General features: G+C 49.7%; 154 protein-coding genes, 5 tRNA genes, 2 pseudogenes and 1 riboswitch (1 of these 162 only partly in view). Of the genes and pseudogenes, 94 read left to right on the top strand and 67 right to left on the bottom strand.

Features of this window, described 5'->3' with window-relative positions:
• Positions 1-393 (bottom strand): hypothetical protein (locus ABWW03_RS12635; RefSeq protein ID WP_353408695.1); only part of this gene is annotated, 393 nt, incomplete at its 3' end.
• Positions 394-784: 391 nt separating this feature from the next.
• On the opposite strand from ABWW03_RS12635, the gene ABWW03_RS12630 reads away from it, so the two are divergent.
• Complete coding sequence (locus ABWW03_RS12630) at positions 785-1,723, top strand: hypothetical protein (protein WP_353408694.1); 939 nt, start codon at positions 785-787, stop codon at positions 1,721-1,723.
• 130 nt (positions 1,724-1,853) lie between these two features.
• Here the strand turns inward: ABWW03_RS12630 and ABWW03_RS12625 are convergent, their stop codons facing one another.
• Positions 1,854-2,351, bottom strand: a complete 498-nt coding sequence (locus ABWW03_RS12625) for a hypothetical protein (protein WP_353408693.1) — start codon at positions 2,349-2,351, stop codon at positions 1,854-1,856.
• Positions 2,352-2,816: 465 nt separating this feature from the next.
• Here ABWW03_RS12625 and ABWW03_RS12620 point away from each other — a divergent pair, with 465 nt between their 5' ends.
• The 4 genes from ABWW03_RS12620 to ABWW03_RS12605 all read left to right on the top strand — a co-directional run bounded on the left by ABWW03_RS12620 (position 2,817) and on the right by ABWW03_RS12605 (position 5,509).
• Entirely contained in the window at positions 2,817-3,692 is an 876-nt protein-coding gene (locus ABWW03_RS12620) for a crotonase/enoyl-CoA hydratase family protein (RefSeq protein WP_353408692.1), read from the top strand.
• Between the two features lie 89 nt (positions 3,693-3,781).
• Complete coding sequence (locus tag ABWW03_RS12615; protein ID WP_353408691.1) at positions 3,782-4,018, top strand: DUF1653 domain-containing protein; 237 nt, start codon at positions 3,782-3,784, stop codon at positions 4,016-4,018.
• Positions 4,019-4,032: 14 nt separating this feature from the next.
• On the top strand, positions 4,033-4,560 hold the full coding sequence (gene tadA / locus ABWW03_RS12610; protein WP_353408690.1) for a tRNA adenosine(34) deaminase TadA: 528 nt from the start codon (positions 4,033-4,035) through the stop codon (positions 4,558-4,560).
• A gap of 67 nt (positions 4,561-4,627) precedes the next feature.
• Positions 4,628-5,509, top strand: coding sequence for a hypothetical protein (locus ABWW03_RS12605; protein WP_353408689.1), 882 nt, complete (start codon positions 4,628-4,630; stop codon positions 5,507-5,509).
• Here the strand turns inward: ABWW03_RS12605 and ABWW03_RS12600 are convergent.
• Positions 5,506-6,069 carry a hypothetical protein gene (locus ABWW03_RS12600; RefSeq protein WP_353408688.1) on the bottom strand — a complete coding sequence of 188 codons (564 nt, stop codon included), beginning with the start codon at positions 6,067-6,069 and terminating at the stop codon, positions 5,506-5,508. The two genes, ABWW03_RS12605 and ABWW03_RS12600, sit on opposite strands and share 4 nt — an antisense overlap.
• A gap of 453 nt (positions 6,070-6,522) precedes the next feature.
• Between ABWW03_RS12600 and ABWW03_RS12595 the strand changes: the two genes are divergently transcribed.
• Both ABWW03_RS12595 and ABWW03_RS12590 read left to right on the top strand, forming a co-directional pair.
• Positions 6,523-7,068, top strand: a complete 546-nt coding sequence (locus tag ABWW03_RS12595) for a PAS domain-containing protein (protein WP_353408687.1) — start codon at positions 6,523-6,525, stop codon at positions 7,066-7,068.
• Positions 7,069-7,079: 11 nt separating this feature from the next.
• Positions 7,080-8,591 (top strand): methyl-accepting chemotaxis protein, encoded by a 1,512-nt coding sequence (locus tag ABWW03_RS12590; RefSeq protein ID WP_353408686.1) that lies wholly within the window; start codon positions 7,080-7,082, stop codon positions 8,589-8,591.
• A gap of 17 nt (positions 8,592-8,608) precedes the next feature.
• Here ABWW03_RS12590 and ABWW03_RS12585 read toward each other — a convergent pair whose 3' ends face one another.
• On the bottom strand, positions 8,609-9,094 hold the full coding sequence (locus ABWW03_RS12585) for a hypothetical protein (protein ID WP_353408685.1): 486 nt from the start codon (positions 9,092-9,094) through the stop codon (positions 8,609-8,611).
• A 257-nt stretch (positions 9,095-9,351) separates the two neighbouring features.
• On the opposite strand from ABWW03_RS12585, the gene ABWW03_RS12580 reads away from it, so the two are divergent.
• Positions 9,352-9,428, top strand: a tRNA-Arg gene (locus ABWW03_RS12580).
• Positions 9,429-9,562: 134 nt separating this feature from the next.
• Here the strand turns inward: ABWW03_RS12580 and ABWW03_RS12575 are convergent.
• Positions 9,563-11,818: a TonB-dependent receptor gene (locus ABWW03_RS12575; protein WP_353408684.1), complete on the bottom strand. Its 2,256-nt coding sequence runs from the start codon at positions 11,816-11,818 to the stop codon at positions 9,563-9,565.
• 90 nt (positions 11,819-11,908) lie between these two features.
• Positions 11,909-12,577 (bottom strand): TetR/AcrR family transcriptional regulator, encoded by a 669-nt coding sequence (locus ABWW03_RS12570; RefSeq protein ID WP_353408683.1) that lies wholly within the window; start codon positions 12,575-12,577, stop codon positions 11,909-11,911.
• 305 nt (positions 12,578-12,882) lie between these two features.
• On the opposite strand from ABWW03_RS12570, the gene ABWW03_RS12565 reads away from it, so the two are divergent.
• Positions 12,883-13,965 carry a fumarylacetoacetate hydrolase family protein gene (locus ABWW03_RS12565; protein ID WP_353408682.1) on the top strand — a complete coding sequence of 361 codons (1,083 nt, stop codon included), beginning with the start codon at positions 12,883-12,885 and terminating at the stop codon, positions 13,963-13,965.
• 59 nt (positions 13,966-14,024) lie between these two features.
• Positions 14,025-14,807, top strand: a complete 783-nt coding sequence (locus ABWW03_RS12560; RefSeq protein ID WP_353408681.1) for a hypothetical protein — start codon at positions 14,025-14,027, stop codon at positions 14,805-14,807.
• Positions 14,808-14,961: 154 nt separating this feature from the next.
• Here ABWW03_RS12560 and ABWW03_RS12555 read toward each other — a convergent pair.
• Positions 14,962-15,038, bottom strand: a tRNA-Arg gene (locus ABWW03_RS12555).
• Between the two features lie 165 nt (positions 15,039-15,203).
• Complete coding sequence (locus tag ABWW03_RS12550; RefSeq protein ID WP_353408680.1) at positions 15,204-15,494, bottom strand: hypothetical protein; 291 nt, start codon at positions 15,492-15,494, stop codon at positions 15,204-15,206.
• A 574-nt stretch (positions 15,495-16,068) separates the two neighbouring features.
• On the opposite strand from ABWW03_RS12550, the gene ABWW03_RS12545 reads away from it, so the two are divergent.
• The 7 genes from ABWW03_RS12545 to ABWW03_RS12515 all read left to right on the top strand — a co-directional run bounded on the left by ABWW03_RS12545 (position 16,069) and on the right by ABWW03_RS12515 (position 23,014).
• The gene (locus ABWW03_RS12545; RefSeq protein ID WP_353408679.1) at positions 16,069-17,862 is read left to right on the top strand and encodes an FAD-dependent oxidoreductase; all 1,794 of its coding nucleotides are present in this window, start codon (positions 16,069-16,071) and stop codon (positions 17,860-17,862) included.
• Positions 17,859-19,706 (top strand): 2-oxoacid:acceptor oxidoreductase subunit alpha, encoded by a 1,848-nt coding sequence (locus ABWW03_RS12540; RefSeq protein ID WP_353408678.1) that lies wholly within the window; start codon positions 17,859-17,861, stop codon positions 19,704-19,706. Before ABWW03_RS12545 ends, ABWW03_RS12540 begins: the two co-directional genes overlap by 4 nt.
• A 23-nt stretch (positions 19,707-19,729) precedes the next feature.
• Positions 19,730-20,782, top strand: a complete 1,053-nt coding sequence (locus ABWW03_RS12535) for a 2-oxoacid:ferredoxin oxidoreductase subunit beta (RefSeq protein WP_353408677.1) — start codon at positions 19,730-19,732, stop codon at positions 20,780-20,782.
• Positions 20,783-21,118: 336 nt separating this feature from the next.
• The gene (locus ABWW03_RS12530; RefSeq protein ID WP_353408676.1) at positions 21,119-21,574 is read left to right on the top strand and encodes a GNAT family N-acetyltransferase; all 456 of its coding nucleotides are present in this window, start codon (positions 21,119-21,121) and stop codon (positions 21,572-21,574) included.
• Positions 21,575-21,604: 30 nt separating this feature from the next.
• Positions 21,605-22,105: a hypothetical protein gene (locus ABWW03_RS12525; protein WP_353408675.1), complete on the top strand. Its 501-nt coding sequence runs from the start codon at positions 21,605-21,607 to the stop codon at positions 22,103-22,105.
• Between the two features lie 29 nt (positions 22,106-22,134).
• Positions 22,135-22,515, top strand: a complete 381-nt coding sequence (locus tag ABWW03_RS12520) for a VOC family protein (RefSeq protein WP_353408674.1) — start codon at positions 22,135-22,137, stop codon at positions 22,513-22,515.
• A 34-nt stretch (positions 22,516-22,549) separates the two neighbouring features.
• A complete protein-coding gene (locus ABWW03_RS12515; protein WP_353408673.1) occupies positions 22,550-23,014 on the top strand; it encodes an ASCH domain-containing protein in 465 nt (154 codons plus the stop codon).
• Between the two features lie 6 nt (positions 23,015-23,020).
• On the opposite strand, the gene ABWW03_RS12510 is transcribed toward ABWW03_RS12515, so the two are convergent.
• A complete protein-coding gene (locus ABWW03_RS12510; protein WP_353408672.1) occupies positions 23,021-24,841 on the bottom strand; it encodes a DEAD/DEAH box helicase in 1,821 nt (606 codons plus the stop codon).
• A 225-nt stretch (positions 24,842-25,066) separates the two neighbouring features.
• On the opposite strand from ABWW03_RS12510, the gene panP reads away from it, so the two are divergent.
• Positions 25,067-26,683 (top strand): pyridoxal-dependent aspartate 1-decarboxylase PanP, encoded by a 1,617-nt coding sequence (panP, locus tag ABWW03_RS12505; protein WP_353408671.1) that lies wholly within the window; start codon positions 25,067-25,069, stop codon positions 26,681-26,683.
• A 436-nt stretch (positions 26,684-27,119) separates the two neighbouring features.
• On the opposite strand, the gene ABWW03_RS12500 is transcribed toward panP, so the two are convergent.
• Positions 27,120-28,307 (bottom strand): type III PLP-dependent enzyme, encoded by a 1,188-nt coding sequence (locus tag ABWW03_RS12500; RefSeq protein ID WP_353408670.1) that lies wholly within the window; start codon positions 28,305-28,307, stop codon positions 27,120-27,122.
• A 208-nt stretch (positions 28,308-28,515) separates the two neighbouring features.
• Here ABWW03_RS12500 and ABWW03_RS12495 point away from each other — a divergent pair, with 208 nt between their 5' ends.
• The 3 genes from ABWW03_RS12495 (at position 28,516) to msrA (ending at position 31,000) form a co-directional block, all read left to right on the top strand.
• The gene (locus tag ABWW03_RS12495) at positions 28,516-28,950 is read left to right on the top strand and encodes an Lrp/AsnC family transcriptional regulator (RefSeq protein ID WP_353408669.1); all 435 of its coding nucleotides are present in this window, start codon (positions 28,516-28,518) and stop codon (positions 28,948-28,950) included.
• Between the two features lie 171 nt (positions 28,951-29,121).
• Entirely contained in the window at positions 29,122-30,288 is a 1,167-nt protein-coding gene (locus ABWW03_RS12490; RefSeq protein ID WP_353408668.1) for an acyl-CoA dehydrogenase family protein, read from the top strand.
• A 67-nt stretch (positions 30,289-30,355) separates the two neighbouring features.
• Positions 30,356-31,000 (top strand): peptide-methionine (S)-S-oxide reductase MsrA, encoded by a 645-nt coding sequence (gene msrA / locus ABWW03_RS12485; protein WP_353408667.1) that lies wholly within the window; start codon positions 30,356-30,358, stop codon positions 30,998-31,000.
• Between the two features lie 111 nt (positions 31,001-31,111).
• Here msrA and ABWW03_RS12480 read toward each other — a convergent pair whose 3' ends face one another.
• The 4 genes from ABWW03_RS12480 to ABWW03_RS12465 form a co-directional block, all read right to left on the bottom strand.
• Positions 31,112-31,849: a sulfite exporter TauE/SafE family protein gene (locus ABWW03_RS12480; RefSeq protein ID WP_353408666.1), complete on the bottom strand. Its 738-nt coding sequence runs from the start codon at positions 31,847-31,849 to the stop codon at positions 31,112-31,114.
• A 35-nt stretch (positions 31,850-31,884) separates the two neighbouring features.
• Positions 31,885-32,736, bottom strand: coding sequence for a sulfurtransferase (locus ABWW03_RS12475; RefSeq protein WP_353408665.1), 852 nt, complete (start codon positions 32,734-32,736; stop codon positions 31,885-31,887).
• Between the two features lie 135 nt (positions 32,737-32,871).
• The gene (locus ABWW03_RS12470) at positions 32,872-33,159 is read right to left on the bottom strand and encodes an EscU/YscU/HrcU family type III secretion system export apparatus switch protein (RefSeq protein ID WP_353408664.1); all 288 of its coding nucleotides are present in this window, start codon (positions 33,157-33,159) and stop codon (positions 32,872-32,874) included.
• A gap of 2 nt (positions 33,160-33,161) precedes the next feature.
• Positions 33,162-35,009, bottom strand: coding sequence for a flagellar hook-length control protein FliK (locus ABWW03_RS12465; RefSeq protein WP_353408663.1), 1,848 nt, complete (start codon positions 35,007-35,009; stop codon positions 33,162-33,164).
• A 211-nt stretch (positions 35,010-35,220) separates the two neighbouring features.
• Here ABWW03_RS12465 and ccmA point away from each other — a divergent pair, with 211 nt between their 5' ends.
• The 9 genes from ccmA (at position 35,221) to ABWW03_RS12420 (ending at position 46,673) form a co-directional block, all read left to right on the top strand.
• The gene (gene ccmA / locus ABWW03_RS12460; RefSeq protein ID WP_353408662.1) at positions 35,221-35,904 is read left to right on the top strand and encodes a cytochrome c biogenesis heme-transporting ATPase CcmA; all 684 of its coding nucleotides are present in this window, start codon (positions 35,221-35,223) and stop codon (positions 35,902-35,904) included.
• A complete protein-coding gene (ccmB, locus tag ABWW03_RS12455) occupies positions 35,901-36,620 on the top strand; it encodes a heme exporter protein CcmB (RefSeq protein WP_353408661.1) in 720 nt (239 codons plus the stop codon). Before ccmA ends, ccmB begins: the two co-directional genes overlap by 4 nt.
• A 28-nt stretch (positions 36,621-36,648) precedes the next feature.
• Entirely contained in the window at positions 36,649-37,389 is a 741-nt protein-coding gene (locus tag ABWW03_RS12450) for a heme ABC transporter permease (RefSeq protein WP_353408660.1), read from the top strand.
• Positions 37,390-37,398: 9 nt separating this feature from the next.
• Entirely contained in the window at positions 37,399-37,599 is a 201-nt protein-coding gene (gene ccmD / locus ABWW03_RS12445) for a heme exporter protein CcmD (protein ID WP_353408659.1), read from the top strand.
• Positions 37,600-37,669: 70 nt separating this feature from the next.
• On the top strand, positions 37,670-38,158 hold the full coding sequence (gene ccmE, locus ABWW03_RS12440) for a cytochrome c maturation protein CcmE (protein WP_353408700.1): 489 nt from the start codon (positions 37,670-37,672) through the stop codon (positions 38,156-38,158).
• A 14-nt stretch (positions 38,159-38,172) separates the two neighbouring features.
• Positions 38,173-40,146 carry a heme lyase CcmF/NrfE family subunit gene (locus ABWW03_RS12435; protein WP_353408658.1) on the top strand — a complete coding sequence of 658 codons (1,974 nt, stop codon included), beginning with the start codon at positions 38,173-38,175 and terminating at the stop codon, positions 40,144-40,146.
• Positions 40,147-40,217: 71 nt separating this feature from the next.
• Positions 40,218-40,748: a DsbE family thiol:disulfide interchange protein gene (locus ABWW03_RS12430; RefSeq protein WP_353408657.1), complete on the top strand. Its 531-nt coding sequence runs from the start codon at positions 40,218-40,220 to the stop codon at positions 40,746-40,748.
• A gap of 402 nt (positions 40,749-41,150) precedes the next feature.
• Positions 41,151-43,739, top strand: a complete 2,589-nt coding sequence (locus tag ABWW03_RS12425) for a TonB-dependent receptor plug domain-containing protein (protein WP_353408656.1) — start codon at positions 41,151-41,153, stop codon at positions 43,737-43,739.
• Between the two features lie 366 nt (positions 43,740-44,105).
• Positions 44,106-46,673 carry a TonB-dependent receptor gene (locus ABWW03_RS12420; RefSeq protein ID WP_353408655.1) on the top strand — a complete coding sequence of 856 codons (2,568 nt, stop codon included), beginning with the start codon at positions 44,106-44,108 and terminating at the stop codon, positions 46,671-46,673.
• 98 nt (positions 46,674-46,771) lie between these two features.
• Here the strand turns inward: ABWW03_RS12420 and pabB are convergent, their stop codons facing one another.
• Positions 46,772-48,208, bottom strand: a complete 1,437-nt coding sequence (gene pabB / locus ABWW03_RS12415) for an aminodeoxychorismate synthase component I (protein ID WP_353408654.1) — start codon at positions 48,206-48,208, stop codon at positions 46,772-46,774.
• 450 nt (positions 48,209-48,658) lie between these two features.
• Here pabB and ABWW03_RS12410 point away from each other — a divergent pair, with 450 nt between their 5' ends.
• The 3 genes from ABWW03_RS12410 (at position 48,659) to rraA (ending at position 50,466) form a co-directional block, all read left to right on the top strand.
• A complete protein-coding gene (locus ABWW03_RS12410; protein WP_353408653.1) occupies positions 48,659-49,615 on the top strand; it encodes an alpha/beta fold hydrolase in 957 nt (318 codons plus the stop codon).
• A complete protein-coding gene (locus tag ABWW03_RS12405; RefSeq protein WP_353408652.1) occupies positions 49,575-49,877 on the top strand; it encodes a Rieske (2Fe-2S) protein in 303 nt (100 codons plus the stop codon). The genes ABWW03_RS12410 and ABWW03_RS12405 overlap by 41 nt, the downstream gene beginning before the upstream one ends.
• A 97-nt stretch (positions 49,878-49,974) precedes the next feature.
• Complete coding sequence (gene rraA / locus ABWW03_RS12400; RefSeq protein WP_353408651.1) at positions 49,975-50,466, top strand: ribonuclease E activity regulator RraA; 492 nt, start codon at positions 49,975-49,977, stop codon at positions 50,464-50,466.
• 68 nt (positions 50,467-50,534) lie between these two features.
• Here rraA and ABWW03_RS12395 read toward each other — a convergent pair whose 3' ends face one another.
• Complete coding sequence (locus ABWW03_RS12395) at positions 50,535-51,122, bottom strand: DUF488 domain-containing protein (RefSeq protein WP_353408650.1); 588 nt, start codon at positions 51,120-51,122, stop codon at positions 50,535-50,537.
• Positions 51,123-51,224: 102 nt separating this feature from the next.
• Entirely contained in the window at positions 51,225-52,727 is a 1,503-nt protein-coding gene (gene nhaB, locus ABWW03_RS12390; RefSeq protein ID WP_353408649.1) for a sodium/proton antiporter NhaB, read from the bottom strand.
• A gap of 509 nt (positions 52,728-53,236) precedes the next feature.
• Between nhaB and ABWW03_RS12385 the strand changes: the two genes are divergently transcribed.
• Genes ABWW03_RS12385 through sohB form a run of 4 tightly spaced genes read left to right on the top strand, consistent with a single transcriptional unit; the run spans position 53,237 to position 57,575 of the window.
• Positions 53,237-54,946, top strand: coding sequence for a pilus assembly protein (locus ABWW03_RS12385; protein WP_353408648.1), 1,710 nt, complete (start codon positions 53,237-53,239; stop codon positions 54,944-54,946).
• Positions 54,943-55,773, top strand: a complete 831-nt coding sequence (gene nudC, locus ABWW03_RS12380; protein ID WP_353408647.1) for an NAD(+) diphosphatase — start codon at positions 54,943-54,945, stop codon at positions 55,771-55,773. The genes ABWW03_RS12385 and nudC overlap by 4 nt, the downstream gene beginning before the upstream one ends.
• A 34-nt stretch (positions 55,774-55,807) precedes the next feature.
• Positions 55,808-56,458 (top strand): hypothetical protein, encoded by a 651-nt coding sequence (locus tag ABWW03_RS12375; protein ID WP_353408645.1) that lies wholly within the window; start codon positions 55,808-55,810, stop codon positions 56,456-56,458.
• Positions 56,459-56,480: 22 nt separating this feature from the next.
• A complete protein-coding gene (sohB, locus tag ABWW03_RS12370; protein ID WP_353408644.1) occupies positions 56,481-57,575 on the top strand; it encodes a protease SohB in 1,095 nt (364 codons plus the stop codon).
• A gap of 76 nt (positions 57,576-57,651) precedes the next feature.
• On the opposite strand, the gene ABWW03_RS12365 is transcribed toward sohB, so the two are convergent.
• Complete coding sequence (locus ABWW03_RS12365) at positions 57,652-58,146, bottom strand: DUF934 domain-containing protein (RefSeq protein ID WP_353408643.1); 495 nt, start codon at positions 58,144-58,146, stop codon at positions 57,652-57,654.
• Complete coding sequence (locus tag ABWW03_RS12360; RefSeq protein ID WP_353408642.1) at positions 58,130-59,794, bottom strand: nitrite/sulfite reductase; 1,665 nt, start codon at positions 59,792-59,794, stop codon at positions 58,130-58,132. The genes ABWW03_RS12365 and ABWW03_RS12360 overlap by 17 nt, the downstream gene beginning before the upstream one ends.
• Positions 59,795-60,293: 499 nt before the next feature.
• On the opposite strand from ABWW03_RS12360, the gene ABWW03_RS12355 reads away from it, so the two are divergent.
• On the top strand, positions 60,294-60,752 hold the full coding sequence (locus ABWW03_RS12355; protein WP_353408641.1) for a MarR family winged helix-turn-helix transcriptional regulator: 459 nt from the start codon (positions 60,294-60,296) through the stop codon (positions 60,750-60,752).
• Positions 60,753-60,918: 166 nt separating this feature from the next.
• Here ABWW03_RS12355 and ABWW03_RS12350 read toward each other — a convergent pair whose 3' ends face one another.
• The gene (locus ABWW03_RS12350) at positions 60,919-61,155 is read right to left on the bottom strand and encodes a DUF2970 domain-containing protein (protein ID WP_353408640.1); all 237 of its coding nucleotides are present in this window, start codon (positions 61,153-61,155) and stop codon (positions 60,919-60,921) included.
• 146 nt (positions 61,156-61,301) lie between these two features.
• On the opposite strand from ABWW03_RS12350, the gene ABWW03_RS12345 reads away from it, so the two are divergent.
• Positions 61,302-63,080 carry a DUF885 domain-containing protein gene (locus ABWW03_RS12345; protein WP_353408639.1) on the top strand — a complete coding sequence of 593 codons (1,779 nt, stop codon included), beginning with the start codon at positions 61,302-61,304 and terminating at the stop codon, positions 63,078-63,080.
• Positions 63,081-63,155: 75 nt separating this feature from the next.
• On the opposite strand, the gene ABWW03_RS12340 is transcribed toward ABWW03_RS12345, so the two are convergent.
• Positions 63,156-63,422, bottom strand: a complete 267-nt coding sequence (locus ABWW03_RS12340) for a hypothetical protein (protein ID WP_353408638.1) — start codon at positions 63,420-63,422, stop codon at positions 63,156-63,158.
• A 229-nt stretch (positions 63,423-63,651) separates the two neighbouring features.
• On the opposite strand from ABWW03_RS12340, the gene recQ reads away from it, so the two are divergent.
• From recQ to deoD, 5 genes are all read left to right on the top strand, one after another.
• Positions 63,652-65,817 (top strand): DNA helicase RecQ, encoded by a 2,166-nt coding sequence (recQ, locus tag ABWW03_RS12335; RefSeq protein ID WP_353408637.1) that lies wholly within the window; start codon positions 63,652-63,654, stop codon positions 65,815-65,817.
• A 3-nt stretch (positions 65,818-65,820) separates the two neighbouring features.
• Positions 65,821-66,600, top strand: coding sequence for a pseudouridine synthase (locus ABWW03_RS12330; protein ID WP_353408636.1), 780 nt, complete (start codon positions 65,821-65,823; stop codon positions 66,598-66,600).
• A 295-nt stretch (positions 66,601-66,895) separates the two neighbouring features.
• Positions 66,896-67,483: a phosphoribosyltransferase gene (locus tag ABWW03_RS12325; protein WP_435372757.1), complete on the top strand. Its 588-nt coding sequence runs from the start codon at positions 66,896-66,898 to the stop codon at positions 67,481-67,483.
• Positions 67,484-67,526: 43 nt separating this feature from the next.
• Positions 67,527-68,828 carry a phosphopentomutase gene (locus ABWW03_RS12320; protein ID WP_353408635.1) on the top strand — a complete coding sequence of 434 codons (1,302 nt, stop codon included), beginning with the start codon at positions 67,527-67,529 and terminating at the stop codon, positions 68,826-68,828.
• A 60-nt stretch (positions 68,829-68,888) separates the two neighbouring features.
• Positions 68,889-69,596: a purine-nucleoside phosphorylase gene (deoD, locus tag ABWW03_RS12315; RefSeq protein ID WP_353408634.1), complete on the top strand. Its 708-nt coding sequence runs from the start codon at positions 68,889-68,891 to the stop codon at positions 69,594-69,596.
• Between the two features lie 98 nt (positions 69,597-69,694).
• On the opposite strand, the gene ABWW03_RS12310 is transcribed toward deoD, so the two are convergent.
• From ABWW03_RS12310 to folD, 4 genes are all read right to left on the bottom strand, one after another.
• Positions 69,695-70,711 (bottom strand): methyltransferase, encoded by a 1,017-nt coding sequence (locus tag ABWW03_RS12310; protein ID WP_353408633.1) that lies wholly within the window; start codon positions 70,709-70,711, stop codon positions 69,695-69,697.
• Positions 70,712-70,747: 36 nt separating this feature from the next.
• A complete protein-coding gene (locus tag ABWW03_RS12305; RefSeq protein ID WP_353408632.1) occupies positions 70,748-71,437 on the bottom strand; it encodes a pseudouridine synthase in 690 nt (229 codons plus the stop codon).
• Entirely contained in the window at positions 71,421-72,209 is a 789-nt protein-coding gene (gene truC / locus ABWW03_RS12300) for a tRNA pseudouridine(65) synthase TruC (protein ID WP_353408631.1), read from the bottom strand. Before truC ends, ABWW03_RS12305 begins: the two co-directional genes overlap by 17 nt.
• 215 nt (positions 72,210-72,424) lie before the next feature.
• Positions 72,425-73,270 (bottom strand): bifunctional methylenetetrahydrofolate dehydrogenase/methenyltetrahydrofolate cyclohydrolase FolD, encoded by an 846-nt coding sequence (gene folD, locus ABWW03_RS12295; RefSeq protein WP_353408630.1) that lies wholly within the window; start codon positions 73,268-73,270, stop codon positions 72,425-72,427.
• A gap of 275 nt (positions 73,271-73,545) precedes the next feature.
• On the opposite strand from folD, the gene ABWW03_RS12290 reads away from it, so the two are divergent.
• The 3 genes from ABWW03_RS12290 to ABWW03_RS12280 all read left to right on the top strand — a co-directional run bounded on the left by ABWW03_RS12290 (position 73,546) and on the right by ABWW03_RS12280 (position 73,864).
• Positions 73,546-73,622 (top strand) — tRNA-Pro (locus tag ABWW03_RS12290).
• A gap of 28 nt (positions 73,623-73,650) precedes the next feature.
• Positions 73,651-73,727: transfer RNA gene (locus tag ABWW03_RS12285), tRNA-Arg, on the top strand.
• 61 nt (positions 73,728-73,788) lie between these two features.
• A tRNA-His gene (locus tag ABWW03_RS12280) sits at positions 73,789-73,864 on the top strand.
• Between the two features lie 83 nt (positions 73,865-73,947).
• Here the strand turns inward: ABWW03_RS12280 and ABWW03_RS12275 are convergent.
• From ABWW03_RS12275 to ABWW03_RS12265, 3 genes are read right to left on the bottom strand one after another with little or no spacing between them, the layout of a single operon-like run.
• Positions 73,948-74,991: a site-specific integrase gene (locus tag ABWW03_RS12275; RefSeq protein ID WP_353408629.1), complete on the bottom strand. Its 1,044-nt coding sequence runs from the start codon at positions 74,989-74,991 to the stop codon at positions 73,948-73,950.
• Positions 74,991-75,203, bottom strand: a complete 213-nt coding sequence (locus ABWW03_RS12270) for a DUF4224 domain-containing protein (RefSeq protein WP_353408628.1) — start codon at positions 75,201-75,203, stop codon at positions 74,991-74,993. Before ABWW03_RS12270 ends, ABWW03_RS12275 begins: the two co-directional genes overlap by 1 nt.
• 8 nt (positions 75,204-75,211) lie before the next feature.
• Positions 75,212-75,571: an ASCH domain-containing protein gene (locus ABWW03_RS12265; RefSeq protein WP_353408627.1), complete on the bottom strand. Its 360-nt coding sequence runs from the start codon at positions 75,569-75,571 to the stop codon at positions 75,212-75,214.
• Between the two features lie 75 nt (positions 75,572-75,646).
• On the opposite strand from ABWW03_RS12265, the gene ABWW03_RS12260 reads away from it, so the two are divergent.
• Together ABWW03_RS12260 and ABWW03_RS12255 are read left to right on the top strand one after the other, a co-directional pair.
• Entirely contained in the window at positions 75,647-76,579 is a 933-nt protein-coding gene (locus ABWW03_RS12260) for a hypothetical protein (protein WP_353408626.1), read from the top strand.
• A complete protein-coding gene (locus ABWW03_RS12255) occupies positions 76,569-76,808 on the top strand; it encodes a hypothetical protein (protein ID WP_353408625.1) in 240 nt (79 codons plus the stop codon). The genes ABWW03_RS12260 and ABWW03_RS12255 overlap by 11 nt, the downstream gene beginning before the upstream one ends.
• Positions 76,809-76,818: 10 nt before the next feature.
• Here ABWW03_RS12255 and ABWW03_RS12250 read toward each other — a convergent pair whose 3' ends face one another.
• The 6 genes from ABWW03_RS12250 to ABWW03_RS12225 form a co-directional block, all read right to left on the bottom strand.
• The gene (locus ABWW03_RS12250; RefSeq protein ID WP_353408624.1) at positions 76,819-77,424 is read right to left on the bottom strand and encodes a hypothetical protein; all 606 of its coding nucleotides are present in this window, start codon (positions 77,422-77,424) and stop codon (positions 76,819-76,821) included.
• Positions 77,417-78,145 carry an RNA polymerase sigma factor gene (locus ABWW03_RS12245; RefSeq protein WP_353408623.1) on the bottom strand — a complete coding sequence of 243 codons (729 nt, stop codon included), beginning with the start codon at positions 78,143-78,145 and terminating at the stop codon, positions 77,417-77,419. Before ABWW03_RS12245 ends, ABWW03_RS12250 begins: the two co-directional genes overlap by 8 nt.
• A 125-nt stretch (positions 78,146-78,270) precedes the next feature.
• Positions 78,271-79,346 (bottom strand): IS3 family transposase gene (locus ABWW03_RS12240; protein ID WP_353408622.1). Its coding sequence is split into 2 segments (ribosomal slippage): positions 78,271-79,097 and positions 79,097-79,346, totalling 1,077 coding nucleotides; the frame shifts between segments, so codons are not numbered across the junction.
• Positions 79,347-80,729: 1,383 nt separating this feature from the next.
• Positions 80,730-81,002, bottom strand: coding sequence for a HigA family addiction module antitoxin (locus tag ABWW03_RS12235; RefSeq protein WP_353408621.1), 273 nt, complete (start codon positions 81,000-81,002; stop codon positions 80,730-80,732).
• 9 nt (positions 81,003-81,011) lie between these two features.
• On the bottom strand, positions 81,012-81,290 hold the full coding sequence (locus ABWW03_RS12230; protein WP_353408620.1) for a type II toxin-antitoxin system RelE/ParE family toxin: 279 nt from the start codon (positions 81,288-81,290) through the stop codon (positions 81,012-81,014).
• A gap of 450 nt (positions 81,291-81,740) precedes the next feature.
• A complete protein-coding gene (locus ABWW03_RS12225) occupies positions 81,741-81,929 on the bottom strand; it encodes a hypothetical protein (protein WP_353408619.1) in 189 nt (62 codons plus the stop codon).
• Positions 81,930-81,981: 52 nt separating this feature from the next.
• Here ABWW03_RS12225 and ABWW03_RS12220 point away from each other — a divergent pair.
• Positions 81,982-82,324 (top strand): annotated as a pseudogene (locus ABWW03_RS12220) (integrase core domain-containing protein); the annotation flags it as partial.
• A 194-nt stretch (positions 82,325-82,518) separates the two neighbouring features.
• Here ABWW03_RS12220 and phaZ7 read toward each other — a convergent pair.
• Both phaZ7 and ABWW03_RS12210 read right to left on the bottom strand, forming a co-directional pair.
• Positions 82,519-83,622, bottom strand: coding sequence for an extracellular native short-chain-length polyhydroxyalkanoate depolymerase PhaZ7 (gene phaZ7, locus ABWW03_RS12215; RefSeq protein ID WP_353408618.1), 1,104 nt, complete (start codon positions 83,620-83,622; stop codon positions 82,519-82,521).
• A gap of 316 nt (positions 83,623-83,938) precedes the next feature.
• Positions 83,939-85,339 (bottom strand): YfcC family protein, encoded by a 1,401-nt coding sequence (locus ABWW03_RS12210; RefSeq protein WP_353408617.1) that lies wholly within the window; start codon positions 85,337-85,339, stop codon positions 83,939-83,941.
• 234 nt (positions 85,340-85,573) lie between these two features.
• Here ABWW03_RS12210 and ABWW03_RS12205 point away from each other — a divergent pair, with 234 nt between their 5' ends.
• Positions 85,574-85,957, top strand: coding sequence for an energy transducer TonB (locus tag ABWW03_RS12205; RefSeq protein WP_353408616.1), 384 nt, complete (start codon positions 85,574-85,576; stop codon positions 85,955-85,957).
• A 305-nt stretch (positions 85,958-86,262) separates the two neighbouring features.
• Here the strand turns inward: ABWW03_RS12205 and ABWW03_RS12200 are convergent, their stop codons facing one another.
• The 12 genes from ABWW03_RS12200 to ABWW03_RS12145 all read right to left on the bottom strand — a co-directional run bounded on the left by ABWW03_RS12200 (position 86,263) and on the right by ABWW03_RS12145 (position 99,392).
• The gene (locus tag ABWW03_RS12200) at positions 86,263-87,384 is read right to left on the bottom strand and encodes an FAD-dependent monooxygenase (RefSeq protein ID WP_353408615.1); all 1,122 of its coding nucleotides are present in this window, start codon (positions 87,382-87,384) and stop codon (positions 86,263-86,265) included.
• A gap of 6 nt (positions 87,385-87,390) precedes the next feature.
• Positions 87,391-88,320, bottom strand: coding sequence for a hypothetical protein (locus tag ABWW03_RS12195; RefSeq protein ID WP_353408614.1), 930 nt, complete (start codon positions 88,318-88,320; stop codon positions 87,391-87,393).
• 365 nt (positions 88,321-88,685) lie between these two features.
• Complete coding sequence (locus ABWW03_RS12190) at positions 88,686-89,045, bottom strand: hypothetical protein (protein WP_353408613.1); 360 nt, start codon at positions 89,043-89,045, stop codon at positions 88,686-88,688.
• Between the two features lie 235 nt (positions 89,046-89,280).
• On the bottom strand, positions 89,281-90,021 hold the full coding sequence (locus tag ABWW03_RS12185; protein ID WP_353408612.1) for a substrate-binding periplasmic protein: 741 nt from the start codon (positions 90,019-90,021) through the stop codon (positions 89,281-89,283).
• Positions 90,022-90,362: 341 nt separating this feature from the next.
• Positions 90,363-91,313, bottom strand: coding sequence for a hypothetical protein (locus tag ABWW03_RS12180; RefSeq protein ID WP_353408611.1), 951 nt, complete (start codon positions 91,311-91,313; stop codon positions 90,363-90,365).
• A 254-nt stretch (positions 91,314-91,567) separates the two neighbouring features.
• Positions 91,568-92,713, bottom strand: coding sequence for a HesA/MoeB/ThiF family protein (locus ABWW03_RS12175; protein WP_353408610.1), 1,146 nt, complete (start codon positions 92,711-92,713; stop codon positions 91,568-91,570).
• The gene (gene thiE, locus ABWW03_RS12170) at positions 92,710-94,311 is read right to left on the bottom strand and encodes a thiamine phosphate synthase (RefSeq protein WP_353408609.1); all 1,602 of its coding nucleotides are present in this window, start codon (positions 94,309-94,311) and stop codon (positions 92,710-92,712) included. The genes ABWW03_RS12175 and thiE overlap by 4 nt, the downstream gene beginning before the upstream one ends.
• A 21-nt stretch (positions 94,312-94,332) precedes the next feature.
• Positions 94,333-95,133, bottom strand: coding sequence for a thiazole synthase (locus tag ABWW03_RS12165; protein ID WP_353408608.1), 801 nt, complete (start codon positions 95,131-95,133; stop codon positions 94,333-94,335).
• Positions 95,134-95,138: 5 nt separating this feature from the next.
• Positions 95,139-95,357 (bottom strand): sulfur carrier protein ThiS, encoded by a 219-nt coding sequence (gene thiS, locus ABWW03_RS12160; RefSeq protein WP_353408607.1) that lies wholly within the window; start codon positions 95,355-95,357, stop codon positions 95,139-95,141.
• Positions 95,358-95,377: 20 nt separating this feature from the next.
• On the bottom strand, positions 95,378-96,505 hold the full coding sequence (thiO, locus tag ABWW03_RS12155) for a glycine oxidase ThiO (protein ID WP_353408606.1): 1,128 nt from the start codon (positions 96,503-96,505) through the stop codon (positions 95,378-95,380).
• Between the two features lie 8 nt (positions 96,506-96,513).
• Complete coding sequence (gene thiC / locus ABWW03_RS12150; protein WP_353408605.1) at positions 96,514-98,415, bottom strand: phosphomethylpyrimidine synthase ThiC; 1,902 nt, start codon at positions 98,413-98,415, stop codon at positions 96,514-96,516.
• A 58-nt stretch (positions 98,416-98,473) separates the two neighbouring features.
• Positions 98,474-98,602: riboswitch (TPP riboswitch) on the bottom strand.
• A gap of 217 nt (positions 98,603-98,819) precedes the next feature.
• Complete coding sequence (locus ABWW03_RS12145; protein WP_353408604.1) at positions 98,820-99,392, bottom strand: hypothetical protein; 573 nt, start codon at positions 99,390-99,392, stop codon at positions 98,820-98,822.
• Positions 99,393-99,800: 408 nt separating this feature from the next.
• Between ABWW03_RS12145 and ABWW03_RS12140 the strand changes: the two genes are divergently transcribed.
• On the top strand, positions 99,801-100,127 hold the full coding sequence (locus tag ABWW03_RS12140) for a hypothetical protein (RefSeq protein WP_353408603.1): 327 nt from the start codon (positions 99,801-99,803) through the stop codon (positions 100,125-100,127).
• Positions 100,128-100,480: 353 nt separating this feature from the next.
• On the opposite strand, the gene mltF is transcribed toward ABWW03_RS12140, so the two are convergent.
• Positions 100,481-101,923, bottom strand: coding sequence for a membrane-bound lytic murein transglycosylase MltF (gene mltF / locus ABWW03_RS12135; protein WP_353408602.1), 1,443 nt, complete (start codon positions 101,921-101,923; stop codon positions 100,481-100,483).
• A gap of 587 nt (positions 101,924-102,510) precedes the next feature.
• On the opposite strand from mltF, the gene purL reads away from it, so the two are divergent.
• The 5 genes from purL to ABWW03_RS12110 all read left to right on the top strand — a co-directional run bounded on the left by purL (position 102,511) and on the right by ABWW03_RS12110 (position 108,995).
• Positions 102,511-106,380, top strand: a complete 3,870-nt coding sequence (gene purL, locus ABWW03_RS12130) for a phosphoribosylformylglycinamidine synthase (RefSeq protein WP_353408601.1) — start codon at positions 102,511-102,513, stop codon at positions 106,378-106,380.
• Positions 106,381-106,416: 36 nt separating this feature from the next.
• Complete coding sequence (locus tag ABWW03_RS12125; RefSeq protein ID WP_353408600.1) at positions 106,417-106,902, top strand: NUDIX domain-containing protein; 486 nt, start codon at positions 106,417-106,419, stop codon at positions 106,900-106,902.
• Positions 106,903-106,968: 66 nt separating this feature from the next.
• Positions 106,969-107,580: an FKBP-type peptidyl-prolyl cis-trans isomerase gene (locus ABWW03_RS12120; protein WP_353408599.1), complete on the top strand. Its 612-nt coding sequence runs from the start codon at positions 106,969-106,971 to the stop codon at positions 107,578-107,580.
• 123 nt (positions 107,581-107,703) lie between these two features.
• Positions 107,704-108,012, top strand: a complete 309-nt coding sequence (locus ABWW03_RS12115; RefSeq protein ID WP_353408598.1) for a DUF3144 domain-containing protein — start codon at positions 107,704-107,706, stop codon at positions 108,010-108,012.
• 68 nt (positions 108,013-108,080) lie between these two features.
• Positions 108,081-108,995 carry a hypothetical protein gene (locus ABWW03_RS12110; protein WP_353408597.1) on the top strand — a complete coding sequence of 305 codons (915 nt, stop codon included), beginning with the start codon at positions 108,081-108,083 and terminating at the stop codon, positions 108,993-108,995.
• A gap of 111 nt (positions 108,996-109,106) precedes the next feature.
• Here the strand turns inward: ABWW03_RS12110 and ABWW03_RS12105 are convergent, their stop codons facing one another.
• On the bottom strand, positions 109,107-110,159 hold the full coding sequence (locus ABWW03_RS12105) for an energy transducer TonB (protein ID WP_353408596.1): 1,053 nt from the start codon (positions 110,157-110,159) through the stop codon (positions 109,107-109,109).
• 297 nt (positions 110,160-110,456) lie between these two features.
• The gene (locus ABWW03_RS12100) at positions 110,457-111,866 is read right to left on the bottom strand and encodes a DEAD/DEAH box helicase (protein WP_353408595.1); all 1,410 of its coding nucleotides are present in this window, start codon (positions 111,864-111,866) and stop codon (positions 110,457-110,459) included.
• Positions 111,867-112,145: 279 nt separating this feature from the next.
• On the opposite strand from ABWW03_RS12100, the gene ABWW03_RS12095 reads away from it, so the two are divergent.
• Positions 112,146-112,694 (top strand): hypothetical protein, encoded by a 549-nt coding sequence (locus ABWW03_RS12095; RefSeq protein ID WP_353408594.1) that lies wholly within the window; start codon positions 112,146-112,148, stop codon positions 112,692-112,694.
• A 38-nt stretch (positions 112,695-112,732) separates the two neighbouring features.
• On the opposite strand, the gene ABWW03_RS12090 is transcribed toward ABWW03_RS12095, so the two are convergent.
• Positions 112,733-114,550: an ABC transporter transmembrane domain-containing protein gene (locus tag ABWW03_RS12090; RefSeq protein ID WP_353408593.1), complete on the bottom strand. Its 1,818-nt coding sequence runs from the start codon at positions 114,548-114,550 to the stop codon at positions 112,733-112,735.
• A gap of 327 nt (positions 114,551-114,877) precedes the next feature.
• On the opposite strand from ABWW03_RS12090, the gene ABWW03_RS12085 reads away from it, so the two are divergent.
• Complete coding sequence (locus ABWW03_RS12085) at positions 114,878-115,306, top strand: PaaI family thioesterase (RefSeq protein ID WP_353408592.1); 429 nt, start codon at positions 114,878-114,880, stop codon at positions 115,304-115,306.
• Positions 115,307-115,566: 260 nt separating this feature from the next.
• Positions 115,567-116,985 carry a sodium-dependent transporter gene (locus tag ABWW03_RS12080; RefSeq protein WP_353408591.1) on the top strand — a complete coding sequence of 473 codons (1,419 nt, stop codon included), beginning with the start codon at positions 115,567-115,569 and terminating at the stop codon, positions 116,983-116,985.
• A gap of 127 nt (positions 116,986-117,112) precedes the next feature.
• On the opposite strand, the gene ABWW03_RS12075 is transcribed toward ABWW03_RS12080, so the two are convergent.
• Positions 117,113-117,913 carry an inositol monophosphatase family protein gene (locus tag ABWW03_RS12075; RefSeq protein ID WP_353408590.1) on the bottom strand — a complete coding sequence of 267 codons (801 nt, stop codon included), beginning with the start codon at positions 117,911-117,913 and terminating at the stop codon, positions 117,113-117,115.
• A 166-nt stretch (positions 117,914-118,079) separates the two neighbouring features.
• Between ABWW03_RS12075 and trmJ the strand changes: the two genes are divergently transcribed.
• The 18 genes from trmJ to der all read left to right on the top strand — a co-directional run bounded on the left by trmJ (position 118,080) and on the right by der (position 134,611).
• Positions 118,080-118,883, top strand: coding sequence for a tRNA (cytosine(32)/uridine(32)-2'-O)-methyltransferase TrmJ (gene trmJ / locus ABWW03_RS12070; protein WP_353408589.1), 804 nt, complete (start codon positions 118,080-118,082; stop codon positions 118,881-118,883).
• A 143-nt stretch (positions 118,884-119,026) separates the two neighbouring features.
• On the top strand, positions 119,027-119,524 hold the full coding sequence (iscR, locus tag ABWW03_RS12065; protein WP_166843734.1) for a Fe-S cluster assembly transcriptional regulator IscR: 498 nt from the start codon (positions 119,027-119,029) through the stop codon (positions 119,522-119,524).
• 45 nt (positions 119,525-119,569) lie between these two features.
• Positions 119,570-120,784, top strand: a complete 1,215-nt coding sequence (locus tag ABWW03_RS12060; RefSeq protein ID WP_353408588.1) for an IscS subfamily cysteine desulfurase — start codon at positions 119,570-119,572, stop codon at positions 120,782-120,784.
• A gap of 53 nt (positions 120,785-120,837) precedes the next feature.
• Positions 120,838-121,224: a Fe-S cluster assembly scaffold IscU gene (gene iscU, locus ABWW03_RS12055; RefSeq protein WP_166843736.1), complete on the top strand. Its 387-nt coding sequence runs from the start codon at positions 120,838-120,840 to the stop codon at positions 121,222-121,224.
• 56 nt (positions 121,225-121,280) lie between these two features.
• Positions 121,281-121,604 carry an iron-sulfur cluster assembly protein IscA gene (iscA, locus tag ABWW03_RS12050; RefSeq protein ID WP_353408587.1) on the top strand — a complete coding sequence of 108 codons (324 nt, stop codon included), beginning with the start codon at positions 121,281-121,283 and terminating at the stop codon, positions 121,602-121,604.
• A 102-nt stretch (positions 121,605-121,706) separates the two neighbouring features.
• On the top strand, positions 121,707-122,255 hold the full coding sequence (gene hscB / locus ABWW03_RS12045; RefSeq protein WP_353408586.1) for a Fe-S protein assembly co-chaperone HscB: 549 nt from the start codon (positions 121,707-121,709) through the stop codon (positions 122,253-122,255).
• Positions 122,256-122,315: 60 nt separating this feature from the next.
• Positions 122,316-124,190, top strand: coding sequence for a Fe-S protein assembly chaperone HscA (gene hscA, locus ABWW03_RS12040; protein WP_353408585.1), 1,875 nt, complete (start codon positions 122,316-122,318; stop codon positions 124,188-124,190).
• Between the two features lie 40 nt (positions 124,191-124,230).
• Entirely contained in the window at positions 124,231-124,569 is a 339-nt protein-coding gene (gene fdx / locus ABWW03_RS12035) for an ISC system 2Fe-2S type ferredoxin (protein ID WP_353408584.1), read from the top strand.
• A gap of 21 nt (positions 124,570-124,590) precedes the next feature.
• Positions 124,591-124,797: a Fe-S cluster assembly protein IscX gene (iscX, locus tag ABWW03_RS12030; protein ID WP_353408583.1), complete on the top strand. Its 207-nt coding sequence runs from the start codon at positions 124,591-124,593 to the stop codon at positions 124,795-124,797.
• 451 nt (positions 124,798-125,248) lie between these two features.
• Positions 125,249-125,674, top strand: a complete 426-nt coding sequence (gene ndk, locus ABWW03_RS12025; RefSeq protein ID WP_353408582.1) for a nucleoside-diphosphate kinase — start codon at positions 125,249-125,251, stop codon at positions 125,672-125,674.
• A 16-nt stretch (positions 125,675-125,690) separates the two neighbouring features.
• Complete coding sequence (gene rlmN, locus ABWW03_RS12020) at positions 125,691-126,830, top strand: 23S rRNA (adenine(2503)-C(2))-methyltransferase RlmN (protein ID WP_353408581.1); 1,140 nt, start codon at positions 125,691-125,693, stop codon at positions 126,828-126,830.
• 16 nt (positions 126,831-126,846) lie between these two features.
• Positions 126,847-127,614 (top strand): type IV pilus biogenesis/stability protein PilW, encoded by a 768-nt coding sequence (gene pilW / locus ABWW03_RS12015; protein WP_353408580.1) that lies wholly within the window; start codon positions 126,847-126,849, stop codon positions 127,612-127,614.
• A complete protein-coding gene (locus ABWW03_RS12010; protein WP_353408579.1) occupies positions 127,614-128,615 on the top strand; it encodes a RodZ domain-containing protein in 1,002 nt (333 codons plus the stop codon). The genes pilW and ABWW03_RS12010 overlap by 1 nt, the downstream gene beginning before the upstream one ends.
• Before the next feature lie 13 nt (positions 128,616-128,628).
• Entirely contained in the window at positions 128,629-129,744 is a 1,116-nt protein-coding gene (ispG, locus tag ABWW03_RS12005) for a flavodoxin-dependent (E)-4-hydroxy-3-methylbut-2-enyl-diphosphate synthase (protein WP_353408578.1), read from the top strand.
• Between the two features lie 40 nt (positions 129,745-129,784).
• Positions 129,785-131,074: a histidine--tRNA ligase gene (gene hisS, locus ABWW03_RS12000; protein ID WP_353408577.1), complete on the top strand. Its 1,290-nt coding sequence runs from the start codon at positions 129,785-129,787 to the stop codon at positions 131,072-131,074.
• A gap of 131 nt (positions 131,075-131,205) precedes the next feature.
• Positions 131,206-131,886, top strand: coding sequence for a YfgM family protein (locus ABWW03_RS11995; RefSeq protein WP_353408576.1), 681 nt, complete (start codon positions 131,206-131,208; stop codon positions 131,884-131,886).
• A gap of 1 nt (position 131,887) precedes the next feature.
• Positions 131,888-133,024 carry an outer membrane protein assembly factor BamB gene (gene bamB / locus ABWW03_RS11990; RefSeq protein WP_353408575.1) on the top strand — a complete coding sequence of 379 codons (1,137 nt, stop codon included), beginning with the start codon at positions 131,888-131,890 and terminating at the stop codon, positions 133,022-133,024.
• Positions 133,025-133,204: 180 nt separating this feature from the next.
• Positions 133,205-134,611 carry a ribosome biogenesis GTPase Der gene (gene der / locus ABWW03_RS11985; RefSeq protein WP_353408574.1) on the top strand — a complete coding sequence of 469 codons (1,407 nt, stop codon included), beginning with the start codon at positions 133,205-133,207 and terminating at the stop codon, positions 134,609-134,611.
• Positions 134,612-134,696: 85 nt separating this feature from the next.
• Here der and ABWW03_RS11980 read toward each other — a convergent pair whose 3' ends face one another.
• From ABWW03_RS11980 to xseA, 3 genes are all read right to left on the bottom strand, one after another.
• The gene (locus tag ABWW03_RS11980) at positions 134,697-136,202 is read right to left on the bottom strand and encodes an alkaline phosphatase (protein WP_353408573.1); all 1,506 of its coding nucleotides are present in this window, start codon (positions 136,200-136,202) and stop codon (positions 134,697-134,699) included.
• 23 nt (positions 136,203-136,225) lie between these two features.
• Positions 136,226-136,723: an NUDIX hydrolase gene (locus ABWW03_RS11975; RefSeq protein WP_353408572.1), complete on the bottom strand. Its 498-nt coding sequence runs from the start codon at positions 136,721-136,723 to the stop codon at positions 136,226-136,228.
• 138 nt (positions 136,724-136,861) lie between these two features.
• Complete coding sequence (gene xseA / locus ABWW03_RS11970; protein WP_353408571.1) at positions 136,862-138,205, bottom strand: exodeoxyribonuclease VII large subunit; 1,344 nt, start codon at positions 138,203-138,205, stop codon at positions 136,862-136,864.
• 391 nt (positions 138,206-138,596) lie between these two features.
• On the opposite strand from xseA, the gene guaB reads away from it, so the two are divergent.
• The 4 genes from guaB to ABWW03_RS11950 all read left to right on the top strand — a co-directional run bounded on the left by guaB (position 138,597) and on the right by ABWW03_RS11950 (position 144,238).
• Positions 138,597-140,072, top strand: coding sequence for an IMP dehydrogenase (gene guaB / locus ABWW03_RS11965; RefSeq protein WP_353408570.1), 1,476 nt, complete (start codon positions 138,597-138,599; stop codon positions 140,070-140,072).
• 75 nt (positions 140,073-140,147) lie between these two features.
• The gene (gene guaA / locus ABWW03_RS11960) at positions 140,148-141,725 is read left to right on the top strand and encodes a glutamine-hydrolyzing GMP synthase (RefSeq protein WP_353408569.1); all 1,578 of its coding nucleotides are present in this window, start codon (positions 140,148-140,150) and stop codon (positions 141,723-141,725) included.
• Between the two features lie 72 nt (positions 141,726-141,797).
• Positions 141,798-143,645, top strand: coding sequence for an alpha/beta hydrolase family protein (locus tag ABWW03_RS11955; protein ID WP_353408568.1), 1,848 nt, complete (start codon positions 141,798-141,800; stop codon positions 143,643-143,645).
• An 11-nt stretch (positions 143,646-143,656) separates the two neighbouring features.
• On the top strand, positions 143,657-144,238 hold the full coding sequence (locus ABWW03_RS11950) for a thymidine kinase (RefSeq protein ID WP_353408567.1): 582 nt from the start codon (positions 143,657-143,659) through the stop codon (positions 144,236-144,238).
• Positions 144,239-144,330: 92 nt separating this feature from the next.
• On the opposite strand, the gene ABWW03_RS11945 is transcribed toward ABWW03_RS11950, so the two are convergent.
• From ABWW03_RS11945 to ABWW03_RS11935, 3 genes are read right to left on the bottom strand one after another with little or no spacing between them, the layout of a single operon-like run.
• Positions 144,331-146,352, bottom strand: a complete 2,022-nt coding sequence (locus tag ABWW03_RS11945; RefSeq protein ID WP_353408566.1) for an NADPH-dependent 2,4-dienoyl-CoA reductase — start codon at positions 146,350-146,352, stop codon at positions 144,331-144,333.
• Between the two features lie 48 nt (positions 146,353-146,400).
• On the bottom strand, positions 146,401-146,802 hold the full coding sequence (locus ABWW03_RS11940) for a nuclear transport factor 2 family protein (protein WP_353408565.1): 402 nt from the start codon (positions 146,800-146,802) through the stop codon (positions 146,401-146,403).
• Between the two features lie 10 nt (positions 146,803-146,812).
• Positions 146,813-147,655, bottom strand: coding sequence for a crotonase/enoyl-CoA hydratase family protein (locus tag ABWW03_RS11935; RefSeq protein WP_353408564.1), 843 nt, complete (start codon positions 147,653-147,655; stop codon positions 146,813-146,815).
• 119 nt (positions 147,656-147,774) lie between these two features.
• Here ABWW03_RS11935 and ABWW03_RS11930 point away from each other — a divergent pair, with 119 nt between their 5' ends.
• Both ABWW03_RS11930 and ABWW03_RS11925 read left to right on the top strand, forming a co-directional pair.
• Complete coding sequence (locus ABWW03_RS11930; RefSeq protein ID WP_353408563.1) at positions 147,775-148,374, top strand: TetR/AcrR family transcriptional regulator; 600 nt, start codon at positions 147,775-147,777, stop codon at positions 148,372-148,374.
• 189 nt (positions 148,375-148,563) lie between these two features.
• On the top strand, positions 148,564-148,689 hold the full coding sequence (locus tag ABWW03_RS11925) for a hypothetical protein (RefSeq protein WP_353408562.1): 126 nt from the start codon (positions 148,564-148,566) through the stop codon (positions 148,687-148,689).
• Between the two features lie 150 nt (positions 148,690-148,839).
• Here ABWW03_RS11925 and ABWW03_RS11920 read toward each other — a convergent pair whose 3' ends face one another.
• The 4 genes and pseudogenes from ABWW03_RS11920 to ABWW03_RS11905 all read right to left on the bottom strand — a co-directional run bounded on the left by ABWW03_RS11920 (position 148,840) and on the right by ABWW03_RS11905 (position 155,656).
• Complete coding sequence (locus ABWW03_RS11920; RefSeq protein WP_353408561.1) at positions 148,840-149,226, bottom strand: hypothetical protein; 387 nt, start codon at positions 149,224-149,226, stop codon at positions 148,840-148,842.
• Between the two features lie 105 nt (positions 149,227-149,331).
• Positions 149,332-151,044 (bottom strand): annotated as a pseudogene (locus ABWW03_RS11915) (putative bifunctional diguanylate cyclase/phosphodiesterase).
• Between the two features lie 1,364 nt (positions 151,045-152,408).
• Positions 152,409-155,033 (bottom strand): bifunctional aconitate hydratase 2/2-methylisocitrate dehydratase, encoded by a 2,625-nt coding sequence (gene acnB, locus ABWW03_RS11910; protein ID WP_353408560.1) that lies wholly within the window; start codon positions 155,031-155,033, stop codon positions 152,409-152,411.
• Between the two features lie 401 nt (positions 155,034-155,434).
• Positions 155,435-155,656, bottom strand: coding sequence for a hypothetical protein (locus ABWW03_RS11905; protein ID WP_353408559.1), 222 nt, complete (start codon positions 155,654-155,656; stop codon positions 155,435-155,437).
• Positions 155,657-155,897: 241 nt separating this feature from the next.
• On the opposite strand from ABWW03_RS11905, the gene ABWW03_RS11900 reads away from it, so the two are divergent.
• The 3 genes from ABWW03_RS11900 to ABWW03_RS11890 all read left to right on the top strand — a co-directional run bounded on the left by ABWW03_RS11900 (position 155,898) and on the right by ABWW03_RS11890 (position 157,919).
• Positions 155,898-156,353, top strand: a complete 456-nt coding sequence (locus ABWW03_RS11900) for a DUF1289 domain-containing protein (RefSeq protein ID WP_353408558.1) — start codon at positions 155,898-155,900, stop codon at positions 156,351-156,353.
• Between the two features lie 74 nt (positions 156,354-156,427).
• Positions 156,428-157,033 carry a tRNA-(ms[2]io[6]A)-hydroxylase gene (locus tag ABWW03_RS11895; protein ID WP_353408557.1) on the top strand — a complete coding sequence of 202 codons (606 nt, stop codon included), beginning with the start codon at positions 156,428-156,430 and terminating at the stop codon, positions 157,031-157,033.
• Positions 157,034-157,043: 10 nt separating this feature from the next.
• Positions 157,044-157,919: a glycosyltransferase gene (locus ABWW03_RS11890; RefSeq protein WP_353408556.1), complete on the top strand. Its 876-nt coding sequence runs from the start codon at positions 157,044-157,046 to the stop codon at positions 157,917-157,919.
• A 155-nt stretch (positions 157,920-158,074) separates the two neighbouring features.
• Here ABWW03_RS11890 and ABWW03_RS11885 read toward each other — a convergent pair whose 3' ends face one another.
• Positions 158,075-158,524, bottom strand: coding sequence for an Lrp/AsnC family transcriptional regulator (locus ABWW03_RS11885; protein WP_353408555.1), 450 nt, complete (start codon positions 158,522-158,524; stop codon positions 158,075-158,077).
• Between the two features lie 166 nt (positions 158,525-158,690).
• Here ABWW03_RS11885 and ABWW03_RS11880 point away from each other — a divergent pair, with 166 nt between their 5' ends.
• From ABWW03_RS11880 to ABWW03_RS11860, 5 genes are all read left to right on the top strand, one after another.
• Positions 158,691-160,364, top strand: coding sequence for an aminotransferase class V-fold PLP-dependent enzyme (locus ABWW03_RS11880; RefSeq protein WP_353408554.1), 1,674 nt, complete (start codon positions 158,691-158,693; stop codon positions 160,362-160,364).
• A 109-nt stretch (positions 160,365-160,473) separates the two neighbouring features.
• Positions 160,474-162,222: a gamma-glutamyltransferase gene (gene ggt, locus ABWW03_RS11875; RefSeq protein ID WP_353408553.1), complete on the top strand. Its 1,749-nt coding sequence runs from the start codon at positions 160,474-160,476 to the stop codon at positions 162,220-162,222.
• A gap of 166 nt (positions 162,223-162,388) precedes the next feature.
• Positions 162,389-163,303 carry an SPFH domain-containing protein gene (locus ABWW03_RS11870; protein WP_353408552.1) on the top strand — a complete coding sequence of 305 codons (915 nt, stop codon included), beginning with the start codon at positions 162,389-162,391 and terminating at the stop codon, positions 163,301-163,303.
• A 10-nt stretch (positions 163,304-163,313) separates the two neighbouring features.
• Entirely contained in the window at positions 163,314-163,763 is a 450-nt protein-coding gene (locus ABWW03_RS11865; protein ID WP_353408551.1) for an NfeD family protein, read from the top strand.
• A gap of 3 nt (positions 163,764-163,766) precedes the next feature.
• On the top strand, positions 163,767-164,909 hold the full coding sequence (locus ABWW03_RS11860; RefSeq protein ID WP_353408550.1) for a patatin-like phospholipase family protein: 1,143 nt from the start codon (positions 163,767-163,769) through the stop codon (positions 164,907-164,909).
• Positions 164,910-164,985: 76 nt separating this feature from the next.
• Here the strand turns inward: ABWW03_RS11860 and ABWW03_RS11855 are convergent, their stop codons facing one another.
• The 3 genes from ABWW03_RS11855 to ABWW03_RS11845 all read right to left on the bottom strand — a co-directional run bounded on the left by ABWW03_RS11855 (position 164,986) and on the right by ABWW03_RS11845 (position 167,539).
• On the bottom strand, positions 164,986-166,146 hold the full coding sequence (locus ABWW03_RS11855; RefSeq protein ID WP_353408549.1) for an iron-containing alcohol dehydrogenase: 1,161 nt from the start codon (positions 166,144-166,146) through the stop codon (positions 164,986-164,988).
• A gap of 147 nt (positions 166,147-166,293) precedes the next feature.
• The gene (locus tag ABWW03_RS11850) at positions 166,294-167,010 is read right to left on the bottom strand and encodes a UDP-2,3-diacylglucosamine diphosphatase (RefSeq protein ID WP_353408548.1); all 717 of its coding nucleotides are present in this window, start codon (positions 167,008-167,010) and stop codon (positions 166,294-166,296) included.
• A gap of 28 nt (positions 167,011-167,038) precedes the next feature.
• A complete protein-coding gene (locus ABWW03_RS11845) occupies positions 167,039-167,539 on the bottom strand; it encodes a peptidylprolyl isomerase (RefSeq protein ID WP_353408547.1) in 501 nt (166 codons plus the stop codon).
• 242 nt (positions 167,540-167,781) lie between these two features.
• Here ABWW03_RS11845 and ABWW03_RS11840 point away from each other — a divergent pair, with 242 nt between their 5' ends.
• Positions 167,782-169,485, top strand: coding sequence for a glutamine--tRNA ligase/YqeY domain fusion protein (locus ABWW03_RS11840; protein ID WP_353408546.1), 1,704 nt, complete (start codon positions 167,782-167,784; stop codon positions 169,483-169,485).
• Positions 169,486-169,566: 81 nt separating this feature from the next.
• Positions 169,567-170,309, top strand: partial view of a cysteine--tRNA ligase gene (gene cysS / locus ABWW03_RS11835; protein ID WP_353408698.1) — the 5' portion only. Its footprint extends 649 nt past the window's final position; the window shows 743 of its 1,392 coding nt (coding positions 1-743); its start codon is at positions 169,567-169,569; its stop codon lies beyond the right edge, outside the window.

Raw genomic sequence — 170,309 nt, 5'->3', positions numbered from 1 at the left:
GGGTTTGAATTCCTCTCCGGGAGATACATCGATTTTATTGCCATTGAATGCTGTCACAATAAAGTCTTCGTCACTAAAACCTTCTTCCCGTATGAATATGTATATTTCATTTTTTAGGTTCCATCCCTCAACACGCTTTCCTCTAAGAAACCAAACAATACTTTTAATATGTGCTGTTCCAGTACCGCTATTACGAATTGCTATATCTAGTGTAATGGCTTTGTCATTGCTTGATTGGGTAAAAGCCTGAGCGCTTATTTTAGGCGTATTATTGTGTTTGAAAGTATTATGTGAAATCTTGGCGTTATAGAGAGCAGTTATAAAGCTAGCTATTGCAGCCACCGCACTCGCTCCTGCAGCGACTAAACCGAGAGTTTCATTGGATAGATCCATCTTTCCATTCCTAAGTTTTTGACAGGGCGGTAAGTATCTTCGTTAATCCAAGCTGGATCAATAGCGCTCGTAATCAAATATCGGGTTCTCGCCTAAAGCGAAGGTCAAAATATTTATGCTTGATAATTGTCGCGTCGCTGCACGCCCAAAGGGCTTATTAGTGGTAGGCTAATCATTCAGGGACAGAAAAGTGGAGAATAAAATGAATTCTAAGCACTTAGGAGTTGCGCTACTAATCCAGAGCGCTTTGGCGCCAAATGTGTATTCTCAAGGGCAGTCGGAGAATCAATGCCTACCTCTAATGCAGTCCGGTATCCGGGACATTACTCTTAAACATAGTTCTCAAGAGCAGCAAGTATATAGATATCTACACATATGTAAGTCCAACTACATGAACGTTGATGATAAGAAAGCAACCTACCTATATGGCCTCACCCCTTGGGGTGAGTATGAAGGTAGTCACGATTCAAGTTACAAAAAGCAGCAGATTAAAAATTTCTGTGAAGAGCAAGAAAGATACTTTAAGGAAAACAATATCAGTACTGTTATTAGTAAGCAGATAAATGTTCCTTTAGCCAAAACTTACAAGGATTGTATTGCTGCAGACACAAAGGGCGTTAAAATTGTTCCTAGCTTAGATGGTCCTTACAACGACAATGTTACTTTAACAATCGACTCGACAAGTGATGGTGACTTTTTGTTGTATAGCTATAAAGCAACTAATTATAGTTGTGAAGTTTTTGGTGATGACTACTCTAAGAAGGAAATCAGCCCTTCTGGTGATGAATATGCTCTTAAGAACCCTATAAAAATAGGAAATGCTAATATTCACATTAGTTGCAAGCGAGGGGGGAGGTCTTTATCTGAAAGTAGTGAGGGAGTGGTGGTTCGCTATCCTGCGGCAAGAATTGAAGTACTTACTTCTGGCCCGAGGTTGTCAGTGACACAAGAAGACGTATACGCAGACTTGTACGTTACCCCGCCAGGTAGTGTTATAGCGTTCAATGGTGTAACTTGTCCAGCAGGCTGGCATCCTTACAGTAAAGCTTATGGCCGGTTCATTCGCGGGATAGACCCTACTGGTCATGCTGACCCTCACGGAAGGAGAGAAGCTGGTTCCCATCAGGAGGATACCTTCAAATCTCACAACCACTTCTTGACATATCGTGGAAGAGGCACAAAAAAAGGAAGTAGCTATCACGGTGGTATGAGGGCTGGGCACGCAAGCGATAAAGACGGAGAAGGTCGACTAAATTCAAGCTCTGTTGGTGGTTCAGAAACCAGGCCAAAGAATGTTGCTCTTCTCTATTGCGAGCTTCCGGCAAGATAATTACTTTGACTCTAAATGGGGCTGGAGTTGGCTAGCCCCAATTTCTTAAACTAAAAAGTAAAACTCCTTTGATGTGCTCAAAAAAACAAGCGTTATAAACTCCCTGTAAAGCTGTTTGTCATTTGTCCGTCTAGAAAGGGACGCCAATTCCATCTTCGTTATCTAAGGCTTCGAAGTCATTCAATAACTCTTCGACGCTTTTTACAAACGCCTGTATTTCGTGCAGAGCCAGCGATTTAAAGCGTCCTTTTCCAATATTAGGGTTTACCAATCTGACGCTAGATTTTTCATCACTACTTTCATCATCAAAGTGTCCCCACATTAATCCGTTGTGGGCTATCAAGTTTCTTGTTGTTAATAACCCTGATGCCCGTTTTAATAACACGATAAGCCTAACTTCTTTCGGTGTTTTCTCGTGGGGCCAATTAAATACAGACCTAATTAGTTCAATTTTTCGGGACAGGTTAACAACCCTAAGTTTTTCTGATAGAGCATTGGGGGTAATGTATATGAAGAGCAAGTAGTTAATTTTAACTTCCAGCCTTCCGAAAAGAAGTATTGAACTGCCTACTGCTGTTGTCCACTCGCTATTTTTAATTAGCTCATTGAGGTCATTTGAAAGTGACATGCTTTAGTTTCCATTCTATTTGATCAGGTTGTCCAGGGTTCCCTCGTAGATCGCTTCGCCTGATTCAGCTGGAGCTTTAGGGGCGGTATATGCCTTGTTCTGAGAGCTTACAGCATCTTTACCTACATCGTAAGTGATGGTCTCTTCACCACCCTGGGTAAAGGTTGTTCTCTTAAGCCATTCAGTCTCAGTGAGCTTTAGCCCCGAAGTTTAAATTGTTTTGACCGACTTATCGAGCAAGGTAGCAATGACGTCATTATCCAGTTTGAATTTGGTTTGCAGCGCGATATCGAAGTAGTACTGCATCAGGGTTCAACCAAGGTCACCGGCATCATTTCTTTGCTTCTACTAGGCCAAAAAATACTCATTCTAGTCCATTACCGCCAATTTTACTGGCAGCCCTTAAAGCCTAGCAAAGACTCTTTTATGCTACCCCACAAACAGTGAAACCCGTAGAGACATAGCATGAGTTACGAAACCATTCTGTACGAAGTGAAAGATAAAATCTTGACGATTACTTTAAACCGCCCTGAGGAGCTTAACGCGTTTACGGTGGAAATGGCTGAGGAGCTGATTGAGGCCTTTGGCCGTGCCAGTGCGGATGATGAGGTTCGCGCCGTGGTGGTCACCGGGGCGGGGCGGGGGTTTTGTGCGGGCATGAAATTGAACAGTGAAGGAAACGCTTTTGGCTTGGATGAAGAGCTGGAGCCCACCTTGGAGGACGTACGGAATCTGGACGAGGTTGAACCTGGCATTCGAGATACCGGTGGTACGGTCACTCTGGCGATTTACAACTGTACCAAGCCTGTCATCGCGGCCATCAATGGTCCCGCGATAGGCATTGGCGCCACCATGACGTGTGCGATGGATATTCGCCTGGCTTCCAATAAGGCCAAGGTGGGCTTTGTGTTTACCAAGCTGGGTATTACTCCGGAAGCCTGTTCGGCTTGGTTCCTGCCTAAAATTGTGGGTATTTCCCAGGCTTTGGAATGGGTATACACCGCGGAAATTTTCGATGCCGAGGAAGCCAAAAATGGAGGGTTGGTGAAATCCATTCACGAGCCTGAGGCGCTGCTGGACGCGGCGTATAAGATTGCCCGTCGCATTGCCGACAATACTTCTCCGGTTGCGGTAGCGCTGGCGCGACAAATGATGTATCGCTTGTCAGCTGCAGACCATCCGGCTGAGGCGCACAAGGTTGACTCACTGGCGATTTTTTATCAAAGCCTGGTGGATGGCAAGGAAGGCATCAATGCCTTTTGGGAAAAGCGTCAGGCCGAATTCACCTCGACGGTGTCGAAGGATATGCCTGATTTCTACCCTTGGCAGGCCGATACCTAGACCTCGGACGCTGCCCCCTCTAGTTGCATCGCTTACCGTTACCGCCCTTGATTTTTCCACGTATAATGGCCTCTTTTATTGGAGGCCATATGCCATTACAAAGCGGCGTTTACCGTCATTATAAGGGGCAGGATTACTGGGTAATCGACGTTGCCCGCCACAGTGAAACCGAAGAAGAACTGGTGGTTTACCGCTGTCTCTACGGTGATTACAGTTTGTGGGTTCGCCCGTTGTCCATGTTTACTGAAACCGTCGATATTGACGGAAAGACGATCCCGCGATTTTCTTTTGTCCGCGCCGCGGCATCAGAATCGGTTTTTACCTAGGATTGTGGGTGTCGATGAACGAACGCAATGTGTTAAGCCGTGAAGACATCGCCAAACTCAGCCCGCTTGAGCAGGATGAGTATTGGATGCGTCATTGTATGGTTCTTGCCGAGCAAGCTGCAGACGCTGGCGAGGTGCCGGTGGGCGCTGTCGTGGTACGCGATCATGAATTGATTGCTGAAGCATTCAATCAACCCATCAGCACGCATGACCCCTGTGCTCACGCTGAGATTATGGCCTTGCGCAAAGCTGGCCAAACGGTAGAGAATTATCGTCTCAGTGACTGCACCTTATACGTGAGCCTGGAGCCGTGCAGCATGTGCGCCGGTGCCTTAGTGCATAGCCGAGTCTCCCGCTTGGTGTTTGGCGCAACAGAGCCCAAGGCTGGCGTGATCGAGTCCCAGGGTGAATTCCTGAACAGCCCCTTTCTCAACCATCACCTTGAGTGGCAGGGCGGTGTGCTGGCCAAAGAAACCAGTGCTCAGTTATCGGACTTCTTTAAACGCCGAAGAGCGCAAAAAAAAGCCAACAAAGCGACATAGTATCGGTCGTAACAACTTATTATTTTTTATCATCGCGAGGATCGCGTAATACATTAAGGACAGCGATATGAAAATGATCCAGACAATGAATGTTCGAACACTTATGTTAAGCGGCGTTTCAATGCTGCTTGGTAGTATTGCAGTTGCCGAAGGGAATTTAGAAAACCCAGCGAAGGATGCAGTTGAATCCGGTATCAGTGCGATCAGTGGCTGGCACTGCACGGCAACGGATATCGATATTGAAATCGACGGAAAATCCTACGGTAAAGCAGGGATGGGTACGATCCGTACTGACGCGCAGAGCCGTTGCGGCCATGAGAACAGTGGCTTTTCTTTATTGTTCAACTACGCGGCCTTAACGGATGGCGAGCACACCTTGGTTGCGAGGGTGGACGGTGAAGTGTGGATAGAACGGACCTTCACGACGGTACGTCCCGCCAGCGACACAGACTTTGTACCGGATTCTGATCATACCGAATACGCAATTGATTTCCCCAAACCTGGAGATGCATTGGAATTGAAATGGCAAAGCGCCAAGCAATCCTTCACGGTTACGCGATCGTACCGAAATCTAGTGAATCCGGGAAAAATGGTTGCTACCTTTAACCGGACTTTTTCGGGTCATGCTCGAGGTTATGATCCATCCCGGCCGACGAGTCAGTTCGGTCAGCTGGACAGCACAGAGTTTACATTAAACATCAGCGAGACGGCGTTTGCGATGAGCCGCGTTGGAACCGATTTGGGTGATTGCGATTACAACGGTGATATTACCTTTTTCTTCAATAAGGTAACGTCTAACGGAACGTTCAGTTGTAGCGGTAGTAGCGGGACATACAGCGCCGAGGTGTTTGTGAATGCCAATGAGGGGTACTATATCGGGCGCTTCGATATGACCCCTTCTGGCAGTGAGGAGAGTACACGTGATTTTCACATGGCCCTTGCGCCTTAAGCCTCTTTGATGTCGTTAATTTTAAAGCGTGGCCGGGCATTATCGGCGCCGCGGCTGCGCGCAAATTTTAAAAACCAATTCAAAATTCTTTCCGGATCGGTGGCGGCGTAATAGCTCGCGTGTTTACCATAATTGGCTGGCAGCTCGAACGTTTCGTGCTGCCATAGGCCGCCGAGGCCCCATTTCGAAATCACTTTGCCATCTTCTTCAATCAAACCGGCGTGACAAATTTCATAGTGTCGTTCATGGGATGTGCTGTAGAGCACCAAGTCGCCGCATTGTGGTTTGGTCACGGTCTCTAAGGCGCCTTGGCTAATCAGAAACAGCGCAAATTCCGGGCCGGCAAAAACATCTTCGTTACGAGTTACAATTTGCTGGTAAACCCGAGAGTTGGTTAAGCCGAGGGCGAAAACCAGGCAGGTGTAGTTGTATTCGGGCCAGGGGTCAGCCACAGGGCGAATGGTGTGTTCATTATATTGTGCGAGGCGTTCCAAGTAGGCCCATTGTTGGTGCCTGGGGTAGGCCTGACTAATGGATTCGAGTTGCTTGCGAAGCAGCATAGTTCTTCTCCCGTCATGGTTAGGCGCGGAAAAGCTTGCCTGAAGATTTAAATGTGGACAGCTCACGTATCGTAGCGAACGCTTAGCTTACCCCGACTGAATGAGAATGCTTAATATTTTATCGATATTAAAGGCCCCTGTTTATCGGAATACGGCATCACACTTTGCTGCTGAAACAATAAATCCAAACGCAATAACGGCCCCCAAAGCGATGGCCGTTTAGGTCAAAGTCGCTCAAATCAACTGATCTAGATCAAAAATCTTCTGCGATAAGGATTTACCTGACAAAACTTTCCTAATGCGTGCCCAAGTCTGCTCAAGGCCAATTAACCCTGGTCGATACAAGGTTATATCGCGACTGAGTGCGGTTTGTTGACTGAAGGACTGGTGACGCCAGGGACAATGAACAAGCTGAGGAGCTTATTAAGGTAATGATCAACAGGGTGTCACAGTATGAAAAAAAACGCATTGAAACGACAGAATATTCAAGCGATTAACAAAGAAGTTGTGGTTGCAGAGGACGGTTTTATTGTTAGCAAGACCGATGCGACAGGGCGGTTAACCTACATTAATCGGACGTTTATGGAAGTGTCTGGTTTTGTTGAGTCCGAGCTTTTGGGGCATCAACACAATGTGATTCGTCATCCGGATATGCCGCGAGGTGTGTTCCAAATGCTCTGGCAGGAGTTAAAAGCTGAACGAGAGTTTTTCGGTTATGTAAAAAACCTCTGCCGGGATGGTGCGTATTACTGGGTGTTTGCCAATGTAACGCCGGATGTGGATGAAGATGGAACCTTACGCGGATATTATTCCGTGCGACGAAAGCCCGCCATCGACGCTGTGAAAACTATTGAGCCAATTTACGCCAGGATGCTGGAAGAAGAGCGCCGAGGTGATCGCAAAACAGCACCCAATCGTTCCGCACAGATGTTGCAGGATCACCTGGCGGAGCAGAACCAAAGTTACATTCAATTCATGCAGCAACTGGATGCAGCCTGAAGGAGTAAGTTATGAGTCAGCGTTCAAAAAGGCAATCGCCACCTGGGTTTACTAACCGAATCAGCGACAGAATTCCATTTTTGCGAACACGAGTAAAGTTGGCTGTGGGCATTATGCTTGCCCTGGTATGGTTGAGCAATGGTTTGGCCTTTGCGCTTATCAAACCGTCATGGTGGTTATTGAGCGCTCCATTATTGAGTTTGATTGCCGGGTTCTGGATTTATCGCTTCACTAAACAAATGTTCAATTTGATTGAAACCGTTCAGGCCACGATGGAATCTGCCAATAAAGGAGCCTTTCACAAACGTATCGTGACCACCGTGGGGATGGGTGAGTTGGGTAAAGTGGCTTGGGAGCTGAATGACCTGCTGGATCGCGTCGAATCGTATTTTAAAGAAGTAAACAGTTGTTTCAGTTATGTGGCCCGGGGCTCCTATGATCGAAAAGCGCTTTATAAAGGCTTACCGGGGCAACTGCGGAATTCCTTGTGCTCGATTAATACATCGATCGATCGAATGCGGGAAGGCATGGATCTTTTGGCCGCGAACGAGCTGCATTCTGAGTTGCACAGTCTGAACACTAAAAACTTAATTCAGAATTTAAAAGCCAACCAAGCCGACCTGGATCGGATTTCCCGTCAGGTATACGAAGTGGAAACCATTGCAAACGGCAGCGGTGAAGCCGCACGGGACAGTCAGCAGGAAGTGGACAAAATGGCTGTCCAACTCAGTGATATCAATAGCAGCATTCAGGAAGTTGCTGAGGTAGTGAAAGCCTTGGGTGAAGACAGTGAACGAGTCTCGGCATCTTTGTCGATCATTACGGAAATTGCCGATCAAACCAGTCTATTGGCACTGAACGCGGCGATTGAAGCGGCTCGCGCTGGTGAGCAGGGGCGGGGTTTTGCGGTTGTTGCTGAGGAAGTGAAAGCGTTGTCCAATCGAACAAAAGAAGCGGCGATTGAAGTGTCCTCGACCATTGGGACTTTCAGTTCCCGAGTAAAGGAAATGGTTGATAAGGCCGAAAGCTCCAGTTGCTCGGCCAGCGTAATTGGCGAACAAGTCGAAGCGTTCAAACAGCGTTTTAGTGAATTTTCTGAGTCAGCGGAAACCACCTGTCGATACCTGACCAATGCCAAAGACCGAACCTTCGGTACACTCGCCAAACTGGACCATATTATCTTTAAACAAAATGGTTATTTAGCCTTGGATGATTCCTGTGAGCGAAACGATGAAATTGCAGCCGTATTGATTGACCATACCAGTTGCCGAATGGGGCAGTGGTATTACGAAGGTGACGGAGCCAACAGTTTCAATCATCTCTCGGCTTACCAAAAATTGGAAACGCCTCATGCGAGCGTTCATCAGTCAGTTAGAGATGCGGTGGAGTTGAGGGATGCCAATTGGCGTTTTGTTCCTGAAATCCGACAACAGATTGTGGATCATATGCGCTCGGCGGAAACCCAAAGCGATGAAATTCTGCGACGTATTGATGAAATGATGGATCAGAAGCACGCGTCGTAGGTCGAGAACAAAAATCATCAATGAAAGAGTTGCTGGGCGGTGCACTCGGCAATGGCTTCCGCCTCAGTGATGGCGTCGTGCAGATGTTCGCTTTTCCCCATGTAACCGAGCTGGGATGTCAGAGAGAAGAGGGTGGTTTTCAATTGGCTGAGGGCTTCCAATCTGACGCAGCGTTGTAGGCGGCCGTCCTGGCAGAGCGCACAAATTTCTTCATGGGTGGCATACAGTGTGTTTTCGGCGTACTGATTCCGACCTTGAGCCACGTAGGATGCAGACAGATTATGGCCAGCGATTACCCGCATGGTGATCATGGCGGGGCAGGGGCATTGCGCTAGCAGCATTTGGCTGATTTCGATCCCGGCTTGGAAGCGCTGACAGGATGTCTGGTAGTCGGCGGCGTGGTGAGACTGAGTGCCTTCCTCAATCAGTTTACGGCATGCGTGAAGCGCTTGTTTCGGGTTGGACAGTAACGCTTGTTGGTGCTGAGGACATAGGGCGTTCATGAAGGCGGATACTCATTAAATGATAATCATTATCATTAGTGTAGGGTGAGCTTATAGACCTGTCAACTGTTTTGGATGTCCGCTGAAAATCGCGCCGATCGGCATCTGGAAGTGGTTGTTTTATAAAGAAATAAGCGATTTTGGGCCGAAAACCGTAATTATCGAAGAAGCCTTGAATAAGCCACTTCAAAATATGACTTATTTTGCAAAAACGGCTTGACTAGGCAAAGCCGCATCCCTATTATACGCGCCTCTACGCACTCGTAGCTCAGCTGGATAGAGTACTCGGCTACGAACCGAGCGGTCGAAGGTTCGAATCCTTCCGAGTGCGCCATACAAGAAAGCCCCGGTAAGCTCAGCTTACCGGGGCTTTTTATTGGTGTATCGGATACCTCGCTAGGATTGTTTCCCTTTTCGTCAATTTATAAGCCAGCTCTAAAAGCCAGCCAAGACACACTCAAGCAAGCCTTATAAGCGAAACCGAAGAGAGACGCCGGCTCGTCGGGGCGCTCCGTATACAACGGGTCGCTGGCTCAGGAAAAACTGGGGGCCAACATTCATGACCTCCGCTTCGTCCAGTATGTTCTTCACCCAAACGTCGACTTCCCAATGATCATCAGATGATATCCAGGCCAATCGCGCATTGAGGTGATCGACGCGTTCGCGCAGGCCATTTTGACCGCCATCGTTTGTGTCCCAATTTTCCGGGTCATCGAAAATATCACTGCGGGTGTTGTAGTCCAATCGAGCTTGAAGCGCGCCGCCTGACGACAAATCGTGCTCGTAAAGGGCGGTCAAGTTGAATGTCCAATCGGGAACATTGGCGATGTTATTGCCTTGCAGGTCCACATCGTCTTTGACGTACTCTTTGTATTCGTGATCATACAACGCAAGACCGGCGATTAAACGAAGGTTTTCTGTCAGGGCCAGTTGAGTGTCCAGCTCGACACCTTGGATGCGAGCTTCTCCAGCATTGTCGATAATCGGAGCGGCGGCACCATCAGGAAATGCCTCAACTTGTATATCCGTGTAATCCAAGTGAAAGGCCGCAATGTTCAGGCGCAGGCGATTGTTCCAGAGTTCACTTTTAACACCGAGTTCCAGGTTTACAACATTTTCTTCATCAAAAGGGGTAATGGCGCTGTTTCTTGTTGTGGCTTCTCCGTTAAAGCCGCCGCCCTTGTAACCCGTCGATACTTTTGTGTACAGCATGGCATTGTCGTTCAGATCGTAGGATAGGGAAGCCGACGCCGTTGTCGCTTTCCATTGTTCGTCTGCGTTTGCGATAAGGGGGCCGGGTTCGTCAAGGAACGCGAAGGAGAGGGCGCCGCTTGAACGGTGCATCAGAGTGAAATCTTTTTCGTCGACGGAATAACGAGCTCCCAGCGAGAGCGTACTGCGTTCACTCAGGTCAATTTTGATTTCCGTAAACAGGCCGAGCCCAACATTCTCTGACTCTTGATCAATATAATCCAAGGTTTCGAACATTCCTCCCGCAATGGGCGATGCGGCCAGGGTGCGGTCTTCGATACGATGGTGTTGATCTTTGGATAGATACAATCCAGCGAGCCAGCGAATCGAATCGTCGGATGCTGAGTTGTCGAGCCTGATTTCCTGCGAAAATGTATCGGCGTCATCCAGGCTGGTCGAGAAAAATAGATCGTCCGGTGTGCCAAAACCATCTCGAATCATTTTTGCTTCGGCTTCACGGTAGGTTGTGATGCTGGTCAGCGTGAGCCAGTCAAACTGCTTACTGAGTTCAATGTTGAGGCCTTGAATGGTTCGTGTTGTTCCGAAGTCCAGATGTTGTGAATTACTGACGCTCCAGGGATCTGAACTGAGTTCGGTATAACTGGTTCCCAGGGGGCTGCTGTAGGGGGCATTCACATCGAAATTCTTGCGAGGGGTTTGTCCGCCTTCCTCATCCATCCAATGTGCACGCAGCAGGATGTCCAGGTCGTCGTTTTGATAAAGAAACTGGGCGCGCAATCCAGTGCTTTTCCAGTGGTCAAGATCTTCATCACTGACCAGATCCTCAGTGAAACCGTCGCGCTCAGTGTGGCTGAAGCTCAGGCGCGCGGATACCTCTTCGGATACGGGGCCATTGATAAAACCTTCGAGTTCACGGGCATTATAGGTCCCCAGCCCAAGCCCCAGTTCGGCTTCGAGTTCATTGTGTGGCCGATGGGAGAGTATATGGACCAAGCCTCCTGTGGCGTTTTTTCCATAACTGATGCCTTGGGGGCCTCGCAACACTTCAATTTGTGCAACATCGAAGTAGGCAGCGGAGCGCATGAAATCCCGCGCCAGTACTTCGCCGTCTTGCATGACTAGTACAGAAGATTCACTGGCCGCACCTTCGCTGCCTGAGCTGACGCCTCGAATACTGTATTGTTGTTCCAACGGGCTGGAACTGAACAGTGTGGCGCCAGGTGTGAATGATAAAGTATCGGCTACGTTGTTAATGCCGGCTTGCTTAATAAAGTCTGCAGACAATGCCGTAATGGATATTGGTACGCTTTGGGAATTTTCTTCAACTTTTCGTGCTAATACGACAATTTCTTCCAGCTCAATATGGTGCTCCGGCTGAGAGTCATTGGCCTTGGCCGGGCTGGCGAGCATTGCTGCAGACAAGGCCAAGTACAGGCTGTGGCGAGTGAACGAAGCAATCCTCGGGATTGCGGTTTTTATGGGGGTTGCTACGGTGCGGCGTGTGGCGATCATAATCTCCTCTCTTTGTCATTGTAGTGATCACACGGAGGTCACTATTTTGTCGACAAAGAGAGTGAAACAAGATCTCTCAACGAGGGGAGGTCAGTCGCTATTGGCAAACATGGATGTGATGGCGGTATCCAGGTTTTTCAGCAATGTTGACGCATTCACACCCCAGTGTGCCTTTAAAACAGTGCCCTTGTTTTCGGCGATGACGATAAATCCATGGGCGGTAGCCCATAACGCCAGTGATGCCTGGGTCAGGTTGTTGAAACTGTGTTTTACCGAACCGTCTTCGACGCCAGCGCGAATGGCCTCTGCGATGACCTGGGTGGAATCGACAGACGGTATTTCAAGCTCTTTCTGATTTTGGCCGTCGTCTTTCCGAGCCAGCGCTTCGAAATACCCCGGGTACTTTTTCTGAAAACGCACATAGGCTCTGCCGATAGCCAGTAATTTATCGATGCCCAGCTTCTGTCGCTTTGATGCGGCGACAAACATGTCAGTCATATTTGCCAGAGCCTTACGTTCTATCTCGGCGTGCACACCTTCCTTGTCACCAAAGTAGAAGTTAACCAGGGTCCGGCTGAGTCCAGCGCGTTTGGCGATGGCACCCATTGATGTTTTTTCGTAGCCATTGCTGTCGAATTCGATAATCGCGGCGTCAAGAATTTGCTGTTGACGCCGGTCTTTTTCTTCATCGCTTCGGCTACGAGCGTTCTTTCCCTTGCTCGCTCTGTTCTTGCTGGCCTTGTCTGTCGCAGTACCCATGGTGTTTACCTGAAATGATTGACGGGTAAATGGTAGCAGCTATTGACACCCTGTTAAACAGATTTGCCGTGTTCATGTGGCCATTAAACTTGAGTTGTTGACAATGTGTCAACAGAAAATTAAATTTTTATTGACATGGTGTCAATTTGTGTTGCTTGATAATAGGTGTTGACAGGGTGTCAGCAAGAAAGGTTTTAGCTTGTTTATTGAGTAGAGAGGTTTGTTATATGTGTTCGGTTAAGATGGTATTACTCGCATTCATTTGGGTCTTTTCACCTTGGAGCCTATGCCTTGGCCAGGGGGTAATGATTGTTCCGTCGGCCATTGCGCCTCTGGAGGAGGGCTTGACCCTGGCCCAGATTTCCAGTGATGAGGCGCCATTGATGGATACGTTGCTGGTAATGGAGGAGCATGGAGGGAAGGTTTGGGCGATCAACCTCAGCGAGGCGTTCGATTTCCGACCTGACGACCCGCTGGATTTTGTTGCAGAGATCGGGGTATCGACTCTGAGAACATTTGCGGAAACCGGTCGGCGTAAGGGTTATCACTATTCTGAGTTGAGGGTGTCTCCGGTTCTTGGTAGGAACCATATTGCAGCGGGTACCAATTACACCGCACACCGGGAAGAAACGGATATCAACAGCGGTTTCCTGTTCCCCAAAATTTCTACACCCTCGTCATTCAACAGTACGGTGCGCACGTCGCCTTCTATTTTGATGGATTACGAGGTGGAACTCTGTGTTCGTTTTCAAGCACCGGTGTTCAATGTTTGGAATTTCGAAGAGGTTATTAAAGGTGTATTTCTCTGCGGAGATATGTCTGATCGCGCCGAACTTCTGCGAAAAATTAATACGGACAACCCAGCTTCAGGAATTGGATTCACTGACGCTAAAAGCGGCGATGACCGCTTTCCGGTTGGCCCCTTTACGGTTGTTCCTACGGATTGGAGAATGTTTGTGAATTCGGTCAGTTTGTATACTCAGGTGAATGGCGAGCAACGTCAGTTCAGTTCAGCGGCGAAGATGGTTAAAAAAATTGATGAAATTGTCATCGATATTTTAAAAACGGGGAAGAATGCCAATTGGGTGTATCAAGACAAATCACTGCCATTAATCCACCAGGACTATATCGCTAAGGATATGGCCATTCTCACGGGTACTCCTGAGGGCGTAATTTTTAACGGTATCAGTACCTGGTCCAAAATGTTATGGGGAACACAATGGGCATTGAGCTTTGGTTTTTTGGAAAGCACCGCGGTGAAATACGTGATTGAGCGCACGATAGAGGAAGGTTTTGAGTCCAAACGATATCTCCAGGGTGGCGATAAGGTTGTGCTCGGTGGCACTTATCTGGGAAGGATTGTATTGGATATTGAAGCGTCGCCATAGCGGCTTTACCTTCGGTATATATTGGTTGATGCCCTTTGTCGATTTCTCCGAAATTCGCCTTGAAAAATACCGATACATGTCTAGCTTTTAATGGCGTATTAACAGCTAAGACGGAGCTTTGTATGGAAGGAGTAGTACTGCATTTCGATTCGGAATCTGCTGAGGGCATTATTCGCACTGATGAGGGGGAGAGATTCGCTTTTCAGCAATCGGATTGGAAATCGGATGGCCCGGTTTCAGCGAATTCAAGGGTAGACTTTGTTGTCAAAAATGACAAGGCATCGGAAATCTACCTGCTAAAGACCACCGCCAACAGTCTTTCTGCCGAAGAGTTAGTGCAGAAAATGAAAACGATGCAGGCCAGTAGTACAGGGCAGCGACTCACCGCTCTGTTCTCTGAAGGTATTCACAACACCATTGGTTTTGCCGCCAGCGTAGTGCTTTTCATTACCTGTTTTTTAACCATTATGACGGTGTCGCAGTTTACCTTGGCGATCAGCCTTTGGGATATCGGGCCGGATACCATCTGGGGTAAGTTAATTGCTGTGTGCTCGTTGATTACAGCGATTTGCTATTACGGAGGTGCTTCGCGAATTTACACGCGCATTTTCGGTTTGCTGACTGTGGCATTGATTTGCTATCGCTATATTGAGTTTTTAAACCATATTGCCGCCTTGCGTAAGAACCTCAATATCGGGATTAACTTGACGGGTAGGGGAACATACCGAACCTTGCAAACTGATTGGCAGGATGTTGTGGTTGCAAGTAACTTGATGGCTTTACTTGTCTTACTCTTTGCAAGTTTTAAAAAGGGTTATAAAGGCAACGAGAAGACATTTTAATTGCGGGTGCCTGAAGGTGGAAGCTTGGCGGCCCAAGAGCGGTGTGTCGACAAGCGCAAATACAAAAGTGACAGCGTTTAACGCAATAGCTATGTAAAACAGCAGGTATAAAAAAACCCTCAACAAGCAAACTTGTGAGGGTTTTTTAGGTATATGGCGCACTCGGAAGGATTCGAACCTTCGACCGCTCGGTTCGTAGCCGAGTACTCTATCCAGCTGAGCTACGAGTGCGTTGAGGGCGCGAATAATAGGGGTGGCAGCTTAAGGAGTCAAGGCTTTTTTGGCGCTGTTTGAAATTTGCTCAGCGACTCCGGGGAATATGTTCGTTGCCCACTTACTTTACTGAATGTTCGTTGAAAAATTGTTCAATTTCAGGATAGGTCTCGCTGAATTTCCTTAATCGTGATTCTGTTTGAGTTTCAGTTCCCGGAGATAGCGTGCATGCAGTTTGCTGATGTCCAGTTCCCGGTAGCGTTGGAGCTTGGCAATGTTCACCAGAAGCTTTTCAACATCATCCAGTGTGACATCTTCGCCAACAATGCGGGGCAAGTCGCTGTGCGATCGGTCTCCGTCGTCAAGCTGGCTCTTCAGCGCGTGTTGCTTGGCGAGTTCACGGATGATGCTTTCGGCGTCCAGATTCGGGTTGTCCCAATGAATGGTGAGTTGCTCTGTGGATTGTTTCGTCATTTAAAGCCTTTTAACGAGGGTCGAACACGTGAGTGACAGGGCAACTTTATATAAAGAGAGTGAACGCGAACTGAAAATTGGAAACGATGATTAGCAGCGTCGGTTTACCCAGGAGGGTTCGCTGGACCATAACCTGACAAAGGGCAGGGGGAATTCGAGTCAACAGCAGTATATGAGAGGAAAGCTGGCTTATTGAGATTTGAAGGTCTGTTGATTAAATAGACAAAATTATCCACTTGGTAGTGGATATCCACTATTTGGCGTATTTGACCTGTCAAATTTCCTTCACTTTCCTCTAGAATACGATGAAATTAAAGACAAAAGCTCTGTTGACCCCTTTGGGGATTTGCGACATTCTTTACTTGTAAAGTAAACCTGCGCTAGCATGTGTAACACTGAATAAGAAAACCCTAATGCAAGGGGTTCGCGCGAGCCAGTATTGTCGCGAGAGCAAATTGAGAGAATGAGAGGCAATTCAGCCGCAAACGGCTGGATAAATGCCCCATAAGCAATGCCCGCCAAAAGCGGGCAGTAATGATGAACCTGCGCAAGCAGTAGCAATTGGAACCGTGTTGTGAAGCCTACAAAGACCGAAGACGGTCATCACTTTCATAAGGTGGTGGACTGTCAGTACGCCTGCCCGGCACATACCCCTGTGCCTGAGTATATCCGTTTAATTGCCGCCGGCCGTTATACCGACGCCTACATGATTAACTGGGAATCCAATGTGTTTCCCGGTGTGTTGGGTCGTACCTGCGACCGCCCTTGTGAACCGGCTTGCCGGCGAGGGCGAGTAGAGGACGAGCCTGTGGCGATTTGCCGCCTTAAGCGCGTTGCCGCTGATAACAAACTTGATGATGATGTGGCTGCTCGAATGCCTGACATTCCCAAGCAGAAAAACGGCAAAAAAGTCGCCTTGATTGGCGGCGGCCCTGCCTCGCTTACGGTGGCCCGAGATCTGATGCCTTTGGGCTATGAGGTGCATCTCTACGATGATCAGCCTCTAGGTGGCGGCTTTATGCGCAGTCAGATTCCATCGTTCCGTTTACCGGAAGAAGTATTGAATCAAGAGGTGAACTATATCCTCGATATGGGTGTGATCACTCAGTTCAGTACCTATGTCGACAGCTTGAAATCGATACTCGACAAAGAGTACGACGCTGTCTTTGTCGGAACGGGTGCGCCACGTGGTCGCGATCTGAAGATTCCCGGTCGCGAAGAGGGCGGCGCCAATATTCATTTGGGTATCGAATGGCTGGCGAATGTGGCTTTTGAACATACCGAAACCGTGGGCAAGAAAGTGATTGTGCTCGGTGGTGGTAATACTGCGATGGATTGTTGTCGAACAGCGTTGCGCATCGGTGCAGAGCAGGTCAATGTCATCGTACGCAGTCCGAAATCTGAAATGAAAGCATCACCCTGGGAAATTGAAGACGCTGAACGTGAAGGCGTGCCCATGTTGGAAAATCATGTTCCGCTGGAATTTGTGGTGGAAGAGGGCAAGTTGGTCGGTATGCGTTTCGACCGGGTTGAAGCAAAGTACGACGAAAATGGCAAGCGCAGTCTGGTTTCTCTGGGAGAGGAAGCGGTGTTTGTTGAGTGCGATGATGTCTGTATTGCCATTGGCCAGGATAACGCCTTCCCTTGGATTGAACGAGATCTGGGAATTGAGTTTGGCCAATGGGATATGCCGGTGATTAATGAAGAAAGCTTTCAGTCTACGTTGGCGAAGGTTTTCTTTGGCGGCGATGCGGCTTTTGGCCCAGCCAATGTGATTACAGCGGTGGCTCAAGGCCATCAAGCGGCAGTGTCGATTGATCTGTTCCTGAATGGAAAATCGGTATTGAGTGAACGCCCGCCTGCGACCACGAACTTGGTTAGCCAGAAAATGGGCATTCACGAATGGAGCTACGATAACGGTGTGGTGGAAGACGTCCGTTATGCGGTACCCCATGCAGATGTGGCTACATCCATCAAAGATCGATTGCTGGAAGTGGAACTTGGCTACGACGAGCAACTGGCGTTCGCAGAAGCCCAGCGCTGCTTAAACTGTGATGCCCAAACCGTCTTCACAGAAAGTAAATGCATTGAGTGTGATGCGTGTACGGATATTTGCCCGACCAACTGCATTAACTTTGTTGAAAACGAAGAAGATGAATCGGCGCTGCGCGCGAAGCTTATTGTGCCCGCGAATAACCTCGCTCAAGATCTGCTGGTGTCTGAGGGGCAATTGCAAACTGGGCGAGTAATGGTTAAGGATGAAAATGTGTGCTTGCACTGTGGTCTCTGTGCCGAGCGATGCCCAACGGCCGCTTGGGATATGCAGAAGTTCAGCTATGAAATGGCTAAGGCAGGAGGTGAGGCATGAGCGCAATAAAAAGCATCCAGGCCGTTAATGATTTTGTCATCAAGTTTGCGAATGTGAACGGAACCGGTTCAGCGAGCGCCAATAACTTATTTGCAAAAGCCATTTTCCGTATGGGTATTCCTGTTAGCCCAAAGAACATTTTTCCGTCCAACATTCAGGGGCTGCCAACCTGGTATGAAGTGCGAGTGAATGAAAAAGGGTATTTGGGACGCCGTGGCGGTACCGACTTTATGGTTTCGGTGAATCCACAGAGTATGGCAAAAGATGTCAAAGAAGTTCGCCCAGGCGGTTACTTCTTTTATGACAGTACTAAGCCATTGGATTTGCGTTTACATCGCGACGATATTCATTTTATTGGCATTCCTTTGATGCAAATCTGCATGGAGGAATATAAGGACGCTCGCCAGCGGCAGCTGTTTAAAAACATGATCTACGTGGGCGCACTGGCGGCTTTGCTGGATATTGAGTTTGACGTGCTGACGGGTTTGATTGCCGATCAATTTAAAGGCAAGGAAAAGCTGGTTGCCCCCAATGTGCACGCCCTTGAATTAGGCTTTCAATATGCCAAGGCCAACTTCGAATGCCCTTGCACCATCACCGTAAAACGTTGCGACAATGTGGGGGACCGTATTTTATTGGATGGTAATACCGCCTGTGGTTTGGGTGCGGTCTATGCCGGCGCAACGGTGGCGGGTTGGTATCCTATTACGCCGTCGACTTCGGTCATCGAGGGGTTTGAGAAATACTGTAAGCGTATGCGTATCGATCCCGCCAGCGGCCAGAAAAACTACGCTATCGTGCAGGCCGAAGATGAACTGGCGGCTATCGGCATGGTGATTGGCGCAAGCTGGAATGGCGCGCGCGCCTTTACCGCGACCTCAGGTCCTGGTGTCTCCCTGATGAGTGAATTCCTGGGCTTAGCGTATTTCGCTGAGATTCCTACGGTTTTGATTGATGTGCAACGTGCGGGGCCTTCAACCGGCATGCCAACGCGTACTCAGCAATCGGATATTACTGCAGCCGCCTACGCCTCACACGGTGATACCAAGCATGTGTTGTTGTTTCCTTCGACACCGAAAGATTGTTTTGACATGACTGCCCAGGCTTTTGATTTGGCCGAGCGCTTGCAGACGCCCATCATTATGCTGACCGATTTGGATCTGGGCATGAACGACAATTTATCCGAGCCTTTGAGTTGGGATGATGCCCGTGAGTATGATCGAGGCAAGGTCTTTAATGCTGAAGAGCTGGAGTCCATGAGCGAGCGCTTTGGTCGTTATCTGGACGTGGATGGTGATGGCATTCCTTATCGTACTTATCCGGGAACGCATCCAAGTAAGGGTTCGTTTTTCACTCGAGGTACTTCTCGAGATGAATACGCGGTGTATACCGAAGACGGCAGCGAGTACGTTAAAAACATGGAACGGTTGCTGCACAAGTGGGAAACGGCAAAAACCTATGTGCCAGCGCCCGAAATTATCCGCCGTGACGGTGGCAAGAAGGTGGGCTTGATTCATTTCGGTACCAGCAAAGACGCGACCTTGGAAGCCGTTGATAAACTGGCCGAGCAGGGCATTGCAGCAGACAGTTGTCGCATCCGGGCCTTCCCGTTTAATCATGAAGTGGAGCAGTTTATTGCTGAGCATGAGCAAGTCTTTGTGATCGAGCAAAATCGCGATGCACAAATGCGCTCATTGTTAGTCAATGAATGTGAAATCAACCCCAAATCCCTGATCAAAATTCTCCACTATGATGGCATGCCCATCACTGCGGATACCATTGTTCAGCGAGTGAAAGATGTGGTGCGTCACGACAATGTGACACCCATTAAGCGGGCACAGTAGGGAAAATTCAGGGGAAAAATGATATGAGTTTCTTTAAACCAGAATTTCGTCACCCGGAGTTGCCCACTAATGAGCTGGGCTTCACCAAGAAAAACTATGAGGGTTCCATTTCAACCTTGTGTGCAGGTTGTGGACACGATTCCATCAGCGCGGCTATTGTGCAGTCAATATATGAGCTGTCGATTCCTCCACATAATATTGCCAAATTATCAGGCATTGGTTGTTCATCCAAAACACCAACATACTTTTTGGGTAATTCCCACGGGTTTAACTCGGTACATGGGCGCATGCCTTCAGTGGCGACCGGCGCCAATATGGCAAATCGGGAAATGATTTATGTAGGTGTTTCCGGTGATGGTGATACGGCATCTATTGGTATGGGACAGTTTACCCATGCTGTGCGACGTAACCTGAATATGATGTATGTGGTGGAAAACAACGGTTGCTATGGCCTCACTAAAGGGCAAGATTCAGCCACCGCGGATGTTGGTTCGGTCAGTAAGAAAGGTGAACCAAACCCGTTTGAGGCCATCGACCTTGCCAGTGTGGCTCTGCAACTTGGTGCAACGTTTGTGGCGCGGAGCTTTTCCGGAGACAAAGAGCAGTTGGTGCCCTTGATTAAAGCCGCAATTTCCCATCGTGGTTTTGCTTTGATTGATGTGATTTCCCCTTGTGTGACCTTTAACAACAATCCCGGCTCCACCAAGGGGTATGAGCACGTTCGCGATCACCTGGCGGCTACGGGTACGGTGGATTTTGTTCCGATGAGAGAGGAAATCACAGCCGATTATGGCGCAGGCACCGCTCAGGAAGTCACCTTACACGATGGCAGTGTGGTGCACCTTCAAAAAGCGGATGCCGATCTCGATGTGAATGATCGTCGCAGCGCGTTGAAGTTGATTAAAGACTATAAAGCTCAGGACAAAATCCTGACGGGGTTGCTTTATATGGACCCCGACTCCCAGGATTGCCATGAAACGATCGGGACTTGTAAAAAAGCCCTCCGAAAGCTGGGTGAGACTGAATTGTGCCCAGGAGATAAAGCCTTGCAAGCGATCAATGAGAGTTTGCGCTAGCGAGTCATTTCTCGGCACACACTCAATGTGCCTCATGTCAAACGGCGGTTACCCTTCGGGAACCGCCGTTTTTGTTTCACCCCATTTCGAATGCCGGTCCTGAGTCGTAGATTCGCCGAATGATTCCTTGATTTTGAGTGTTTGCAGGTAGAATATTGTTCCTGAATCAGACTATTCCAGCGTACCTGATGTGGCGAATATAAGCCGGTTCGATTTCGACGAGCCGTTCGAGCGAGTGGGCCTTATGGAATGGAGAGGGGTTACCGAGAGCAAGGCCATCATCAAGAGGCGCTTTCAACTGTCATTATTAAGAGCCGTTATCAAGAGCCACAGTCAATGGAAATATGTGCTGCAGGCGTACAAGATCTGCATGATATGAATCGGATCATCGTGGCCGCCAAAAGGCACTGGAACTATCCCGAAGAATGGATACAGCTATGGTTGCCCGATCTCAAGGTCGACGAGTCGATATTGCAAGAAAGACGTTTCTGGGTGGCGAAACACGGTGGCGCGATCATTGCGCTGGCCTCCTGCGCCAGTCTGGGAGCTGATCATTATGAACTCGAAGATTGTTGGGTTGATCCCGCGTGCATGGGATTGGGGGCCGGGAAAGCACTTATGGATTATGTGTGTGCTTACTTGAAAAGTGTTTCCGCCAAAGAACTGCTGATTGCAGCAGACCCTAATGCTACCGGCTTCTATGAAAAGATGGGTGCACAAGCTTGTGGTTTAAGAGAATCCACACCCGAAGGCAGGCAGCTGCCTTTGTATAAGGTGATTTTTAACCCATAGGGTGTTAGGCGAGTTCAGGAGATATTGGCTGTGTTAGATAAGCTCCGAAACTGGGACGGTAAAAGCAGCGAGGATATCGCCCTAATTTATGCGCAACACCATAGGGATGTGGGCTTCGTCGAGTGTGTATTTAACTGGCCTGAAGATGAGCACCTGCAAAAAGGCCTGAGCTACTTGCTCAAGCGACATTGCGATCAGGGGGAGACTGTTGAGGCGAAGCGGGTGGCTGAGTTGTTGCCGCATCTACAAACCAAACTCCATTGGGAAATTGCCCTTCATATTTTGCAGTCAATTGGAAGCCTCGAAATTGCCCTGGAACAGCGCGAAGCGTGGGAGCGTTTTATCCGTCTATGCCTGACTGATGAGAATAAATTTGTACGGGCTTGGAGTTATTACGCCTTTGTTGTGTTGTCACAAGGCTTTCCTGAGTACAAAGAAGGCGTCCGTCAACTGATTGATATGGCCTTGCGAGACGAAGCTCCTTCTGTGAAAGCCAGAATTCGACAAATGAAAAAACAAGGTCTGTGTTGACGATTACAGGCCATCAGCGAGGGTTTACCATGCCAACTATTTCTCACATTGGTCAGATCGCGATTTGTGTGCGCGATGTTCCTGCTGCGTTGTCGTTTTACCGGGACATTCTGGGGTTGCCGCATTTGTTTTCGCCCAGCGAACAACTGGCGTTTCTGCAATGTGGCCAAACCCGCATCATGTTGACCGAACCGCAAGGCGCCGGCGAGGTAGCCCATAACTCGATCTTGTATTATCAGTTACAGGATATCGAAAGCTTTTATCGCGAATTGTTAGCGGCAGGCGTAGTGGGCGAACGCTCGCCTGAATTTGCCGCGCCGATGCCGGACCACGATCTCTGGCTGGCCTTTGTGAAAGATCCAGAAGGCAATTTGATTGGTCTGATGGAAGAAAAGCCAAAAAGCCAGTAATGTATTCGATGTGCGTGAATTGGGACTAATGAGCATGAACGATCGTCACCCAACGGTACTCGCCGTTAACAAAGCCTTTTGCGAGCAGGCTGGCCGACCCTTTGAGGTCATTGATGCCTGGCATTTTTGCGATAAGCGGCAGGATGCGGATGATTGTGCGGCGCTGGTGTTGTCGGGAGAGAAACGGGCGACGTCTCCCTCTCTTTGGTGGTACGAGCAAAGTGGGGAGGCACTGCCAAAAGCCGGCGATGTGAACATTATCACCAATTGGGCTGGCGAAGCTCAGTGTGTCATACAAACCCTCGTTGTGGACATTTGTGCATACAACAAAATCAGTGAAGCTTATGCTTTTCTCGAGGGTGAAGGCGATAAAAGCCTGGCCTATTGGCAGGCCGTACATTGGCCGTATTATCAGCGGGAATTGGAACCTTTTGGTTTGCAGCCCCAAGTGGACATGCCAATTGTTTGCGAACACTTCGAGCTTGTGTTTCGTCCCTGAGCGTGATCAGAGTTCATTTGCCCGTCGATAGCGACCTTCGTAATCAAACAGCTTTTCAATGATACGGCTGAAACGCTTTTCCTGGCGGGCTATCACAAAGTCAGGAGCTCGCAATTGAGCTTCTCGTTCCAGAATGTATTGCGCCGTCAGTCTGTCGATGTCGGCTTTGGGGAACTGCCCCTGCAATTGACGGTGTGGTTTTAACAAGTAATGCCAGCAAGCGTAACGCTGTTTAGCTGTGTCGAGGTAAAAGTATTCTTTGAGTTCCGCGCCGTCTTCATCGTGATAGGCTATTTCCAGGCGTTCTTTTCCTTCTTTTTCCGTCACGTTTACACTCAGCCCCGAACAACGAAGGACGATGTGGTCGCGCAGTGATAAGGCGTTTTTCAATTTTTCATCGGGGTCAACGAGCTGTTGCTCACAGTTCTGGCATTTGCGTGCGGCAATGTCATTTTCCTGGCCACAGCTTGGGCATTCCTTGAAGCGAAAGCGAAACTCACAGCGTTGTTTTTGTAAGCGAGCCTTTTCAAGCGGGGGCAGCAGGGACGTGTCGCTATTGTGTCCAGGGTCGATCAGGCCCTGGCAGCGACGGCCATAGTGTTCGATCAGTAAACCATCGCTGTCGAGTTTGCCCCAGAAATGATTGTTGAAACCGCAGGTGGGGCAAGCGACGGCCACGATATCGCTGTCAGATTCCGGTTTTGCCTGGCCGATTTCGGGTTTGAACAGTTGGTGTTGATTGCCGGCGTAGTCCAGAACGAGGCATTTTTCTTTTCCGGGGCTTAACCGTAGTCCACGTCCGATGATTTGCTGATAGAGACTGACGGATTCGGTAGGACGAAGCAGCACAATGGTGTCGACATGGGGCGCATCAAAACCCGTTGTGAGTACTGCGACATTGACGAGGTATTTTATGTCCCGATTTTTGAAGGCTTGAATGACCGAGTCGCGGGCACTTTGCTTCATGTCGCCGATAACCATGGCCGAACATTCGCCCGGTAAATAACCCATGATTTCCTTGGCATGCTCAACGGTTGCGGCAAAAATCATCGTGCCTTCGCGATCCTCACTCAGAGATACCACTTGCTCAATAATTCTGGCAGTCGCACGTTTGCTTTTCTGCAGAACCTGGTTGAGATCGGTGCTGCTGAACAAACCACTTTGCTTGGGGCGGAGCTGTTCAAAATCATAGAGGGCGACCGGGGCATCCAGAAGATCTACCGGGCTGAGAAACGCTTCTTGAATCATATGCTTCAGTGGCAGTTCGTAGATACAATAGCGAAAGGCGGTATGTTCGTCTGTCCGCCAACGGTTTTCCTGCAGATGATGTTGGTAGATCCAGCCGGTATCCAGCCGATAGGGTGTTGCTGTCAGTCCTAACACTTTGAGCTTGGCATTGCTTGCGCGAAGGGTATCGATAACCTGTTGGTATTGAGAGTCTTCATCCAAAGCCAATCGATGGCATTCATCAATGATCAGTAGAGAGTATTCTTGTTCAAACTGATTCAAGTTTCGGGCGACGGATTGCACACTGCCAAAAACAATTTGCGCATCCGTTTGCTTTTCCTGTAAGCCCGCTGAAAAAATCGCTGCAGTTGCTCCGGTCGCTCGAAACTTGGCCGCATTTTGTTCAACCAATTCTTTGACATGAGCCAACACTAGAATTTTGCGACGAGCCAGCCTGGCGAGTTCCGCAATGACCAGACTTTTTCCTGCACCGGTAGGCAGCACAATCACGGCCGGGTCATCGCTCTGCCGAAAATGCTTCAGAGTGGCGTCGACGGCTTCTTGTTGATAGGGGCGTAGTTGCCAGTGGTGCTTACTCATTCAAAAATCGATGTGCCGGTTCAAGTGAAAGGGGGTGGATAGGCCTTGTGAAACGGTCTGCTTATTGTATTACAAGACGTGGGGTATTCGTTAGCGTCCTGGACCGGGTAAAACTCTTGCCCTGAAGCGGGTGATCCGCTACCGTAGCCGACCTTTTGAAAAGAAATACCGCTCTTTGTGAGAATCGTATTTCTTGCAGCGCAGATGAGAGAACGATAATCGCCCATGCAGGACGACTCGCTATCGAATCAAACTTGGTTGGCAGCATTACAGGCGTTCGATATAAACGCCGATGCGCTGGCTGAATTTGAAGCACTATTGGGCCAACAGGCCGCTGAACATCTACAGGCTCCCGATCGGCCTGGCTTATCCAATCAAAACAAAGTTGAACAATGCTTCTATTCCAGTGAAGTGCCTGCGATGGCGAAAAGCTTTGCGGAATACAGTCAGTTGTTGGGGCCAGCGATATCCGGTTCTGTGAATACGGCCCGCCCGGATTTTGTAGGCCATATGACTTCAGCTTTGCCGGCGTTTATGCCACCCGTGCAAAAGCTTATGGCCTCGTTGAACCAGAACAATGTGAAGCTTGAGACCTCGGGTTATTTTACCGATCTGGAACGCCAGGTTCTGGCCATTCTGCACCGTTGTTTCTTTGGCTCACAACTTGCTCAGGGCGATCGTGGGGTTGAGGATTACTATCGCAATAATATGCACAGCCCGACTCAAGCGTTCGGGGTGTTCTGCTCAGGCGGAACTCTGGCGAATTTGATGGCCCTGTGGGTAGCCCGCAATCGGCTGCTGGCGTCATACGAGCTGGCTGAGAAAGGGTTGTTTGGGGCGATGTCAGGGATGGCTAAAGATGGCTACACCGGGTTGGCGGTTCTGGTCAGTGAGCGCGGGCATTATTCCTTGAGTAAAGCGGCTGATGTGCTGGGTATTGGTCGCGAGAACTTGATTGCCATTGAGGTGGATGATGAGCATCGCATGGATATGCGGGCTTTGCGCCGCAAAGCTACCGCGCTTCAGGCCAGCGGTATAAAGGTTTTGGCTTTGGTCGGAGTGGCCGGAGCAACGGAAACCGGCTCTATTGACCCTCTCAACGAAATGGCGGAGTTTGCTCAGGAGCTGGGCTGCCACTTTCATGTGGATGGCGCATGGGGTGGGGCGGCTATCTTCTCAGACCGCCAACGTGAAAAATTGGCGGGTATTGAATTCGCGGATTCCATTACTCTGGATGCCCACAAGCAGCTTTATGTGCCGATGGGGGCCGGAATGGTTCTGTTTCGCGAACCTGAGGCGGTCAATGCCATCAAGCATCATGCCTCTTACATCATTCGTTCAGATTCCAAAGATCTTGGGGCTTATACTCTGGAAGGCTCAAGGCCAGCCATGTCCTTATTGCTGCATGCCGGTTTGCACTTGATTGGCGCTGAAGGTTACGGTGCTCTGATTGATCATTCAGTGGCGCTGGCCAGCGAGTTTGCCCGTTTGATTCGTGACAGTGAGGATTTTGAACTGATTCTGGATCCTGAGCTGAATATCTTATCCTATCGCTATTGCCCGCCTACCGAGCGTAACGCGCTACGCAAAGCCATCACTGAAGGCGATGCAGCGCTCATTGCTGGCCTGAATCAGCGATTAAGCGATCAGACGGTAGCCATTCAGATTGCCCAAGCGGCGGGCACACAAGGCTTTGTATCTCGCACACAATTACACCTGCCGCATTACGGCTCCAAGGCAATTCATGTTTTCCGCGTCGTGTTGGCCAATCCCTACACTCGTATTGAGCATCTGGTCGAGATACTGGAAGAGCAACGTCGTCTTGCCGCTCAGCTCGCCTGAGTGCGGTTTCAAGGAGATAGTCTGTAAACCTTGCTGTCCATGATCCCCAAAGAAGAAAATGGCGTTGTTGGGACGTGTGCAGGCCCAGGGGCTTGTGTGGGTTCTGATGTATCAAAACAGGGGAAGAAAAGAGGTGCAGAGAAAGAAAATTGAGCGTCCATGCTCTTTTGCAAAATCCGTTTCCGCGGTAATTTCACCGCTTAAGCACCATAGCAATAGCAATTCTTTAACGTCTGGGAGCCGTGCCCCCTCAATAAAATTTGTAGTTTTTTTCCAACTTTTTTAGCAATTGTCTGCTTGTTTCCAATAACTGTCGGTTTTCCCCCTAAATCAATAGAGTCTTGTTTAATTATTGCTCAGGTTTCTGGGGGCCATGGTTCTGTGGCCAAGGCTGAAATCTAAACTTGGCCAACGGTGGGTAGTATTTTTACCCTACTCAGATCACCACGACTTCAAGTGGCTCAAAACCGTTAAATTCGGTGCCACAAGCGTGTACATAAGCTCCGGTATTATGCAGAGTGATAAAGTCACCACTTTGCAGTTTTGCACTCAGTGGTGTGCCTTTGCCGTCAACACCCTTACCGAAAACATCAATGGAATCGCAGGTTGGGCCACCAAAGGTCCACAGGGCCTGCTCATCCTCATCGGAATGATTAGAGGTGACGGCAGTATCAAAGGCGTCAGTCAATTCCATCAGACCATGGTAAAAACCCGCGTCCACATAGGCCCAGCGATCTTCACCACGTTTGGTGGTGCCGATCACCTGGCAAATGATACGACCCGCTTCGGCCACCATATAACGGCCAGGCTCGGCGATGACGTTGATATCGTCAGGCAAATCCGCCAGCTCAGCGTTGATCACATCGGCAATCGCTTCAATGCTTGGGGCCAGTTGCTGTTTTGTGGGGTTTTCAATGATGTCGCTAGGCTGCATTGGGTAACCACCGCCCAGGTTGAGCAGGCGAGGTTTCAGGCCCAGGGATTTCATGGTCTCGAAACAGGCCTTGGATTCCCGAATGCCGGTCTGCCAGTTTTCCGTATTGGTGCACTGCGAGCCTACGTGAAAGGTCACACCGGCCAGATCGGCTTTCAGTTCGACAGCGCGTTTCAGAATTGGCATGACTTCATCCGTGGCAGCACCAAACTTACTGGACAGCGGCCATAAAGAACCTTTGTTGGTGGTATACAGGCGCAGGTACAAAGAAGCATCCGGCTTGACTGCCAGCACTTTCTCCATTTCCTCGATGCAGTCGATAACGTACCACTGCACGCCATTTTCAACAGCAAAGCTCAAATGCTGGGGGCCTTTAAAAGGGTTGCTGTAGAACACGGACTTGGGGTCGACGCCCAGCGCCAGCAGCATTTCCAGCTCCTTGCGAGAAGCGATCTCGAAGTTAACGCCGCAATTGAGGAGTGTGCGCAAAACCTCAGGGTGGGGGTTGGCTTTCACTGCATAGTGCGCCTGCACACGGGGCATGGCCTTGGCGAAGCGCTTGGCCTGGCGTCGAATAACAGCACTGTCAATAATAATCTTTGGCCCACTGTAGCTGCTCTGCAAAGGGTTGGCTGCGGATGCCGCAGTGGCATGGCTGTCAGAATGCGGAAATGGGTGATATTGATTCATATTGACCTCGGCTAAGCACGGGCGCTTTAACGCGCTACTACATCGATGCGAAGGGCTGTATTTGCCCAAATATGCTTGGCAGTATAGACAGCTTGTTTGTCAAAATTAATAATCAGACTTTACAAAATGAACTTATTTGGTAATCATTTTGATTTGTTGTGTGATCATAATGTTCAGTTGAGCTGTGTGAATGAAGGGCGAATGACTTATGAAGGTGGTATCAGAGCTGGATCGGCAGCTTATTCAATTACTGAGTGGCAATGCTCGGGCCTCGGTCGCTGAGCTGGCGCGGGAGCTGTCAGTGACTCGGGCAACCGTGCAAAATCATATTCAGCAACTGCAGCAGCAGGGCATCATTCAGGGCTATACGCTGCGTCTGTCCAATGCGTATCGTGGGACCATGATCGAAGCCCACGTTTCTATAGCCACTGAGCAGCGCAAGGTCAGCCAGCTCTGCCGCAAGTTGCAAACCATGGATGATGTTCGCTCTCTTTACAGCATCAGCGGGGAATTTGATCTGGTGGCTATTATTAAGTCGGCGTCAACGGAATCTCTGGATCAGGCGGTTGACCATATTTCCGAATTGGATGGGGTGATTCGTACCCAGACATCTGTGGTACTTTCCACCAAGTTTGAGCGCTAATGACCCCAAAGATTGTTATTTTTGGACGAGTGTCTTCATTGCCTTCGGGCTGGGGTACACTTTTGTCATCTTAATAAAGTGTGTCAGTTGACCTAAAATGGTATTCTTGTCCTTCAAAACTGACAGACTAAAACAACTATTGAGCTATAAAGAAGACATCGGAGAAAAATCATGGAGTTAGCGCTGAACGAAGAGCAGCAGATGATCCAAGACACGGCGCGCAGTTTTGCTGAGTCTGAATTGGCCCCTGTCGCTGCTGAGGTTGATCGTGGCGAGGGTCGCGAAGCGATGCTCGCTAATCTGCGCAAGTTGGCTGAGCTGGGTTTTATGGGCTTGAATGTGTCTTCCGAATACGGCGGAAGTGAGGCTGGAGTGGTGTCTTTCAGCGTGGCGATTACTGAAATCGCAAAAGCCTGCGCCTCCACAGCGGTAACCATGTCCGTGACCAATATGGTAGCGGAGGTGATTCAAGCGGTTGCCAACGATGAGCAGAAACAAAAGTACATTCCTAAGATTTGCAGCGGAGAATACGCCGCAGGTGGTTTTTGTCTCACAGAAGCCAGTGCAGGTTCTGACCCGGCGGGTATGCGTACCAGTGCAGTGCGTGATGGTGATGACTTTATTTTGAATGGCAGCAAACTTTATATCACCAGTGCGGAATACGCCGGTGTGTTTGTGGTCTGGGCGGTAACCGACAAAGACGCCAAAAAGGGTAAGGGGATCAGTTGCTTTCTGGTTGAAGCGGATACTCCCGGGATGATTATTGCTCCGGCGGAGCATAAAATGGGGCAGCATGGTTCAGCGACCAATGAAGTGATTTTTGACAATTGCCGCGTTCCGGCATCGGCCCTCATGGGTGAGCTGAATCAGGGCTTTAAGATTGCTGTAGGCGAATTGGCTGGTGGTCGTATTGGTATTGGTTCTCTGGCCTTAGGGGTCGCGACAGCCGCCATGGATTACGCTCGCGCTTATGTGTTAGAACGTGAACAGTTTGGTCAGGCGATTGCCAACTTTCAGGGCATTCAATGGATGATGAGCGATGCGTATACCGATCTTGAAGCGGCTCGTTTATTATTGATGAATGCCGCTTACCTGAAAGAGAAAGGCCTGCCTTTTGGTAAGCAGGCGGCGATGGCGAAATTGTTTGCTACCGAAAAGTCCAATGAGGTTTGTTATAACGCCTTGCAGTTGTTGGGTGGAGCAGGGTACTTGCAGGATCACCCCTTGGAGCGTTATGCCCGGGATGTACGTATTACGTCGATTTATGAAGGTACGTCCCAGGTTCAGAAAATTATTATCGCCCGTGAATTATTAGCGGAAGCGGCGGCTCAACAATAAGCGAACCATTATGTGGGGGCGCCTCCTTCTTGAGTTCCTGGCTGCCGTTAACAAGAGATTGAGAATTATGTTGCAACACGATAAAAGCCAAATGGTTGGTTCTGAAAATGCCTTGCCGGGTCGGGATGAGGCTATGGTGGTCAGTCCAAAACACACGGTGACTGGTGAACGCACAGTGCCCCCGTTTGCCGCAGGTTTGACCGAAGCGGTGTTTGGCTTGGGTTGTTTTTGGGGGGCTGAGCGTAAATTCTGGCAGCAGGATGGCGTACGCAGCAGTGCGGTTGGTTACGCGGGCGGTTACACCAAAAACCCGAGTTATGAAGAAGTGTGTTCGGGGTTAACCGGGCATGCTGAAGTTGTGCGTGTGTTGTTTGATGCCAATGTCATCAGCTATGAAGATTTGCTTAAAGTTTTTTGGGAAAATCACGATCCTACTCAAGGAATGCGCCAAGGCAATGATTTGGGCACCCAGTATCGCTCGGTGATTTATTGTTTGGATGATGAGCAATTGGCCGTGGCCGAAAAAAGCAAGGCAAATTACCAGCAGCGCTTAAGTGAAGCCGGATTGTCGAGCATCACAACGGAGATTCAGAGAGCGCCGGAATTTTATTATGCTGAGGATTATCACCAGCAATACCTCGACAAAAACCCCCAAGGCTATTGCGGCATTGGCGGGACAGGTGTCACATGCCCGATTGGTTTGGACGTGTAGGTTTCGCATAGACCGATCCCCAATCAAAATGCCGCTTAAGAGCGGCATTTTTTATGCCCGTTGTCGGGGTGGCCGTTTCTTGGCACAGCTATTTCTTATGTGTTGATTTGATTATGTTGACAGGCTGCTGGCTGCTTTTGCGATCAACAATAGCCCGCCGATCGGCATCAGGTAGAGGGTGTATTGTCGAAAGCGTTCATTGTCGATGCGCTGCAAATGGTGGCGAGCCCAGAAGACCCCCAAGATACCACCCAGCCCAATGGCGACTCCACTCACACCCATCTGCCAGCTTATCGCGCCAAGTCCCAGGTAACTCACTAGTTTGGTGCCTTGCATGGCCAGCGAATTAAACGCTTTGGTGGCGACCAGTTGTTCTTTTTCCATGCCGTGATTTAAAAAGAAAGGGTTCATCACCGGGCCGGCTCCACCCACCAGTCCTGATACGAAGGCGACACTCATGCCGAGTGGAAAAAATGCCCAGCGCGGCATGGGGAAGGAGCGCTGTCGTTTGCCAAAACGGTATTGCCAAATTGTGGAGAGCAGAAACAGTCCGAGAATGAGCTGTAAATAGTGAGCCGGCATCAGGGTGAACGCATAAGCGCCCAGGATAGCGCCGATGATTGAGCCCGGTAATAGCAGGGCAATAACGGGCCAGTAAATATATTGCCAGAAGACAAAGGTGCGAGACGGGTTGGCCATGAGGCTGGCAACGGTGATCACCGGCGCGACGGATTGGGCAGACAGGGTTAAGCCCAGTATCGGTATCAGCAACATGGCGGCACCGCCGGCGGCGACGGTGCTGATCATCCAGGCAATAGCGCCCGCCATAAACAGCAATAGATAGGTCATATTAGAAGGCGGCTTCGCTGATAGCGCTTAACGCACTATAGGTGGCTGCACCAGTCGCTCCAGCTGCCGGGATAGAGCATCGCGTCTTGTCGGCCGGCAATGAACAATGACACCAGATTGACACAGGCAGTTACGCCTGAGCCACAGTAATTGATCAGAACCTGCTCCGGTTCCAGGTCTGCCCAACGTTCTTGATGGAATTCGAGGGCTTGAAAGAAACCATTGTCATCAACCACTTCCTGCCAAGGTTTATTCACTGCTCCGGGAATGTGTCCGGCAACGGGGTCGATGGGTTCTTCAATACCTTGATAGCGTTTGTTCTCTCGGGCATCAATCAAGCAGTGCTCATTCGAACTTTGCGCGTCCAGCTGTTGGCTGATGTGTTGAATGCCGTCGTAATCGGTAATCCAGCCAGCGCGAGGGCGGCACTGAAAATTTCCAGGGCGTGGAGCGGGCTCGCGTTTATCGATGCCGCCTCCGGCATCTTTCCAGGCTTGGTAGCCTCCATCCAGAATATAAACCGATTCCAGTCCCATAAAGCGCAACAGCCACCAGGCTCTTGCCGCGTAAGCATTACGCTGGTCGTCATACACCACAACCGTGTGAAAGCGCGTCAAGCCACAGCTTCGTAAACGCTCTTGCAGTTCACCAATGCGAGGCAGAGGGTGGCGTCCGCCATGGCCTTCTACAGGCGCGGACAGGTCGGCTTCAATATCCAGAAAGTACGCGCCTGGAATATGCCCTTGTTCATAGGCCAGCAAACCGTAATTGGGGTCTCCCAATGCAAAGCGGCAATCAAAAATCAGAGTGTTGTTGTCACGCGCGTCGATGGCGTGTTTTAAATCGTCCGCTGAAACGCATGCAGCAAGTGGGTGTTGCTTATCCATAAAGGCTCAGAATTCAGTCAGTGGGTGTACTTATTTTTGTGTAACCTTACCTGTTGCTCGCAGGCTGCTCAAGCCCGCTTTCCCAATTTCATCGGCCCTGTCCTATCCTGTCAGAAATGCTTGTATTGCCGCCATTTAATGGGGGCTTTTACCTTGAAGGTCGTAAGCGAAGGCTAATATTTGAGCAATGCAGAGATACAGGCTCTCGGGAATGTGGTCACCCAATTCAATTTGGCTGAGCAGCTTAATTAGCTCGGGGTTTTCACACATGGGTACTTTGTGCTCTTGAGCGATGGCAATGATTTCATCGGCGGTGGCGCCACCGCCTTTCGCTGTAACCTGGGGGGCGGTTTCACCGTCGTAGAACAAAGCGACGGCTTGGCTCAGTTCTTCATCGCTAAATACATCTTCTTGCGTCTGCATGGTTAGGCTCGCGTGTTGATCAGTTGGCATTGCAGGCTGGTTTCAAGTTTTGGGGGAACACCCTGATGGCAGCGCAGTTCTTCCAATTCCAGTCCTTTACGGGTGAGTGTTTGTCTTAGGGTTTCCAGTTTGGCTTCGGCCAGCTGCAAGGCTTCTGTGTTGGAAAACCACAATTGAATATTTCCGCGTTCGGCCATGAGTTTGATATCCGCCTGCAGCTTACCCAACGCTTTCAGGTCAATATTCAGGCGCAGCTGCCATTGATTGTGTAGTTCGCCTTGGGGGTTTTTCTTTTTGCTCTCCCGTTGTTGGATCTCCAGCTCGATACTGCGTACTTCACCTTGGTGGGAAAAGGGCAATTCCATAAGCCAGCGCTGTAAGACACCATTGACCGGTTCGCTCAACATCTGCAGCTGTTGGGTTTGGACTTTGGCCAGTCCGGCCTGACTTAAGGTCAGAAGCTTTTGATTAATCTGTTCTCTCAGCAAGCGGCGTTGGGGCGCTTGCAGTTGTTTGAATTGTTCCAGTAAGGCGGTGTGGGACTTTGACGTGATATCGGCCTGGGGATTGAACAGTAAGTCCAGCAGCTTGCCTATCGGAGTATTCAGACTGCTGAGTGGATTACCTGCTGTGGTCGAACCTGCTGTTGATGCGGTGGTGGCTGGGCCGCCTGTAGCGCTACTGGCACGACTCAGTTGAATATCGTTACGCAGTGCCTGTGCCAGTCGCCCAAGCAGGGTTTTGACATCGTTCAACGCCGGAGCAAGTGCCGTGCTTTGGTGCAGTGAGCCAGTTTGCGTAGTCGCGGATTGGGCACCGGGACTTGCGACGGCCATGTCTGAGATTTCTTTGACCAGATTGGCCAGTTTGGCTTCCTGGGTAACGCCGCTTTGGATGATGGCTTGCTTAACGCCGCTGCCGTGACTCAATAATTTGATGTTAGGGAGTTTGTCCGCGAGCTGGTCGATCAACAGACGGCTGCTGGCGCTGAACAGATTGTGCTCTTTAGGCAGCTGATTGAGATGCTGGCTGAGGTTGCGTATGTGCCCCAGTACGTCGCGTAAGTTCTGTTGCTGGGGAAGCGATTCCCTCAGGGCTTTCTGAATGATGACCTGCGGCTGGGAAGAGAGAGGGCTTTTACCTATGGAGCTCTTCGAATTCAGGGCTTGGTGAACTGGGGAGGTTTTCTCCGGTTCTGAAAGCGCATTCACTTTGAGGGCGCCATTCGATTCAAGACGCAGACTCACCCAAGCGCCTTTGGCTATGGGTTCTCTGGAAACGGTCAACAGCTGATGCCCGCCGGCCATTTCAAGTTTTAACAGGCTGGGGGGCTGTCGAATGAAGTCGGCGCTGGTAAAGCTCTTGCCTTGCTGAAGCAGGGGGAGCAGTTGTTGAACTTGGCGGGCTGAGGCGAGGGCGCTGACGATGACTTGGGCGCGGCTGTCGTTCTTATCGCTGATCAGGCCTAGGGCGAACAAGCCTTGTAGCCTGGCAGGTAAGCGTTTGAATAATTGCTTATCAAGTGTGTTCTCGTTCACGGTCAGCGCCTTGTTGTGTTTCTCCAGTGCCTTTAGAGCGCTTTCAAGAGGGCTGTTAGCATCTCGTTTTTGCGCAAGGACATTCAAGACTTCCTGTTTCGCCTGGTTCAAGGCGGTTTTATCCGTATTTGAAGCGTTCTTTTGAGAGCTGATGGGGAGAGGTTTATCGCTATGGTGTGTGTGTTTTCCATCCACCGTTGAGCCGTGTTTGTCGTTGCTGGCATGAATGCCCGCATTGCTTTGGCCTGGAGAGCTTGCGTCCAGTGCCGGACCAAGACTTGCTCGGGCGACGGATGCGTGTGCGATCACCATAGTACTCTCCCCCTGAATGTGTTCTTTTCAACGCTTTCTTTCTCTATTGGGTATCGGCAAATGAGGGGATAACTGCAGTCGGCTGCGGGAAAAGCGGCATGATTTTGATCTTCTTCAAGCCCTCGCAATAGGTTCCTACCTAAAAAAGCTCTATAATGCCGCCTGTTTTTATAACCCGTGTCTTCGGACCAGCAGGAATAAGCAAGACGTAATGAGCAAGGCTCTGGATAAGCAATCTCTAACAATCAGTCTGGAACAGCTGGCCTGCCGTCGGGATGAGCGTTTGTTGTTCGCGGATTTGAATGCTGATATCCAGGCGGGAGATGTTCTTCAGATTATCGGCCCTAATGGGGCGGGGAAAACCACCTTGTTGCGATGTCTTGTGAGCCTGGCCGAACCCTCCGCAGGAGAGATTCGCTTTTGCGGGCAAGCACTGTCTCAGCAGCTCTTTGAGTTTCGGCAGCAGCTGCTCTACTTGGGGCACCTGCCGGGTATCAAATCAGCCCTGACTCCCGCGGAAAACTTACGTTGGTATGCGGGGCTTGAGGGCGATACTGATCGCTTGGACTCACGAGTCGAGCAGGCTTTGAAAGACGTTGGCCTGTATGGTTATGAGGATCAGAGCTGTTTCAATCTCTCAGCCGGGCAACAGCGTCGCGTTGCTCTCGCTCGTTTATACCTGAGTCAGGCAAAGATCTGGATTCTCGACGAGCCTCTGACAGCCATCGATAAGGCCGGGGTGGCCAAGTTGGAACAACGTTTCGCCGAGCACAGCGAAACTGGGGGGATTGTTATTCTGACAACCCACCAGGACTTGCAGTTGGCTTCCCTAAAGCGTTTGGATTTGCAGGACTATCTGCCCAGCCCGGAACAGATGTATGGGGGGGCAGAATGAGTCAGCCTAGGCCGGATTCTGCCATCGCCAATCGCCCTGAACGAACGGGCAATGCCTTTTTAGCAACTCTGCGGCGGGATCTGAAGCTTGCCATTCGCCATCGCGGAGAGCTGGCCAATCCCCTGATCTTTTTCCTATTGGTTATCACCATGGTGCCCTTGGGGGTGAGCCCAAGCCCCAAGACTCTGGCGATTCTCGCGCCTGGCATGTTGTGGGTCGTTGCCCTGTTGGCGACTCTGCTGTCTTTGGATGGTTTGTTTCGTTCTGATTTTGATGACGGTACGCTCGAGCAGTTGCTGCTTAGCCCCCAGTCCAGTTACATCAATGTGCTGGCTAAAGTTATTGTGCATTGGCTGACGACAGGCTTGCCGTTGACGCTGATTGCCCCGTTATTGGGTGTAATGATGTCCTTGCCCGAGGCCGGTTATATTCCCTTGGTTTTAAGTCTACTGTTAGGCACGGGCAGTTTGAGTTTGATCGGTGCCATTGGTGCCGCTTTGACAGTATCCCTGCGCAAAGGAGGCTTATTGCTTTCTCTGATTGTAATGCCTCTCTATGTGCCCGTGTTGATTTTCGGGTCCAGCGGTGTGCGCGCAGCGATTGAGGGTTTTGCGTATAATACCCAGTTGGCGGTATTGGGCTCCTTTTTGGCTCTGGCTATTATCGCAGCGCCCCTGGCTATTGCCGGAGCGCTGAAAATGAGTGTGAATAATTAACGCCCCGAAGGGCTGAGAGAGGCGAACGTTGGCTTGGCAGTGGTTCCACAGATTAGGCTCCCCAAAGTGGTTTTATGAAAAAACCAATGCTTGGATGCCTTGGTTGCTGAGTATCAGTCTGTTGATGATTGTCAGTGGGTCCATTTGGGCGCTGGGCTTTGCGCCAATGGATGCCAAACAGGGCAACAGTTACCGAATTATGTATCTGCACGTGCCGGCGTCGATTGTTGCAATGGCGGCTTATTATGTGATGGCTGTTGCCGGTGCGATCGGATTGATCTGGAAAATGAAGCTGTCTTATATGGTGATGAAAGTTGCGGCACCTATCGGTGCGGTGCTGACGGCGATGGCCTTATTTACCGGTGCTGTATGGGGCAAACCAACCTGGGGAACTTATTGGGTTTGGGATGCGCGCCTAACGTCTGTGTTAATTCTGTTGTTTTTGTATCTCGGTGTGATTGCGCTACAAGAGGCCTTTCGTGAGCAGGAAGTGGCCGATAAAGCCAGTGCCATTTTAAGCCTGGTCGGTACCGTGAATATTCCTATCATCTACAAGTCCGTGGATTGGTGGTTCACTTTGCATCAGCCAGCGTCCATCAAAATGACGTCGAGCAGTATTGCGCCTGAAATGTTGTATCCTCTGCTGGGAATGATTACCGGTTTTTATATATTCTTTACTTGGGCGCTGTTGGCGGCGACGCGCAGTGAAATTCTCCAGCGAGAAATGAAAACCAACTGGGTAAAACACGCCTTGCTGAACAAGGTCTGAGAGAGAAAAATGCAATTTCGTTTTGAAAGTTTTGCCGAGTTTATGTCAATGGCTGGCCATGGCCCTTATGTCTGGGCGTGTTACATTGCGGCCGTGATTGCTATTAGTTATATCGTGCTATCTCCGATGTTGAGAAAAAACGCGATTCGCAAACAGTTACAACGTCAGGAAAAGCTGGCGGAACAGCAAGCTTTCCAAAGCATGGAATAAAGCTAAAAGAGCCTCTTGAAGGCCTGCTTGAACGTTAACGATTCTGATAAAAAAGAGAAGTATTATGCCGATGCACCCGGTGCGTAAACAGCGTTTGATGATCGTCCTGTTTATTGTTGTTTTTTCTTCAGTGGCCATTGGTCTGATGGCATTTGCACTGAGTAAAAACATTAATTTGTTTTATCCCCCCTCCAAGCTTGTGAATGGCGAAGCGCCGGAAGGCGTTAATATTCGTGCGGGTGGTTGCGTGGTTCCAGGATCTGTTCGACGCAGCGAAACCGATTTGGCGGTACGCTTTTCCATCACCGATGGCAGTGCAGACATGCCGGTACAATACACTGGTATTCTTCCGGATTTGTTTAGTGAAGGGGAAGCTGCAGTAGTCAATGGTCAGGTGCAGAACGGTGTGTTTATGGCAGAACAGGTCTTGGCGAAACACGATGAAAATTATACGCCACCGGAAGTTGCAGAAGCCATGGCTAATGCCAGTGCTGAAACCGGTACTTCACACCAAGCCAGTTGTGAAGGCATGGATATGTCAGGCAATAAAAAATACTAATCTCTGGAGCCGTGATGACTGCTGAACTTGGACACATTGCCCTCATTGTCGCATTGGGCCTTTCTTTTTTGCTGGCCGCGATACCTATGCTGGGCAGCTATCAAAATAATCTGTTGTGGATGCGCAGTGGCCGCAGCCTGGCGACTGGCGTATTTGTGTTTGTGGGCTTGGCTTACGCCTGTTTGACCATTTCATTTATGGAAAGTGATTTTTCCGTTGCCTATGTCGCAACGACATCAAACTCCATGTTGCCTTGGTACTACAAATTTTCAGCGGTGTGGGGCGGCCATGAAGGCTCCTTTCTGTTGTGGGTACTGATGTTGGCGGGGTGGACTTTTACCGTTGCCTGTTTGAGTCGATCCCTACCGATGGTTATGGTGGCGCGGGTGCTCTCGGTGCTTGGCTTTTTGTGTATTGGCTTTTTGCTGTTTATGCTGCTGACCTCCAATCCTTTTGATCGCCTGCTGCCTGACACGCCCAGTGAGGGTCGCGATCTTAATCCTTTGCTGCAAGATCCGGCGTTTATTTTTCACCCTCCTGTACTGTATATGGGTTATGTGGGATTGAGCGTGAATTTTGCGTTCGCTATTGCGGCCTTATTGTCTGGGCGTTTGGACAGTGCCTGGGCGCGATGGTCTCGTCCCTGGGCAACCGCCGCTTGGGCCTTCCTGACATTGGGAATCGCCTTGGGCAGTTGGTGGGCGTACTACGAGCTCGGTTGGGGCGGTTGGTGGTTCTGGGACCCAGTTGAAAATGCCTCGTTTATGCCGTGGTTGGTTTCCACAGCGTTGATCCATTCTCTGGCGGTTACTGAGAAACGGGGAGTATTCAAAAGCTGGACGATTTTACTGGCCATTTTTGCGTTCTCTTTGAGCCTATTGGGAACCTTTCTGGTTCGCTCTGGCGTCATTACGTCGGTGCATGCATTTGCAACGGATCCGGAGCGGGGCGTCTTTATTTTAGGGTTCCTGGCCTTAGTCGTTGGTGGTTCTCTGACGATCTACGCCTTGAAAGCGCCGACTATGCGAGCGGTGGCGACGTTTGGCTGGATGTCTCGTGAAATGTTTTTACTGCTCAACAATATGTTACTCATGGTCATTATGTTGACCGTGTTGTTGGGCACCTTATACCCCTTGATTGCTGATGCCATGGGGCTTGGTCGCATTTCTGTGGGCCCTCCGTTCTTTAACGCATTTTTTGTGCCCTTGGTGTTGGCGCTCAGTTTCCTGTTGGGGATTGGTTCGATTTCCCAGTGGAAAAAAAGTAAGGGCGAACGCTTAGCTAATTTCTTGTGGTTGCCCGCTGTGGCTGCGATTTTGATGGGCTTTGCGGTCGCGTTTATGTACGGCGACAGTTTCCATTGGAAAGGCTGGCTTTGTGCCGCATTGGGCTTTTGGGTGATTACCGTCAGTTTGCGCGATTGGTGGCACAAAGCCAATGCAAAACGCGGTTCGACGTTTTCGCAGCTGTTCAATATGAACGCCAGTTTCTACGCCATGATGTGTGCTCATGTGGGTATGGGTTTGACAGTAATTGGTGGTGGCCTAAGTTCCATCTACAGCGTGCAGAGTGATGTGCGTATCGTGCCCGGTGATAGCGTGAGTGTCGGTGCCTATGAGTTTACATTTGAAGGCACAGAAGGGGTTCGTGGGCCAAACTACGTCGCTGATCGTGCTCAAGTGGTTGTCAGTCGTGATGGTCAGGAAGTCGCAACATTGGGGCCGGAAAAACGACGTTATTTTTCCGGTGGCAATATGATGACCGAAGCGGCGGTTGATTCCTCAATCGGGCGGGATTTGTATATGGCAATGGGCGAACATCTGGGTGAGGGCGCTTGGGCGGTCCGAGTCTATGTAAAACCTTTTATCATGTGGATTTGGTTGGGGTGCTTGATGATGGGCTTTGGCGGTTTTATCGCGGTAGCGGATAAGCGTTATCGTCGTTTGAAAGTGTTACGCCCGGAAGCGGAAGCGCTGAACCCAGCCTGATGTGTTCATGTTCTCTCGTTTGCCTTGGCGGCGAGAGAACGGTTTCGATTGTTTATTGGCCAGGAGCGATCATGGCGCGTTTAAAACTCTTTATTCCTCTCGCCATCTTTATTGGTCTTGCAGCCTTGTTGTGGAAGGGGCTGTCTCTGGACCCCACCGCAATGCCTTCGGCTTTGAAAGATAAAGCCTTTCCCAGCTTTTCGCTGGGTATTTTAAAAGATGAAAATGCCCTGAAAACCGAAAAGGATTTTGAGGGCAAAATCACTTTGGTCAATGTTTGGGCCACCTGGTGCGTGGTGTGTCGTGTTGAGCATCCCTATTTGCTGGAGTTAGCGGAGCAGGGCGTGCGAGTGGTCGGTGTGAACTACAAAGATCAACCCGACGCCGCACGTCAGTGGCTGGCCGATTTAAAAGACCCTTATGAATACAGTGTTATGGACCGCAGTGGTCGTCTTGGGCTGGATCTGGGGGTATTTGGTGCGCCAGAATCTTATCTGGTCGACCAACAAGGCATTATCCGCCACAAGCATGTCGGGGTTGTGGACGACAAAGTTTGGCAGCGGGATTTCATGCCTATCATCAACGAGCTTTCCGAAAAATAGACCGTTCTAACAAGCCATAAGTTGCCCGTTTTTAGCGACGAGGCGTCTTTCGATTTATCGCCAGATTTTTATAATGTGCTGTAAGTTTGATTAATTTGAATAAATATAAGTCGTTTAAGACTTTTTATCGAAATAAAAGCAAAGATTTATTCAGCATTTTAGATATATATTTCAATTTAAAACTGTAATAATTGCGTCCAATGTCAGTGTTGATCGGTGCTCGAGCGAAATGGCTCAAGCATTTTCTGTGAGTTCCATCGTCTAAGGTGGGTCGCAATATAAAGAATCAACGCGGCACCATAGCGGACTGGTAGAGATAAGAATGAACAAAAAACATTCACTGCCAGACCTCCCTAAAAAATAATAATCGGCCCAAATGGGTCATGTGATAGGAGAGCATCCATGTCTAACCGCAAGTATTCGCAGCGCCTGTTTTTAAAATCGGCCCTCGCGATAGCTGTTGCTGCCAGTGCAAATACCACGGTGGCGCAGGTCAATAGTGATGATCAGTTACTTGAAGAAGTTGTCACCATTGGTACCCGTAAAGAAGGCTTGTCCCCTGAAGAAACCCTGTCCCCGATTGATGTTATGGGTGGCGGTGAATTGGGTCAGCAGGCGTCTTTTAACCTAACCGATTCATTAACCAAAGTTGCCCCGTCTCTGAATACCCAGCGTTTCCCGATTGCGGATGGTACGGCGTTTGTTCGTCCAGTTACGCTGCGTAACTTGTCGCCTGACCACACCTTGGTTACCGTCAACGGCACACGTCGTCACCGTTCTGCACTGGTTAACCTGCAGTTGGCGCCACTGGGTACCACTAACCAGGGTTCGCAGGGTGTCGACTTTTCAGCCTTCCCATCAGCGGCCATCAAGCGCGTTGAAGTGTTACGTGATGGTGCCTCGGCCCAGTACGGCTCTGATGCCATTGCGGGTGTTGTGAACCTGGTTCTCAACGATTCCAATGAAGGCCTTAGCCTAGCGGCACAATACGGTGAGTACAGCGAAGGTGATGGTGAGCGTTCCATGGTCAGCGCGAACTTTGGTTTGCCACTGACTGAAAACGGTTTTATCAACACCACCATCGAATACAGCGCTTCTGATATCACCAGCCGTGGTACGCCACGTCCTGATGCCGCGTCCGTGGGCGATATCGTGGGTGACAGTAATGTGCCATACAACGGTTTTGGTCAGCGTTGGGGTGATCCCGACATCGAAGCTCTGAAACTGTTTGTGAATGCCGGTATCGATATTAACGAAACGACCGAAGTTTACGGTAACTTCTCTTATCTGGATAACGAAACTCTGTCCGGTTTCTTCTACCGCACACCGGTACTGCCTACGGCAGCAGACCAGCAGAATATTGCTGCGCGTACCACTTTGCAGATTGATGCCGACGGTGATGGCTTGCCAGACAATGCCTCCGCAGACATCGTCAACAGCATTGTGAGCCAGGGCTTGAACCCTGCAGATTATTTGACAGCAGACAGCAACAGTCCAAGCGGTTTTGTGCTGCGTAACCCGATTCACGAATTATTCCCTGGTGGTTACAGCCCATTGTTTGGTGCCAACATCAGTGACTACAGTGTTGTTCTGGGTGCGAAAGGCGAATTCAATCCAAACCTGACTTGGGATGTACGTGTACGTTCTGCTGAGAACGAAGTTGAATACGTTCTGCAACAGAGTATCAACCCCAGTTTGGGTCGATTGTCTCCGACCAGCTTTAAGCCTGGTACGCTGACTCAGGAAGAATCTGGCTTGAACGCTGACTTTGTAAAAACCTGGGACGATTCTCCACTGAACCTGGGTTTTGGTTTCGAGTGGCGTGAAGAGTCATACAAAATTGGTGCAGGCGATGCTGCTTCCATTCAAGCGGGTCCAACCACGACTATTTTCGGTCTGGGTTCCGACGGTTTCCAAGGCTTCCCAGTTGAGTCTGCCGGCACTTTCGATAGTGAAAGTTATGCCTTCTATGTCGATGCGGAAACCGATCTGACGGACCAACTGTCTGCGGCGGTAGCATTGCGTTATGAAGACTTTGAAGAGTTCGGTTCAACTCTGGATTGGAAAATTTCCGGTCGTTTTGAATTTACTGAGCAGTTTGCAGTACGTGCGACGGCTAACACCGGCTTCCGTGCTCCGACTCCTGGTCAGGTGAACACCTTGAACGTCACCACCACTTCAGATTCCAGTGGTAACCTGATTCCAAGTGGTACTTACCCAGTGAATCACCCAATTGCCGTTGCACTGGGTGCCCAGGATCTGACTCCGGAAGAGTCCACCAGTTACACGATTGGTTTTGTGTACACCCCAGGTGATAGCACAACTATTACCATGGATTTCTACGACATTACCATCGAAGATCGTATTGCTCTGCAGAATTTCACCATTGGTGATTCTGAGTTGGCGCAATTGCAGGCGGCGGGTATCCCGAACGCTTCTTTGTTGCTGGGCAGTAACGGTAACTTCTTCGTGAACGGTTTTGAATCCAATGTTTCTGGTGTTGATTTGAATATCCACAGCTCGTTTGAAGTGGGTGATGGTCGACTGGATGTGGATTTCCGCCACAACTATAACCAGCAAGATGTTTCTGACATTAAGTCGGGTACTATTAACAATGGTCGAGTGTTCGATCTTGAGAATCAGGTGCCTGAGCACAACAGTGTGTTGAGCTTCAACTACACTCAGGACATCTTTGAAGGTTTGCTGCGCGTGAACCGTTACGGCGATTGGAAATCCACTGGCGGCTTGTTCGGTCCAGGCGACGGCAGTGATGTCTTCAGCTATGGCAGTGCGGTTCTGGTTGATTTGGAAGCACGTGTTGTCTTTGATGACAAATACACGGTAGCCATTGGTGGTGAAAACATCTTCGACGAGTACCCTGATCGCGAAGGTAACGGTGTACTGAACTTCTTGGGTCAGCAACACGCAATTACTTCACCATTCGGTTTCAACGGTGCCTTCTGGTACATGCGCGTCAGCGCAGACTTTTAATTTAACGTCTGAAGCAACGCGAAAAGCCGGCCTTTGCGCCGGCTTTTTTTATGCGTGTCATTTTTTTGATCGAGTACAAAAAGCAGTCATTTTCACGGCGCAGGGTAAACGCAATGCCGAATGGCATTTCCGGTGATGCGAATCTGTGATTTTGATTGAAAATCCATGCGTTCTTATTCTTTGTTTGAAAAATACACATGATGATTTAAAAACAATCGTGTTGCAGGGTATGCCCGTTGAATTGGCGAAAAAAGACAGTGTAAATGGGTGGCTCGGAAAGTGGTTACGGAAACAGGTGTTCTATAATAATTCGCTTTTTACTGTTTTAGCAGTTGCTTATTTTTAGAACAAAATTTTGAGAAGAGTATGAAACACAATCGAATTCCGTTCCCCGTTAAAAGTCTGTCTGTAGCGGTTGCATTCAGTGCCGTTACTGCAACACCCATGTGGGTTCAGGCGTCTTCCTTGTTGGAGGAAGTGGTGGTTACCGCGCAAAAGCGTGAACAGAACCTGCAGGATGTTCCAATTTCTATTTCCGCTTTCAGTGGTGACTCATTGAAAGAGATGGGTGCCGAGAGCATCAGTGACATCGGCCGTGCCACGGCGGGTGTTGAAATGAACAATGAGAGTGTAACCCAGGCGAACTACAATGTTCGTGGTATCCAAACCGACGATTTTACCGTAGGTTCCGATCCGGCGATTGCCCTGTACGTTGATGGCGTTTATGCCGCGCGAGGTGCAGGCGCCGAGATTCCTCTGGAAGATGTCGAGCGAATCGAGATCCTGAAAGGTCCCCAGGGGACGTTGTTTGGGCGCAATGCAACCGGTGGTGCCATTCATTACATTACCAAAAAGCCGGGCGATGAAGCCGAGCGTGCCATTAACCTGAGCTTGGGTAATTACGGTAAGAAAAAAGCCAGCTTTGTTATCAACCAGCCCATCAGCGATACTGTAGCTGCGCGTCTGAGTGGTACCGTTAATAGCCGCAACGGTTATTTGAATAATGTGAATGGCCCGGATCTGAATGACGTGGACAGCCAGTCTGTGCGCGGCTCCATTCGTTGGGATGCCTCCGACGATACCGAAGTCATTTGGCGTGGCGAGTACAGTGAGTTGTCTCAGAATTCCGGTACGGTATACACCACTACTCAGAGTGTGTACGCGGCAGGTAACGTAAACGGCCCATTCGATTTATACGGTGATGTATCTCTCGACACGACTTCTTTGGAAGAGCGCGATCTGTTTGGTACCTCCATTGAAGTTAATCACGAGTTTGAAGCGGCGACATTCACGTCGATCACGGCGTACCGTTCCATGAACGTAAATTTTGTGAACGACGAAGATGGTTCTTCTGATCCTGGCCATCACTTTTCTTCTGAAAACATTGATGATCAGGACCAGTTTTCACAAGAGTTTCGTTTGGTCGGCGATTGGGAAGACTTGAAGTGGACCGTAGGTGCGGCCTACAGCAAAGAGCATGTTGATCACACTACCGAAGCGACTGCGACCACCAACATGCTGGAAAATTTTGCGATCTATAACGCTTTGTTGGCTGACCCGAACGCCTTGCTGGCGTCTCCCGTGCAGCTTTCCGGTGCGCAGCTGGGTATCGATGGGAATTCCTCCGAACAGGAAATTGCAGAAGTCGTCAATGGTGTGCGTGGCACCTTGGTTGGCGCGGGCTTGAATGGTCTGGCCTTGTCCAGCTTCTTATTCTCTGCCTATGCGGCCAGCCCAAACCCGTTTAACCCCAGCAGCCCATACGGTGCTTTGCATTTGGTGAGCTGCGGTCCTAGTAACGCTGGTGATGTAGCCGCCGCTGCGGGTCCAACTGCGGCGATTGGTGGTTGTTTGTTGCCACAGATTCAAGCGCGTCTGAACAATGATCCTGCCTGGAATGAGTCCGTACGCAACACTGGTACTTATGAAAGCACGGCCTTGTACACCGACTTCACTTACGCGGTGAATGACTCGGTGAACATCAGTGCCGGCCTGCGTTATACCTACGATGAGAAGAGCTTTACGGTTCAAACCGGTTACCGTCCCGAAAACAGCTTCCTAACCAGTATTCTTGGTCAACCTTTGCCACTGGGTTTGTTCTTCTTTAACGCCGGTAACGATGGTGGCAACGTTATCCAGCGTTACGACGAAGACTGGGACGCGCTGTCCGGTCGTTTTGTGGTGGATTACTTTATCAGCCAGGACGCAATGGTTTACGGTAGCGTCGCAACGGGCTTTAAGTCTGGGGGCTTTAATAGCTTGAGTTTTGGTCCTGGTATCAAGCCAACCTTTGATCAGGAAGAAGTGACTAACTATGAGATCGGCTTTAAGGGCGATTTCCTTGAAGGTGACCTGCGCTATAACGTAGCGGCGTACTTCTACGAGTATGACAACAAGCAGGATCTGCAGTTGATTGGCCCAACGAATGCCATTCCAAGTTACAACATTACCACGGCCGATGCGGAAGGTAAGGGTGTTGATATGGAATTGTATTGGTCTGTGACTGACGCGTTCTTTATGTCGGCCAACTACAGCTTCCTGGACACTGAAATTACCCGTTACGACGTGATCTTCGGTGAGCGCGACCAAACCGGTCAGCCGTTGGCGAACACACCAGAGCATAAGTTCTACATCATGGGTGAATACACTGTGCCGGTAAGCGTGGGTGATCTGGTTTTCCGTGGAGACTACAACTGGGTTGATGATCGTATCGGTCAGCTGCGCGGTGAGGAGATCGAGGATTACTTTACCGTTAATGCCCGTGTCAGTCTGATCAGTTCAGATGACAGCTGGAGTGTTGCTCTGTGGGCAAACAACCTGACCGATGAAGACGATCTGCTGGATTACACCGGCCCGGGTAGTGCTGTGGGCTCCCACACTGTTGCTCGTCGTCTGCCCCGGATGGTTGGTGTGGATTTGGGCTACCGCTTCTAAAAAGCACCCAAACACCCTCTTAAGCAAAAGCGGCGACTGTTTAGTCGCCGTTTTTGTTTTCAAGGTTGTTAATTGTCAGCTTTGGGTGTCGGCTTGTCTCAAGGTGTTGTGTTTTGCAGGGTGGTCATCAGTTTCATAACCTTTGTGAGACTTTCCTGATATTCCGAGTCACTGTTGGAATCCGCCGTAATGCCACCACCACCCCAGCAGTGAATCTGGCCTTCGCCATCGTCTACCAGGGTGCGGATGGTGATCGAGCTGTCCATATTGCCGTTGGCACTGATATACACCATGCTCCCGCAGTACACTGAGCGAGCATCCGGCTCAAGCTCTGCAATAATCTCCATCGCGCGCTTTTTAGGAGCACCGGTAATGGACCCTCCGGGGAAGCTGTCCCGCAACAGTGCCAGAGCGCTGGAGTCCTCCGCTAAGCTACCGGTAATCGTGCTGACCAAGTGGTGGACGTTAGGGTAACTTTCCAGTGCGAACAGCTCAGGAACTCGCACACTGCCCAGTTTGCAGTTGCGGCTGAGGTCATTTCTCAACAGATCCACAATCATCAAGTTTTCGGCGCGGTCTTTGTCGCTGCTCTGGAGCTCGCGGGCCAACTGACGATCACTGTCCAGATCATCACCGCGAGGAATGGTGCCCTTGATGGGCTTGGTTTCGACCTGGTCGCCCTGTACACGAATAAAGCGCTCAGGGGAGTGACTCAGGATGGCCCCTCTATCGAGCTTCATAAAGGCGCTGAAGGGCGAGGGTAGGGCTTGGCGGAGTTTGAGGTAGGCCGCCAGTGCGGAGCCTTCAAAAAGCGCGCTGAATTTTTGAGCGAAGTTTACCTGATAGCAGTCACCCGCCTGAATGTAGTCTTGGACTCGGGCGATGTTTTCCCGGTATTCCTCGGCGGTGATTTGGGCTTGAAAGGGCTCGCATCGATAGTCGTCGCTTGTGCGGGTAGGTGCCCACGGGCGCTGACAGCGGGCGACGATGTTGGCGATAACCGCTTGCTGGTCTTCGCCGAGGTCAGGCCCGAGACACCAGCTGCGCTGGCTGTGATGATCCTGCACCAAGGCCCAGCTATAGAGCCCAAGTTGGGCATCGTCCAAAGGCAGTTTGTTCGGGCTGGCGGACACCTCATTAAATGGCAGCTGCATCCCGAAGTCGTAGCTGATGTAACCAATCAAGCCGCCACAAAAAATCTGGTTATTGGCGCACTCACTGGGCAGGCTTTGAATTTGTTCATCCAGCAGCTGGAAAAAGTCGCCCCGATATTCCCGTTTGTCGCCTTTTTCGCAGATGAAACTGTGGCCGTTTTTGTGGATTAACGTGCGCAGGGGCTGGGCAGACATGATGTCATAGCGCCCACTGCGTTCGCCGTGACTGCAGCTGTCCAGCCAAACGGCATCGTTTAAATCTGAAATGCGCTTGAATAATTCGGCGCTATCTGGAAAATAAGGAAGATCGAAACAAAGCATAAGGGTTTTGGCGGCCGCGCTGCTGGCTAAAACCCCGCATTTTAACGGTATGCCTGACATAGAGCAAAATCGTCGTGAAAGTTTTGAATCGACGTTGCTCGGCTCAGGTGGGGACCGTGTTATTTTCTGTAATAGCCCTGTTTTTCTCTCTTGCGTAAAATTCGTATTTGCAGACACATTTTTGTCATAAAGGATAGCTCTGCGGACAAGGGTTTGGAGAGAAAACTTCAATATTCAGCTGAGCATCATCTTGCAAGTGTTTCAATTGTAAAGATAAAAATTTTCCGATTAAGGCGAGGCTCGTCTTATAGAAAAATATTCTGATTTTTTCCGGAATATTTTCCTGGCGAATCCAAGATTTCACCTATACTTGTTCAGGCTACATTGTGGTTATTTGCTTGAGTATAAAAAAGCAGTTGAATGAAAAATAATCACCGCGAATGACGTTCATCAAGCGCGCTTTCGCGAAACCAAAAAGCAAGACCTCTTGGGTGATAAAAAGGATAACAAGTGAAAAGTAGCAGCCGATTATTTCCTGTCCGTTTAGAAAGTGCAGAGTCCCGTGGCGACTTGCTCGAGGACGTGTACGTAATCAAGCCTAATAACAGTCCGGATAAAAGTGTTGAGCTGGCCATCACGCGTATTGGTGCCAGAGATATTTCGCACATTGAACATCCGCCTTTAATTCTGTTTCACGGCTGTTATCAGAATCACCAGATGTGGCTGGGTGAAAATTATTCAGGCCTGGGCCCTATGCTGGCAAGGCAGGGGCTGGATGTTTGGTTGCTGGATGCCCGTGGTCATGGTCTGTCTGTTCTCAATGAGAGTTTTGAATCCAACACGCTGGCGGATTATGCCCGTTACGATATTCCTGCAGCCGTCGCGTTTGTGGCCGAAGTGTGTGGCCGAGCGCCCCTTTGGGTTGGGCATGCCGAAGGCTTTGGTGCCCTGTTGATGTCCCTCACCAGTGGAGCATTGCTTGAAAACACGGTGGCCGCCGCGGTCGGTATTGGAGACCCATTTCCGTCTGGCAGTTTGCGCCGCTTGCCCCTGGCCAATCATCTGGCGGATATGGTGAGTTTCAGTGATATTCGCAATCCTGCTTTAGGCCCCGAACTGGAGCCTAAAGCCCTGCGCCACCAGCTGTGGCGTGAGCAGGGTGTGTTCGGTCGTCGTGGGCGCAGTTTGAATGTGGATTTGTGGTCTGTGCTTGCTGGTTTGAGTGTGCCTCTTGCCATGCAGCGCTCTGCAGATGCCCAGCGTGGCGATGCCGGCTTGCTTAAACTGCTTGAGCAGGGCAAGCTTACTCGTCTGGATGGGGGATCTGATGAGGCGGAATCCTTGTTGGAGCAGCTGGCTGATGCCAGACAGCTGGAAGCCTTTTGGCAGCCCCTGGAACATTGGTTCGGGCAGTTGGAGCTTCCGCTTGGCCTTTTACCCACTGATCAAATTGCACCAGCTTGTTGATGGTTACCGCGCCAGCTTTCGTGTTGCTGGCCGTGAAATTCTGCTGCTTCAGGAAGAGGGGCGGCGTTATCTCCTTGATGCCCGTTGCCCCCACGCCGGACGCTCTCTTGCCCAGGGCAGTTGTGATGGGCAGGTCCTGCGTTGCCCCGCTCATGGTTTGGGCTTTCGTTTAAGTGATCTTCGATGTCTTGAGCAGCCCAGCCTGCGCCTGGGCCACTATCCTCCCGCGTATGATGGCGATACCCTGGGTATTGAGCTCTAAACCCTAAACCATAATTTTCCTGAATATCGGCTATAGCTTTGGTTTTCGCTTTGGCCTGCTAAGATGAACTTTTCAGTCTCTTAGCAAGGGAAACTTGATGACTATTGCAACCCCTGATTTATGTGATGCCTACCCGGATCAAGTTCGAGTTACCATTCCTACCATCACGCGTAATTTCGGTGGCCGCGAAAACTTCGGTGGGCAAATTGTGACGATTAAATGCCACGAAGATAACTCTCTTGTCAAAGAGCAGGCGGGTACCGATGGCCGTGGAAAAGTCATGGTGGTCGATGGCGGTGGCTCGCTACGTAGAGCGTTGTTGGGAGATATGATTGCCGAAAACGCGGTGAAAAACGGTTGGGAAGGTATCATTATCTATGGCTGCATTCGCGATGCGGCGGTTATGGCAACTCTTGACCTGGGTGTTCAGGCGATGGGGACCATTCCATTGAAAACGGAAAAGCGAGGCCTGGGTGATTTAAACGTAACGGTGAGTTTTGCGGGCGTGGACTTTATTCCTGGCGAGTATGTCTACGCGGACAGCAATGGTGTTGTGGTCAGCCGTGAAGCCTTGAAAATGCCCGATTGACCCGTGGCGCATGGGTTGGCGCGTAGGTATTCATATTACCGCCAATCCGTTTCGTGGATGTGCTTCGTTTATTCCGGCCTTTTATAGTTAACTGCCTGGCATTGTGCATCATAGGCCTGTCGGGTGATGCTGGCTTCATCGCTGAGCATATCGCAGCGTAATCCCTGTTCTTCTACCAATCGGGCCATCAGCGCCGGCTGACTTTCCAATTCGCCCTCATGAAGAATATGCTCGACCGTCCAATCATTTTGTTCAGCGATAAATTTGGCGATCAATAAACTGCGATGACAACTGGCCGGATCTTTTTCAGCGCACATCATTGCGATGGTGTAGTGTTTTTTAAGTCCTTGGTTCAAACGCTCAATCCCCTGTAAAAACAGACGGCTTTGATTAAGTTTGTCGAAATCAATTTGACGGTTTTCGTGGTAGTGGCTCGGATCTTTTGAACGAGGCCCCAAATGATCGCCCATGTAAATGTAGTGAATTTTTTCCTTGGGTAGAGCTCTTTGCAAGTTGGGCTGGTCGAATTCCTTGAAGCGCGCACTGAATGGAACAGAACGAACGTCTACCAGTGCGCTGATTTTATAACGCTTCAATTGTTCCAGAAAAACGGGGTAGCTTTTGGTGGCATAGCCAATGGTGTAAATCGTTGCCATGGTGTTAACGGTAAGCTGTCTTGCAGATTAAAGAGGCAGGGAAGATAAATGGAAAAGAGCAGGGGAGTAAAAAGGGCAGCTCATGCTGCCCTTTTAAAGAATTTAAATAAAGGCGATAACGCAAGCCAGGCCGACGCTACCGAGCACCAAGGTGTAAGGTACAGCCATAATCACCATGCGGCCATAAGACAAGCGAATTAACGGCGCCAATGCTGACGTCAGTAAGAACAAGAAGGCCGCTTGACCATTTGGAGTCGCAACGGAAGGTAGGTTGGTACCGGCGTTAATGGCAATAGCTAACTTATCGAAGTGTTCTTTATCAATGGAGCCGGAATCCAATGCCGATTTAATTTCATTGATGTAAACGGTTGCTACGAACACATTATCTGAAATCATGGACAAGATGCCATTGGCCAAAAAGAGCATCGGTGCTTGCTGCTCAAGATCCAGAGAAAGAACCAATGCCGTAATTGGCTGAAACAAATGCTGAGCATGAATCACGGCAACGATCGCGAAGAAAACTGCCAGCAGAGCAGTAAATGGCAGGGCTTCTTCAAAAGCGTGGCCAATCTGATGCTCGTCGATAATACCGTTAAACGCGGTCAGCAAAACGATAATCATCAAACCGATCAAGCCAACCTCGGCAATGTGTTTCGCAAGGGCAACCACCAGGATAAGGCCAACAATCGCTTGAATGATCAGGGCTGCCTTGTCTTTGATAGAACGTTTTTTGTCTTCTTCTTCAGCGAAGTCTTCCAGAACATTACGCACAGATTCTGGCAAGGTGGCGCCGTAGCCGAACCAACCCGTCTTCTCAAGCAGCAAGCAGGTTGCCAAGCCCGCCGCCAAAACAGGCATGGTCACAGGTGCCATGATCTTAACGAAGGTCATGAAGTCCCAGCCAGCAACGTTCGCAATCAGCAGGTTTTGAGGCTCGCCCACAACGGTACATACACCGCCGAGAGCGGTGCCTACAGCACCATGCATAATCAGGCTGCGCAAGAAAGAACGGAATTGATCAAGATCTTCACGGTGGTACTCGTAAACTTCTTCATCTTGTCCATGATCGTGATCGTGGTGGAATTTCTTACCCGAGGCGATTTTGTGATACACCGAGTAAAAGCCAACCGCAACGGTAATCAGAACGGCAGTAACGGTCAGTGCGTCCAAAAAGGCTGAAAGAACAGCTGATGCAAAACAGAATAAAAAGGACAGCAGCATTTTCGAGCGTATGCCGAGGAGAATCTTGGTAAAGAGGTAGAGCAGCAGGTCCTTCATAAAGAAGATACCGGCCACCATAAACATCAACAATAAAATAACCGGGAAGTTGGCAAACAGTTCGTCTTTTACCGCTTCCGGCGTGGCCATGCCCATCGCAATGGCTTCAATGGCCAACAACCCTCCTGGCTGTAATGGATAGCATTTTAAGGCCATGGCCAGAGTAAAAATGAACTCCAAAATGATTACCCAACCGGTGACGTATTTACCGACAGTGATCATCAAAATAGGGTTGATGACTAAGAAGGCGATAATGGCTTTTTTGTACCAGTCTGGGGCGTGCCCGAGAAAATTGCTGGTGAGCGCCTGGCCCATGGTTTTGGTCATTATAAGAATCCTTAGCTGTTGCTATCATCATCATTGGTTGCGTTGATTTTAGACATTCACCGCCAGAAATCCACCGCTTTATCCTACAGCGACCTGATTTAAGAGATTATTAGCACCTTTGCTTTAAAATGGATTATTTTCTGATCAGTGGACGCCTGATAAAGCGACAAAAAAAGAGTAAACAGGCGTCAATTCGCGTTCTATCACTCTCCAGCTAGCCAGCTTTTACTGGTCTATGTTACTGTCCCCCTTTGTTTTTTCCACGCGATCAGGTCTTCTGCCGACCGCGTCCGAAAATGAATTTCATAATCGCGTTAGACTGCGGTTCGAGTAACATTTTCGTTCCAACAAATATGCCTTAATTTATGAGTAATACATGGGTGTATTTGTTTGCAAATACGGCAATTAGTGTATTTTTTGAACAGGAGGTGTGGGTTGTTCGCCGGGTCATGCACAATGCAGCCGAGCAATAGCTCACAAGACAGGAATCGCCCAGAAGGTAATATGCGGTGACGGATTTATACAAACAACTCGTTTCTCTGAGTTTGGTCTCCCCTGAGCTCAATTCCAATGTTGAGATGGCGGTGGTAAAGCTGGAGCAGTTCAGCCGGGAAACCGACAACATGGATTTGCTCGGTGATGCAATCGCGTTGGTGTCCCAAATTCACGGGGCGCTACGGATGGTGCAATTGAGTGGGGTGGAGCTGCTTAGCAGTGAACTGCTGCGTTTGTTGGAGGCGATTTCCCAAGGTCGTGCTGTAGGAACAGACGATTTTGCCGCAATCAGTGCCAGCCTGTTTATTCTGCCTCGTTATCTTGAACTGACCGCCCAGCGTAAATTGAATCTGCCTGATTTATTGCTGCCACAGATTAATGAGTTGCGCGCATGCAGTCAGCAAGCACCGCTGCCTGAGAGTTATTTCTTTCCGGCCAATCTGCATTTACTGAAGGCACCCGATAAAAGCAGCAGCAGTATTCGTGAAGAGTTCAGCGGCCTGTGCCGCCGGCTGCGTCATATGTACCAGCTCGGTTTGCTGCAAACCATTCGCTCTCCCAATATGAATGCCTTGGGCTTAATGGAGCGTTCTCTGCAGAGATTGCAGGCTATTTGCGGAGGTTATCGTTTTGCCACCTTCTGGTGGGTTGCTGGTGCAGCCGTTAATGCTTTACAGCAGGGCGTTACGCTGACTGCCAGCCGAAAAATCTTGTTGCGTAATATTGATCGCGAGATACGTCGTTTGCAGCAGGAAGGTGAGGCGGTTCTTGACCAGCCTCCTAAGCTGGAGTTGTTACGTGAGCTGTTGTACCTCGCCAGCCAGGGGCTGCCCGATGAAGATCTGACGGAACAATTGCAGGAATGTTTGGCGGAGACTCCTTGGTATAGCGAAGTTGAGCTGAAAAAATTCCAGTCGGAGTTACACGGCCCGAGTCTGAATACGGTGCACTCCGTGGTTCAGGCGCTGGCCGAAGAATTTAAAGTCAGCCAGTCGATTCTTGAGATGGCCTCTCAGGCCGGTGAAAATCTGATCGTTGATTTTGAAGAGCTAATTGCCACGCTAGAGCGGATCACTGATGCCTTATCGGTTCTTGGCCTCAGCCGCGCCCATGACATCATGCGTGAGCAAGTGAGAAAAATTCAAGATTGGCACGACGGCGAAGTGGAATACAAGAGTGAAGGTTTGGTTGCGGTTGCCGATGCTCTGGTTTACGTGGAAAGCACCGTAGCGGGCCTGGAAAACTTATCCCTCTCGGACGACAACCTGGATCAACTCAATCATTTGGCGACTCGTGAAGCTGTTGCGGGTAACCAGTTGGCGGAAGCCGAAGCTATTGTCATCAGTGAGAGCCAATCCGGTTTAATGATGGTGAAACGAGCGCTGTCATCCTATTCTGAAGCGAACTATGATCTGAACCATATTGGTAATATCAGCCACACCATTGCCAGTGTACGTGGTGGGTTGAATATGATTGGTTTGAAGCGCGCGGGTGCCATGGTGCATTCTATCCAGCAATTTGTTGATCAAATTTTGCTCTCCGGCGCACAGCCTCCAGCGCTAGATACCTTATTGGAAACACTAGCCGATGCCATCATCAGTCTGGAATATTTCCTGGCCAGCTATGGCGCCCTGCAGCAGGCTGATGAATCGATTTTGATTTTGGGTGAAGAGAGCATGATGTCTCTGGGGTTCCCTGTTTCTGTTCCGGCTGAAGATGAATGAGCCGGATCGTTCACCCGCAGGATTTAAGCAAAGCGGCGCAAAACTTTAAAGCGGGTTGCGCCATTCTCCTCATCGCCGAGGAGGGCGTTTGGGCCAGTGATCAGCATTGGCAGACCGTTGGTTTTGATTGGTGGCAAGTGAATGCCATGGCCCTCGGTCTCGCTCTTGACGATGTACATTACGTGGCTGAATTCGATGGCCAGGATTATTTTGCCATCTATCTAGAATCCAGCGATGCCATGAGCGATGGCCAATGGCAGGGCTTGCGTCAGCTACTGCCGCACTTGAACGAGGCAGAGTTTGAACTCCTTGGCCGCGCCAGCCAGATCTGCCAGTGGGACCGTAATCACCGTTTCTGCGGGCATTGTGGTCAGGAAACCCACTACCATCCCAAGGATCGAGCACGCGCCTGTAACCATTGTGGTTTGCACAGCTATCCTCGCATATCCCCCTGTATTATTGTGTTGGTGACCCGTGGCGAGCATTGCCTGCTGGCGCGTCATCAACGATATAAAACACCGATGTTCAGCTGTCTGGCCGGTTTTATCGAAGCCGGCGAAAGTGCCGAGCAGTGTGTGGCCCGCGAAGTGTTTGAGGAAGTGGGCATTCAAGTGCAGGGGCTCATCTATCAAGGCAGCCAGTCTTGGCCTTTCCCGGGCCAACTGATGCTGGGATTCCGGGCAGAGTATAAATCCGGCGATATCCTTATTGATGAAGAGGAAATTGCGGAAGCTGACTGGTATCATTACAGCGAATTGCCTCTTGTACCTCCAACGGAAAGTATTTCCGGGCAGTTGATACAAGAGTTTGTCGACAGTTTTAGCTAAATATTATTCAGTTACGAGCAACAAAGGGTATGGCATGGTTTACATAAGCTTGGCCATCGGCATAGGAATGCTGAGCGTATTACTGCTGTATTTTGGCCTGCGCATGGTATTGCGCACCGGTTGGCTACTCGGATTTATTCGTGGTTGTTGCGCGAGCGCCGTCATTGTCATGGCAGTGTTGGTTGGTCTGGCGGCTTACGACATTTATAGCTATCAACAGCTTAACGAGCCTAAGGTGATTGCGACGCTCAGCACCCGCGAGCTGGCGCCTCAGGAATTTGAAGTGAATGTGCTGTTTGATAATGGCCAAGAGCAACGCTTTGAATTAAAGGGTGATCAGTGGCAAGTGGATGCCCGTATCATTCGCTGGCCAGAGTTTGGTGGGCTGCTGCGATTGAAGCCGGGGTTTCGCCTGGATCGCATTAGTGGTCGTTACTATGCCCTTGGGCAAGAGCGCGACAGTGAACGCAGTGTTCACTCCTTACATGACAGCCTCAGTGTTGATATCTGGGCGCTGTTGCAAAACAACTACCGTCGTTTGTCCTTGCAACGTACTACGTTTGGCAGTGCGACTTTTATGCCAATGGTTGATGACGGTTTGTATGAAATTAGCCTGAGTGCGAATGGCCTGGCGGCAAAGCCGCTCAATGAGAAGGCCAGTGAAGCACTGAATCAATGGCGCTAGTGCGCATCGATAGGAGAGTATTTTGGAGTTTTTGAGTGAGTATGGCCTGTTTCTGGCCAAGGCGATTACCATTGTTATCGCCATTGGTTTCGTGGCCGCTATCCTGGCATCTGCCAAGCGTGGTGCGAATGAAGAACAGGGCTCAATCGAGGTTAAAAAGCTGAACGATCAGTACGATCAGTATCGCGAGCAATTGCGTGCAGCAACTTTGGACCAGGAAGCCTACAAAAACCTGCAAAAAGAAGAAGCTAAAGTTAAAAAGCAGGAACAAAAAGACGCGAAGAAAGAAGCTAAGAAAAAAGTAAAAGAAAGTACTGCAGCTGAAGAAGGTGACGATGCAGAACGCGTCGCTGATGAAAAGCCAAGGCGCACGTATGTGTTGGACTTTGATGGTGACGTCAAAGCCAGCCCTGTGGAGTCCATGCGAGAAGAAATTAGCGCGCTGTTAACCATCGCTGAGGCCGGCGACGAAGTTGTACTGCGTTTGGAAAGTGGCGGAGGCATGGTGCACAGCTATGGTTTGGCGGCCAGTCAACTGGATCGTATTCGCAAAGCCGATTTAAGCTTGACCATCTGTGTCGATAAGGTTGCGGCCAGTGGCGGCTATATGATGGCGTGTGTGGGGGATAAAATTCTGGCGGCACCTTTTGCCTTGCTCGGTTCTATTGGTGTATTGGCTCAGCTGCCTAATTTCAATCGTCTGTTGAAAAAGCACGATGTCGACATGGAAGTTCTGACTGCGGGTGAATACAAGCGCACTTTAACCATGTTTGGTGAGAACACCGAAAAAGGTCGCGCCAAGTTTGTTGAAGAGCTTGAAGAAACTCATGATTTGTTCAAACACTATGTGAGTGAACGTCGTCCGAATCTTGATATGGCGGCCGTGGCAACCGGTGAAGTTTGGTACGGTATCAAGGCTATAGACAATCACTTGATTGATGCGATTCAAACCAGTGATGAGTATTTGCAGACGCAAGCGAAAGAGCGCGAAATTTATCAGCTCAGCTACACCCATAAAAAGACGGTGGCAGAAAAGCTGGGTCTCTCCGTTGAGGCGAGTATTGATCGTTTGGCCACAAAGTGGTGGGGTCGAGCCCATCAACGCCGCTTTTGGTAAGATCGTTGGTTGGACTAGCGGAAATAAAAAAGCCCCGGATTACGGGGCTTTTTTATGCATGAACAGTATCGCTGTTCTAGCGGCGGCGAAACAAGGGCGCCTTGTCCGCCGAAGCTTGATAGGCTTCCTGCAAATCGGCTAATGAGGCTTTGGCCGCTTCCAGATCTTCTTCATTCAGTGCAAAAGCGTTAAAGCCGCAGCGTTGCAAATAGCACAGCTGATCACGGATGAACGCGCCGCTGGCCCGCAGTTCACCTTGAAAACCAAAGCGATCGCGAATCAAAAAAGCCGCTGAAAAGCCACGGCCATCCATAAAGGCCGGGAAGTCAAAAGCCAACAGGGGTAGGTTCGCGTAATCGTCGGCCAGCAGTTCGATGTCGTCATCAATGCTGATTTGAACGCCTACGTCACTCCGGCTTTTCAGTGTGCCTTTTTGTTCCAGCCAAACGTTCAGAGGAACAATCCACTGGCCTTCGGGTACCTTCACTGCCGAGGCGGAGTCGCCTTCGCTCAGTGATAAGGATTGCCAGGAATCTTCGTAAACCTGGCCGTCTTTAATGATCTTTGGCATAGACTCGTTCCTTAAATGGCGCCATCCCTATACGTTGATAGGTCTGTAAAAATTCTTCGCCCTCAATACGGTTTTCGACAAAAATGTTAAGAATCTTTTCGAGAACAAGAGGGATATCTTCAGCATCAAAAGCCGGGCCGAGTACTTTGCCCAGCTTGGTGTCATTGCCGGCGCTGCCGCCCAATTGAACCTGGTAAAACTCCTGGCCTTTCTTATCAACGCCGAGAATACCAATGTGGCCAACGTGATGGTGGGCACAGGCGTTCATGCAGCCGGAGATGTTCAGATCCAGTTCGCCTAAATCGTAGAGGTAGTCCATATCCGAGAAGCGGCGTTGAATGGCGTCGGCAATCGGAATGGATTTGGCGTTTGCCAAGGAGCAGTAATCGCCACCCGGGCAGCAAATGATGTCCGTCAGGGTGCCGATGTTAGGTGTTGCAAAACCGGCTGCTTTGACTTTTTCCCACAGCTCAAACAAACGGGCCTTTTCAACATCACCCAACACAATGTTTTGCTCATGTGTGGTGCGAGCTTCGCCAAAACTGTACTCATCCGCCAGATCGGCAATGATGTCCAGTTGCTTATCGGTAACATCACCTGGGGCCACGCCGGTGGGCTTCAAAGACAGGGTGACTGATGCGTAGTCGGCTTTTTTGTGCTGACGAACATTGCGAGTCAGCCATTTATCAAATGCGGTTGATTCTGCACGTTGTTCAGCAATCGCGGCATCGATAGCGGCACTGTCAAAAGATTGATAGCTCGGCTCAGTAAAAAAGCTCTTGGCGCGATCAATTTCTTCTTGAGTCAGGCGGGTGTAACCATCGCGAATGCGTTCCCATTCGGCTTCAACCAATTCGGCAAAGGCTTCGGGGCCCATGGCTTTGACCAAAATTTTGATGCGAGCCTTGTATTTGTTGTCGCGACGGCCTTTCTGGTTGTATACACGCAATACGGCGTCCAAGTAGCTCAGCAGTTCCTGTTCGGGCAGGAATTCACGAACCACGCTGCCGATCAGAGGGGTACGACCCAGGCCACCACCGACGCGAACGCGGAAACCGGTTTCGCCGGCTTCATTTTCATACAGATCCAGACCGATGTCGTGTACTTGGCTGGCGGCACGATCTTCTTTCGCGGCATTTACTGCAATTTTGAACTTGCGAGGCAAGAACGCGAACTCGGGGTGCAAAGTCGACCACTGACGGATGATTTCGCAGTATGGGCGCGGGTCCAGCAGCTCATCTTCGGCAATGCCGGCGAACTGGTCAGCGGTGGTGTTGCGAATACAGTTACCACTGGACTGGGTGGCATGCATTTCAACTTCGGCCAGTTCGGCCAGAATAGCAGGTACGTCCGCAAGATCAGGCCAGTTGAACTGGATATTCTGGCGGGTGCTGATGTGCACATAGCCCTTATCATAGTCCCGGGCTACGCGAGCAACTCGACGCAGTTGGCGACTATTGATCATGCCATAGGGGACATTGACCCGTAGCATCGGGGCAAGACGTTGTACGTATAGGCCATTCTGCAGGCGCAGTGGCAAAAAGGCTTCTTCGGCGAGATCGCCGGCTAAATAACGTTCAGTTTGTTGGCGAAACTGCTCAACCCGCTGTTGCAAGATGCTATGGTCGTGCTGGTCGTAGATGTACATATTCTCAGGCCATCATAAGCAAATGGTATCAAAATCAGAATACTACCTAGGGGAATATTCCATTGCTTGGGGTAGGACTGGATATGCGGTCTTTTGCTGCATTTTGCCTATAATACCCCTAGATTCACGCGTAGAGCGGCACGATACCAGCTCTCGATAGAATATAAAACTATTGCGTATTCATATGTTAAGAACAAATGAGAATATGGCAAAAATCATCTTGCAGCCCAAAGTATTAGGGATACAATCAAAAGTAGCTACTTCGTACATTGAATAAACTATAACAGGCGGAGCTATAACTATGAGCGATGATGTAACTCTTCAAGACCAAGCGGACAGTACTGCAGATGCAATTGCAGCAGTAGCCTTAATAACAATATTCGTGGCTACCTGCATTTTTTGGATTAGCGGGCAATAAAAAGTCCATAAAATCACCATAGAGTGATAGTAATTAAGGGAACAGGGCCTGCTACTCCGTAATCACAAAAAAGGGTGTGTTATGGAAACTTTAAGTAGCAGTCATGGATTTCGTCTGGACGACAGTTTTTTGTTTTGGCTAGGCCGAGCAAGTCACGAGCTCCAGGAATCTTTCAATAGAAATTTAGCGGATACGGACGTCACCTGGCCGCAATGGATGGTAATGAATGTCTTATACCATCAAATTGCACAGACTCCGGCTCAAGTGGCAGATTATCTTGGCATTGATCGTTCGGCGGTGACACGCTTGGCCGATCGCCTCGCTAAAAAAGGCTTATTGGAGCGGAAGCAGGACGGTGTTGATCGTCGCTGTGTCCAGCTGTGCCTGACGCCTAGAGGCAGCCGTATTATTTTTACTCTGAATCAACAGGCCGATGAGCACCAGCGACGTTTAAATACTTCGCTGGGGACCGACAATGTTGTGGCGCTCAATGGGCAGGTGCGGGTTTTGCTCAAGCAGTTAGGTGTTGAGCCGCACTGACTCGTCCCGTATGACAGCAGTACCGCATTAAATTGTTGTACTTTATATTGCTGTACTTTGAATGAGTTTAAGAGCCCGGTTTACACGCCGGGTTTTTTTGTGCCTGAATTCAAGCCGCTGTGTTTTGGTTTGATGCGGGCCGAGGCGAAGATGGGACTGAGATCATCTAAGTGGCCAAAATAAATTTCACCAGAAACACTGTGCCGACCACAAACAAAGCGGTAAATATAACGCCTGCAGCGATAAAGCTGTAAATGTTGCCATGTTGGAAGTCGCGTTCACGGTTTTTATCGGTTTGTACGCCAAAGGCTGCCGCGAGAGTGCTGACGACTAAGGATACAAAACCTGGTTTGCTGCGTTGGCTGCTCACCGTATCTTCCTGCTGCTCTTGGGGACTTATCATAATTATCCGTCTTAATAATAATTTAGCGGCAAAGTAACATGTGTAAGGTCTGCTCGTAGAGGCCTAGCGCACTATGTTAACGGCTTAAAAAGTATTCAGCTAGTGCAAAGATTCAGCTGATATCAAAAGAGGTCTTTGGAGAGGATATGTTGTTACGCCAAAATATAATGAAGAGTGCCTGGAAGCTTTGTGGGGTGGGGCTGTTGAGTTCGGCTGCTACGTTAGCTTCGGCCAATGCCGATCAGCGTCTAGAGACGTTAATGGCCAAGTACTGGGATGGTTATCTTAATCAAAATCCGTTACAGGCGAATCTTAACGGCGACATGCGTCACAGCGATAAATTGGGACGTGTGGATGACCGTGGTCGTGCCGATGCGCAGCAATTGCTGGATGTCTCTTTGCAGCAACTGAAAACAATCAATGTTGATCAATTAAGCGCTCAGCAGAAGGTCAACTATCAATTGTTTGACTGGATGTTGCGCCATGAGCGTCGCACCATGGACTTCAATTGGCATTATTATACGTTTACCACCTATGCCGGTTGGCATGATGGCTTTGCGCGTTCGGCACCACGCGTTCGCATTAAAAATGAGCAGGATGCCAAAAACTACATTCAACGTCTTGCCGCTTTTGAAAAGTTCGCTGACGATAACATGGCACTGATGCGCGAAGGCATTCGCAGTGCCAATACCCAGCCTTGTGAAACTCTGCTTGGCTATGAAGAGGGCATTCGAGGATACATTAAGCCGGTAGAAGAATCTGATTTCTACGGGCCGCTGAAAAACCTGCCGAGTACGATGGATGCTCAAACCCAAACCAAGTTGCAGGCAGACGCCAAAACGGTAATCGCCAAGCATGTGTTGCCCAAATATCAAGCCTATCTGGATTTTTATCTCGAGGACTACCTACCAGCGTGTCGAAAAATTGTCGGTATTTCTTCGGTTGAAGACGGCGCAGCACTGTATGATCACTTCGTTAAGTATTACACGACCGTTGATACTGATGCTGAAGCGGTGCACAAGATTGGTTTGAGTGAAGTGAAACGCATTCGTGAAGAAATGAAAGCCATTATGGCGGAAGTTGAATTCGACGGAGATTTCAAAGCTTTTCTGGATTTCCTGCGTACCGATCCTCAGTTTTACCCTAAAACTGAAAAAGGTTACATGGCCGCTGCGGCCGCTATTGCAAAAGATATGGATGGCAAATTACCGGAGTTCTTTTCCTATCTGCCGCGTAACCCCTATGGCATCGAGAAGGTGCCCGATCAAATTGCACCCAAAGTCACTCCGGCCTATTACCAGCGCGGTGCAGCCGACGGGACACGTGCGGGTAAGTATTTTCTCAATACCTACGATCTGAAAAGCCGGGCTTTGTATGAACTGCCCGCTTTAACTTTGCATGAAGCGGTACCTGGGCATCATCTGCAAATATCGATTCAAAATGAGCTTCAGGATTTGCCCGAGTTCCGCCGCTTTTACTACTTTCATCCCTTTGGTGAAGGTTGGGCCTTGTATGCTGAGTACCTGGGCGAAGAAATGGGAATGTACAACACCCCTTACGAACGTTTCGGGCGTTTAACCTATGAGATGTGGCGCGCGCTGCGGTTGGTCGTCGATACCGGTATGCATGCGAAGGGGTGGACCCGGCAGCAAGCTATCGACTTTATGGTGAACAACAGTGCGCTGTCTCTGCACAACATCACCACAGAAGTGGATCGATACATTACTTGGCCTGGTCAGGCGTTAGCGTACAAAATGGGTGAGTTGAAAATTCGGGAGCTGCGTCAGTTTGCAGAAAAGGAATTGGCCGAGGCATTCGACTTGCGTGAGTTCCATACGAAAGTGCTCACCAATGGTGCCGTGCCTTTGTCAGTGTTGGAACAGCTGATCAAGGAGTGGGTGGCGGAGCAGAAGAAGGTGTCGTGATTCTTCGGTTGATGTGAAAATGGATGTTAAAACGGCAGCTATATGGCTGCCGTTTTTTTAGGGCCGGGATACGGCTTACTGACAGCCCAGATCTGGATTGTCGATAATGATTTCACCGTCAAGGCAGGTGATTTTAATGTCGTCCAGACGAGGATGGGAGTCACTGGCCAGGCGAGCGCAGAGGTCGTCTTTGTCCAGTAAAATAGTTCCTACATGCAAAATACGGGTTGAAACCCCTTTGCAGCCCTCGTGCTGGATCAAATTGCGCAGTTGAAAGCTATTGACCAGATACCGCCCGATGGGAAATGCCTTCAGCACTTCTTTAAAAACATCGTATTGCATGGTGATTTTCCTGTGTTGTGTTATGGCTTGATCATAAACAAAATCGGCTGTGATGTATTGATCTGGACCCTGGATTTGGTGGTATTTGCCTGAAAAGTGTTCACATTGCTCGTGGCTTGGCAATATTCCCCTGAGGCTGATGGGTATTCGTTGGCCTCTCGCTGATGGGGACATGAAACCATCGATTTGTCTTAAGTGTTCCCATGGGCTTCAGGGTATACTAGCGCCCATGAATTCAGCTCTCGACATACTCCAGCACCGCTTCGGTTACTCCGCCTTCAGGGCGCCCCAGGAAGACATCATCAACACCTTGATTTCAGGTGATGATGCGTTGGTCATTATGCCCACTGGTGGTGGTAAATCTCTGTGTTATCAAATTCCAGCCCTGGCTCGGGCAGGAGTGGCCATTGTTGTGTCGCCTCTCATTGCCCTGATGCAAAACCAGGTTGACGCCCTGGCCCAGCTGGGTATCTCAGCGGCCTTTCTGAATTCCTCTATCAGTCATCAAGAAGCAATGGCCGTAGAACAGGGCTTGTGTGAAGGGCATATCGATCTTTTGTATGTCGCGCCTGAGCGCTTTAATACGGCGTCTTTCGGGGCGCTACTGGAACAACTGAATATAGCCCTGTTTGCTGTTGACGAGGCTCACTGTGTATCCCAGTGGGGACACGATTTTCGTGCGGATTATTTACACCTCGCAGAGTTGATGAATCGTTTTCCGGGGGTTCCGCGTATCGCGCTGACGGCCACGGCGGATGAAAACACCCGCGAGGAGATTATCTCGCGTTTGCAATTGCGTGCTCAGCGCAATTTTATTTGTGGTTTTGACCGCGGCAACATTCAGTATCGCATCGAACAAAAACAGGACGGCAAACGTCAATTGTTGCAGTTTCTTGAAAAGGAATACCCGCAGGCGGCGGGTGTAGTCTATTGCCTTTCTCGCAAAAAAGTTGAGGACATCGCCGAGTTCCTTCAGCAGCAGGGCTACAAGGCTTTGCCGTATCACGCAGGGCTGAGTCAATCGATGCGGCAGGAGCACCAAGACCGTTTCCTGCGAGAAGAAAACCTTATTATCGTGGCGACTATCGCTTTTGGCATGGGAATCGATAAGCCCGATGTGCGTTTTGTCGCTCACCTGGATCTCCCCAAAAGTGTTGAGGCCTACTATCAGGAAACGGGTCGTGCCGGGCGCGACGGTGCCGATGCAACGGCCTGGATGACTTATGGATTGCAGGATGTGATCAAGCTGCGCCAGATGGCTGAGGGTTCCAACGGCTCCGAGCAGTTTAAGCGGCAGGAGCGCCATCGATTGGACGCCATGTTAGGGCTGTGTGAACTGACCAGCTGCCGCCGACAAACTTTATTGGCTTATTTTGGTGAAGACCTGCCCGAGCCCTGTGGTAATTGCGATAACTGTATTACGCCACCAGAAACCTGGGATGCCAGTGAGGCGGCTCAAAAGGCGTTAAGTACGGTGTACCGAAGCGGTCAACGTTTCGGTGTGAACCACTTGGTTGATATTTTATTGGGAAAGGAAACGGAAAAGATTCGTCAGTTTTCTCACCATTCATTGAGCACCTACGGTATCGGTAAAGAACTGAACGCGACGCAATGGCGCAATGTTTTCCGCCAATTGGTGGCGCAGGGGCTATTGAATGTTGATGTCAGCGCGTTTGGGGGTTTACGTTTGTCCGAGTCTTGTCGTTCTGTACTGCAGGGTAAGCAGGCCTTATATTTGCGTAAAGAAGCTTTGCGCAGTAAGGGCAGCCGACAAAAATCGGCGCGAGCAGGAAAAAGTTTTCTTAAAGAGAGCGAACAGCTTCTTTGGGAAGCGTTGCGAGCACTTCGTAAAGAGTTGGCATTGGAGCAGGATTTGCCGCCTTATATGATTTTCCACGATGCCACCTTGATGGAAATGATTCGCCTATCGCCAAAAACCTTGGGCGACCTTTCCCGCATCAGTGGTATCGGCGACAGTAAATTGGAACTCTATGGCGACGTATTTTTAGAATGCCTTCTTGAACATGCCGACGAGCAAGCGGATACCGATGCGGCGGATGAACACACGGTTTATCAAACTTACACTTTGTTCAAAGTCGGCATGGATATTTCGGCAATAGCCCAACAGCGTGCCATAAAAGATACGACCGTTTACCAGCATCTTGAGCAGTTGATCAGCGACGGCGCGCTCACCGTTGAGGAGGTATTGGAGCTGCAAAGCGAAGACATTCAGGCGATCGAGGAAGCATTGGATGAGGCGGAAACCCAAAGCCAGGCCAATGGTGAACCGCTGCGCCTAAAGCCGGTGTTTGAGGCTCTGGACCAGTGTTACAGCTACGCCGAGATTCGTTGTGTGCGGGCAGCTCGCCTGGCGCCAGCGTTAGGAACGGCTTGAGCTATGGTGGGCGATACCATCTCATACATCGATCAAGGCTTCGATTTGCTGGAGCTCAATGAACAGTTTGTGCTGATCAACAAAGCCCCGGGGCAGGGTTTCCACGATGAATTTCATGGCTCTCTGGGCAACGAACGAGAACTCGGCCTGTTTAATCGAGTTCAGAAATGTCTGCTGGATGATGGGCTCATCGACAGCCCGTTGTTTCCGGTTCATCGGCTGGATAAGGGCACCTCGGGTTTGTTGTTGTTGGGACGCTGTGCTGAGGTGGCCCGTGAGCTGGGAGAGGCATTTGCCTCGGGTGAGGTTCAGAAGTTCTATCTTGCCCTCAGCCGGCACAAGCCCAGGAAAAAGCAGGGCACTGTAAAAGGGGGGATGCAAAAAGCCCGTCGTGGCGCCTGGAAGCTGGCCCCAGGCCAGGATAACTACGCGTACAGTCAGTTTTTCAGTCGAGGCTTGGGGTTGGGTTATCGTCTGTTCCTATGGCGACCTCGCACCGGCCGAACCCACCAGCTCAGGGTTGCCATGAAAAGTCTGGGGAGCCCCATCCTGGGCGATGCTCTCTATGGTTGCCAGGAGACCGTTGAAAACCCGGCTCAGTTCCGCCTGCACGCCTACCAGCTGGCCTTCCAATTGGCGGGTAAAGACCATTGTTTCCAGCTGGATCCCATGTCAGAAGGCAGCGCTTTTTGCTGGTCTTTGCCAGAACCGGCGCTATTGGACGAATACCATGCTGCTATGCGGGGTTTTTCTTGCCCCGAAGCCCTTAACTGGCCGGCCTAGCGGCTTTTGACAGGCGCTCTCAGGCTGGCTATCATCGCCGCTTTACGGCACGTATTTATCGTCTTGCCCTCGACTTGTCATCACCCAGTAACTCACAAGGTGTCGACGGTCTCTACTATGATGCCCTCATGCACATAGCGCTAGCGATCAATGACGTTTGATCCCGCTCCAAGCTTTTTGCCTTGCTACACTGACATGCCTTCTCTCTGGGTAGGCATCAGGCACACTTGACGCTGGGATAAAGGCCGGACCAGGAGCCTGATGTGCAGGCAATTGAAAACAGTTTCAGATAGGTATGTTTGTGATTGAAAAAACGTATATTTCGCCCCAGTCCTTGTATGAGGATTCCTTCAAGCTGGCTGCCCAGATTTTTGAAAGCGGTTTCCGCCCGAATTACATTGTCGGTGTGTGGCGTGGTGGTACACCTGTGGGTATTGTGGTACAGGAATTGCTGGAGTACTGTGGTGTTGAGTCTGATCACATTGCGATTCGCACCTCATCATATGATGGTATTGGCAAACGCAGCGATAATGTGCGTGTGCATGGTCTGGGTTATATCGTCGACAAAATCAATGCCGAAGACAGTTTGCTGATTGTCGATGACATTTATGACAGTGGCTTGAGTGTGCAGGCCGTGCTGCGCGAACTGAAAGCTCGCTGTCGTAAAAACACACCTAACGATGTGCGCGTTGCTACTTTGTATTACAAACCGAAGAACAACAAAACGGATAGCCAGCCAGATTTTTATGTTCACGAATCGGAAGAGTGGTTGGTGTTTCCCCATGAAATTCTGGGTTTGAGCCATGACGAGATTCAAGAAAACAAGGCCGGCTTGGGCAGTATGATGGAAAAATTGCGCGAGTGGTCTCCGGCTCAAGACTGATGAGTAAATGAACGCTCAGGCAATCAATCAACGAGTGTAGTTTATGTCGAACACAGCTTCTTCAAACCGTTCTGTGAACGGCCAGCCGAAGCGCGCCATCTTGCTGGTCCTGGACTCTTTTGGTGTCGGTGCCAGTGAAGATGCCGATCGTTTTGGTGATGTGGGTTCCAATACCCTGGGCCACATTGCTCAGCATTGTGCGGAAGGTCGTTGTGAAACGGGGCGCCGTGGCCCACTGAGTTTGCCGAATCTTGGGCGCTTGGGCTTATTTCATGCCGCGAAGGCCAGTGACGATTCCATTTCCGCGTTAAACGCCCTGTCAAATGAAGATCACTCTGAACTGTTGGGGCGCTACGGCTTTGCCAAAGAGCTGAGCACTGGTAAAGATACCTCCAGTGGCCACTGGGAAATGAGTGGTGTGCCGGTGTTTTTCGACTGGAGCTATTTCACTGAAAAAACGAACAGCTTTCCGGACGAATTGTTGCAGGCGATTGTTAATGCTGGGGATTTGCCGGGTGTGTTGGCGAATTGCCACGCCTCTGGCACCGAGATTATTGCTCGTCTCGGTGAAGAGCACATGGCAAGCGGTAAGCCCATTATCTACACTTCGGCCGACAGCGTGGTACAGATTGCCGCACATGAAGAATGTTTTGGTCTGGAGCGTTTACTCGAGTTGTGTGAGAAAACACGCACGATTCTCGATCACATTCCCGGTTTAAATGTCGGGCGAGTGATTGCGCGGCCTTTTGTGGGTTCTGGCCCGGATGATTTTGTTCGCACGGGTAATCGACGGGATTACTCCGTACTGCCACCGGAAGCCACTTTGCTGGACAAATTGATCGAGTCTGGGGGCGACGTCTTTTCGGTTGGAAAGATCGCAGACATTTTCGCCCAGCAAGGCATCAGTCAACGCTATAAAGCCAATGGGATTGAAGCTTTGTTCGAGCAAACATTGTCCGCTTTAAGCAATGCGGGCAATAACACGCTGGTGTTCACCAATTTTGTCGATTTCGATTCCAGCTACGGCCATCGGCGTGATGTGAACGGCTATGCTGGGGCTCTGGAAGCATTCGATGGCATGTTACCTCGCTTGTTTGACGCCATGAATGAAAACGATGTGTTGTTAATCAGTGCAGATCATGGCTGTGACCCGACCTGGCCCGGCAGCGATCACACTCGGGAGCATGTGCCCGTGTTGGCCTATGGCAAAACGCTCACCCCCGCGAACCTTGGCAAGCGAGAAAGCTTTGCTGATATCGGGCAGAGTTTAGCAGGATTTTTTGGCCTGGAAGCCTTGCCTTATGGTGAAAGCTTTCTTGCCTTGTCAGGCGATACCACTATTTAATTTACATTTAAGCGTTCCTGAAAATATCTGGGAACACGATATAAGATATAAGGTAAGACTATGCCATCACTGCATATGAATGCGCCCGATGGGGCTTTTGCAGAAACCGTTATTATGCCCGGCGACCCGCTGCGCGCAAAATACATTGCCGAACGATTTTTGGATGACGCGAAGCAGGTAACTGATGTGCGTAATATGCTGGGCTTTACCGGCAGCTACCAGGGTGAGCCGCTATCGGTTATGGCTCATGGTATGGGAACGCCTTCCGCGTTGATTTACTGTACCGAGTTGGTTCAGCACTACGGTGTAAAGCGCATGTTGCGGGTTGGCAGCTGTGGTGCGGTTCATCCTGACGTTCAGTTGCGCGATATTATCATTGCTCAGGGAGCGTCAACCGATTCGGCCGCCATGAAGCAGCGCCTGGGACCGTTTGATTTTGCGGCCACGGCAAGTTACCGCTTATTGGAAAAGGCTGTGAATTCAGCCCGGGCCTTGGGTACACAACACCGAATCGGTTCGATCTTTACCAGTGATTTGTTTTATTGGCCCGAGGGCGATATTTACGATCGTTTGGCCAAATACAATATTCTGGCGATTGAAATGGAAGCCGCGGCGGTGTATTCCGTTGCTGCTGAATTTGGTGTGGAAGCTTTGGCTATTGCGACCGTTAGTGATCATATTCGAACCGGTGCGGCATTGAGCACCGAAGAGCGTCAAACCACCTTTGATCAAATGATTGAGTTAGGATTGGCTACGGTTTCCGCCTAAACCGCTTTTCGGGTTTCTCTTTGAATTCTTTTTCGTACTCTTTTCTGATCGATAGTGAGCAGTAACCGTGCTGCTCACTATTGTTTGACAGCCCGAATCTATTGAAAGCGCAGAATTTTAAATTGCTTGTTGTTGGCAAGACAGTCAATTGTCTTAAAGTGCGCTTGGGCCTTTTTCTCGATACCAATAAAACTGTTAACCACAAAGTAGGCGCGCCCACCTGTGGATAAATGGGATTTAGCGCTGCTAAGAAATCTATCGGTTAGCTGGTTTTCAACATCAAAGCCTTGATGAAAGGGTGGGTTGCAAATAACGGTATCAAATATCTGATCAATGTTTTGAGCACAGTCATCGGCGATGACATCAAATTGGAATGCGAATTGACTCGATTGCTGAATCTTACCGAGGTTTGCTTGGCAGCTCGAGATTGCGGCCGCATTATTATCGCTGGCGCAGAGATAGTTGACGTTCTGTTGCAACATGATCCCGACGCTCAGCAAACCATAGCCACAGCCTAAATCCAGAACTCGCTGGGCCGGATTTTGTATCAACTCACTGCGTAGAGTGTCCAGGAGCAATAAGCTGCCTTGGTCAAGTTTATTCCAGCCGAACTGTCCGGGTTTACTTTGTAACGAAAGCCCTTCGAATTCCAGTGTGGGACGAAGTTGAGCGTAGTTTTGATCATCTAAACGCTCTTCCGGGTCGCTATTGATTTGGGCAACACAAAGGTAGTCGAGCCCGTGCTTTTCAATATCGCAGTGGCCGATCAGTTTTTTCAGTGACTTTGCGTAACTTTTAATGCCCTGATTTTTCTGTCCAGCAAATACCAGGTGGCCCCCAGGCTTTAGAGAGGCAAGTGCTTGATTAATAATGTAGTGATTAACCGCTTTTTCTTTGCTTAAGCGAAAGGCAAGGCAATCCAACTTCTCAGTTATTATCTGCCAATCACTGAATTGGCAACCAGCGACAGCATTCGCGACATCGAAGCGATTGCTGATGATTTGGCAGCGGTTCGGAAACGAGCTGAAACTCCCAAGCGTATTTTCGTCCAAACACAGGACGCTGTTTTCACAGTTGCTGAGATACGGCAAGCAAAGTTGAATGGCGCTATCCATTATGATTGAGTTCCTGAGATTGCCTGTACGACCATATTAAAATGTTGCGACTTCTGCTTCGCTGAGTTCGCGATATTCACCTTCTTCGAGCTCGCCCAGCTCAATCTGGCCCACGCTCTTGCGGTGCAGTTCGGTGACTCGATTGTTTACGGCACCAAACATGCGCTTGACTTGGTGGTAGCGTCCTTCACTGATGGTAATATTCAGCTCATTGCTAAATAAACGTTCAATGTCGGCGGGTTTGCAGGGTTTCGGTTCGCCCTGAAGTCGAATGCCTTTTTTAAGCTGTTCAACTTCATCATCGCTGATGTCTGATGCGAGGCACACGTAATAGCATTTTCCCTGGCCCTTATTTGGTGAAGTCACTCGATGATTCCATTTGCCATCGTCGCTGATCAACACCAGTCCAGTGGTATCGATGTCCAGACGACCACAAATCTGCAGCAGGGATTTGCGTGGTTCATCGAGCAGATCCAAAACGGTTGGGTGTTCATCATCCTTATTGGTGCAAACATACCCCTGCGGTTTATTCAGCACAAAATAACGGGGGCGAGCGGCGTTAATGACTTCGCCGCTAATGACGATGCTGTCGCTTTCGTTCACTTTAATGCTCGGGTCTTTTTGCACCGCATCATTAACGGTAATGAATCCCTGACGGGCAGCGCGTTGGACCTGTTTGCGAGATAGCTCTGTGGCGTCGGCGATAAATTTATCGAGGCGTATCATGATGACCTTCAAGTTCTATACGGTGTAAGGGCTCTGGCAGTTGCGCCTGCCAGTGAAAACGTTTGAGCAAGCCCTGCCAGCATTCATCCAGACCGGCCCACAGTTGGATGGGTGCTCCGCTGAATGGGTGTGTAAAGCGTAAGCTCGCGGCATGCAATAGCAGGCGGGGGCACTCAAAGTGCTCTTTAAAATAGCGATTGTGTCGCCCGCGACCATGCTTGGCATCGCCAATAATCGGATGGCTGATGTGTTTGCAGTGACGGCGTATCTGATGCTTTCGTCCCTGCTGAGGTTCAGTCCAAACCAAAGAATAGCGGCTTTTATCAAAGCCTTCTATTGATATATCCAGCTCAGTTTTGGCCAGCCTCGTCAGCTGGGTTTGCGCACTCTGGGCGGGCTTGTCTTGCTGAGCTTTCTTGTCGGCGATCTTGTCGAGCTTTTCTTTCAATGGGTGATCAATAAAAACATTATCGGGCGCCCAGCCACGCACAACGGCCAAATAACCTTTGTGCCATTTACGGTCTTCGGTTTCTTGTTGCTGATTCATCAAGCAAGCGGTTTCACTCGACAGGGCGAAAACCAAAACACCCGAAGTGGGTTTGTCCAAACGGTGTAAGGGGAAAACATGCTGTCCAATTTGATCGCGTAGAATCTGCATCGCAAAGCGAGTTTCATGGCGATCAATCATGCTGCGATGAACCAGTAAACCACTGGGTTTATTCACGGCTACGAGATGTTCGTCTTGGTAGAGAATGGGTAGGGTTTCTGTCATAGGGCAGCGCTTTGTTTCGGAGTTCCGTTGCCGCCTTTGTATTGGGCATGGGTTTCTGGAAGACACCAAGCCCTTTTGTGTGGCTGGTGTGGCGTTCTTGTGATGCTCAGACTTCCTGCTGACGAAACCCTCAGAACGCTGCCCATGTCGACTGCGGCTCAAATGTTCGCAGTCCATAGGCAAAAGGCTTCTGAGGGCTGGAGCAGTACAACGATTTAGCTAATTTTCTTCTCACCAGAATCGACAGATTGATAGATCAGGGTGTTAATGGTCATTGGACCAACGCCACCTGGAACTGGTGTGTAAGCGGAAACGCGATCCACCAATGGCGCCAGTTCGATATCGCCGACGCCACCTGGGTGATAGCCCGCGTCTACAACAACGGCGCCGTCTTTAATCCACTCAGCTTTAATAAATTCAGGCTTACCTACGGCGCCCACAATAATGTCGGCCTGCTTGATATGTTCAGCCAGATTCTGAGTACGGGAGTGACAGATCGTTACCGTGGCGTTCGCGCCCAGCAGCATCATAGCCATTGGCTTGCCAAGAATAGGGCTGCGGCCAACCACAACAGCGTGCTTGCCTTGAATGTCGATATTATAGGCTTCCAGTAAGCGCATAATGCCTTTCGGAGTGGCGCAGCCGTAGGCTTCTTCGCCCATGCTCATACGGCCAAAACCCAGACAGGTAACGCCGTCGACGTCTTTTTCCAGAGCGATAGCGTCAAAGCAGGCGCGCTCATCGATCTGGGCAGGGACGGGGTGTTGCAGCAAAATGCCGTGTACATTTGGGTTGTTGTTCAGCGACTCGATCTCAGCCAGTAACTGCTCGGTGGTGGTTTCCTCGGGCAGTTCAACTTTCAGGGAGTCCATGCCAATGCGTTGGCAGGCGTTTCCTTTCATTTTTACGTAGGTGGCTGAGGCGGGGTCGCCGCCAACCAGAATCGTGGCCAAAATAGGGGTTTGGCCGCTGCTGCGGGCTTTAAGTGCTTCGATGCGACTGGACAGTTCTTCTTCTGTTTTTTGGGCTAGGGCTTTGCCATCTAACAGTAGGGCGGGCATGGGCTGAACCTCGGACAATTAAAAACGGCGTATTCTCCCATAGCTGGGGCAGCAGGCCAAGAATTAGGCCGCATTGGGCGTGCAGAATTTGGCTTTTAGCACCGCCCCAGGGAGGCTTTTCAAAGGGAGTTTGAAAAAGCGCCAAAACGCATAAAATAAAGACATAAGTTGCTGAATTAAAAGAAATTTAACTTTTTTTGAAAAAGGCGTTGACGGCCATGGGGGGCATCTGTATTATTCGCACCTCCTGAAACGCGGCAGTCGCCGAGTTTAGTCGGAGTGTAGCGCAGCTTGGTAGCGCATCTGGTTTGGGACCAGAGGGTCGGGGGTTCGAATCCCTCCACTCCGACCATCTTTTCGAGCCACGTTTGGCCTTTTCGGCGCCCGTAGCTCAGCTGGATAGAGCATCCGCCTTCTAAGCGGATGGCCGCAGGTTCGAGTCCTGCCGGGCGCGCCATTTTTCATAAATGATGTTTCCATCCAGCACACACCCTCAAGGATATTCATCCTTTGCAGTGGTGGCTGTAGCTCAGTTGGTAGAGCCCCGGATTGTGATTCCGGTGGTCGCGGGTTCGATCCCCGTCAGCCACCCCATTATACTTAGCGTTCCTCGTTATCACCTACTAACAAAAACCTCTTTCAGAACATATTCAGAACATGTTTCAGAAGATAAAGCGCTAATCTGTCGCTTCAACCTCTTTCAATTTACGCATATAAACCGCCTTCATTCGCGCCGATTTATGGCCGCTCTCATTGGCTTTGTGGTCGCTAATTCCTTTCGCTTTTATATCGTGAAAAGTAAAGCGCTCTTTCAAAATGACTTGCTTTCCATCAATTGCTGCACCCGTTGTCAGTGCCGTTTTCATAATGCGAGACCATGCCGTTTTGCGGCTGCTGTCTAAAAGCCTGGCCCCGGTACGCCCGCGAAATAATGGCCGGTCCATCGGTGCTGGTGCTTCCGGATATAGGGACCGCGCAAAATCCACCGCTGCTTGAAGGCGAGGTGTCCACAATGTGAGTTCATCATCACTGCCTTTTGTGCGAGCCAGATAAATTCCCTTGTCGCCAATATCAGTTTCACTAAGGTTGCGAATCTCTGAAGAACGGCCACGGCACAGGTAAGCTAATTCCATCATCGCCGCAATGTACTTGTACGGCGAAGTCCTGGCCACTTCATAAACCACTTTGTATTCCCAGTCTTCGATATATCGCTCGCGGGATTGCTCCAGAAATTTCTTAACCCTTTTGGCTGGGTTTCCATCAACGATTCCACGTTCGTCTGCCCAGCTGAAAACAACACTCAAAAAACTATGATGTCTGTTCGCCGTCACAGGTTTGTCCTCGCCCATAACGTCCATGAATTTGCGAATATGGGGCGGCTTCACTTTCTTTGGCTCCATATTCCCAAACACACGGACAACAGCACCCTGATAGCGTTTGTAGTCTTGCTGAGTGCGGACACTGAGTCGTTTAAACTGTGGACTCGCAAAGTACAAGTCGATAACAAACGCCATCGTCTCGCGTCGTTGAACTGCCATGACGGCTTGATCGTATGCTTTCCAAACATCACGCTTAACAGCTTCGGACTCTTTGCCATCTGCGGGCAGCTTGCGAAGGGGGGTAACTTTCCCACCTTTGGGCTTCCACTCATATTTGCTGCGGCCGCGATAAACTCGAGGGGGCATCCAGTTGTCAGCGGGGTTTTTCCTACGCCCAACCATTAACGCAATCCCTCGATGTTAAAGCCATCGTCATTACCCACTTGCGGCAGTAATTGGCTCAACCGGCTGACCATGTCCCAGGTTACTGGGGGTTTGCCATCTGCACTGATAAAGGGCTGAATGCCATTGTCTCGAAGCACCTTGATTTGATCCTTCGCCCGCTTGCGGTCGGTGATAGCAATCAGTTCCTCTTGCGATAGAAGAGCGCTCATACAGCCTCCTAATTTAGTTTTACCCAGACAACCGCCCCTCTGGGGTGTTTGTATGGGACTGGTTTTTCATAACGAAGTGGGTTCTTAAGAATCCATGGGTAGCGCCACTTTTCCAGAAGCTCAGTTTCATGTTTCTCACCAAGCAGACAAAGACAGTGCTTTTCTCGATGGTGCTGGGCCTGCTCGATCGTCAGTGCTGGCAGTGAATCTGTTAGGTTCACTTCTCCCACAATCAAACCGCTACCTTGTTCGATCAACCCAGTTCGACCACGAACCTTGGTTGGCGCGCTGCGCATTTCCCAGGGCTTATAGCCGGCGAGAATCATATCAATCCACGGCTGGCGAACTATAAGGGCTCGATTAATCACTGGACCTCCATAGCAAAAAGGTTTTGCTGACTGCTTTCTGCTTTGTAACGTTCAGCTGCAGACTGAAAGTAATCTTTGTCAATCTCGGTACCGACAAACTCTACGCCGGCTTTGAATGCCGCGATCGCACAGCTTGAACCTGTAAGTGGTGTGCATGTTGAAATCGAACTGGAACTCAATAGCCACACGTTTGTATTTATGGTTGAGAAGTGGAATCAGGATCGACGTTTTGCAAGCAACCGATTCCAAATTCAGTGTGTCAGCAACACGCAAAAGCTGGCTGCGCCATACTTCGCGCAGCGCTCTAAAATATTCGGAGCAATTAACGCCAAACAGGCTGCCGAAGGTGAGTTGCAAAATACCGGGTTCAGCTTGAACTGGGATACCAATGTGCTGCCTGATTGGCCAATACCAGCTGGTGCGTTCAGCTATCAATACCAGACGCCCATTGAGGTGATCAGTCGAATTGCCGAAGCTGTGGGCGCTGTGATTGTACCAAGCAAAAACGCCAATCAAATCACCATCCAGCCGCGCTTGAAGGTAAGCCCGTGGGCGCTAGCGCCAAATGATGCCGCTGACGTGATCATTCCTCACGAACTGATCCAATCTATTGGTATGGACCTGCAGCAAGGACAGGTGGCTGACACGATTCTGGTTAGTGGTGTTTCGCATGGTGTTATTGCCAGCGTGACGCGAGACGGGCAACCTGGTAACAAACCTGCTCCGGATGTTGTCGACGAGCTGATAACGGATCAGGCGGCGGCCTTGGTGCGCGCCAGACAGGAGATCGGGCAGTCTGGCAAACATGCTCTTTATGATTTGTCGCTGCCTGTTCCTGAGTCCGCACAGGCGCCTGGGCTGATATTACCTGGGCAGGTGGTTGAAGTTCAGGTAAACGGACAAACCGACTGGAAAGGCTACTGTATTGGTACTGCGATCAATGCACCTAGCTCGGGAAATGTCGCTCTTACTCAGACGCCCAAAGTGGTGAGACTTTATGATCATTAGTGACAATATATTCAAGCAGTTCAAGTCTCTGATACCAGGTGGGCAGAGGACCATCATCACAGTCAGCTCTGTAGGCAGCGACGGTACAAGCCAAGGCACGCTTATGAATGGTGATTTCATCAAGGTCCAGGGAGACTCTGTGGCAGCAGGTGAAAAAGCCTTGGTGGTTGATGGGCAGATAGTACAAGGGCTTGGGGCATTAAATACAGCAAATCTTACCTTGTACTAGTCTACAAGCATTATTTGTAATTGAGTGACGTTAGAAACGCAATACGTTGCTGCACAGTGAGTTTTTTATGAACTGCCTTTTTAAATAAAACCCCAAAAAATATACAACAGAAGCCGGTCATTGATCCTACGAGGTAGTGTTTGAATTGTAATCCTTCTCCGAAAATACCCACCCCAATTACCAACAGGAATACAGGGAGTGTTAACAAGAATGCTGTTATGCAAGCACCACTATTAAACTTAATTAGTTTTAGTTCATTTTCTGATTGCTGAATCAAAGTATCTACGTGAGATCTGTTGTCAACTGTTGCAGCACTTAGTGATTTTACTGAAATGTAAAGAGTGTAGATTCCAATAGCCAAAGCTAGGATTAGAAATCCTGAAAAAAGAATTATGTCAGCATATGATGGCAATCCGGAAATGATTTCTGAAACTATTAGTACGCAGAGCGCCAAGCTCGCTACTACAGCAACCCACATTTTGAGCTTTATTTGCAGAATGTTTTTCTTTACTTCTTTTGTGATCCTTTCTTCGGAAGGAGCACCAGAACAAACATAGTCGTCAGCTAACTTCCAGTTTTCGGTCATCGTATCCCAAATGTTATCGATCTCAGACATAACGTTTCTCCATCAATTTCTTTAATTTATTCTTTGCGCGGTTTAATTGGACACCAACATTTCCTTCTGTTAATCCTGTAATTTCAGAAATGTCGCTATAACTAATCCCTTCAAGGGATAGTGCTATAAGCTGGCGTTGAACAACTGGTAATAATCTAATATTGTTCAGCATATACTGAAACGATTGATCTGATTGGAGTTGCTGTTCTGGTGTGTTTTTGTCGCACTCAAATGAATCGTCAATTTGTTGGTGGTGAATGCTGCTGTACTTCGAAATGTGGTTTAAAGCTTGGTTGTAGGCCACTCGATATACAAATGTGTGTAGGCTACTTTTTCCCTGAAACCTTGGTAACGCCTGCCATATGGCCAGTGACATCTCTTGAAGCAAGTCCTGTTGTAATTTGACATCTGCCTCGAAGGTTGCTGCGATCTTTATGAGTGATAGCCTATATTTCTTAATGACCGACTCAAAATTCAGTTCGTTGTTAGGCATTTGATTGCTCGCATGTCGTTGGTATTTTGCCTGAAGCTTCGATCTGTAGTCGCTTAAGCCGTTGATAAGTCTTGTTTTCCATATAAACAAAATGCCGATTTGTGTGTTTTCAATTGGTGATCTAGGTTCTTTTAAAATGATTAGTATGGAAAAGGCGAAAAAACTTACACAAAAATTTAGTTTTCTATCGCTAATGTTGAATATGTCGAATTTAGTACATGCTGCCAAGAGCAACTCACTTCGTACCCAGGTCAAATAGCCATCTACTCGGCTATATTTTTCATTTCACCCAGAATAGAGGCGGTGACCTTTCCCCAGAGTTAGAACCACTGCCAGGATGAGATTTTCATAAGTTACGCTGCTTTTTCTGCAAACTCAACTGGTGGTATGTAGCCCAATGAACTGTGTGGTCTGACATTGTTATAATGCTCTCGCCATTGATCAATCTCGAAGCGAGCTTCGTCCAAGCTTCTAAACCAATGCTGATTCAAACATTCATTCCTGAACTTGCCATTTAGGCTTTCAACAAAGGCGTTCTGTGTAGGTTTTCCTGGCTGGATAAAGCCAAGCGAGATACCGGTTTCCTTGCTCCAGAAAAACATAGCTTTACTGGTGAACTCAGTTCCATTGTCGCAGATGATTTTCTTGGGCTTCCCTCTCTCCTCACATAAGCGATCAAGAAATCGAGCCACTTGACGCCCACTGATCGAAACAGAAACCAGTTGCCCAACCATCTCGCGGGAATAATCATCCACTACATTCAATACTCTGAATCGGCGCCCATCGCTGAGCTGGTCAGACACAAAATCCATTGACCAGCGCTGATTGATTTCCAGCGGAACCTCCATTGGTTGCCTTGGTCGATGCAGCTTTTTACGCTTCTGGGTGCGTACCTGAAGCCCTTCTTCAGTATATATTCTGTAGGTTCGCTTCTTGTTCACAACCAAGCCTTCAGCCTTGAGGAGCCCATGAAGCAGCAGATATCCATAGGCCGATTGTCGAGCTGCCAGCTCCTTCAATCGAGAGCGAAGCTCGCCATCGTTAATAGGCCTAGCTTCGTATCGATAGCCTGTGCGACTGATGCCCGCAAGTTTGCATTCCGTCCGCTTACTAACGTGGTGGGCTGTAATCATGAGCTTGGCTGCCTGTTTGCGACTGGCGGGCTTCACCACTTTTTTGAGAGAACATCCTTCATAGCTTCAACTTCAAGAAGCTTGTCAGCAAGCAGCTTCTTTAGCTTATTGTTCTCAGCCTCAAGTTCTCGTAGTCGTTTAGCTTCGTTAACTTCTAAGCCCGCATACTTACTGCGCCAGTTGTAGAAAGTGCCGTTGGATATGCCTAATTTACGGCAAATGTCTTCTACCTTGGCTCCCGCCTCATGCTCTTTGATGGCCTCAATAATCTGTTCTTCGGTGTAACGCTTCTTCATAGTGAGATCTCCTTCCCCTAAGGTTAATTGGAAATCTCATCGAGGTCATGGTTTTAATTTCTGGGGAAAGGTCAGCGGTCTAAGCTCTGTTCTGTACTTTTCTGACTCATGAATGCTGAACTTATCTTCAGGTACAAAAAAGCCCCGGCGATGCGGGGCTTCATAAATATTGATTTCTGAAACTAATCAGATCTTCTATGCGTCTTCCGGCCGTATCTAGCGACAACGGCAAGCGCTACACCGAGGAACAAGATTCCCAATGGAGGAAGTGATGGGACACCGGTCGCTGAAGTAGAGGTGAGAGTTCCAAAGTGTGATATAAGCATGTGAAAGTTAGCGCCAGCTAAGAACGGTACGCCACCATTTTCTGCAAGTAAAGGCTCAGTAGGCCCGGCCGAATTGGCCAACAACTGGTAACCATTACCGTCTGAAGCGTGAACTGTCACGTAGTAGGTGCCTGGGGACAGTTGTGAGGTGGTGAGCGTAAATTCATCAAGGTTGGAATTATTGCCGGCAACGGTAACGTCTGTGTATACAGAACGACTAACTAGTGTTGCCGGCCCAGTTTCTATTAAGTTGAATGGTGAGGCAACATTTCGAATAGCATACTGAAAAGCAGCTGCACTTGTGACTGTGCTATTACTTAGTTGTCGGATCCTGGTGATTACTGTTGGAGCTGTAATCGACACCTGTGTTAACAGTATCTGTCTACTACCTGCACCTGCTACTTGGTTATTTAAGCTGTTCGATGCTGCTAAGACGTGACCGGTGATTCTATCCGTCAGGGTGATCTCTTGGGCTGTGGAGTTCTGGCTCAAGAACAAAGTCAGAAGTAATACAATCGTATGAAGTGGTTTGTTGAACATCTAATCCATGGTCCGTTTAGTTATTTTCGTTATTCAGTTAAATTAACTGCTTAGTCTACCACTTTCGTATGGTTTGGTGCCATTTCTTGAATTAGGCGACTCTAGACAAATTATAAGATGCTGTATATACATACAGTATGCAGATTATATTTAGACACAATTTCACCGGCCTCATAACGGATCGAAGCTCCCGAGATCACATACGGGTAGAGGGCTTTGACCGCCTTTCCCCTTGGCTGGGCATATCGACAAGCGCCGTATTCCAGTTGGTTCTGAGCCTGTCAGGCTTTCAGCTAATGCTTGGCGCACTGATTTTATGAAGCCCTGGAGCTACCTTAGGGGCGGTCAATTCATACACGGCGCATTGGTCCACCATGAAACCAAGCCCCACGTGTGCGTGGTCACCGATCAGTGGCTGCCGCTGATTACCGAGCCATGTTGATTTTTGATCGTCAATTGAGGGAGAGTAGCCCAGCAGATAACCAAGCTTACATTTAGATTGGTTTGCAAGATGTACTTACGCAACTTCTTGGCTCTTGTATTGGAATAGATCGTAGTTCATTTGCATTGTTAGCCAAAGCTTGGCATCTCCACACTCGATACTTTCCAGTGCCACAGCGACCTCTGTGGATACAGCCATGGCTCCAGAAAGAATACGGTGCAAGGTCGTGCGATGAATACCTAGTGTCTCGGCCACTTCCTTCACAGTGTTAATTTTATTCCCGTCCTCATCCTCGATCAGCCACGCTTTGATGACTTCTCCAGGGTGAGATGGGTTGAATATTTCCATTTGATCTCCTCAGTGGTAATCCCCATAATCTAAGAGATAAACATCGCCATCATTAAATTCAAAAAACAAACGGTAGTTACCGCTTACGTTGATGGCGTATTGGCCGGCTCTGTCACCTTTTAGTGCGTGAAACCGCCACCTGCCGTTTAAAACCTCAAGAGAACTCATGCTGTTTAGCACAGACACCCTGTCACTTATCCTTTTGGCGTGATCGGCGACGATTCCCTTGGTGTTTCCAGTCTTCAAAAATTGCTCTAATCCCTTGTGGGCTATCGTTTTAATACTCATTGTAGAAAAGCCTTACGTTGGCAGGCGATCTTTTCAAGTTACGCCTGATGTTAGTAAAAAAGCCTCTCCTTTGAATCTTTACCACTAGCACGTTACAAAGCGTAGCAACATTCGCTACGTGTTGCAAATTTTGCTACACACTCACTGCCCAAGTACTTGTACAGTCTCAAATCATAAGCAGGAAGCTATCACGCATACCCCAAAAAAGGACTCAAATTTTCCAGACATAAAAACGGCCAATCTAGGGTTTATGGGGGCTCTAGAGGGCCAAACTCGGGTTTTCAAGTCTGGAAAAAAGCGGGATTAGCGTTGATTTATAAGGGAAAACTATGTGATTGTGATTCCGGTGGTCGCGGGTTCGATCCCCGTCAGCCACCCCATTATACCTAGCCTGTAGCGTAATCACTTACTAACTTTTTCCGTTTTCCGATCATTTTCCGAAGATGGGGCTTATTCTGTGGCGTCGATCTCGTCAATTTTACGCATATATACCGATATCATTCTCTCGGACTTGTGCCCGGAATGGTTGTCCTTGTGGTTTGAAATTCCCATGGCTTTTATGTCGTGAAAGGTAAAGCGTTTTTCCAGCTTGATTTGTTCGTCATCGATGTTGATGCCTTGGTCTAGGGCCTTTTTCATAACCTTTTGTCCTTCTAGGTTCTGAAAAGCGGCCTGGTGGTAAGCCCTGACGCGTCAGGTAACGCGATTTCTTAATCAGCTATGTGCAGAGCGGGGAAACCCGAGAAAATCATCTGCGACAATGGAGCTGATTTCACCGGCAAAACTTGTTCTTCTGGAACGAGGAATCTAGTGCCTCGTTCGGATTTATCCAGCCAGGTAAACCCGCACAGAACGCCTTTGTTGAAAGCCTGAATGGCAAATTCAGGAATGAGTGTTTGAATCAGCATTAGTTTGAGAACTTGGACGAAGCTCGCTTCGAAATTGATCAATGGCGAGAACACTACAACAATGTCAGACCACACAGTTCACTGGGCTACACACTGCCAGTTGAGTTTGCTGGAAAGGCCGCGTAACTTATGGAGGTCTCATCCAGTAAGTGGTTCTAACTCTGGGGAAAGGTCACGATGAGTACGGTTTTCAGTGTTTAGAGATTTTGCTGATTTCTATCTAATGAAACGCGCCTTTCGACGCGCTTCAGTTTTAGCCCGACAATCAGCTGTTGAAGCTAATTGCAGAATTTGAGTTTTATTTACTTTTCATGCGGTGTTTATTGTACCGGTCCGCTGTATTGGCTCGCACAAGTTGTTCCAGTACAGGAGCTGTTTAACATTTCATGCAAGATAGCACCGGTGTTGATTTTGGCCCCAAAGTGGCCAACGCCATCTGCATCTCCGCCTAATAGATTTAGAGGGCTAAAATCATCAAAGTTCATATCGATAGTGCTGGCAAGTGAGCCGGCTCCGACGTTGATTTGTGACTGCACGTTGGGTTGGTTGTTAAACAGGGCACCACTGTCACAAACATTAAAACCTATAAGAGTACTGCAGTGGACTTGGTCGCGAAAGCCCGCGTGAAGGCTATAAAATTTAACGGCGCTGTTGTACTGGGGCGCGCGGCGCATGCTTTTGTTGCTGCTGCTTCCTGTCCAGTCATTGCGTCCCCAGCTTACGTAGAAGGCGCCTGTGCTAGGGTGTAGCCCAAATGTGTAACTGTCGTAAATATTTTGCCCCGCGCATGTTGGAAACAGAGGGTTGGCATAACCCACATAGCGGCAAGACTGCAAACCACGAACAGCCCCCGCGATGTTAATAAAGCGTCGCACGCTTCCCCATTTTGAATAGCGTTTTAAAGACGAAAGAGCCATGCTCACGCCCAGGGAATGAGCGACGATGTCCACCTCGCTTTTTCCGGTATACGCTTTCACGCTATCGATAAAGTCTGCAAGAATAGCTTGCTTGTCTTCTTCGTGATAGTTGGAGCCAGGCATGGATCGCTCGAAGGCGCTTAGATAGCTAATGCCGAACAGCTCACAGTCGTTATATCCCTGCGCTTTAAATTCATCGTACACGCTGCGGCTGGGCAGGCTATAACCGGGAGCCGCTTGGGTGGGTGGTGCGTCCCAATTAATCGCTTGGTCGCCGTTACCGTGGATAAAAATGACGGGTGTTTTACTCGCACTGCACTGGCCGCCGCCAAAACCACCGTATCCACTTGTTGGCACAAAACCGCCCGCAAACTGGTCTTCTGCACCAGAGCAGGCTGGAAAGTTGTAGTTTCCACAGCTTAGCGACAGTGTTTTTTGCGGGAAAGTTAAACTGAAAAGAGCGGTGGAGATACTGGCTAATAAAATAAAAAATTTGCTTAACTGCATACTGAACGTCCTCTTCGCATTATTGTTTTAAGGCACTTCAATTGCAGGCTAGCACGCAAACAAAAGCTCTGGATATGCGACCTTAGAATGACGTGGCATCTATTATGTCAACTGGGTTTGTGGGGTGCTTGGCGCCAATATGAGTGACTCAAACTTCGCATTACCTAAGTCAGTCGTTCGACAAGTCGGATGCACAGTTTGTAGTTTCTGAATTTTCTATGAGTAGGCATTACTCTGCCGAGGGAAAAGCAAGACAATGCTTGTGCCCACAAAGCTGCCTGCGAGTAGGCAGCTTTGTGGGCGCCGCAAGTGGGAATCAAACCGGCTGGACGTCAGCCCCATACCCAAAAAATACAGCCAGCATGAGGACGATCGAGGCGGCCAGCATCAGTTTCAAAATCAGTGGGAAGCAGAATCGAAACCAAGCGCTATAGGGAACGCCGGCCATACCAATAATGCCCATTAAAACGGCATTCGTGGGAATGATCATATTGGAAAAACCATCACCAAATTGGTAAGCCAGTACAGCGATTTGTCGATTCACGCCAATCAAGTCGCTGACGGGGGCCATCAGGGGCATGGTGACGTAGGCTTGCCCGCTACCAGACGGAATAAATAGATTCAAAACACTCTGCATGATGAACATGCCAACCGAGGCCAGTTCGGCTCCCAGATGGGAAAGCGGGAGAGACATGGCGTGAACCAGGGTGTGTAAGATCTGGCCATCCTCCATGATGAGCGCGATTCCGCGGGCGACGCCGACGAGAATCGCGGTTGTCGCCAATTCTTGAACGCCTTCAATAAATTTATTGGCGGCGTCGTCTGCGCTGAGTTTACCCACAATGATGGTAAACAAGCCCCATAAAATAAACATGGCGCCAAGCTGGTAGAGATACCATCCTTTTTCAGAAATACCCCACACCGCGGTGGCGATGGTGGCAATTAATCCAAACAGGATAAATTTATGTCGTATATTGAGCTCGGGGTAATCGAGGGTATCCTTACCAGCGAGGGGGCAAGGTTGGCCAACAACGTAAGATGTAGATGGGTCGGCCTGTACCATTCGCATATAGCGCCAAACATGGTGAAAGCCGATAAGTACAAAGGGCAGAAAAATCGCCAGTCTCAGTTCAATGCCCGAATACAGGGGAACCTCTGCAATTTGCTGTGCCACCATAACGGTAAAAGGGTTAAATGCCGAGACACCGTAGCCAATGCCATAGCCTGTGACTACCATGCCAACAGCGGTCATGGCGTCCAGTTTCATTGCTTTGCATAGGCCAACGAGGATCAGCACAAAGGGGATGTATTCGCCGGCGGTTCCGATCGCACTGGAGGTCAAGGAAAAAACAAAGATCACCATGAAAATCAGCATCTGAGGCTTTGTGCCAAAGCGCTCAAGCAAGCTTCCTATCAAGGCGTCAATGGTACCTGTCGCTCTGGCAATGGCCAAAACACCCCCCACTGTGAACACAAAGAAGATAATGTCTTGTGCGGCAGCAAACGCTCTGGGAATAGCGACGAGAAAGTCGAAAGGGGTGAGTCGAATTTGATTTTCCGCGACGCTGTAAGTGCCTGCGACAACAGCCTGACGCCCATTTTCGAGAGTGATGGTTTCAAAAAAGCCCTGTGGCACTACCCATGTAGCAAGATAGGCGACAAGCATCATTCCTAACAATAAAACCAGCGTGTGCGGTATTCGTATTCCTTTGCTCATAGTTATTCTTCTGCCTTGTGCGTTTGGAAATAGGCCATCATATGCGGTTTTGCTTGCAAAGCAAGGTGTTGCTTGGTGTATAAGAGGAGATTGTGATGTTGGCGGAAATTGTGGCGGTTGATTTGAGCTTCCATATCAAGAATTTGCGGTGAATTGGTGAGGTGTAAGTATTATAATCACCCGTACATCCTTATGTGCCAGATGATATTAAGGGAGCGTTTACAGGAGTTTGCCATGAGATATCTTCTTTGTTTGTTGTTCGTTTGTGGAACAATTGCTTGTTCTTCCGTTCCTCAAGAACAGCTGGATGGCTATCCCCAGTTCACTCCTGAAGAAATGGGGGTAAATGTGCTAGACAAGTTAGTGAAGAGCCCAACTCCCAGATACCCAAGTCTTGCTCTAGAGGTGGGCTTGGAAGGGTATTGCATTGTTCAGTTCAATATCACTCCTGATGGGACCACGTACAATTCCAAGCGTATTAAGTGTACACACCCCATTTTTACTTCTTCCTCATTGAAAAGTGCTGACGAGCTATTGTTTGAAAAACCAATGTACAAAGGTCAGCGCGTCATTATCAAAGATGTGAGTTGGAAAGTTTCTTTTGCGATATCAAAATGATGTTTATTCGATTTACTCGCATTCAGTTGAATGAGGTGGGGGCTGATGATGCCCAACTTAACAGCATTCATGCACAGATAACTCGTTATGTGAGTGAAGACTTCGAGGCCGACCGTTCACGTGTGGAATGGGCGCCGTTACTATACCGCGGTGTATGCGGATGTGGCTCGGGATATCAGTTGTGTGTTATGTCATAACAGTCACCCTGATAGTGCGAGGAATAACTTTCGAGGTGGCGATGTTTTGGGTGGCTTTGTTGTCCGAGTGGATTTGGAGGAAGCGAATTAAAGGTGGCTGTCGCCAAGTTAAAGCGGGGTCAGGGAATAGATTCTTTCTGTTTGCCGCTGGTTATAGCGTTTTGGAGCATTTTTAAATAGGAAGTTGCGCATTGCTGACAAGATTGGGTTTTTCAGTTGAGAAATGTACCCAAGTTGCCAACTCATGTTCACGATCATGGTTGCTTTGTTTCTTCTGGCCTGTTCAAATTTAGCAAATGCGCTTTCAATGGGATCTGTGGCGATGTAGTGGCTCAGAACGTAAGCGTCTTCAATCGCTTGGCAAGCACCTTGTCCCATGTTTGGCGTGGTTGCATGGGCGGCATCGCCAAGTAGGCAAACTGACCCCCTGTGCCAATTGGGAATGGGTTTCAAGTCTGCAATTTCACTTTGGTGTATTCTGTCTGCTTTGGTTTTCGACAGAATGTCATTGACGATAGGGGCGTACGTCTCGAAACGCTCTGGAAGCCCGTGCATACCCAAGCTTTCTCGGCTGTCGTACAGGCCATACCAATAAACCTGATTGTCAGCGACCTCGACAAAACCAAAGCGTGAACCTCGCCCCCACAGTTCATTCAACTCGTTTTTAAAATGCTGAGGGAGGTGGATATTCGCAATGCCTCGCCAACACATCTGATTTGGTTTACGAATTTGGCTCTTATCGAATAAGCGCTTGCGTGTTGTTGAATGGATGCCATCCGCAGAAATAACCGCATCGCATTCGAACTGGCTTTTATCTGAAAAGTGAAGGGTGGTTGTTTTTCCAGTTTGAATATTAACCACTTGCTTGTTGAGTACTATGGTATTGTTCTTCAGTTTGCTTACAAGCAGGTTTTGTAGATCGGATCGTTTAATGGCTACGCTGCTCACGTCAAATTTCTGGTCGAAGTACTGGGTGTCGATAGCGTTTATGTCTTCCAGTGTGGACGTTTTGATCTTCAGCGAATTTAAAGGCTTGCCCAGAGCGGTGATGGTCGTTTCCAGGCTGAGGTTGCGTAATACCTGCATCGCGTTGTGGGCGAGTATGATACCGGCACCGACCGGTTTCAAAACAGGAGATTGCTCGAAAATGCGCACCTCAATGCCCTGACGTTGTAGAAAGAGTGCGGTGGTAAGCCCGCCAATGCCGGCCCCTATGATGGCTATTTGCATTGGAATTTAAATCACTTTAACCATATTCAAGGTTTCGCCTGCATTGCGGAGGCAAACAAACCCGGCTTTTGCCTGGCATGAAACAACATAGATGCTTGCCTGTGTTGAAGAACTGAAAGTGATGCTGTATTGAGCGGTTATCGCATCGTCATCAATGTTGAGCACAAGCGCTTTTTTATTTACTGCCTTGCCTTCACCCGCCTGGAATGATCGCTCATTGAGATCCAAAAATGCGGCGGAAGCATAAATGTCGTTGTTTCTGGGTGTGGTGTAAAACTGAACAAGAAAACGATTGCCCAGCTCGGTAATTCGCCAACTACCACTGGCACTGATGACGTAGTCGGGTTCACTGGAGCTGGGTTCAACCTTTTGGATGCCAAAGCCCTGTGTGGCCGGGTTCCATCGCAATTCAATGTCTAGGGCTTTGCCATCCACCATGGCGCCCTGCACGGTGAGGGAGTTCCCGCTGCTGGCTGATATGGTGCTGCCGTTATTCAGTACCACGGCGCCAGAGTTGTTCAGGAACTTCTCGCTGATGGGCGCCACGGAGAAGCTTACGGTGCTGTCTCTATGGTCACCGACCAAATTATAAGCTCTTACTCGTGCTGTATGAGTGCCGGCCTTCAGGGCGTTGTAGTTGTAGGCCATTGAGAAGCCAGAATGCTCCGAGTTCTGATAGTCCGGGTAGGCATCACCAACGTCTGTACGGATACCACCGTAGGGAATATCGGCGACATATTTGTCATCAATAAATAATTCAATTCGATCGATGCCGGATTTATCAATAGCCCAGCCTCGAAGGTTAGACACGCCGGAGTGAGGTGTGGCCGATACGGGTTCTTCCAGGGATACGCGAATACTGTCATCGACCGCGCTGCTGACGTTCAGGGAGATTGAGCACAGTAGAGTCATACATAGGAATATAAAGCGGTTCATGGGTCGTCCTTAACACATAGATAGGCGAGATCGCTAGCGTAGCAGATTTACCTTGTGGCTTTCTATGTTCCTTAAGGAATAATCGGTGAATTCACCTGAACTTTACTCTGGTGATATCAGGGCATTGGTGGTTGGGGAATGCGGCGTCAAATATCGTCTTCAGGTGTCATGCATTGACGTTTGTCAAACGTGATCAGGGCGCGTTCGTGCCAGGCTTATGGTCAAGACATTATGGGGACTGTTGTAGCGAGGGGAAGGTGTCGAAGACCAATGGTGCGGTGTAAAACTAAGGGTTCGATTCTAAAACAAGGGCCGCAAAGAGGCCCTTGTTTTAGCTTGTTCGCTAACCGTTTTGTCGCCAGCCTTTATGGGCTAGGCAAAATCAGGTGATCGAAATCGTCGCAGTTGTTTTTGAAATGATCAAGTAAAGTGACCTTGCGCTGGGAAAAGTAAGCTAAGGTCAGCGCGTCAATGATAGCCTTACCTTGGCGGTCGTTTGCGTTATAGCGATAGTTCAGAGGAATCGATTCACCATTGGACAGGTGAACCAGAACAGAAGAACCGTAATCTGGACCACCTTGAATATTGGTGATGTAACCGAATTCCAATTGAGTAATAAATTGATTTTCCGCGCAGATGACACCGGGGTTTCGTTTGTGGCCGGTTGCCAATGCCTGTCCTGAAATCAGGAAAGCAAGTGCTGATAAAAGTACTAGTTTTTTCATACTATCTCCTCATATGTTGATCGGTCAATATACAGGTGTAACTACGCGGTGCTATGGTGGAAAAGCATCAATTTTATTGGTGGCATCAAACCAATCTATTAAGTTTTTCCGAGAGGTCTTGGCGGAGAAACCTAGATAAGGTTCCTGGCTTCTATACAAGATCTAAATGGAGTTGGTGTCGAGGGGAGCGCTTGCTTCTTTCAATGAGTGTTGGATGGATAGAGCACACTGAAACCTACGGGCAGCTCGAAAAATATTGCTGCATCAAGTTCTGATAGGTTTTTTGACGTTTCACAATAGTGATTGCTTCGTTCCAATCCTGAATGATCTCTTCCCGAGTGTTTTTTGAAAAAGCGATGTACAGATCTTCACCACCTATCGTGAGGGTTTTCACGATAGCGCCTTGATGGCCTGGGGACATACAGCCACGGTATTGGATAGACGCCTCGCAACCGAGCCAGGCATCCAGTCTTCGATTGAGAAGGCCTTCGATTTTGATGGGCGAATGGGAATAACTTTTGATGTTTTTGAAGCCAAGTTGTTTGGCGCGGCGTTCGGTCGCTGAGTTTTCAGAAACGCCTATGCTTCCGAGTTGTTTGGCTTCTTCCAGAGAGCGAATGCTGTCTCTTCCGGCCGCCATGAAGAGAGAATAACGGCAGTTCGCAATTGGGCCAGCTCGCTTCAGGCCGTGTTTGTCGATGAGACTTTCTGAAACCAGAAGGGCCGAAAATTCCTGACCTTTACTCAAGGCTTGATAGGTTCGATTCCAGGGAACAATTTTAACTTCGGGTTTGGATAAGGAGAGATGAGGAGTGATTTCTTTGACCAGATCTACTGCGAACCCACTGAGCGTGCCAGCGTTGTCGATAACATAGGGAGGAAAGGCTTCGCCTTGAAGTATCCATTCTTCACGTGCGTCATTATTGAAATAAGAGGCGGAGGTGCTCAGGGATAAAGTCAGCAAAAAAGCAAGCATTGAACATTTTTTGTTCATGAAGGCATTTATGTCGAGATTCATTCTGAGGGTCATAATGAAGCCTGAATAAGTGGGGGAGACTAATTTCTGAACGGCAAACATTTTTAATTAATACTAATGGCGCAGAGAGAGGCTTTCTATAAGCTGAAATTACTAAATTCAGTCGTGGGAGGGGAAAATCAAATGGGGAGATCAATAATTGATCGGTCATTGCTTGATGCACAGGAAATTGCGCTTACATGGAAAAAAATCTCCGACTACGGTGCTGAACACAAAGCTGGTTCGTGCTTAGAGAGACACTTCTAAGCGTTGAACCGTTGCTTGGTGCAATGGATGATTGCCTAAACCGTTTTCCGAAATTTCATTCTTTGAGCAAAGGTCAGAAAACCCAAGCTCAACAGTACCAAGACGAATGGATTCATCGTTGGCACGGCGTGACTGTCCCCACTTGGCGGTGTCGACGCTGCGCTCACGCGCACTAGCATGGTTGCCCCACTTAAATCGGCGCTGTTCCCACCTGGGGGGTAATCGAAGGGGGTGCCGTCATTAGCAATGCGATTCGACAGGGATTCAAACTGGCTGATGCCGCTGGGGTTACTGACCTTCAGAAGAATTTTAGCCGAGTTGTTGCCCGTTCCTGAAATATCGTAATTTTTATAGTTCAGAGTGCCACTGTTGTTTCCATTGATATCTCGAATGGTGGGTGTTCCCTGAATGAGTTCAAAGCGTGTATTGGTCTGGCTTGAAGACCAGGTGTGGGTAGTAAATTTATGCCCATTGTTGTCGTCAGCGCCCAATAGAAAGTAGAGCTCTGTCGGTAGATTGCCCGCGCTGACGGTATAACGGTTATTAATGGTTTGTTGATCGGCTGGCAAGGTTTCCTTGCTGTTGTGTTGTCCCATGTTGGTACGAAACTGGTCAACATTGTTAAGCGACATGCCGCTGTTGGCAAAGATGGGGTCGGTAAATGATATTGTTCCACTGCTTCCTCGAGCAAAAAATTCCGCATTCAAGCTGATGCTCCCACCACCATTTCCCGTCCAGCTTCCGCTTACGCTGGAAACAAAACCTACATCGGCTGGCCAGGCAAGGCTTTCAAAATCGTGTCCTCCAATATTAATGACCGCTTGTGCTCGACTTTGAATGGAAAATGCCAGAAGCAAAATAAATAAAGTCAGCAACAGGAGGAGGGAACTGATAAAGCCGATTTCCTTTCGATACCTTAGTTGCTGTGCATGAGGGGTGTTATTGGTAAGGTGTGTGGCTGAGGAGCTAGTACTTTTGTTTGGCATTGTTTGCGGGCTTCTGTGGCTTGGGTCGCCTTCGCAGGCGTCTCGTGTAACGTTGAAGCTCCATGATGTTCATCAAAAATGAATGGCTTCTGAATGTTTTTTCAAACTTCAGGATTAGGTGGAAAGTTGGGGTTGTTGATCAGAATTTTATAGAAAAGTCTGGAATGGAGGCGCATTGCAGAATATGGCAATGCTTAAACAAAGATGGATTTTGATGGCGACTTTCGTTGCGCTTTTTTTATTGATGTTTTTATCTAGTTCTTTAGATTGATTCCTCCGACTACGGATACTATGTAAGTATTAATTTGGTTTAGCTTGTTCATGTCTTTTTGATAGAGCTCTACCGCCTTGTCGCTTCTCTGTCCGCTTTGACAGTAAAACACATAATGCTTGTTGGCCTCGGGATTAAACTTGCTTTTTATTTCTTCTAGAGGGAAGTTTAATCCCCCGATGTTATAAGCTTGGTGTTCGTCTTTTGTTCGAACGTCAATTAGCGTCGTTTTTTGGGGGTCGAGTTTTTCAAACCCTTCCCAGCTGATTTTAAATTCTTCATCCAGTTCTGGCTTGTGCCTGCTGAAGTGGTCAGCAGAAAAATCATGATAATTTTTGCTCCCTCGGCACAGTTCGCAATCCGGGGATGGCCGCAGAGTAATGCTGCGACTGGAAATGCCTTGGATAAGATGCAATTGGTTGTGTTCAGATTCCAAAGCAGGCATTCGCATCTGGGCGAGATAATTGATCGCTAGTAGGGCTTGCATATTACCAATGATTCCGGGCATAGCGCCGACAACACCCGCTTCATTGCAATTTGGCGTGTTGGTGAGTTCGGGGTAGAGGCATCGAAAACAGGACCGTTGGGGTTGTATTAAGGCCACTTGGCCTTCAAAACCCAAGACGCTGGCGTAGATCCAGGGAGTTCGATAGTGCGCGCAAATGTCATTGATCAGATAACGGGCGTAGAAGTTATCTGTGCAATCCAAGACAAGGTCACTATGTTTAATGAGTTGGTGTGCATTGTTCGGGTTAAGCGCGGTGTTGAGGCTTTTAATTGTGATATCGCTGTTGCTCGCTCGAAGGCGCTCGGCAGCCGCAGTGGCTTTGTTTCTGCCGATATCATTTTCCTTGAATAGGATCTGGCGCTGGAGGTTGCCTAAGCTAACGGTATCGTTGTCGACCAGCAGCATTTCACCAACACCCGCGGCTGCGAGATACTGCGCCGCTGGGCAACCCAGGCCACCGAGGCCAATGATGAGTACTTTTGCGTGTTTTAATTTGCGTTGTCCTTCGTGAGCAAAGGCGGGCAGCTGGACCTGGCGCAGATAACGTTCCTGTTCCCGCTCACTGAGATGACCGTGCTCTTCAGAGGGAGTGTGTACAAGGTCTGGGTTATGTCCTGTCATGCTGGTTCCGTTTTGACTTTTGCGATTAATTGTAGGAGTTCCTGTGCGGCGGCTTCGGGTTTATCCGCTGCAGTAATCGCCGAAATCAGGGCAATGCCGCTGCAAGTACAGCGTGCAACATCGCTGATGTTGTCATGGTTGATGCCACCAATAGCCACTACTGGACGGTCTTGGCTGTGCGCTAAGGAATCACACCAATACTGCAAACCCTCAAGTCCGTGGGGAACCCAAGGCATTTCTTTGCTCTGGGTCGAAAAAACCGGGCCGCATGCAATATACGATGGATCGATCGCCAGGCAGCGAACCAGCTCGAAATGGTTATGGTTACTGATACCCAGTCGTATTCCTGCTTGGGAAATCGCATTGAGGTCCGCGTTGTCGAGATCTTCCTGGCCGAGATGAATGCCATAGGCGCCGAGTTCAATGGCCAGTTTCCAGTGATCGTTAATAAACAAACGGCATGCGTATTGGCGGGCCAGTGCAATCGATTTTTCGATTTCCTGTTTGAGTTTATTCTCGGGAAGACCCTTGATTCGTAGCTGAATGGTGTGAATGCCAAGAGGAAGTAAGCGTTCAAGCCATTGATAGCTGTCGACGACGGGGTAGAGTCCCAAGGCCTCGGTTTCAGATGCCGCTCGTTCAATGCCCGCATGAGGCCCTATGCAGGCTAAAAACGGAGGTTGGGTTTTTGGAGGGGCGGAACCGCTTAACTCAATATAGTGAGGCCAGTGATGCTTGGGGAAGCCCACCGCGCTGATTGGTCCGGTTTCCTCATTCACGGCTTGCGCATGACGAATGCCTTCAGCCACGGCCATATTGGCGATTACCAGGGCATCGACCATATCGAATCCAAGTGCCACTGCTGACGCAACGCTTGTGGCCAGCGCGCAACCTGTGCCGCGGAGATGTTGTGTGTTCTGTCGGGCTTGTGCCAGCCCAAAGGTATGGTGTTCATGGCTGACGGTGTCACGGACTGTGTTGCTTTCGCTGTGTCCTCCTTTGACATACACCCAGTCGACACCATGTCGATGGAACCACTGCGCCGACGCTTGTATGTCATCGTTGTTGTTAATCCGAACACCGCTTAAGCATGCAGCTTCCGGTAAATTGGGTGTGATGAGGTCGCAATGGGGCAACAGCGATACGATGTTGTCAGCAACTGTTTGGGAGGCTAGGGCGCCGCCACTGCTGGCGACGGTAACGGGATCATAAATAACGGGAATATCAGCAGTAACAGCAAGTACTTCACACAACCATTGCAATTGTTCCGGGCTCGCAATCAAACCAATTTTGATGGCCTGGGGTTTTAGGGCCATGGCGGCATCAAATTGCGCCTGACAGTCTTGTCTGGATGTTGGGGTGCTACTGAGAACAGATTGGGTATTTTGAGCGGTGATGGCGGTGACCACACAGCTTTGGTGAACGTTCATCGCTTGGCAAAAGCGCGCGTCCATTTGTAAACCGGCCAGACCTGAGCTGTCGCTGCCTCCAATACACAATACCACGGGGCGGCTGGCCGATTGCGGTGGTGCTGCGTGACTGAGTGCTTTGCGATTCTTTAGGTCGCTGTGTTGACGATGACGTTTCTCTGCTTGCATGATTTCTCGTTACTCTTGCGGTCAGCGCGTGGGCTCATGTTCTGGATAGTGGTGCCAGAAGGGCGTGCCTAGGGTTGGCGTGCTGGGTTGTGCGGTGTCCTGCTCGGGCATTAGTCCGGCTTCGTATGCCAGGCGTCCGGCGCTGACTGCAAGCCCCATTGCTTTTGCCATCGACTCGGGGTTGTTTGCCTGGGCGACGGCGGTATTCAGCAGCACGCCATCGAAGCCCATTTCCATTGCTTGGCTGGCATGTGACGGAGCCCCAATACCGGCGTCGACAATCAGGGTCGCTTCAGGCAATCGTTGACGAAGCTTGCGTAAGGCATAGGGGTTGATCAACCCTTTGCCTGTGCCGATGGGTGCGCCCCAGGGCATTAGAATTTGGCAACCGGCCGACATTAGCTTTTCACAAAGCACTAAGTCGTCAGTGCAGTAAGGGAAAACCTCAAAGCCTTGGGCGACCAGCTCCTTGGTAGCCTCCAGCAAAGCAAATGGGTCGGGTTGGAGGCTGTAGTCATCACCAATGATTTCAAGCTTTATCCAGTGGGTGCCAAAAAGTTCGCGTGCCATTAGCGCTGTAGTTATGGCTTCCTTGGCGCTGTGACAGCCGGCGGTATTGGGCAGAATATTCAGATCGAGTGATTTTAATAACTGCCAAAACGATTCTCCATCGGCGCCATCGACGGACTGCCTTCTCAGCGATACCGTGACAATGTCGCTTTGGCTGGCCTTAATGGCGTTGCACATGATCTCCGGTGATGGATAAAGGGCGGAACCAATGAGGAGGCGGCTGCTGACTTCACGATCGGCGATCTTCCACATGATGTCTAGCCTCCTTGCATGGGGACGAGTAATTCCAAATCATCGCCTTCTTGTAAGATGATATTGGGGTACTGGCTGCGAGGGACAAATTGAGCGTTCACCGCAACGGCAAATTGCCGGGGCAAAGTTATGGCAGCATCTTCGTTATTCAACGATTCAAAGAAGGCTTGCAAATTAGCCGTCTCGGGGATTTCAACGGCCTTACCGTTCAAAACAATATTCATCGTAGATTCTCTTCTTCATTTCATTGAACAAATTCGGGCGAAGCCGTGTAAAAAAGGGAGCGGCTCAAGGGGGCCATTTCTCCTGAAAATGCAGCCTCATTTTGCCAGCGTCTCACACAAATATCGGCGAGGGCGGGGGCCAATAGAAAGCCGTGACGGAACAGCCCATTGATTTCAGTCAGTCCAGATTGACTCTGGATGCGGGGTTGGTTGTCGGGTAGTGCTGGGCGGCAATTGCTGCGGTTTTCGAGAATGCGCGCTTCGGCAAAACCAGGGTGAATGGCGTACAATGCGGACAGCAGTTCCAGCGCAGAACGCACACTCATTGGGCTATAGTCCTCGGCTTCAATCTGAGTGGCCCCCAGGACATATTCGCGATTGGCTTTGGGCACCAGATACAGGCGATAACGGGGGTGCATTAAGCGCACCATATGTGTTAGTTCCACGTCTTGGGCTTGCACATGGATAAGTTCTCCGCGAACGGCGCGCAAGTCTGGAAGCTGCTGCTTTGCGCCCATACCTCGGCAGTCAAATACATGATCAAATTTTTCTTGACCCGATTCGCTGGTGATACGGCCGGGTGCGATATGATGAACTTTGCACGGGCTTCGCCACTGGATGCCACAACTCTGCAGTGCCTTGGCCATGGTCTGTAATAGGCCGTGATTGTCCAGGCAGGCTTCTCTGGAGAGATACGTCGCTTGTTCAAAACGTTCAGCAAGCTCAGGTTCCAGCTCAGCAATTTGTTGTTTGTTTAAATGGCGAACGCTTTTTGTCTCAGAATCATACTCGCTCAGCTTCGCGCCGAGCTGTCGATTAAATCGTTCGAGGCTCGCTTGATCTTGACGATGAGCAATGACCAAGGTGCCGTTACCTCGCCAAAGATGTTCAGCTTGCCAGACTTTCAGCCATTTTTTCCACAGTGAAAGACTGTGCTGCCCCAATTGGAAAATGCTGTCTTCGGCCGCTTCAAGTTCACTGTAAGGCGCTAGCATGCCCGCTGCGGTGTAGGCTGCTGCTTGGCCAGTGTCTATGGCATCTTGATCGAACAGGGTAATGTCATGACCGGAGTCAGACAATCGCCATGCAAGGCAGCGGCCCATGATGCCGGCCCCGACGATGGCGATGTGTTGTCTCGATTGGTTCATGGATGCGCCTACACCTCGTGATAAATTTCACTGCCGCTGGCTTTGAACTTCTCGGCCATTTCCTCCATGCCAGCTTGTGCAAAATGGGATTCCGGAGACTCAAGCGACTCAGGATGCGCGGCAGCGTAGTCGCGTACTTCCTGGGTAATTTTCATGGAGCAGAATTTAGGGCCGCACATCGAACAGAAGTGAGCAACCTTGGCCGAATCTTTCGGTAAGGTTTCGTCGTGGAATGCGCGCGCGCGATCGGGGTCCAAGCTGAGATTGAATTGATCTTCCCAGCGAAATTCAAAGCGCGCTTTTGACAAGGCATTATCACGCAGCTGAGAAGCCGGGTGGCCTTTGGCGAGATCAGCCGCGTGAGCGGCAATCTTGTAGGTGATGATTCCTTCTTTGACATCGTCCCGATTCGGCAGGCCCAAGTGTTCTTTTGGGGTCACATAACAGAGCATGGCGCAGCCATACCAGCCAATCATCGCGGCACCGATACCGGAAGAAAAGTGATCGTATCCAGGAGAAATATCGGTCACCAGTGGGCCTAAGGTGTAAAAGGGGGCCTCATGACAATGCTTGAGCTGTTCGTCCATATTCTCTTTCACCATGTGCATGGGCACATGGCCTGGGCCTTCAATAAACACTTGTACGTCGTGTTTCCAGGCTATTTGAGTGAGCTCGCCCAAGGTGCGTAGTTCGGCAAACTGAGCGTCGTCGTTGGCATCGGCTATTGAACCTGGGCGTAAACCGTCTCCGAGAGAGAAGGTCACATCATAGGCCTTCATGATCTCGCAGATTTCTTCAAAATGGGTGTAAAGAAAATTTTCTTTGTGGTGTGCCAGACACCACTTAGCCATGATGGAACCACCCCGGGAAACAATACCGGTGACGCGTTTGGCGGTCATGGGAACATAACGTAAGAGCACGCCAGCATGAATGGTGAAATAGTCCACGCCTTGTTCGGCCTGTTCAATCAGCGTGTCGCGAAATATTTCCCAGCTGAGGTTTTCTGCGATGCCATCAACTTTTTCCAACGCCTGGTAAATGGGTACGGTGCCAATGGGGACCGGAGAATTGCGAACAATCCATTCTCGGGTCTCATGAATATTTTTGCCCGTGGACAGATCCATAACCGTATCGCCGCCCCAACGGGTAGACCACACCAGCTTCTCGACTTCTTCCTCGATGGATGAGCTGACAGCGCTGTTCCCAATGTTGGCATTAATTTTTACAAGAAAATTACGACCAATGATCATCGGCTCAGATTCAGGGTGGTTGATATTCGCGGGAATGACCGCGCGGCCGGCGGCAACTTCCGAACGCACGAATTCCGGTGTTATAAATTCCGGCGTGTTGGCCCCAAAACTGTGCCCGGGATGTTGCTGAGTATTGGCTTCGGCAATAGAGGATTTTTCAAGAGCCAGGTTTTCTCGAATGGCGATGTATTCCATTTCAGGTGTGATGATGCCCTGCCGGGCGTAGTGGAGTTGCGTCACATTTTTACCGGATTGGGCCCGCAGAGGTTTGCGTGTGGTATCAAAACGCAGCGCGTCCAGGCCTATATGCTGGGCTCGGTGCTGAGTGTAGTCAGAGCTGAAGGCTGACAATTCATCGCAGTCCTGACGCTCCTGAATCCATGTGTTGCGCAGTGGAGTCAGGCCTTTGCGGACATCTATCGAGATGTTGGGGTCGGTATAGGGTCCGGAAGTATCGTAGATGCGTATTGGAGGGTTCTTTTCCTGGGAGCCGTCTTGTTGTTGGGTTGGGGACTGGCTGACTTCTCGCATGGCCACTTGAATGTCTGACCGACTGCCTTCCACATAGATTTTTTGAGAATTGGGCAGGGGCTTCGTCGACAGGCTGTCGACACTGGCGGATTCACTTAAAAAGGTAACAGGGCTGTTCGGCTTAGACATGTTTTGCTCCAAAAAGAGAAAATACATGCGGCCTGACGGAGGGGAATGACAATACCCCTGGTGAGAATGGCTTGTTTCCTACGCAGGTACTAACCTGTTCAGGTGCTACGGGTTTGGATAATCCATCTCAGCTGTATGGCTGTCTTCGGTAGAGAAGATAATCCACACAGCACCCCGACAAGACGCGTGATGGGGTCCATTCTACTCATTTGAATCGCCAGATCAACTGCCAATGTATTTTTCGTTTGTGTTGATCTGGCGAAGAAGATGACCACTGGCAGCGTGATGTTGGAGTGGCATGGATGGCCGATGAGAGCCAGGCATACATCGTGTTTGCTCTCTAATGAAATTTGAACATGTCTATTTTTGTCATTAAAAACAGCAAACGAAATGTCTGTTTTATGTCAGAGACCAATTCTTAACTCGGTCTCATTCAAGTCGAACCCGGGTGTGTATAAATCCGCAATGAATTCACTTTGACTAACGCCTTCGAGGTTGTAAACAAGGTTCTCACGTTTCCATCGGTCGGAAGCTTCATTGCATTTTATTCCGCCATTGATGTATCTCCCTCGGTGCAAAAAGCGTTCTGAAATTAATATCAGTTTTTGACAGGAAATGCTTTGGTAGCGATATTTTTCGTAGGGTAACAACACCAATTCATAGTTGGCATCTGCACTGAAAACTCGGTATTCATAGCCTCCAAATTTTGCCGAGAGTCGGTAAGGCGGTGTCGAGTTCGCTGATTTTTCTTCTTCGATGTTCAGTGTTTTTTTCTCAGGGCGTTTGGCGACCAGGTAGGCCGTGTCGCCGCGGATGACAACCGTTAGTTGATTGCTCGATAAGGTGTTTAGTGGGATGGCAATGTAGGGCGGTGGTTTGTAAAACAGCCAAAATGCGAAAAGGGCAATGAGTGAAATCAGGGAAAGCAATAGCCCGTATCGTTCATTTGTATTGAGGGAACGGTAAAAGGTTTTCAATAGGGTCGCCCTATGTTCGACAATGTTGTTAGGTGTGTCTAAGCCATTTCCAAATGACTCGCTTTGCGTGCCGTGCTGAGTTGAACAGGCTCACCTATAGAGACGAAATGTATCGTAAAAACTTCAACAGGAGACGCCAAACGCGATCACTTAAGTCTGTGTTGAGGTGAACCGGGTCTTGTGCTTTGACGCGTTATCACTGTGGTTCTTCAGTCGTAGATTCTTTGTTATCTCCAAATTGGGATGAACGTCACAGGGGAGTGTCTGTTTGTTCGCTTCTTGAGCGCCTGAAGACCATTCCATTGCGCAAGGTCAAGCCTGCGATACGTTGTCGCTATAAGTCATTGGATATGAATTGATTTCCGCTTTAAATACTAGTGATTCTCAATTTTGTTTAGGGGGTGTCTTATGAAACCTGTGTATATGGTGCCTCTGTTGATGTTTGCCAGCAGCGCGTTTGCCGCCTGTGATGTGGAAATCGAGGCGAATGACGCGATGCGTTTTGGCAAGGCGGAGATTGCCATAGGTGCCAGCTGTAAAGAGGTGACCGCCAGTATGGCGGCCGGTGCGAACAAGCAATACTTGCCGGTGTGCGACCCTCGTGTGCTGATTTCCACTCAACTTATTGGTGGTGGGGAGGAAACTGAAATAAGCTTTGATTCAAGCAAGCTCCAGCCTGGAGGCGACATACTTTTTCTGCTCCTTTCCCGGTCATTGGGCAATTATGAAAGGTAAGTTTATCTTTAAATAATCTCTGCATTATTCATGAGACTCTTTATTCATGGGACTCTTTGGGCGTCCAGCTCGAGGTGGCCACTGTGTAAATCCATGTGTGTCTACTGGATGTGTGTTCTGCTGCCGGGCTGCGTATGACCGATATGGCCATCGAATGTTGATGGTGTGTTGAGTGCCTTGTGCTGTGGTGCGGAATCAGTTTTTACCTCTCACACTGGCGATCCTTAAGACGCTTGTTGAGAGTTCGACAGGGTCGGAGTTTACGTCGTGCGTTCGTAAGTGTTTTGCGCTCGGAACGGTGCTCAGTGTGAGGCAATTGAGAATGAGCGAGATGGCTAGAGTAACGATGTCTCTTACAGCAATGACATATTCAAATCGCGTTCGTCCTGTTGTAGCTTGACGGCTTCGACTGGTTTGTCTTCGACTTTGTCAGGGCGGTTCTGGGCAATGTTGTCCTGCCATGACAGGATGTCATAGTACTGTTGAATGTTTCGTACGTATTTTACGGGTTCACGACCGCGAGCATAACCGTATTTTAACGTTCGATAGTATTTCTTTTGGCTCAGTAGTGGTAGGCGTTCTTTCACGTCTTCCCAGTGATTTGGGTTGCCGCCTAATCGCTGGGTAAGCACGCGAGCGTCTTCCAGATGCGCGAAACCAACATTGTAAGCCGCCAGGGCGAACCAGGTTCGATCGTCACCTTGGATGCCTTTAGGCAAGCGTTTAAAAATACTCTTAAAGTAACGTGCGCCGCCTTCAATGCTTTGGCTTGGGTCGGTGCGGTCTTTAATGCCCATTTCCCGTGCGGTGGTTTTGGTTAGCATCATTAATCCACGAACGCCGGTGTAGGATTTGGCGTTCGCATTCCAGTGTGATTCTTGATAGCTGATGGCCGCGAGAAGGTTCCAGTCGAGATTGTGTTCCCGCGAGGATTTTTTCAGCATATCCCGCCATTGCGGCAAACGGGTTTGCACCCGACGATAAAACGCAACTGCATCGGTGTAATCCATTTTTTTAATGTGACTGTAATGCTGTGCAGTGAGTTGTTCGAGTTTGCCGTTCTCATAAATATCCTGCATAAATGCAGCTGCGGCATTAAACAGGCTATTGTCCTCGGTATCAGAAAAATTCCATGCGAGTTCGCTGGAATTCGATAAGTCAAACGCAATGCGCACTTCGGGGTACAGGTGGCGACTAATATCAAAAATATTGGAATCAACGACGGCATAGTCGAGGCTGCCATTTTGAACTTTTGAGATCAGATCAATGTTGTCGGTCTCGGCAATTTCATCCCAGCGCAATTCGGGGTGGCTTTGTTGAAGTTGTTTCAGTGTGGCGCTGTGATGACTGCCAAATTCCACTTGAAGAGATTTGTTAATCAGATCTTCAGGGCTTTTGGGTTTCTCCGTGCCTTTTTTATAGATTAAATATTCTTTGACGAAGAGATAGGGGACACCTTGGCGTACCGGATAGAGATGGCGGCGGCTGTTCGCGACCCCCAAGTCAAAACGTTCCTTGGCCACGCCAAATTGAAGTTGGCTGAGATTGGCCGGGCTCACGACCTCGAGATCCACACCAAGAAAGTCAGCAAATTGCCGCAACAGAGCGATATCAAATTCCAAATGCGGGGCAATCTCTTCGCTCCCCTGGCTCCCTTTAATGGCCGCGACTAATGTGCCGCGCTCCTGAATGCGATCCAACTGTGAAGGAAAGTGGCTGCCAAATAGGCACACGGTCAAAAACAGCAGAATCATCCCTCGGCTGCTATGGCGGAGGGCTGTTCGCATTGAAGTCATCGTCGCGCCTCCTTTTGTTGTGAGCTGGATGGGATTAACTTACTGCTGGGCAGCGCCTGCGAACCCAGGGCTGATGAAAACTGTGATGGCCGGGCTGCCAAGGGCTTATGCCCTGAAAGAGATGAAAACCACGCAAACAACAGTCGTATTCATTAGCCGGAACTGCTTCCTAGTTTATCCAAGCTTGGGCTGGCTAACCAGTCTTTGAGAGGCTCCACTTGTGCAAATTTTTGTAGGATTTCCCCGGTCGGAAGCTGCTCAAATGGCCTGCAGGTCATGGAAATAGCGGCTTTGGGGTAATTTGTGTATGTGCGTTTATGTGTGGACCTAAAGGCCTTATACGGCGATTAAAGGTGGGCTTTTTGAGCGAGTTTGATCGGTCCTTGACCACTTCCTGCTAAGGCGGTCATTTGGGGCGTTTCATGCCTTGGTATCTCGCTGTGAAAAAGGGCGATAAATGCACGATTCAAGCTTGGCTCTCGCTAGACCGCGGGCAGGCAGCCTAGTACAATACCGCGCCTATCTTCTAGGCCCCGTTAGGCCCCTGGAACTGGCTAACTCCCTGCTTTAAGAGGCGATTTAACACTATGCTGACCCTTCGCGGCGCTCCGGCACTTTCTTCTTTTCGTAAACAGAAACTTTTACAGCAGTTGCAAGCTGCCGACCCTTTGGTCACGGCGGTCTATGCTGAATATATGCATTTTGCTGAGTTGACGGCAGAGCTTAATGGCGATGAGCAAAATATCCTCGCCAAATTGATGCATTATGGCCCCAGCGAAGCGGTTGAAGAGCCCGAGGGCCAGGCTTACATCGTCGTTCCCCGTCCCGGTACGATCTCTCCTTGGTCCTCAAAAGCGACGGACATTGTGCACAATGCCGGCTTGGGCAAGGTAGAGCGTGTAGAGCGGGGTATTGCCTATTATGTTGTTGGCGCTGAGCGCAGTGATGTCATTGCGGCACAGTTGCACGATCGTATGGTCGAAACGGTGTTTCCTGACAGCGAGCAGGCCAGTGCTTTGTTTCGCCATGAGACGCCCAAACCTTCGAGCGATGTCGACATTTTGGGCGGCGGTCGACCCGCCTTGGAAAAAGCCAATGTGACACTGGGTTTGGCACTGGCGGATGATGAAATCGACTATTTGGTGGACAGCTTTAAGGAGCTGAATCGTAATCCGGTGGATGTTGAGCTGATGATGTTCGCTCAAGCTAACTCGGAGCACTGCCGTCACAAGATCTTCAATGCCAGTTGGACCATTGATGGTGAGGAACAGGATTTGTCCCTGTTCAAGATGATTAAAAATACCTACGAGCGTGGTGGTGACAATGTGCTGTCGGCCTACGCCGATAATGCTTCGGTCATCCGTGGCTCCAAAGCCGGCCGTTTTTACCCCGATCCAGAAAGCCGCCATTATCGTTTTAGTCAGGAAGATATCCATATCCTGATGAAGGTGGAAACCCATAACCACCCAACAGCCATCGCGCCGTTCCCCGGTGCAGGAACGGGCTCAGGCGGTGAGATTCGCGATGAAGGTGCCGTGGGTAAGGGGTCTAAGCCGAAGGTTGGCCTGGCCGGTTTCACCGTTTCCAATTTGCAGATCCCTGAATTTATTCAGCCTTGGGAGCAAGATTACGGTAAGCCTGGCCGCATTGTGTCGGCTTTGGACATCATGCTCGAAGGCCCCATTGGCGGCGCCGCGTTTAACAACGAATTTGGCCGTCCGAATATCTGTGGTTACTTCCGCAGCTTTGAGGAGAATTTTGATGGTGAGCGCCGTGGCTACCACAAGCCCATTATGTTGGCTGGCGGTTACGGGAACATCAAAGAAGAGCATGTTGAGCAGAATGAGTTTGATGCGGGCACCAAGCTGATTGTATTGGGTGGACCTGCCATGTTGATTGGTCTGGGTGGTGGTGCCGCGTCATCCATGACTTCCGGTTCCTCCAGCGAAGATTTGGATTTTGCTTCGGTTCAACGTCAGAACCCGGAGATTGAGCGTCGTTGCCAGGAAGTGATCGATGCCTGTTGGCAGCTTGGCGAGGACAATCCCATCGCTTTTATTCACGATGTGGGTGCTGGCGGTTTGTCTAATGCTTTCCCGGAACTGGCCAAAGATGGTGGGTGTGGTGCGCACTTTGAATTGCGCAATGTGCCAAACGATGAGCCGGGAATGAGCCCATTGGAAATCTGGTGTAATGAATCACAGGAGCGTTATGTTCTTGCCGTGAATCCAGAGAATCTGGCGCAATTCGAAGCGATTTGTCAGCGCGAGAGAGCGCCATATTCGATAGTGGGTACTGCGACCGATGATGATGTGTTGATTGTGAATGACACCCATTTTGATGCCAAGCCTGTCGATTTGCCTATGTCGGTATTGTTTGGCAAACCACCTAAAATGCATCGCGAAGGTGACAAGCGTGTTTATAACACGATGGCCTTTGATGGCAGCCATATCGAGCTGGGCGACGCCATTCGCCGCGTCTTGCAGCACCCATCCGTCGCCAGCAAGAGCTTTCTGATCACCATTGGTGATCGCACGGTGACTGGACAGGTCGTACGTGACCAGTTTGTTGGCCCTTGGCAGGTACCGGTGGCGGATTGTGCTGTGACGACGGCCGCGTACGACACCTTTAGCGGAAATTACGCCGGTGAGGCGATGTCGATGGGTGAGCGTACTCCGGTGGCCTTGTTGGATGGTCCCGCGTCAGGACGTTTGGCGATTGCGGAATCGATCACCAATATAGCCGCCAGTGCAATTGCGGACATTCAGGATATTAAACTGAGTGCGAACTGGATGTGTGCCGCTGGCCACCCCGGTGAAGATGAAAAATTGTTCCGCACCGTTGAAGCGGTGGGTATGGATTTGTGTCCGGAGTTGGGTATCACCATCCCGGTCGGTAAAGATTCCATGTCCATGCGCACAGCCTGGCAGGAATCGGGCGAAGACAAAGCTGTGACGGCGCCGCTGTCCCTGGTGATTACGGCTTTCGCACCGGTGAGCGATGTCCGTAAGACCTTGACCCCAGAATTGCGCAGCGATAAAGGCAGCACGGATCTGGTCTACATTGACCTTGGTAATTTACAGCACCGCATGGGCGGCAGCATTCTTGCTCAGGTTTATAACCAGATGGGGGATGTGCCTGCCGATGTGGACAGTGCTGAGCAGCTGAAAGCATTTTTCAGCATCGTTCAAAACGCCAATCAGGAAGGCAAGCTGATTGCGTACCACGATAAAGGTGACGGTGGTTTGCTCGCGACCGTGGCGGAGATGTCCTTCGCAGGTCGTGTGGGTGTCGACATTAACATTGATCTGTTGGGCGACGATGTTCTGGCGGCATTGTTTTCTGAAGAGTTGGGTGCGGTTGTACAAATGCGCCGTGAGGACGCCAATGATTTTATTGCGCAGTTTGAAGCGGCCGGCATTCACGCCAGCAAGCTGGGTTGGCTGAACGACAAAGACTGCCTGCGTATTGAAGCCGCAGGGGCCGTTATTTACGAACAAGAGCGCTCGGTGTTGCAATCTTTGTGGTCTGAAACCAGTTATCGCATGGCGGCACTGCGTGACAACGCCGATTGCGCGCGTTCCGAATTTGAGCAGATCAGCAAGGTCGATCCAGGCTTGAGTGCCAATCTGACCTACAAGCCAAGTGAAGACATTGCCGCACCGATGATCGCAAGCGGCGTGAAGCCGAAGGTCGCCGTGCTGCGAGAGCAGGGGGTTAACAGTCACGTCGAAATGGCGGCCGCCTTTACCCGCGCCGGTTTTGAAGCCATAGATGTGCACATGAGTGATATCCTCGCCGGTCGGATTGATCTGGCGAACGTGAAAGGTCTGGCGGCTTGTGGTGGTTTCTCTTACGGTGATGTTTTGGGGGCTGGTGAGGGCTGGGCCAAGACAATTTTATTTAATGAGCAGGTGCGTGATCAGTTCCAGACTTTCTTTCATCGTGATGACAGTTTTAGCCTTGGTGTGTGTAATGGTTGTCAGATGATGTCGAACCTGAAGAGCTTGGTGCCCGGTGCGGAACATTGGCCGCGCTTTGTACGTAACCGTTCTGAACAGTTCGAGGCTCGTCATTCCATGGTCCAGGTACAGGAGTCTCCTTCTGTGTTGTTAGCGGGCATGGCGGGTTCCAGTATGCCCGTCGCGGTATCCCATGGTGAAGGCCGAGCAGAATTTGCCAGCGATGAATCATTGCAGGCTTGCCACGATTCCGGTTTGGTTGCACTGCGATATGTAGATAATCAGCTGCAAGTGAGTGAAACCTACCCGATGAACCCGAACGGTTCGCCATTGGGTATTACCGCGTTGAGCAGCGCAGATGGTCGTAGCACGATCATGATGCCGCACCCAGAACGTGTCTATCGTGCTGTGACAAACTCCTGGCACCCGGATGATTGGGAAGAGGATGGCGCCTGGACACGCTTGTTCCGCAACGCTCGTGTGTTTGTTGGCTGATAAGACCAGGCCGGCAGAAGCCATAAGGATAATAAAATGAAATTTTGCCCTCAGTGTAAAGCCGACATGATCAATGCGCTCATCGATGGTGAAGAGCGTTTGGCCTGTGCGGATGTGCAATGTGGTTTTGTGCATTGGAACAACCCGGTGCCTGTGGTTGCCGCGATTGTGGAATACGGTGACAACATTGTGCTCGCACATAATGTGCAATGGCCTGAAGGGATTTTCTCAGTGATTACTGGCTTTGTTGAGCAAGGCGAAGACCCCGAAGAGGGAGTGCTGAGAGAAGTGCAGGAAGAGTTGGGTTTGAATGGGTTTGATCCTAAACTGGTTGGTGTATACCCATTTCCGCAGATGAATCAGGTCATCATTGCTTATCATGTGAGAGCCGCGGGCGAAATAAAACTGAATCATGAATTGGATGCGACTAAACTTGTCCCCGTGGATGAGTTGCAAGGTTGGGATTTCGGAACCGGCCTGGCGGTAAGGGATTTTGTTGCCGCTCGACTCAGTGATGCCTGAAGCGCATCGTTGAACACAAGAATCACGGCCGGTATCGCTGGCCCATTAACACATTAAGAGAGAGCTATGTCATTCGAATCACAAGAACAACACGCTAGCTATGGTATTGGTCGCCAAATGGCTGATCAATTGGCACAGAGTCCATTTCCCGGTTTTGACCGTGAAGCCGCGCTGGCTGGCTTTACCGACGCTATTCAAGGCGAAGAAAGCCAGGTGTCTGGCGCCGACATCAATGCCGCATTCCAGGCGATCCAGGCTAAGCTACAAGCCGAAGAATCTGAGCGTGCCAAAGTGATGGCGGGTGAAGGCGAAGAATTCCTGGCCAACAACGCCAAGCGCGGTGAAGTGTCGATCACCGAAAGCGGTTTGCAGTACGAGGTATTGCAAGCGGGTGAGGGTAAGATTCCTCAAGCTACCGACAGTGTCAGTGTGCATTATCACGGTACCTTGATTGATGGCACTGTGTTTGACAGCTCTGTCGATCGTGGTCAGCCTGCCGAGTTTCCCGTAACGGGTGTGATCGCCGGTTGGGTAGAAGCGCTGCAATTGATGCCTGTTGGCTCCAAGTGGAAGCTGTTTATTCCCTATCAGCTGGCGTATGGCGAACGCGGTGCCGGTGGCGCGATAGGGCCGTACTCAGCATTGGTTTTTGAAGTAGAGTTGCTGGCAATCGTTTAATCAAAGGCGATAGGCCCAGTTGCTGATGAAACCCGGCCTGTGCCGGGTTTTTTGTAGGGTAGGTTTAAGGTGACATAGAATTGTCATTACCCTGTTACTTTGAGTTTGTATGGTGGTGTGTTTATGAGTGATCAGGATCTGGAACAGCTGTTTTGGAGCAGCGTTGAAGAATCATTATCTCTTGCCAATGAAAAAGCCCAGGACGCTGATCCTGGGGTGGTCAGTGAAGCCTTGATGTATGCCGCTGCACGATTTGCGACTTTTATTATGGCGGCTAATAGTGAAACCCAGGAAGATTTTGTCGAAGATCGTTCTGAGTATTTCAAGCACTTGGCCGCCCGCTTCCGAACGTTTTTGGATGATAATCTGGACGACTATGGTGAGAATTACCATGTCTTGCTTGAACGGCCAAATACCGAAGACGATCAGTGAGCAAACCATAAAAACTCTAAATAATTGCAGAGAACAGAAGAAGTAGAACAAAGATGATGAAATCAGGAATGTCTAGTATTAAACACTTTGGCCATTTGACAACACTTGCTGCAATGGCGGCCAGTGTTATGGCTTGTGTTTATGCGCCAGGTCAGCAGCACAGTGAGCTTGGCCTGAGCTTTGGTGACACTCAAACGCATAAGTTGGTTAAAGCCCTGGAAGAAACCTCAGGCTTGGCACAACATGGCGGATTGTTGTGGACCCACAACGACAGTGGCGATAAAGCTCGTATTTATGCCATGAATGAGCAGGGCGATATACAAAAGACGATTCTGATTGAAAATGGCCACAATTTTGATTGGGAAGAAATGGCCCATGACAAGCAGCATCTCTATGTGGCAGATATTGGTGATAACTTTGGTCAGCGTGAAGAATCGTACTTGTATCGCTTGGCCTGGAGTGATCTTGAGAAAGCGTCGGATAATGCTTCGGTGCAAGCCACGAAAATGACGGTTCGCATTGCTGGCAAGCCGAAGCAAGTGCCGAATAAAGAAGTGCATAATTTTGATTTTGAAGGGCTAACAAGCGTCGGGGATGAATTGTGGCTGTTCAGCAAGAATCGCCAGGACGGACACAGCAGTTTGTATCGCCTAACGAAAGACGACGCGGAGCAAACTGTGTCAGCGAGTGCCAGTTATCCTGTTGATATGCTAGTGACCGCTGTTGATTTTGATCAGGCTCGCAATGAGTTTGCCATCCTGGGGTATCAATTGGGGTGGAATGGCATGTCGAGTTTCCTGTGGCGAGTAAAACGCTCTGCTGACACCAGATCACTGGATTGGAGCAGTGCTCAGCGCTACGACATCGAGCCAGACGGACAATGGGAAGCGGTTGTTTGGGATCGCCAGAAAGCAGGTTTACTTTGGCTAAGCCGTGAGGGTAATCAGCAGGCCGACGTCGCTTTGGCAAAAACCCAGTTTTAAACCCTGATTGTTCCAGAAGTAAAAAAGCCCGCGAGTGACCTTGCGGGCTTTTTTATGATGGCTCGAGTGAGTTTCTGAACGATACGACAGTTCACATTCGATCAGACGGTGTCAGGTTTTTTTGGCCTGCTCCAAAAGCTCAAATCGACTGCCTTTTTCACCGCTGACAAATACCGTACAATCTCCCCAACTCTCAGGGGTGTTCCAGCTTTGGTTGGCTTTGTTGATATCGAAGCGGCGAATTTTATTCGCACAGCGAAACTCGATTGTGTTCAGTTTTCCGCTTTTTAGTTCTATGCCCATACTTTTCCGTAACAGGCTGTGATTCCATTGATGTTTTTCCGAGTCAATACTTCCCGTGGTATGAAGTAAAGGAATTGAGTCAAGTGTGGCGATAATATTGGCTTTATGTTCCACAACTTTGGCGAGTTCAGGCGTTTCTGATACGAGTTCTTTCGCCTTGTCTGCCGTGGTGAAGGCATCTTTGATCTTTCCCAGTTTTATTTGGGCATTGTAGAGATTAACGAGATTGCTGGCGTAGATCTTGGGCGGAAGGTTTTTGGCATTATATGCGACCGCTTTGCTCAGGGCTTTTATGTGGTTGTTTTCATCACCAGTGGCACTGTAATAACTGGATTTTAGCGCCTGTAACCAAGCTTGCTCGTATCGATTGCGAGTGTATTCATTTTCGAGCTTGTCTATTTGTTCGCTTACGCCGTCCAGTTTTCCGGCGAGAATTTGATCTCGAATAGTGCTGAATCGACTGGCGAAACGCTTATTCGCTCCGGGTTTGTCCCAGGCTATTGCAAAAGACACATACACTTTATTATCGCTGCTCTCGATGGCTTCACCATTGAGTTGTGCGGGCTGATACTTGAACTTACGCACCGCTTTTTTTGCATTCTTTTCGAAATTTTTTCGTCCGGATGAATCAATCAGGATAGGCTCTACAACATTACCCTCCTTGTCAACGATAACACTGAAAACGGCCCAACCTTCAATACCTCGACCCAACTCGGTTCGAGGATAACGAGGTTGAACTGTTGAGGTTAACTCGGCTTTATCAAAACGATAATCAGATATGCGCTCGGCGGCGCCGCTGCTATTGGCGAGTTTCGAATGTGCCAGTAATAGGCAAGGTAATAATGCCAGTAAACAACGCATAAACGCTCCTTGTCGACCCAGGCGTTGGGGGGATAAATTCAATCAGCGTGAGATGTTCGGCTGTAACATTGGCAATGTCAAGCACAGCAGTATTAATGTGCAGGGGTGCCCCTTAATTACATGCTTTTGTTTGGGATGTGTCCGAAGATATAGGAGTCGGGATTAGAGAGACAATATTGCGAGTGTTCGGTTGTGCACGGTGGGGTGAAAATTTGTAATCGGGTTAGGGGGAGGGACGTTGGTTGAAAAAGCTCACCGTTATGGTCTTGTGAGCTTTTTCTTGATCTAGCAACTCAGTCAGCTGTCTTGATCGTCTTTTAATGGTTTCCCTTTTCCTGGGCTGAATGCAGCACTGCCATCTCCGAGGGCTTGGGCCCTCGTTGTGCTGGCTTGTCGACGTTTGCCGATATTTTTTTGATCGCGTAAGCGTTTCTTTGGTTTGCTTTTCTTGCCGTTTTTATCTTCTTTTTCGCTGCGCTTTTTTACACCCGCTTTTTCGCTGCGCTTTTTTACACCCGCTTTTTTGCCGGTGCTTTTCACTTTTTTCGGGCCTTTGAAGTTGCTGGGCAATTCATCGATGTTGCGGGCTTCCATTCGAACGCCTAAAGAGGTCTCGATTTTAGCCATCAGATCCCATTCGTGGGCGCTGACCAGATTGATTGCAACGCCCTGGGCGCCAGCACGACCTGTTCTACCAATACGATGGGTATAGTCGTCGACATTGCGAGCCATATCGACGTTAATAACCAGATCGACGTCTTTAACATCCAGGCCGCGAGCGGCAATGTCTGTTGCGACGAGAACATTGATGTGATTTCGACGGAAGCGGTCCATGGTGCGATTGCGTTCGTCTTGTTCCATATCCCCGTGTAGCGTGCCAACGCGCTGTTTGCTGTAGGCCAAAAAGCCGCGCAGCTCACTGGCCAATGCTTTGGTATTGGTAAAGATAAGGGCTTTATTGAAGCGATCATTAGCCAACAGCCAGCTGAGCAACTGTTTTTTGTGCTGTGGTGTGTCGGATAGAATCCGCTGTTGTTGAATGTCAGGTTGGGCTTCGTCCTGACCTTCCATTGCAATGGATGTGGGTTCTTTGAGCAGATTGCTGGCCAGGTTTTCGGCCTTGGCGTGGCTCAGAGTGGCGGAGAACAAGAGGCTCTGATGCTGGCTGCCACATTCTCCGGCAATGCGTTCCAGGTCTTCGCTGAAGCCCATATCCAGCATTCGGTCCGCTTCGTCGAGAACCAGTGTTTCCAAATCGCCTAAATCAGTATTGCCTTTATCTATGTGCTCGACCAGTCGTCCGGGCGTTGCAATGATGATTTCAGGGTTCTTCCTCAGAATAGCTTTCTGATACTTGAATTCGGCGCCACCGGCGATCACTGCAGCCTCAAGGCGGCAAAATTTATTCAGCAAGGTGGCCTGTTTCAGAATCTGGCGGGCCAGTTCACGAGTAGGGCAAAGGATCAGGGCGCGGGTACCGGTTTTGGGTGAGTCCTGTGCTAATAGGCGTTGATACACCGGCAACAGAAAAGCCAGGGTTTTACCACTGCCGGTGGCGGCTGAAACCATCAGGTCCTTACCCTCCAATACTGCGGGAATCGCGGCTTCCTGCACAGGGGTCGCGGCCTGCAATTCCTGTGCTTCCAGAGCTCGGTGCAATTGTTGGTCCTGGATAAGCTCTGTTAATGGGGTGTTACTCGGTTTCAAAGGCCTGACCTCGGGATGCTGGGTAGTGCATGGATGGTACATGCGGAAAAGGGGGAGGATTATAGCTGAACTTACCGGCTTAGGACATCTTGCCGGGTCCAGGATTTGGTTCCGATTTTAGTGTGGCAAGACCGAACGTTACTGTGAGTAAAAGCTCTGAGGAGAGAATCTGAGAATCATAGTCTTGTCCGATTGCCAGGACGGTGTATTCAGATGACTATTCTGGGCTGTTTCTTAGTTCCAGAGTCGATCCGGAATTTACCCAGTATGGAGGGGAATATGCCAAGGAATGAACCCAAAATAGGTGCTGAACATAAAGGAATACAGGATCCGGGAGGTGGACGTTTGATTGCCAAGGCCTTGTCTTTCGATGTGAAAGGTGAGTGTGTCAATGATGCATCATGGCTCAAGAACGCCGCGACAGAATGCTCGGGCGACGATCCTCAAAGTTCAGTTGATGAATCAAATTGGTTATACGCTGAGACACTTGTGCAGCATGGCGACTGCCTTGAGGCCTTGCAGGTCTATTCAGCGCTCAAAGAACTTGATGAAGAGCGTGCCTGCATCGGTTTGGCTACCGCTCATCTCGATATGGGGTATGCGGATCTGGCATTGATCGAGATTGATTCTGTGTATAAGCCCGATTCTCCGGAGCGGGTGCAATTGCTGAAGCTAAAGGCACTCTACTATCTGTCAGAATTTCCAGCGGCCGCAATTGTGATTGAAAACATACGGTGTTCACGCAAGGAACCGAGTGGGGAGCTGAAGGCTTTGTTGGCGAGAGTGCTGTTCGACAGTGAAGCGAGGTTGTTGGAATATGAGGCCTGATTCAGGCCCCATTATTTTTGATGCACAACTTCGGTTTATTACTGATTAAATTGCAACTCGGCCAGGCGTTTATACAGAGGGGAACTTTCAATCAACTCACTGTGGCTTCCCTGGGCCACAATCCCACCTTCATCCATGACGACAATATTGTCTGCGTGAGTGATCGTTGCCAAACGGTGCGCAATGATCAAAGTGGTGCGGTTTTTCATCAACTCATTCAGAGCAGCCTGAACATGGTATTCGCTTTCCGCGTCCAGCGCACTGGTTGCCTCGTCTAGCAATAGAATGTCAGGGTCTTTCAAAATGGCTCGGGCGATCGCGACGCGTTGGCGTTGGCCGCCGGACAGTTGAGCACCTTTCTCGCCCAGTGGCGTCTCATAGCCTTGAGGCAACTGCATGATAAAGTCATGTGCGTGAGCTGCTTTGGCGGCCGCGATGATTTCTTCTTCACTGGCGGTCATTTTGCCATAGGCAATGTTATGTGCGACGGTTGCCGTGAAGAGAGCAGGTTGTTGCGGCACCAATGCCATATGGCTGCGTAATTCTTCCGGGCTCAGTTGGCGTAAATCAATGCCAGCAAGTTCTATACTGCCGGTATGTGGATCATAAAAGCGCTGCACCAATTCAAATACTGTCGACTTGCCCGCGCCGCTTGGGCCAACTAATGCGACCGCTTGCCCGGATTCAATATTCAAACTGAAGTCGTTAAGTGCTTTTTGATCGGGGCGGCTCGGATAATTGAAATTGAGGTGTTTAAACTGCAACTGACGCGCATGCTCGGGCAGCAAGGTTGGCTTCTCTTCGGTGGTGTTGTTTTCAGAGATGTAAAGTTTGCTCTTTACATTCAGCAATTCAACCAGGCGCTCTGCGGCACCCGCCGCTCGCTGAAGCTCACCAAAAACTTCGGACAGAGTGGCGACAGCACTTGCGACCATAACGGCGTAAAAAACAAATGCGCCGAGGTCGCCACCGCTCATTTTACCTTGCAGTACGTCATAGCCGCCGACCCACAACATGCCACTGATCGCACCGAAAACGAAGAGAATCACCGCTGCAATTAATAAGGCGCGATGTTTAATGCGTTTGCGTGCCACATTGAAAGCGGCCTCGACTTCGCCCGCAAAAGCCTGGCGTTCATAATTTTCCTGGCCAAAACTCTGAACAGTTTTGATATGTTCAATGGCTTCGCCAGCATAACTGCCCATGTCAGCGATACGATCTTGGCTGCTGCGTGAGAGGTGCCGCACGCGACGGCCAAATATCAGTAAGGGACCGAGAAGTAGGGGGACCGCGCTCAATACGATAAGGCTTAATTTAAAATTGGTGAGCAGCAGCATGAGCAACCCCCCCACAAATGTCAGGCTGTTGCGCAGAGCCATTGAAAGTGAAGAGCCAATGATGTTTTCCAGCAGACTGGTATCGGTGGTTAAGCGAGACATAATCTCGCCACTGCGATTGGTTTCAAAAAAGCTGGGCTCAAGAGTCAGTAAATGATCGAAGACTTTGGTCCGGATGTCCGCGCAAACGCGCTCTCCCAGCCAGGACACCAGATAAAAGCGAATAAAGGTACCGAAGGCGATAACAGTAATGATGCCGACTAAAAAGAAAATGGCTTGATTGAGTTCATCAAGGGAACCGCCGACAAAACCTTGGTCAATAAGCAGGCGAACCGCTTGTCCGATGGCCAGGCTCGCGCTGGCTGTTAACAGCAGCGCGAACAAGGCGGCAATAAGTGTTTTTTTATAAGGTGTAACAAACGGGCTGAGTTCGAGGAGTATGCTGAGACGTTTGCGTTTTTCGTCTGATTGCGCCTCGCTGTTGGTGGCTTCTTGGGTTAGATCCAAAGTTTCGCTCATGGTGTTGTGATCAACTCGTTCAGGGAAAAGGCATCAAATGCGGTGGCCATCTGATGATTGTGTTTTCTGAAGAAACATAGAATGACCATCGCCAGGAGAGATGACAAGGTTTAAAGGGCTAGTTTTTGTAAAGCCTTTTTCAGGTTTTTGGTCAATGTGGCAACTTTTTTGTGCAATTGGGGAGTCGGCTGTGCGGGATGGATTATCCTGAGCAAATCGGTTAATGCTTTGTCACTTCTGGTAAAGCGAATAGGGCCCTCGGGGAGTATGATTGGGCTTATGGCTCGCGAGGTGTGCGAGATGACGATGATTCAACGGAGAAGAATAATGAGTGAGGCGAAAGACGTAGGCATCAGCATTCCCATCATTGGCCATATGGGCGCTGACGTTCTTGAGGTCAGTCCTGGGCGGGTGAGGGCAAAAATGCCACTGGCTCAGAATGCAAACCATGTGGGTACCATGTATGCCGGTTCATTGTTCACCTTGGCGGAGTTCCCGGGTGGCGTGCTGTTTCTTGATTACCTGAATGGCGAGAAAATTTACCCTATTGTGGCCGAAATGAACATTCGATACCGCCGCCCGGCCCTAACGGATATCCACGTAGATATGCAGATGGACATGGCTGATCTGGACCGTATGAAAGAAGAAACCTTGGCGAACGGTAAGGCTGAAATGAATCATCGCCAGGAGTTGACCGATGACAGTGGTGAGGTCGTGGCTATTTCTGAAGCACGCTATGTGTGGATTAAAGCGTAAATGTTAATCGCCTTCCCTCGGGGGCTGTTTAGCCCCTAATACTTCCCTTTCTTTTTGTTGTTTTTTGAACTCTTCTCCTGCTGCCCTTTGCGGCCCGGGCGTTACTGCTCGTCTATTAAAAAATCCATTTGCTGTCCGTTGATACTTTCTTGGAAGTCGGGCTTGTGTACTGGAATAAAAGCCCCAAATGGGCGATGATGACCAAAAAATTGGGCTGTTTTGCCCAGATGATAAAACGATAAAATTAGAAGAGACAATCTATGACTGCAGCCAGAGAGCATTTTGGGTCCCGTATCGGATTTATTCTGGCCGCCGCGGGTAGTGCGGTGGGTATCGGTAACCTGGTGGGTTTCCCGGTTGGAGCCGCCAAAAACGGTGGGGGCGCCTTTCTATTCATCTATGCACTGTTTGTGCTATTGATATGCTTACCTGTCATGATGGCTGAGTTGGCCATCGGTCGACGTTTTCAAAAAGACCCTTTAGGTGCTTACAGCAGCTCTACAGGTGGTGGCCTGTGGTCGATCGCCGGCTGGTTGTCCGTGATCACGCCTTATATGATCGCCGTGTTTTACAGTGTGATCACGGTCTGGATCTTTGGTTACCTGGTCGGCGCCCTGATGGGGAACCTGGATCAGCTAGCTGACCCGTCTTATTTCGGTCAGTTTATCAACAGTAATGAAGTGTTTATCCATCTGATCGTGGTGGTAGGGCTGGTGTACTTCATTCTGGTCAGCGGTGTTAAAGACGGCATTGAAAAGGGTGCCAAAATCCTGATGCCGGGTCTCTTCATTATGTTGATAGGTCTGGTGATCTTCGTTTTGACTTTAGATGGCGCTATGGCGGGCGTGAAATATTACATCGTGCCGGATTTCAGCAAGATTAATGCGTCGGTAATCAACGGAGCCTTGTCACAGGCGTTCTTCTCTCTGTCTTTGGGTATGGGTATTTTGATCACCTATGGCTCTTATATGGAGCGCCGTGAAAACGTTGTGGGCTCAGCGAAATTTGTGGCGTTGACTGATACCATGGTGGCGTTTTCGGCCGGCTTGATGATTCTGCCCGCAATCTTTTCTTTTGATCCCGCGACGGATACTGATGCGCTTAGTGATTCTTCGGTCAGCCTGATTTTCAGCTTCCTGCCAAAAATCTTCCTGGCTATGCAGGTTAGCATTGGCTATGTCGGCGCCAGCATTGTGGCAATCTTGTTCTTTACCCTCGTATTCTTCGCGGCATTGACTTCCTTGGTTTCCATCACTGAAGTACCCACTGCCAGCTTGGTTGACGAAAAATGTTATAGCCGCAAAAAAGCACTGGGTATTCTGGGTGTAAGTATGGGTATTTTCACCATTGCTTGTATTTTGAGCTTTGGTCGCGTGGACTTCCTAACTCAATTTATGGAGTATGCCGGTGCGAATAAATCCCTGTTTGATGTGATTTACGATATTTTCTACGACACCATTTTGCCATTGAATGGTTTGTTGGCTTGTTTGTTTGTGATCTACCGCTGGAAGAAACATAATTTTAATGAAGAGCTGGAGCAGGGCGATGAAAGCTACAAAGGTTCCTTTGTCGAGAAGTACGTTAACTTTTCGCTGTCGACCTTTATTCCTGTCGTTCTCTTGTTGATCTTTGTGAATACCGTGGCCACTAAGTATTTCGGTCTGAGCTTTTTCGGCTAAGTGTATGAGCTATCCAAGTATATGAGTTATTGTGTAAGGCCATTAAAGGTCTGAATGAAAAAAGGGCTGGAGTGAAAACTCCAGCCCTTTTTTGTGTAGGCTTGGCTGTACTGCTTGATTGGGCGAGTTAGATGTTGCCCATCTGCTTGCCAACAATCTGAAGTAGGGGTTTGAAAACTTTTGGTGTGCCGCACACGATGTTGCCGCTGTCCATAAATCCATTTCCGCCTTTGAAGTCCGATACCAGGCCGCCGGCTTCTTTCACCAGCAATACACCGGCGGCAATGTCCCACTCTTGCAGGTTCATTTCCCAGAAGCCATCAAAACGGCCGGCAGCAACATAGGCTAAATCCAATGAAGCCGCGCCAGGGCGGCGAATGCCTGCTGTTTGGCCAGCAATTTCCTGTAGGGCTGCCAGATATGGGGTGATGTGCTCAAAGGCGTACCCGTTGAATGGGATGCCAGTGCCAATCAGCGCGCCATCCATGCCTTTACGAGGTGATACGCGAATGCGACGGCCATTCAACGTGGCGCCACGGCCACGGCTGGCGGTAAATTCTTCAAGGGTAATTGGGTTTAAAACAACGGCGTGTTCGATTTGGCCTTTGTATTTACAGGCAATAGAGACGGCAAAGTGGGGAATGCCATGAATGAAATTGGTGGTGCCATCCAGTGGGTCAATAATCCACTCATAGTCACTGTCGTTCCCAGGGCTCACGCCAGTCTCTTCACCGCGAATAGTATGCTCGGGGTAAGCCTTACGCAGATGATAAATAATCTCTTTTTCGGACGCTTGATCAATCTCGGTTACAAAATCATTGCGGCCTTTCTCTTCAAAGGCTACGACGTCAACGCGTTCCAGGGCGCGCTCAATAAGCTCGCCAGCCTTGCGTGCAGCACGCAGGGCGATATTCAGCATGGGTTCCATGGGTCACCAAATTCACTTGTCAAAGAACATAGGCTGCGGCTAGCACAGCAGTTGGCGGGCGATTATAGAGTAAAGCTCCCAGCTGCGCTAGCGACCGAAGGCAATCTCCGGTAGACTTGCCGCCGTTTTGGCCAGTGGCCATCCAAGTTAGAAAGCAGGAATCTCTATGGCCGACAGTCTAGCCCCCGAAAACAGCCAGCGTTTACAGAAAATCCGTATCGTACTAGTGAACACCTCGCACCCCGGCAATATAGGTGGGGTGGCGCGTGCCATGAAGAACATGGGTATGGCGAGCCTCTATCTGGTCGCGCCGAAAGAATATCCGGCTGATAAAGCGGTTTGGCGCGCCTCCAACGCGGTTGATGTGCTTGATGGCGCGGTTGTGGTTGATACCTTGGATGATGCCATCGCAGGCTGTGGCTTGGTGGTCGGTACTTCAGCCAGAGACCGTCGAATTCCATGGCCAATGTTGACCCCAAGAGAATGTGGCGAGCGGGCCTGGGCAGAGGCGGAGGAGCACGACGTGGCTCTGGTCTTTGGCCGAGAAGATCGGGGCTTAACCAATGAAGAGCTGCAAAAATGTAACTACCATGTGCATATTCCCAGCAATCCGGATTACAGCTCTCTGAACCTTGGTGCAGCCGTTCAGGTGCTGGCCTATGAAATGCGGCTAGCGTGTTTGGAGTACGAGCGTGAAGGCAGAGCCTTAAGCTTCGATGATTGGGATATGCCGCCAGCGAAAACGGAGGCTATGGAGCATTATTACGAGCATCTGCAGCAGACGCTGGAGCGAATTGGCTTTCTTGAGCCCAATAATCCACGCCAGACCATGACTCGCTTGCGCCGTTTGTACAGTCGAGTTCGCATGGATGAGATGGAGTTAAATATCCTCCGCGGTGTTTTAACCGCTATGCAGAACTACGTTTATCACACGGAGAATAAGCTTAAATCCAAAGAGTCTGATAGCTAACTGGCTGAGGGGCCTTGATTTATTGCGCAATCCTGACTGTAATGGTAGGGTATATACCTGAGTTGTTTACTAGGTGTTTATCTTGACTCGACTCATGGGTTTTTGAATAATGCGCGCCGCGCCCCAATGCTGGAAGCCTGATAATGAGACTAACAACAAAAGGCCGCTATGCGGTCACAGCAATGCTGGATTTAGCGCTCCATGCCGATAATGGCCCCATTAGTTTGGCGGGAATCTCCAAACGACAGGAGATCTCCCTTAGTTACCTGGAGCAATTGTTTTCCAAGCTGCGCCAGAACGACCTGGTGAGCAGTGTACGTGGCCCGGGTGGCGGCTACCGTTTGAGTCGATCCAGCGATGAAATCTTCGTTGCTCAGATCGTCGATGCGGTGAACGAATCCATTGATGCCACCAATTGTGGTGGCACTGGCAGTTGTCGCAATGGTGAAATTTGTTTAACACACCATCTATGGTGTGATCTAAGCGATCAGATCCACGATTTTCTCAGTGGCATCAGTCTGGCCAGCTTAGTGGCTCGCAAGGATATTCAAGAAGTATCCGAGCGTTTGGACAAAGAAGAAGCTCTGCAAAAGGCAGAGGCCGACTCAATGCAGCGCATCAGCGCATCCAGCTTGGGTTGATAACCGTGAACCCGGGCCAATGCCCGGGATATTGAAGGCTAAATCATGAAGTTACCGATTTACTTGGATTACTCTGCATCGACGCCAGTGGACCCTCGCGTGGCTGAAGCAATGATGAATTGCCTGACTATGGATGGTAATTTTGGTAATCCTGCTTCTCGCTCCCACGTTTATGGTTGGAAAGCTGAAGAAGCTGTTGAAAACGCTCGAGCTCAGGTGGCTGAGCTCATTAATGCCGATCCTCGCGAAATTGTATGGACGTCGGGCGCGACCGAATCCGACAACCTGGCAATCAAAGGTGTTGCTCACTTTAATGTGCGCAAAGGCAAGCACATTATTACATCCAAAATTGAACACAAAGCGGTACTCGATACCTGTCGCCAATTGGAGCGAGAAGGTTTTGAGGTGAGCTACTTGGAGCCCGATTCTGATGGTATGGTCACTGCACAGCAGGTTGCTGATGCCATTCGTGAAGATACGACCATTGTTTCCTTAATGCACGTGAACAATGAAATCGGCACCATCACTGATATTGCTGCGATTGGTGAAGTTTGTCGCGCAAATAAAGTATTTTTCCACGTCGATGCTGCGCAGAGCGCAGGCAAAATTGAAATCGACGTTGATGCCATGAAAGTCGATTTGATGTCTTTCTCAGCACATAAAGTGTATGGCCCTAAAGGCGTTGGTGCGCTGTATGTGCGTCGTAAGCCAAGAGTTCGCTTGGAAGCTCAAATTCATGGCGGTGGCCATGAGCGTGGTTTCCGTTCCGGTACACTGCCAACCCATCAGATTGTTGGCATGGGAGAAGCCTTTCGTTTGGCCAAGCTGGAAATGGAGCAGGATCAGGCGCACTGCAATGCGCTGAAAGATCAGCTCTGGAATGGCCTGAAAGATATGGAGCAAGTGACGGTTAATGGTGCTCTGGATCAGCGTGTGTCGACCAATATCAACATCAGTTTTGCTTATGTTGAAGGTGAGTCGCTGTTGATGTCTTTGCGTGACTTGGCAGTATCTTCTGGTTCAGCGTGTACTTCGGCCAGTCTTGAGCCTTCTTATGTATTGCGAGCTCTGGGTGTGGACGATGAAATGGCGCACAGCTCCATTCGTTTCAGTGTTGGGCGCTTCACCACGGCCGAAGAAATTGATTTCGTTATTGAAAAAGTCCGTCATGCTGTTGCCAAACTGCGCGAGTTGTCGCCACTTTGGGATATGTATAAAGACGGTGTTGATTTAAGTACAATCGAGTGGGCTGCGCACTAAGTGGCAGCTCAATCAGCAATAGCCTTTAGCCTTGGCTAAGGTGGAGTTAAAAAATGGCCTATAGCGATAAAGTAATTGATCATTATGAAAACCCTCGTAATGTAGGAAAGCTGGACGAATCTTCTGACAGTGTCGGTACCGGAATGGTTGGTGCGCCAGCCTGTGGTGATGTGATGCGTTTACAGATTCAGGTGAATGGCGAGGGTGTTATTGAAGACGCCAAGTTTAAAACGTACGGGTGCGGTTCTGCCATTGCCTCAAGCTCTCTGTTAACCGAATGGGTTAAGGGGAAAACATTGGGCGAAGCTGAAGCGATTAAAAATACCGAAATCGCGGAAGAGCTGGCTTTGCCACCAGTGAAAATCCACTGCTCGGTTCTGGCGGAAGATGCTATTAAAGCAGCGGTGCGTGATTTGCGAGAGAAGCGCGGCGAAGACTGAGTCTTTGTTTGACGCTTTTCCGTTTTTTGTGAAATAAAGAAGGTATTGGATAGATCATGTCATTAACGATGACGAACTCGGCAATTGAGCATGTGCAACGTCATCTCGCTTCGCGCGGGAAGGGTGTCGGTATTCGCGTGGGGGTTCAGACAACTGGCTGTTCCGGTTTGTCTTATGTGCTTGAGTTTGTTGATGATGTGAACCCGGAAGACAATACCTTTGATCAAGGTGGGTTTAGTTTGGTGGTTGACCCTAAAAGCTTGGCTTACCTCGATGGCACCGAATTGGATTTTGTTAAAGAAGGTCTCAATGAAGGCTTTCAGTTTAACAATCCTAATGCGAAAAATGCTTGCGGTTGTGGCGAGAGCTTCCACGTATAGCGTGCAATATAGATTGCTATAGGCGTCGCGTTATAGAGTTATACAAAAAAGCCGGGGCGTATTCCCCGGCTTTTTTGTATAACTTTCTGATTGAGTAAAATCATGGATTTAAGTGAAAACTTTTTTGCCTTGTACCAGTTGGATCCTGGCTTTGACATTGATATTGCTGCACTGAAGAAAACCCATCGGCAGTTGCAAATGCAATGCCATCCCGATAAGTTTGCCGCCGGCAGTGCCCAAGAACAACGTTTGGCGGTTCAGGCGATGGCCTACGTGAATCAGGCATTCGACACGTTGAGTGTCAATGTCAAGCGGGCCGAGTACTTGCTCGAATTGGCTGGCCTCGACAGCAATCTTGAAAATCAAACGCATCAAGATCCTGCTTTCTTAATGCAGCAAATGGAATGGCGTGAAGAGCTTGCCGAGTTGCGTCAGTTAATTCGTCAGGATGAGGCAGCTGCAGATACCAAGTTGCAGGCTTTGATGTCGAACCAGAAAACGCTGGAAAAGAATATTGAGTCTGAATTTGTTGCCCTGTATGAACAAGGGGATTACAAAGCATGCGTTGCTCCGCTTGCTAAAATGCATTTCACGAGTAAGTTTGCCAAAGAGTTGCGAGCGGTCGAAGACGAATTGCTCGATCTTGATTAAAGTCCGATAAATAGGGTTGCGCAGTTTCGGGTGCGCGACCAATCGTTATATAGGTATGTTGTGTTACTTCAGATTTCAGAACCCGGGCAAAGCGCTAAGCCTCACGAACGTAAGCTGGCAATTGGCATTGATCTCGGCACCAGTAATTCCGTTGTGGCCACTGTTCGAAGTGGCGAGCCTGTTGTGCTCGCGGATGAGGCGGGCCGTTCCATCTGTCCTTCGCTTGTGCACTACGCGGCTGATGGGGAAGTGATCGTAGGCCGAGAGGCCAGTGAGAAGCTGTTGAGTGATCCTGCAAATACGATCAGTTCCATTAAGCGATTGATGGGGCGGGGTGTCGAAGACAGCGAATCACTGGGGCACAGTTTGCCGTACACCTTTGCTGAAAAAGCCGGCTCTGGTGTGCCGTATATTGCTACGGCTGCCGGCGAGTTTAGCCCGGTAGAAATTTCTTCAGAAATCCTTAAGCATTTGGCGGCGCTCGGTGAGCGCAGTCTGTCATCGGGTTCCGCAACACAGTTAGATGGTGCTGTGATCACTGTGCCGGCTTACTTTGATGAGGCACAACGACAAGCAACTAAGGATGCGGCAACCCTGGCGGGTTTAAACGTTTTGCGTCTATTGAACGAACCGACTGCGGCGGCAGTAGCCTATGGCCTGGACCAGCAAGCTGAAGGGCTGATTGCGGTTTACGACTTGGGTGGCGGTACCTTTGATGTTTCCATTTTGCGTTTGAGCAAAGGTGTGTTTGAAGTTCTTTCCACCGGTGGCGATTCTGCGTTAGGTGGGGATGATTTTGACCAATCGATTGTTGAGTGGGTGTTGGCTCAATGTTCTCATGAGGGCGTTTTGACGCCGATAGAGCAGCGTGCCTTATTACTGAAGGCTCGCGACGCGAAGGAGCAACTGGCTACAGTCGAGTTGGTGAGCGTCGATTTTAATGGTCAGTTAGTCGAACTCAATCGCGAGTGTTTAGCTGAAATTTTGCAGCCACTGATTTCACGCAGCATCAAATCCTGTCGTCGTGCTTTGCGCGATGCCGATGTGAATGCTGATGAGGTCGACAATGTGGTTTTGGTGGGAGGCTCGACGCGCACACTTGCGGTGCGTAAAGCAGTTACCGATTTGTTTAAGCAGGAGCCGCTTGCGGATCTGGATCCGGATCGTGTCGTTGCTCTGGGCGCTGCTATTCAGGCTGATATTTTGGTTGGAAACAAGCCCGATAGTGAAATGCTGTTGCTTGATGTGATTCCACTGTCCTTGGGTATTGAAACCATGGGCGGTTTGGTTGAGCAGATTATCAGTCGAAATACTCCGATCCCTGTAGCCAAGGCCCAAGAATTTACGACCTTCAAAGACGGTCAAACGGCGATGGCGGTGCATGTTCTGCAGGGAGAGCGCGATCTGGTTACGGCCTGTCGCTCACTGGCGCGATTCGAATTGCGCGGCATCCCGCCAATGGTCGCTGGTGCAGCAAAAATTCGAGTGGTGTTTCAGGTGGATGCCGATGGTCTGTTGATGGTGTCTGCCGAAGAGCTAACCAGTGGTGTAAAAACCAGCGTGGACATCAAGCCTTCCTACGGTTTGGCCGATGATGACATCAGCCGCATGTTGCAGGATTCCTTCAGTCACGCCGAAGATGATATGCGGGCCAGAGCATTGCGTGAGCAGCAGGTGGAAGCGGAGCGAGTTCTGGAGGCTTTGGTACCTGCATTGGAAGCGGACGGTGATTTACTGAGCGACGAGGAAAGGCAAGCTATTGTTCAATCCATGGAGTCGCTACTGCAGGCGCGTCAATCGGCGGATAATCCTCGGGAAATTGAAGCTGCTATCGAAGTGGTTGCCCAACGTACGGATGACTTCGCGGCTCGACGCATGGACAGAAGTATCAAAGCTGCTCTGGCTGGTCAAAACCTGGATGATATCGATTCCTAATCGGGCGCAAAAACGCCGAATGTAATATTGAGTGTAAGTTATGCCGAAAATTGTATTTTTACCCAATGAGGAAATTTGCCCGGAAGGTGCCGAAGTAGAGGCCCAGAAAGGCGAAAGCATTGTGGATGCTGCGTTGCGCAATGGTATTGAAATCGAGCATGCCTGTGAGAAAAGCTGTGCGTGCACGACTTGCCATGTGGTGGTTCGTGAAGGTTATGATTCCCTTGAGGAAGCGGATGAGCTGGAAGACGATTATCTGGATAAGGCCTGGGGGTTGGAGCCCGATTCTCGTCTGGGGTGCCAGGCTAAGGTTGCCGATGAGGATCTTGTGGTCGAAATCCCCAAATACACCATCAATCAGGTATCTGAGCACCACTAGGCGCAAGCAGGCGAGGTCATTATGCAGGATTTACGTTGGACAGATGTAAACGATATCGCTATGGAGCTGTTTGATGCGCATCCCGATATCGACCCTCAGTTTGTTAATTTCGTCGATTTGCGGAATTGGGTTATGGCCCTGGAGGGCTTTAACGATGATCCGAATCGCTGTGGCGAGAAGGTTCTTGAAGCCATTCAGGCGGCATGGATAGAAGAGGCGGCCGATTAGCCGTTTTGTGGGCTTTTCGGTCAGGCTTGGTGAGCTTGAGTTAACAAATAAGCCTTTTGCCGAGAGTTTGCTCTCAAAAAGCTCAAATAAGGGTGTTTTGAGGCGATTTTACCTTCTTTAAGGCGCCCTTAAGCTATTTCACCGCTGACCTCACAAGTGTATAATCGGCGCCTCTGTCGATACTGGGGCATAGAGAGTCGGTTCAAGCCATTGTTACGTGTTATATCAGCTCGCATATGGCCAAAGGTTTATGTGTAAGTCGCTTATACTACGCTGGCCGTTAGCCCCAAACACCCAACAGATAAAACCCGTGCTTGCCAGAAAGTGGTGAGCACGGGTTTTCCGTATCCATAGTCACGGTCTGCGAGCGATCAGCTTGGCAGGGCCGGAGACCAACATGCTGCGGAACAACATTTTTTGAATCATAGATATTTTTTTGGAGATTAAACACATGGCGGTAGAACGCACTCTTTCCATCATTAAGCCAGATGCTGTAGCGAAAAACGTCATCGGCCAAATTAACGCTCGTTTTGAAGAAGCTGGTCTGAGCATTGTTGCGATGAAAATGGTCCAGCTGGACGACGAGAAAGCTGGCGGTTTCTACGCTGAGCACAAAGAGCGTCCTTTCTTTGGCGATTTGGTTTCTTTCATGACGTCTGGCCCAGTAGTGGTTCAGGTTTTGGAAGGCGAAGGCGCCATCGCTAAAAACCGTGACTTGATGGGTGCAACCAATCCTCAGGAAGCGGCGGCTGGCACCATCCGTGCTGATTTTGCTCAGAGTATTGATGCCAATGCGGTACACGGTTCCGACTCTGCGGCTTCTGCTGAGCGCGAAGTAGCTTACTTCTTCGCTGCTGACGAAATCTGCGCTCGCTAATTCAGGTGCTAGATTGATGTCCCTGTCGTCGCCGGAAACCGTAGAAAACAAAGTAAATTTGCTGGGTTTGTCTCAGCAAAAGCTGGAAGCCTTTTTCGAAGAAATGGGTGAGAAGCGCTTCCGTGCGGCACAGGTTCTCAAGTGGATCCACCAATTGGGTGTGGATTCATTTGATGACATGACCAATATCAGCAAAGCGCTGCGCGCCAAATTGACTGAGCGGGCTGAGATCAAAGCCCCAGAACTGATTCAGCAGTTCGATTCAGCCGATGGCACGCGCAAGTTTCTGATTCGCGTTACCGGTGGCAGTGCCATCGAAACCGTATTTATTCCCGATGGGGAACGTGGCACCTTATGTGTGTCCTCGCAAGTGGGTTGTTCACTTGATTGCAGTTTTTGTTCAACGGGAAAGCAGGGTTTTAACCGTGACTTGAGCGCAGCAGAAATTATTGGCCAAGTGTGGATTGCTGCAAAATCTTTTGGTCAGTTTGGTGAAGACCGACCTCGTAAGATCACTAATGTGGTGATGATGGGCATGGGCGAACCTCTGCTCAATTTTGATAACGTTGTTGATTCCATGAATCTCATGATGCACGACAACTGTTACGGAATTTCAAAGCGTCGGGTGACACTGAGTACTTCAGGTGTGGTACCTGCGCTGGATAAACTGGATGGCCTGACGGACGCCTGTTTGGCGATTTCATTGCACGCGCCGAATGACGAATTGCGCAATGAGTTGGTGCCTATCAACAAGAAATATCCGATTGCCATGCTGCTCGATAGTGCCAAGCGCTACATTGAGAACTTGCCGGACAATCGTCGTAAAATTACCATTGAGTACACCTTGATCGATCAGGTAAATGATCGCCCGGAGCATGCCCGAGAGTTGGCGCAGTTGTTACGGGATATTCCGGTGAAAATTAACTTGATTCCTTTTAACCCGTTCCCAATGTCGGATTATAAGCGGGTGAGTAATAATAGTTTGCGTCGCTTTCAGGATATAATGACTCAAGAAGGGTATATTACTACTGTGCGCACCACGCGCGGTGATGATATCGATGCTGCTTGCGGGCAGTTGGCGGGCAGCGTGAATGACCGCACCCGTCGCTCGGAGCGCTATCAGGAACAAGCGGTTCGCATTATCAATAACGCATAGAAGTGGAATAAACACGATGACTCGCAGCCTTGTAAAAACCATGATAACAAGTTGGCTGTTGTTGTGCTTAACAGCCTGTGTAACCACCTATGACAGGGTGCAGAAAAAGCCCGACATGCAAAAGGCAATGAAAACCCACATTCGCCTAGGCTTAGAGTATCTGCGTCAGAACAATCTCGATTCCTCTCGTTTTCATTTTAATAAAGCTTTGAAAATCGACCCGAATTCGGCCGGCGCCCACAGTGGTATGGCGGCTCTGATGCTGCGCGAGGGTGACGATGACAATGCCGAGCGTTTTTATGAAAGGGCGATTCGCCTGGATAGCACATTGTCATTGGCGCGTAATAATTACGGTTCATTTTTGTATGGCAAAAAGCGATATGCCGAAGCGCTTATTCAATTTCAGTATGCCGCGAATGATCTGAACTATGATCGACGCCCGTTGGCTTTCAACAATGTCGGCCTGACTCAGTTGGCGTTAGGGAATATCAACGCCGCAGAAAAAGCCTTTGCACGTTCGATAACGCTGAACCCCAATATGGCCAGGCCCTATATCGAGTTAGCGAGCATTGCTAAAAACAAATCGGAATACCGAGCGGCTATCCAACTGCTGGATCAATACCACATGATTTCACCTTTCTCACCACGGTCAGTCCAATTGGAATTGGAAGTGGCCAAAGTGCTGGGAGATAAAAATCGAGAGTCCAGTGCGCAGATGAAGCTGAAAAATATGTTTCCTAATGGCAATCAAAATCAGAGACGTAATTCGGGTACACAGCGCTAATGTCTGAACTAGACACAAACAATAATAATGAAGCCCCCGGACCAGGCGCGATCATTTCCTATGCCCGCGAGCAGTTGGGCATAAGCTCAACTGATTTGGCGGCTGAACTCAAGATCACCAAGCACAAGCTGATTCTGATTGAGGGTAATGAATTTGAACAGGTAGGCACGCCTACTTTTGTGCGAGGCTACCTGCGCAATGCGGCTCGGGTATTGCAACTGGATGTCGATATGTTGCTGGCTGAGTACGATGCATTTGCTTCAGATGTCACGCAGTTTGACGTGGAAGACGAGTCTGAGGCTCATTCAGAAAAAGGGCGATCCTTCAAGGCAATATGGGCGTTGCCAATGTTGCTGCTGTTTGGCCTTGTGTGGTGGCTGGCTCAGGATGGGGAAGAGCGCCAGAAAGCCAACATAGCCACTTCCAGCGCTTCAACAACGGCTGATCAAAAAAGCACAGTGCGCAAACCGGCGATAGAAACAACTGCGCAGGCGGAAGAAGGTGCGTTTGAAGGCACAGCTGCTTCGTCAGAAGACCGTGTTGAACAGAGCGATTCCGCAGCGTCCAATGAAAGTGTACAGACAAATATTGAAGGCTCCGAAATTGATACGCCAGCCAACGTTTCCGTATCTGCCCAAGAGACCTTGGAAAATACTGCACCGCTTAATGAGCCGGCGACAGAGACGGCTGTGACCCGTTCCAATGGCGGCTCTCTCCTTGATGAAGAGCGGGCAGAAACGGTAGAGAGCGAAAAGATTGAGGGTGAAAAGGTTTTGCTTTTCCGCTTTAAAGACAGTTGCTGGTTGCAAGTACGCGACGCTACAGGTAAGCGCTTGTACAGTAATACCAAAGAAGCAGGCCAGCAGTTACGCTTACAGGGTGTAGCACCGTTCCGAGTCAATCTTGGGAACGTTCGAGCCGTTGAATTAGACGTGGATGGCGAGGCCTATCCGCTTGAAGCTCGTTCCGGCCGTAAAACTCTCGCCATTACGATTCCCTGATACAGATCCGATTATGCATTTTGAATCCCCGATAAAACGCCGAAAATCCAGGCAAATCATGGTAGGCGATGTGCCAGTGGGTGGCGATGCCCCCATTTCCGTTCAGAGCATGACCAACACGGACACGTGTGATGTTGAGGCCACCGTAGGTCAGATTACTGCCTTGCAAGATGCGGGAGCGGATATCGTTCGTGTCTCTGTCCCCACCTTGGACGCCGCAGAGGCTTTCGGTGAAATACGTAAGGCCGTGAACATTCCGTTGGTGGCCGATATCCATTTTGATTACCGCATCGCATTGCGAGTTGCGGATCTCGGCGTGGATTGTCTGCGCATCAACCCAGGTAACATCGGTCGTGAAAAGCGAATCGCCGCGGTGGTAGAAAAGGCTCGAGACCTGAATATTCCTATTCGCATCGGCGTTAATGCCGGTTCTTTGGAAAAAGATCTGCAAAAAAAATACGGCGAACCTACGCCAGAAGCCATTGTGGAGTCCGCGCTGCGTCACGTAGATATTCTGGATAAGATGAACTTCCAGGATTTCAAAGTCAGTGTAAAAGCGTCGGATGTGTTTATGGCGGTGGCAGCGTATCGTCAATTGGCGACTCAGATTGAGCAACCTTTGCATCTGGGCATTACTGAAGCCGGTGGCCTTCGTTCTGGCACCGTGAAATCCGCAGTGGGTTTGGGTATGTTGCTTATGGATGGCATCGGCGATACTTTGCGAGTGTCTCTGGCGGCTGACCCAGTTGAAGAAGTGAAGGTTGGTTGGGATATTTTAAAAAGCCTCAAGCTGCGCGCGAAAGGGATTAATTTTATCGCTTGTCCCAGTTGTTCACGACAGAACTTTGATGTGGTGCAAACCATGAATCAGTTGGAAGAACGTTTGGATGACATTCGTACGCCGATGGATGTGTCAGTGATTGGCTGCGTGGTGAATGGTCCAGGTGAAGCAAAAGAGTCTGATGTTGGGCTGGCTGGCGGCACACCAAGTCATTCCATTTATATTGATGGTCAGGCCGATCATAAGCTTGGGAAAGAGAATCTCGTCGACAATCTTGAGCGTATTATTCGTAAAAAGGCGGCCGAGAAAGAAGAAGCTGAAAAAGATTTAATCGTAAAGGCGCCTTAGGTTTAAAAAGAACCTAAAGCAAAACGAAAAAGGTATTAGTTTGAAAAAGATTCAAGCCATTCGAGGAATGAATGATTTACTGCCCGAGCAATCGGTGCAATGGCAGTATCTGGAAAAGGCCGTACGCGATTGTGTGGCCAGCTACGGCTATCAGGAAATCCGTTTCCCGATCGTAGAGTCAACGGATTTGTTTAAGCGATCCATCGGTGAAGTGACGGACATCGTTGAAAAAGAAATGTACACCTTCGATGACCGTAATGGCGACAGTATTACTTTGCGCCCTGAAGGTACGGCGTCTTGTGTGCGAGCCTGTGAACAGCACGGCCTTCTATACAATCAAACCCAGCGCCTGTGGTATGCGGGTCCGATGTTTCGCTACGAACGCCCACAAAAGGGCAGATTGCGCCAGTTCCATCAAATTGGTGTTGAGGCCTACGGTATGGCCGGTCCGGACATTGATGCTGAGCTGCTGCTGTTGACTGCCAGTCTATGGCGTCAACTGGGTGTGATCGATGCGCTGACCCTGGAAATTAACAGCCTGGGTTCCAATGAGGCGCGTGAATCCTATAAAGCTGCTTTGGTCGCCTATCTAAGTGAGCGTAAAGATCAGCTGGACGAAGACAGTCAGCGTCGCTTGGACAGCAACCCTTTGCGTATTTTAGACAGCAAGAATTCCGGTACCCAAGCGCTACTGGATCAGGCGCCGCAGCTGCTGGATTACCTCGATGCGGAGTCCCGAACACATTTTGAACAGGTGCAGCGTCTGCTCACTGAGGCCGGCGTTGAGTTTCGTGTGAACCCAAGGCTGGTTCGTGGGCTGGATTACTATTCGAAGACGGTGTTTGAATGGGTGACCGACAAGCTGGGTGCTCAAGGTACCGTGTGTGCTGGCGGCCGTTATGATGGCCTGATTGAGCAACTGGGCGGTAAGCCTAATAGCGCGGTGGGTTTTGCCATGGGGGTAGAGCGACTGGTATTGCTGCTGGAAGCTCTTGATCGCTTCCCTGACACCTTACCAGCAGCTGCCGACATCTATATTGTTGCGGCGAGTCATGATGTTGAAAGGGCGCAATGCGCTGCAGCGAAACTGGCAGAATCTGTACGGGCTGAACTCAGCGGCTATCGCGTGGTCAATCATTGCGGTGGCGGCAGTTTCAAGAGTCAGCTGAAAAAAGCTGATCGAAGCGGTGCCAGCATTGCGTTGATTCTCGGTGATCAGGAACTGGAGCAGAATCAGGTATTGATCAAGCCTTTGCGTGGCCAGAGTGATCAGCAGGCCGTGGCAAGCGAGCAACTGCTGCCCACCTTGGCGGGAATATTGGGCAGTTAAATGAGAGACTAATAAGCCCTAGGGCTTATTAGTTGCATGTGATAGGCTAGCGGGCTTTCTTGGCTAAGGCCTCGTTGACAACAAAGTCCTGTGTAGAAAATAAACAGGTTTGCAGGTAATTAGGAGTTACAGTGGCAGAACATCTCACTGAAGAAGAACAATTAGAAGCCATTAAACGCTGGTGGGACAACAACGGTAAAAGTTTGTTGACCGCAATTTTGTTGGGTATTGCAGCTTACTCAGGCTTTCAATTCTGGCAGAACAAACAACAGGCTCAGGCTGAAGCGGGCTCTGTGGTTTACGAAGAATTGTTACAGGCGGTTGGTGCCCAAAATCCAACTGAAGAGCAACAGAGCACCGCTAAATACCTGGCCAAGCAATTGGTTGATGAGCACAGTGGCAGCTTTTACGGTGTGAGTGGTGATTTGTTTTTGGCGAAGTTGGCCGTGAAAGACAATGATCTGGATTCGGCCGCCAAGCACTTAAACTCGGCTTTGGCACAAGGCCCGAGTGATGCTCTGCGTCCTATTGTTTATCAGCGTCTCGCAAAAGTTCAGGCGGCGAAAGGCGACTATGCTGGCGCCTTAGCGAGCCTGGATAAAGGTCAGACTCAGGCGGTGCTTGCTTCCTATGCCGAAAGCCGCGGTGATATCTACTTGGCTCAGGGCGATAATGATCGCGCACGAGCTTCCTATCAATTGGCAATAGACTCCCTGGCAGCGGAAGATTTTGCCCGCCGTCAGCCATTGCAAGACAAGTTGGCGGGTGTCCCTGTTGTTGCCTTAGCCAAGCAGGATGGAGACGCTCAATAACATGAAAAAGCCAATTGCACTGCTGTTACTTTCCGCTGTTATTGCCGGTTGCTCCTCTACGGATGAGATCAACCTTGAACCTATGGAATTAGTGGATTTCGAGCCGACGGTAGAGTTGGATGAAGTCTGGTCAAAGGATATCGGTGCCGGTCAGGACACGCGTTTTAGCCGCCTGACCCCGGTGATTTCTGAAGGCATACTGTTTGCTGCTGGCTCTGAAGGTGAGGTGGTTAGCCTCAACCCGGAAACCGGGCGCGAAAACTGGTCGAAAGATCTGGATAGAGAGCTGGCCGGTGGTGTTGGTGCCGGTCCGAATAATATTTTCCTGGGCAGTTACAGTGGCACGGTATACGCCCTGTCTCGCGAGGATGGCAGTGAGCGTTGGCAGACCAAATTGAGCAGCGAAATCCTGTCTGCACCTCAAAGCAATGGTGAAGTGGTTGTGGTGCAGACCCTCGACGGTCGCCTATATGGTTTGAATGCCGAAAATGGTGAGCAGATCTGGCGCTACGACAATCCGGTTCCTGTTTTGACCCTGCGCGGCACAGCCAATCCTGTCCTGTTTGCTGATAAGGTGTATGCCGGTTTTGCTTCTGGCAAAGCGGTTGGTCTGCGCATCACTGACGGTGTTCAGGTGTGGGAGCAGCGCGTGGCTATTCCCCAGGGTAAGACTGAGCTTGAGCGTGTCGTCGATATTGATGCTACGCCCTTGTTGCAAGGTAATATTCTCTACGCTTCGGCCTACCAGGGGCGTATCATGGCGATCAATCGCGCCAACGGTCGTCCTATGTGGGCGACAGACTCTTCGAGCCATAAAGACATCAGTGCGTTGAATGGCACCATCTTTGTTTCCGGTGCCGATGATCGTCTGCGTGCGTTGAACAGTGCCAATGGTGATCAGCTTTGGGAGAACGACACGATGCTGCGCCGTGAGCTGGGTGCGCCTCAGGCCATCAGTTCTTATGTCGCAGTGACTGATTTCGAGGGTTATTTGCATTTGCTGGATCGCGAAGACGGTCGCTTTGTAGCACGCGAGAAGGTCGATGGTGATGGTGTTCGTGCCAGCATGATCAGCGATGGCGAACGGTTGTATGTCTACGGTAACAGCGGTGAGCTGGTTGCCTACCGCATTCAATAATTGTTGTTCTGATTGAGCTTGCAAAAAGGGCCTTAAGGCCCTTTTTTATTGCGTAGAGCCCGCAGATTCGGGCAAAACTTGCTACTACTGAGAAAATCCCTATACTCGCGGCCCACGGAAAACGCCATAATGGGCCATAATATTCTGAATGTCGCCCTACAGACTGTACTGGATTAATACATGATACCTGTAATTGCCTTGGTTGGACGCCCGAATGTGGGTAAATCGACCATGTTTAACCGCCTGACTCGTAGCCGGGATGCCCTGGTTGCCAACTATGCTGGCCTGACACGAGACCGTAAGTATGGCGAGGGCGAGATTAATAAGCGCCAATTTATCGCGATTGATACAGGTGGTATTACCGGTGATGAAGAGGGTATCGATTCGGCGATGGCTGAACAGTCCTTATTGGCGGTTGAAGAGGCAGATGTGGTCTTGTTTCTGGTTGATAGTCGCGATGGCCTGACAGCGGCCGATGAGATGATCGCGGACCATCTGCGAGTGAACAACAAAAAGACCTATCTTGTGGCCAATAAAATCGATGGCCAGAATCACGACGTGGCAATGGCGCCATTCTATGAATTGGGTTTGGGTGAAGTCTACGGCACTACGGCGACTCAAGGGCGTGGCGTTAAGTCCTTAATGGAAATGGTGCTGGAAGAATTTCCGGAAAATGTTATTGAGGATGCCGAAGAAGATGAAGCCAAGGGCATCAAAATGGCTATCGTCGGTCGCCCAAACGTGGGGAAATCCACCTTGGTGAATCGCTTGCTCGGCGAAGATCGGGTTGTGGTTTACGATATGCCCGGCACAACGCGTGACAGTGTTTATATTAATTATGAACGCAATGAAAAGCCGTACACCATTATTGATACTGCAGGTATTCGTCGCCGGAAAAACGTTAAAGAATCTGTTGAAAAGTTTTCCATCGTGAAAACCCTTCAGGCAATCAGCGATGCGAATGTCGTTGTGTTGTTGGTGGACGCCACCGAGGGTTTGGTTGATCAGGATCTGCATTTGATGGGGCATGTGATTGACCAGGGGCGAGCTTTGGTTGTCGCGCTCAATAAGTGGGATGGTTTAGATAGCGAGCATAAGGAGTTTGTGAAAAACGAACTGGAACGGCGTTTGCGTTTTGTCGATTTTGCCGATATTCATTTTATTTCTGCTTTGCACGGCACTGGGGTGGGGCACCTGTATGAATCCATTGAACAGGCCTACGGCGCAGCGACCGATAAGCTGACAACAAATCACCTAACCCGTATTTTGCAAGACGCTGTGGCAACGCATCAGCCACCTATGGTGGGCGGCCACCGTATTAAGTTGCGCTATGCCCATGCGGGGGGTAAGAACCCTCCAATTATTGTGATCCATGGCAACCAAACTGAGTCGGTACCCAGTCACTATAAAAAGTTTTTGGAAAAAACATTTCGCCGAGTTCTGGATTTGCACGGCACACCAATCAAATTGGAATTTAAATCCACTGACAACCCCTATGCGGGTAAGAAGAATGAATTAACGTCTCGCCAGGCTGCGAAAAAACGCCGCTTGATGGAGCATTACAAAAAGTCCAAAAAGAAAAAATAGTCGCTTATCGATTTTAATCAAAAAGCCGTGCACTAAAAAAGGGAGCGATACGCTCCCTTTTTTAGTGCTGTTTGAGTTTGCCTGACTAACGTTCGGCATCCAGTTCGGCCGCGTGGTTAATGGCATGGAATATATAATTTTGCTCAACGACGCCGTTAAACAGGTGTGCCCAGGGGCCACGTGCGTAGATGGCAACATCTTCGCCGGCATGGGTTTCTGATTCAAATGGAATCAACGCTTGTTGCTTGTAGTCATCGCTTAAAGCTTCTTCATCCGTAGCGTGAGGGCGAGGGCCGTGGGTATGGGCGCCTGGGCCATTGGCGTAGGACAGGGTGGTGTAGGGTTTGCCATCCAGGGCCAGGGTGGGGGTTAGGACTGGACGACCTTTTTTGTCGAGGCCCTGTGACAGACCTAAAATTGGGTTGCCGCGATGCGCATAACCCTGAATCACAAAGGTATGGGAATGGTCGGCGGTTACGACGATCAACGTGTCTTCTTTGTCGGTTTTACGCATGGCCATTTCGACGGCATCGGCCATGGCGACACCGTCGGCCAATGCGCGCTTGGCGTTACCTGCGTGGTGGGCGTGATCAATACGACCACCTTCTACCAGTAGGAAGTAACCCTCGTCATTCTTGCCGAGAATATCGATGGCTTTTTCGGTCATTTCAGCCAGTGAAGGTTCGCCGCCGCGGTCTTTGCCGCGGTCAAGTTCGTATTCCATATGAGAGCTGTTGAACAGCCCAAACAGCTTGTCAGTTTTTTCGGCGTCGACTTTATCAAAACCCTTTTGATTCCAAACGTATTTGCCATCCGGGTGCAGCTCTTGCCACTCTTCAATCAGGTTTCGGTCGTCGCGACGTTTGCCGAATTCACCTTCTGGGTCGCTGATGTTCTTTGGTAAAAAGTGACGACGACCGCCGCCCATGGCTACTTCGATGCCGTCGCCATAAGGGAATTCAATCAATTGTTGAGCGATGTCTTTGCAGCCCGCTTCACGGTCGCCCGCACTGAGGTGGCTGTCGTCCTCAAAGTTCCGGTCCGAAGAGTGGGCATAAGTGGATGCCGGGGTAGCGTGAGTTAGGCGAGTGGTGGTTACGACGCCTGTTGATCGGCCATCAAGCTCGGCCAGTTCGAGCAGCGTGGCGGCATGATTCTGTAAGGCTGCACGACAGTCACCTCGGTCGATGCTATCGTTCACCGAAACCAATCCCATTTTGGTTTTAATGCCAGTCATGATCGCGGTTGCAGTGCCGGCTGAATCGGGAGTCTGGGCGTTGGTGTTGTAGGTTTTCGACAGTGCCATATGAGGAAAGTGTTCGTAAGACAGTTGGTAATCTTCACCTTGTCCACCGTCAAGTTGGCCTTTGTAAATCCGGGTTGCGGTTACGGAAGCAATGCCGTTACCGTCGCCGACAAACACAATGACATTTTTTGCTTTTTGTTCAATGTTTTTGCGCTTCAGTATTGATTGCAGTTGCGCTTGCCCTTGCTCAAACCAAGGGTCACTTTTTTGATGGGTAATGCTGTCATCACTACAGCCACTCAGCACCGCAATGCCGAGTGACAAGCAGACTAGGTTCTTTTTCATACTTGAATAAGCCTGATTCGATTTTATGGTTCAGTTTGATTGGCCTTGGATTGATTGAGATAGTCCATCAACCAGGCGCGTTGATAGGAAAAGCGCCATTGTACCGCAGGGATAAGCGTTGGGTTAACCCAGCGCGCGCTCAGAATCTCAATGTTATCTTCCGGGTCGGGTCGGGTACCAGCTTTTGATGTGCAACTGAACAGTTGGAAACCGTTGTCGAAGGTCTTGATCATTTCAATAGCGTTGACGGCAACGCCGGTTTCCTCAAAGGTTTCCCTCTCAGCGGTTTGTGCCGGTGTTTCCCGCCAACGAAATCCGCCGCCGGGGAAATTCCATTCACCATTGTGCTGTTGGACCATCAATATACGGTATTCACCACCACTGGCCTCATGCTCAAGCAAACAGCCGGCGTTGGCCTGGCCAGAGCCGGCTGTAGGGCTGTTCAACAGGTCGCAGGCGCTGAGAGTAATGCAGCTGCCCAGCAGAATAAAAGTGCGGCTAAATGCAGTATGTCTGTTCAAACTGATCATCCGTATATGTTCGCTCGTTGTTTGCTGTGGACTGTCGGTTAATGGTGGCTCAATCCGGGGTCTGTTACCCAATCGAGCATTTAAGCAGTGTTTTGCAACACTTTGATGACACCCCTACAAAAGGTAAGTTTACTCGCTTGTGTGGCATGCTTCCACACGGCAATTCAAGGTGCCCTCATTCAATTGCACCGAGACGGCATCACCCTCAGCACTGTCGGCTGCGCGTTTCAGAATATGACCTTGTTCGTTGCGGGTGATGCTGAAGCCCCTGTGCAGTACCGCCAGGGGGCTTAAGGCATTGAGTTTTTCCATCTGAGTGTGCAGAGCCAGCTCGTGACGCTCGATGCGATGGCTAATCAGCCTGTTCAGCTGTTTGCGTTGTGAGTTTAACCGCTCGCGCAGTGGCAGAATACGTTCCTGCGGGTGCTGCTGAGAGAGTCTCAGTTGGAGTTGTTCCTGGCGATGCTTTAAGCGTGTGGCTTGGCGTTGCCAGGCTTGCTGCAGGCGCAATTCCAAATTGTCGAGCTGCTGGGCTTGCTGTTCCAAAGTTTGACCGGGATGGCGCAAACGACGTTGCAGCTCCTGCAAACGCAGTTTTTCGGTTTTCAGTTTGCGCTGGCATGCCTGGCCGAGCAAGATGGCATTGCCGAGCAATTGTTGCTGAAGGGCTTCTCGATCTTGGCTGAGTAATTCCGCTGCCGCAGACGGTGTTGGTGCGCGCAGGTCAGCAACAAAGTCAGCAATAGTGACATCGACCTCGTGGCCAACGGCTGAAACCACCGGGATTTCACTGTTTACGATGGCGTAGGCTAGGGCTTCATTGTTAAACGCCCAAAGGTCTTCCAGTGAGCCACCACCACGGGTCAGCAATAATACATCGCAGCATTGGTGTCGGTTGGCGATGCTAATGGCTTCAATCAATTGTGGTGCTGCAGTATCGCCTTGCACCTGGCAGGGTAAGACCAGGGCCCTTGTGTTGGGGCTGCGTCGTTCCAGGACACTCAGTACATCTCTGACTGCCGCACCGGTGGGTGAGGTGATGATGCCAATGCGACCAATGTTTTCGGGTAGAGGACGTTTGCGTTCCTGAGCCATCAAGCCTTGCTGAAACAGTTGGTTTTTTAATGCCTCGAACTGTGCCTGCAAATCTCCAGCGCCCGCGGGCTGCATATGCTCAATAATGAGTTGATAATCACCGCGACCTTCATAAAGACTGACTCTGGCGCGCACCAGTACTTTATCGCCATTATTGGGGTTGAACCGCAACATCTGGTTGCGGTTACGGAACATGGCGCCGCGAATCTGAGCAGAGGGGTCTTTAAGGGTGAGGTACCAATGACCCGAAGAGGGGCGAGCGAAGTTTGAGATTTCGCCTTCCAGCCAGATGAGGGGAAGGTGGGTTTCCAAAAGTTGCTTAGCTTTGCGGTTGAGCTGGCTAACACTTAATACTTGGCGTTCTTGAGCTTGGTTCATAGCGGTATTGTAGGCGAACTGCTGGACTGAGCACAGGACCAAATCCGCATAATGTCTCTAAGGCCAAATTTTTGTGCTCCCTGGCGCAGAGCCCGCCTGAAGAAGAGGGGGAGGGTTTATCTTGGCTTAACGGGATGTGCTTGGGGATTGCTAAGAGGGATACAAGCCCGCATTCCGGGCAGATGGATAGCCCACTGTCTATTTACCCAGCTGTGGGAAATCTATATAATTGCCGGTTTATCTAAAAGCCGGCCTGGCTCCTGTGGCTAAGCCCGATGGTGCTGTGAAAATCCCTGTAAAGTGAGTGGAAGAAAGGCGCCGAAGGCAGCTTTAGGCGACCGTATTTCCATTTTGACGCTGGCACCGTTTATTTTTGAGGTTCTCCAAAACAATGTTGCGTATCGCACAAGAAGCTTTAACGTTTGACGATGTACTCTTGGTTCCCGGTTACTCTGAGATCACCGCGAAAGATGTTTGTTTGAAATCTCGCATTAGCCGCGATATTGAACTGAATATTCCGTTGGTGTCTGCCGCGATGGACACGGTGACGGAAGCTCGCCTGGCCATTGCTATTGCTCAGGAAGGTGGCATCGGTATCATTCACAAGAGCATGACTATTGAAGGTCAGGCGGCGGAAGTTCGCGCTGTGAAAAAATTCGAGGCTGGTGTTGTTCGAGATCCTATTACGATTGAATCATCCGCGACTATCCGCGAGTTGGTGACCTTAACGGTTGAGAATAAGTTTTCCGGTTTTCCTGTGCTCGATAATGGTGAGTTGGTTGGTATCGTAACGGCGCGCGACGTTCGTTTTGAACCGAACCTGGACGCTACTGTTGCCGACATTATGACACCTAAAGATAAGCTGGTAACGGTTTCTGAAGGTGCGCCACTGGATGAAGTTCAGATCCTGTTGCATCGTCATCGCATTGAAAAAGTGATGGTGGTTAATGACGCATTTGAGCTGACAGGTTTGATCACCGTAAAAGATATTACCAAAGCCGAGCAATACCCGAACGCGTGTAAAGATCCTGAAGGTCGCCTGCGTGTCGGCGCTTCTGTTGGCACCAGCCCAGACACCGATGATCGGGTAGCGGCTTTGGTTGCTGCAGGCGTTGATGTTTTGGTTGTTGATACGGCGCATGGCCATTCTAAAAACGTTCTGGACCGCGTTCGTAAAATCAAAGCGGATTATCCTGAGGTGCAGGTCATTGGCGGAAACATTGCTACTGCTGCGGCCGCGAAAGCGTTGGTTGACGCGGGAGCTGACGGTGTAAAAGTGGGTATTGGTCCTGGTTCCATTTGTACGACGCGTATCGTTTCTGGTGTGGGTGTGCCACAGATTTCTGCGATCGCCAATGTGGTTGATGCATTGAAGGACACTGGCGTTCCCGTTATCGCTGATGGCGGTGTACGTTTCTCTGGGGATATAGCCAAGGCGATTGTTGCCGGTGCCCACTGTGTGATGATGGGTTCTATGTTTGCGGGTACAGAGGAAGCACCTGGTGAGGTGGAGTTGTATCAGGGGCGTACCTATAAAGCCTATCGTGGTATGGGTTCATTGGGCGCCATGGCAAAAACCCAGGGCTCCTCGGACCGTTATTTCCAGGATGCCAGTCAGGGTGCGGAAAAACTGGTTCCCGAAGGCATTGAAGGGCGTGTGCCTTATAAAGGCCCAATGTCAGCCATCGTGCATCAAATGATGGGCGGCTTGCGTTCATCCATGGGGTACACCGGTTCACGCACCATCGATATCATGCGCACTCAACCTGAGTTTGTTCGGGTGACTGCAGCGGGCATGGGGGAATCCCATGTGCACGATGTGCAAATCACTAAAGAGGCGCCCAACTACCCGGTGGGTGGGCGCTAAGCACGAACGATTATTGATTGTATAGGTCAGCTTTTAAGCTGGCCTTTTTTGTTTATTAGGCGACAAGACAGTTCTATGACTCAAGATATTCATGCTCAACGCATTTTGATTTTGGATTTCGGCTCACAATACACCCAGCTGATTGCGCGTCGCGTACGTGAGATCGGTGTGTACTCTGAGATTCGCGCTTTCGATATGACCGAGGAAGAAATTCGCGATTTCGACCCTCGCGGTATCGTGTTGGCGGGCGGCCCCGAGTCGGTGACAGAAGGGGAATCACCTCGCGCACCAGAATGCGTGTTCACTATGGGTGTTCCTGTTTTGGGAATTTGTTACGGCATGCAAACCATGGCGGAACAGCTCGGCGGTAAAGTCAGCACCTCTGACTTGCGGGAGTTCGGCTACGCGCAAATTAAAGTTCATGGCCGTGGCGCTTTGTTGAACGATATCCGTGATCATGTCGACCACGATGGGGGCTCACTGCTGGATGTTTGGATGAGCCACGGTGATAAAGTCAGTGAGATGCCTGAAGGCTTTGAATTGATGGCATCTACTGAATCCTGTCCAGTTGCTGGTATGTATTGTGAAGAACGTGATTTATACGGCGTACAGTTTCACCCGGAAGTTACGCACACCCTGCAAGGCAAACGTATTTTTGAACACTTCGTTCTGAAACTGTGTGGTTGCGAAGCGTTATGGAATCCTGCGAATATTGTCGAAGACGCTATCCAAAAAGTTCGTGAGCAGGTAGGTGGTGACAAGGTACTGTTGGGCTTGTCCGGTGGTGTGGATTCATCTGTGGTTGCCGCTTTATTGCATAGAGCGATTGGTGATCAGTTAACCTGCGTGTTTGTGGATAATGGCTTGCTTCGTAAAGACGAAGGTGATCAGGTCATGGACATGTTCGCCAAAAACATGGGTGTGAAGGTTATTCGCGCGGATGCCGAAGAATTGTTCTTAGGTAAGCTCAAGGGCGTTGCCGATCCGGAAGACAAACGCAAAATTATCGGTAACACCTTTATTGAAGTGTTTGATCAGGAGGCCGCCAAGTTAAAAGACGTTAAATGGTTGGCGCAAGGGACGATTTATCCTGATGTGATTGAATCTGCTGCGGCTAAAACGGGCAAAGCCCATGTGATCAAGTCTCACCACAATGTGGGTGGCTTGCCGGATGATATGGATTTTGAGTTGGTTGAACCGCTGCGTGAATTGTTTAAAGACGAAGTGCGTAAAATCGGTTTGGAACTGGGCTTGCCTTACGACATGGTATACCGTCATCCATTCCCCGGTCCTGGGCTGGGTGTGCGCATTTTGGGTGAGGTGAAGAAAGAATACGCCGACATTCTGCGTGAAGCAGATGCAATATTCCTGGAAGAATTGCACGCGGCTGACTGGTATCACAAAACCAGCCAAGCGTTTGCGGTATTCTTACCTGTGAAATCCGTTGGGGTAGTGGGCGATGGTCGCCGTTACGAGTGGGTAGTTTCTTTGCGTGCTGTAGAAACGATCGACTTTATGACCGCTCGCTGGGCGCACCTGCCTTACGATCTTCTGGAGCGCTGCTCTAATCGTATTATTAACGAGATTTCAGGTGTGTCGCGCGTGGCTTACGATGTCTCCAGTAAGCCGCCTGCAACCATTGAGTGGGAATAAGCCCACATTGGTTTAAAGAAGGGAGCGCTGGTCGCTCCCTTTTTCATGGAAGGTGCAAAAGGAAGAGTTGATATGAAACCACTTGCAAAATGCTGGGTTATGATGTTGTTGTGTTTTAGCTCCACGCTTTGGGGCGAAGCGACCACTCAAGTTGAGGCGGAGGCGTTTGCGAAGCTGCCGCGCTTCAGTTCTCCCGTGATTTCCCCAAATGGTCGGTACCTGGCGGCCAAAATGTCGGATGGCAACAAAAGTTATGTTGTTATGCGGGATTTGCAGGATGCTAGCGGAAAATTGACAAAGCTGTCGGATGGCAAGTATTACATCAACTGGTTTCAATGGGCGAATAATGAACGCTTATTGTTAAGTGTACGCAAGAATAAAAAAATACGAAATCATGTGTTGTCCGTTTCTACGATAGGAAGCGTTAAACGTGATGGCAGTGACCCGATTTTTTATAAAGCCAAACCTAATCGAAAGGGATTCTTCAAGCGTAATCCGAGTCTGGTGAGCTTGATCAAAAACGACCCAGAGCATGTCTTACTGGTGTTGGATGATTCCCGTAATAGCTGGGCCTCGCCAGTAGTACATAAGGTCAATCTGGAAAGCGGCAAGCGAACCCGGGTTCAAGATAATCCCAATCGAGTTTCTAAATGGATTGCGGATGAAAATGGTGAGCTTAAAGTGGGCATCCGATATGAGCAGGGTGCGAACGGAAAGTCGGCCGAGTTGTTGTTACGTAATAAAGACACGGCTGAGTGGGAGGTAGTTCAGGCGACGGACTATTTCGATGAAAATCGAATTCAGGCTGTTCGTATGAAACCGGGCAGTTCTCATATTTTATTGGTTGAAGGCCGTGGGAAAGAAGGCCTTGAACGTTATTTGAGAGGTGGAAATCTCAAGGAATTTGATATCAATACTCTAACGCTCGGCGAAGAGTATCAAAACGACGACTATCAGCGCATCAAAGAGGATGTGGAATTTTTGCTTGCTGACGATAAGATTCATATTGTCAGCCGAAACCAAGATAGCAATGTATTTGTACTGCTCGCAATGCGGAGTAATAAGCCCAATCGCTATTATGTGTTCGATTCAAAAACAGGCCAGTTGAATTATTTGGCTTCCGAATATCCACATCTGGATAACTTGCCTCTGTCAAACAAGCAAATGGTTCAGTATTCGGCTCGGGATAGCTACCAAATTCCTGCGTATTTAAGTTTGCCTGTTGGCGAGCGGAAAGGGAAGTTGCCAACGGTCGTTCTGGTTCACGGTGGGCCTCATGCTCGTGATTTTGCCGGGTTTGACCCAATGGTTCAGATGCTGAATAACCGAGGTTATGCGGTCTTGCAATCACAGTTTCGAGGCTCCGACGGCTTCGGTGATGAGCACCGAAAGGCTGGCATGAAGCAGTGGGGCAAACGTATGCAAGATGATGTTGCAGACGGCGTCAGGTGGTTAGTGAAAGAGGGAATCGCCGATAAGGAAAGAGTGTGTATCGTTGGTGCGTCCTATGGCGGCTATGCCGCCGCGATGGGTTTGGCTAATGACCCTGATCTGTATCGATGTGGTATCAGTATCAATGGTGTTCTTGACTTTCCTCTGTTGAGGCGTGATATAAGAGATTATGGTCTTTATAAGGCTATCCAGCGCGAAGGCTTGAACGATGACGGCGAGGCTGAGAACGTGTCCCCGGTCCATCAGGCCAAACGCATCAGTGCACCTTTGCTGTTGTTTCATGTAAAGGGGGATGCCGTGGCCTTTATTGATCACAGCCGCCGAATGAATGAAGCCATGCTCGCTAACGATAAATCTGTCGAGTATATTGAGCTCGCTTGTGGCGAACATTGGCGTACGGACAATAAACAGGAAGTTGGGAAATTTGAAGCAGTGGATCGCTTTTTAAAGACACATCTTGCTCCATGATTTGAGGTTTTATGGCACAGCTTTATTTCTATTACTCGGCAATGAATGCGGGTAAATCGACAGCATTACTGCAGTCGGCATACAATTATAAAGAACGGGGGATGCAGGTGGAGATCTTCACCGCTGCCCTCGATGATCGTTATGGTCGGGGAAAGGTCACCTCGCGTATCGGCTTGCACGCTGATGCCCATTTGTTTCAGGCGGAAACCAATTTGATGTCCGCTATTGAGGTCTTGCATACCGCGAGTCCGATGAATTGTGTGTTCATTGATGAAGCCCAGTTTTTATCAAAAGAACAGGTGAAGCAGTTGTGTCGGGTAGTCGATGAGTTGAATATCCCTGTTCTTGCCTATGGTTTGCGAACCGACTTTCTGGCGGAGACGTTTGCAGGCAGCCATTATCTGTTGGCTTGGGCTGACAAATTGGTGGAGCTGAAAACCATTTGCCACTGTGGCCGGAAAGCAAACTTTGTCGTTCGTCGAGATGAAAATGGCCGTGTTGTGCGGGAAGGAGAGCAGGTACAGGTTGGTGGCAATGACAGCTACGAATCCATGTGCCGCAAACATTTTGCGGAGTTGGTCTGGGAGCCTTAAAACCGGTTTTAGTTGTGTTGGCGTTAGGTAAAAGCGCAGAAAGCCGGCATGTGCATTGCACTTGCCGGCTTTTCTTTGGGTTCAATAGCCTATTAAATCGTGGCGGCCAATCGAGTGCCCTGGTCGATAGCGCGCTTGGCGTCCAGTTCGGCAGCAACATCAGCACCACCAATCAGATGGTAGGGCTTACTCAAACCCTCTACGAGTTCGCGCAAAGGTTCCTGGCCGGCACAGACAATAATATTATCCACGTCCAATACCTGCTGACTGTCGCCATGACTGATGTGCAGGCCTTGCTCGTCAATTTTGTCGTACTGGCAACCAGGAATCATTGTCACGCCTTTGTTGATGAGCCCGGTGCGATGAATCCAGCCAGTGGTTTTCCCCAGTCCGCCGCCAACTTTGGAGTTCTTGCGTTGCAGGAGGAAAACTTCACGGGCAGGCGTTGAAACATTGGCTTTCACGCCTTCGATTCCGCCTCGCGCTTCCAGACTCATATCAACACCCCATTCATCCATAAAGGCTTCGATATTTTGGCTGGTGGCCTCGCCGGAGTGCACCAGATATTCTGACACATCAAAACCGATGCCGCCGGCGCCAATTACCGCGACTTTCTTCCCGACAGGTTTCTTGTGTTTCAGCACATCCAGATAGCTGAGTACTTTGTTACTGTCGATGCCTTCGATATCCGGTGTGCGGGGATTGATGCCGGTGGCAATAACAACTTCATCATAATCACCATCGTTCAGGTCGTCGGCATTGACTTTTTTACCCAGAACCACGCTGACGCCAGTGAGTTCGAGCTGTTTGTCAAAATAGCGAATGGTTTCGTAAAACTCTTCCTTGCCGGGAACCTGTTTGGCGACATTGAATTGACCGCCAATCTCATTGGCGGCATCAAATAAGGTGACCTCGTGTCCTCGACTTGCTGCAGATGTCGCGAATGCCAAACCGGCCGGACCTGCACCGACAACCGCAATTTTTTTCACCGCCGTTGTTGGCAAAAGATTTAACTCAGTTTCGTGGCAGGCACGGGGGTTAACCAAGCAGCTGGTCATTTTCCCGCTGAAAATGTGATCCAGGCAGGCTTGGTTACAACCGATGCAGGTGTTGATTTCGTCGCTTTTGCCTGCCGCGGCTTTACTCACAAAGTCCGAGTCCGCCAGGAAGGGGCGAGCCATGGAGACCATGTCAGCGTCGCCGCGCTGCAAAACCTCTTCAGCCACTTCCGGCGTATTGATTCGATTGGACGTCACTACAGGAATTGGTAGCTCGTCTTTGAATTTTGCGGTCACCCAGGTAAAGGCGGCGCGAGGTACTTTCGTCGCAATAGTGGGAATGCGAGCTTCGTGCCAGCCAATGCCGGTGTTAATAATGGTTGCGCCGGCTTCGGCAATGGCTTTGCCCAGCGTCACGATTTCTTCATAACTGCTGCCGCCTTCGACGAGGTCAAGCATAGACAGACGATAAATAATAATGAAGTTTTCGCCCACCGCTTCGCGTACTCGACGAACGACTTCGACGGGAAGACGCATTCGATTTTCATAGCTGCCACCCCAGTCATCATCACGTTGATTTGTGCGTGCTGCGAGAAACTGGTTCAGGAAGTAACCCTCGGAACCCATAATCTCGACACCGTCGTAATTTGCTTTTTGAGCCAGTACCGAAGTGCGAACAAAATCTTGAATCTGCTGCTCGATTTCGTCTTCAGTTGCAGCTGAGGGTTTAAAGGGATTGATGGGCGCTTGGATAGCAGATGGAGCAATGGGGTTTTCATTGAAGGCGTAGCGACCGGTGTGCAAAATCTGCATGCAAATTTTGCCGTCTTCGGCATGAACCGCTTCGGTAATTTGAAGATGATCTTTAACATCGTCTTCGGTTTTCAGGCTTTTGGTGTGTTCATGGGTCGCTGCCCGGTCATTTGGACCGAAGCCTCCGGTGACAATCAGGCCTACGCCACCGCGGGCACGCTCGGCGAAAAACGCTGCCATGCGCGCGTGACCATTGGGTGCTTCTTCCAAGCCTGTGTGCATAGAGCCCATTAACGATCGATTGCGCAATGTAGTGAAACCGAGATCAAGTGGCTCCATCAATTTAGGGAAGTGTTGAGTCATTTCCAATACCTTTTCAAGCTAATTATTGGTCGTCTGGGCGACTTAATATTATGTCGGTTGTTTGAGCAGGCCGGCATCTTTAAAGCGCTGAGTCATAATCTCAGCCAACCTGGCAAGTCCGTTGAGTGGTCGCACCATCACTTCAAAGTGGACGATTTGGCCCTCGTCGTTCCATTCAATCAGGTCGATACCCCGAATGTTTTTATCTTCTACTTTACAGCTGAATTCCAACGCAAAATGATTGCCGTCCACCCATTCACGGTGATAGGTAAAGTCTTGAAAAATCTCGAGTACCTGACAGAGAATAAAGTGGGCGACGTGGCCACCTTCCTTCGCTCCCCAGAATGTAGGTGAATGAAAAACCATATCGGGATGTAGCAACTCAGCGAGTGCATCTGTGTCTTTGGTGAGAAAGGTGTTGTGCCATTTTTCCAAGCGTGGATCGTTCATCACGTGCTCCTTATTCTTTGATTGCCGGACCAATTTCAGCCAAGTCTTTAAAGACGGGTTCCCGTTTTTCCATCTTGGCGCTGAAAGTTTCCATCATGTCTGTTTCGGGTTGGAACATACCGGTTTGCCAGATGCTCATATAACGCAGGCTATCGGCGGTACTGTGGTCGCGGGTGTAATTAATCATCTCTTTACAGCCGCTGACGGCGAGAGGTGAATTGCCGGCGATTTCGTGAGCAATTTTCATTACCTCATTCAGCATGGTTTGCTGGTCGCTGAAGACCTGATTGACCAAACCGCAGGCTTTGGCTTCCTCGGCGTACATACGACGACCGGTGTAGGCCAGTTCGCGGGCGAGTCCTTCTGGAATCAGTTTGGGAAGACGTTGTAGGGTGCCGACATCTGCTGTCATACCGATTTTGGTTTCATAGACGGTGAAGAAGCCTTCCTCGGTGATGTAGCGGCAGTCGCAGGCGGTGGTCATGTCCACTGCACCCCCGATGCAGCCGCCCTGGATGGCCGCCAGAACAGGGATGCGACAGTTTTCGAGTGCGCTGAAGGTATCTTGCAGTTCGGTCACCATATGACGCATACGCTCGTGCTTACGGCCCAACTCGAGATCATACTGTAAACCACCTTCTGTGAAGACGGCGAGATCCATGCCGGCGCTGAAGTGCTTACCGGTCGAGGAAATCACGATGACTCGGGCGGCGGCCTCACGATCGATCTTTTTCACCGCCTCTGGAAGCTCTCGCCAGAAGGCGGGCACCATTGTGTTGAGTTCGTCAGGGCGGTTGAGCTCGATATGAGCAATGTGGTCGGCGATGTTCACGCTGAAAGTGGTGTAGGTCATTATTATGGACTCCGTTAACTGAGCACTGTCAAGATGACTCAGGGTAAGGCTTGATTTTGACAGTGTCAAGATGTGCTGATACATTGTTCGGGTGCTTAATGACAGCTAGTAGGGCATAGATGACAGTAGTAAAGAAAAATTATCACCATGGTGACCTGAAAGGGACGCTCGAAGACGCTGCGGTGGAGATTCTGCGTGAGGTCGGGGTAAATGGCCTCTCAATGCGCAAGCTTGCTGACCGTGTTGGTGTCTCCCGAAGTGCGCCATATCATCATTTTGAAGACAAAAAAGCGTTGCTGAATGCCATTGCTCACCGTGGTTTTATTCTGCAGGGCATGGCAATTGATGCTCAGGAACCGGAGGCGGGCAGCAGTTTCCGGGAACAAGTGAAGAGCTTCGTTCATGCCTATGTGACCTGGGCGGTTGAGCATCCTGAGTACTATGATCTCATGTTCGGTCGAGAGGTCTGGCAAGAGAATAACCCACCCGATGAGTTTGCTCAGGAGTCTCGAGGCTATTTCAGACGCTATGTGGCGCGTGTTGAACGTTGGCAGGACAGCGGCGACATATCCCGTGATCTCAGCGCTCTGCGCTTTGCCCAGGTTAGTTGGAGCAGTTTACACGGCATCAGTCGCCTGTTGATCGATGGTATCTATGTCGATAAGAAAGCCCAAACGGCAATATGTGACGCTGCGGCGAATATATTTTTCAAGGCCTGAGGGCTTCTTTTACGCCTCTCTCGAAGTCAGTTCTTGATCTGGCTCAAGTAATGCCCTTTTTAGTGCTTCCATCTGCTGTGGCCGATTGTCTCAATTGATCCGCATCAATATCTCAGCTGATGCTTGATTTAGTATGTGCTCATACAAGATCAAAACAGAAAAATCTATCAGCTCTGAGAGGAACTCGCCATGTATTTAGATGATGCTGTAATTGCCGGCGTTGTAATTGTGGTTGCGACTACTGTAATAACCTTGTACATCGGCCGTTTTATGTACCGCCATGTAAAAGACGATATTAACAAGAGCGGCAAGTAAGTTGTTGATCTGACGATTTGCCTTCGGGCAAAACCACCGGCTAGGCTGTGTTGTATAGTCGGTGGACCTTTTCTTCGAGCGCTTTTTCAGGCACTTTTAAAGGTGCTTTCATCAAGTGCTTTCCGCATCATTGCGCCAGCATCCCATCGTTCAATTCACTAAAAATGATGCCGACAGCGTGCAAACTCCAATGGCCAATAGTGATGGCCAGCCAATATGTTTTCCGCGACTTGCGATCAAATCAAAAACGCCGATGCCAATAAATGCCAGGCCGGTGTACAGCAATATGCCGTGATTCAAGTTGTCGATGTCGAAGGCCAGTAGATACAGTATCACGGCCAATAAAAACCATAAAACGGACGTCAGGTGCCACGCAAACCTGAGAATGAGTCGAGCGAATTCATTCTCGAGAACCTTATTTCCCCGGTATTTGAACATGGGCTTAATAAGAAAATGTTCGCCCGCGATGGAATGCAGTAGGGCAGTGATGATCAGAAAGGCAATGGCGGCAATAATAAGATAGTCGAACCCAGTCATTTTCATTCCTTACTTGAGTGTGACGACATGAGCTTTTATTCATTCTACGCGAATTAATGAGGAGACTGAATCGTTTGTGATTGGCTGTTTAGGTTATTCAGATAACTACAGTGAAATTTCCCGTTTATGGTGATTAATCACAAATTGCAGTAGCTCATTTTCGCTCAATGGTTTGCTGAAATAAAATCCCTGGTATTGCTCACAGGCGTGTTGTTGCAAAAAGAGAAGTTGCTCGTGATTTTCAACGCCTTCTGCGACCACGTTGAGATTCAGGTGGCGAGACATGGCCAAAATGGTTTCTACGATGGCATCGTCATCCGGGTCTTGGCCAATGTCGGAAATAAATGAGCGATCGATTTTCAATTCATTGATGCTCAAATGTTTGAGGTAGGCGAGGGATGAATACCCAGTGCCAAAATCGTCAATCGAAATTTGGAAGCCGTGGGATTTCAGGCGACGAAGTTTCTCCTCGGTTGACTTGGCATCCTGCATCAAGACATTTTCCGTGATTTCGAGTGTGATATCGCAGGGTTTGATTTGGTAATGAGTGCAGGTGTGCAGGAGCTGGCGAACAATATTGCTTTGATTAATTTGCAGTGGACTCACATTGATGGCCATGGTGAAACCGCTGAGATATTGTTTTTGAATTTCGCTCAGGGTGGCCATGGCCATTTCAAACACCCAGTTACCCAGTTCAGTAATCAGGCCGGTTTCTTCAGCAATGGGAATGAAGTCGGTGGGTGATACCCACTCTCCGTCGGGCAATTGCCAGCGACACAATGATTCGGCGCCCACCAGCTTGCCGCTTTGATCGATTTTAGGTTGAAAGCGCAGCTCAAAACCGTTGCGTTTAATGGCCTCCCGCATTTTGCTCTCAAGATGCAAACGATGGTCAATACTGCGCTGCATTTCGAGTTCAAAGAAACAGATGGAATTCTTGCCGAGGTTCTTGGCTTGATACATGGCGGTATCGGCATGTTTCAAAATGTCGGCTACCGGTGTTTCCTGGGAATTAAACAGGGTCACGCCAATGCTGGGGGTTAAATGGAATTCATGGCTTTGATAGACGATTGGTGGCGAGAAGGTGCTGCGTATTTTCTCAGCGATCTTTTATGTGTTAATCGTTGCCATACGCTTATTGGCAAAGTTGGCCGGGATTAGCATGACAAACTCATCACCCCCAAAGCGGGCGATGGTGTCTTGATTGCGGGCCGTGGCCTGTAAACGCTGAGCGACTTCGATCAAAACCGCATCCCCCACGGCGTGCCCGAGGGAGTCGTTAATGTATTTGAAGTTATCCAGGTCCATAAACAATACGGCGCCATAACACTGGTTTCGGTCTGCAAACGCTACGGCCTGATTGAGGCGGTCCATAAACAAGTTGCGATTGGGCAGGCTGGTCAGTGAATCGTAATACGCTTGGCTGGAAATCTTAATTTCGGCTTCTTTTTTCTCAGTTATGTCCCTAATGGTTAAATGGGCGAGGCGTCGGTCATCTTCGGAAGGAATTTTGCTGAGAGTGATGTCAGCAAAAAACATTCGACCCTTTAGATCACGACAGCGCCATTCGTGTTTTAAGGGTTGCCCAAAATGCGCGGAGCGCAGAGTGCGAATAAACTGAGTACGCAAACCGCTGTTTTTTTCGTCATTTTCGGCCAGGAGATCAAATAGATCCAAATCTCGAACCTGGCTGTGGTTGCCGAGTTGCAGTAGTTCAACCGCAGCGGTGTTGCACAGGGTGGGAATGCCGGACTCGAGAAGAATCATGGCATCAGATGAGTGGTCAAACAGGGTGCGGTATTGCCGTTCACTCACCATCAGGGCTTGTTGAATACTGTGCCGTGTCTTTAAATCATCACGCAGCTTTTGGTTGAGGCGAATCAGTTCGGTGGTACGCTCGGCGATACCTTGTTCGAGGCTTTGCTTGGCATTGAGTAGCTGGGCTTCGGTGTCTTTGCGTTGTTCTACCTCGGAGGCCAGCGAGGCGTATGTTGAATTCAAATCTTGTTCTACCGAGCGCAGGTATCGGATGACGACATAACTCAGCAGGGCGAAGGAAAATAGTGAAAGGCCAAGGAATATAGCGAGTTTTCGCTTGTGGGCAATCATCATTTCAGTAATGTCGACGGCTGCCATGTGAACCATCGCAAGGCTTTTTTCACTGTCATAAATCTTTCGCAAACTGCCCTGGTATTCCCGCCCTTGATAGGAGAAACGCAGTTCTTTTATGTTTTTAAGCCAGCGTTGTTCTTGTTCAATATTAATGGCTGAAAGTTTGTCAAAATCGTTATGTATCAGTGTAAAACTGCCACTGTCCAGCGAGTCAAGGCTAATTTCCGGGTTGGTCGCGTTCTGTTGAGGGCGATCCTTGGAGGTCGCGATTAAAGAAAAAATATTATATTGTTTGGCGAGGCCCAACATTTTTTCGGAAGCGGGTTTGGCAATCTCGAAATAGCCGTGAACCTCTTCTCCTTCTCGCACATCATCCATGACGCATAACAACACGCTGCCTTCGGAAGAAACTTCCAAGTGCCAAGTGGATGGTGTGTCGGGTAGATTCAGTAAATAAAGATCGTGACGGTCCAGGCTTAGACCTTTGCGATCTTGCAGGCCTTGAAGCTTGGTATCTTTTCCGTAGAAGGCGAGATGATGAATGTCGTGTTGAGCACTCAGTTCCTGATATTGCTCAGCGAGGGTGCTGCGAACTTGATTGGCATTTTTGGCGATATAAAGATTTTCGTTTTTTCGTCCAATCTCGAGGAGTTTTTCGGCGTCTTGTGAAATGGCTTCCCAAAAGGCGAGATTATAGTCGCGCAGTCGATCTTGAATAAGTTGGCGCATGAAGCCTTGCTGATGGTCGATCATACCCCAAACACCACCGGCGATAAGCAAGACAAACGCCGTGGCAACAATGATTTGGATGTTATTTTTTTGTGCCGACCAATTCTTCATAAACTACTGCGAAAGTATTAGGCATTTTTCATTATAGGTGCTTAATAAGTTTATACACAATACTTAAATGATTTTGAGAAAGTGGACTGAGCAGCGTCTCGAACGGCGCTGGGAAAGGTAGCAATGGCGTGCGGAAAACTACTGTTGAAATCCAGGTTCGAGGAAGAGAGTGAAAGTGACACAAAAAACCCCGCATGAGCGGGGTTTTTTGTAGGGTTGCTAGGTGTCGATTACAAGGAAACTTCCTGAATTTCTACCGCAGCAATCTTTTTGCCTTCGTCGTGCTTCGCTTGGAATTCAGCGATCTGATCGAAATTCAGATAACGATAAATGTCGTCAGCCATTGCATCGATATTTTTCGCGTACTCCATGTACTCAGCAGGAGTGGGCAATTTGCCCAAAATGGCGCCCACTGAAGCCAGTTCGGCTGATGTCAGGTAAACATTCGCGCCATCGCCCAAACGGTTAGGGAAGTTACGCGTTGAGGTAGACAATACGGTGCTATTTGGTGCAACGCGTGCCTGGTTACCCATACACAATGAACAGCCTGGCATTTCCATACGGGCGCCAGCACGTCCGAAGACATTGTAGTAGCCTTCTTCCATCAACTGATGCTCGTCCATCTTGGTTGGTGGTGCCAGCCACATGCGCGTAGAGATGCCACCATTGTGTTGCTCAAGCAACTTACCGGCCGCACGAAAGTGGCCAATGTTGGTCATACAAGAACCAATGAACACTTCGTTGACCTCGTCGCCTGCTACATCAGACAGCAGCTTGGCGTCGTCTGGGTCGTTCGGGCAACAAACGATAGGCTCTTTAACATCGGCCAGATCAATTTCGATCACCGCGGCGTATTCCGCATCGGCATCGCCTTTCATCAGGCTTGGGTTTTCCAGCCACTCTTCCATCTTCTGAGCGCGGCGCTCGAGAGTGCGTGGGTCACCGTAACCGTCGGCAACCATTGAGCGCAGAAGGGTGATGTTAGAGGTCAGGTATTCTTTAACGGCGTCTTCTTCCAGCTCAATGGTACAGCCAGCAGCGGAGCGCTCAGCAGAGGCATCAGACAGTTCGAACGCCTGTTCAACGGTCAGGTCCTTCAGGCCTTCAATTTCAAGAATGCGGCCAGAGAAGATGTTCTTCTTACCTTTCTTCTCAACGGTCAGCAGGCCTTCCTGAATCGCGTAGTAAGGAATAGCGTGTACCAGATCACGCAAAGTGATGCCTGGCTGCATTTCGCCTTTGAAGCGAACCAATACTGATTCAGGCATATCCAGAGGCATAACACCGGTGGCGGCCGCGAAGGCTACCAGGCCAGAACCTGCAGGGAAGGAGATGCCCATTGGGAAACGAGTGTGAGAATCGCCACCCGTACCCACGGTGTCCGGCAGCAGCATACGGTTTAACCAAGAGTGGATAACACCATCGCCCGGGCGCAGGGAGACGCCACCACGAGTCATGATGAAGTCTGGCAGGGTGTGCTGGGTGCTGATATCAACAGGCTTTGGGTAAGCCGCGGTGTGACAGAAAGACTGCATGGTCAAGTCGGCAGAGAAGCCCAGGCAGGCCAGGTCTTTCAGCTCATCACGAGTCATTGGACCAGTGGTGTCCTGGGAGCCAACGGTAGTCATCTTAGGCTCGCAGTAGGTACCAGGGCGCACGCCTTGACCTTCAGGCAGACCGCAGGCGCGACCAACCATTTTCTGACCCAGTGAGAAACCTTTGTCGCTTTCTGCTGGGGTGTCAGGTTGGCGGAATAAATCGGATACAGGCAGGCCCAGAGATTCGCGAGCCTTGGCGGTGAGGCCGCGACCGATGATCAGTGGGATACGACCGCCAGCTTGAACTTCATCCAGAATAACGTCGGACTTGAATTCAAACTCAGACAGCACTTCGCCAGACTCGGACAGGATCTTGCCTTCGTACGGGCGAATTTCAATAACATCGCCCATGGCCAGTTTTTCAACAGGGGCTTCGAATACCAGTGCGCCGGCATCTTCCATGGTGTTGAAGAAGATCGGAGCGACTTTACCACCGATACAAACACCGCCACCGCGCTTATTGGGAACGCCAGGCAAGTCATCACCGAAGAACCACAGTACGGAGTTGGTTGCTGATTTACGGGACGAACCGGTACCAACAACGTCGCCAACGAAGGCAACTGGCAGGCCTTTGGCCTTAATCGCGTCCACCTGAGCCATTGGGCCGGTAACGCCGTGCTCTTCAGGCTCCAGGCCGTCACGAGTCATTTTGTACATGGCGCGGGCGTGAACTGGGATGTCTGGGCGACTCCAGGCATCGGGAGCAGGGGATAGGTCATCGGTATTGGTTTCACCAGTAACCTTGAATACTGCCATTTTGATGCTTTCGGCAACCTTGTCTTTGCCGGTAAACCACTCAGCGTCAGCCCAGGACTGAATCACATTTTTGGCGACTTCATTGCCGGCTTTGGCTTTCTCTTCCACGTCGTGGAAAGCATCAAACATCAGAAGTGTGCCTTTCAGCTGTTCGCCTGCCAGGGCAGCCAGTTTGGTATCATCCAGCAACTCAACCAGAGTGGCGATGTTATAACCGCCCAGCATCATGCCCAGCAGCTCAACGGCTTTCTCGGCACTGACCAGTGGGCTTGAGGCTTCGCCTTTGGCGACCGCAGACAAGAAACCCGCTTTCACGTAAGCTGCTTCGTCAACGCCTGGTGGTACACGGTTAGTGATCAGGTCTACCAGGGTTTTTTCTTCACCTGCAGGTGGGTTTTTTAGCAGCTCAACCAAGCCAGCCACTTGCTCAGGGTTTAAAGGCTTTGGTGGCACACCTTCGGCGGCGCGTTCTTCCACGTGTTTACGATAAGCTTCAAGCACGGTTGTCATCCTCTATTTTAGTTTGGAAGGTCGATGCTCAGACCTTCAGCTCGCCCACAGATTCTAGACCCTGGGGCAGACAAATGCCGGTTTCGTGTTTGGTTTTTAGTTTGGACGATAACAGGGTAGTCGCCTGTAAAAAAACTACCAAAATCACATGACGCGGCATTTTGGGGCGCATATTTTAGCGCAAAGCGGCTTTGCTGTTAAGAAAGGCTGGGATAAAACTCGCTTATGCCCGCTATTCATCGGCTCGATAATGGCGGGCTAAGCTATTGAAAATAAAAGTGAAAATTCTTTGTCGCTGTTGCCAGAAGGGTGTCTGCTTGTGGAACCGCTTCGCGTTCGGGTAATGCTGGCGCCTGAATCGTTGTTTGGTTGATTTGTGTCCAAAAAGCTCCTCAGCAGCCTCGGGTAACCACAATTTCTTCGGTATCAAGGTGTTCCAGTTGGAAGTCGATAAAGCTTTTTAAGTCATTAATTCCTCGACTTTGGGCCATTTTTTGTAGCAATACTCCCAAAATTGCCTGGCTCAGGGCGTCTGCTGAGGAATGATCACTGGCATCGGCTTCGCTCAGGGCATTGCTGATCAATGTTTCAGCCGCTTGGTATTCTCCACTCATACTAGGTCTCTCTGTCTCAATGCTGTGGTTATGGTATAGGCTGCTGGTTTTGTTTGCTTGGCAGCGAAATGCCCACATCATAGTGCATTGATTACAGGATTCGCCATGACCTTGAGCAAAAAAGCGGTACAATCCCCTGTGTCTTGAATCCTCGTTCTGAGATGATCACTTGATGCTTTATTTTTGATAGCTGCTCCGTTAAGGTGCGCGCTTTTACCCAGTCAGCAGGAATCGATTGAGAATGTTAAAACGAGTTCGTACCCCATGTGTTGGCGTGTGCTCCGCGAGTCTGGGAGACAATGTGTGCCGGGGCTGCAAACGTTTTAGCCACGAAGTGATCGATTGGAATGCCTACAGCGAAGAACAACGTCGAACCATCGCCCAGCGTTTGGAAGGTTTTTTGCAGCAGGTAGTGGCCAATAAAATTGCGGTGATCGATTCGGAATGCCTGAAAACCCAAATGCACCACCAGAACATCCGTTTTGATGAGCAGCAAGACCCCCATTGCTGGGTATTTTCCCTGTTGAAAGCCGGCGCCTCTCAGGTCTTGCCGGAAGAATTTGGCCTGGAGTTGCAAGGGGTGTGGCGAGAGCAGGCATTGGTTGAGATTAAAGAGGCTATCGATCAGGATTATTACGCACTGTCTTGTGCCTATTACGACCGTTATATCGCACCGGGAAAGGTACAGGAAGGTTGATCGCATTAGCGATTTGCTCACAACATTTGTTCACAACAACAGCGCAATGCGAATTAAGGAAGCTGTACAACGACATGACTGACCTTACGGAAATTCATAATTTTTTACTGTGTGAGACCCCGGATGCCTGGATTGATCAGGCGCTGGAGCACCAGGATCTGATGCTGATCGATCACGCCAATTGCGAGAAAAAAGCAGCGGGTACAGCAATGAACCTTATGTACCGCTATGTTTCCGATTTTGAGCTGCTCAATAAAATGTCTCGCCTGGCACGCGAAGAGTTGCGTCACTTTGAACAGGTGATTGCAATCATGGAGGCGCGGGGCATTGAATACCCTCAAATACAGGCTTCGCGCTATGCTGCCGAATTGAGAAAACCTATCCGTACCCATGAGCCTGAGCGTTTAATTGATACCTTGATTGTTGGCGCCATTATCGAAGCACGTTCCTGTGAACGCTTTAATAAACTGGCACCCAAACTTGATGAGGAATTGAAGAAATTTTATCTGTCATTGCTGAAGTCAGAAGCCAGGCATTATCAGGATTATCTTGGTTTGGCCAAAAAGGCGGCGGCGGGGGAATCCATTGATGATCGTGTAGCGTTGTTTCTAGAGTTGGACAAAGAGTTGGTGCAAAGCAAAGATTCCGAGTTTCGCTTTCACAGTGGGCCAGTACGATAAGTATTGTGATATGACAAAATTTACTCCAGCCCTCGTTAGTATAATCATTCGAACGCATGGTCGCCCATTGTTGCTGTTGGAAGCTGTTGATAGTGTTCTATCGCAGTCTTATAAACACCTGGAAATCATTGTTGTTGAAGATGGTAGTGTTGATGCCAGGAAGGTGTTGGAGAGCCGTTACCCGAATGAAGACAGAATAAGATTTTTTTCAACAGGAAAACAAAGCGGGCGCTCGGAAGCAGGAAATCTTGGTCTTAGTGTGGCCAAAGGCGAGTGGATTGGTTTTCTTGATGATGATGACTTGTTACTCCCTAATCATGTTGAAGTACTTATAGGGAATGTATCTGAATCTCGAATGAAAGTGGTCTACGGCCTTGCATTCGAAGTTCCGACTGAGTTTAAAAGTGTCTCTCCTTTGTTGTACGAAGAAGGTGGGGTGCGGCAGGTATACAAACAAGCTTTCTCGCGCCCGCTTTTATGGGTGGAGAACTACCTTCCTATACAAAGTGTCTTATTTCATCGGGTGCTATATGAAAAATGGGGCGGGTTTGATACATCACTTGATCAGCTGGAAGATTGGAATCTTTGGGTTCGCTACAGTTTGCATGATGACTTTTTATTTGTACCAGAAGTAACATCTAAATACAGGGTTCCGAAAGGGCTCAGAGCTGCATTGCTGCGTCAACGGGATTTGCTAGATTCATATGCAGAGGTTGTAGAGTTACACAAAGACTACAAGGCTGAGCTTCGTGTTGGGGAGTTGCATGAGGCATTAAAAATTCTTGCTAGAAAGCATGAACTCTCTTTGTTTGGGCGAGTTAGAAGATGCGGTGCGAGCCTGCTTAAAAGGCTTCTTTTAGCGACAATCAGTCCCCGTCGTGGTTAATCATCAGCTTTGGTAGTACTTTACGGAAAGTAGTGTCTTCAATGCGATAACGTGAGGCAAATAACGCGAAAGATCTTAGGGGATTCGTTCTTTGTCTTCCCGTATGGAAAAGACCCGCCTGTGCGAACACTTCATCGCGAAAATAGCTTGTCTGCTCAGGGAATTGGTAAGCGCGTGGTGTGCTTCAAGGTTTCCATGACAAAGCTGCAACTGACATCGTTCAACTCAGCTTTAATCAGTTGTTTATAAAGGCGGTCGTAGCCGGCCATATCGCTGACCTGAGCTTTAACCAAGTAATCCAAGTCACCGCTCATGCGGTAAGCCTCAAGCACTTCAGGAATGGTGTTGAGGACCTCTTTGAAGCGGTTGAACCATTCGACATTGTGTTGGCTGGTGCGCAGGGCAATGTAGGCCGTAAGGGGTAGGCCAAGCTTTTCGGCATCTAACAGGGCAACCTGGCTTTTAATCACACCGTCTGCAATCAATTTCTTGATTCGGCGCCAGGCCGCGGTTTTTGATACGCCGACCTCATCGGCAATTGTACCAATGGAGCGAGAGGCGTCTCTTTGAAGGGCGTCGAGAAGCTGTTTGTCGATATTGTCCACGTTGATTCCTATTGAGTGGGAAAGTGTTCCTGATAATGTTTAATACTGTAAACTTTGTTCTCATTTTGAGCAAATTAATCCAAATAACGTAACAATGTTCCCTGGGGCCCGCTTTACAATATCGTCTCTCTTAACCCTTGAAAGACAGATTGATTGGAGGCATATCATGGCGCAGTCGCACACATCACCTCAGTTGGCCCAGATACGTGATGACATTATTGGTGAAAACAGCGTCGTTGATACGCCCTTTGGAAAGAAACCTCTGGTTTACGCGGACTACACAGCCTCAGGACGAAGCCTCAGCTTCATCGAGCGCTTTATTCAGGATCAGGTTCTGCCTTACTACGCCAATACCCATACTGAAACCTCCTATACTGGCCGACACACCACCGAGCTTCGTGAGCAGGCTCGCCAAACCATTCGGCAGGCACTCAACGCAGGTGAGCAGCACAGACTGATATTTTGTGGCAGTGGTGCCACAGCAGCGATCGATAAACTGATTACGATGTTGAAGCTTAAGCGGAACGGGCAGGCCGTACAGGGAACAACAAGTCAGGATGACAAGGCGGTGGTTTTCATTGGGCCTTATGAGCACCATTCCAATGAGCTGCCTTGGCGTGAGTCTGCCGCCGAAGTGGTCAGCATTCCTCTGGATGCGCGAGGGCAGATTGATCTGGACGTGTTGGAAAACAAACTTCAGCAATATCAACACCGTGGTTTGAAAATCGGCAGCTTTTCAGCGGCTTCTAACGTGACAGGTTTACGTTCACCCGTCGAGAAAATCTCGGCGTTGTTGAAACAGTATGGGTTCTGGTCTTGCTGGGATTATGCCGCCGCCGCGCCTTATGTGGGGATTGATATGGAGGCGCTGCAATTGGATGCGGTGTTTATCTCTACTCATAAGTTTATCGGCGGGCCCGGCACACCCGGCATTCTTATGGTGGACCAAGCCATGTTAGAGAATGAGATTCCGGCGGTTCCTGGTGGGGGGACCGTGTCGTTTGTCACACCGACCGAGCACACCTATCTCAGCGATGTCGAGCGCCGGGAAGAGGGGGGGACCCCAGGTATTGTGGAATCCATTCGCGCGGGTTTGGTATTTGCTTTGCAGCAAGCTGTCGGCACTGAGTACATTGAGACACTCGAGCGTGAACATACCCGTGAAGCGATCGAACGCCTGCAAAAACACCCTAATATCGACATTATGGGCGACGCTGATGCCGATCGTTTATCCATCATCTCGTTTCGCATAAAGCATGAAGAAAAGCATTTGCATTACAGCTTTGTGGTGGCGCTGCTGAATGATTTGTTTGGTATTCAGGCGCGCGGTGGTTGCTCTTGCGCCGGGCCTTATGGGCATTACCTCCTGGGGCTCAGTAAAGAGGACAGTCGAGCCATCGAAGACGAGATGAATCGTGGTTCCATGTTGCTGCGCCCGGGGTGGATTCGTTTTAACCTGAATTATTTTCTAGATCACAGCACGGTGGATTACATTTTGTCGGCCATCGAGTTGCTGGCGGAACACGGCGCTGAATTCCTGCCTTACTACCAATTCCAGGAGAAGCCTGGTGTTTGGTGTTTCCAAGGCGAGCGTTATGGTGAAACGACCAATTTATCTTCGGCAATCGACCATTGGCTGACATCCAACTCAGTGGCCGACAGTGACGCGCAGTCTGATACCTCCAATAATATGTCGACAGAGGATCTTTACCGGCATTCTTTGGCGGAAGCGAAAATACGACTGCAGGCGCCGAATCCCTCCTGGCAGCGTTTTGATTTGGAATTGCAGGCCGGTGCTGAAGGTTTACGCTGGTTTCTTTTGCCGCAAGAAGTCGCTTAAACGATACTCTTTCTGCGGTACCGCACTCGCCCTTGCGCCGACCTCTGAGGCTAGGCCCAAGGGCGTTTCTATGTCATCATCTGTGCCGCAATCAACCATAGGATACATTATGTTTTTTTCTCGTTTTTCGCTGTCGGCCACGCGCTTTAGAGTAAGTGCTGTTTTGGCCTTATTGTTGACACTGGCGACCACGGTGAGCGCGCAGGAGTCGGCCATTATCAGTTACGACAGCCGCTTCCATCCGGTTATTGGTCAGCACGGTATGGTGGCCAGCCAGGAAGCCTTGGCCTCTGAAGTCGGTCTGGATATTCTCAAGCAGGGCGGTAATGCCGTCGATGCTGCGGTTGCTACCGGTTTTGCCATGGCGGTAACGCTGCCGAAGGCGGGCAATATCGGCGGGGGTGGGTTTATGATGATCTACCTGAAAGAAAAGAACAAAGTCGTTGCACTGGATTATCGTGAAATGGCTCCGATCAAAGCGTATACCGATATGTTCCTGGATAAAGACGGTAACTTTGATCGCGATATGGCCGGCTATACCTATCGCGCGGGTGGTGTCCCAGGAACCGTCGCCGGCATGATTCATGCGCTTGAAAAATACGGCACCATGGCGTTAGAGCAGGTTATCGCGCCGGCCATTAAGCTGGCGAAAGAAGGCTTTATTGTGACTCCCGGGCTTGCTAACGATTTGGTTGTGAAGCGTAAGCGTTTAACACGCTATCCAGCGACCAAGAGCATTTTCTATAAGGCTGATGGGCAAAACCTGCAAGCCGGTGACCGCTTGGTTCAAAGCGATTTGGCTTGGTCTTTGTCTGAAATCAGCAGGCATGGTAAATCGGCATTCTATGGGGGGGCGATAGCTGAAAAGTTTGTGGCGGCATCCAATAAATACAATGGCTTGTTTACCCTGGACGATTTCAAAGGGTACAAGGTTGTTGAGCGTGACGCGGTAAGAGGTAACTATCGTGGTTATGAAGTGGTCTCCATGCCGCCACCAAGCTCTGGCGGTGTACATTTAATTCAAATGTTGAATGTACTGGAAGGCTATGACCTGAAACTGATGGGACATAACAGTGCTCAGTATTTGCACACGTTGACAGAAACCATGCGCCGCGCTTACGCAGACCGCAGCCAGCATTTGGGTGATCCTGATTTTTACCGTGTGCCGGTTGCTGAGTTAACCGACAAGAAATACGCCAAAACACTGCGAGATCAAATTAACCCAGAGAAAGCTACGCGTTCAGAAGACGTGGCGCCGAGCAAGCTGTTTGGTAAAGAAAGCAACGATACGACCCATTATTCCGTTGCGGACCGCTGGGGCAATATCGTGTCCAATACCTACACCATCAATTACAGTTACGGTTCTGGCATTGTGGTCGATGGCACGGGTATTTTACTCAACAATGAAATGGACGATTTTTCTGCCAAACCTGGTGAGCCGAATGCCTATGGTCTATTAGGCAGTGACGCGAACGCCATTGAGCCTCGTAAACGCCCCTTGAGCTCCATGACCCCAACGTTGGTGATTAAAGATGGCCATCCTGTTTTGGCCACTGGCAGTCCCGGCGGCAGCACCATCATCACCATTGTTCTGCAGATTGTGCTAAACACCATCGACTTTGAGATGAACATTGCTGAGGCCACCTCGGTTCCGCGTATGCATCACCAGTGGTTTCCAGATAAAGTCTTTGTTGAACCCGGCGTCAGTAAGGACACTGTCAACCTCCTGAAGACGATGGGGCATGATGTGAAGTACTCTCGCACCATGGGCAGTACACAGTCAATTGCGACATTAAAAGGCTATATGTACGGGGCTTCAGATACCCGCCGCCCAGATGCCGCCACAGTTGCTTATTAACCTCTCTTGTTGCCTGCCGCAGCTTGCGGTGGGCAAACTCCGCTCTCGAATCTTCCTCACCCTCACAAGCTGGATTTAAATCCCACGAGTGCCCATTTCGGCTTTTATGCTGGCAGGCAATCTGTTAGCGTAGCGCTCGTTAACAGACCTTTTAATGGGGGTATCTATGGTCGATGTCAATATTACTGTGGTGGTTGTCGCTGTCCTGGCGATTATTATCATCCTTAGAGCGGTTAAAAGCGTTCCTCAGGGCGAAGAGTGGACGGTCGAGCGTTTTGGAAAATACACGCGTTTACTGCGCCCAGGCCTGCAAATCATTGTGCCCTTCATTGATAGCATCGGCCATCGGCAGATTGTCATGGAGCAGGTACTGGATATTCAGCCCCAGGAAGTCATCAGTGCTGATAATGCTATGGTCACCACGGATGCGGTGTGTTTCTACCAAGTGGTGGATTCTGTCAAAGCGTCTTATGAGGTGAATAATCTCGAGCGCGCTATGCAAAACCTGGTAATGACCAATATTCGTGCGGTGTTAGGGTCAATGGAACTCGACGCTATGCTCTCGAATCGAGATCAAATCAATAATGCCTTGTTGACCAAGGTTGATGAAGCGACCAACCCTTGGGGCATTAAAGTTACTCGTATTGAAATTAAAGACATCACGCCACCTCGAGATTTGGTTGATGCGATGGCTAATCAAATGAAAGCTGAACGAGAAAAGCGCGCACAGATTCTGTTGGCTGAAGGTGAACGTGAATCCGCGATTAAGGTGGCCGAGGGTGAGAAACGATCACAGATTCTACGAGCAGAAGGTGAACGTGAATCCGCGTTTCTGGAAGCTGAAGCTCGCGAGCGAGAAGCTCAGGCTGAAGCGAAAGCGACCTTTATGGTGAGCGAGGCGATTGCTAAGGGAAATGCTCAGGCGATTAATTACTTCGTTGCGCAAAAATACGTGGACGCGCTCGGCCAACTGGCCTCAGCAGATAACAGCAAAGTGGTGCTTATGCCGCTTGAAGCCTCCAGTGTGATTGGTTCCATTGAGGGAATTCACGAACTGGTTAAATCGGCAAAACAGAGCTAAGGTTATTAACATGGAGTTTTTTAGCGAAATTACGGCTTGGCATTGGCTGATTCTGGGCGTCGTACTCCTTATTCTGGAAATGCTTGGAGCCGCTGGATTTTTATTGGGGATTGGCGTCGGTGCATTACTCACAGCCCTGATTGCCGGTGTGCTAAGCGGAATAAGCTGGCAGGCCCAGTTGTTGTGTTTTGCGGTACTGTCGGTGGCGGCGACCTGGTTGTACTGGGCACGCTTTCGACATATTAATGAAGCAACCGATCAACCTTTGTTGAACAGCGTTGACGCTCGCCTGCTGGGTAAGGAAGCGCTGGTGCTTGAAGATATGAGCGCGAATAAAGGGCGTGTACAAATTGGTGATTCTCTCTGGGTCATCGAAGCGGATGAAGATTACCCGGCTAACACTAAGGTTAAAGTGGTGGCCGTTGATGGCATGACCTTAAAGGTGGAAGCTCTGCGGTAAGCTATGAAAAATGCGTTGATTCTTTCTGGTGGTGGCGCGCGCGCTGCTTACCAGATCGGCGTGCTTAAAGCACTGAAAGAAATTATTCCCACCGAGAAAAATCCCTTTCCCATTATTTGTGGAACTTCCGCTGGTGCCATTAACGCGGTGAGCCTCGCCTCACGTTGTGATAATTTTTCTTTTGCTGTCGATAACCTGGAAAACTTCTGGGGTAATCTAACCGCTGACCACGTATTTAAATCGGGTTGGTGGGATGTGAGTAAAGGCGGCCTGAGTTTGGTGGGCTCCTTGTTGAATCGAGGTGTCGGTGTTCATAAGCCGGTATCCTTATTGGATAATTCGCCCCTGCGTGATTTTTTGTCCCAGGCCATCCAGTTTCAACAGATTCCTGAGATGCTCAACAAAGGCGCATTGGAAGCCTTGGCTATTACCGCGATGGGTTATTCCACTGGCGAATCGGTCAGCTTTTTTGAAGCTAAAGATGAGCATCCATCGATCCGTGAATGGCGACGTCATCGGCGGGTAGGGCGACGTACCGATATTAATGTTGACCATTTGATGGCATCGTCAGCGATTCCAACGATTTTTCCCACCGTAAAACTCGGCGAACAGTATTTTGGCGATGGTGCCATGCGTCAGTTGGCGCCCATCAGCCCAGCCTTACACCTGGGGGCCGACCGTGTGTTTATTATTGGTGTGAGTGGTAATCGCAACACCAAACAATGGAACCGCAAGCCTCAGCCGGTTCGGCACTCGCCTTCCATTGCGCAGATTATTGGCCACATGTTTAACAGTGCATTTATTGACAGTCTGGAAGGGGACATCGAACACCTGGAGCGAGTCAATGAGCTCTTGTTGAAAATGAGCGAAGAGGAACGTCAGGCTGAAAAACGTTTGCGTCCTATCGAAAGCTTGGTGATTTCACCGTCCAAAGCTCTTGACAAAATTGCAGGCCGAAAAGTCCGTTATTTGCCGCCTTCCCTAAAAATGTTTTTCCGTTCGACCGGTGCAACGGCCAGTGGCGGGGGCTCTGCCGCGGCGAGTTATTTGTTGTTTTGCCCGGAATACTGTCAGGAGTTGATGGATCTGGGGCATCAGGACGCGATGTGGGAACGGGATAAAATCGAGCAATTTTTCAAGTTATAGATACCACCCGTGAGCGCGAGTGGTGTCACTTCTATATTGATGTTTGTTTTTCAGTGCACTTTTTACTATGCCGCTTTTACCAAGCTGCTTTGTAAATATTCAAAGCGTCCTGCTCGCTGACATTTCTCGGGTTGTTCTGCAGTAAACGGGTTTGCAGCATCGCATCTTTGGCGAGTACGGGCAGATCTTTTTCTTGAATGTCCAAGTCGCGTAAGTGAGTACAGAGCTTTAGATTCCCAATCAGCAATTCGATGTGTTTAATCAGTTCGGTACTCACGGCTTTGCTGTCTTCATGGGCAATGTAATCATCACCCATAATAATTGGGGCCAGCTCGGCATAGAGTTCATGGCAGTGGCTATTGTTGAAGCGCATCACGTGTGGCAAAACCAATGAATTGCTTAGGCCATGGGGGATATGAAAATGACCACCCAAGGGGTACGCCAGGGCATGCACGGCCGCCACGGGAGAATTGGCAAAGGCCTGGCCGGCGAGAAATGCGCCGAGGAGCATGGCCTGTCGTGCTTCGAGATCCTGGCCATTTTGGCAAACCTTCAGAATATTGTTCGCCAGTAAATCTAACGCTTCCTTGGCCAGAATATCTGAGTAGCGGTTTTTCTTGTGAGCGCTGGTGTAAGCCTCGATGGCATGAACCATGGCGTCAATGCCCGTAGCTGCGGTGATGTGAGCGGGCAAACCCAGGGTTAATTCTGCATCAAGAATGGCGACGTCGGGCAATAGCAAAGGGGTGACGACCCCCATCTTGCTTGTTTCACCAGTGGTTACAATGGCCACCGCTGTGGCTTCCGAGCCGGTGCCTGCGGTGGTGGGAATCAACATGAGTGGAAGGCGTGGACCTTTTGCTTGTTCAATACCGTAAATGTCTTCCAGTTTTTCTCCCGAGGCCAGCATCAATGCGATCAGTTTAGCGCTGTCGAGCGAGCTTCCGCCACCAAAACCAATGACACCGTCTACGCCTTGGCTGCGGGCGAGGTCCAACGCTTCGTAAATCACGCGCTCCGGCGGGTCAGCCACAATGTCACAAAAGCAGGCGTAGGGCAGATCCTCTCGGTGGAATACGGCTTCAAGTTTTTCCAGTAGACCGCAGGCGACAATGCCCTGATCGGTAACAATGATCGGTTTGCGAACACCGTGTTGCTTGCAAATGTCGGCGAGCTGCGCAATCGCCCCTGGTTGATTGATCAGAGATTTGGTCGTATTAAAGACAAAGCTTTCCACATTGGTACCCGCTAGACATTTTTATCATTACTTATATTTAAGCTAAAGATTAGCGGAAGTGACAGTGCGAGAACAGACAGCGAGGCGAAATTTTTCGAGCTTTTGTTTGGGGGGCCAGCGGGGCTTAATCACACTCAATAGGCGTGACTAAGCAATTGACCAGGATTCGAGTCGAATGCCGCGATCGTCTACCTCAATGCACCAGGCTTTCTCATGCCAGTCACCAAGAACCCAGCGTTCCTTGCCATGCTCGAGTGAGTGTTGAGCCGGGCGGTGGGTGTGTCCATGAATGAGGACCTCGGCCTGTTGACGGCTCATGATGTCCGCGACGGCTTCGGCATTCACGTCCATAATGTCTTCGGCTTTCATGGCGCTCATCGATTGGCTTTGTTGTCGTAGCTGTTGTGCTAACTGGCGCCGTGCTTCCAGGGGTTGTGAGAGCAGTTGTGCTTGCCAGTCGGGGTTGCGTGCCTGCTGGCGGAAGGCCATGTACTCGGTATCGTCGGTACACAAACTATCGCCGTGCATCAACAGGCAGGATTTTCCGGCCAGATCGATACGGCTCGGGTCTGTCAGTAGAGTGGCGCCGCTGTTTTGGCAAAAGCGATCGCCATACAGAAAATCACGGTTGCCGTGCATGATGTACAGCGCCGTTCCCGTTTGGCTCAACCTCCGTAACTGTTCCTGAACGTCGAGAGCGAGAGGGGCGTCATCGTCGTCTCCGATCCACACTTCGAAGAAATCCCCGAGAATATACAGTGCGTCGGCCGCGGGGGCCCGTTCCTCTAGAAACCGGTAGAACGCTTGTGTGACATTCGGACGGCTCTCATCCAGGTGTAAATCGGAAATGAATAAAACACTCATGAGACAGGCAACTCGTTAAGGCTTCTGGTTATTCACTGATGCTGACTTTTTCAATAATAATGCTGTCTTTGGGTACGTCGGAGTGACCCATCATATTTCCGGTCGAAACCCCCTTGATGCTGTTCACGACGTCCATGCCTTCAACGACTTTACCGAAAACGCAGTAGCCCCAACCTTGGCTGTTCTTAGCGGTGTGGTTCAGGAAGCCGTTGTCGGCGACGTTAATGAAGAACTGGCAGGTCGCGCTGTGTGGGTCCATGGTGCGAGCCATCGCTAAGGTCCCGATGTCGTTGCTCAAGCCGTTATCGGCTTCATTTTCGATGGGCGCTCGACGGCCGTCCATTTTGTCCTGCATGTCGGTATTCATGCCGCCGCCCTGGACCATAAAGCCGTCGATCACACGGTGGAACAGGGTGCCTTCGTAGAAGCCATCTTCCGCGTATTGCTTGAAGTTGGCAGCGGTGTTGGGGGCGTTTTCAAAATCCAGCTCGATGCTGATGTCACCAAAATTGGTATGTAAAGTAATCATTGTCTGTCCTATAACTGCTGTCACAGTGGGTTTATGCGGTCTGGCTTGCCGTATTCAGGCAAAAACCAAGGAAAAAGATGCCGACAGGGGCTGAGGGCGGCTATAATACGCGGTTTGACTCGGATCTCAAACCAAAGCCCTAAACCGCACGAGGATGCGGGGTAGGTCTTGCTAAAGTGGGGGAATACATCGCCACTTGGGATCAACAAGCTAGCCATTGAAGTAAGGATTATCCAAACGCCATGAGCGAAACAAGCAAACCGCTGAACTTCCTTGAACAAATTATCACTCAGGACCTTGAGGCAGGCCGCCACGACGCCCTTGTGACCCGTTTTCCGCCAGAGCCCAATGGGTATCTGCATATTGGTCATGCCAAGTCGATCTGTTTGAATTTTGGCTTGGCGGAGCGCTTTGGTGGACGATGTAACCTTCGTTTCGACGACACCAATCCGGCGAAAGAAGATCAGGAATACGTTGAATCCATCGTACGTGATGTGCAATGGCTGGGTTTCGACTGGGATGGGGATATCCGCTATGCCTCCAGCTATTTTGAGCAGTTCTATGACTGGGCGCTTCATCTGATTCGTGAGGGCAAGGCCTATGTGTGTCATTTGAGCGCGGAGCAGACTCGCGAATATCGGGGTTGGGCGACCAAACCCGGTAAGGACAGTCCGCATCGCAACCGCAGTGTGGAGGAGAATCTGGCCGAGTTCGAGAAGATGCGTGCCGGTGAATACGAGGAAGGCGACTGCGTGTTGCGTGCCAAGATTGATATGGCCAGCCCCAACATGAATATGCGTGACCCAATGCTGTATCGGATCCGTAAGCAAAGCCATCATCAGACTGGCGACACCTGGTGTATCTATCCGACTTACGATTTCGCCCACGGTCAGGAAGACGCGATCGAAGGCGTCACTCATTCGATCTGCACTTTGGAGTTTGCGGACCATCGTCCACTGTATGAATGGTTTATTGAGAATCTGCCGGTGCCAAGTCAGCCGACACAGTATGAGTTTGCTCGTCTTGAATTGAATTATACGGTGACCTCAAAGCGCAAGCTGAAACAGCTGGTTGACGAAGGCTTTGTGGACGGCTGGGATGACCCGCGTATGCCGACGATTTCGGGTTTACGTCGACGCGGGGTTACACCCGCTGCCGTGCGTAATTTCTGTGATGTTATCGGTGTCACCAAGTCGGGCAGCACCATTGATGTGGCCACGCTGGAACACACCATTCGCGATGATTTGAACAACGTGGCGCCGAGGGCCATGTGTGTTCTTGATCCGCTGCTGTTAACGGTGGTGAATTTTGACCAGCTGTCGGCGGATGGGCATTCGGTAGAAGAGGGGGTAGCGACCATGCAGCAACCCGTTCACCCGAATGATGAATCTCGGGGGATCCGTGAGCTGCCGTTTACCGAAACGCTGTATATTGATCGTGCTGATTTTAATGAAGACAGCAGCCTGTCGCGCAAAAAATTCAAACGACTGGTCGCTGGTGAGTACGTTCGTCTGCGTGGTAGCTATGTCATTAAAGCTGAAGACGTCATTAAAAACGAGGCTGGAGACATAGTCGAAATTAAAGTGGCATTGGTTCCGGGCACGGTTGGGAATAATCCACCGGAAGGTATCCGCCCGCGTGGTGTTATTCACTGGGTATCTGCCAGTCACAATGTTGACTGCGAAGTGCGTTTATACGATCGCCTGTTCAATGATGCGGCGCCAGACGCTGGTGATAAAAACTTCTTGGATTACATCAATCCAGAAAGTTTGAGTATTGTCAGTGGTGCCAAGGCCGAGCGTTCTTTACTGAATGCGAACGCAGAAGAGGCTTACCAATTTGAGCGTGAAGGCTATTTCTGTTTGGATGCCAAGCACAGTCAAGACGGTAAAATCGTCTTTAATCGTACCATTGGCTTGAAAGATAATTGGGCCAATAAGGTATAAAAATTTTGGTCTCTTGTTTTGGGTTTGATACTGAATGTACCTGGATCAGGCCTTTAAAAACAGGCGACCGCAGTAGAGTTCATTGTTATGCAGTTGTACAACACAAAAAAACGTCAAAAAGAAGAGTTTAATCCGATAGATCCAGAGCATATTCGTATGTACGTCTGTGGTCCAACGGTTTACAACTTTGTGCATATTGGTAATGCGCGCCCTGCGGTAGTTTTCGATACCTTGTTGCGAGTATTACGGGAAGAGTTTCCTAAGGTCACTTACGCGCGAAATATCACCGATATCGACGATAAAATCATGCAGACCGCCCGGGACAATGGTGAGACAATTGCTCAAGTTTCCGATCGTTATACGGAAGCCTATGCGGAAGATATGGCCGCAATTAACTGTTTAACGCCAAACATCATCCCCCGGGCCACAGAGCATTTGCCGGAAATGATCGACATGATTGAGCGTTTGATAGCCAAAGGGCATGCTTATGAAGCTGACAAGCATGTGCTGTTTGATGTCCGCTCCATGGAAAATTATGGTGAGCTGTCCAACCGTAAGCTGGAAGATATGTTGGATGGCGCGCGCGTAGAAGTCGCGGACTATAAAAAATACGCAGGTGATTTCGTGCTGTGGAAGCCCTCCAGTGATGATGAACCTGGTTGGGAAAGTCCTTGGGGCTTTGGCCGCCCTGGTTGGCATCTCGAGTGTTCCGCAATGATCAAAAAGCACTTGGGTGAGAGTATCGATATTCATGGCGGTGGTAAGGATTTAATTTTCCCGCACCATGAAAATGAAATTGCCCAGAGCTGCTGCGCCAATGACGC

The organism is Pseudoteredinibacter isoporae, from assembly GCF_040372805.1.
Classification (GTDB): domain Bacteria; phylum Pseudomonadota; class Gammaproteobacteria; order Pseudomonadales; family Cellvibrionaceae; genus Pseudoteredinibacter; species Pseudoteredinibacter isoporae_A.
This window is presented reverse-complemented; position numbering and strand designations above follow the sequence as displayed.

Excerpts from the sequence above, each read along its gene's own strand:
- ABWW03_RS12630 (WP_353408694.1), top strand. The coding sequence starts at position 785 with ATGAACGTTGATGATAAGAAAGCAACCTACCTATATGGCCTCACCCCT.
- ABWW03_RS12625 (WP_353408693.1), bottom strand. The coding sequence starts at position 2,351 with ATGTCACTTTCAAATGACCTCAATGAGCTAATTAAAAATAGCGAGTGG.
- ABWW03_RS12620 (WP_353408692.1), top strand. The coding sequence starts at position 2,817 with ATGAGTTACGAAACCATTCTGTACGAAGTGAAAGATAAAATCTTGACG.
- ABWW03_RS12615 (WP_353408691.1), top strand. The coding sequence starts at position 3,782 with ATGCCATTACAAAGCGGCGTTTACCGTCATTATAAGGGGCAGGATTAC.
- tadA (WP_353408690.1), top strand. The coding sequence starts at position 4,033 with ATGAACGAACGCAATGTGTTAAGCCGTGAAGACATCGCCAAACTCAGC.
- ABWW03_RS12605 (WP_353408689.1), top strand. The coding sequence starts at position 4,628 with ATGAAAATGATCCAGACAATGAATGTTCGAACACTTATGTTAAGCGGC.
- ABWW03_RS12600 (WP_353408688.1), bottom strand. The coding sequence starts at position 6,069 with ATGCTGCTTCGCAAGCAACTCGAATCCATTAGTCAGGCCTACCCCAGG.
- ABWW03_RS12595 (WP_353408687.1), top strand. The coding sequence starts at position 6,523 with ATGAAAAAAAACGCATTGAAACGACAGAATATTCAAGCGATTAACAAA.
- ABWW03_RS12590 (WP_353408686.1), top strand. The coding sequence starts at position 7,080 with ATGAGTCAGCGTTCAAAAAGGCAATCGCCACCTGGGTTTACTAACCGA.
- ABWW03_RS12585 (WP_353408685.1), bottom strand. The coding sequence starts at position 9,094 with ATGAACGCCCTATGTCCTCAGCACCAACAAGCGTTACTGTCCAACCCG.
- ABWW03_RS12575 (WP_353408684.1), bottom strand. The coding sequence starts at position 11,818 with ATGATCGCCACACGCCGCACCGTAGCAACCCCCATAAAAACCGCAATC.
- ABWW03_RS12570 (WP_353408683.1), bottom strand. The coding sequence starts at position 12,577 with ATGGGTACTGCGACAGACAAGGCCAGCAAGAACAGAGCGAGCAAGGGA.
- ABWW03_RS12565 (WP_353408682.1), top strand. The coding sequence starts at position 12,883 with ATGATTGTTCCGTCGGCCATTGCGCCTCTGGAGGAGGGCTTGACCCTG.
- ABWW03_RS12550 (WP_353408680.1), bottom strand. The coding sequence starts at position 15,494 with ATGACGAAACAATCCACAGAGCAACTCACCATTCATTGGGACAACCCG.
- ABWW03_RS12540 (WP_353408678.1), top strand. The coding sequence starts at position 17,859 with ATGAGCGCAATAAAAAGCATCCAGGCCGTTAATGATTTTGTCATCAAG.
- ABWW03_RS12535 (WP_353408677.1), top strand. The coding sequence starts at position 19,730 with ATGAGTTTCTTTAAACCAGAATTTCGTCACCCGGAGTTGCCCACTAAT.
- ABWW03_RS12530 (WP_353408676.1), top strand. The coding sequence starts at position 21,119 with ATGGAAATATGTGCTGCAGGCGTACAAGATCTGCATGATATGAATCGG.
- ABWW03_RS12520 (WP_353408674.1), top strand. The coding sequence starts at position 22,135 with ATGCCAACTATTTCTCACATTGGTCAGATCGCGATTTGTGTGCGCGAT.
- ABWW03_RS12515 (WP_353408673.1), top strand. The coding sequence starts at position 22,550 with ATGAACGATCGTCACCCAACGGTACTCGCCGTTAACAAAGCCTTTTGC.
- ABWW03_RS12510 (WP_353408672.1), bottom strand. The coding sequence starts at position 24,841 with ATGAGTAAGCACCACTGGCAACTACGCCCCTATCAACAAGAAGCCGTC.
- panP (WP_353408671.1), top strand. The coding sequence starts at position 25,067 with ATGCAGGACGACTCGCTATCGAATCAAACTTGGTTGGCAGCATTACAG.
- ABWW03_RS12500 (WP_353408670.1), bottom strand. The coding sequence starts at position 28,307 with ATGAATCAATATCACCCATTTCCGCATTCTGACAGCCATGCCACTGCG.
- ABWW03_RS12495 (WP_353408669.1), top strand. The coding sequence starts at position 28,516 with ATGAAGGTGGTATCAGAGCTGGATCGGCAGCTTATTCAATTACTGAGT.
- ABWW03_RS12490 (WP_353408668.1), top strand. The coding sequence starts at position 29,122 with ATGGAGTTAGCGCTGAACGAAGAGCAGCAGATGATCCAAGACACGGCG.
- msrA (WP_353408667.1), top strand. The coding sequence starts at position 30,356 with ATGTTGCAACACGATAAAAGCCAAATGGTTGGTTCTGAAAATGCCTTG.
- ABWW03_RS12480 (WP_353408666.1), bottom strand. The coding sequence starts at position 31,849 with ATGACCTATCTATTGCTGTTTATGGCGGGCGCTATTGCCTGGATGATC.
- ABWW03_RS12475 (WP_353408665.1), bottom strand. The coding sequence starts at position 32,736 with ATGGATAAGCAACACCCACTTGCTGCATGCGTTTCAGCGGACGATTTA.
- ABWW03_RS12470 (WP_353408664.1), bottom strand. The coding sequence starts at position 33,159 with ATGCAGACGCAAGAAGATGTATTTAGCGATGAAGAACTGAGCCAAGCC.
- ABWW03_RS12465 (WP_353408663.1), bottom strand. The coding sequence starts at position 35,009 with ATGGTGATCGCACACGCATCCGTCGCCCGAGCAAGTCTTGGTCCGGCA.
- ccmA (WP_353408662.1), top strand. The coding sequence starts at position 35,221 with ATGAGCAAGGCTCTGGATAAGCAATCTCTAACAATCAGTCTGGAACAG.
- ccmB (WP_353408661.1), top strand. The coding sequence starts at position 35,901 with ATGAGTCAGCCTAGGCCGGATTCTGCCATCGCCAATCGCCCTGAACGA.
- ccmD (WP_353408659.1), top strand. The coding sequence starts at position 37,399 with ATGCAATTTCGTTTTGAAAGTTTTGCCGAGTTTATGTCAATGGCTGGC.
- ccmE (WP_353408700.1), top strand. The coding sequence starts at position 37,670 with ATGCACCCGGTGCGTAAACAGCGTTTGATGATCGTCCTGTTTATTGTT.
- ABWW03_RS12435 (WP_353408658.1), top strand. The coding sequence starts at position 38,173 with ATGACTGCTGAACTTGGACACATTGCCCTCATTGTCGCATTGGGCCTT.
- ABWW03_RS12430 (WP_353408657.1), top strand. The coding sequence starts at position 40,218 with ATGGCGCGTTTAAAACTCTTTATTCCTCTCGCCATCTTTATTGGTCTT.
- ABWW03_RS12425 (WP_353408656.1), top strand. The coding sequence starts at position 41,151 with ATGTCTAACCGCAAGTATTCGCAGCGCCTGTTTTTAAAATCGGCCCTC.
- ABWW03_RS12420 (WP_353408655.1), top strand. The coding sequence starts at position 44,106 with ATGAAACACAATCGAATTCCGTTCCCCGTTAAAAGTCTGTCTGTAGCG.
- pabB (WP_353408654.1), bottom strand. The coding sequence starts at position 48,208 with ATGTCAGGCATACCGTTAAAATGCGGGGTTTTAGCCAGCAGCGCGGCC.
- rraA (WP_353408651.1), top strand. The coding sequence starts at position 49,975 with ATGACTATTGCAACCCCTGATTTATGTGATGCCTACCCGGATCAAGTT.
- ABWW03_RS12395 (WP_353408650.1), bottom strand. The coding sequence starts at position 51,122 with ATGGCAACGATTTACACCATTGGCTATGCCACCAAAAGCTACCCCGTT.
- nhaB (WP_353408649.1), bottom strand. The coding sequence starts at position 52,727 with ATGACCAAAACCATGGGCCAGGCGCTCACCAGCAATTTTCTCGGGCAC.
- nudC (WP_353408647.1), top strand. The coding sequence starts at position 54,943 with ATGAGCCGGATCGTTCACCCGCAGGATTTAAGCAAAGCGGCGCAAAAC.
- ABWW03_RS12375 (WP_353408645.1), top strand. The coding sequence starts at position 55,808 with ATGGTTTACATAAGCTTGGCCATCGGCATAGGAATGCTGAGCGTATTA.
- ABWW03_RS12365 (WP_353408643.1), bottom strand. The coding sequence starts at position 58,146 with ATGCCAAAGATCATTAAAGACGGCCAGGTTTACGAAGATTCCTGGCAA.
- ABWW03_RS12360 (WP_353408642.1), bottom strand. The coding sequence starts at position 59,794 with ATGTACATCTACGACCAGCACGACCATAGCATCTTGCAACAGCGGGTT.
- ABWW03_RS12355 (WP_353408641.1), top strand. The coding sequence starts at position 60,294 with ATGGAAACTTTAAGTAGCAGTCATGGATTTCGTCTGGACGACAGTTTT.
- ABWW03_RS12350 (WP_353408640.1), bottom strand. The coding sequence starts at position 61,155 with ATGATAAGTCCCCAAGAGCAGCAGGAAGATACGGTGAGCAGCCAACGC.
- ABWW03_RS12345 (WP_353408639.1), top strand. The coding sequence starts at position 61,302 with ATGTTGTTACGCCAAAATATAATGAAGAGTGCCTGGAAGCTTTGTGGG.
- ABWW03_RS12340 (WP_353408638.1), bottom strand. The coding sequence starts at position 63,422 with ATGCAATACGATGTTTTTAAAGAAGTGCTGAAGGCATTTCCCATCGGG.
- recQ (WP_353408637.1), top strand. The coding sequence starts at position 63,652 with ATGAATTCAGCTCTCGACATACTCCAGCACCGCTTCGGTTACTCCGCC.
- ABWW03_RS12330 (WP_353408636.1), top strand. The coding sequence starts at position 65,821 with ATGGTGGGCGATACCATCTCATACATCGATCAAGGCTTCGATTTGCTG.
- ABWW03_RS12325 (WP_435372757.1), top strand. The coding sequence starts at position 66,896 with ATGTTTGTGATTGAAAAAACGTATATTTCGCCCCAGTCCTTGTATGAG.
- ABWW03_RS12320 (WP_353408635.1), top strand. The coding sequence starts at position 67,527 with ATGTCGAACACAGCTTCTTCAAACCGTTCTGTGAACGGCCAGCCGAAG.
- deoD (WP_353408634.1), top strand. The coding sequence starts at position 68,889 with ATGCCATCACTGCATATGAATGCGCCCGATGGGGCTTTTGCAGAAACC.
- ABWW03_RS12310 (WP_353408633.1), bottom strand. The coding sequence starts at position 70,711 with ATGGATAGCGCCATTCAACTTTGCTTGCCGTATCTCAGCAACTGTGAA.
- ABWW03_RS12305 (WP_353408632.1), bottom strand. The coding sequence starts at position 71,437 with ATGATACGCCTCGATAAATTTATCGCCGACGCCACAGAGCTATCTCGC.
- truC (WP_353408631.1), bottom strand. The coding sequence starts at position 72,209 with ATGACAGAAACCCTACCCATTCTCTACCAAGACGAACATCTCGTAGCC.
- folD (WP_353408630.1), bottom strand. The coding sequence starts at position 73,270 with ATGCCCGCCCTACTGTTAGATGGCAAAGCCCTAGCCCAAAAAACAGAA.
- ABWW03_RS12275 (WP_353408629.1), bottom strand. The coding sequence starts at position 74,991 with ATGGTTGGGCGTAGGAAAAACCCCGCTGACAACTGGATGCCCCCTCGA.
- ABWW03_RS12270 (WP_353408628.1), bottom strand. The coding sequence starts at position 75,203 with ATGAGCGCTCTTCTATCGCAAGAGGAACTGATTGCTATCACCGACCGC.
- ABWW03_RS12255 (WP_353408625.1), top strand. The coding sequence starts at position 76,569 with ATGATCATTAGTGACAATATATTCAAGCAGTTCAAGTCTCTGATACCA.
- ABWW03_RS12250 (WP_353408624.1), bottom strand. The coding sequence starts at position 77,424 with ATGTCTGAGATCGATAACATTTGGGATACGATGACCGAAAACTGGAAG.
- ABWW03_RS12235 (WP_353408621.1), bottom strand. The coding sequence starts at position 81,002 with ATGGAAATATTCAACCCATCTCACCCTGGAGAAGTCATCAAAGCGTGG.
- ABWW03_RS12230 (WP_353408620.1), bottom strand. The coding sequence starts at position 81,290 with ATGAGTATTAAAACGATAGCCCACAAGGGATTAGAGCAATTTTTGAAG.
- ABWW03_RS12225 (WP_353408619.1), bottom strand. The coding sequence starts at position 81,929 with ATGAAAAAGGCCCTAGACCAAGGCATCAACATCGATGACGAACAAATC.
- phaZ7 (WP_353408618.1), bottom strand. The coding sequence starts at position 83,622 with ATGCAGTTAAGCAAATTTTTTATTTTATTAGCCAGTATCTCCACCGCT.
- ABWW03_RS12210 (WP_353408617.1), bottom strand. The coding sequence starts at position 85,339 with ATGAGCAAAGGAATACGAATACCGCACACGCTGGTTTTATTGTTAGGA.
- ABWW03_RS12205 (WP_353408616.1), top strand. The coding sequence starts at position 85,574 with ATGAGATATCTTCTTTGTTTGTTGTTCGTTTGTGGAACAATTGCTTGT.
- ABWW03_RS12200 (WP_353408615.1), bottom strand. The coding sequence starts at position 87,384 with ATGCAAATAGCCATCATAGGGGCCGGCATTGGCGGGCTTACCACCGCA.
- ABWW03_RS12195 (WP_353408614.1), bottom strand. The coding sequence starts at position 88,320 with ATGAACCGCTTTATATTCCTATGTATGACTCTACTGTGCTCAATCTCC.
- ABWW03_RS12190 (WP_353408613.1), bottom strand. The coding sequence starts at position 89,045 with ATGAAAAAACTAGTACTTTTATCAGCACTTGCTTTCCTGATTTCAGGA.
- ABWW03_RS12185 (WP_353408612.1), bottom strand. The coding sequence starts at position 90,021 with ATGCTTGCTTTTTTGCTGACTTTATCCCTGAGCACCTCCGCCTCTTAT.
- ABWW03_RS12180 (WP_353408611.1), bottom strand. The coding sequence starts at position 91,313 with ATGCCAAACAAAAGTACTAGCTCCTCAGCCACACACCTTACCAATAAC.
- ABWW03_RS12175 (WP_353408610.1), bottom strand. The coding sequence starts at position 92,713 with ATGACAGGACATAACCCAGACCTTGTACACACTCCCTCTGAAGAGCAC.
- thiE (WP_353408609.1), bottom strand. The coding sequence starts at position 94,311 with ATGCAAGCAGAGAAACGTCATCGTCAACACAGCGACCTAAAGAATCGC.
- ABWW03_RS12165 (WP_353408608.1), bottom strand. The coding sequence starts at position 95,133 with ATGTGGAAGATCGCCGATCGTGAAGTCAGCAGCCGCCTCCTCATTGGT.
- thiS (WP_353408607.1), bottom strand. The coding sequence starts at position 95,357 with ATGAATATTGTTTTGAACGGTAAGGCCGTTGAAATCCCCGAGACGGCT.
- thiO (WP_353408606.1), bottom strand. The coding sequence starts at position 96,505 with ATGAACCAATCGAGACAACACATCGCCATCGTCGGGGCCGGCATCATG.
- thiC (WP_353408605.1), bottom strand. The coding sequence starts at position 98,415 with ATGTCTAAGCCGAACAGCCCTGTTACCTTTTTAAGTGAATCCGCCAGT.
- ABWW03_RS12140 (WP_353408603.1), top strand. The coding sequence starts at position 99,801 with ATGAAACCTGTGTATATGGTGCCTCTGTTGATGTTTGCCAGCAGCGCG.
- mltF (WP_353408602.1), bottom strand. The coding sequence starts at position 101,923 with ATGACTTCAATGCGAACAGCCCTCCGCCATAGCAGCCGAGGGATGATT.
- purL (WP_353408601.1), top strand. The coding sequence starts at position 102,511 with ATGCTGACCCTTCGCGGCGCTCCGGCACTTTCTTCTTTTCGTAAACAG.
- ABWW03_RS12125 (WP_353408600.1), top strand. The coding sequence starts at position 106,417 with ATGAAATTTTGCCCTCAGTGTAAAGCCGACATGATCAATGCGCTCATC.
- ABWW03_RS12120 (WP_353408599.1), top strand. The coding sequence starts at position 106,969 with ATGTCATTCGAATCACAAGAACAACACGCTAGCTATGGTATTGGTCGC.
- ABWW03_RS12115 (WP_353408598.1), top strand. The coding sequence starts at position 107,704 with ATGAGTGATCAGGATCTGGAACAGCTGTTTTGGAGCAGCGTTGAAGAA.
- ABWW03_RS12110 (WP_353408597.1), top strand. The coding sequence starts at position 108,081 with ATGTCTAGTATTAAACACTTTGGCCATTTGACAACACTTGCTGCAATG.
- ABWW03_RS12105 (WP_353408596.1), bottom strand. The coding sequence starts at position 110,159 with ATGCGTTGTTTACTGGCATTATTACCTTGCCTATTACTGGCACATTCG.
- ABWW03_RS12095 (WP_353408594.1), top strand. The coding sequence starts at position 112,146 with ATGCCAAGGAATGAACCCAAAATAGGTGCTGAACATAAAGGAATACAG.
- ABWW03_RS12090 (WP_353408593.1), bottom strand. The coding sequence starts at position 114,550 with ATGAGCGAAACTTTGGATCTAACCCAAGAAGCCACCAACAGCGAGGCG.
- ABWW03_RS12085 (WP_353408592.1), top strand. The coding sequence starts at position 114,878 with ATGAGTGAGGCGAAAGACGTAGGCATCAGCATTCCCATCATTGGCCAT.
- ABWW03_RS12080 (WP_353408591.1), top strand. The coding sequence starts at position 115,567 with ATGACTGCAGCCAGAGAGCATTTTGGGTCCCGTATCGGATTTATTCTG.
- ABWW03_RS12075 (WP_353408590.1), bottom strand. The coding sequence starts at position 117,913 with ATGGAACCCATGCTGAATATCGCCCTGCGTGCTGCACGCAAGGCTGGC.
- trmJ (WP_353408589.1), top strand. The coding sequence starts at position 118,080 with ATGGCCGACAGTCTAGCCCCCGAAAACAGCCAGCGTTTACAGAAAATC.
- iscR (WP_166843734.1), top strand. The coding sequence starts at position 119,027 with ATGAGACTAACAACAAAAGGCCGCTATGCGGTCACAGCAATGCTGGAT.
- ABWW03_RS12060 (WP_353408588.1), top strand. The coding sequence starts at position 119,570 with ATGAAGTTACCGATTTACTTGGATTACTCTGCATCGACGCCAGTGGAC.
- iscU (WP_166843736.1), top strand. The coding sequence starts at position 120,838 with ATGGCCTATAGCGATAAAGTAATTGATCATTATGAAAACCCTCGTAAT.
- iscA (WP_353408587.1), top strand. The coding sequence starts at position 121,281 with ATGTCATTAACGATGACGAACTCGGCAATTGAGCATGTGCAACGTCAT.
- hscB (WP_353408586.1), top strand. The coding sequence starts at position 121,707 with ATGGATTTAAGTGAAAACTTTTTTGCCTTGTACCAGTTGGATCCTGGC.
- fdx (WP_353408584.1), top strand. The coding sequence starts at position 124,231 with ATGCCGAAAATTGTATTTTTACCCAATGAGGAAATTTGCCCGGAAGGT.
- iscX (WP_353408583.1), top strand. The coding sequence starts at position 124,591 with ATGCAGGATTTACGTTGGACAGATGTAAACGATATCGCTATGGAGCTG.
- ndk (WP_353408582.1), top strand. The coding sequence starts at position 125,249 with ATGGCGGTAGAACGCACTCTTTCCATCATTAAGCCAGATGCTGTAGCG.
- rlmN (WP_353408581.1), top strand. The coding sequence starts at position 125,691 with ATGTCCCTGTCGTCGCCGGAAACCGTAGAAAACAAAGTAAATTTGCTG.
- pilW (WP_353408580.1), top strand. The coding sequence starts at position 126,847 with ATGACTCGCAGCCTTGTAAAAACCATGATAACAAGTTGGCTGTTGTTG.
- ABWW03_RS12010 (WP_353408579.1), top strand. The coding sequence starts at position 127,614 with ATGTCTGAACTAGACACAAACAATAATAATGAAGCCCCCGGACCAGGC.
- ispG (WP_353408578.1), top strand. The coding sequence starts at position 128,629 with ATGCATTTTGAATCCCCGATAAAACGCCGAAAATCCAGGCAAATCATG.
- bamB (WP_353408575.1), top strand. The coding sequence starts at position 131,888 with ATGAAAAAGCCAATTGCACTGCTGTTACTTTCCGCTGTTATTGCCGGT.
- der (WP_353408574.1), top strand. The coding sequence starts at position 133,205 with ATGATACCTGTAATTGCCTTGGTTGGACGCCCGAATGTGGGTAAATCG.
- ABWW03_RS11980 (WP_353408573.1), bottom strand. The coding sequence starts at position 136,202 with ATGAAAAAGAACCTAGTCTGCTTGTCACTCGGCATTGCGGTGCTGAGT.
- xseA (WP_353408571.1), bottom strand. The coding sequence starts at position 138,205 with ATGAACCAAGCTCAAGAACGCCAAGTATTAAGTGTTAGCCAGCTCAAC.
- guaB (WP_353408570.1), top strand. The coding sequence starts at position 138,597 with ATGTTGCGTATCGCACAAGAAGCTTTAACGTTTGACGATGTACTCTTG.
- guaA (WP_353408569.1), top strand. The coding sequence starts at position 140,148 with ATGACTCAAGATATTCATGCTCAACGCATTTTGATTTTGGATTTCGGC.
- ABWW03_RS11955 (WP_353408568.1), top strand. The coding sequence starts at position 141,798 with ATGAAACCACTTGCAAAATGCTGGGTTATGATGTTGTTGTGTTTTAGC.
- ABWW03_RS11950 (WP_353408567.1), top strand. The coding sequence starts at position 143,657 with ATGGCACAGCTTTATTTCTATTACTCGGCAATGAATGCGGGTAAATCG.
- ABWW03_RS11945 (WP_353408566.1), bottom strand. The coding sequence starts at position 146,352 with ATGACTCAACACTTCCCTAAATTGATGGAGCCACTTGATCTCGGTTTC.
- ABWW03_RS11940 (WP_353408565.1), bottom strand. The coding sequence starts at position 146,802 with ATGAACGATCCACGCTTGGAAAAATGGCACAACACCTTTCTCACCAAA.
- ABWW03_RS11935 (WP_353408564.1), bottom strand. The coding sequence starts at position 147,655 with ATGACCTACACCACTTTCAGCGTGAACATCGCCGACCACATTGCTCAT.
- ABWW03_RS11930 (WP_353408563.1), top strand. The coding sequence starts at position 147,775 with ATGACAGTAGTAAAGAAAAATTATCACCATGGTGACCTGAAAGGGACG.
- ABWW03_RS11925 (WP_353408562.1), top strand. The coding sequence starts at position 148,564 with ATGTATTTAGATGATGCTGTAATTGCCGGCGTTGTAATTGTGGTTGCG.
- ABWW03_RS11920 (WP_353408561.1), bottom strand. The coding sequence starts at position 149,226 with ATGACTGGGTTCGACTATCTTATTATTGCCGCCATTGCCTTTCTGATC.
- ABWW03_RS11905 (WP_353408559.1), bottom strand. The coding sequence starts at position 155,656 with ATGAGTGGAGAATACCAAGCGGCTGAAACATTGATCAGCAATGCCCTG.
- ABWW03_RS11900 (WP_353408558.1), top strand. The coding sequence starts at position 155,898 with ATGTTAAAACGAGTTCGTACCCCATGTGTTGGCGTGTGCTCCGCGAGT.
- ABWW03_RS11895 (WP_353408557.1), top strand. The coding sequence starts at position 156,428 with ATGACTGACCTTACGGAAATTCATAATTTTTTACTGTGTGAGACCCCG.
- ABWW03_RS11890 (WP_353408556.1), top strand. The coding sequence starts at position 157,044 with ATGACAAAATTTACTCCAGCCCTCGTTAGTATAATCATTCGAACGCAT.
- ABWW03_RS11880 (WP_353408554.1), top strand. The coding sequence starts at position 158,691 with ATGGCGCAGTCGCACACATCACCTCAGTTGGCCCAGATACGTGATGAC.
- ggt (WP_353408553.1), top strand. The coding sequence starts at position 160,474 with ATGTTTTTTTCTCGTTTTTCGCTGTCGGCCACGCGCTTTAGAGTAAGT.
- ABWW03_RS11870 (WP_353408552.1), top strand. The coding sequence starts at position 162,389 with ATGGTCGATGTCAATATTACTGTGGTGGTTGTCGCTGTCCTGGCGATT.
- ABWW03_RS11865 (WP_353408551.1), top strand. The coding sequence starts at position 163,314 with ATGGAGTTTTTTAGCGAAATTACGGCTTGGCATTGGCTGATTCTGGGC.
- ABWW03_RS11860 (WP_353408550.1), top strand. The coding sequence starts at position 163,767 with ATGAAAAATGCGTTGATTCTTTCTGGTGGTGGCGCGCGCGCTGCTTAC.
- ABWW03_RS11850 (WP_353408548.1), bottom strand. The coding sequence starts at position 167,010 with ATGAGTGTTTTATTCATTTCCGATTTACACCTGGATGAGAGCCGTCCG.
- ABWW03_RS11845 (WP_353408547.1), bottom strand. The coding sequence starts at position 167,539 with ATGATTACTTTACATACCAATTTTGGTGACATCAGCATCGAGCTGGAT.
- ABWW03_RS11840 (WP_353408546.1), top strand. The coding sequence starts at position 167,782 with ATGAGCGAAACAAGCAAACCGCTGAACTTCCTTGAACAAATTATCACT.